The organism is Limnovirga soli (genome assembly GCF_013106755.1).
Classification (GTDB): Bacteria; Bacteroidota; Bacteroidia; order Chitinophagales; family Chitinophagaceae; genus Limnovirga; species Limnovirga soli.
The window spans coordinates 1-230,686 of sequence record NZ_WHPF01000007.1 but is presented as its reverse complement, the minus strand read 5'-3'; the positions used below and the strand labels follow the sequence as shown (position 1 = coordinate 230,686).

General features: G+C 39.5%; 198 protein-coding genes and 1 tRNA gene (1 of these 199 cut by a window edge). 100 read left to right on the top strand and 99 right to left on the bottom strand.

The features are described from left to right. From GD597_RS11615 to GD597_RS11570, 10 genes are all read right to left on the bottom strand, one after another. Nucleotides 1-204, bottom strand: partial view of a hypothetical protein gene (locus GD597_RS11615; protein WP_171608026.1) — the 5' portion only. The gene continues 66 nt to the left of window position 1, outside the view; the window shows 204 of its 270 coding nt (coding positions 1-204); the start codon lies at nt 202-204; its stop codon lies off the left edge, out of view. Between the two features lie 77 nt (nt 205-281). After that, a complete protein-coding gene (locus GD597_RS11610) occupies nt 282-800 on the bottom strand; it encodes a hypothetical protein (RefSeq protein ID WP_171608025.1) in 519 nt (172 codons plus the stop codon). A 136-nt stretch (nt 801-936) separates the two neighbouring features. Continuing rightward, nucleotides 937-1,434, bottom strand: coding sequence for a hypothetical protein (locus tag GD597_RS11605; protein WP_171608024.1), 498 nt, complete (start codon nt 1,432-1,434; stop codon nt 937-939). 248 nt (nt 1,435-1,682) lie between these two features. After that, nucleotides 1,683-2,612 carry a ribonuclease E inhibitor RraB gene (locus GD597_RS11600; protein ID WP_171608023.1) on the bottom strand — a complete coding sequence of 310 codons (930 nt, stop codon included), beginning with the start codon at nt 2,610-2,612 and terminating at the stop codon, nt 1,683-1,685. Nucleotides 2,613-2,828: 216 nt separating this feature from the next. Next, on the bottom strand, nt 2,829-6,356 hold the full coding sequence (locus GD597_RS11595) for a T9SS type A sorting domain-containing protein (RefSeq protein WP_171608022.1): 3,528 nt from the start codon (nt 6,354-6,356) through the stop codon (nt 2,829-2,831). Nucleotides 6,357-6,669: 313 nt separating this feature from the next. Further along, the gene (locus GD597_RS11590; protein WP_171608021.1) at nt 6,670-6,987 is read right to left on the bottom strand and encodes a hypothetical protein; all 318 of its coding nucleotides are present in this window, start codon (nt 6,985-6,987) and stop codon (nt 6,670-6,672) included. Nucleotides 6,988-7,211: 224 nt separating this feature from the next. Beyond that, complete coding sequence (locus GD597_RS11585) at nt 7,212-7,625, bottom strand: DUF1493 family protein (RefSeq protein WP_171608020.1); 414 nt, start codon at nt 7,623-7,625, stop codon at nt 7,212-7,214. Between the two features lie 442 nt (nt 7,626-8,067). Further along, nucleotides 8,068-8,532 (bottom strand): gliding motility lipoprotein GldH, encoded by a 465-nt coding sequence (locus GD597_RS11580; RefSeq protein ID WP_171608019.1) that lies wholly within the window; start codon nt 8,530-8,532, stop codon nt 8,068-8,070. A gap of 27 nt (nt 8,533-8,559) precedes the next feature. Beyond that, nucleotides 8,560-9,435: a YicC/YloC family endoribonuclease gene (locus GD597_RS11575; protein WP_171608018.1), complete on the bottom strand. Its 876-nt coding sequence runs from the start codon at nt 9,433-9,435 to the stop codon at nt 8,560-8,562. A gap of 83 nt (nt 9,436-9,518) precedes the next feature. Further along, nucleotides 9,519-11,648: a S9 family peptidase gene (locus GD597_RS11570; RefSeq protein WP_171608017.1), complete on the bottom strand. Its 2,130-nt coding sequence runs from the start codon at nt 11,646-11,648 to the stop codon at nt 9,519-9,521. Nucleotides 11,649-12,007: 359 nt separating this feature from the next. On the opposite strand from GD597_RS11570, the gene GD597_RS11565 reads away from it, so the two are divergent. Next, the gene (locus GD597_RS11565) at nt 12,008-13,141 is read left to right on the top strand and encodes a glycosyltransferase (RefSeq protein WP_171608016.1); all 1,134 of its coding nucleotides are present in this window, start codon (nt 12,008-12,010) and stop codon (nt 13,139-13,141) included. A gap of 35 nt (nt 13,142-13,176) precedes the next feature. Next, nucleotides 13,177-13,800 carry a 16S rRNA (guanine(527)-N(7))-methyltransferase RsmG gene (gene rsmG, locus GD597_RS11560; RefSeq protein WP_171608015.1) on the top strand — a complete coding sequence of 208 codons (624 nt, stop codon included), beginning with the start codon at nt 13,177-13,179 and terminating at the stop codon, nt 13,798-13,800. Between the two features lie 247 nt (nt 13,801-14,047). On the opposite strand, the gene GD597_RS11555 is transcribed toward rsmG, so the two are convergent. Next, a complete protein-coding gene (locus GD597_RS11555; RefSeq protein WP_171608014.1) occupies nt 14,048-15,328 on the bottom strand; it encodes a transglutaminase domain-containing protein in 1,281 nt (426 codons plus the stop codon). A 110-nt stretch (nt 15,329-15,438) separates the two neighbouring features. Between GD597_RS11555 and GD597_RS11550 the strand changes: the two genes are divergently transcribed. Beyond that, nucleotides 15,439-17,415, top strand: a complete 1,977-nt coding sequence (locus GD597_RS11550; RefSeq protein ID WP_171608013.1) for a DUF3857 domain-containing protein — start codon at nt 15,439-15,441, stop codon at nt 17,413-17,415. Between the two features lie 213 nt (nt 17,416-17,628). Here the strand turns inward: GD597_RS11550 and GD597_RS11545 are convergent, their stop codons facing one another. The 5 genes from GD597_RS11545 to porV form a co-directional block, all read right to left on the bottom strand. Next, nucleotides 17,629-18,987 (bottom strand): murein hydrolase activator EnvC family protein, encoded by a 1,359-nt coding sequence (locus GD597_RS11545; RefSeq protein WP_171608012.1) that lies wholly within the window; start codon nt 18,985-18,987, stop codon nt 17,629-17,631. 175 nt (nt 18,988-19,162) lie between these two features. After that, entirely contained in the window at nt 19,163-19,987 is an 825-nt protein-coding gene (locus GD597_RS11540; protein WP_171608011.1) for a DUF4292 domain-containing protein, read from the bottom strand. Between the two features lie 9 nt (nt 19,988-19,996). Next, nucleotides 19,997-20,470, bottom strand: a complete 474-nt coding sequence (dut, locus tag GD597_RS11535; RefSeq protein ID WP_216368573.1) for a dUTP diphosphatase — start codon at nt 20,468-20,470, stop codon at nt 19,997-19,999. A 28-nt stretch (nt 20,471-20,498) separates the two neighbouring features. After that, nucleotides 20,499-21,020: a 2-C-methyl-D-erythritol 2,4-cyclodiphosphate synthase gene (ispF, locus tag GD597_RS11530; RefSeq protein ID WP_317170306.1), complete on the bottom strand. Its 522-nt coding sequence runs from the start codon at nt 21,018-21,020 to the stop codon at nt 20,499-20,501. 202 nt (nt 21,021-21,222) lie between these two features. Continuing rightward, nucleotides 21,223-22,368: a type IX secretion system outer membrane channel protein PorV gene (gene porV / locus GD597_RS11525; RefSeq protein WP_171608010.1), complete on the bottom strand. Its 1,146-nt coding sequence runs from the start codon at nt 22,366-22,368 to the stop codon at nt 21,223-21,225. A 460-nt stretch (nt 22,369-22,828) separates the two neighbouring features. On the opposite strand from porV, the gene GD597_RS11520 reads away from it, so the two are divergent. Together GD597_RS11520 and ggt are read left to right on the top strand one after the other, a co-directional pair. After that, on the top strand, nt 22,829-24,388 hold the full coding sequence (locus tag GD597_RS11520; protein ID WP_171608009.1) for an SUMF1/EgtB/PvdO family nonheme iron enzyme: 1,560 nt from the start codon (nt 22,829-22,831) through the stop codon (nt 24,386-24,388). A gap of 226 nt (nt 24,389-24,614) precedes the next feature. Then, nucleotides 24,615-26,339 carry a gamma-glutamyltransferase gene (ggt, locus tag GD597_RS11515; RefSeq protein WP_171608008.1) on the top strand — a complete coding sequence of 575 codons (1,725 nt, stop codon included), beginning with the start codon at nt 24,615-24,617 and terminating at the stop codon, nt 26,337-26,339. Nucleotides 26,340-26,578: 239 nt separating this feature from the next. Here ggt and GD597_RS11510 read toward each other — a convergent pair whose 3' ends face one another. Beyond that, complete coding sequence (locus tag GD597_RS11510; RefSeq protein ID WP_171608007.1) at nt 26,579-27,604, bottom strand: beta-ketoacyl-ACP synthase III; 1,026 nt, start codon at nt 27,602-27,604, stop codon at nt 26,579-26,581. A 186-nt stretch (nt 27,605-27,790) separates the two neighbouring features. On the opposite strand from GD597_RS11510, the gene paaZ reads away from it, so the two are divergent. From paaZ to GD597_RS11455, 11 genes are all read left to right on the top strand, one after another. Then, the gene (gene paaZ, locus GD597_RS11505) at nt 27,791-29,842 is read left to right on the top strand and encodes a phenylacetic acid degradation bifunctional protein PaaZ (RefSeq protein WP_171608006.1); all 2,052 of its coding nucleotides are present in this window, start codon (nt 27,791-27,793) and stop codon (nt 29,840-29,842) included. A gap of 206 nt (nt 29,843-30,048) precedes the next feature. Next, the gene (locus tag GD597_RS11500) at nt 30,049-30,828 is read left to right on the top strand and encodes a toxin-antitoxin system YwqK family antitoxin (RefSeq protein WP_171608005.1); all 780 of its coding nucleotides are present in this window, start codon (nt 30,049-30,051) and stop codon (nt 30,826-30,828) included. Nucleotides 30,829-31,097: 269 nt separating this feature from the next. After that, a complete protein-coding gene (locus GD597_RS11495; RefSeq protein WP_171608004.1) occupies nt 31,098-32,465 on the top strand; it encodes a Gfo/Idh/MocA family protein in 1,368 nt (455 codons plus the stop codon). A gap of 453 nt (nt 32,466-32,918) precedes the next feature. Further along, on the top strand, nt 32,919-33,662 hold the full coding sequence (locus tag GD597_RS11490; protein WP_171608003.1) for a hypothetical protein: 744 nt from the start codon (nt 32,919-32,921) through the stop codon (nt 33,660-33,662). A 243-nt stretch (nt 33,663-33,905) separates the two neighbouring features. After that, nucleotides 33,906-34,604 carry a hypothetical protein gene (locus tag GD597_RS11485; RefSeq protein ID WP_171608002.1) on the top strand — a complete coding sequence of 233 codons (699 nt, stop codon included), beginning with the start codon at nt 33,906-33,908 and terminating at the stop codon, nt 34,602-34,604. A 246-nt stretch (nt 34,605-34,850) separates the two neighbouring features. Next, the gene (locus GD597_RS11480) at nt 34,851-35,417 is read left to right on the top strand and encodes a hypothetical protein (RefSeq protein ID WP_171608001.1); all 567 of its coding nucleotides are present in this window, start codon (nt 34,851-34,853) and stop codon (nt 35,415-35,417) included. Nucleotides 35,418-35,729: 312 nt separating this feature from the next. After that, the gene (locus tag GD597_RS11475) at nt 35,730-36,299 is read left to right on the top strand and encodes a PH domain-containing protein (protein WP_171608000.1); all 570 of its coding nucleotides are present in this window, start codon (nt 35,730-35,732) and stop codon (nt 36,297-36,299) included. Between the two features lie 153 nt (nt 36,300-36,452). Continuing rightward, nucleotides 36,453-36,995 (top strand): leucine-rich repeat domain-containing protein, encoded by a 543-nt coding sequence (locus GD597_RS11470; RefSeq protein ID WP_171607999.1) that lies wholly within the window; start codon nt 36,453-36,455, stop codon nt 36,993-36,995. 91 nt (nt 36,996-37,086) lie between these two features. Continuing rightward, nucleotides 37,087-37,317: a hypothetical protein gene (locus GD597_RS11465; protein WP_171607998.1), complete on the top strand. Its 231-nt coding sequence runs from the start codon at nt 37,087-37,089 to the stop codon at nt 37,315-37,317. After that, a complete protein-coding gene (locus GD597_RS11460; RefSeq protein ID WP_171607997.1) occupies nt 37,310-37,630 on the top strand; it encodes a type II toxin-antitoxin system PemK/MazF family toxin in 321 nt (106 codons plus the stop codon). The genes GD597_RS11465 and GD597_RS11460 overlap by 8 nt, the downstream gene beginning before the upstream one ends. 270 nt (nt 37,631-37,900) lie before the next feature. Next, a complete protein-coding gene (locus tag GD597_RS11455; RefSeq protein WP_171607996.1) occupies nt 37,901-38,746 on the top strand; it encodes a VOC family protein in 846 nt (281 codons plus the stop codon). An 11-nt stretch (nt 38,747-38,757) separates the two neighbouring features. On the opposite strand, the gene GD597_RS11450 is transcribed toward GD597_RS11455, so the two are convergent. From GD597_RS11450 to gltX, 3 genes are all read right to left on the bottom strand, one after another. Beyond that, on the bottom strand, nt 38,758-39,537 hold the full coding sequence (locus GD597_RS11450) for an enoyl-CoA hydratase/isomerase family protein (RefSeq protein ID WP_171607995.1): 780 nt from the start codon (nt 39,535-39,537) through the stop codon (nt 38,758-38,760). 306 nt (nt 39,538-39,843) lie between these two features. Further along, complete coding sequence (locus GD597_RS11445; RefSeq protein WP_171607994.1) at nt 39,844-40,263, bottom strand: cobalamin B12-binding domain-containing protein; 420 nt, start codon at nt 40,261-40,263, stop codon at nt 39,844-39,846. Between the two features lie 33 nt (nt 40,264-40,296). Then, on the bottom strand, nt 40,297-41,817 hold the full coding sequence (gene gltX, locus GD597_RS11440) for a glutamate--tRNA ligase (RefSeq protein WP_235954267.1): 1,521 nt from the start codon (nt 41,815-41,817) through the stop codon (nt 40,297-40,299). Nucleotides 41,818-42,088: 271 nt separating this feature from the next. On the opposite strand from gltX, the gene GD597_RS11435 reads away from it, so the two are divergent. The 5 genes from GD597_RS11435 to GD597_RS11415 all read left to right on the top strand — a co-directional run bounded on the left by GD597_RS11435 (nt 42,089) and on the right by GD597_RS11415 (nt 46,374). Continuing rightward, entirely contained in the window at nt 42,089-43,024 is a 936-nt protein-coding gene (locus GD597_RS11435) for an ARPP-1 family domain-containing protein (protein ID WP_171607993.1), read from the top strand. A gap of 123 nt (nt 43,025-43,147) precedes the next feature. After that, entirely contained in the window at nt 43,148-44,479 is a 1,332-nt protein-coding gene (locus GD597_RS11430; protein WP_171607992.1) for an alpha-L-fucosidase, read from the top strand. Nucleotides 44,480-44,491: 12 nt separating this feature from the next. Beyond that, a complete protein-coding gene (locus GD597_RS11425) occupies nt 44,492-45,118 on the top strand; it encodes a polysaccharide deacetylase family protein (protein ID WP_171607991.1) in 627 nt (208 codons plus the stop codon). A gap of 363 nt (nt 45,119-45,481) precedes the next feature. Then, on the top strand, nt 45,482-46,255 hold the full coding sequence (locus GD597_RS11420) for a TatD family hydrolase (RefSeq protein ID WP_171607990.1): 774 nt from the start codon (nt 45,482-45,484) through the stop codon (nt 46,253-46,255). A gap of 29 nt (nt 46,256-46,284) precedes the next feature. Then, a tRNA-Ser gene (locus tag GD597_RS11415) sits at nt 46,285-46,374 on the top strand. A gap of 302 nt (nt 46,375-46,676) precedes the next feature. Here the strand turns inward: GD597_RS11415 and GD597_RS11410 are convergent. Then, complete coding sequence (locus GD597_RS11410) at nt 46,677-49,205, bottom strand: ATP-dependent Clp protease ATP-binding subunit (protein ID WP_171607989.1); 2,529 nt, start codon at nt 49,203-49,205, stop codon at nt 46,677-46,679. An 88-nt stretch (nt 49,206-49,293) separates the two neighbouring features. On the opposite strand from GD597_RS11410, the gene GD597_RS11405 reads away from it, so the two are divergent. Both GD597_RS11405 and GD597_RS11400 read left to right on the top strand, forming a co-directional pair. Beyond that, on the top strand, nt 49,294-49,686 hold the full coding sequence (locus tag GD597_RS11405) for an STAS domain-containing protein (protein ID WP_171607988.1): 393 nt from the start codon (nt 49,294-49,296) through the stop codon (nt 49,684-49,686). Nucleotides 49,687-49,973: 287 nt separating this feature from the next. After that, nucleotides 49,974-50,570 (top strand): DNA-3-methyladenine glycosylase family protein, encoded by a 597-nt coding sequence (locus GD597_RS11400; RefSeq protein ID WP_171607987.1) that lies wholly within the window; start codon nt 49,974-49,976, stop codon nt 50,568-50,570. 52 nt (nt 50,571-50,622) lie between these two features. Here GD597_RS11400 and GD597_RS11395 read toward each other — a convergent pair whose 3' ends face one another. From GD597_RS11395 to obgE, 3 genes are all read right to left on the bottom strand, one after another. Continuing rightward, nucleotides 50,623-51,024, bottom strand: coding sequence for a hypothetical protein (locus tag GD597_RS11395; RefSeq protein WP_171607986.1), 402 nt, complete (start codon nt 51,022-51,024; stop codon nt 50,623-50,625). A gap of 400 nt (nt 51,025-51,424) precedes the next feature. Then, nucleotides 51,425-51,859 carry a hypothetical protein gene (locus GD597_RS11390; RefSeq protein WP_171607985.1) on the bottom strand — a complete coding sequence of 145 codons (435 nt, stop codon included), beginning with the start codon at nt 51,857-51,859 and terminating at the stop codon, nt 51,425-51,427. A 446-nt stretch (nt 51,860-52,305) separates the two neighbouring features. Further along, on the bottom strand, nt 52,306-53,304 hold the full coding sequence (gene obgE / locus GD597_RS11385; protein ID WP_171607984.1) for a GTPase ObgE: 999 nt from the start codon (nt 53,302-53,304) through the stop codon (nt 52,306-52,308). Between the two features lie 435 nt (nt 53,305-53,739). Here obgE and GD597_RS11380 point away from each other — a divergent pair, with 435 nt between their 5' ends. Next, nucleotides 53,740-54,525, top strand: a complete 786-nt coding sequence (locus tag GD597_RS11380; RefSeq protein WP_171607983.1) for a murein L,D-transpeptidase catalytic domain family protein — start codon at nt 53,740-53,742, stop codon at nt 54,523-54,525. A gap of 1 nt (nt 54,526) precedes the next feature. Here the strand turns inward: GD597_RS11380 and GD597_RS11375 are convergent, their stop codons facing one another. Continuing rightward, nucleotides 54,527-54,991: a hypothetical protein gene (locus GD597_RS11375; protein WP_171607982.1), complete on the bottom strand. Its 465-nt coding sequence runs from the start codon at nt 54,989-54,991 to the stop codon at nt 54,527-54,529. A 322-nt stretch (nt 54,992-55,313) separates the two neighbouring features. Here GD597_RS11375 and GD597_RS11370 point away from each other — a divergent pair, with 322 nt between their 5' ends. From GD597_RS11370 to GD597_RS11340, 7 genes are all read left to right on the top strand, one after another. Then, the gene (locus GD597_RS11370; RefSeq protein ID WP_171607981.1) at nt 55,314-56,087 is read left to right on the top strand and encodes an enoyl-CoA hydratase-related protein; all 774 of its coding nucleotides are present in this window, start codon (nt 55,314-55,316) and stop codon (nt 56,085-56,087) included. A gap of 18 nt (nt 56,088-56,105) precedes the next feature. Next, nucleotides 56,106-56,546, top strand: coding sequence for a hydroxyphenylacetyl-CoA thioesterase PaaI (gene paaI / locus GD597_RS11365; protein ID WP_171607980.1), 441 nt, complete (start codon nt 56,106-56,108; stop codon nt 56,544-56,546). 11 nt (nt 56,547-56,557) lie between these two features. Beyond that, a complete protein-coding gene (locus GD597_RS11360; RefSeq protein WP_171607979.1) occupies nt 56,558-57,157 on the top strand; it encodes an acyltransferase in 600 nt (199 codons plus the stop codon). Between the two features lie 166 nt (nt 57,158-57,323). Then, complete coding sequence (locus GD597_RS11355; protein WP_171607978.1) at nt 57,324-57,908, top strand: hypothetical protein; 585 nt, start codon at nt 57,324-57,326, stop codon at nt 57,906-57,908. Nucleotides 57,909-57,967: 59 nt separating this feature from the next. After that, nucleotides 57,968-58,414, top strand: a complete 447-nt coding sequence (locus tag GD597_RS11350) for a nucleoside deaminase (RefSeq protein WP_171607977.1) — start codon at nt 57,968-57,970, stop codon at nt 58,412-58,414. 119 nt (nt 58,415-58,533) lie between these two features. Beyond that, nucleotides 58,534-59,007, top strand: coding sequence for a ribonuclease H-like YkuK family protein (locus GD597_RS11345; RefSeq protein WP_171607976.1), 474 nt, complete (start codon nt 58,534-58,536; stop codon nt 59,005-59,007). Nucleotides 59,008-59,416: 409 nt separating this feature from the next. Continuing rightward, a complete protein-coding gene (locus GD597_RS11340) occupies nt 59,417-60,589 on the top strand; it encodes a hypothetical protein (protein WP_171607975.1) in 1,173 nt (390 codons plus the stop codon). 39 nt (nt 60,590-60,628) lie between these two features. Here GD597_RS11340 and GD597_RS11335 read toward each other — a convergent pair whose 3' ends face one another. From GD597_RS11335 to GD597_RS11310, 6 genes are all read right to left on the bottom strand, one after another. Next, nucleotides 60,629-61,561 (bottom strand): NAD-dependent epimerase/dehydratase family protein, encoded by a 933-nt coding sequence (locus GD597_RS11335; RefSeq protein WP_171607974.1) that lies wholly within the window; start codon nt 61,559-61,561, stop codon nt 60,629-60,631. 229 nt (nt 61,562-61,790) lie between these two features. Next, complete coding sequence (locus GD597_RS11330; RefSeq protein WP_171607973.1) at nt 61,791-64,850, bottom strand: efflux RND transporter permease subunit; 3,060 nt, start codon at nt 64,848-64,850, stop codon at nt 61,791-61,793. Between the two features lie 176 nt (nt 64,851-65,026). Then, nucleotides 65,027-65,440, bottom strand: coding sequence for a DUF2147 domain-containing protein (locus GD597_RS11325; RefSeq protein WP_171607972.1), 414 nt, complete (start codon nt 65,438-65,440; stop codon nt 65,027-65,029). A gap of 159 nt (nt 65,441-65,599) precedes the next feature. After that, nucleotides 65,600-66,649, bottom strand: a complete 1,050-nt coding sequence (locus GD597_RS11320) for an efflux RND transporter periplasmic adaptor subunit (RefSeq protein WP_216368572.1) — start codon at nt 66,647-66,649, stop codon at nt 65,600-65,602. Between the two features lie 65 nt (nt 66,650-66,714). Next, nucleotides 66,715-68,076, bottom strand: a complete 1,362-nt coding sequence (locus GD597_RS11315) for a TolC family protein (RefSeq protein ID WP_171607971.1) — start codon at nt 68,074-68,076, stop codon at nt 66,715-66,717. 60 nt (nt 68,077-68,136) lie between these two features. Continuing rightward, nucleotides 68,137-68,769, bottom strand: coding sequence for a TetR/AcrR family transcriptional regulator (locus GD597_RS11310; protein WP_171607970.1), 633 nt, complete (start codon nt 68,767-68,769; stop codon nt 68,137-68,139). A gap of 453 nt (nt 68,770-69,222) precedes the next feature. Here GD597_RS11310 and GD597_RS11305 point away from each other — a divergent pair, with 453 nt between their 5' ends. The 3 genes from GD597_RS11305 (at nt 69,223) to GD597_RS11295 (ending at nt 73,609) form a co-directional block, all read left to right on the top strand. Then, entirely contained in the window at nt 69,223-71,070 is a 1,848-nt protein-coding gene (locus tag GD597_RS11305) for a DNA polymerase III subunit gamma/tau (RefSeq protein ID WP_171607969.1), read from the top strand. Between the two features lie 6 nt (nt 71,071-71,076). Beyond that, nucleotides 71,077-71,586: a hypothetical protein gene (locus GD597_RS11300; protein WP_171607968.1), complete on the top strand. Its 510-nt coding sequence runs from the start codon at nt 71,077-71,079 to the stop codon at nt 71,584-71,586. A 382-nt stretch (nt 71,587-71,968) separates the two neighbouring features. Further along, entirely contained in the window at nt 71,969-73,609 is a 1,641-nt protein-coding gene (locus GD597_RS11295; protein WP_171607967.1) for a pyruvate dehydrogenase complex dihydrolipoamide acetyltransferase, read from the top strand. Between the two features lie 121 nt (nt 73,610-73,730). Here the strand turns inward: GD597_RS11295 and GD597_RS11290 are convergent, their stop codons facing one another. Then, nucleotides 73,731-74,459 carry a hypothetical protein gene (locus GD597_RS11290; RefSeq protein ID WP_216368571.1) on the bottom strand — a complete coding sequence of 243 codons (729 nt, stop codon included), beginning with the start codon at nt 74,457-74,459 and terminating at the stop codon, nt 73,731-73,733. A 468-nt stretch (nt 74,460-74,927) separates the two neighbouring features. Next, nucleotides 74,928-75,851 carry a helix-turn-helix domain-containing protein gene (locus GD597_RS11285; RefSeq protein WP_171607966.1) on the bottom strand — a complete coding sequence of 308 codons (924 nt, stop codon included), beginning with the start codon at nt 75,849-75,851 and terminating at the stop codon, nt 74,928-74,930. A gap of 528 nt (nt 75,852-76,379) precedes the next feature. On the opposite strand from GD597_RS11285, the gene GD597_RS11280 reads away from it, so the two are divergent. The 3 genes from GD597_RS11280 to GD597_RS11270 all read left to right on the top strand — a co-directional run bounded on the left by GD597_RS11280 (nt 76,380) and on the right by GD597_RS11270 (nt 78,900). Next, nucleotides 76,380-77,096, top strand: coding sequence for a response regulator transcription factor (locus GD597_RS11280; protein WP_171607965.1), 717 nt, complete (start codon nt 76,380-76,382; stop codon nt 77,094-77,096). 131 nt (nt 77,097-77,227) lie between these two features. Further along, the gene (locus tag GD597_RS11275) at nt 77,228-77,884 is read left to right on the top strand and encodes a phosphoadenylyl-sulfate reductase (protein WP_171607964.1); all 657 of its coding nucleotides are present in this window, start codon (nt 77,228-77,230) and stop codon (nt 77,882-77,884) included. Between the two features lie 68 nt (nt 77,885-77,952). Beyond that, nucleotides 77,953-78,900: an NAD-dependent epimerase/dehydratase family protein gene (locus GD597_RS11270; protein ID WP_171607963.1), complete on the top strand. Its 948-nt coding sequence runs from the start codon at nt 77,953-77,955 to the stop codon at nt 78,898-78,900. 210 nt (nt 78,901-79,110) lie between these two features. Here GD597_RS11270 and GD597_RS11265 read toward each other — a convergent pair whose 3' ends face one another. From GD597_RS11265 to GD597_RS11225, 9 genes are all read right to left on the bottom strand, one after another. After that, on the bottom strand, nt 79,111-79,974 hold the full coding sequence (locus GD597_RS11265; RefSeq protein WP_171607962.1) for a sugar phosphate isomerase/epimerase family protein: 864 nt from the start codon (nt 79,972-79,974) through the stop codon (nt 79,111-79,113). An 89-nt stretch (nt 79,975-80,063) separates the two neighbouring features. Next, nucleotides 80,064-80,633 carry a gluconate 2-dehydrogenase subunit 3 family protein gene (locus tag GD597_RS11260; protein WP_171607961.1) on the bottom strand — a complete coding sequence of 190 codons (570 nt, stop codon included), beginning with the start codon at nt 80,631-80,633 and terminating at the stop codon, nt 80,064-80,066. 100 nt (nt 80,634-80,733) lie between these two features. Beyond that, nucleotides 80,734-82,452, bottom strand: coding sequence for a GMC oxidoreductase (locus tag GD597_RS11255; protein WP_171607960.1), 1,719 nt, complete (start codon nt 82,450-82,452; stop codon nt 80,734-80,736). Nucleotides 82,453-82,598: 146 nt separating this feature from the next. Continuing rightward, the gene (locus GD597_RS11250; RefSeq protein ID WP_171607959.1) at nt 82,599-84,314 is read right to left on the bottom strand and encodes a GMC oxidoreductase; all 1,716 of its coding nucleotides are present in this window, start codon (nt 84,312-84,314) and stop codon (nt 82,599-82,601) included. Nucleotides 84,315-84,435: 121 nt separating this feature from the next. Further along, nucleotides 84,436-86,166: a GMC oxidoreductase gene (locus tag GD597_RS11245; protein ID WP_171607958.1), complete on the bottom strand. Its 1,731-nt coding sequence runs from the start codon at nt 86,164-86,166 to the stop codon at nt 84,436-84,438. A gap of 35 nt (nt 86,167-86,201) precedes the next feature. Then, on the bottom strand, nt 86,202-87,932 hold the full coding sequence (locus tag GD597_RS11240; protein WP_171607957.1) for a GMC oxidoreductase: 1,731 nt from the start codon (nt 87,930-87,932) through the stop codon (nt 86,202-86,204). A 190-nt stretch (nt 87,933-88,122) separates the two neighbouring features. Beyond that, on the bottom strand, nt 88,123-89,802 hold the full coding sequence (locus GD597_RS11235; RefSeq protein WP_171607956.1) for a GMC oxidoreductase: 1,680 nt from the start codon (nt 89,800-89,802) through the stop codon (nt 88,123-88,125). A 124-nt stretch (nt 89,803-89,926) separates the two neighbouring features. Continuing rightward, on the bottom strand, nt 89,927-90,811 hold the full coding sequence (locus tag GD597_RS11230) for a hydroxypyruvate isomerase family protein (protein ID WP_171607955.1): 885 nt from the start codon (nt 90,809-90,811) through the stop codon (nt 89,927-89,929). A 28-nt stretch (nt 90,812-90,839) separates the two neighbouring features. Then, entirely contained in the window at nt 90,840-92,111 is a 1,272-nt protein-coding gene (locus GD597_RS11225) for an MFS transporter (protein WP_171607954.1), read from the bottom strand. A gap of 394 nt (nt 92,112-92,505) precedes the next feature. Here GD597_RS11225 and GD597_RS11220 point away from each other — a divergent pair, with 394 nt between their 5' ends. From GD597_RS11220 to GD597_RS11205, 4 genes are all read left to right on the top strand, one after another. After that, on the top strand, nt 92,506-93,678 hold the full coding sequence (locus GD597_RS11220; RefSeq protein WP_171607953.1) for a Gfo/Idh/MocA family protein: 1,173 nt from the start codon (nt 92,506-92,508) through the stop codon (nt 93,676-93,678). 228 nt (nt 93,679-93,906) lie between these two features. After that, nucleotides 93,907-94,962, top strand: a complete 1,056-nt coding sequence (locus GD597_RS11215) for a sugar phosphate isomerase/epimerase family protein (RefSeq protein WP_171607952.1) — start codon at nt 93,907-93,909, stop codon at nt 94,960-94,962. Nucleotides 94,963-95,004: 42 nt separating this feature from the next. Beyond that, nucleotides 95,005-95,394, top strand: coding sequence for a c-type cytochrome (locus GD597_RS11210; RefSeq protein ID WP_171607951.1), 390 nt, complete (start codon nt 95,005-95,007; stop codon nt 95,392-95,394). A 3-nt stretch (nt 95,395-95,397) separates the two neighbouring features. Then, nucleotides 95,398-96,150, top strand: a complete 753-nt coding sequence (locus GD597_RS11205; RefSeq protein WP_171607950.1) for a 3-keto-disaccharide hydrolase — start codon at nt 95,398-95,400, stop codon at nt 96,148-96,150. A gap of 261 nt (nt 96,151-96,411) precedes the next feature. Here the strand turns inward: GD597_RS11205 and GD597_RS11200 are convergent, their stop codons facing one another. Beyond that, the gene (locus GD597_RS11200; RefSeq protein ID WP_171607949.1) at nt 96,412-97,800 is read right to left on the bottom strand and encodes a Gfo/Idh/MocA family protein; all 1,389 of its coding nucleotides are present in this window, start codon (nt 97,798-97,800) and stop codon (nt 96,412-96,414) included. A 193-nt stretch (nt 97,801-97,993) separates the two neighbouring features. Between GD597_RS11200 and trmB the strand changes: the two genes are divergently transcribed. Genes trmB through GD597_RS11185 form a run of 3 tightly spaced genes read left to right on the top strand, consistent with a single transcriptional unit; the run spans nt 97,994 to nt 99,291 of the window. Further along, nucleotides 97,994-98,698, top strand: a complete 705-nt coding sequence (trmB, locus tag GD597_RS11195; RefSeq protein WP_171607948.1) for a tRNA (guanosine(46)-N7)-methyltransferase TrmB — start codon at nt 97,994-97,996, stop codon at nt 98,696-98,698. Further along, complete coding sequence (locus tag GD597_RS11190; protein WP_317170304.1) at nt 98,679-98,888, top strand: DUF5522 domain-containing protein; 210 nt, start codon at nt 98,679-98,681, stop codon at nt 98,886-98,888. The genes trmB and GD597_RS11190 overlap by 20 nt, the downstream gene beginning before the upstream one ends. Nucleotides 98,889-98,898: 10 nt before the next feature. Then, the gene (locus GD597_RS11185; protein ID WP_171607947.1) at nt 98,899-99,291 is read left to right on the top strand and encodes an MGMT family protein; all 393 of its coding nucleotides are present in this window, start codon (nt 98,899-98,901) and stop codon (nt 99,289-99,291) included. 106 nt (nt 99,292-99,397) lie between these two features. On the opposite strand, the gene GD597_RS11180 is transcribed toward GD597_RS11185, so the two are convergent. Then, nucleotides 99,398-99,994 (bottom strand): TIGR04282 family arsenosugar biosynthesis glycosyltransferase, encoded by a 597-nt coding sequence (locus tag GD597_RS11180; protein ID WP_171607946.1) that lies wholly within the window; start codon nt 99,992-99,994, stop codon nt 99,398-99,400. Nucleotides 99,995-100,308: 314 nt separating this feature from the next. Here GD597_RS11180 and GD597_RS11175 point away from each other — a divergent pair, with 314 nt between their 5' ends. From GD597_RS11175 to GD597_RS11150, 6 genes are all read left to right on the top strand, one after another. Beyond that, nucleotides 100,309-101,034: a type III pantothenate kinase gene (locus GD597_RS11175; RefSeq protein WP_171607945.1), complete on the top strand. Its 726-nt coding sequence runs from the start codon at nt 100,309-100,311 to the stop codon at nt 101,032-101,034. After that, entirely contained in the window at nt 101,009-102,415 is a 1,407-nt protein-coding gene (locus tag GD597_RS11170; protein ID WP_171607944.1) for a hypothetical protein, read from the top strand. Before GD597_RS11175 ends, GD597_RS11170 begins: the two co-directional genes overlap by 26 nt. After that, complete coding sequence (lptC, locus tag GD597_RS11165; protein WP_171607943.1) at nt 102,408-102,986, top strand: LPS export ABC transporter periplasmic protein LptC; 579 nt, start codon at nt 102,408-102,410, stop codon at nt 102,984-102,986. The genes GD597_RS11170 and lptC overlap by 8 nt, the downstream gene beginning before the upstream one ends. 28 nt (nt 102,987-103,014) lie before the next feature. Continuing rightward, entirely contained in the window at nt 103,015-104,001 is a 987-nt protein-coding gene (locus GD597_RS11160) for a potassium channel beta subunit family protein (RefSeq protein ID WP_171607942.1), read from the top strand. A gap of 343 nt (nt 104,002-104,344) precedes the next feature. Then, nucleotides 104,345-104,950, top strand: coding sequence for a superoxide dismutase (locus tag GD597_RS11155; RefSeq protein WP_171607941.1), 606 nt, complete (start codon nt 104,345-104,347; stop codon nt 104,948-104,950). A gap of 73 nt (nt 104,951-105,023) precedes the next feature. Next, nucleotides 105,024-105,620: a hypothetical protein gene (locus tag GD597_RS11150; protein WP_171607940.1), complete on the top strand. Its 597-nt coding sequence runs from the start codon at nt 105,024-105,026 to the stop codon at nt 105,618-105,620. Here GD597_RS11150 and yidD read toward each other — a convergent pair whose 3' ends face one another. The 5 genes from yidD to GD597_RS11125 form a co-directional block, all read right to left on the bottom strand. Further along, entirely contained in the window at nt 105,621-105,851 is a 231-nt protein-coding gene (gene yidD / locus GD597_RS11145) for a membrane protein insertion efficiency factor YidD (RefSeq protein ID WP_171607939.1), read from the bottom strand. After that, nucleotides 105,826-106,236, bottom strand: coding sequence for a ribonuclease P protein component (gene rnpA / locus GD597_RS11140; protein WP_171607938.1), 411 nt, complete (start codon nt 106,234-106,236; stop codon nt 105,826-105,828). The genes yidD and rnpA overlap by 26 nt, the downstream gene beginning before the upstream one ends. A 95-nt stretch (nt 106,237-106,331) precedes the next feature. Then, nucleotides 106,332-106,487: a 50S ribosomal protein L34 gene (gene rpmH / locus GD597_RS11135; protein ID WP_171607937.1), complete on the bottom strand. Its 156-nt coding sequence runs from the start codon at nt 106,485-106,487 to the stop codon at nt 106,332-106,334. A gap of 200 nt (nt 106,488-106,687) precedes the next feature. Further along, a complete protein-coding gene (gene murI / locus GD597_RS11130; RefSeq protein ID WP_171607936.1) occupies nt 106,688-107,512 on the bottom strand; it encodes a glutamate racemase in 825 nt (274 codons plus the stop codon). A gap of 90 nt (nt 107,513-107,602) precedes the next feature. After that, nucleotides 107,603-108,289, bottom strand: a complete 687-nt coding sequence (locus GD597_RS11125) for an alpha/beta fold hydrolase (RefSeq protein WP_171607935.1) — start codon at nt 108,287-108,289, stop codon at nt 107,603-107,605. Between the two features lie 188 nt (nt 108,290-108,477). Between GD597_RS11125 and GD597_RS11120 the strand changes: the two genes are divergently transcribed. Beyond that, nucleotides 108,478-109,146 carry a DUF2461 domain-containing protein gene (locus GD597_RS11120; RefSeq protein WP_171607934.1) on the top strand — a complete coding sequence of 223 codons (669 nt, stop codon included), beginning with the start codon at nt 108,478-108,480 and terminating at the stop codon, nt 109,144-109,146. 1 nt (nt 109,147) lies between these two features. Here GD597_RS11120 and GD597_RS11115 read toward each other — a convergent pair whose 3' ends face one another. From GD597_RS11115 to porT, 5 genes are all read right to left on the bottom strand, one after another. Further along, entirely contained in the window at nt 109,148-109,498 is a 351-nt protein-coding gene (locus GD597_RS11115) for an MmcQ/YjbR family DNA-binding protein (protein WP_171607933.1), read from the bottom strand. Nucleotides 109,499-109,674: 176 nt separating this feature from the next. Beyond that, nucleotides 109,675-110,664, bottom strand: coding sequence for an aspartate-semialdehyde dehydrogenase (locus GD597_RS11110; RefSeq protein ID WP_171607932.1), 990 nt, complete (start codon nt 110,662-110,664; stop codon nt 109,675-109,677). Nucleotides 110,665-111,129: 465 nt separating this feature from the next. Continuing rightward, nucleotides 111,130-112,125: an adenosine deaminase gene (gene add / locus GD597_RS11105; RefSeq protein ID WP_171607931.1), complete on the bottom strand. Its 996-nt coding sequence runs from the start codon at nt 112,123-112,125 to the stop codon at nt 111,130-111,132. 27 nt (nt 112,126-112,152) lie between these two features. After that, nucleotides 112,153-112,836 carry an HAD family hydrolase gene (locus GD597_RS11100; RefSeq protein WP_171607930.1) on the bottom strand — a complete coding sequence of 228 codons (684 nt, stop codon included), beginning with the start codon at nt 112,834-112,836 and terminating at the stop codon, nt 112,153-112,155. Between the two features lie 299 nt (nt 112,837-113,135). Next, nucleotides 113,136-113,885, bottom strand: a complete 750-nt coding sequence (porT, locus tag GD597_RS11095) for a type IX secretion/gliding motility protein PorT/SprT (protein WP_171607929.1) — start codon at nt 113,883-113,885, stop codon at nt 113,136-113,138. A gap of 604 nt (nt 113,886-114,489) precedes the next feature. On the opposite strand from porT, the gene GD597_RS11090 reads away from it, so the two are divergent. Further along, a complete protein-coding gene (locus tag GD597_RS11090) occupies nt 114,490-114,804 on the top strand; it encodes a hypothetical protein (protein WP_171607928.1) in 315 nt (104 codons plus the stop codon). 18 nt (nt 114,805-114,822) lie between these two features. Here the strand turns inward: GD597_RS11090 and ubiE are convergent, their stop codons facing one another. The 3 genes from ubiE to GD597_RS11075 all read right to left on the bottom strand — a co-directional run bounded on the left by ubiE (nt 114,823) and on the right by GD597_RS11075 (nt 117,447). After that, nucleotides 114,823-115,569: a bifunctional demethylmenaquinone methyltransferase/2-methoxy-6-polyprenyl-1,4-benzoquinol methylase UbiE gene (gene ubiE / locus GD597_RS11085; protein WP_171607927.1), complete on the bottom strand. Its 747-nt coding sequence runs from the start codon at nt 115,567-115,569 to the stop codon at nt 114,823-114,825. A 178-nt stretch (nt 115,570-115,747) separates the two neighbouring features. Beyond that, complete coding sequence (locus tag GD597_RS11080) at nt 115,748-117,205, bottom strand: alpha-L-fucosidase (RefSeq protein ID WP_216368570.1); 1,458 nt, start codon at nt 117,203-117,205, stop codon at nt 115,748-115,750. Nucleotides 117,206-117,309: 104 nt separating this feature from the next. Further along, nucleotides 117,310-117,447 (bottom strand): hypothetical protein, encoded by a 138-nt coding sequence (locus GD597_RS11075; RefSeq protein WP_171607926.1) that lies wholly within the window; start codon nt 117,445-117,447, stop codon nt 117,310-117,312. 108 nt (nt 117,448-117,555) lie between these two features. Between GD597_RS11075 and GD597_RS11070 the strand changes: the two genes are divergently transcribed. From GD597_RS11070 to GD597_RS11055, 4 genes are all read left to right on the top strand, one after another. Beyond that, a complete protein-coding gene (locus tag GD597_RS11070; protein WP_171607925.1) occupies nt 117,556-118,554 on the top strand; it encodes an AAA family ATPase in 999 nt (332 codons plus the stop codon). Nucleotides 118,555-118,664: 110 nt separating this feature from the next. After that, nucleotides 118,665-119,594, top strand: a complete 930-nt coding sequence (locus GD597_RS11065) for a DUF58 domain-containing protein (protein ID WP_171607924.1) — start codon at nt 118,665-118,667, stop codon at nt 119,592-119,594. Nucleotides 119,595-119,659: 65 nt separating this feature from the next. Beyond that, nucleotides 119,660-120,568 (top strand): hypothetical protein, encoded by a 909-nt coding sequence (locus GD597_RS11060; RefSeq protein ID WP_171607923.1) that lies wholly within the window; start codon nt 119,660-119,662, stop codon nt 120,566-120,568. Beyond that, nucleotides 120,561-121,568 carry a VWA domain-containing protein gene (locus tag GD597_RS11055; protein ID WP_171607922.1) on the top strand — a complete coding sequence of 336 codons (1,008 nt, stop codon included), beginning with the start codon at nt 120,561-120,563 and terminating at the stop codon, nt 121,566-121,568. Before GD597_RS11060 ends, GD597_RS11055 begins: the two co-directional genes overlap by 8 nt. A gap of 200 nt (nt 121,569-121,768) precedes the next feature. On the opposite strand, the gene GD597_RS11050 is transcribed toward GD597_RS11055, so the two are convergent. Beyond that, nucleotides 121,769-122,074 (bottom strand): hypothetical protein, encoded by a 306-nt coding sequence (locus tag GD597_RS11050; RefSeq protein ID WP_171607921.1) that lies wholly within the window; start codon nt 122,072-122,074, stop codon nt 121,769-121,771. Nucleotides 122,075-122,398: 324 nt separating this feature from the next. Here GD597_RS11050 and tgt point away from each other — a divergent pair, with 324 nt between their 5' ends. The 3 genes from tgt (at nt 122,399) to GD597_RS11035 (ending at nt 126,337) form a co-directional block, all read left to right on the top strand. Next, nucleotides 122,399-123,538 carry a tRNA guanosine(34) transglycosylase Tgt gene (gene tgt, locus GD597_RS11045; protein WP_171607920.1) on the top strand — a complete coding sequence of 380 codons (1,140 nt, stop codon included), beginning with the start codon at nt 122,399-122,401 and terminating at the stop codon, nt 123,536-123,538. Nucleotides 123,539-123,609: 71 nt separating this feature from the next. After that, nucleotides 123,610-124,701, top strand: coding sequence for an LptF/LptG family permease (locus tag GD597_RS11040; protein ID WP_171607919.1), 1,092 nt, complete (start codon nt 123,610-123,612; stop codon nt 124,699-124,701). Between the two features lie 310 nt (nt 124,702-125,011). Next, on the top strand, nt 125,012-126,337 hold the full coding sequence (locus tag GD597_RS11035) for a citrate (Si)-synthase, eukaryotic (RefSeq protein WP_171607918.1): 1,326 nt from the start codon (nt 125,012-125,014) through the stop codon (nt 126,335-126,337). 141 nt (nt 126,338-126,478) lie between these two features. On the opposite strand, the gene GD597_RS11030 is transcribed toward GD597_RS11035, so the two are convergent. Further along, entirely contained in the window at nt 126,479-126,970 is a 492-nt protein-coding gene (locus tag GD597_RS11030) for a YkgJ family cysteine cluster protein (protein WP_171607917.1), read from the bottom strand. 304 nt (nt 126,971-127,274) lie between these two features. On the opposite strand from GD597_RS11030, the gene GD597_RS11025 reads away from it, so the two are divergent. From GD597_RS11025 to GD597_RS10995, 7 genes are all read left to right on the top strand, one after another. Further along, nucleotides 127,275-129,170, top strand: a complete 1,896-nt coding sequence (locus GD597_RS11025; RefSeq protein ID WP_171607916.1) for a DNA topoisomerase IV subunit B — start codon at nt 127,275-127,277, stop codon at nt 129,168-129,170. Between the two features lie 168 nt (nt 129,171-129,338). Beyond that, complete coding sequence (locus tag GD597_RS11020; protein WP_171607915.1) at nt 129,339-130,181, top strand: DUF1835 domain-containing protein; 843 nt, start codon at nt 129,339-129,341, stop codon at nt 130,179-130,181. Nucleotides 130,182-130,284: 103 nt separating this feature from the next. Then, complete coding sequence (locus GD597_RS11015; protein ID WP_171607914.1) at nt 130,285-130,629, top strand: DUF4260 domain-containing protein; 345 nt, start codon at nt 130,285-130,287, stop codon at nt 130,627-130,629. Between the two features lies 1 nt (nt 130,630). After that, nucleotides 130,631-131,020: an SMU1112c/YaeR family gloxylase I-like metalloprotein gene (gloA2, locus tag GD597_RS11010; protein ID WP_171607913.1), complete on the top strand. Its 390-nt coding sequence runs from the start codon at nt 130,631-130,633 to the stop codon at nt 131,018-131,020. A gap of 15 nt (nt 131,021-131,035) precedes the next feature. Continuing rightward, entirely contained in the window at nt 131,036-133,546 is a 2,511-nt protein-coding gene (locus tag GD597_RS11005) for a DNA gyrase/topoisomerase IV subunit A (protein ID WP_171607912.1), read from the top strand. A 391-nt stretch (nt 133,547-133,937) separates the two neighbouring features. Then, nucleotides 133,938-137,264: a T9SS type A sorting domain-containing protein gene (locus GD597_RS11000; RefSeq protein ID WP_171607911.1), complete on the top strand. Its 3,327-nt coding sequence runs from the start codon at nt 133,938-133,940 to the stop codon at nt 137,262-137,264. 207 nt (nt 137,265-137,471) lie between these two features. Continuing rightward, nucleotides 137,472-138,371, top strand: coding sequence for a sulfotransferase domain-containing protein (locus GD597_RS10995; RefSeq protein WP_171607910.1), 900 nt, complete (start codon nt 137,472-137,474; stop codon nt 138,369-138,371). A gap of 344 nt (nt 138,372-138,715) precedes the next feature. Here GD597_RS10995 and atpA read toward each other — a convergent pair whose 3' ends face one another. The 6 genes from atpA to GD597_RS10965 all read right to left on the bottom strand — a co-directional run bounded on the left by atpA (nt 138,716) and on the right by GD597_RS10965 (nt 145,039). Then, nucleotides 138,716-140,293: a F0F1 ATP synthase subunit alpha gene (gene atpA, locus GD597_RS10990; protein WP_171607909.1), complete on the bottom strand. Its 1,578-nt coding sequence runs from the start codon at nt 140,291-140,293 to the stop codon at nt 138,716-138,718. Nucleotides 140,294-140,375: 82 nt separating this feature from the next. After that, entirely contained in the window at nt 140,376-140,939 is a 564-nt protein-coding gene (atpH, locus tag GD597_RS10985) for an ATP synthase F1 subunit delta (RefSeq protein WP_171607908.1), read from the bottom strand. Between the two features lie 44 nt (nt 140,940-140,983). Then, a complete protein-coding gene (atpF, locus tag GD597_RS10980; protein ID WP_171607907.1) occupies nt 140,984-141,493 on the bottom strand; it encodes a F0F1 ATP synthase subunit B in 510 nt (169 codons plus the stop codon). A gap of 117 nt (nt 141,494-141,610) precedes the next feature. Next, nucleotides 141,611-141,832, bottom strand: a complete 222-nt coding sequence (gene atpE, locus GD597_RS10975; RefSeq protein WP_171607906.1) for an ATP synthase F0 subunit C — start codon at nt 141,830-141,832, stop codon at nt 141,611-141,613. Nucleotides 141,833-141,864: 32 nt separating this feature from the next. Beyond that, nucleotides 141,865-143,007: a F0F1 ATP synthase subunit A gene (atpB, locus tag GD597_RS10970; RefSeq protein ID WP_235954264.1), complete on the bottom strand. Its 1,143-nt coding sequence runs from the start codon at nt 143,005-143,007 to the stop codon at nt 141,865-141,867. A 190-nt stretch (nt 143,008-143,197) separates the two neighbouring features. After that, entirely contained in the window at nt 143,198-145,039 is a 1,842-nt protein-coding gene (locus tag GD597_RS10965) for an ABC transporter ATP-binding protein (protein WP_171607905.1), read from the bottom strand. A 264-nt stretch (nt 145,040-145,303) separates the two neighbouring features. Between GD597_RS10965 and carB the strand changes: the two genes are divergently transcribed. Further along, the gene (gene carB, locus GD597_RS10960; RefSeq protein WP_171607904.1) at nt 145,304-146,947 is read left to right on the top strand and encodes a carbamoyl-phosphate synthase large subunit; all 1,644 of its coding nucleotides are present in this window, start codon (nt 145,304-145,306) and stop codon (nt 146,945-146,947) included. Between the two features lie 192 nt (nt 146,948-147,139). Here carB and GD597_RS10955 read toward each other — a convergent pair whose 3' ends face one another. The 3 genes from GD597_RS10955 to GD597_RS10945 form a co-directional block, all read right to left on the bottom strand. Further along, complete coding sequence (locus GD597_RS10955; protein WP_171607903.1) at nt 147,140-148,507, bottom strand: efflux RND transporter periplasmic adaptor subunit; 1,368 nt, start codon at nt 148,505-148,507, stop codon at nt 147,140-147,142. A 23-nt stretch (nt 148,508-148,530) separates the two neighbouring features. After that, nucleotides 148,531-149,958 (bottom strand): TolC family protein, encoded by a 1,428-nt coding sequence (locus GD597_RS10950; protein WP_171607902.1) that lies wholly within the window; start codon nt 149,956-149,958, stop codon nt 148,531-148,533. A 194-nt stretch (nt 149,959-150,152) separates the two neighbouring features. Next, on the bottom strand, nt 150,153-151,325 hold the full coding sequence (locus tag GD597_RS10945) for a trans-sulfuration enzyme family protein (protein ID WP_171607901.1): 1,173 nt from the start codon (nt 151,323-151,325) through the stop codon (nt 150,153-150,155). 174 nt (nt 151,326-151,499) lie between these two features. On the opposite strand from GD597_RS10945, the gene GD597_RS10940 reads away from it, so the two are divergent. The 5 genes from GD597_RS10940 (at nt 151,500) to GD597_RS10920 (ending at nt 158,903) form a co-directional block, all read left to right on the top strand. Next, nucleotides 151,500-154,604 carry a DUF5107 domain-containing protein gene (locus tag GD597_RS10940; protein WP_171607900.1) on the top strand — a complete coding sequence of 1,035 codons (3,105 nt, stop codon included), beginning with the start codon at nt 151,500-151,502 and terminating at the stop codon, nt 154,602-154,604. Nucleotides 154,605-154,900: 296 nt separating this feature from the next. Next, a complete protein-coding gene (locus tag GD597_RS10935; RefSeq protein WP_171607899.1) occupies nt 154,901-155,182 on the top strand; it encodes a hypothetical protein in 282 nt (93 codons plus the stop codon). 246 nt (nt 155,183-155,428) lie between these two features. Beyond that, complete coding sequence (locus tag GD597_RS10930; RefSeq protein ID WP_216368569.1) at nt 155,429-157,618, top strand: alpha-galactosidase; 2,190 nt, start codon at nt 155,429-155,431, stop codon at nt 157,616-157,618. A 256-nt stretch (nt 157,619-157,874) separates the two neighbouring features. Further along, nucleotides 157,875-158,462, top strand: coding sequence for a DapH/DapD/GlmU-related protein (locus tag GD597_RS10925; protein ID WP_171607898.1), 588 nt, complete (start codon nt 157,875-157,877; stop codon nt 158,460-158,462). Nucleotides 158,463-158,495: 33 nt separating this feature from the next. Further along, nucleotides 158,496-158,903 (top strand): SRPBCC domain-containing protein, encoded by a 408-nt coding sequence (locus GD597_RS10920; protein WP_171607897.1) that lies wholly within the window; start codon nt 158,496-158,498, stop codon nt 158,901-158,903. A 144-nt stretch (nt 158,904-159,047) separates the two neighbouring features. On the opposite strand, the gene GD597_RS10915 is transcribed toward GD597_RS10920, so the two are convergent. The 3 genes from GD597_RS10915 to GD597_RS10905 all read right to left on the bottom strand — a co-directional run bounded on the left by GD597_RS10915 (nt 159,048) and on the right by GD597_RS10905 (nt 161,219). Next, the gene (locus GD597_RS10915; RefSeq protein WP_171607896.1) at nt 159,048-159,839 is read right to left on the bottom strand and encodes a segregation and condensation protein A; all 792 of its coding nucleotides are present in this window, start codon (nt 159,837-159,839) and stop codon (nt 159,048-159,050) included. 132 nt (nt 159,840-159,971) lie between these two features. Continuing rightward, on the bottom strand, nt 159,972-160,406 hold the full coding sequence (gene mscL, locus GD597_RS10910; RefSeq protein ID WP_171607895.1) for a large-conductance mechanosensitive channel protein MscL: 435 nt from the start codon (nt 160,404-160,406) through the stop codon (nt 159,972-159,974). 63 nt (nt 160,407-160,469) lie between these two features. After that, nucleotides 160,470-161,219, bottom strand: coding sequence for a PPK2 family polyphosphate kinase (locus tag GD597_RS10905; protein ID WP_171607894.1), 750 nt, complete (start codon nt 161,217-161,219; stop codon nt 160,470-160,472). A gap of 69 nt (nt 161,220-161,288) precedes the next feature. On the opposite strand from GD597_RS10905, the gene GD597_RS10900 reads away from it, so the two are divergent. From GD597_RS10900 to GD597_RS10890, 3 genes are all read left to right on the top strand, one after another. Continuing rightward, nucleotides 161,289-162,161 carry a DMT family transporter gene (locus GD597_RS10900; RefSeq protein ID WP_171607893.1) on the top strand — a complete coding sequence of 291 codons (873 nt, stop codon included), beginning with the start codon at nt 161,289-161,291 and terminating at the stop codon, nt 162,159-162,161. A gap of 156 nt (nt 162,162-162,317) precedes the next feature. Beyond that, nucleotides 162,318-163,583 carry a hypothetical protein gene (locus GD597_RS10895; RefSeq protein WP_171607892.1) on the top strand — a complete coding sequence of 422 codons (1,266 nt, stop codon included), beginning with the start codon at nt 162,318-162,320 and terminating at the stop codon, nt 163,581-163,583. Nucleotides 163,584-163,619: 36 nt separating this feature from the next. Beyond that, a complete protein-coding gene (locus tag GD597_RS10890) occupies nt 163,620-164,759 on the top strand; it encodes a methionine aminotransferase (RefSeq protein WP_171607891.1) in 1,140 nt (379 codons plus the stop codon). A 384-nt stretch (nt 164,760-165,143) separates the two neighbouring features. Here the strand turns inward: GD597_RS10890 and GD597_RS10885 are convergent, their stop codons facing one another. After that, nucleotides 165,144-167,321, bottom strand: a complete 2,178-nt coding sequence (locus GD597_RS10885) for a BACON domain-containing protein (RefSeq protein WP_171607890.1) — start codon at nt 167,319-167,321, stop codon at nt 165,144-165,146. A 147-nt stretch (nt 167,322-167,468) separates the two neighbouring features. Here GD597_RS10885 and GD597_RS10880 point away from each other — a divergent pair, with 147 nt between their 5' ends. Both GD597_RS10880 and GD597_RS10875 read left to right on the top strand, forming a co-directional pair. After that, on the top strand, nt 167,469-168,164 hold the full coding sequence (locus GD597_RS10880; protein ID WP_171607889.1) for a response regulator: 696 nt from the start codon (nt 167,469-167,471) through the stop codon (nt 168,162-168,164). Nucleotides 168,165-168,260: 96 nt separating this feature from the next. Continuing rightward, nucleotides 168,261-169,310: a sensor histidine kinase gene (locus GD597_RS10875; protein WP_171607888.1), complete on the top strand. Its 1,050-nt coding sequence runs from the start codon at nt 168,261-168,263 to the stop codon at nt 169,308-169,310. A gap of 412 nt (nt 169,311-169,722) precedes the next feature. Here GD597_RS10875 and GD597_RS10870 read toward each other — a convergent pair whose 3' ends face one another. Both GD597_RS10870 and GD597_RS10865 read right to left on the bottom strand, forming a co-directional pair. Beyond that, the gene (locus GD597_RS10870) at nt 169,723-171,144 is read right to left on the bottom strand and encodes a hypothetical protein (RefSeq protein WP_216368568.1); all 1,422 of its coding nucleotides are present in this window, start codon (nt 171,142-171,144) and stop codon (nt 169,723-169,725) included. A gap of 36 nt (nt 171,145-171,180) precedes the next feature. After that, nucleotides 171,181-173,997, bottom strand: coding sequence for a TonB-dependent receptor (locus GD597_RS10865; RefSeq protein ID WP_171607887.1), 2,817 nt, complete (start codon nt 173,995-173,997; stop codon nt 171,181-171,183). A 398-nt stretch (nt 173,998-174,395) separates the two neighbouring features. On the opposite strand from GD597_RS10865, the gene GD597_RS10860 reads away from it, so the two are divergent. Next, complete coding sequence (locus GD597_RS10860; protein ID WP_171607886.1) at nt 174,396-175,082, top strand: GNAT family N-acetyltransferase; 687 nt, start codon at nt 174,396-174,398, stop codon at nt 175,080-175,082. A 202-nt stretch (nt 175,083-175,284) separates the two neighbouring features. Here GD597_RS10860 and GD597_RS10855 read toward each other — a convergent pair whose 3' ends face one another. Next, a complete protein-coding gene (locus GD597_RS10855; protein WP_171607885.1) occupies nt 175,285-176,592 on the bottom strand; it encodes a porin in 1,308 nt (435 codons plus the stop codon). A gap of 122 nt (nt 176,593-176,714) precedes the next feature. Here GD597_RS10855 and GD597_RS10850 point away from each other — a divergent pair, with 122 nt between their 5' ends. Both GD597_RS10850 and GD597_RS10845 read left to right on the top strand, forming a co-directional pair. Continuing rightward, nucleotides 176,715-177,359 carry a DUF47 domain-containing protein gene (locus tag GD597_RS10850; RefSeq protein ID WP_171607884.1) on the top strand — a complete coding sequence of 215 codons (645 nt, stop codon included), beginning with the start codon at nt 176,715-176,717 and terminating at the stop codon, nt 177,357-177,359. Nucleotides 177,360-177,421: 62 nt separating this feature from the next. Continuing rightward, nucleotides 177,422-178,564 carry an inorganic phosphate transporter gene (locus GD597_RS10845; RefSeq protein WP_171607883.1) on the top strand — a complete coding sequence of 381 codons (1,143 nt, stop codon included), beginning with the start codon at nt 177,422-177,424 and terminating at the stop codon, nt 178,562-178,564. A gap of 143 nt (nt 178,565-178,707) precedes the next feature. Here the strand turns inward: GD597_RS10845 and xylA are convergent, their stop codons facing one another. Beyond that, nucleotides 178,708-180,036, bottom strand: coding sequence for a xylose isomerase (gene xylA, locus GD597_RS10840; protein WP_171607882.1), 1,329 nt, complete (start codon nt 180,034-180,036; stop codon nt 178,708-178,710). 131 nt (nt 180,037-180,167) lie between these two features. Next, the gene (locus GD597_RS10835; protein ID WP_171607881.1) at nt 180,168-181,643 is read right to left on the bottom strand and encodes a xylulokinase; all 1,476 of its coding nucleotides are present in this window, start codon (nt 181,641-181,643) and stop codon (nt 180,168-180,170) included. Between the two features lie 167 nt (nt 181,644-181,810). Here GD597_RS10835 and GD597_RS10830 point away from each other — a divergent pair, with 167 nt between their 5' ends. Beyond that, nucleotides 181,811-182,671 carry an AraC family transcriptional regulator gene (locus tag GD597_RS10830; protein WP_171607880.1) on the top strand — a complete coding sequence of 287 codons (861 nt, stop codon included), beginning with the start codon at nt 181,811-181,813 and terminating at the stop codon, nt 182,669-182,671. A 134-nt stretch (nt 182,672-182,805) separates the two neighbouring features. Here GD597_RS10830 and GD597_RS10825 read toward each other — a convergent pair whose 3' ends face one another. Continuing rightward, nucleotides 182,806-184,866: an OPT family oligopeptide transporter gene (locus GD597_RS10825; RefSeq protein ID WP_171607879.1), complete on the bottom strand. Its 2,061-nt coding sequence runs from the start codon at nt 184,864-184,866 to the stop codon at nt 182,806-182,808. Between the two features lie 70 nt (nt 184,867-184,936). Here GD597_RS10825 and GD597_RS10820 point away from each other — a divergent pair, with 70 nt between their 5' ends. Beyond that, nucleotides 184,937-185,869: a 1-acyl-sn-glycerol-3-phosphate acyltransferase gene (locus tag GD597_RS10820; protein WP_171607878.1), complete on the top strand. Its 933-nt coding sequence runs from the start codon at nt 184,937-184,939 to the stop codon at nt 185,867-185,869. A 245-nt stretch (nt 185,870-186,114) separates the two neighbouring features. On the opposite strand, the gene GD597_RS10815 is transcribed toward GD597_RS10820, so the two are convergent. After that, on the bottom strand, nt 186,115-187,332 hold the full coding sequence (locus GD597_RS10815) for an FtsX-like permease family protein (protein WP_171607877.1): 1,218 nt from the start codon (nt 187,330-187,332) through the stop codon (nt 186,115-186,117). Between the two features lie 118 nt (nt 187,333-187,450). Then, nucleotides 187,451-188,122: a lipoprotein signal peptidase gene (locus tag GD597_RS10810; protein WP_171607876.1), complete on the bottom strand. Its 672-nt coding sequence runs from the start codon at nt 188,120-188,122 to the stop codon at nt 187,451-187,453. 307 nt (nt 188,123-188,429) lie between these two features. Here GD597_RS10810 and GD597_RS10805 point away from each other — a divergent pair, with 307 nt between their 5' ends. Both GD597_RS10805 and GD597_RS10800 read left to right on the top strand, forming a co-directional pair. Then, nucleotides 188,430-190,229: a CocE/NonD family hydrolase gene (locus GD597_RS10805; protein WP_171607875.1), complete on the top strand. Its 1,800-nt coding sequence runs from the start codon at nt 188,430-188,432 to the stop codon at nt 190,227-190,229. Nucleotides 190,230-190,366: 137 nt separating this feature from the next. After that, nucleotides 190,367-190,702 (top strand): DUF4157 domain-containing protein, encoded by a 336-nt coding sequence (locus GD597_RS10800; RefSeq protein ID WP_171607874.1) that lies wholly within the window; start codon nt 190,367-190,369, stop codon nt 190,700-190,702. Here the strand turns inward: GD597_RS10800 and GD597_RS10795 are convergent. Then, nucleotides 190,686-191,453 carry a biotin--[acetyl-CoA-carboxylase] ligase gene (locus GD597_RS10795; RefSeq protein WP_171607873.1) on the bottom strand — a complete coding sequence of 256 codons (768 nt, stop codon included), beginning with the start codon at nt 191,451-191,453 and terminating at the stop codon, nt 190,686-190,688. The genes GD597_RS10800 and GD597_RS10795 overlap by 17 nt on opposite strands. 243 nt (nt 191,454-191,696) lie before the next feature. On the opposite strand from GD597_RS10795, the gene rsfS reads away from it, so the two are divergent. From rsfS to GD597_RS10775, 4 genes are all read left to right on the top strand, one after another. Further along, the gene (gene rsfS / locus GD597_RS10790) at nt 191,697-192,104 is read left to right on the top strand and encodes a ribosome silencing factor (RefSeq protein ID WP_171607872.1); all 408 of its coding nucleotides are present in this window, start codon (nt 191,697-191,699) and stop codon (nt 192,102-192,104) included. 63 nt (nt 192,105-192,167) lie between these two features. Next, complete coding sequence (ftsH, locus tag GD597_RS10785; protein ID WP_171607871.1) at nt 192,168-194,246, top strand: ATP-dependent zinc metalloprotease FtsH; 2,079 nt, start codon at nt 192,168-192,170, stop codon at nt 194,244-194,246. Continuing rightward, nucleotides 194,246-194,881, top strand: a complete 636-nt coding sequence (locus GD597_RS10780; RefSeq protein WP_171607870.1) for a LutC/YkgG family protein — start codon at nt 194,246-194,248, stop codon at nt 194,879-194,881. Before ftsH ends, GD597_RS10780 begins: the two co-directional genes overlap by 1 nt. 768 nt (nt 194,882-195,649) lie before the next feature. Further along, complete coding sequence (locus GD597_RS10775) at nt 195,650-197,134, top strand: S41 family peptidase (RefSeq protein WP_171607869.1); 1,485 nt, start codon at nt 195,650-195,652, stop codon at nt 197,132-197,134. Between the two features lie 137 nt (nt 197,135-197,271). On the opposite strand, the gene hemF is transcribed toward GD597_RS10775, so the two are convergent. The 5 genes from hemF to hemA all read right to left on the bottom strand — a co-directional run bounded on the left by hemF (nt 197,272) and on the right by hemA (nt 202,238). Then, nucleotides 197,272-198,234, bottom strand: coding sequence for an oxygen-dependent coproporphyrinogen oxidase (hemF, locus tag GD597_RS10770; protein ID WP_171607868.1), 963 nt, complete (start codon nt 198,232-198,234; stop codon nt 197,272-197,274). An 11-nt stretch (nt 198,235-198,245) separates the two neighbouring features. Then, on the bottom strand, nt 198,246-199,286 hold the full coding sequence (gene hemE / locus GD597_RS10765) for a uroporphyrinogen decarboxylase (RefSeq protein WP_171607867.1): 1,041 nt from the start codon (nt 199,284-199,286) through the stop codon (nt 198,246-198,248). 113 nt (nt 199,287-199,399) lie between these two features. Continuing rightward, nucleotides 199,400-200,098, bottom strand: a complete 699-nt coding sequence (locus tag GD597_RS10760; protein WP_171607866.1) for a uroporphyrinogen-III synthase — start codon at nt 200,096-200,098, stop codon at nt 199,400-199,402. Then, a complete protein-coding gene (gene hemC, locus GD597_RS10755; protein WP_171607865.1) occupies nt 200,085-201,008 on the bottom strand; it encodes a hydroxymethylbilane synthase in 924 nt (307 codons plus the stop codon). Before hemC ends, GD597_RS10760 begins: the two co-directional genes overlap by 14 nt. Nucleotides 201,009-201,014: 6 nt before the next feature. Then, entirely contained in the window at nt 201,015-202,238 is a 1,224-nt protein-coding gene (gene hemA / locus GD597_RS10750) for a glutamyl-tRNA reductase (RefSeq protein ID WP_171607864.1), read from the bottom strand. Between the two features lie 458 nt (nt 202,239-202,696). Between hemA and GD597_RS10745 the strand changes: the two genes are divergently transcribed. From GD597_RS10745 to GD597_RS10705, 9 genes are all read left to right on the top strand, one after another. After that, a complete protein-coding gene (locus tag GD597_RS10745) occupies nt 202,697-203,152 on the top strand; it encodes a MarR family winged helix-turn-helix transcriptional regulator (protein ID WP_171607863.1) in 456 nt (151 codons plus the stop codon). A 54-nt stretch (nt 203,153-203,206) separates the two neighbouring features. Continuing rightward, nucleotides 203,207-203,929 (top strand): pirin family protein, encoded by a 723-nt coding sequence (locus GD597_RS10740; RefSeq protein ID WP_171607862.1) that lies wholly within the window; start codon nt 203,207-203,209, stop codon nt 203,927-203,929. After that, nucleotides 203,929-204,798, top strand: coding sequence for a pirin family protein (locus GD597_RS10735; protein WP_171607861.1), 870 nt, complete (start codon nt 203,929-203,931; stop codon nt 204,796-204,798). The genes GD597_RS10740 and GD597_RS10735 overlap by 1 nt, the downstream gene beginning before the upstream one ends. 39 nt (nt 204,799-204,837) lie before the next feature. After that, the gene (locus GD597_RS10730; protein ID WP_171607860.1) at nt 204,838-205,362 is read left to right on the top strand and encodes a YceI family protein; all 525 of its coding nucleotides are present in this window, start codon (nt 204,838-204,840) and stop codon (nt 205,360-205,362) included. Between the two features lie 323 nt (nt 205,363-205,685). After that, on the top strand, nt 205,686-206,396 hold the full coding sequence (locus GD597_RS10725; protein ID WP_171607859.1) for a pirin family protein: 711 nt from the start codon (nt 205,686-205,688) through the stop codon (nt 206,394-206,396). Between the two features lie 33 nt (nt 206,397-206,429). Next, entirely contained in the window at nt 206,430-206,993 is a 564-nt protein-coding gene (locus GD597_RS10720) for an NADPH-dependent FMN reductase (protein ID WP_171607858.1), read from the top strand. 57 nt (nt 206,994-207,050) lie between these two features. Further along, complete coding sequence (locus GD597_RS10715; protein ID WP_171607857.1) at nt 207,051-208,898, top strand: amidophosphoribosyltransferase; 1,848 nt, start codon at nt 207,051-207,053, stop codon at nt 208,896-208,898. Nucleotides 208,899-208,949: 51 nt separating this feature from the next. Continuing rightward, entirely contained in the window at nt 208,950-209,450 is a 501-nt protein-coding gene (locus tag GD597_RS10710; protein ID WP_171607856.1) for a SixA phosphatase family protein, read from the top strand. A 244-nt stretch (nt 209,451-209,694) separates the two neighbouring features. Beyond that, the gene (locus tag GD597_RS10705) at nt 209,695-210,750 is read left to right on the top strand and encodes a ferredoxin (protein WP_171607855.1); all 1,056 of its coding nucleotides are present in this window, start codon (nt 209,695-209,697) and stop codon (nt 210,748-210,750) included. A 171-nt stretch (nt 210,751-210,921) separates the two neighbouring features. Here the strand turns inward: GD597_RS10705 and GD597_RS10700 are convergent, their stop codons facing one another. From GD597_RS10700 to GD597_RS10680, 5 genes are all read right to left on the bottom strand, one after another. Beyond that, nucleotides 210,922-212,064, bottom strand: a complete 1,143-nt coding sequence (locus GD597_RS10700; RefSeq protein ID WP_171607854.1) for an MraY family glycosyltransferase — start codon at nt 212,062-212,064, stop codon at nt 210,922-210,924. Nucleotides 212,065-212,486: 422 nt separating this feature from the next. Further along, complete coding sequence (locus GD597_RS10695) at nt 212,487-213,386, bottom strand: hypothetical protein (RefSeq protein WP_171607853.1); 900 nt, start codon at nt 213,384-213,386, stop codon at nt 212,487-212,489. A gap of 39 nt (nt 213,387-213,425) precedes the next feature. After that, nucleotides 213,426-214,424 carry a 2-hydroxyacid dehydrogenase gene (locus tag GD597_RS10690; protein WP_171607852.1) on the bottom strand — a complete coding sequence of 333 codons (999 nt, stop codon included), beginning with the start codon at nt 214,422-214,424 and terminating at the stop codon, nt 213,426-213,428. A 154-nt stretch (nt 214,425-214,578) separates the two neighbouring features. Further along, on the bottom strand, nt 214,579-215,982 hold the full coding sequence (gene fumC, locus GD597_RS10685; RefSeq protein WP_171607851.1) for a class II fumarate hydratase: 1,404 nt from the start codon (nt 215,980-215,982) through the stop codon (nt 214,579-214,581). 196 nt (nt 215,983-216,178) lie between these two features. Continuing rightward, on the bottom strand, nt 216,179-217,774 hold the full coding sequence (locus tag GD597_RS10680; RefSeq protein ID WP_171607850.1) for a L,D-transpeptidase family protein: 1,596 nt from the start codon (nt 217,772-217,774) through the stop codon (nt 216,179-216,181). Nucleotides 217,775-217,992: 218 nt separating this feature from the next. On the opposite strand from GD597_RS10680, the gene GD597_RS10675 reads away from it, so the two are divergent. Then, entirely contained in the window at nt 217,993-218,439 is a 447-nt protein-coding gene (locus GD597_RS10675; RefSeq protein WP_171607849.1) for a (4Fe-4S)-binding protein, read from the top strand. On the opposite strand, the gene GD597_RS10670 is transcribed toward GD597_RS10675, so the two are convergent. The 4 genes from GD597_RS10670 to GD597_RS10655 form a co-directional block, all read right to left on the bottom strand. Further along, nucleotides 218,436-218,663 carry a hypothetical protein gene (locus GD597_RS10670; RefSeq protein WP_171607848.1) on the bottom strand — a complete coding sequence of 76 codons (228 nt, stop codon included), beginning with the start codon at nt 218,661-218,663 and terminating at the stop codon, nt 218,436-218,438. The two genes, GD597_RS10675 and GD597_RS10670, sit on opposite strands and share 4 nt — an antisense overlap. A gap of 9 nt (nt 218,664-218,672) precedes the next feature. After that, nucleotides 218,673-219,017 (bottom strand): translation initiation factor, encoded by a 345-nt coding sequence (locus GD597_RS10665; RefSeq protein WP_171607847.1) that lies wholly within the window; start codon nt 219,015-219,017, stop codon nt 218,673-218,675. Between the two features lie 42 nt (nt 219,018-219,059). Further along, on the bottom strand, nt 219,060-219,920 hold the full coding sequence (gene nadC, locus GD597_RS10660; RefSeq protein WP_171607846.1) for a carboxylating nicotinate-nucleotide diphosphorylase: 861 nt from the start codon (nt 219,918-219,920) through the stop codon (nt 219,060-219,062). A gap of 355 nt (nt 219,921-220,275) precedes the next feature. After that, complete coding sequence (locus tag GD597_RS10655) at nt 220,276-223,689, bottom strand: TolB-like translocation protein (protein ID WP_171607845.1); 3,414 nt, start codon at nt 223,687-223,689, stop codon at nt 220,276-220,278. 61 nt (nt 223,690-223,750) lie between these two features. Here GD597_RS10655 and GD597_RS10650 point away from each other — a divergent pair, with 61 nt between their 5' ends. Both GD597_RS10650 and GD597_RS10645 read left to right on the top strand, forming a co-directional pair. Continuing rightward, nucleotides 223,751-224,392, top strand: a complete 642-nt coding sequence (locus tag GD597_RS10650) for an MBL fold metallo-hydrolase (protein ID WP_171607844.1) — start codon at nt 223,751-223,753, stop codon at nt 224,390-224,392. Nucleotides 224,393-224,738: 346 nt separating this feature from the next. Then, nucleotides 224,739-226,910, top strand: a complete 2,172-nt coding sequence (locus tag GD597_RS10645; protein WP_235954262.1) for a DUF5916 domain-containing protein — start codon at nt 224,739-224,741, stop codon at nt 226,908-226,910. A gap of 131 nt (nt 226,911-227,041) precedes the next feature. On the opposite strand, the gene GD597_RS10640 is transcribed toward GD597_RS10645, so the two are convergent. From GD597_RS10640 to GD597_RS10625, 4 genes are all read right to left on the bottom strand, one after another. Continuing rightward, nucleotides 227,042-228,142 (bottom strand): fatty acid desaturase family protein, encoded by a 1,101-nt coding sequence (locus tag GD597_RS10640; protein WP_171607843.1) that lies wholly within the window; start codon nt 228,140-228,142, stop codon nt 227,042-227,044. 686 nt (nt 228,143-228,828) lie between these two features. Then, a complete protein-coding gene (locus tag GD597_RS10635; protein WP_171607842.1) occupies nt 228,829-229,410 on the bottom strand; it encodes a WG repeat-containing protein in 582 nt (193 codons plus the stop codon). 114 nt (nt 229,411-229,524) lie between these two features. Further along, on the bottom strand, nt 229,525-230,067 hold the full coding sequence (locus tag GD597_RS10630) for a DUF1415 domain-containing protein (RefSeq protein WP_171607841.1): 543 nt from the start codon (nt 230,065-230,067) through the stop codon (nt 229,525-229,527). A 24-nt stretch (nt 230,068-230,091) separates the two neighbouring features. Continuing rightward, nucleotides 230,092-230,517, bottom strand: a complete 426-nt coding sequence (locus GD597_RS10625; RefSeq protein ID WP_171607840.1) for a hypothetical protein — start codon at nt 230,515-230,517, stop codon at nt 230,092-230,094. Nucleotides 230,518-230,686 lie beyond the last annotated feature (169 nt).

Below are 230,686 nucleotides of genomic sequence, written 5' to 3'. Positions count from 1 at the left end.
CGTGCTATGCTTTTTCGCAATTCTTGAAGCAATGACTACTCCTATAATTAAACCCAAAGCCGAAATAAAAATTCCTATAACAAGCCCTTTGGTTGTAGGATATTTTATGTACACAATGAACCCAACTATAGCCCCAATGATAAATGGTGAAGCTACAATTTGAGTCCAGGCTAAAAATGAAGTTATCCATTCTCCTATTTTCATTGTCTGCTAATTTATTATTTTTTTATTCGGGGAAGGTTACAATTTTCCGTTAGCGAGTATAGCAGTAAACCTTTCTGTTATATGCCGGCAATATCCCCGATTTCTTTTGCATAATATTTTTCAACTAAGGCGTAGCCAATCATATAGTTCACTGAATACGCTTTTCCGTCAATTGTAAACGGCTTTGCCTTCTTAAATTTCACCCTTGTAGTCTCTACATCATTTATGAATTTTTGCCTTTGTTCTGGTAAAATAAAAAAGTAGAAATTGTCAAACTTAACTACATCAAAATATAGTGTCTCTTTGTTTGATTGTAGAACAAGGGTATGATTATTTTTAATTGACCACGAACCACTGTCTACCTTGAAACTTGCCATACAACCAAAGTCAATTTTGTGAAATGTCATATTTGAATCAAGCTGAAACTTATAGCCTGTAAACCCATTGCTTATGTAAATACCACCTACAATATTTTTCCAGATAGCTGAATCCGCAATTGTCAAACCATCTACGTTATTAAAATCGATTTCCTTCGTTGCTTGACCATAAGTCAGCATCGAAAAAAGCAGGGCAATTATTGATAATTCCATTTTCATTTTGAATTACTTTTAAGTTGCTTCGGCGTCCCATCCAAATTTAAACTCCACCGCCCCAATAATAGTACAGCGATGCAAACAGCCGACGTTTCAACGATCAGCCCCACTTGCAGCAATACCAATGTTGCCTGCTGCCTTAGTCAATAATTGGAATACTGAAAAATACCTTCCACGATTTTAAGTACGAGTATTTAGTCGTCCCGAAATCTTTAATATCAATCAATTCTTCTTCCAAATCGTTTTGGTTTGAGTAAATAAATCCAGATATTTTCTTTACCGCCTTTTTGTTCTGAATAAAATAAAAATTTCTAACATATCCACCCCTAATTGGTTCATACCAAACAAGCTTTCCATCAAAGTCACTGTAATTATATTTTGAACTATTTCTGGTAAATATGTTTACAAAAGTTACCGTTTTGTCTTTTGTGTTAATTGATATAAGATTAGCGTCATACAAAAGTTTGCCATAAATAGAAAGCAAGAGAATTAAAACAAAGTACAAAAAGAATTGTGCTGCAATTGGAGTATTGCCTACACCGAACAAAATGAAATAAATTAGTGAGATCAGTCCACCTATAACTGCAATCAAAGAAAACCTAAAGCCAAAAGTTTTAAACTGTCCTCTAATTATCATTTGTCAAATTTACGGATAGGTCTGCGTAATTTAAAGGTAGCAGGCAACTGGTAGGGCTTGCTTGCTGGGCTGGGATAGATGCTAGTCCTGCCCGGAACCGCTGCTGATTAAAGATATAAAAGTACAAGTTAACAAACAAAAGCTCAACAATGTTTGACCAGCCCAGATGAAGCACAACAGCGATATGCAGCCGATTGCTCCAACTTCCCGCCAGACTTGCAGGAAACCCCATTTTGTGTGTAGTGCCTTTACTTGCAATCTGCATCAAGTCTATCTTGTGCATAAGGAGAACCTAACGATTTAGCTTTTGTCCAGTCTGCACAAGCACCTTTTTTGTCGCCTAAACTTAATTTTGTGTTACCTCTATTGAAATAAGCTAAATCATTTTCAGGTTCAAGTTTCAATACCTTGTCGTAATCTATTAATGCCTCTTTGTGTTCGCCTGCATTGTCCTTGTTAGTCGCTAAAATTAATAATGCGTCCACATTGTTTGGTTCAATTTCCAATGCTTTTTCATAGTCTCTTCTTGCTGCTTTCCAAATATATATTTCGTCTTTGCAATATCCTCTGGCTTGCCAAGTTTTAGCTTTTTTAGGGTCTATTTCAAGTGCTATTGTAAAATAAATTATTGCTGCTCCAAAATCTCTTTTGTTGATAGCGTCTATACCTTTTTTATGAAATGATTCAGCGGAGTCCTTTTTCAAATCTAAATAGGTTATATTTTTGGGGTCTGTCAATGCTCCGTAGCCATTTAGTTGGCAGTCAAACTCGTAACCTTTGCAATAAAGGTCAATTGCCCAAAACATTAAATTGTCTTCTGTGTATGGGAGTTCAATTGCTTCACCTTCCAACATCCATTGTCCATCTTGCTTTTTAACAGCCTTTAGTTTGTAATGATAGTTGTCGTTTAGAAATTTACTTAACGAATCAAGTTTTTCCTTTTTGTCGGAAACGAAGTCAAAGTCAAAAGTTGCCAAGGCATTATCCTTAAAGCCATTTTTGGTCATTCGTTCATAAACTGTCACAGCACTTACCATTTCTTTGCCATACTGTTTATTAAAATCTTCTTCTGTAAAAAATCTTTTCGCCATTATGGAATTGTTTTGTTTGTCTGTTGTCTGACCTGAACAAGATGAAAATAAAAAGGTTAATAGTAAAATATTTAATAATCGTGTCATAAGTAAAGGGTTGCAGTGGCATTACACACAACAGTAGGGCTTGCTGCTGTGCTGGAATTTAATAATTGTCAGCCCGGAACCGAAGCCCAATAAAATCATACTTCCCAGTCTCCGCAAGTTATAGAGCACAAGTGTGCTAAGCAACGGAAGTTGAAGAATAATACTATGTTGGGTACAAAAAAATTACCAAAGCATTTAAACACACTCTTCTAATACTTACTTAACCATAAACTTGCTGGTTTGTACATTTTTGCCATCACTTACTGTTACGAAATATAAACCTGTAGCAAACTCCTGAACCGGTAAAACTAATCTTTGATCAGAAATACCTGTCTTTTGCCAAATTACTTTTCCGGTTATATCCCGAATCTGAACGGAATAATTGGTCAACTGTCCATATACAAAAAGTGTTGCATTTGAAGCAGAGGGGTTAGGACTTACTACTGTATTCCATGATGAACCCTTTGAGTTTATATTATTGGTAAAATTGTTTACGGCTTCTATAGATTTTTTGTTTTCACTTCGCTGTAAAGGTGTTTGAAGAATTGGTAAAGAATAAAATGCAAGCTTTGATGAAGAAATATTATTTCCTAAATAATTCCATTCGCCGCCGGTGATTAACAGATTGCCACTGACTGAAATTGTTTGAACAGCATTATCGGGCTGTGGATTGAAATTGCTTGCTTCTCCTGTCGCAGTATCAACACTGGCAAGTCTTCCACTTGGAATGCCATTCATAGACATCATACTTGCTGACCCTATTAATAGTTGATTGTTCCATAAAACCAAACTATATATAGACCCATTGTAAGTTGGATAGCCGTAGATGGGATGAGGAACGAATGTAGTAAGCGAATGATCTGATAGATTCAGAGAAGCAATACTATAACGTGTTTTTCCCTGAACCTTTGTGAATAAACCAGCTATGAATAGTGAATTGTCTCCTGCTGTCATACTCATCACACCTCCATTAATGTCGGGCTTCCAAGGAGAAAGATTACCAAATCTGGCATCAGTTTTTGCAAGGTATGGTTGCTGGACACCTTTAATTGTATTGAATATACCACCGAGATAAATACTGTCACCTACAGGTACAATAGCATAAACAACATAATCCGGCGAAGGGTTCCATTCAGTTAAAGTACCATTGCTTTTTACAGATGCTGCAGCTACATAATTTCTTTTTAGAAATCCTATTTTAGAAAAATCGCCACTGATATAAAGCGTAGTATCATTTAATACTAATTTTCTGATGGCATTATTTGCATTCATTATCCATCCTGTTGCTTTGGCTGTTCTAACGTTTATAGCCGCAAGATTACTTCTTGCATCTGTTCCCACTTTTCTAAAAAATCCCCCTGCGTACAGTATTGAGTCTTTCACAGCTAACGCGTTTACTATAGGGTTAGAACCACTTAATTGAGCATCCCAGTTTAGTAATGTCTTTGAAGAAAGACTAATTGCAGCAAGGCTATTTCTTGGAGCCGCATTTACAAACGAGAAGGTGCCTGCAATTAGAAGACCTTTATTGCTGTCTTCTTTCATATCATATACGGGTCCATTAGCCCTGTATGTTTCGAATACAGCTTTATTATTGCTTAGCTTAAATGGAATCATGTAATAAGCTTTTTTCGCACGTCCTGTTACCCTTTCTACAACGTACTCAAAATCGCCACAAACAAATAGCATATTATCATAGACGGTTAGCCTTTTCATATTTTCATTAAAAGGAGCATATTGAAAAGTTCGGTTAACCTTAAATGAAGAATCGGACACTGAAAGAATTTTCTCATAATATTCGCCACCGTTAGTATATACGAAACTCCCTCCTATAAATGTTTCATTTTTATAATGAAGAATATCAATTATTGAATACATACTACTCCACTCAATGAGCGGATTCCAATTTGTTATTTGCTTGGTTTTTACATCAACAGAAGCCAGATAATTTCTTTTTGTGCTACTGATCATAGAAAATCCACCACATAAAATAATCGCGCTGTCAAATGGAGATACATAAATACTTCCAACATAGTCATTTGGCATAGGATTCCAAAGGTCAACACTATTATTGGCAATATTAATAGCAGCTAAATTCGGACGGCTTATTCCGCTGATGGTATTAAATGCGCCACCAATATATAGTTTTTCATTCGCCTCATGTAGTGTAAATACCCAATCGTCAGTATCCAACAAAATATTAGCCGGTGCATCAGTTAATGTATCTAATGCGGCCATATACTGTCTGGGTTGACCACTTACATTCTTAAAAATACCGCCAATATACAATAGATTGTTTTTTAAAAGGATTGTATTGACTTGATTATCTGGTGCTGGTCTCCAAGGAAAAGCTGCACCATCTGTTGCATTTACTTTTGCTATATAGGGATGATTTTGACTTCCAACTCTTGAAAAGCTTCCCATTAAAAAAATGGAGGTACTTGTAGTGTTCGAAACGATTTGATTTACCGGGCCATTACATTTAGGAATCCAATCTGTTACTTCATTATTTTTTGTTATAGCAGCAAGATAATTTCGGGTAGTATTGTTGACCTGACTAAAATTTCCACCGATATGAATCTGATTGTTGATCAGTGAAATGGTAGATACATAGCCGTTTATAGCAGGATTCCAATTTGTAAGCTCGTTTGTAGTTAGGTCAATAGAAGCGATTTTATTTCTTTGAATTCCATTAACTTCTGAAAACATCCCAAACAAGTATAAAGTGTCGTTGTCAAATAATAGTCCGCCAACACTTCCGTCTATATGTAAATTGAGAGATGTATCGATTTTTCCATTTGCCGAAAGATGGGCGAAATTTGTCACGGGATGGGTGCCTATATGATTGAAAGATCCAGCTATAAAATAGCCTCCTGATTTATCCTGAACAATTGCGTTTACGAAACCATCAGTATTTGGGAAATTAATATCGGGTATGGTTATACCATTTGGAAGTTTTGCAAGATATGTTGTATTTAATCCAATCTCAGTAAAAGTGCCGCCTAAAAACAATGTTGTCTTGTCAAAAGTCATGGTTGTTACAGGTTGATTAACTATTGGAAAATCTTTAACTGTTTTTCCTGTCTGAAGATTAATTGCAGCAAAGTTTCCGGGTATGTAATAACCGCCAAGATTTGTTACACCACCTTTTATTATTAACAGGGAATCTGTCAACTCGATTTGTTGAACAGCAGAAGAAGGAACGTCGTGCTCCCAGTTAATATATTCTCCACTTTGAGCATTTAAAACAACCAGATAGGGGCTGAAAGTATTATTCACATTTTGAAAGGACCCACAGATATATAACCGATTGTCTTTTTTTCTTGCCGTATAAGCAATTACTTCAGTTTCATTAGTAATAATTTCCTTGAAAGAAGTGTCAAGGCTAAAATCTGAATTTATATGTATTACCAGTGAATTAATGGGTCTGCCATTATAATTCGTAATCCTTCCACATATATAAAACCCTCCTTCTCCATCAGGTTCCATAGTGGAAATTTTTCCTACAAATTCAGGGAAAACTTTTTCGGGATCATTTGTTTTAAATGGAAACCTCGCCAATTGTTTGTGGCTGTAGCCTGCATTTTGAAAGTTGCCTCCTATGAAAAGTGTATCACCTTTTTGAGCCGTTGAAAATACAGTACCGTCTGTAGCTATATAACCTGCTTCCAAAGTTTGAGCCTTGGCCAAAGCGAAAGATAACAAACAGGTGAAGGAGGCAAAAATGCGTAGTAAGGGATTCATAAATTTCAGAGTTAAAATCAAATATAATTTTCATTTTTAATTGAACCAAATAATAGGTGTCCGACTTAAGAGCATCTGATGAAATATCCGATGAAAGCGTTAGCTGTATAAGTTATTTGATTACAATCGAGAATATACCACGATAAGGCAAGAACGTACACATTTTGCCACGTTTATAAATGATAAAGGGAATGATCGAGGGCTGAATAATTTGATATCAATCTAAAATACCCCAAATTATCAATGAGAGCAATAAGGTTGGATTATACTGCTTAATATTCTTATGAGTTGATCGTATACATCGAAGGTTATACTAAACATACATCATCAGAAGAGAATACAAGGTCGTACAATCTTGAAAGAAGCTTACCGTATTTATTTCTATATGGTCAAACTTACTTTTTTCTTCATCAATTGTCTCAACGGAAAGCTTTGAAATGTCCCCATAATGAAAATCAAAAGCTTGAAGCCTAGGATTATTTTCTGTCAGTGCTTTTACGATAGAGAGTTTTATTTGAGGGTTGGTTTCTTTTTCAGCCCACTTATCAGTGTCTGCTCCAACTACAGCCTCTGCTTCATCTTCGTCCGGTCGACCAATTTTCGATTTGTAGAGAAAAATATCGTAACTCATGAAGTGTCATTTAAATAGCGTGCAACTGGTAGGGCTTGCTGCAGAGCTGGAATTCATTGCTGGTCCGCCCGGAACCGCTGCTGATTAAAGATATAAAAGTACAAGTTAACAAACAAAAGCTCAACAATGTTTGACCAGCCCAGATGAAGCACAACAGCGATAAAATGCCCATTGTTCCAACGTACAGCCAGCCTTGCAGCAAACCCAATGTTGGCTGCAGTTAATTATGAAACACATTTATAAAAAATAAAGACAATAAAGGCTAAGATTAAGAATTGATTTATCACAATATCATAACGCCTTTTAGGTACACTGTGTTCTGGGTATTGCAAATTCCATTTTCCTACCTTAGTAAACTCAGCTAACATAATCGGCGTAACTGGGATATGCGTAACCCGCTTGTCTGGAGATTTAAAAAATGAACCGCCTATGCTATTCCAACTTCCTTCTTCGCTCCAATGGAAATACCATAAACAAGTTGAAATATCAACGCTATACTTTTTCGAAAATTCGGAAAGAAGTTCATAATAGTCATCACCATCAACACCTAAGTCATTTGCAATATCACTGTCTTCGTTAACGACATCTGTACCAGTTCTATCTTTTAGGAACTCAATTATTTCAGAAACTTCAGCCATAAAAGTGGTTTAAAGAAATGGCTACCAACGCAAGGATTTATGCTATTAGACGTTATACTGTATAATGAAAAGCTATTGATAATCAACAAACTAGTATTATACATTTTGTATTGTTTATAGCATCAACCTAATTTATAAAAAATTGTAATATGTTCTGTTTTGTTATTATTTCGTACGGCTTCGCACGCTCAGTCACATGGTTGAGGGTGCGAATTATTGTTTTGTAATGTAGTATTTTGTTCTATTCAAATTGCTTTTTAAGTTTCTTTTTTAAAGGCTATTGCTACCAATTAATTTTTTCGCTGCCCCATAGATCATCAAAGGGGCTGATAATATTTACCAGTTGCTGTTTGTAAAGCCGCCCAAAGTATCCAACCGTACAAGAGTGCGACGCAAGTAAAGCTGCGGGTTTTGTTGCTGCCGGGCCAATAATGGCTGCCTGCTATGGCATTACTTTTTCTACCCTTATGCCGGCATTGAGTATGTATTGCAGGGGATCTTCGCGCATGGTGTGCTGTATGGTAAAAATGTATTTACCCTTTTTTAGCGCTACAGGGTTGCGGGTTAATAATATGCGATGCTCTATAATATCGTCCATGGCACTGCCCAGCCAGCCTTTGGTATTATCGCCCAGCAGCAATTGCACCTGCTGTGTTTTTAGCGTATCGCCGGGGGCCAGGGTGCTAACATTCATCCACAGGTTGTTAAAGTGGTAGGCATCTTCGTGGCGCAGCACGGCGTAAATATTATAGCGTTGGGTAGTATCGGTAATGGTAAAGGTGAAAGATGGTTTATCGTTTGCCACCCATTGGTGTGTGGGGAATGCTTTTGTTTGCTCGTACACATTTAAGGTATTGCAGGCGGTGGCCAGCAATATAATACAGGATATATAAAGGAACTGTTTCAACGTGAATAAATTAAACCGGTACATTGTTTATAAAATATTGAGGATTTGTTCTTTGGCTTTTTCCAGCTCGTCTTTCATTAACACCACAGATTTTTGTATGCTGGCATCGTAGGCTTTTGAACCGGTGGTATTTATTTCGCGGCCAATTTCCTGGATGATGAAGGAGAGCTTTTTGCCTTTGCCAATTTCCGGCTCTGCTAATATGGCCCTGAAATAATCCAGGTGGTTTTTAAGGCGTACCTGCTCCTCGGTAATATCAATTTTTTCTATGTAATAAATCAGCTCCTGCTCCAGGCGGTTGGGATCGTAATTTTCTTTGCCCACATTGTCTTCCAGCACTTTTTGCAAGCCTTCTTTCATTTTGGTGCGGCGTTGCGGTGCCAGTGTGGCAATAACGGCCTGGTGCTGCTCTATATTATTGATGCGGGTAATTAAATCTTCCTCGGTAAAGCGGCCTTCTTCGCGGCGGTGTTTATTCAGCAGATTGATGGCGGTTTGCAATAGTTGCTTAAACTGCGCCCACTCCTCATCGGATAACACTTCTGTTGAAGCAGATACCACATCGGGTAGTTTTAGCAGGGTGCTTAATATATTGTCGGTAGACAGGTTTAGTTCTTTTGCCAGCTCGGCCACCGGGGCATAATAGGCTTTTAGCATATCGGTATTAATACTTACCGATTTGGAAGAACCATTTTGCTTTAATGATATGGTACATTCAATACTGCCACGCAATAAACCTTCGTTTAACATGCTTCTAATGTCTATTTCAAAAGGCTTTAATAAGGCAGGCATATTTAAACGAATATCGTATTGCTTGCCATTTAAAGACCGCACTTCTACCAAAAAAAACTTATCGTTAATGGTTTGTTCTGCACGTCCGTACCCGGTCATTGAATATAGCATAATAGAAATTTGAGGTTCTTAATTTGGCGTAAATATAAAGGATAAAAAAAGAAGGCCCTTATTGCCTTCTTTTCTGGTACAGATTATTGTAAAATCTCCGCAGGTACCGGCTTTTCCAGCAGGTACTGATAATAGTATTTTGTTTTCTCGTTATTAAAGTGGGCATTCTTTTCTTTCAGGTTACTCCAGCCATGGCGGCCACCGGGATAAAACATCATTTCAAATGGTTTTTTAGCATCTTCCAGTGCACTTATTAACTGTATGCTGTTTTGCATATGTACATTATCGTCCATGGTGCCGTGTACTATCAACAGGTTGCCGGTATAGTTTTTTAAATAGGTGGCTACTGCACCGTTTTTATATCCTTCGGGATTATCTTTTGGTAAACCCATAAAGCGTTCTGCATAGTGAGAATCGTAAAGTGCCCAATCAGTAACACTGCCGCCGGCAATGCCGTGGGTAAAGTACCCGGCACCCTTTGTTAATGCCATACAGGTAACATAGCCGCCATAACTAAACCCGGTGATGGCTATTTTATTTTTATCAATAAATGGCTTGGCCGTTAACCATTTTACTACTTCGGTATAATCTGCAATCTCCCAGGTGCCCAGGTTTTTGTACATAAAATCCTGACCCAGTTTACCAAAATGACCAGAGCCACGATGATCTATCGCCACCTGTATCAGCCCTTCTTTGGCCCACCATTGGTTTTGGCCCACACCTTTCCAGCCATCGTAAACCGTGCCGGCATTAGGGCCGCCATATATGCTAATAAGCACCGGGTACTTTTTGGAACTATCCATATTTACAGGCCAGGTAATGGTAACCGGTAAGGCATAGCCATCGGGGGTATTTACCCGCAATAATTCTGTTTTGGCTATTGCGTAATTATTAAAATCTGCGCCTTTACTATCGGCCAATTGCTTTATTAGTTTGCCTTTGGTATCCAGTAAAGCCATTTGTGTGGGTGTACTTACATTAGAATAGGTACTAATAAAATAAGACGCATTGGTAGAAAGGCTGATGGCATGTGAATACTCCCCAAAACTAAGGCGCTGCAGTTTGGTGCCATCTATTTTGATGGTGTATAAATCAAATCTGGTTGAGTTTTCTTTACGCGCCGTAAAGTACAACTGTCCTTTGGCTTCATCAATGCGTAGCAGGTCTTTTACTGTCCAGTCGCCATTGGTAATTTGTTTTACCAGATTGCCTTTCATATCGTATTGATATAAATGACTCCAGCCACTTTTATCAGTTTGTATAATAAAGCCTTTATTGTTTTGCAGAAAATTAATATTACCCAGCCAGCTTACCCAGGATTTTTGTTGCTCATCATAAATAGGTGCTTTATTGCCATCAGCAGGGTTTACTGCATATACAATTAAATGGTTTTGATTACGGTTCATCCATTGCATCCATAAACTACCTCCATCCGGCGACCAATAAGGGGTGCCAAAATACTGGTCGTCATTTTCATTAAAATCTGCCCAAACGGTTTTTTGGGTGCTAATGTCTACAATACCCATTTTTACAGCCGGGTTGGTATCTCCCGGTTGCGGATAGCGGGTGTTTTCTACATAGCCATGCTGGCCATCAGCACCATACAGGGGGAACATAGGCACTTTGGTATCGTCAAAATGCATAAAGGCAATATGTTTGCTATCGGGGTTCCACCAAAAAGCTTTGTATTTACTGGCACGCCCTAAAATTTCTTCAAAATATACCCAGCTGGCCCAGCCATTATAAATCACATCTGTAGCGTCGCTGGTAAGGCGTGTTTCAGTATCGGTGGCAATATCAATTACATATAAATCATTATTGCGGGTAAACGCCACTTTACTGCCATCGGGAGATAGGGTAGCATTTTTTTCTTCGTCTTTATTATGAGTAAGCTGTTTGGTACTGCCATCGGCCGCTGTAAAAACAATATCATTGTTTTTTACGGCAACACTTGCTTTGGCATCTGCTACAGCGGTATAGGGTGTTTCGGTGCCTTTTACCGCATCCACCAATACTGTATCAAATCCCTTGTCCAGCGGTTTGTATAAAATATAATGGGTGTCATCTTTCCAGCCGCCCACTTTGGGTAGTGTTTCTATAATACCCTTTGTATTGCCTTTCAGCATTTGATCGGCGGTTAAAGGTTTTAGTTGGGCCTGCGCTGTTAATACAATGCATGCCAACAATATAACGGTAGTAATAAGTTTTCTCATGTGCCAGATTTTTAAAGCTGGCAATTTAGGTTAAAAATCAGCAAAAAGCGATATCATTCAGCAAAGTATAGGTACCTATTTATGGGCCCGGCAATAGAATTGCTATCAGGCAGCCGTTGCGTCGCACTCTTGTACTGTAACAAAAAGGGGGGCAATAATAACCCATAGCTGTTGCGGTAAGCGGTGGATAATCATAAAATAGCGCTTTAAACCCATCACATATTGGGTACTCCCGGCTTGTAAATGAACAGCTTAAATACTATCCTGCCGGCACATTTCACAGCTTTTAAAATACCGATTTATAAAAAGCAGCCATTTCAAAGTGTAAAATAGGCGCCGGTTAACTATTTTTGCCCACTATGGATGTATCATACATATCCGATGTTTGGAAACTTACCCTTTTTGTTGGCTTTTGTGTAGTAATAGCAATTCAGCTGTATTACTATCTTTTTTATTTTAGAAGACTGGCACAGTTTAAGCCTCCCGTTAAACAATCATCTCAGGAATATCCGGTTAGTGTTATCATTTGCGCCAGGGATGAGGCAGATAATATTGTAAAGAACCTGCCAGGTATTCTGGTGCAGGAGTACAAAACCACCAGCGAAGTAATTGTGGTAAACGATAACAGCAGCGACGAATCAAAATACCTGCTGGATGAGTTTAAGAAAACGTTTAAACACCTTAACCCTATTGAGCTTACGCAGGAAGCCAAAATGATCCCGGGCAAAAAATTCCCATTGTCTATAGGTATTAAATCCGCCCGCTACGAAATTGTATTATTATCCGATGCCGATTGTGTACCCGCCAGCGAACACTGGATTTATAAAATGCAACATGGTTTTAGGGAGGGCATTCAAATTGTATTGGGTTATGGGGCCTACCACAAATTACCGGGATTGCTAAACAAGCTTATCCGTTTTGAAACTTTTCACAGCGCCACCCAATATTTATCTTTTGCCCTGGCCGGACAGCCCTATATGGGTGTGGGTAGAAACCTTTCGTACAAAAAAGAACTGTTTTTTAATAACAAAGGGTTTTCGTCTATTAACCATATCCCCGGTGGCGATGATGACCTGTTTATTAACAAAGTGGCTACTGCCACCAATACCACCATTGTTATTGATAAAGATGCGCATACCCTTAGCGATCCGCAAAAAACATGGAATAACTGGCAACGCCAGAAATTCAGGCATTATACCACTTCCAAATATTATAAAAGCAGCCACAAGTTTTTATTGGGTCTTTATTCTGTAACTCAAATGCTGGTATACCCATTAGGCATTGCCGCCGCTATTTTATTTAACTGGTGGCTGGCGCTGGCAGTATTTGGCTTACGCCTTATAATACAAGGCATTGTTTGGTATAAATGCATGCACAAACTAAACGAAGCCGATTTGTGGCCCTATTTTATTTTGCTGGATATATGGATGTTTTTCTATTACCTGTTATATGCACCTGCACTATTAAAAAAACCGGCAAAAAACTGGAATTAATGCTTTCTACCCAATAAACACTATCAACAAGTTTTATGGAAATACTGCTAAAATATTTTGCCGATTTTACACCTGCACAATTGCAACAGTTTGCTGCCTTGCAGGACTTGTATACCGATTGGAATAGTAAGATTAATGTTATTTCCAGAAAGGACATGGATGGCCTGTATGAAAAGCATGTATTGCATTCATTAAGCATTGCTGCTTTTATTGAATTTAACCCCGGCACACAGGTAATTGATATTGGTACCGGCGGCGGTTTCCCGGGTATACCCCTGGCTATTTTTTTCCCCGAAGTTGAATTTCTTTTGGTGGATAGTATTGGTAAAAAATTAAAAGTAGTAAATGGTATTGCCGAAGCCATTGGTCTAAAAAATGTTACCACCCAGCATACCCGTGCCGAAGATATTAAAACCCGAAAATTTGACTTTGCCGTTTCGCGTGCCGTGGCGCCTTTAAAAGATTTGTGGACCTGGAGCAAACCCCTGCTTAAAAAAGGTGGCCAGCAAGAAATGCCTAATGGCTTAATTTGTTTAAAAGGCGGCGATTTAACCGTAGAAATTTTTGAAAGTGATGTGCGACCAAGAATGGTGGCCATACAAAATATTTTCAGGGAAGAATCTTTTAAAGACAAACACCTGCTGCATGTAAGCCGCTAATAAAATCTTTCTTTTTTCAACAACCTTATTTGGTTTCAGGCAATGGTAATACTATGCAGCTTTACTTGTGTCACTCACTTGTACTGCACAGCGTTGTGGCAGCAGTAATTAATTATTACAACAACTATTATTCCTTACTTAAACATACAATTAATTGCCATTGGCTTTGCCCAATAAGGTTTCTACCGTACAAGTGTGCGACGCAAGTAAAGCCAATTTTTGCCTTGTAGCCGGGCCCATAAAATTGTTATGGCTGTTTTTTTACCTTGCTGTAACGGCCAAAAAAACTAATAACAATAAAATAAATAAAGAGCACAACAAAAGCCATAGCCGCCAATTCTTTTACAATAATTTTTGCCCAGTTGTTTTGATGTTCATCGCTGTATAAATCGTAATCGCGGCTAAAGGAATAAAATTCCAAAAAAGCATCAAAGCTATTAACGGTGGTTGGTCCGCCGGGATGCAGGTAGCAAATATTGCTGCCATTGCCATTATAATAAGTGTGCAATTGCTGTTTTACGGAATAGGGTTGCTGCACCAGTGAATCATTATAAAAGCTGTAAATATATTTACCCGAAAACCCATTGGTAGCGGTTATTTTTCTTACATCGGCCGCATTATAAAACCGGGTACTATCATGCGGCATATAAATATTATTAAGGGCATCTACCAATACCCATTGCTGCTGTTGACGCAGGTAAACTTCGTTCATATAATGCACGCCATAGCGCCAGTTACCCGCCGGCCCCTGATAGGTAATTACCCGGTTGGGCAAATTGGCTGCCACCAGTAAATATTGCATAATGGCAGCGTAGTTACCGCAATCCATATGTGCCTGGCATTGTTGCGCTAAATGTATTTGTTCCAATGGCGCCATGCTACCCAAACTATCGCCTGATGCACCTGTTGCAGCATTACACAAACCAGCACAAAACCGGGCAATGGCCAACAGCTGTGCGCTATCATTTGAGTATTGAAAAGTACGGGTGTTTTGCATTAGTAATTGCCTGGCCGCTGCCAATGATTGGGTAGTATAGTTTTTGGCACCATCCAGCCAGGTGTGTAATGCATTAGGGCTGATGCCCGGGCCCGGTATATTGCAATACAGCCATTCATTCACCACCGGATTCTTAAAAGTATCATGGTCAATAGTGCATCGAATGGTTTTGAATCCCTTATTAGCAAACTCAATTGTATACTGGTGCAAGCCACTACTAATTGGAATAACAAGTTGATTATTATGCGTTTTTATTAAAATGGTGTGGGGCAATGTATCCACCATCAGCCGGCAGGAACTATTTTCCGGTTGCTGGGATAAGGTAATTTGTAAGGAATCTGGCGTAAAAAACAATTCCTGAATATACAGGCTGGCATCAGTTACATACAACTGATTATAGCTTGTATAGGGCATGTATTTATACCCATCATTGCGGTTTATAAGTATGTATATATTTGATGCCAGCAATAGCGGCAGCATTACTGCAATTATGGTTTGTTTACGTTTCATTACTGCATTAAAGATAGGCATTAGACTTTGTGTTTAAAGGTTGACCAGCTTTCTATATTTTAATTAGAATTAAACAATGTAGGATAAGAAAATAAAAATAAACTTTCCTATTTTTAGTTATAATTCCGTTTATGAAACACTACCTACCCTTATTAACTATAGTGCTTTTTATATGCAGTATTCCAGGAAAAGCGCAATTAAAACTTCCCGCATTTGGCGATGTTAGTGCAGCTGAGTTACAAATGAAAGAATGTGATTTTGAGCAGGATGCACCAGCCATGTTTTTAATTAATGAAGAAAGGGCCGAAATTACTTTTAATGAAAGTACTGGTTACAGTAAAATTATTTATGACCGCCGGGTGCGGTTAAAAATTTTCAAACAAAGTGGCTTTGCATATGCCAGTATTTCTATTCCTTATTCAGCTAAAAATAAAATTTCAAAAATTACTGAGATTGATGCGTATTGGTATGAGCTGGATGCCAATAATAATGTAGTTAAACACCATATTGATAAAAAAGATATCCTGCAGGATAAAGCAGAAGGCAAAAACGGTATGAATGCTTTGCGTTTTACTTTTCCAGGTTTAAAAACGGGTGCCGTTATAGAATACGCCTATACCAAAATTAGAAAATATGCCAGCACCCCTGAGCCATGGCTTTTTCAGGACCTGATTCCAACCAGGTTGTCTGTTTGTACAGTGGTGGCGCCTTTATCTACCAAAATAAACACCCATTTTGTAGTTAATTCCGCTGTTGAGGAGGATACTATTACCAGCAAAAGTGTGGCTAAAGAAATGGTGTTAAAAAGATATTATCTGCACAATTTGCCTTCTTTTAAAATGGAGCCTTTAATGAGCTCTATAAAAGACAATTTGCAAAGGGTAGAATTTGCTGTAAATTTTAGGAGAGGTTTTTTCTCATCCATGGTATCAGATCCAAAAATTGCCTGGAATATGTATAATATGGGGCTTTTATATTCTGCCAATTTTGGGGGCCAGTTTACCACCAATATAAAAGGAACTGAAAAGGCCTTGGATAGCATCAAAAAAATGCCTGCTACCACAGCTAAAATAAATGCCGTTTTTGAATTGGTGAAAAAGCAGGTTAAATGGGATAAAGAACAAACCTTATTTGCAGAAGATATTAATGAAAGTTGGGCTTCAAAAAGTGGGAATAGTGCGGAGATAAATATCACATTAATTAATCTATTAAAAAAAGTGAATGTACCCTGTTACCCTCTATTAATAAGTACCAGAGAAAACGGTAAAATAGATATGAATTTCCCCAGTTTAGGGCAGTTTAACGGGGTGGATGTGCTTGTACTAGACAGTACTGAAAACTATGTACTGGATGCCACTCAGGAATATATTAATTATACCATTCCCCCCATGAATATTATAAACCGTAGTTGCTATATAATTGATAATACCGAGAACAGGTTTGTAACCATTGCCGATATCAGGCCATTAATAAGTACTACCGTAAATATTGAGGGAACAATAGATAGTACCGGTGTTTTGCATGCTTTAGCAGCACTTAGTTATAAAGATTATGCCAAAGCAGAAAGAATGGAAGAAGAAAAAGAAATTGATGATAAAAAGAAACAGGAAAGGGAGAAAGACTTTATAAGCCTGGAGCTGGCCGATATTATTATTGATTCTACCCAAAAGAAAAATGCTGACAACCCAGCTGAACCCTTTTTGCACCAGCTTTATTTTCATTCTGCATTAACCAATACCGGGGATTTGTTTTTTATAAACCCTTTTACGTTTTCTATGTTTCATAAAAACCCTTTTACGGATAGTACACGCAACAGTGATATTGATTTTGGCAGTAACCAGCATTTTTCTAATTATTTACATTTTAGTATGCCCGATAATTTTGTGCTTGATGAGTTACCTAGAAATAAAATATTACGAATGGCAGATAGCAGTATTGTTTTTACAAGAGAGATATTTAAGGGCAATAATGAACTGGTAGTTCGAAACAATTTTGATTTAAATAATGCCATTTTTGCTAAGGAGGATTATATGGCTATCAAAGATTTTTTCGAAAAAATATATTCACTTTTTAATGAACCACTGGTATTGCGAAAAAAGGTTGAATAAGCCAACTCATATTTATTTGTTGAGTAGTTTCTAGCCTATTGTATCTTTTATATTTTTTGCTGCCATGAAAGAAGAACCCCGAACCGAGCGTGGCAAGTAAAGCCAAATTTGTTATCTGCTGCCGGCTACAAAATAATAAGTTATCTGATAGTGTTATTACATACCAATGCCGCCTTTGTACAAAAGCGGTATTGGTGATGTATTTAAAATAAATTATCGTGGTTTTAGCCAGCTTTCAGGATTGAGGTTCACATTTTTTTCGTTGGTTACCATAAAAATAATTTGTCCTTCGCCACTAAAACCTGCTGCTGAGCGACCAAGAACTTTACCCGCCTTTACCTGCTGCCCTTTTTCAACTGCCGGATTAGTTATATTGCTATAGGTAGTAAAATATTTACCATGGCGTATTACAATGGCCTGACCTGTGCCCATATCAAAAACGGCAGATACAACTCCATCAGCTACCGCTTTTACGTTAGCGCCAATGGGTAATGAAATTTCTACACCTGGCATATCGCCCTTTAATTTGGTATCGGGTATTTGATAAGGTCCAAAATGGGTAGATACCATTCCCTGATCTATTGGCCATGGCAAACGGCCTCGTCCATTTTCGAAGTTGATAGATACATTTGCTTCCTCGGTAGTAGATTCAAACGGGCTATATACGCGATTAGATTTAGGGCTGGTTACCCCACCACTCACTTCCGTATTACTTTTTACATTGCTGTTATCAGTAGTTGTTTTATTATCTGTTTTAGCTGTTGTACCCGATTGTGCCTGTACCTTTTTCTTTTCCTCTTCGTCTTTTTTTAGTTTGGCCAATCTTTCCTGTTCTTTCTTTTTGGCCGCTTCTATCTCCCTTTTAATAATGGTTTGCAGGGCCTGTGCCAGTTTTTGCCGGGTTCTTTCTTTATCCTTTAACTGTGCGGCAATATCATTTTCCTGGTTTTTTAATTCTTTTACTACCAGATCTTTTTCTTTTCTGTCATCTGCCAGTACCGTTAGCTGTTTGCTTTGTTCTTTTAGCGAAGTGCTTTTTTCTGCCTTATTAAAATTGAGTGTTTGAATTTGTTGCAATAGTAAAGCCTGCGTTTTTTGAATATTACTCACCTGTGTTTCGCGGTATTGACGATAGCTTTTTAAATAGGCTATACGTTTAACTGCATCGTTAAAAGAAGCAGCAGAAAAAAGAAAGTTCAGGTAATCGTAATTACTGCGGTTTTGATAGGCAAAAACAATGCTTTTAGCATATTGACCTTTTAGGGTATCCAGCTCATTTTTTAACCTGTAAATCTGTAACTGATTGGTATAAATATTATCATCCAACCGGCGCAAATCCCTGTTAATATTGTTTACCAGTTCCTGGCGTGCCTGTATTTTTCTCTGTACCAGTGCCAGTTGGGTTAAGGATTGCTTTTTATTTTTCTTAATCTGGTTAAGGGTTTGATTAAGTTGGGTTATCTCCTGTAAAAGCTGTTGTTGTTTTTTCTGAATTTCTTCTTTAGTTTCCTGTGCATGCACAGTAACAACCACCAGACTAAGGCATATAAAGAAAATAAGTTTTTTAATCATTTGCTTAAATAATTTTGCCCGTTAAAATATTTTTTTTCGCAGTACAAAGGCGTTATTGGCCAGGCCTTGAATTGCTATTAATCCCTGTTGCGTCGCACACTGCAGCGTTCTGTACATTGCCCGGCAAAACAACCTTGTATTTTATTATTATGGTAACGTTCCAATAAAGCTATTATTACTTTACCTTATAATTTTTAGGAACGTTAAATGGATAATCCTGCGGCTTATTAAAGGTATAGCCCTTAAATTCCAGGTCAATATCCAACTTCGATTTTTCGGCTACGGTTATTCTTCTTTTGGTAGAAAAATAATTGCCGGCTGTATTTTCATAACCATCGTAGGTGATATCGCAGGTACGGTTACGTAATGGGTCTATATCATCCAGTTTACTATGTACTACATTAAAGTTTTTATTTTCCAATGTAATCATATGCTTAAACACATTGCCTACCATTAACACCAGTAATTCATTTTCACGGGCCGTGTAGGATATCACGTTACTGTCAATAAAAACCGGATTGCCAATAATCAAATCCTGCAGCGAATAAAAATCAAAAGGCACTTCTGTTATTTCCTGTAAATAGGCTACGCTTCTCTCCTGATAGGTTTTCTCCAGTTTATTCATCAGCTTAAAACTGTCTTTAAACACTTCAAGCCTAATACCTTCAATACCCAATGCACCGGTTAATGATATCCATATAATACTGTCTTTCTGAACCCTTATATAAGCCGTAGCATTTTGTTCGCCACCTTCTTTTCCCTGATAATCTACCTTTACTTTGGCAGAAAACGTAGTAAAATCAATACGGTGTTGTTCCAGGTTGCCAATAATGCTTTTTACTATAGAAAAAGAATCGATGGTGATTTTTTGAGGAGCCACAACTACTGTTTGTGCAGTATCTTTTTTATTCATGGCATCCTGTATGCGTTGTACTTTTTTTGCCGGGCGGCAGCCTGCTATAAAGGCTATAAATACAATACAATATGCTATTTGCTTCATGTAAAAGGTTTAATGTTTACCTGTATGTCCAAATCCTCCTGTGCCACGGTCTGTTTCAGTTATTTGAGCTACCTGTACCCATTGCACCTGCGATACCTGCTGCACAATAAGCTGTGCAATTCTATCACCATTTTCAATGCTTTGTGGTTCGGTAGAAAGATTAATCAATATTACCTTAATTTCTCCACGATAATCTGCATCAATAGTACCAGGGGTGTTTAAACAGGTAATACCCTGTTTAAGTGCCAAACCACTGCGTGGCCTTATTTGTGCTTCGTAACCAGCTGGTAGTTCTATAAAAAGCCCGGTAGGTACCGCCATACGCTGCATTGGCTGCAGTACAATAGAGGTATCGATATTTGCCCTTATATCCATGCCGGCCGCACCTGCAGTAGCGTAAGACGGCAAGGCATTTTCAGACGTATTAATGATGTTTACAGTAATGGAATCCACAGTGGCAAAACTAATTAAATGAACTTGCAACTAAAACTTAATAAATATACTTGACTGCTTAGTTTACAGATTGTAACAAAACAGTAGCATATGCCATTAGACCTTCTTCACGGCCCACAAAACCCATTTGCTCGGTAGTGGTGGCTTTTATTGACACATCTTTTTCCCTTAGACCCAATATGCCTGCTATGGCTTTTTGCATGGCGGGCACAAATGGTTTTATTTTAGGCTGCTGCAAACAAAGGGCAGTATCTATATTAATGATGCTATAGCCTTCGGCAGTAATAAGATCAAAGGTTTTTTGCAGTAAAATTTTACTATCTATATTCTTAAAACTAGCCGATGTATCGGGGAAGTGCACGCCTATATCGCCTAAACAGGCGGCGCCCAGCAATGCATCGCAAATGGCATGCAGCAATACATCTGCATCGCTATGGCCTAATGCACCTTTGGTATGCGGTATTTTTACGCCGCCAATCCATAAATCCCTGCCTTCTACCAGTTGGTGAAAATCTACACCCATGCCTATACGTATACCCATTTTTATGGTTTTGCCGGTTATGCTGTATAGTAGCACCATAACCGCTTTTTACGAAATGCTGCAAATGTACTTTTGAAAAACAGCATAAAATAAAAAAATAAAGCGAAGGTGTTGCCTTCGCTTTATAAATTATATACTTCTGTAGTGTTGATGATATGATTGCGTGAGGGATAGTAGCGGAAAGCCCACAGCGCAGCGAGGACTTGCAGCGAATAGCCCGACCCGAAGGGGCACGCCCCAATTAATAGGCACTTGCATCGGCATCCAGATCGAACAGGATACCAAAACGCAGGGTATTGGATAGAGGGTTACGCGTAACGCCATTACCCGATGGTGCCAGATAAGAAAAATTAAACCCGAAAACATTGTATTTTAACCCAACGCCGGCAGTAAAATAGCGTCTGCCACCCTGGTTTTTACCTTCGTAAAAATAGCCAGCCCTTAAAGAGAACTGATCGTTATAGGTATATTCTGCTCCACCAGAAAAAGTGATTGCTTTATTACTAAATGATTTAAACCAGCTGTTAAAAATACTGGCTGTTCTGTAATCGGCAATATTTGCTGAATCGGTACTATAATCGCCGGTTGCAACTGGTGTGGCAGGTACCAGCAATTTATTAACATCAAGTGCCAGACTAAACTTGCTGGTTTCGTCTACTGCCCAGGTGTACGCTATGCCTGCACCAAAATTAGCGGGTATAAAATCTTTTGATTTGGCATCGTTGGTATAACCAATTTTTGTACCGAGGTTGGAGATATTGATGCCATAGGTTAAACCCTGGCCGTTATCATCCAATCCGTTATGGTATAAAGAAAGATCCGCCGCAATGGAATTACCTGCTTTATAGGTTACCCCATTAAAACTGCCATTTGCCAGATTGGAGTTAATATACCGCAAGGCCACACCAATACTAAGGTTATCAGCCAATTTTCTGGAGTAGCCAAAATCCAATGCAAACTCCCTGGGGCGGCTTGTATTAAGTGGGTTACCTGCAAAATCTACAAATTGTATTTGACCGAGGTTGAAATAACGAATACCACCTGAAATGGCTTGCTCATCGTCTAACTGATGGTAACCTGAAACAGTAGCCATATACACATCCTGTGCAATATCTTTTAACCAGGGGGTATAAGTTACACCTAAACCAGAACGGCCTTTGGCAAATGGCGTTTTAGCCAGGTTCCAGAAACCAGCATTGGCATCGGGGGCTGTTGCAATACCTACATCGCCCATACCACCTGCCCTTGCATCAGGTGAAATTCTTAAAAAAGGTACAGCAGTGGTTACAATATTCACAGGATCGGTAGTTTGTGCAATTGCTTTTTCATTGCTTACCATAGTGGTAATAAATAATACGGCTACTGCACTCAATGTTTGTCGCATCATCGAAATTTATGTTTTTTGACTTTTGTAAAATTAGCTGAACAATAAGATTACAACAATAAAAAAAGCAATGTTTGTTTCAGCTGTGTTAATGAGTAGATATTTGATCGATAAACACTTATTATTTTGGTTATTGTAGGTAGCAATAGCTGCTAAGCTACGGCAAATATGATACATTTTAGTTTTGTACCCAACATAAACCAAAAAAGTAAATAAAATATAATTCTACTCTGTTTTTAAGGGTAATGCGATGGGCTATATACTTATACGAAAAAAAATGAGTTCTGGTATGTGGCTGCCAAAAAAGATTTTTAACAGTACCATATTACTTAGGTTATCACTGATAAATGCACCCATTTGCAGGTTTCGTTTCTAAAATCGTATATATTCGCAAAATGCAACAGTTTATATACAATAATCTGTTAATAGCTACGTTTAATATCAAGCAAAACTGGTGTTCACAATGTATAAATTACTGAGAAACGCTTTATTTATAGCGGCCTTACTGGGCTTCGCTTCTTGTAAAAATGGCAGCATTTTTAAAAGGAAACCCGAAAAATCTGATGTTACCGGCTGGAATTATAACGATAAAAACCAGGGCGGATACTATGTATTTAAAGCCAAGGATGTAAAAACTGGTCCGGGCCTTGTTTTTGTACAAGGTGGTACTTTTACCATGGGCGCCGCACAGGAAGATGTGATGGGCGACTGGAATAATACGCCCCGCCGTGTTACCGTTAACTCATTCTTTATTGATAAAACAGAAGTTGCCAATGTGCATTACCGCGAATACCTGCACTGGTTGAATAATGTTTTCTCAGATCCGCAATACGAAGCAGTTTTGCGTGGTGCTTACCCTGATACACTGGTATGGCGTAGCGAACTGGCCTATAATGAACCTTATGTAGAATTTTACTTCCGCCATCCTTCTTATAATTATTACCCTGTAGTGGGTGTTAGCTGGAAACAGGCTTACGATTTTTGCGTGTGGAGAACCGATCGTGTAAACGAAAATGCATTAATTCAGGAAGGCTATCAGAACAAAAACGTAATTAAACAGGAGCTAAATGGTGGTGGTCAGGATAACTTTAATACCAAAAGTTATTTAATGGGCGAATACGATGGTATACCCAGCAAGCCTAAAAAGAAAGGCAATGCTTTATTGGATGCTCAAGGCCGCCCCAGAACAAAGGTTGATTTTACCGATGGTATCCTCTTCCCCGATTACCGTTTACCAACAGAAGCAGAATGGGAATATGCCGCCTACGGTTATATTAGCGAAAACCCACAACCCCGCAAATCTGAAAAGAAAAGAGGTGAGGAATTAATTGCCAATAAACAAATCTATGCATGGAAGAATGATGGTTACGATAACCTGCGCTCAACCAAACAAGGTGCCTGGCAAGGTGCTTTCTTAGCCAACTTTAAACGTGGTAATGGCGACTATATGGGTACCCCCGGTGGCTTGAACGACCGTGCAGCTATCCCTGCACCAGTTACATCTTTCTTCGCCAATGGTTTTGGTGTATATAATATGAGTGGTAACGTTAACGAGTGGGTTGCCGATGTTTACAGGCCTTTAACCAACCTGGAAGAAGATGATTTAAACCCTTACCGTGGTAACGTATTTACAAAAGTAGATGTTAGCGGCGGACAAGGTAATATGCGTGATAGTTTAGGTCGCCTGAAATATATACCAGAAAACGATTCAGATATAGTAAACCGTGTTAACTACCAGCATTCCTATGCTATTAACTATCTGGATGGTGATTCTATAAGTAACGTTACCTATGGCTATGGTATTACCACTTTAATAAACGATAAATCAAGGGTAATTAAAGGTGGCAGCTGGATGGATATGGCTTACTGGCTTAGCCCTGGCTCACGCCGCTTTATGCAGGAAGATCAAAGCAGCAGCACTACAGGTTTCCGTTGTGCCATGAGCCACTTTGGCCCGGCAGAAGGTACTTCTTCTAAATTAAAGAATGGTAATTTCTTCCCTAAGAGCAGACAAAAAAGATAAACAACTAAAAAAATAATTTAAAAATCCTGGTGCTGGCATCGGGATTTTTTTTTGCCCATGCTGTAAAGACGCAATACTATTTGTAGCCCGGCAGCAGGCAGCAATGCAGCTTTACTTGCGTCGCACACTTGTACGTTCCAATATTATGGCAGCACACCAGGCTTTTCCTGCTTACAAAAGCTGCACAACCTTACTCATTTTAATGCAAAAGCCTACATTTGTTGGTATGAATAAGAAGCTTATCTCCGTATTGGTATCCGCATGTTTTATAAGTATGGTTGTTGCGCAACAGTCAAAAAATATTGTAGGTGCAGGTAAAACGGTAGATCCATATCACTACAAAATAGTAAAAATAGCCACATTTAATAAAGCTTGCGTAGCCAGTGCACACCCGTTGGCAAGCGAAGTGGGTTTAGCCATTCTGCAGCAAGGTGGAAATGGCTTTGATGCCATGATTGCTACACAGTTAACCCTTGCGGTGGTTTACCCCGGTGCCGGTAATATTGGTGGAGGTGGTTTTTTAATGGCCAGAAAAAAAGATGGCACCCAAATAGCCCTAGATTACAGGGAAATGGCCCCGGCAAAATCTACCCGGGATATGTACCTGGATAAAGCAGGCAACCCGCAAAATGCTTTGTCTGAGTCTGGCCATTTATCCGCAGGCGTACCCGGTACAGTGGCTGGTTTATTTGCTACTGCCAAGTATGCCAAATTACCTTTTGCCACTTTAATACAACCTGCTATAGATATTGCAGCCAATGGTTTTGTAATAAGTGCCGAGGAAGCAGAAGGCCTTAATGAAAACCGCAAAGATTTTCAACAGTATTCTACCCGCCCAACCGCATTGGTAAAAGCACAGCCCTGGAAAGCTGGCGATACACTGGTGCAACCAGAACTGGCGGCCACCCTGCAACGGATAAAAGATAATGGCGCCAAAGGTTTTTATGAAGGTGAAACCGCACAGTTAATTGTAGCCGAAATGAACCGGGGCAATGGTTTTATAACCTTGGATGATTTAAAAAACTATACAGCAAAAGAAAGAAAAGCTGTAAGTTTTAATTACCGGGGTTACAATATCATCAGCTTTCCGCCACCCAGCAGTGGGGGTATATTATTGGCCCAAATGCTAAAGATGATTGAAAAATACCCGGTAAAATCATACGGTTTTCAATCCCCGCAAAGTGTGCAATTGATGATTGAAGCAGAACGCCGTGCTTATGCCGACAGGGCTACGCATATGGGAGACCCGGACTTTTGGAAAGTGCCGCAAGAAACACTTATCAGCGATGCTTATTTGGCCGAACGAATGAAAGATTATTCCCCCAATAAAGCCTCTGTAAGTAAAGAGATAAAAGCAGGCACCATTCACGAAAGTGATCAAACTACCCATATCAGCATTATTGATGCTGAAGGCAATATGGTAGCGGTAACCACTACCTTAAACGGCAGTTATGGTAGCCGCACTGTAGTTGGTGGCGCAGGATTTATTTTAAACGATGAAATGGACGATTTTAGCATAAAACCAGGCGTACCCAATATGTATGGCGCCGTTGGCGGCGAAGCCAATGCCATTGTTGCCGGCAAAAGAATGCTAAGCTCTATGACACCCACATTGGTATTACAAAATGGCAAACCATTTATGGTAGTGGGCACACCCGGTGGCACCACCATACCCACATCGGTGTTTCAAAGTATTGTAAATGTTATTGACTTTAATATGAATGCGGCTGATGCCGTAAATAGTCCCAAATTTCACCACCAATGGCTGCCTGACGAAGTTATGATTGAAAATAATTTTTCTGTCAGCACAAAGCTGGCGCTGGAAAAAATGGGTTATAAACTTAGAAATATTGGCACTATTGGCCGTACTGAATTAATTAAAATATTACCCAACGGCAAAAGAGAAGTGGCAGCAGACATTCGTGGTAATGATAGTGTGGCGGGTTATTAGTAAGAATAAACTTCATTATAGCAAAAGCCAGTAGAAAAGCAGTTTGAATAACCGATAATAAAACACCGTGTTTACAGGCTATTGAAAGCTGCCCCAAATTACAGGCGCACAAGTGTGCGACGCAAGTGAAGCTAAATAGGTGTATAGCTGCAGGGCCAATAATTCTTTACTGGCTTTATTTTAAAATTACCTGTTTACTGGCAACAGGGATTGTATAACTTTAGGGTTGGTTGCCCATTTTATTTACCGGCAAAATCGGCACCATTATAGGCCCATTTTATTAGGGTGGCGCCCCAGGTAAAACCGCCGCCAAAAGATACAATAACAATATTATCGCCCTTTTTTAGCTGGGGTTCGTACTGCCATAAACATAAGGGAATAGTGGCTGCAATGGTATTGCCATATTCTTCAATATTCAGCATAATTTTTTCCATGGGTAAACCAATATCTGCGGCCACTGCATCAATAATACGCAGGTTAGCCTGGTGCGGAACTACCCATGCAATATCATCCGGTGTTAAATTGTTTTTTGCCATCACTGCTTTACTGGAATCTGCCATGCCTGTAACGGCATATTTAAACACGGCTTTGCCATCCATAAAGGCAAAATGTTCTCTTTTCTCAACGGTTTCGTGTGTGGCGGGGTTTAATGAGCCACCTGCTTTTTGGTGCATTAATGCCCGGCCTTCGCCGTTGCTGTGAAACACACTGTCCTTTATACCTACGGTTGTATCAGTGCAGGGTTCTACCAATGCTGCGGCAGCACCATCGCCAAATAGAATACAGGTATTGCGATCGGTATAATCAACAAATTTGGTCATATTATCTGCGCCTACCACAATAATTTTTTTGTAACGGCCGCTTTCTATATAACTGGCGGCTGTGGTTAAACCAAATAAAAAGCCACAACAGGCAGCTGTAAAATCGTAGCCCCAGGCATTAATAGCACCAATGCTGGTGGCAATAAAAGCACCGGTAACAGTAAGCTGCATATCGGGTGTCATGGTGCAACAAATAATGCAATCTATTTCTTTGGGGTCGAGCTGTTTTTTGCGTAAGATTTCGTTGATAGCAGCAATTGCCAAATCGCTGGTAGCTTTGGTGGTATCTGTTAACTTCCTTCTTTCCTTAATACCTGTTCTGGTAGTAATCCATTCATCATTTGTTTGTACAAGTGTTTCCAGTACCTGATTGGTTAATTTGTAGTCGGGAACATATCCACCCATACAAGTAATTGCAGCAGCTATTGTATTGTTATTTGGCATTGCTTTTCAATAGTTTTAGGTAATTGGCTATTGGTGTAAAGATACAGCCTGAAAAAGGTATATCCATAGAATCACTTCATAAACGGAATTTATCTACAAAAGATTTTGTTAGTTATATAGAAATTTTATTTCCTATACAGATTCTCTTGCTATCATTTGTTAGCTTTGAAATACTAAAAAAACATTATGCAAAAACTGGGCAACTATATTTTGGGGACAAGAATAGAAGGTGATGGAGATGGTCAGCTTTTATTAAATGCCGTTAATGGAAACCCTATTGCCATAGCCACTACAAAAGGGCTTGACTTTAATGCCATTCTGCACTATGCCCGAACAACCGGTTCACCGGCCCTACGTAAAATGACATTTCAGCAAAGAGGGCTAATGCTGCGTGCACTGGCTTTGCATTTACAAAAACACCTGGATAAATTTTATGCCCTTAGTTATGCTACAGGAGCTACCAAAGCAGATAGCTGGGTTGATATTGAAGGCGGCATAGGTAATCTGTTTGCTAATGCATCGTTACGCCGCAAATTTCCCGATGAAAGTTTTTGTTTGGATGGCGAAAGCCATCAGCTTAGTAAGAACGGCACTTTTATTGGGCAGCATATATTGGTGCCCAAAGAAGGGGTGGCGGTGCATATTAATGCCTTTAATTTCCCCGTATGGGGTATGTTGGAAAAAATTGCGGTTAACCTGCTGGCAGGTGTGCCTGGGATTGTTAAACCAGCAAGTATTACTTCCTTTTTAACGGAAGCCGTGGTTAGGGAAATTGATGCTTCGGGCATTTTGCCAAAAGGGGCGCTACAACTATTGTGCGGCAGTACCGGCAATATGCTGGATCTGCTTAGTTCGCAGGATACGGTTACGTTTACTGGTTCGGCGTCAACGGGTTTACTACTTAAAAGCAACCCCAATATACTTAAAGAGAATGTGCCATTTACCATGGAAGCCGATTCGCTAAACTGCATTGTTTTGGGTAATGACATTAACCCGGCAATGCCCGAATGGGAGATTTTTATAAAGGAAGTGCGCAAAGAAATTACTACAAAAGCCGGGCAAAAATGCACAGCTATCCGCCGCATATTTGTGCCTGCGGATAGGGTTGATGAAGTGCAGCAGGCCTTATCTGCCGCATTGGCCCAAACCACCATTGGCAACCCTTTAAATGGTCAGGTAAAAATGGGTGCACTGGCCGGACAGGCACAACGCAATGAGGTAAGGGAACAGGTACAAAAACTGTTGGCCTCTTCGCAACTGATTTATGGTTCACTGGATAGCGTTTCTGTAATTGATGCTGATGCGGAGAAAGGTGCTTTTATGAGTCCGCTATTATTATTAAATCAGCAGCCTTTGGATTCCACAGCTGTACATGAGGTAGAAGCATTTGGCCCCGTGGCCACCCTGATGCCCTATACGGATATGGATGAAGCAATACACTTAAGCCGCATGGGAAAAGGCTCCTTATGTACTTCTATTGTAACGGCAAGTGATGCCATTGCCAAACAATATGTGCTGGGTGCAGGATGTTATCATGGCCGCATACTTATTTTAAACAGCGATTGCGCCAAAGAAAGTACTGGTCATGGCTCGCCATTGCCGCTATTGGTGCATGGAGGCCCGGGCCGTGCAGGTGGTGGCGAAGAAATGGGTGGGGTGCGTGGGGTAAAACATTATATGCAGCGGGTTGCGGTGCAGGGTTCGCCCACCACCCTTACGGCAGTAACCAATGTATACCAACAAGGCGCCAAAGGGCGGTTAGACAACATTCATCCTTTTAGAAAATATTTTGAAGAAATACTGGTAGGCGACCAGCTGATTACCGGTAACAGAACCATTACCGATGCGGATATAAAAGCTTTTGCCAACTTAAGCTGGGATCATTTTTATGCGCATACGGATCATACATCGCTTGAGGGGACTTTATTTGAACACCCCGTAGCGCATGGATATTTAATTATGAGTGCTGCCGCTGGTTTATTTGTTGAAAACAGCGCCAAATGCCCGGTATTACTAAATTATGGCATTGACGAAATGCGTTTTACCAAACCCGTTTATGCCGGCACTACCATACATGTACGGTTTACCTGCAAAGAAAAAATTGCCCAGGAAACCAAAGACGAAAACGATATTGCCAAAGGCATTGTAAAATGGTATGTAGAAATTTTAGATGCCAACAATGAACATATAGGCATTGGCACCATTCTTACCATGGTAGCAAAAAAACCAAGTGTGTAGTTCAAGAAAAACAACGCCCATAAATACAAGTGCCAATACATACAGCCCGGTTAAGCAAATACTTAACCGGGCTGTATAGTTTTATTTAAAAAACATAAGAGAAAAGTACGGATTATCATTAGTTGGATTTTTTTGGCGAGGCTATTTAGTTCAGCTATTTTTGAGATAACAGCTTTATTACAAGACCCTCAAAAAATTTCAGGCGGATGACTTACCTCAAATATTTATTCGGTTTCATTATTTGTTGCATAGTTTCTTGTCAACCTCAGACTAAAAGAATCATGGTGGATGGAGAATTTGTTGAGGGTATAATTAAAATTGATAAGGACACTATTTATAACGGGGTTATTAAGTTTTATGACACTTCAACAAACACTATTATCAGGGAAGCGACATACAAAAATGACACTCTAAACGGGAAAGAATTAACTTATTACTCTAATGGCAATGTGATGACAGAAGATATCTATGCAGATGGAGAAATAAATGGGTATTCCTATTTTTATGACACTGCAAATAATTTACTTCAAAAAAAGTTTTTTTTTCATGATGTTTGTTTAGGTCCAGTGGTAGATTATGAACAAGGTGAAATTTCAAAATTCCGGTTCTATTCTTTTGATAACTTTCGATTGTTTGACTTAGACTATAAAACTATTGAAACCAAAAGTATTGACAGTTGGAATAGTAATTTGTTTTTTATAAGCAGTAATATTATACAGTCCGATCCAATTAATGATGAAATTGAAACGCAGTTTTTTATTTATATAATTAACCCTCCCCACTATCGATTTCAATATAGTTTGTGCGTTGCAGATAGTGCAAATAACATAATAAAAAAAATTAAAGAGATTGATGGCTCAAAAATATGGGAGACTTTCTCTGTTGACGAAAATAGTAAGCTTGCAAACCAGTTTTTTATTTTTAAATTGGAAATCTTTGATGGCAAGAGCTTGATTAAAACTTTGTTCGATAGAAATAGGTACTAAAGCACTCTAGAAAACGATTGTCTTCCATAATGCCCTACTCGCACATCTTCACACCCGTATACCCGCACATCCCCCCACCCGCCTTTTCCTGCTCCCTGCTGTTACTACAGTACAAGAGTGCGACGCAAGCGGCGATGCCATAAAATACTTCTGCCGGGCTCATAAAAAATTCTATTGTTGCACACCTGCATAGTACCGGCTTTACCATAAACTGCTTTATCTTTAGAAAGCACATTGCATTCTTTGCATCACCAAAACTAATTATTGCCATGTCTCAGCATCCCCGCAACCGCCGTCAATTTTTACAAATCAGTGCCGCCGCATTGGCATTTACTGCATTGCGTGCCAATGGTATGCACAGGTATACTGCAGGCCCGGTAAGGCGGGTGGCTTTAATTGGTACCGGCTGGTATGGCAAAAGCGATTTGTTCAGGCTAATGCAGGTAGCCCCCGTGCAGGTAGTGGCATTGTGCGATGCAGACCAGCATCAGTTACAGTCAGCCGCCGCCCTGGTACAACAGCGCCAACCCGCACAAAAGCCACCCGCTTTATACAAGGATTACCGTAACATGCTGGCCGAAGCCAAACCCGATATTGTGTTAATTGGCACACCTGACCATTGGCATGCCCTGCAAACCATTGCGGCCATACAGGCTGGTGCGCATGTATATGTACAAAAACCCATAAGCGTAGATGTGCTGGAGGGCGAAGCCATGCTGGCCGCAGCACGCAAGTATAATAAAGTGGTGCAGGTAGGTACCCAACGCCGCAGCACCCCACACCTGATAGATGCCAAAAAACATATTGTTGATGCCGGTTTACTGGGCAAAGTATCGCATGTGGAAATGTGTTGTTATTATCATATGCGTAATAACGAAAACCCACCCCTTCAGCCGGTACCCGATTTTTTTGATTATGATATGTGGACAGGCCCCGCTCCCCTGCGCCCTTTTGACGGACTGCCCCACCGCGGCTGGTGGCGTAGTTTTATGGAATATGGCAATGGTATTATGGGCGACATGTGTATACATATGTTTGATGCCGTACGCTGGTTATTAGATTTGGGCTGGCCCAGTCGTATCAGCTCAACCGGTGGCATTTACCAAAACAATAGTGGTAAAAGTAATATTGCCGATACACAAAGCGCCCTGTTTGAATACGATCACCTGAATTGTATTTGGCAGCACCGCACCTGGGGCACAGCAGCCGACCCAGAATATCCATGGAGCTTTAAAATTTATGGAGAAAAAGGCACCCTTTGCGGCAGTACCATGCAGTACGATTTTATACCCGTAGAAGGCACCAAAAAAATACATATGGATGTGGTGTATGAAAAAGAAAAATACCCCGCCGATCTTACTGAGAAAGACATAGAATTACATGCCGCTGCCGCTACCCGTTTGCACATGATTAATTTTTTACAAGCCATAGACCATGGCACCCGGCCTGTTGCCGATATTGAGCAGGGCCATATATCTACCGCCAGTTGTATATTGGCCAATATTGCCATGCAGCTAAAAAGGCCATTACAATATAACCCCCTGCTGCGCGAAGTAACAGGCGATGCCGAAGCCACTGCCCTGTTGCAAAGGGCCTACCGCGGGCCATGGGTACACCCGCAATACAATACCATTTAAAACAATAGCTATTATTGGCCTGGCTATATAACCCATTAGCGGCTTTACTTGCGTCGCACACTTGTACGGTTGGATACTTTGGGCGGCTGGGCTAAAGGCCATGCATTGGCGCCCCAAATAATGGTGGTTGCTGCTATACAATGATTTGGAAATAATGCTCTTAAAAAAATGTAGTAACTCCTAAAAAAAAAGCAACTTAATTAGAACAAAATACTAATTTACAAATCAATAATTCGCACCCTCATCCCTGTGACTGAGGGTGCGAAGCCGTACCAAATAATAACAAAAAAGTACATAGTACAATTCTTATTCATTAGATGGATGCTATAAACAATACAAAATGTATATTACTAGTTTGTTGATTATCAATAGCTTTTCATTATACAGTATAACGTCTAATAGCATAAATCCTTGCGTTAGCGGCCATTTTGACAAGACCCTCTACTTCAAAAAATGAGAAAAAGAAAACTGAAAAAAGCGACTAAGAATACGGTTAAGAAAATTCCTTTTTCAAACATAACTCTTCATAAACTTGATTGGCTTGAATGGCTTTCGATTGGACTTTGTGTTTGGTTTTGGTTTTACCCTCATCCGTATAAGGTTGCTTTTACAATAGTTTTGCTTTTACCCATTTTAGGACTAATTCTAAATGGACTTTCCCGACCAAGCTTGGCATCTTTAGTTTCGATAAGTACTCAATCTGGAGAAGAAAAATATGACCTTGCTGACTTTTTAGAATTTCCTGGACTTGTAATTTTAATCAGGGTATTAATTGACTATGAATTTGAAAGTTTTTTCAGCATCATAAAGGTTGGAACTGTTGGATTTATTATTATACTCTTACTACTTGGTGCGACACATAAACTTGTTGACAAAACAAACAAAAACAGATGGCTTATCTACCTGACAGTTGTTGGTAACATCACTATCTATAGTTATGCTGCAACTTATGGTGTAAATTGTGTTTACGACAATTCTCAGCCAAAAGTTTATCAAGCAAAAGTTATTGACAAATCAATTAGTCGTGGTAGGAGACACACAACATATTACTTGAAAGTTGAAGCTTGGGGTAGTCATCACGATGCAGAAAATATTTCAGTTGCGAGTAGTCAATATTCAGACACAGAAATTGGAGAAACAGTTTCAATTGACTACAAAGAAGGGTTGCTTGGAATACCTTGGTATTTCATAGAGTAATTTTGACAGACAGAAAAACGGCTACCAACATTAGGATTGCTGCTATGCTGGATGACGAATAAATCCTCATCTTTTTGTTCGCTATCAGCAGTAGTCCGGGCTCGACGTTCAATGTTCAGCTTTTTGTTGTTAACTTCAACTTCAGTTTTTCAATTGGGCTTCAGTTCCGGGCTGGACATTTTAAAATACCAGCACAGCAGCAATCCCTGCCAGTTGTACGAAATTTTAAATGGCACCATCACTATGAAACAGACATTTTTTTTTGCACTTTTAATGATTTGTTTATCGCAAACAACCATTGCACAAATTGAAATTAAAATAACAAAATTCAACAAAGACTCGTTTGATATTGAGTTTCCTAAGGATGCACAATTGGAGATGAACAAGACTTATCAATTTATTCTTAAAACCAATATAACAGAAGAAGACAATCTTTATGACAACATAAGTGACACAAAGATAAAAAATGACAAAATTATCCAGCACGTTTTTAATTATCATGAGTTCAGCTTCGATATAGCTAAATATAATAGAAAGAAGGAGGCTACTATTCTTGCTCACAAAATAATTTTTATCAAGGGGACAAAGTATATTGTAAAATTAGATGGGAAAACAATCACAAGGCATGAGCCCAACAACGTAACACCAAATTCAAAATTTGAAATTGAATTAACATCTGAAACAGAAGATGTAAATAGTTTAAAAGTTTCTGAACCAGTTATATTATACTGGATGAATAATCAAAGTTCTTTTAAAAAAATTGAGCTTGTAAATTTAAAAGCTTCAGTTGACTTGTCTAACGAGAGTAATCTAAAAAATGCGAAGACCAATCAAAAGTTCAATTATCTGATCTTATTGCTACCTCAGGTGTCAAATGGGAAAACGCAACTATTATCTGAATCCCAGCAAGAAAGAATGTATATAATGATGTATAAGGAATAAAACAGCTGCCAGTCGATTAAGCAATAGGGATTTCGCCCCCTGCTCCTCACAGAACCGTACGTTAACGGCTCGATTCATACGGCTCTTCAAGTTGTTTTTCAACTAGTAAGCTGTGCATATTTTACATGCCATTTTTTGCTAACCAGTATATTTATATCTTTAATCAGAAAGACTTTTCGGCAAACGATCTCCAAAACCTGCCACCTCGGATAACCGAAAACTGTTACCAGCAATTAACCAACACTCATGCAAAAGTTAGTTATCTGTTACATCTTTTTTTCAATTGGCATGATATTTTTATGTTCCTGCACATTGTTTAAGCCTTTGCCTCTTGAGTCATTTGGAAATGCTGACTCAATACAAGGAATTGAAAAATTCGGTTTGTCGGGTTTCAATGGCGATTATGAAATTATATCGGCAGACTCAAATTTTTGCACTTTAGACTACGCTTTTATATATGCCGACTTATTGAATTCGAAAAAGCAACCAACAAAAAATGTTTATGTAAATTTAGAAGCTATAGATGATCAACATATTAAAACAAAATTTTTCGTAAACAATAGAATAGTGCAGGAAAAAATAGTACAAGGTCAACTCATTGACAACTATTTCAATTTTCATTCAAGCCAGTTGAAATTCAGATTTCTCATCAATGTTTATGAACAACAAACAAACCGTCTTGCGCTTTCAAAAAATGGTGATTTATATTTAGACACCAATCGTGGAGGTATCGCTTTTTTTATAATAATGCCAATACCACTTTCAGGTTCGTCATTTGACACTTACAATTTGAAGTTCAAAAGAAAAAAATGACTGCTGCTGGCAACCGGTTTTGGGTAAGTGGGGGTGGACAAAAAATTTTCATTTAAATATGCCCGCCCTCAAACAGGTGGATTAAAAACCAACTTAAAATTGATTTCAAACAATGGGGCATTAGAGGGTATTAAACACGGGTAGCAAATTATAGTAAATGGCTAAGTGGCTAACTCAACATTCAATTCTTAACTTTATTTCTGAATTCAACTAAAAAATTACAAATGGGCATTTGCAACCTGCGGACTGTATATAAATTCCCCGCCTTTGCAAATGCCATTTCAACTGTAGCAATTATTAAATAAACCCCTAATGAATACCAGCAATTTCACTTTTACAAAAGACAGTATTGAAAAGGCTTATGGTGTAACTTTTTTCAAAAATGAGCAGATACTATTTGCATCCAAACCCAACCTTAATGCCGCAATGCTAAATGAATTAAAAAGTACCTTCAACAATCTTTTAATTTCGGCTACAGCATTATTGGTAATAGTTTTAATGGGCAAATTTGTTAGCCCGGTTATCGAATTGAATCATGCCATATTCTTATTGTGCTGTGGATTAATTGTTTCTGTGTTTACATTCATTAATCATATAATAAAAACCAAAAAAACTCAAATTGTTATAACCAACCTAAGTATAATTATATATACATCCGGAGTAGATTCAACTGTCAATTGTATTCAATTAAGTGCCATACAAACACTTGAGTTAACACAAACTTTTTTCGACAAAAAATTCAATACCGGCAGCTTAAAAATTTTTATCGGCCAAATTGAAAAGAAAATTGGTAAAAATGAGAAAGTGTTTGATATCATCAATGCTATTCCTGCACCCGAAAAAGCATATTCATTATTGCGTCAAGCTGGTAATTCCGTATAACTACAAATTGCAAATGTTTGCAGGTACGCAAATGCAAAATGCAACTTTGTATCACATACTATAATTGGATATCTTTCTTTCAAAATAAAAGGAACAATAAGTAACTGTGCACCTAAGCATATTTAAACCTATAAACGAGTTACCGAAAACGTTATGAGATTTCTAATCTTCTTTATATTTTTTGGAATTTTAGCCTGTACATCCAAATACAAAACAACTGTTTCTACAATAGACCTTTCCAATAAAAATCTCCTTACAATACCCGACAGTATATTTTCCTTTGAGCAGTTGGAATATCTGGAATTGGGGAATAGTTTTACACTTTATCCACCGTTATCGGCATTGGGAAATGATACTGCGGTAAACATGAATAAAATAACCGCCGTTCCACATAATATTATAAGGCTGCAAAATTTACGAAAGTTGGGATTGGGTTGTAACAACCTGATTTCCTTGCCCATTGAAATTACCCAATTAGAGAATCTTGACACACTCGATATATCATTCAACCACCATTTAAACATTGCAGCGGCATTAAGGATATTGAAGCAAATGAAATGGCTAAAATATATAAATATTATAGCAACAAATGCTGACAATAACACAATTGATGAACTTCGAAAATCGCTTCCCAACACTTTAATTGTTGCTACACCCAAAGACATTTTTATTGATACTAATGAAAAGCCCAGGTGAACGATTGAGCCAACAAGTGCATTTGTATACGGCTTACCCAGGAACTTACATTCGACAATATTCACTAAATTTGGATATAACTTTTAGGAACATGACCAGACAAATTATTATTGAACGAACATTGAAAGTGATTAACCAGCTTCCCGAAGATAAAGCGGAAGCAATTTCAGACTTTGCAGATTTTGTTTTTAAACGTTACGAAGAACAAGAATTAACAAACGGAATTCAAAAATTGGCATCTGAAAGTCAGGCATTTGATTTCTTAAATAATGAAGATGACATTTATTCAATTGCCGACCTAAAAGAAGTTTACAATGGCTAAAGGAGACATTGTATTGATAACTTTTCCATTCACAGACCTGACTGGCAGCAAATTAAGACCAGCAGTTATACTTGTTGATTCAACACATGATTTAACCGTTTGCTTTGTAACTACACAGTTAGAAAGGCAAGAAACCACTGATGTACCACTAATTCCAAATTCATCTAACGGACTAAGAAAGCAATCATTAATTAGGACTAGTAAAATTGCAACATTAGACAAAACATTGGCAAAAGGCCTTTTGGGGCGGCTGGCATCAAATGAACTTGCTGACTTAAATGACAAATTAAAAACATTACTTCTTCTAAATTGACAATCGGCGCATACCAACAGTGAATAAGGAAGTGGCATCTAACCCTGCTCCTCACTCCACCAAACATAAACGCTCCGATGCATACAGCGTTTCAAAATCTGTATTTAAACTAATAATCGTTGCATTTATTCCCGAACCTTTTCGTCTCCTGTATTTTAATATCTTCAATTAGCAGTTATTATTGCTCATCCAATTCTTCCTCATTTATTCAAAGGGTTAATTAACTTTGAAAGAGCTGTAAATAACCACTCAAAAAATAAACGCACCACTATGTCAATGTATCCCTGTTTATGGTTTAATGGCAATGCCAAAGAAGCCGCCACATTTTATTGTAGTGTATTTAACAACAGTAAAATTATTTCAGATACACCCCTGGTGGTGCAGTTTGCTATTGAGGGCAAAAAAATAATGGGCTTAAATGGTGGCCCCATGTTTACCATCAATCCGTCTATTTCATTTTTTGTTACCCTGCCTACGGTAGAAGAAATTGAAACCGCCTGGAACAAACTGGCCGATGGCGGCAATATCATGATGGCATTAGACACCTATCCATGGGCACAAAAATATGGCTGGGTAGTAGATAAATTTGGTATGACCTGGCAGCTAATGCTGGGCAGCCTTCCGGAAGGTGCCCCCAAAATAATCATGTCTTTTCTTTTTGCAGGGCAGCAATATGGCAAGGCGCAGGAAGCCATCAATTTTTACACAACCACCTTTCCGCATTCGCATATACACCACATCGAATTCTATCAGGAAAATGAACCCCAACCGGCAGGTAATTTAAAATTCGGGCATTTTACCATGCTGCAGGAAATGTTTGCCGCCATGGATGGCATTGGCGACCACCAGTTTCAGTTTAACGAAGCCGTTTCATTGGTGGTAGAATGCGAAACACAGGCAGAAATAGATAACTATTGGGATATACTTTCCCGCGATGGCAAAGAATCTCAATGCGGCTGGCTTACAGATAAGTTTGGCGTAAGCTGGCAAATTGTACCCAGCATTCTGGCCAGGTTAATGACCACCCCCGGCAAGGCAGGCAGTGTAACCCAGGCCTTTATGAAAATGAAAAAAATGGACATCGCCACCCTTATTGCTGCCGCCGAAGCATCCTAAAACAGCAACAATTATTTACCGGTAAATACAGGTTTACGTTTTTCTATAAATGCCGTGGTGCCTTCCTGTTTATCTGCTGTGGCAAAACAGGCGCCAAAAGCAGCCACTTCAACCGCATAGCCATCTTTACCTGCGTCAAAAACAGCATTTGCAGCAGCAATACATTTAGCTATTGCAAGTGGGGCTTTGCTGTTTATCAGGGTTAACAGGCCTATCGCTTTCTCCAAAAGCATTTCAGCAGGCACTACATGGTTTACCAGTCCGTATTGCAAAGCAGTTGCAGCATCAATCATATTACCTGTCATCATCATTTCCAGTGCACGACCCTTGCCAATTAATTGGGTAAGTCGCTGGGTGCCACCATATCCGGGTATCAGCCCCAGGTTTACTTCGGGCTGACCAAACTTTGCCTGCTCGGCAGCAATTCTAAAATGGCAGGCCATAGCCAATTCGCAACCACCACCAAGTGCAAAACCATTTACTGCTGCAATAATGGGTTTGGGGCTTTGTTCAATTTTGGTAAAAACCATGGCTTGTCCCCGAGCCGCAAGTGCGGCGCCTTCTGTTTCGTTTAGTGTTAAAAACTCGCTTATATCCGCCCCGGCAACAAAGCTTTTGGGCCCGGCCCCTGTAATAATTGCCGATTGTATATCGGGGTTGCTAATTATCTCATCAATAGCCATACCCAGCTCTTCAACTACGGTAGCATTTAAGGCATTTAATTTATCAGGACGGTTAATGGTAATGGTACAAATATGTTGTGCAGTGGTAACCAGCAAGCTATTATACATGGTATTAATTTTAGTGGGTAAAAGTAAACATTCAGGCTGTATTAGCCATCATATGCGTTTAGTTTGAGCCAGACGATAGTGTAATAATTAAGCTGCTCTTGCGTCGCACTCTTGTGCTATATCTGGCATGGCAGCTGGCTCTTGTATAGCATTTTTTGCCGAAAAAAATTCAGGCGTACAAGTGTGCGACGCAAGTAAAGCTGCTGCTTATTGTTTGCCGGGCCCATAGAAATGATTGCCTTTATATAAGCACAAAAAAAGCAAAAGACGGTTGGCTTTTGCTTTTAATAAATGGGCAGTGCTGCCTTAAAAACTTCTGTTTTGTTGTACCCATTCTTTAATATAGGCGGCAATATCCTGCGTGTTGGTACCGGGAGCGAATAATTTGCCTACACCTAATTGTTGCAAAGCCAACATATCATCGTTGGGTATTATGCCGCCGCCGGTAAGCAGCACATCGTTCATTTCGTTTTGGCGCAACAGCTGCATTAGTTTTGGAAACACCGTCATATGTGCGCCACTTAAAATACTAATGCCAATGGCATCTACATCCTCTTGCAAAGCCGCATTTACCACCATTTCGGGGGTTTGCCTTAAGCCGGTATAAATTACTTCCATGCCTGCATCGCGCAGGGCAGTGGCAATAATTTTAGCGCCCCTGTCGTGCCCATCTAAACCTACTTTGGCTACTAATACCCTAATGGGTCTTTTTAATTCGGTGCTCATACAATCGGTTTTAAAATAAGCAGTGTCCAGGGTTTATGCCTGTAACAATTGCAAAGTATGTGTAATGCGGCTAATGGTGGCTTCACGGCCAATAATGCCTGCAATATCAAACACACCGGGACCAAATTTGCCACCTACCAGCATGATGCGTAAGGGTAGCATTAGTTCACCTGGTTTTAGCTGATGTGCGGCAGCCATTTCTTTTAACTCTTTTTCCAGCTCATCGTGTTGCCATAAAGTGGTTAATTCAAATGCCCTGATGAGTTCCAGAAAAAATTGATTTTTCTTCTCGTCCCATTTAGGTTTTATAGCAGCAATATCAATGTTTTGCGGTGTGGCAAAAAAGAAAGCAGCCTGCTGCACAAAATCGTTTAACACAATACAACGTTCTTTTACCAGGTGTAAAACGGTTTCAAATTGTGTATCGTTGGTAATTAGAATACCAGCCTGTTCAAATAATAATTTTACCTGTGCGCTATAATGTTGTACAGGAGTATTTTTTATCCATTCCTGGTTAAACCATTTGGCTTTCTCAAAATCGAATTTGGCGCCGCCCTTATGTACCCTGTCCATTGAAAAGCGTTCTATCAGTTCCGGCAAACTAAATATTTCCTGACCGGTGCCATCGTTCCAGCCCAGCATGGCCAGCATGTTTACAAATGCTTCGGGCAAAAATCCTCTTTCTCTAAAGCCCTGGGCAAAATCGTTGGTGCGGGGGTCTGTCCAGTTCATGGCAAAAACGGGGAAGCCCAGGCGATCTCCATCGCGTTTGCTAAGTTTACCATTGCCGTCGGGTTTTAATATCAGTGGCAGGTGGGCCCATTGTGGCATATGTTGCAGCCCAAATAAATATTGCCATAACAATACATGCACAGGTGCACTGGGCAACCATTCTTCCCCACGGAAAGCATGGGTTATTTGCATCAGGTAATCGTCTACCACTACGGCCAGGTGGTAGGTAGGCATACCATCTGCTTTTAGTAATACCTTATCGTCAGATTGGGAGGAGTTGAAATGTACATCGCCCCTAATCATATCCGTAAATCTAATATCTTCATTATCAGGCATTTTTATGCGAATTACCCAGGGGGTACCGTTTTGCAAAAGCAACTGTGTTTCTGCTTCGCTAAGCATAAGTGAATTACGCAAACCTGTTCTATGCTGGTAATTATATTGAAAATTGGGGAACTCTTTTCTTTTGGCATCCAGTTCTTCGGGGGTATCGAATGCATAATAAGCTTGTCCGTTTTGTACCAGTTGCATGGCATACTGGCTGTACATAGCTTTACGTTCGCTTTGGCGGTAAGGGGCATGCGGGCCACCATGAAGCGGACTTTCATCCGGGGTTAATCCGCACCAGGCAAGGCATTCAAAAATATACGCTTCGGCCCCGGCTACAAAGCGGGTTTGATCGGTATCTTCTATACGCACAATAAAATCGCCGCCATGATGTTTGGCAAACAAATAATTAAACAATACGGTTCTTACACCACCCAAATGCAGGCCACCGGTGGGCGAGGGGGCAAATCTTACCCTAACTTTTTTATCCATCATGCCGCAAAGATAATATGGTATAATGGAAGCGCCCAACTGTAATACCAAACCGAACAGATACAAATAGCAGTAGTTTATTTTAGCAGTGCATATAAAAATTGTATGGTAGTTTCGTTATAAAGGAACCTTGAATAAATAAGTATTTGCGTTGAACCTACCTGCAAAAATATTATTGTATTTGGCCGCCATATGCCCCGAACGTACAAGTGTGCGACGCAAGCGGCGATACCATTATAGTCCCTTGCCGGGACCACCTAAAAAGAAAACTTTATTGATTAGTTGTTTCTTACTTTTTGGTTGTATTGGATTTAGTAGCCATGCTTTATGCCAGCTTACTTACCAACACCTGCAGGTACAATTAGACAGCCCCTGGACTTGTGGCAAATTACAGCTGATACCAGTTCGTTTTAAAGACCCCGGTTTTGGGGAAATTGATTTTGCCAAAGGCAGTGTAATTGGGTTTGCTCAGGCACTTCGTGAAGGCAAATTAACCGTTAAGGAAACCAATACACCCGGTGGCGATGATGTGAGTTTACTGGAAGTAAAAAATCATTCAAAAAAAACGGTACTGGTAAATAGCGGAGAAATTGTTGCAGGCGGTATGCAGGATAGAGCTATTGGTGCTACAGCCTTGCTGGAACCAGATGATAAAGAAACCCTGTTACCGGTTTTTTGCATTGAGAAAGGGAGGTGGCAAAAAAAATCGAGGGGATTCAGGTATGCAGGCAGTGCTGATGCTGAACTGCGCAAAGAGATTGACGTTGCCAAAAAGCAAAATAAGGTGTGGAAAGAAATTGACAGGCAGCTAACTGACAAGGGCATACAGAATGTAACCGGCGCCTATATTGATTTATATAAGGACACTACCAGTTTAGATACTGCCTGCCTGCGCTTTTTTAAACAACAAATGATACACGGCGATAGCGCCTATGCAGGCTTTGTAGCAGTTACAGGAAACCGTATAATCAACTGCGAATTATTTGGCAGCAGTACACTATGCACTGCATCGTACGAAACAATGTTACAAAGTTATATGCGCAGCATTACAGCTGCTGATGCTAGCCCACAGGTACCAAAAGTAGTAATACAACGATTTACGGATAAGTTTATGGAGAACGAAGAAAAACAAATACTATACCTGAATAAACATGGGCGCCTGTATACCAGCAATGAAAGGGTATTACACCTGATAGCCTATGATGAATAGTGGTATTACACCTTACAAGCTTGTGAACAATTGTTTGCAAATGCTGCTATAATTTTACCCTTATTGCAGAATAATTGGATATGCTATCTTTAGTCTTGATAACTTTAAAGCAATTTAACAGCTATGAGAAAAGTATTGTTTTTACTATTGATTACAGTTGCCTTTGCGGCTAAAGCACAAAATGGATATATTCCCTCTGCATCCAATCTTGAGGCAAGGCAATGGTTTGGTGATGCTAAATTTGGCTTGTTTGTACATTGGGGCCCTTTTAGTATACCCGGAGACGGGGAATGGGTAATGAACAACAGAGGCATTACAGTAAAAAACTATACCCGCCTGATGGATTTTTTTAACCCCATTGATTTTGATGCTGCGAAATGGGTTAGCATGGCCAAAGATGCTGGTATGCAGTACATCACGCTTATTACCCGGCACCATGATGGCTTTAGTATGTGGGATACCAGGTATTCTGATTTTAACATTATGAATACCCCTTACAAAAAAGATATTGTAAAGCAAATTGCTGATGAATGCCATAAACAACATATAAAACTGTTTTTATACTATTCATTGCTTGACTGGCGCCGGGATGATTATCCTTTTACCACGGGGCGTACGGGGCAAAAATCAGGGCGTACAGGCAATGGCGATTATGCCAGCTACCTGCAGTTTATGAAAAACCAACTAACGGAATTACTTACCAATTATGGTGAAATTGCCGGTATTTGGTTTGACGGCCACTGGGATCAAACCGCACCCGAAGGGGAAGCTGACCGCAGTGCCCGAATTAACTGGCGCTATGATGAAATTTATGGGCTGATTCATCAGTTACAGCCGCAATGTTTAATTGGCAACAACCATCATCTTACGCCATTTGCCGGAGAGGATTTTCAGATGTTTGAGAAAGACCTGCCCGGAGAAAATAAATCCGGACTTAGTTTTCAGCAACCGGTGCGTACTATGCCGGTGGAAACCTGCGAAACCATTAATAATTCATGGGGCTTTAATTTAACGGATACTACCTATAAATCTTATGATGAGTTGGTACGTTACCTGGCAAAAGCTGCTGGCACTGGTGTAAACTTTTTGCTGAATATTGGCCCAATGCCTAATGGTAAAATTCAACCTGAATTTATTGAACGTTTGCATAGTATGGGTTCATGGCTAAAAGTTTATGGAGAAAGTATTTATAATACGCAAGGCGGTTATCTGCGGCCGCAAAGCTGGGGTTGCATCAGCCAGAAAACAGGTAAAGTTTATGTGCATGTATTAGACAATAAAGAAACTACTGTTACACTGCCCCAGTTTCCATTTAAGAAAATTACCAAAGCATATTTATTAAAAGACAATAGCCCGGTAAAAGTGCAATTAGATAAAGGAACAGCAAGTATACCGGTAGCAGGTTTAATGCAAAATGAACCTGATGCCGTAATTGTTTTAGAAGTTACGCCATAAGTACTATCGCCTATGTTTTATACGGTAAAAGTTCCATGGATTTTTAAAAAAATAAGACCCTCACTGGTATGGAAAATGCCAGTAGAGGGTAAAAAAATATACCTCACCTTTGATGACGGCCCACACCCAACTGCTACCCCTTTTGTATTAGACCAATTAAAGCGGTTTAATGCAAAAGCTACTTTTTTTTGTATTGGTAAAAATGTGGTTGAAAATAATGCCATTTATGCCAGAATTTTAAATGAAGGTCACCAGGTGGGCAACCATACGTTTAATCATTTAAATGGTTGGAAAACCAATAATACCCAATACATTAATAATGTGCTGGAAGCAGCTAAATATATAGACAGTAATTTGTTTAGGCCCCCCTATGGTAGAATTAGTGCCTTTCAATCAAAATTGCTAATGCAGGCTGATAATGCCCATCCGTTTAAAATAATTATGTGGTCGGTGTTAAGTGGTGATTTTGATACAAAACTGGCCCCTGAAAATTGCCTGAAAAATATAATTCTACATACCAAACCGGGCGATATTATTGTTTTTCACGATAGCGCCAAAGCCTGGGAGCGTTTAAGTTTTGCCTTACCCCGGTTTCTAAAATATTTTACTGACCACCAGTATGAATTTTGCTTATTGTAGGGTTTTAGATGATGGGGAATGAAATACCATTTTTTGCGGAAGTAAATAAACACAAACGGGACTTCTATAAAACAAAGGAGCCAAGGTAGATACCTCAGCCCGTTTTTAATCCGTACCCTATGAAAACATTGTAAAATTATATTGTTTTATTCGAACCAGCAAAACCTTTTTTCATTTTTTGGTCATTTTTTATATCCCGAAAAAGCAAAAAGATTTCTATTAAAACGTAGTAGCCGCCTTGTTTATTATTGATACCCACATTTTATTTTAAGTTAGTATTTCACTGTAAATCAATACATTATACCAAGTTTACCTTTTATAGCTATTCTTTGTTTTCTTTGCGGCTTGATTAATTTACCATTTATGAACTTAATAGATACACACTGCCATATTTACGGAGAAGATTTTACAAACGATGTGCACGAAACCATTCAAAGAGCTTTTGAGGCAGGGGTTGAACAATTATATATGCCCGCTATAGACAGCACTTACCTGGAAAATATGTTTTCGCTGGAAAAAGCCTACCCGGGCAAATGTTTTGCCATGGCGGGCTTACACCCCTGTTATGTAAAAGAAAACTATCAAAGCGAGTTGGATATAATTGAAAATTTGTTAGCCAAAAGGCCATTTGTAGCTATTGGTGAAATTGGCCTTGATTTTTATTGGGATACCAGTTTTGCCACCCAACAATACCAGGCATTTGAAACACAAATGCAGTGGGCATTACAATACCAATTACCCATTGTAATACATACCCGCAAAGCCATGCAGGAAACCATAGATGCTGTAAAACCCTTTGCCAACAAAGGCTTGAAAGGCATTTTTCATTGTTTTAGCGGTACGGCTGCAGATGCTGCCGCCATTATTGATATGGGTTTTACCCTGGGTATTGGCGGAGTGGTAACCTATAAAAACAGCGGATTGGCCGAAGTAGTTGCTCAAATAGGGTTAGAACACATGGTTTTAGAAACCGATGCACCCTATTTAACCCCGGTGCCCTACCGCGGCAAAAGAAACGAAAGCGCCTATTTAACCTATATAGCAGCTAAAATTGCCTCTATAAAAAATATACCTGTAGAAGAGGTAGCCCAGATAAGTTCTGCAAATGCCAAAAAAATATTCGTTCACTCGGTGTAGATGATTATTTTTGCAGCCCTGTAAAAAACGGAGAGTTGTCCGAGTGGTTGAAGGAGCACGCCTGGAAAGTGTGTATACGGGAAACTGTATCAAGAGTTCGAATCTCTTACTCTCCGCCAAAAAAAGCTGCAAACATTGTATTGCAGCTTTTTTTATGTACCTAGCTTTTGTACCCTTAGCAGCTGATCTTGCGTCGCACTCTTGTACTGTATATCTTTTTGCACCAAATGATTATTGGTAGTTTAATTATAAAATATACCTCAATTTAAGCTGCCACAAAGGAGGAACCCTGAACCGAGCGTGGCAAGTAAAGCTGCCTGTTGTACACAGGCTGGCAACAAAATAAACCCACTGTTTATTAGCGGGCGGACAAAAAAAATCCCGCTGCTTTCGCAACGGGATATATTGATTTATTTCTTTATTAAACGTTTGCCTCTTCTACCTTTTGCTTATAATCAAATTTAAGCAATCCGGCTTCTTTATCCAGGCTGGCTACCAGAACATCACCATTTTTAATGCTGGTGCTTAGGATTTGCTCGGCCAAAGGATCTTCCAGGTATTTTTGAATGGCACGGTGTAAAGGCCTAGCACCAAATTGAGAATCGTAGCCCTTATCTGCCAGGAATTCTTTAGCATCTTCAGTTAACTCCAGCGAAAGCCCCAATGCAGTTAAACGCTTTAATACGCCACGCATAAGTATATCGATGATTTCAAAGATGTTTTCTTTTGAAAGCGAATTGAATACAATTACATCATCCACACGGTTTAAAAACTCGGGTGAGAAGGTACGTTTCAATGCTTTTTCAATAACGGCTTTATTATTTTCGTCCTGATTTTGCATACGGCTGGCAGTTGCAAAACCAACACCATCCCCAAAATCTTTTAATTGTCTTGCGCCAATATTAGACGTCATGATGATGAGGGTATTTTTAAAATTAATTTTTCTACCCAAACCATCTGTTAGCTGGCCATCATCCAATACCTGTAAAAGAATATTATAAATATCGGGGTGTGCTTTTTCAATTTCGTCTAACAGAATTACACAATATGGTTTACGGCGCACTTTCTCAGTTAGTTGACCGCCTTCCTCATACCCAACATAGCCCGGAGGTGCGCCAATTAAACGGCTTACGGTAAACTTCTCCATGTATTCACTCATGTCTATGCGAATAAGTGAATCTTCGCTATCAAACAGGTTTCTTGATAAAGCCCGTGCCAATTCTGTTTTACCAACACCGGTTGGCCCCAAAAATATAAATGTACCTATAGGTTTTTTAGGATCTTTTAATCCCACCCTGTTACGTTGTATGGCTTTTACAACTTTTAAGATGGCATCATCCTGACCAACCACCATTTGCTTCATATCATCGCCCATCTTACGCAGCTTGTCTGTTTCGGCCTGTACCATGCGTTTAACAGGTATGCCGGTCATCATACTTACCACTTCGGCAATGGCTTCTTCATCAATAGGGTAGCGCTTGTGTTTACTTTCTTCTTCCCATTGGTTCTTGGCTTTTTCCAATTCTTCGCCTAAACGCTTTTCTGTATCTCTCAATGAAGCCGCTTCTTCAAAGCGCTGGCTTTTTACTACCTTATTTTTCTCTTGCTTAATATCTTCAATTTGCTTTTCTAGTTCCAGGATATTTGAGGGCACATTAATATTTTTCAAGTGCACCCTGGCGCCTACTTCATCTAAAACATCTATCGCTTTGTCGGGCAATAGTCTGTCCGTCATGTAGCGGTCGCTAAGTTTAACACAGGCTTCAATAGCATCATTGGTGTAAATAACACTGTGGTAATCTTCGTATTTAGATTTGATATTATTTAGAATCTGTATTGTTTCATCAACACTTGGCGGTTCTATCAACACTTTTTGAAAGCGGCGGTCTAATGCACCATCTTTCTCAATATACATTCTGTATTCGTCTAATGTAGAGGCACCAATACATTGTAATTCACCTCTTGACAGGGCAGGTTTAAAAATATTACTTGCATCCAATGAGCCACTGGCACCGCCTGCACCCACAATGGTATGTATTTCATCAATAAAAAGAATTACATCCCTGTTTTTTTCCAGCTCATTCATGATAGCTTTCATGCGCTCTTCAAACTGACCGCGGTATTTGGTACCGGCAACCAAAGCAGCAAGGTCTAGACTAACCACACGTTTATCAAATAAAACACGGCTAACTTTTCTTTGTACAATTCGCAAAGCCAGGCCTTCTACAATGGCGGTTTTACCCACACCAGGCTCTCCAATAAGTATTGGGTTATTCTTTTTTCGGCGCGATAATATTTGAGATACCCTTTCTATTTCCTGTTCACGGCCAACAATGGGGTCTAGTGAACCAGTTTCTGCCAGACGGGTAATATCGCGGCCAAAATTATCCAATACAGGTGTTTTGCTTTTTGCATTACCAGCCTGTTTTGTTCTTTGTTGCTGAGAAAAGCTTTTTTTCTCCTCATCAAATTCATCTTCATTATCATCGGTAAACTCGCTGCGGGGCTCGTTGCTTTTTACCATGCCCAATTCGTTTCTGAAAATATCGTAATCCACGTCAAACTGATTTAAAATTTGTGTAGCAATGTTTTCTTTGTTTTTAAGAATAGAGAGCATCAGGTGTTCTGTTTCTACCAACGGGCTTTTTAAGGCTTTAGCTTCCAGTACCGTGACACGGATTACCTTTTCTGCCTGTTTGGTTAAAGGCAAACTATTGATATTGGCAATATTTTTTCCTGTTTTATCTTTTATAGCCAGCTCTACTTCCTTACGCAGCTCATACAGATCAACATTTAATTGCTTTAATATCTTAATGGCAGTATTCTCTCCTTCACGTATTAATCCAAGCAAAAGGTGCTCCGTTCCTATAAAATCATTCCCCAGCCTAAGCGCCTCTTCCCTGCTAAATGAAATGATTTCTTTTACCTGGGCAGAAAAGTTATTATCCATTTTTTTGTGTTTATACAAGTATAACAAATATTTTTGAGCTCTGTTCTTGTGTATTACCTAAAGTCTCACAATCACTTAATAAAGGTATATGAATTTCAAAATTGATACCAAAGAGAAATTTACGACGATTACGTCTATGCAGATTGATTTATCTGACAATTTAACAGAAAAACTTATTGCAAGTGCTACCCGTTGTTTGTCTCATGCGCCCAAAAATGTAATACTTAATCTAAGTTCAGTGCAGCATCTAACTGAAACAGGCGCTCATCAACTGGCTAGATTGCAGGAAACCTTCTACGAAAAAAATGCTTCACTGGTTGTTTGCGAACTGCAAACAGCTGTAGAACAGCTACTTGAACAATGGCAGTTAAACGAAGTAATTAATATCGTACCCACCGAAAGCGAGGCATGGGATATTGTTCAAATGGAGGAAATTGAACGAGAACTAATGGACGATTTTGATGAACTTACCAACGAATAATTTAATAAATACTTCTACAAGTTGCACAAAATAGCAGGCTGCGGTTTTGTCATACAGTAATTGCATTTTGCAAAGAACCATTTTATGCACCCGGCATTTAAAATAGGTATGCAGCTTTACTTGCGTCGCACTCTTGTGCTGCACAACTATATGCAACAATAAACTACCGTAACTTAATATCTAGCTGAATAAATGTGCTGAACGATGCAGTGAGTGACACAACAGGCGATGCCATTTGTTGCAACAGCTGGTAACAAAAACATACAATATTTTTTTATCTTGTGCGTATGGAACATGTTGCACATTTACAAAAGGATAAAAAATTAGCCCCCATTGTTCAACCACCCTTTTGTAATTTAACGCCTAAAAAAAACATTGCCATTGCATTAATGGGAAGTATAATGAGCCAGCAACTTAGCACAAAAGTAGCGGCCGTAATTTATGCGCGTTTTCTTGCCTTATACCAACATAAAATACCTACAGTTGCTGCTGTTTTAAATACACCAATTGATACCTTGCGAAGCATTGGCCTTTCTAATGCAAAAGCAATGTACATACACAATGTAGCCCAATTTTTTATTGAGCAAAAAATTACACCGGCCTATTTAAATAAATTATCGAACGAAGAAATTATTGCATTATTAACGCAAATAAAAGGTGTTGGCCAATGGACGGTAGAAATGCTGTTAATGTTTACTATTGGAAGGGAAGACCTGATTGCATTAGACGATCTTGGCATACAGCAGGCCATTGTTAAATTATATAAACTGGAGCATTTAAATAAAAAAGAACTGAAACTAAAAATGGAAAAGATTGCAGTTAAATGGAGCCCATACCGAACGTATGCATGCCTGTATTTATGGCGCTGGAAGGATGGCAAATAAAAAGGTGCATGGCTCCGGTACCATGCGCCCACGATGTTTGTGATGCTTAGAATTAATTAGCATCAATACATTCTACAATCTTACTATTGCTAAAATCATTTCCTGTTTTCCAGATGCTAAAAAAATAGCGGCTGCTATTATCTTTTCTTTCCAGCCTTATTTGTTTGTTATAGCTTTTATCTGTATAACTTTTGATAAATACAATTTCGCCTTCCTGGTTATGAATTACCAGCGTAAATTTCTCGCCACTTGCATTATTTACTTTGATATTGTAAGCCAGGGTACTGTTATCGCTGGCAGCTAATTTAACTGTAGTAGCATTTTCATTTAGCTTTTTTACAGAATCGCTGCTATTGGCATTACCGGCAAAAGGTGTATTTACCAAAACCATTGTTAATAATATAAACGCAACTAAAAAAGTGGTTGTATATTTTGTTGTTCTATTTCCTTTCATAATTTTTCAATTTTTAGTCTACACTAAACGCTGTTCACTTTTTTTGTAAAGACATCCGGATCTATGCAACTTTTCAAATTTTTATTTAATAAATATTGTCTTTACACTTGTAAAAAGTGGCATGGAATTTAATGTGTACTTTTTACACATATAGATACCGAAAAAGCAAAAAGGTAACCCAATAAATATTTGACTTAACAGATTTCCTATTTATATATAATTGATTTAGAATATTTTAATACATAAAATAGAAAACAGGTCTACAAGAGAATTTTGCCTGAAATGCGTATTTTGACCAGGCATATTAGTACATTTTACCTCCATTTTGTTGCCGGTACTTATATGGAAAACAAAAAGGCACATAGTAAACTATGTGCCTCGTACTGTTAAATAATTAATTTTATAACTTGGTAATGATAACATCATCAACCACTTTGGTGGTGGCATTTACCTGGTAAGTAGTTTCCAGTGCTTTATTGTCTGAAACAATATTAAAACTGAATGTACTTCCGTAAGAGTCGTCTTTCAGGATTTTGATTTTTTTGCTGAAACTTTTATCAGCATAATCCTTAGAGAATAACACTTCGCCTTCGCCATTGCGAACCACCAGCTTAAACTTGTCGCCATTGAGATTGTTAATCTTCACATCAAACATCAACCCGTTTACTGCACTTCCTGCAAATTGAACAGATGTGGTGTTATTATTAGATACAACTTCAATTGGCGTGTTAGATGTAGCATTGCCTGTTAGTGGTGCAAATGCCATTAATGCTGATGCAATTAAGATAGACGGTACAAATTTTCTACTTAAGATGCTTACAATTGTCTTCTTCATGATTCTACATTTTAATGTTAAAAAAAATTTAATCACTGGCAACCAATCATGTTAAGACTTTCCTGTGGCAGACAATTATATTAGAGAGTTCGCAAACCCGTAAGGGTTGTAAGCGGACATTGGGATAAAAGATGTTTCGTTAACGTGTAATCTCTACACAAATATATACCGGAAAAAAGAAAAAGTAACCCTGCTTAAAGATTAATTAACATAATAACATATGTTAGCATTCAATAATAGCAAGGCTTTCAGCGAAATTTATTCGGTTGGAAAGTATTGCTAATCAACAATTTGCAACAGACATCTTATCTAATTTTAAGTGTCAAATTAACAATTTAAAATTGAAAAAATATTTCCAAAAAAAAATTAAATACCAGCTACATAAATAAAAAAACCTGACTATGCAGGCATAATCAGGTGCTGATTTTATAACAAAAAAAATAAGTTTATATTTTTTTATTTAAAGTTTGCCAAAGCAAATCTTTTAAGGCAGTTAAGCCCTTATTCATTACTGATGATATAAAAATATGTGGTATTTCAGCTGGTAGTTCTTTTACAATTTCTGCCTTTAATTCATCATCCAGCATATCGCTTTTACTAATAGCAATTACAAAATCTTTTTGCAGCATTTCAGGATTATATTCCTGCAATTCATTTACCAATACATCAAACTCCTCCCTGTGATTATTACTGTCAGCGGGAACTAAAAATAACAAAATAGCATTTCGTTCAATATGACGCAAAAATCGGTGTCCCAGCCCTTTTCCTTCTGCAGCGCCTTCAATAATACCTGGCAAATCGGCAATACAAAAAGATTTTCCATCCCTGTATTCTACCATACCCAATTGTGGTGTTAACGTTGTAAATGCATAGTCGGCAATTTTGGGTTTGGCAGCAGTAATCACCGATAACAGGGTAGATTTACCGGCATTGGGGAAACCCACCAAACCTACGTCGGCCAAAACTTTCAGCTCTAGCGATTTATACCCTTCAACACCCGATTCCCCGGGCTGTGCATGTTCCGGTGCCTGATTGGTAGGCGTTGCAAAATTAGAATTACCCAATCCACCCCTGCCTCCAGGCAACCAAATTACTTCCTCCCCATCCACCAAAATTTCTGCTTCAATTTCACCCGTTTCCTCGTCGCGGGCCACAGTTCCAAGCGGCACTTCTATTATAATATCTTTTCCATTACGTCCGGTACTGGTATTTTTACTGCCATGCTCACCATCCTCGGCAATTACATTTTTATAATAACGCAGGTGTAATAAAGTCCATAATTGACTATTACCCCTTAAAATAATATGCGCCCCCCTGCCCCCGTCTCCCCCGTCGGGGCCACCAAAAGCAGTAAGTTTATTACGCATAAAATGCCTGCTACCACTGCCACCATGGCCGCTTTTGCAAAATATCTTGATATAATCAATAAAATTCGACTTTTCCATACTTGTAAAACGGCAAAGATAAGTTTTATGAGCCCAGCCACAGAATAACTATTAAGTACCGCTTGCGTCGCACGCTTCAACTGCATAACATAGGTAGGCATAACACCAATTACCCTTTAGGCTTAAAGGAATTTACATTTCCCAAACTAAAGTTTACCAAATATTGTAGTTGCCTCAGATAAAACAAGCCCGCAAGTCTGAAAAACCCGCACTTAAAAAAATTTAACAGCACAAAAAGAAATTTTAACAAGTAACTATTTAGTTACAAATAACTATAATTCAATAGCTTATAGTTAAAAAAAAAGAACATATGCAGTTAATCCTTATTTGAATTTGTGGCAGGTATTGTTCTTCGGATACTGCTATTACCTTTGCGCGGCAATAAAAAAGTGTATGAGTCGTTATCAATAACAGTAATCCAAAATTCCATTACAGATGAAAAAACTATTTTTTGTTCCATTCATATGCTTTATCACCCTAACATCATTTGCACCGGAGCATATGCCAAATGGAGATGAAAAAAAGTTTCCATCACTATTACCCTCCGTATCAGATGAGTCGCCACTAGTATCCAAATGGGTAGACTCTGCCTACAGCCAGTTAAAGCTGGATTCACTAGGCCTACAGAAAAATGTATTTTTTTACGCCTGCAAAGGTTATCAGTTTATGCTAAGCAAGAATGCATTACACAAACCTCAGCTATTAACCATTTGCGATTATAGTCAGCCAAGCAATAGCAAAAGACTATATGTAATAGATTTAAAGGAAGGCAAAGTATTGTACAATACCTATGTATCACATGGTAAAAATTCGGGTGCTATATATGCTACCAGTTTTTCAAACAAACCAGAAAGCCACAAAAGCTCCTTAGGCTTTATGATAACCGGAGAAACCTATAACGGCAAAAATGGTTATAGCCTGCATTTTGATGGTATAGAACCTGGCATAAACGATAAAGTAAGAAGCCGTGATATAGTAATGCATGGCAGCAATTATGTAAATGCCCAAAGAGCCGATGAGGGCACCAGTATGGGCAGAAGTTATGGTTGCCCAGCAATATCATATAATGAGCATAAAATAATTATAGATGCCATTAAAGGCGGTAGTTGCTTTTTTATATATGCCAACGATAAATGGTATGCTTCCTCCTCCCGTGTTTTAAATGCACGTTTCGATTGGCAATTATCTGCTTCACTGGATGTTACAGCTGTAAATAATTAAATCAGGCTATGGCTTTAAACTGTTTTAAATGGTGCAGGGCATGCTTGTGCAACAGATGCACATTTTCCTCAAATGTTAACGTACCAAAAAACGCATTTTCTGTTGTTAATGATGTGTTGGCTTCAAATAAAGTAAAAAAATAATCCAGCTCGTGTTGTAAAATAATAATGGCCTCCGCTTTGCTTCCCAGTCGCATTGGTGCTGGTTGTTCACTCATCATCGGGTTTTTGGTATTCTGCTTAAAAGGAATATCACTTAATAAAAATGCTTTTAACCTGTTTAATTGAGGCGTTGGGGTAATTTTTGGTAATACCAATTTACCACTGGCCATTCTAATAGCATCAATAAAATGCTCCATCATTTGCTGGCCATTTAATACGCCCCATTCTCCCTTTGCATCTGCCGGTATTTGTTGCATGGCCGGTACCAGCTGGTGTCGTAAAAAATCAAGTTGTTGTTTTCGCATATAAGATATTCAGGTAAGTGCTACACTTCTACCTTTATAATTATAACGTACTATACAACAGTTTATTGAGTAACCTATTTATTGCGTTTATAATTAAAAGAACTATAATTAGATCATCCATTTTTAATTCATTTTGCTGCCATGAAAGTGGAACCCTGAACCGAGCGTGGCAAGTGCAGCCAAATATATAAGTACTGCCGGCCCCATAAATGCCTTTACTTTTATCAGGGCAATTAGGAATTTGTTAGTTTGGCTTGTAGAACTTTCACATTAAAAATAAACTGATAAAGAAACAATAGCTTTGTACCCAAACAATGTACATATGCCTTCTATACTATACGAAGTGAGAGACGGTGTTGGTATTATTACTTTAAACCGGCCCGATAAATTAAATGCGGTTAACCGTGAAATGGCGCTCTTGCTTAAGGAAAAACTAAATGCCTGTGCGGCAGATAAACAGGTACGCTGTATTTATATAACCGGCGCAGGCAAAGCATTTTGTGCCGGGCAGGACCTAACAGAAGTAGACCCCGACAATGAGGATACCAACCTGATTTTAAGAGAACAATACAACCCGCTTGTTTGGAAAATAAGAACCATTGAAAAACCTGTAGTGGGTGCTGTAAATGGTTTAGCTGCAGGTGCCGGCGCCAACCTGGCATTTTGCTGCGATGTGGTGATAGCCACAGAATCGGCTTATTTTACGCAGGCTTTTTCTAAAATTGGCCTAATCCCCGATACAGGTGGCACCTATATTTTGCCCCGGTTTGTGGGCTGGCAAAAAGCCAGTGGCATGATGATGTTAGGCGATAAAATTGGTGCCATTGAAGGTGAAAAAATGGGCATGTTATATAAAGTTTTTCCTGATGCCGTTTTTGAGGAAGAAACCTTTAAAATAGCCAAACAATTAGCCAATATGCCTACAAAAAGTTTAGCTATGATAAAACATGCACTCAACTTTTCCGCCATTTACTCTTTCAAAGAACAACTGGATGTGGAAGATGAATTTCAAAAAATAGCTTTGCATTCACACGATTATAAGGAAGGTGTTAAGGCTTTTCTGGAAAAACGTGCACCCGAATTCAAAGGCGAATAATTATTCAAATTTATACGCATGGATAACAACACCAAAGCACAGGAAATAGTAAAAACCATGATGGAGCTGGACCAGTTTAGTAACTGGATGGGCGTAAAAATAATCGATATAAAAGAAGGCTACAGCAAAATAGAAATGTTGGTGCGCAATAATATGCTAAATGCATTTGGTATTGCACATGGAGGCATTACATTCGCTTTGGCAGACAGTGCATTTGCCTTTGCCTGTAACAGCAATGGTAAAATTACTGTGGCATTAGATGTAAGCATTTCTTTTCCCAAAGCTGCAAAAGAAGGCGATATACTTACTGCCGAAGCAAAAAGAGTAAGCAACACCAACAAAACCGGCTTATACCTAATTGAGGTAACCAACCAACACCAGCAATTAGTAGCACTTTTTAAAGGCACCTGTTATAAAACCGAGAAAGACCTGGTATCGGCACTGCAACAGCCAGGTTAAACCGCTGTATTATGTTTTATCAATTTAAAGAATTTATACCCGTAGTTCACGAAACCGCCTACGTTCACCCGCAGGCTGTGGTTACAGGCAATGTAATTATAGGTAAGCAGGTATATATTGGCCCTGGCGCCGCTATTAGGGGAGATTGGGGAGGTATTATTATAGATGATGGTTGCAATGTGCAGGAAAACTGTACCATACATATGTTCCCTGGCATAACTGTGCATTTAAAAGAAGCGGCACATGTTGGGCATGGCGCCATTATACATGGGGCCATGATTGGTAAAAATTGTTTGATAGGTATGAATGCAGTAATTATGGATAATGTGGTACTGGGCGATGAATGTATTGTTGGCGCCCTAAGCTTTATAAAAGCCGCAACCATATTCGAACCCCGCAGCCTTATTGCAGGCAACCCCGCCCAAAGAATAAAAGAGGTAAGTAATGAAATGATAGAATGGAAAACTGCCGGCACCAGCTTATACATGCAATTGGCTACAGATATGCATTCCCATGCAATACCTTGCCAGCCATTGCGGCAAATACCTGCAAACAGGCCCTCGCAACCAGCAATATACCAGCAATGGGAAGATGTAAAAAAGAAATTATAAAGTCCTTTAGGTAATTTAAAAATGTGGATACCGGCAAAAAAGCCATTGGGCAACATCGTTGTGTCACTCACTTGTACTGTAGTAATACTTAGCAGCAAAAAACAACAAAGCATTTAGAAAGGGTGTGTGTAAATTCACCAGCAATTGCATCTTCAATAAAAAATATATGAAATATTATCTTGTACTATATAGCGCCATGTTGTTTTGCCTTTCGTGTACCGGAATAAAAGCACAACAATCCACTGAATGGCAACAAAAGGCCCGCTCAGAATATGCAGACGATGCCACCCTAAACAACCTGCAATTGAATAACGAATTATTGCTGGTATTTTCTATAGAAACACATGCCTGGGGTACATCAGCTACCTACAAAGTATTGGCCCTTAATCATGGCGAGTGGACAGGCTATACATGGTATGTAAGAAAAGCACCGGGTGTAGCATCAGTACCAAATGTAAACCCGCTAATTGTAAACAATGATTCCTGCAATGCAGTTTGGAAATACCTGCAACAAAAAAAAGTGTGGAATATACCAGGCGATAATGGCGAAAATTTCTGTACCACCAATAACAACTGCAATATAAATGATGGCAGTACCTGGAAACTAAGCATCATTGCCCAAGACAAGATTGTAGATCCTGCCTATTACGAACCGGCATTTTATGAAGAATGTTGCCCCGGCAATAAAGACAGGGCACTATTTATTGCCGCAATAAATAAGCTTACCAGTGTAATGGGTAATGGCAGATAATTGATTCTATAAAGCAGGCGAAATACCTAACCTATTTGGCTTTGTTTTACCTTAGCCAAATGATGGTTTATGATGATGAATTTTTTATGAGGCAGGCATTAAAGGAAGCACAGGAAGCTTTTGATAAAGACGAAGTGCCTGTAGGTGCCGTAGTGGTAATGAATAATAAAATTATTGCCCGTGGCCATAACCAGGTAGAATTGCTAAATGATGCTACCGCCCATGCCGAAATATTGGCTATCACATCTGCCTGCAATTATATGGGGGCCAAATATTTACCTGATGCCACCCTATATATTACGCTGGAACCATGCCTTATGTGCAGTGGCGCTATTTACTGGAGTAAAATACCCAATATTGTTTTTGGTGCTTCAGACCCCAAAAATGGTTATGGCCATTATACCGGCAAAAACTGGCCATTTCATCCAAAAGCCATTTTAAAAAGAGGGGTGCTAGAAGAGGAATGTGCCGCCCTTATAAAAGCCTTTTTTAAAGCAAAAAGATAATTGCGCTATAGGGGTGTAATGCACATCATTTGCCTAGTAATGCACAGTTCACATTAATTTATTATTAGCCCTGTTAAAACAAGCCAATAGATGCGTAAATTGGGGAAACCTACACAAATATGCATTGGAGAAAATTCAACGGCGAAACCATTCATCTTTCCATTAAAGAAGCAGTAGAAGAAGCCATAAAAAGAGAAGCAGAAAAAGGCGTTCGCCTAAAAGTATGTATTGGCACCGATAGCCAGGTAAAAGGCGACGATACAGAGTTTGCCACTGTAATCGTTTTTTTGCGCGAACACAATGGCGGTTTTATGTACATCCACAACGAAAAATCTAAGGTGAAGTACAATATTAAAGAGCGTATGCTGGTAGAAGTTGCCAAAAGCATAGAAATAGCATACGAGTTGTGCAACCTTTTTATTCAGTACGATGTGGATATGGAAGTGCATGCTGATATAAACACCAATCCACAGTTTAAAAGCAATGATGCCCTAAGGGAAGCGATGGGCTATATTTTGGGTATGGGATTTGCCTTTAAAGCAAAACCAGAAGCTTTTGCCAGTAGTTGCTGTGCCGATAAAGTGTGTAACTAAACAAGCCGATGCTACAACAACAGCTTACACAAACTAAGCTGGCAGGCAAAATATCCCCCAAACCTATCCTTCTTAAAATCTCGTCTTTCTATTGGCAATGCTATTTACAGCCACTTTTTTAAAACATGTGCACTTCTGTTTTGTAATTTTAATTACGGTTTTAGACTTACGTTCTGAATTTGGTTGGTAAGTAAAAGTCGATGGCATTTTTTCTTATCAGGCAATGCCACATTTTGTGCCCGCATTTGTTCATTTAAATTACTGGAGTACAAGTGTGCGACGCAAGTAAAGCTGCAAGATGCTATATGGCTGGGCTAATACATCAATTTCCTGTTGTACAATACAATGAATTTATGCCTGCAAAAACAAATTAAACAATTGATGCTTACATTCGCAAAAAGCGATTTGTATGCAATTGATAGAAGTTAGCAATGCCGCCACTGCAAAGGAATTTATTAAGGTTAACGTTTTAATAAACAAAGAAAACCCACTTTACATTCGCCCTTTGGATAGTGAAATAGATGATGTATTTGATACCACAAAAAATAAAAATTTTAAATACGGCGAAGCCAAACGCTGGATACTAAAAAACAGTGATGGTGCCCTTATTGGTCGTATTGCCGCTTTTACCCATAGCAAATACATAAATAAAGGCACTGATTTTGCCACCGGTGGTATGGGCTTTTTTGATTGTATTAATAACCAGGATGCTGCCAATATATTATTTAATGCTGGTAAAAGCTGGTTGCAAAGCAAGGGCATGGAAGCCATGGATGGCCCTATTAATTTTGGCGACCGCGATAAATGGTGGGGTTTACTGGTGGAAGGCTTTGACAAGGAACCCATGTATGGCATGCCTTATAACCCGCCTTATTACGAGCAATTGGTTGAGGGGTATGGGTTTCAAAATTATTATAACCAATATTGGTATATGATGGGGGTTGATGATAAATTGCCCGACCGCTTTGCCGAAAGACATGCCAAGTTTAAAGCCAAAGCCGGCTACGAAGCAAGGCATATTACCATGGCCAATTTAAACAAACATGCCGAAGAATTTGCCATAGTTTATAATGCGGCCTGGGCACAACATGGTGAAGCAAAAGAAATTACTACCGAGCAGGTGATTAAGTTGTTCGGCAAAATGAAAGCCATTATGGACCCACGCATGCTTTGGTTTGCCTATTACAAAGAAGAGCCGATTGCCATGTTTATAAACATACCCGATATTAACCAATATTTTAAGAATTTTAATGGCAAGCTGGGATTAATAGAAAAATTACGCCTGCTTTGGATGAAAAAACGTGGTACCTGTAAAAAACTAACCGGTGTGGCTTTTGGTGTAGTACCCAAATACCAGGCTTTGGGCATAGATAGTTTTATGATTCAGGAATGTGCATTACTGATACAGGGAAAGGGCTGGTACGAAACCTATGAAATGGGCTGGGCCGGCGACTGGAACCCTAAAATGATAAATATTTATAAAAGTCTGGGCGCCAACCCCAGCCGCAGAATGATTACCTACAGGTATATTTTTGATAACAAATATGCATTTGAACGCCACCCACAACTGGAGTATAAATAGCAAAAAAGCCTGTAAGTAACCTACTTACAGGCTTTTTACTTATTGCGACAAAGCCCAGGTTGCCGTGGCTTGTATACCATCTTTATAACTGGTAGGCACAAAAGAAAATGCCTTATTAAACTTATCTGAATTAAAGTAATAGGCATGCGCACTCTGGTAACTCATTTCAATTGATTCCTGAATGGTTTTATTAAAAAGGCCTGCCAGGCGCAGCATCCAAACAGGTAATAGCTGGAATTTATTGGGTTGTTGCATGGCAGCGGCAGCTAATTGCACAAAAGCTTCACCAGTTATTACATTGCCTGCAGTGGGCAAATGCCAGGTTTGGCCAAATGCGGTTTCTTGCTTTGCCAGTAAATACAGGGCTTTGGCGGCATCGGGTACATAGGTAAAAGAGTGTGGCACTTTGGCATTTACCAGCCATTGCGCTTTTTTGCCTTTACGCAAATTATCAAACACCAGCATATTGGGTACGCTGGTAGTAAAACCTACCGGACCATAAAAATCTGCTGCTCGGGCTATCATAGCGGTAATGGTACCGGCTTTGATTTCATCTAATAATTGTGTGGCTATAGCAGCCCTTACCTCTCCTTTTTTGCTACAGGGGTTAAAGGGTGTTTCCTCCGTCATTTCGCCGGATACGCGGCCATACATGTATACATTATCAAAAAAAATAAGTTTGGCGCCGGTGGCTTTACAAGCATTAATTACGTTGGTCATTACCAATGGCCAGGTAGTTTGCCAAACCTTTGTTTCGTAGGTTAAGCCAACCAGCAAATACACAATGGTTGAGCCCTGTACTGCCTGCAATACTTCTTCGTATTTGGTTACATCTGCGGCTATTGCTTCTGCGGTGGAAATGGGTTTGGCGCGTCTGCTTACCAACCTTACCTTTTCTTTATTGGCCAGTAAAACAGGTAAAAGCTCGTTGGCTACTGTGCCACCGGCTCCAATTATAGTGTGTAAAGACATATTTGTATTTTTTAGTTGTTATTAAATATAATCATAAGGTTAGCCCGGCTGCAGATTATTTATACAGCTGTACTTGCGTCGCACTCTTGTACGGTTATAACTGGTAGCAGCAAATGGGTGTTGCCATTTTATAAAGCTTAGAACCCTTTTTGACGCCATAAAACCCGAACGTACAAGTGTGCGACGCAAGCGGCGATGCCATATTAGCTATTGCCTGGCTAATAAAAATTTATTTTGACACATCGCTATCGTGCAACACTTTTGGTGCAAGCAGTTTATACAAAACAGGTGTTACAACCCGCGTTAATAATGTTGAGCTAATTAGTCCGCCAATAATTACCAATGCCAATGGTGAGTAAAGCGGGTTGCTTTCTAAAACCAGCGGTAACAAACCACCTATTGCTGTTAGTGTGGTAAGTATAATGGGTATAAATCTTGTTTCACCGGCTTCTTCAATTGCATCGGTAATTGATTTACCATCGCGGCGCAACTGATCAGTATAATCTACCAGCAAAATGGAATTTTTTACTTCAATACCAATCAAGGCAATTAAGCCAATAACTGCCACAAAAGAAAATGTATTGCCGGATAATAGCAGTGCCATAACTGCGCCAATAATACCCAAAGGAATTACCGATAATACAATGAGTGTGCCTTTGAATGTTTTAAACTCCAGTATTAAAATTCCCAACAATCCAAAAATGGTAATTAGTACAATAGTGCCTAGTCCGCCAAAGCTTTGCTGGCTGGCTTCAATATCGCCGGCAGCCACATAGGATGCGCCTTTGGGAAAAGGCATTTTATCTAACTCTTTCAAAAATCCATCAGTAACTTTTGCGGTATTATAGCCATTTTGCACAAAGGCGGTAACGGTTGTATACCGGTCTTTATCGTAGTGGCGAATAGTGGTAGGTGAGCTTTGAAACTGCACATCTGCCAATTGGTTTAAAGGAATCAAAGTGCCGCTATAAGAGGCAATATATACCTGCTTAAAAACATCCATGGTTTGTTTTTCGTTACGTGGCAACGTAATATTTATTTTAAATTCCTCGTCTTCATCATCCTTTCTGAATGTACCAATATTTAAACCAGTTACGGCCATACGAATGGTTTTATCAATTTCACTAACCGGCACACCAAGCATGCCTGCTTTTTCTTTGTTAACTTTTATTTTAATATCGGTTTTAAGCGTGGTGAGATCGTTATTTACATACATGGTGCCTTCAGTTTTTTGAAGCAATGCCTGCACTTTAAATGAGAGGGCACGAAGGGTATCCAGGTTTTCGCTAAATAATCGGATGGCAATTGGTGCTTCAACGGGTGGGCCCTGTTCAAAATCTTTTACTTCAATTTTGGCGTTGGGATAATTTTTAAATTTCAGCCTGAGTGAATCAATTAGTGCTCGTTTTTCTTCTGGAGCTGTATTATTTAACTGCACAAATATTTGCGCCTTATTATCCGCATTGCCTACCGATATAACGTTATAATAAATACGTGGGTTGCCATGGCCTACGTTGGTAGCATAATTCTTTAAATCGGGCAGTGAGTTAATATTGGTTTCCACATACTTTGCCACAGAATCGGTAGTAGATAAACTGGTACCTAAAGGTGTTTCAATATTAATCATAAACATAGGCTTTTCCGATGCCGGAAAAACACTAAAACCCACTACAGGCACCAGGGCAATAGAGCCTGCAAAAATAACCAATGCTACCAGCAAGGTTTTGTAAGGATTGGCCAATGCCACATGCAATAATTTTCTATAAGAGCCACTGATTAACCTTTTTAAACCACGCATAAACATATTGCCCTCGGCATTGGAATGGTTGGTTAAAATTCGGCTGGATAAAAATGGTATAATGGTTAATGAAACAAACAAAGAGGCAATTACAGTAGTTACTACAGCTGCGGGTAAACTGCGTATAAAATCACCCGCCCCTTCTGGCAAAAACAACAGGGGTAAAAAGGCAAATATTAATGTAGCAGTACAACCTAATACAGCCAATCCTATTTGTTTTGTAGCAGCCATGGCAGCTTCACGTTTGCTATAGCCATTACGCATATATCGTTCAATATTTTCAACTACTACAATACTGTCATCTACCAATAAACCTAGTGCCACTACCAAACCAACAATGCTTAACTGGTTAATGGTAAACCCAAATAAATCCAGTAGAAATAATCCAATGGCCAACGAAAGGGGTATCGATATCATAACAACCAAACTGGCCCTAAAACCCAATGGCAGTAATGTGAGCAGCACCAGAAAAATGGCAATGGCAAAATCTACCGAGAAGCCACTTAACCTTTTATGTACACTGGCTGCATTATCAAAACTTTGTGTGTAAGTAATATTTTTGGGCAGGTCTTTTTTAAACTGATCCAATACGGGTTGCATTTCCTTTTCTACATCAAAAATATTGGTACCCATTTTTCGGCTGGCAGTTACAAATACGCCACGCTCCCCATTTAGCCGGGCTATATAATTTTGTTCTTCATAGTTAAAATCAACATCGGCAATATCTTTTAGATATAGTGTTTTGCCATTTATACTGGCAACAACAGTGTTTTTAATTTCATCGATTGTTTTGTAATCGCCGCTGGTTTTAATATTGTACTTTTTGGTACCCATATCAATACTGCCACCAGGTATATTTACATTCTCGCTTTGTATAGCACCTATTACCCTGTTTAATGGCAATTTATGTTCTGCCATTTTTTCCAGGTTAAGCGATACTCTAACCTGCTGTTGCGGAAATGCCCAATTATCAACATTCTTCAGCGATTTTATTTTCTCCAGTCTTTCTTTTAATTTTTTGCTCCATGCTTCCAAATCTTTATAGGGAGCTGTTTCACTGGTTAATGCTATCTGCGAAATATTCACATCGCTGGGACTGAATTTCAAAATATCAATATCCATTATATCGGCTGGTAAATCGGCACGAATGGCATCAATTTCACGCACCAGGTCCTGGTATTTTTTATCAGGGTCCGATTCATATTTAAACTGCACATCCATAATGGCCAAACCATCATCCATGTTAGAGCTTACCTTTTTTATATCATCCAGTTCATTTATTTTCTTTTCCAATTTATCTACTACCAGTTGCTCCATATCCTGCGGACTGGTGCCCGGATAAATAACTACCACATTGTATTCCGGAGCCGAAAAATCCGGGTCTTCGCCACGGGGCATGTTTAATAAAGAGTTTACGCCAATTGCAATTAACATCACAAATACGATAAGGGTAAACTGGTAATTTTTTACTGAGAAATCAGTTATTTTCATAACAATTGTTTTGATAATTTTTATGCGATTGTTTGTTTACAATCTATTGTTTGCTGCTCTATGAAAAAGTGAAAAGGGCGTTCCCTGCGGGCCGGGCTTTTCGTTACAAGTCCTCGCCACGGGTCGTGGCTGCGGGCTTTTCACTACAATCCCTAACGCAACAGCCACTGGTAATATTAGCGTGTCCACAATTCTGTTCTACCCAATAATGAAATACCAACAAAGCCACGCAATTCCAGTGTGTGCGCATCTTTCAATCTAACAGTACACCAATACGTTTTACCCGATTTAGGATCGTACACTGCTCCGTTTTCCCATTTATCATCTCCGTTGAACATCAGGTTTTTTAAAATAACCGTTCCCAGCAAATCATTATTTCTTTGTGTTGCATCTGGGTTATTGCTGTCTTTTGCCGGTGTATTTATCCATACCAGTTTACCATAATATTTACCTTCTTTTTCATAGATAAGCACTTTGCCATCTTTAGCCGAGGTTAGCCATTCTCCACTAATAGAAGCGGCATTTTGCTTTTGTGCATTTACTGTAAGCGCAAATAAAAATGCGATCCACAGTGTTAAGTATTTTCTCATTGGTTGAAATGATTTATATAGTTGATGCGAATATTTTTTTACAGTATGCATTGCCTTATAACAGCTGCATAGCATTACCAGACGTACAAGAGTGCGACGCAACGGATGCTTATAATTGCAATATTGACTGGTTAAAAAATGTTGTTGAATAATTTATTTTTATTGTGCCACACTCACCAAACTATTTGCAGTAAGATAACTGGAGCCATTGGTAATAACTTCGGCAATGCCGGTTAGTCCGGTTGCAATGGCCACCTGATCTTTATCGATAAAAGCGATATTTACTTTTAGTTTGGAAACAGTTTTTTTATCAGCATTAAGCGTATACACATACCCGATTTTCCCATCTGCTTCTGCCAGTGCTTCTATTGGAATCATTTTAAGATTTTGCTGTGCGGAAGTTTGTAATGTAATATTGGCAAACAAACCAGCAGCAAATTTTTTACCCTGTGGTAATACTTTTATTTCTACTTCGTAAGTACCGCTGGCGAGGTCTGCTGCTTCGGCAATTTTATTTACTATGCCTGTAAATATTGTTTCAGGATAAGCATCCAGCATTACTTTGGCAGTATTGCCTTTTTGCAGCATTGCCCAGTCTTTATCACTTACACCAAAACGCACTACCCAATCATTATCTGCATTGCCCTGCAGTATAAGTGCTGGTGCTCCTGGGCCGGCCAGTTCGCCTTCGTTGATAATTTTTTTAATAATGGTACCATTTTGTGCAGCACGTATTTGCGCATATTGCTGGTTAAATTGGGCAATGCGCAGGTTTTCGCTGGCAACGCTTAATTGTGTTTGTACATTCTGGTATTGCTCTAAGGTAGCTGCGGTATCGGCTAGTAAATTTTTTACGCGGTTTACATCGCGTTGTACTTTGGAAAGGCCTTGCATACTTTGTTGCACCTGCGCATTAATCTCGGTTAAATCAAGTGTAGCAAGTAATTGGCCTTTGGTAACATGATCGCCTTCACTAACATAAATGCGGGAAACCACCCCACCAATTTTAAAAGATAATACGGCTTCTGTTCCAGCAGCAATCATACCGGCATATTGCAGTACGGGTGCATAATTTTTTTCTATTACGGGTTGCGTATTTACTATAATGGCATCTTGTGTTACTACGGCTGGCTTTTGTGTTTCGCCACAACTAGCAAGCATTGCAATTGTTAAACTGGTTATAACAATACTGTACATTATTTTTCTCATAAACTTAATTTGTCGTGTTATTTAAATTATTTATTTAAATGCATCATTACGATGCTTTTAGTTATTTATGGCAAAGCATATGTTGCCGCAGCCCTTTCCAATTCTGCTGCCTGATTTAGTACTGCCAGTTGTGCAAGGGAATATTGCAAGGCGGCATTTGTCATTTGTGTACGCGCATCTATTAATTCAATTTGCAGGGCCTGGCCTTGTTTATACCTAAGATCTGTAAGTCGGTAAACCTCTTTGGTACTTATTGTTTCATCTGCCGCACTGTTCAATGTTTCTAAACTGGCTTTATAAGAGTTATAGGTAGTAGTAACCTGTAATTGTATTTGCTTTTCGGCGGTGGAATACTGGTTTTTTATGGCATCAATATCCAGTTGTGTTTGTGCAGCTTTTAGTTTATTATCGTTACCCTTAAACAGGTTCCAGTTTAATTGTACACCAGCTAACTGGTAAAACTGTTTATCATTAAACTTATAGCCAAACCCCTGAAAACCAGCATTGTAAAATGCACTTAAAACAGGTAGCTTATAGCTTTGATTTAAGCGTAAATTTTTTTCTAATACAGTTTGTGCACTTTTTAATTTTGTAAGCTCTTCCCTGTTGGATGGTAATGTTGTTTGCACCAGCTGTGATTCCTGAATTTGTTGCAATATTTCGATATCCTTTTCTATAGGTGTATCTAATGGCAGGTTAAGCAAAAAATTAAAATATGCCGCAGCATTTAATTGGTTTTGTTTTGCTTCGGTTAAATGGGTTTGTACCTGACTAACCTGTGCTTTTGCCTTTAAAACCACTTCTTTTGTAGCAGTATTATTGCTAACCAGTTTTTCGTTAAACCGCAGGCTTTCCTGTACGGTGCCAAGCGCATTGGTATATATTTCTACGGCTTTAACACACTGCAAATACTGGTAGTAAGCTTGTTTAATATTCTTAACCAGTTCTCTTTTATAAAGTTGAATTTCGGCTTCGTAGCCATGTAACATTTCCTGCTTAATTTGTTGATTATATTTTAAAGACGGATTATATACCGGAACCGTTACTTCAATTTTGGTATCGTTAAAATCATTGGGCAGAAATTGAATGGTTTGATTGGCCAACTGAGGAAATTTGGTTGAAGAAGTTAGCTGGTTTAAAGTACTATATACAGGGTTTAATAAATCACCAATCGGAAAATCAATGGTGCGGCCACCTGTTGCTACTGTATATTGGGCATTTATACCGGCCTGAGGATAAAATAAAGCTTTGGCCCTCTGCAAATCTAGCCGTCCTTTTGCCAGATCAAACGATTTTTGTTTAAGTGCCAGGTTACTGTCTAAACCTGTATGTATGTATTTATCCAGTACTTTTTGTGAGGCAGCTTTTTCAGATGCCGCCAATATCAACAACAAAATAACGGGCAGTAAGAATGGCTTAATTTTCATGATTAATTTTATTATTATCGTTTAATATATTAACAATGTTAAGTGAAAGGGCAAAAAAATTTATTCCCTTTTAAAGGAACTGTCAATTGTTCCCAATAACCAATTAAGAGACGAATGCATAACTGGGATAATATGCTCCTTAGGTACCATTTTATTTAATCTTTCACGTATTGCTAAAGACACCAATCCATGAACCATTCCCCAAATAGCCATAGCCACCGCTTCAATAGGCGCTTTTTGAATAAGGCCTTTATCCATGCATTCTACCAATAGGTTTTTAAGTGCATCAATGGCTGTATCGCCTACTGACCAATCGCACACTTCCATTTGTGCCAACACCTCCATTGGTGCCCGTTGTATAAACATTACATCATAAAACTCAGGATTATTCATTCCAAAATTGATGTAATTTTCTCCCATTTTATACAGGCGCAATAAAGGGTTTTGAATCTCAGCTAAATTTTTGTTCATCTCCACCAATTTCTGGAAACCCAGTTCGTGCAGCTGAAAAAAGATCTCGTTTTTATCTTTAAAGTACAGGTATACAGTAGTAGGGCTATACTCAATTAAATCGGCAATTTTGCGCATAGTTACATGCTCAAAACCCTGCTCAATAAAAAGCTGCATCGATGCATCCAGGATCATCTTTTTTATATCCTGCTTTTGCTTTTCTTTTCTTTCTGCAATACCCATGCGCTATTAATTACGGTGTAAAATTACTTAACAGTGTTAATTTACCAAATTTTTCTTTACTTTTTTTTACGAACGGCTAAAAATAAGTATTGCTGCACTTATTTGCGGTTTGAAACTGGCCAAGTTGTTAACACAGTTTAATCTGTAGTAATTATATGTACCCGGCAGCAATATATAATGGGGCTTTACTTGCGTCGCACTCTTGTGCGTTCAGTTATACCTCATCAGGTAAACAGCCAATTGCAAGATCTAAACTGTTTGATACTTAGGAAATAGGTTTCGGTATGGAGAAAGTTATGTTATCTGGCAAATATTGCTGCCCTATTTGCTACAGTACAAGAGTGCGACGCAAGTATAGCACATTGTAGTTGTACAGATGGGTCAATAAATTTTTCCCCACCTTACGGCTTTCACTTTTAAGCTTAAGCCTATTTCTTATCTTGCAAGTCTGCTATGGATAAATTTATAGTTTCAGCACGCAAATACAGACCCCAGGCTTTTGACACGGTGGTGGGGCAACAACATATTACCACTACATTAAAAAATGCCATTCAGCATAACCAGCTGGCACATGCATTTTTATTTTGTGGACCAAGAGGCGTGGGTAAAACCACTTGTGCCCGTATTTTGGCAAAAACAATTAATTGCGAAAACCTGCAACCCGATGGGGAAGCTTGTAATGAATGTAATAGCTGTAAAAGCTTTAACGATGGCATTTCGTTAAATATACATGAATTGGATGCTGCCAGCAATAACTCTGTAGACGATATAAGAAGCCTGGTAGAACAGGTACGCTTTGCACCACAGGCCGGCAAATACAAAGTATATATAGTAGATGAGGTACATATGTTAAGCTCAAGTGCCTTTAATGCCTTTCTAAAAACTTTGGAAGAACCGCCTTCTTACGCCATTTTTATATTGGCCACTACAGAAAAGCATAAAATACTACCTACGATACTTTCCCGCTGCCAGATTTTTGATTTTAAGCGTATTACCAATAATGATACGGTATTACACCTGGAAGAAATTGTACAAAAAGAAGGGATACAGGCTGAAAAAGCTGCCCTGCAGGTAATTGCCCAAAAAAGTGAAGGTTGTATGCGGGATTCGCTTAGCATATTGGATAAAATTGTAAGTTTTACCAATGGCACGGTTACCTATCAAAACACTTTAGAGCACCTGAACATACTTGATCATGATTACTATTTTCAGCTATTGCAATACCTGCTGCAACAGGATTTAGCAGCCGCTATGTTATTGTACGATGAAATAAACCGTAAGGGTTTTGAAGGAGATTTGGTGTTAAATGGATTTGCAGAATTTTTACGTAACCTATTGGTGTGCGTAAACGAAAAAGCTGCAATCCTGCTGGATGTAGTAGAAGGCATGCAAACAAAATATATTAGTGTAGCCAAATCTACCAGTCTATCTTTTTTAGTAAGCGCCTTAAATATTTTAAACGAAACAGAAATTAATTATAAAATGGCCCGCAATAAAAGATTGCATGTAGAAATGGCCATTATTAAACTAAATTTTCTGCAACAGGCTATTGAGCTTACTACCGACAATGGCAGTATGGTTAAAAAAAAACGGATTGACGGACCAATAGCCTATAAAACCAAAGCAATTAATACCTTACAGGCAAAGCAGGCCACAACAGACAGTGCAGCTAAACCAACTGCCCCCAAATTGCTGATTGAAGAACAGGTTACTAAAAAAACTGCTACTGTAAAGCCATTTTCTGCTGCGCCTCCACAAAGCCAGCAAAGCGTTACGGCTACTGTTATACCCATTAGCACAAATACACCTACTTATAATAAAGCAACAGAACCAGGCAATGGCAGTCCTAAAAAAAGCCTGCTGGATGGGTTAAGACAAAAATATGGTAGCGAATACCTGATAGAAGAAATAAAGGAAGCAGAGGCGCTGGAAACAGCAAAACTAAAAAGGCTTTGGGAAGAGTATGCCCTTAAAATGGATGAGCAACTAAAACACTCGGCTGCCAATACTTTCCGCATGGCCAGGTTACAAATTGAGGCAGATAATTTCTTTACCATCACTGTAGATGCACTTACCCAACAAAAATTTATTGAACAGGAAAAAACCCTGCTGGTAGATTTTATTCAGGTAGGCTTTAATAACCGCAGCATATCTTTTAAAATATTGGTGGAAACTAGTGAGCAGGAGGAATTGCCAGCCCATTTAACTATGAACAGCAGGCAACGGTTTGACAAAATTGCCGAAATGTACCCCCTTGTAAAAGAGCTTAGAGACCGCCTGAAACTAGAATTAGATTATTAGAAAACCGTGAATAGTAAACTTATAATAGCTACACTTATTACAGTCATTTGCATGGTTTGGATAAGCATGCAGGGCAAGCCACTTAAACAGCCTTCAACACCCATGGGTATTGTAAGCATAGAACTGGCCTATACCGTACCAAAGGCACAATTGGTTATAAATTCATGGCAACTTACCAATGTAGTGGCTGTTGCCAGGCAAAATATTTATATAGATTTTCTATTTATAATTTCTTATTGTACAACCTTAATTTTGGCAGTTTTAGCCAGTACTAAACCACAAAACCTGGCTGTAAAAAAAGCAGGAAAAGCATTTATCATAGCCATTTTAATTGCCGGCACCTGCGATATTTTTGAAAACGGCTGGTTATTACAATTACTGGCGGGGAATATTACTCCTTTACCTGTGGCTGCAGCAGCCATTTTTGCTACCATTAAATTTAGTTTAATAGTTATTACATTACTGTTTCTGCTTTACAGGTTGATGCATAGTCAGCTTATTAAAAAAGCCAAATAGGTTTTGGTAGCAGGCTTTCTCCTAAAATGCAGCGCCTCTTGCCACGCTCGTTTCGTGGTTCCTCTTTCATGGCAGCAAACAGCCGCTGTATTAATAAGAACAATTATGCGCAGGTAAGAATGAGTGTTCTATATAAAAAAAGCAGGTAACAACCCATGCTATCGCATTTTCTTGTAATTTCACGCCTCATTTTACAGGTAATATTACATAAATATGTATTTACCTTTATTTTGTGCTGTATCTGGCAAGATGATTTTTTGTTGCCAAATAGCATGATACAGTACAGGAGTGCGACGCAAGTAAAGCTGTATGCATTTACTGCAGCCGGGCTAATAAAATGAATTTAAATTGATATTCTAAAATTGTAATTACAAGATTATTTATGGCAGAAGTGATTTTAATGCCCCGATTAAGTGATACCATGACAGAAGGTGTGATAGCTGCATGGCATAAAAAAGTGGGTGATGCAGTAAATAAAGGCGATTTGCTGGCCGATATTGAAACAGATAAAGCAACAATGGAGCTGGAAAGCTACCAGCAAGGTACCATTTTACATTTAGGTGCAGCTGCAGGTAGTAAACTTCAGGTAAACGATTTGTTGGCTATTATTGGTAAAGCCGGTGAAGATGTTAGTGCCCTGGTTGCACAAAATGGTGGAGCAGCAGCAGCTCCGGCAGCACCTGTTGCCGAAACAGCAACAGTCCCTGCACCAGCTACAACTGCACCAACAGGTAAAAGCATAGATACCAGTGCTATGGAAGAAGTAATTCTTATGCCCCGCTTAAGTGATACTATGACAGAAGGTGTTATTGCAGGCTGGCAAAAAAAGATAGGCGACACAGTTAAAAAAGGGGATGTATTGGCCGATATTGAAACAGATAAAGCCACTATGGAACTGGAAAGTTATAAGGAAGGTGTATTACTTTATCAGGGAGCGCAGGCTGGTGAAAAGATACAAGTGAACGACTTGCTTTGTATTGTAGGCAAACCCGGATTTGATGTAGATGCCGTTGTAAATGCATTAAAAAATGGAGGTGCCACTACTACCGTAGCAGCCCCTGCAGAAACTGCTGCACCTGCTGCAACAAATACCGCTACTGCTGCACCAACCACAGTTGTAGTAAATGAGGGAAGAATATTTGTTTCTCCACTGGCCAAAAAAATTGCAGATGAAAAAGGTATTGACCTTCGCTATGTAAAAGGCAGTGGCGATAATGGCAGAATTGTAAAAAGTGATATTGATACTTATGTTACACCTGCCGCCAGTGCACCGGCTGCAAGCAGCCCTGCACCAGCTCAAACTACCAGCCCTGTTGCCAAAACCAGTGCAAATATTGGGGAAGTAAGTTTTGACGAAGTGCCGGTATCTCAAATGCGTAAAACCATTGCCCGCCGCTTAAGCGAAAGCTTATTTACAGCACCGCATTTCTATCTTACCATGAGTATTGATATGGATGCATGTGTTGCAGCCAGGGCAAAAATAAATGAGGTAAGTAAAGTAAAAATAAGCTTTAATGATATGGTGCTGAAAGCTGTAGCCACATCGTTAAAACAACACCCTAAAGTAAATAGCAGCTGGCTGGGAGATAAAATACGCTATAACCACCATGTTAATATTGGTGTTGCTGTAGCAGTAGATGAAGGATTACTGGTACCGGTGGTGAGATTTGCGGATAACAAATCATTAAGCCAGATTGGAGCAGAAGTAAAGGACTTTGCACAAAAGGCTAAGGATAAAAAATTACAGCCGTCAGATTGGGAAGGAAGTACATTTACCATCTCTAACCTTGGCATGTTTGGAATTGACGAATTTACGGCTATTATAAACCCTCCGGATGCCTGTATTTTAGCAGTTGGTGGCATTGCTCAGGTTCCTGTTGTAAAAAATGGGCAAATTGTACCTGGTAATGTAATGAAAGTAACACTTAGTTGCGATCACAGAGTAGTGGATGGTGCTACCGGTGCAGCTTTTTTACAAACCTTAAAAAGTTTATTGGAAGAACCTTTACGCATGCTGGTATAAAAGCATGTTATAATTGAATAATTAAAAAAGGTGGGTAATGCCCACCTTTTTACTTAACAGTATAAATCATAAAAAAAGCGATGTTACATGTAACATCGCTTTTTTTATATCGTAATTATTATTAGCTGGCTGAAGTATCTTCAGTTACATCAGATGCTGGTGTTTCAGGAGCAGCTGGCGTTTCAGGAGCAGGCATTTCAACTGGTGCCTCAACTACTGGCGTAACTACTACTGTTTCTGCAACTACTGGTGCAGGAGCCGGCTTTTTAGCTTTTGCTTTCTTTTTTGCCGGAGCTGCTTTTTTAACTGGGGCTGGTGCTGCAGGAGGTGCTACTTTAACAGGAGCTGTTTTTTTAACAACTGGAGCTATTTTCTTTGCTGGAGCAGCTTTTTTAACAGGAGCAACTTTCTTTGCCGGTGCTGCCGCTTTTTTAGGTGCTGCTTTTTTTGCTGGTGCTGCTTTTTTTGCTGGTGCTGCCTTTTTAGCTGGTGCTGCCTTTTTTACCACTACTTTTTTTGCAGGAGCTGCTTTTTTAGGCGCTGCTTTTTTAGCGGGAGCTGCTTTTTTTATAACTACTTTTTTTGCAGGGGCAGCTTTTTTAGGCGCCGTTTTTTTTGCCGGTGCCGCTTTTTTAACTACCGCCTTTTTTGCCGGAGCTGCCTTTTTAGCTACCACTTTTTTAGCAGGAGCGGCTTTTTTTACTGCTGCTTTTTTAGGAGGAGCCGCTTTTTTAACTACCGCTTTTTTTGCAGGGGCTGCTTTTTTAACTGCTACTTTCTTTGCAGGAGCTGCTTTTTTTACGGGTGATTTTTTTGCAGGGGCTGCTTTCTTTTTATTGCCTTTTGCCATGAGATGGGTTATTTTTTGTGATGGATATTTATAAGATTGTTAAGGTAAAAACAGTTTTTGAGATTTCAACGTTATAACTTAAAAAAATTTGGCATAATGCATAATTTATAATATTAATGGCTTTTGAAATTTTAAAAAAATAAATATCATATCCCTGCCTAGTTATTGCTTATACTTTTAAATTAAATAACATTCAACTAGGTAATACACTAAACAGGTTCAAAATTTTTGTTAGTTGTTTTGAACCAGCCAAACAATATTTGGCTATGAAATACCCTGTGTTATTATGGGCCTGTTACGATTGGTGTTTGTGATATTTTTAAAGGACTGTAAAAGCAACACCACGGCATTAGATACAATAAGATAATTTATTTAACAAGAATAATTGATGCTGCTTAATAGGAACCTGAAGTGTGAGACGCAAGTAAAAATGCCACGTGTCCTCACAGCCGGGCACCTGCTATTGCATTATCTTAATAAATCGCAGGGTTTTAATCCCGTATGCTTTTTGAAAGCTGCAGAAAAATGTGAAATTGAAGAATAGCCAAGTAAGGAGGATACATCGGTTACAGAAAGCCCCTTCTCGTACAAAAGATATTTGGCATGCTCCATTCTCTGTTGTTGATAAAAATCGAATATGGTGGTACCAAAAATTTCTTTAAAGCCTTTTTTTAAATAGCATTCGTTAATGGCTACTTTGCGGCTTAATTCCTTAATAGTAATAGGTTCCCCAATGCGTTGCAATAAAATTTCACGTGCCTGATAAATACGTTCTTTTCCGCTTTCATCGGCAAGGAATTTACATACAAAACCATCTTCTTTTTCATCTACAAGGCACTCCAGGCTATAGAGTAGCAGTTCGTGCACTTTTGCATTGGTAAATATGTTTTCCATCGCTCCGCTATAACTATGATTTAGCAATGCATCAAGCGACATACGTTTGCGATTGCAAACGGGGAAAATTTTGGTAAAAGAGTTGGGGTGTTTAAAAGCCAGCACCTCATCTTTACGGTTACTTAATTTTACATTATGTACAAACTGATGTAAAAATGTTGCAGAGAAATGAAAAGTAAAAACATCTACTGTATCGTGTTTTCCACTACAGTTTTTTGTAGGTAATTCACCGCATTGGGTGCAACTTTTTTCAAAACAGAATTTATTGCCACTGGTACAAAAACGAAGCTCCAGATAATTATCTTTTGGCTCTAGTGGGTTATAATGATATACCATCATGCCAGTATCCTCGCTACTCCATTTTTGTAACGGAAAATAACGGCGGATTACATATTGGATAGACCCTGGAATATGCTGCTCTTTCATATGCAGTAAATTCATTGTGCTATCAATATGATTGCCCTGAGCAATTTTTAATATATCTAAAACTTCTAACATGAAGAACAAAATTAATGTATCTACATGTAAATGAGAAGTTAAGTTGTCATTCCAATGTAAAAATGGAATAAATGGGACTTAATTAAAGCAACTATAACTAATTAATAGTAAAAAAAAAGCGGTGGAAAAGAAAAACCACCGCGAATCGTCAGCGATCTTATCGCCCTATGTAAAAATGCAATTATTATGGCGTTTAGCACAACCAAGGCAATAGGTTGAAAAAAGGATGACACAAAGATGAATGCTTTTTTAATAGCAAACAACGTGATTTATCACGCAAAACCGCGTGATTTATCACGCGAAAAAGGATAAATGTTTAATAAAAACCACTTAAAATTCTGCTAAAAATAAACAGAATTAAAATCAGGTGTTTTTACGGTTTTTAGCACAATAAAAAACACAGATCTTTCCGCTATTACTTTTTTACGGAAACAGGTATTACAATTACCGGAATGAATTAGATTTATAACACAGCTTAATACTGTAAATGGCATAACAAATAAGGTTTTACCAAAACTCCTTTTGCATATGAGAACAAGCTTTTTAGATATCCGCCAATTTTCGCCTGTACTTTCAGAGAAGGGTACTGTAACAGTAGCACTTGCAGATGACCATGCGCTTATTAGAAATGGACTGGCAGGGCTAATTAATTCCTTTGATGGATACCGCGTTGTATTTCAGGCCGGTAATGGACAGGATTGTATTGATGCCCTTAAACCAGGCATTATACCAGATTTGGTTTTAATGGATATTAATATGCCTAAAAAGGATGGTTACGATACCACGCTTTGGTTTAAACAACATTACCCGGATATAAGGGTGCTGGCATTAAGTATGTACGATAATGAGAATGCCATCATACGTATGTTGAAATGTGGTGCACGGGGTTATGTTTTAAAAGATGCGGAACCTGCTGATCTTAAACGTGCCATGGATGACATAATGCAGAAAGGTTTTTATTATTCTGATTTGGTTACGGGCCATCTGATACATACAATGCAAAAATTAGAGTTAGGCCCGGAAAATAAAGCCAGTATAAACTTAAGCGATAGGGAAACACATTTTCTACAGCTAATTTGTTCTGAATTTACCTATAAGGAAATTGCCGATAAAATGTTTGTAAGCCCAAGAACTGTGGATGGCTATAGGGACGCACTTTTTGAAAAACTTCAAATTAAAACAAGGGTTGGCTTGGTTATTTATGCTATTAAAAACAATATTGTAGACCTTAATAAAAAGGAATAATCCTGCACGCCTTGTTGGTATGCCATTGAAATTTGGGGGGTTAAGTCTGCATTAGATTTCGATATTAGAAATTTTGTTAATTCCCTACAAAAATGGTAGAGTATTATAAGTTTGCTTATTATCTTTGCCGCATGACATTTGAAGAAATTGAAGAAAAGATTAATGGCTATAAAGAACGTGGTTTACAATTATTCACCACTTCGTCTTTTCAAACGCATAGTATTGTTTTACTACATATACTTAGCCGCATCGATAAATCTATCCCGGTTTATTTTATTCATACAGGATACCATTTCCCGGAAACCTTACAGTTTAGAGACCAGATTACAGATTTACTGGGACTTAATTTAAAAAACGTATTTTCTACCACCGCCAAAATCAATCAACGGGATGCTTCGGGCAAACTATTATATGCCAGCGATCCTGATTATTGTTGCTATCTAAATAAAGTAGCCCCATTAGAACCCATTTTGGCTGAACATGATATTTGGATCAATGGTGTAAGGGCCGATCAGGGTGAGGTGCGCAAAAATTTTAAAGTAGAAGAAAAAGCCAAATTTGGCGTTACCCGTTACCATCCGATGCTAGACTGGAATGGAAAAATGATTTACGAATACCTTAACGAATATAATATTCCCCGCCACCCCTTAGAGGAGAAAGGGTATTTTAGCATTGGCTGCGAACCTTGTACACGTAAATTTGATTTGGAAATGGACAGCCGCAATGGCCGTTGGTTTGGTTTAAAAAAGACCGAATGCGGTTTAAATACCGAATTGGTAACCAAATAAATAAAATTCATTTGCAGTATCTATAAACTTTACTGCACCTTTTAACCACCTAACAGAATTATTACTGCATGCGTATTCTTATAACCGGCGGAGCCGGATACATTGGATCAGAATTGGTGTATAGCCTGGCACAATTACCAGAAGTAACCAATATTACCATTTACGATAACCTAAGCCGTGGCAACTACAATGTATTTTTGGGCCGCAAAATTGAAGGCACCAAAGTACAATTTGTACATGGCGAAATATTAGATTCCCGCAAATTAAGAACTGTATTAAAAAATATAGATATTGTTTTTCATCTGGCTGCAAAAGTTACTACGCCTTTTGCTAATCTAGACGGGCATGTGTTTGAGCAAATTAACCATTGGGGCACTGCAGAGCTTATTTATGCACTGGAAGAAAACCCCGTAAAACAGTTAATTTTCTTAAGCAGTTCCGCCGTTTATGGCAATACCAGCCAACCTGCTACCGAAGAAACCGCCACCAACCCTGATAGTTTTTATTCCATTTCAAAATACAGGGCAGAGCAGCATATACTGCGCTTATTTAACAAGACAAATGCGCTAATTGTAAGGTTAGGAAATGTATACGGATATAGCAAAAGCATGCGTTTCGATGCGGCTATAAACAGGCTCATGTTCGATGCGCATTATACAGGTCGCATTACCATTAATGGCACCGGCATGCAGCAACGTTCATTTATACATATCAATAAAGTAACCAATATACTTACCCAATTATTGCATAAACAAGTGCCAAGCGGCGTGTATAATTTAAGCGATAAAAACTTAAGCATTCTTGAAATTAGTGAAGCACTTAGCACAGTGTACCCGGGGGTAGAATCCTTCTTTATTAATCAAAACTATGCGGGACATAATTTGCAAATAGAACGCGATGCAAAAATATTGCAGTATGTTTCTTTGCCCGAAAGCAATTTAGAACATGAGTTAAGGGCATTTAAAGAGCAGTTCTCATTCTATATGTCAGCAGCAGGCGATGCATTTGTAATTTAAAGTATTGGCCAGTCCAAAGAACAGGTATTTAGCATCCTTGCGTCGCACTCTTGTACGGCAGATACATTACTCAGCAAAACACATAAAAAAGCGCCTTTACAATATAAAGGCGCTTTTATTTTTATTGTCACACAATACCTGTTGCCAAAAGTTATGCCGATGAAGTGATTGCGACGCAAGGAACGATGCCATCACTTTCTGCAGCCGGTATTATAATTTTAACCCGGCCATATATTTAGCATCGGCCTGTGAGCTTAATAATTGGGTGGTATTGGTAAATTTTTCCTGTTCTACAATATAATATTCCATACCACATTTTTTGGCAGTATTTAGCAAAGATGGGTAATCGATAGATCCTTCGCCTAAAATGCAGGAAGCTTCGCCTTCACCTGCTGCGGCGCCCTTTTCCCTGTCTTTTACATGGCATAACCTGAAACGGTTTTTATACTGTTGCAGATATTTAACCGGATCGGCACCGCCGGTAATAACCCAGTAAATATCCATTTCAAAATCCACTGTATCGGGGTTGGTATTATCCATCATCACATTTTGTGGCATTTGCCCTTCCAGTTGCTGAAATGAGTAGCCATGGTTGTGGTAGGCAAAACGGATACCATTCTTTTTACAAATCTCGCCTTTAGCATTAAACTCATCGGCTATTTTTTTAAAATCGCCAATGGTTTTTTGCGGGCCTTTGTAAGGGCAAATCAGGTATTTCATTCCTATGGCTGCAGCATCAGCGGCTTTCTTTTCAAAGTCTGCCCCAATATTGCAATGCGATGAAATAATTTTCATACCCAAATCGTCCATATATTTCTTAAAATCTGCAGGGCTCATTCCCCAAAACATACCGTGGGCACCTTCAAAGCTTTCTATTTGGTTATAACCATAGCTGGCTATTTTTTGCAAAGTGCCTTTGGCATCTTTTGCCATATCTTCTTTCACCGTCCACAATTGCAAGCCATAGTTTTTTAATGCATTGCTATTAGCTGCAAATAACTGTTTATTGGCAAGCAATGCGCCAGCAGCAAACATGCCGGATGTTTGCAGAAATTTTCTTCTGTCGTAAGACATTCTTTTACTTTTTACTTTTTAAAAAATCAGTAATCTAAAGCCAATGCACTAACACAACAACACAACACAGTAGGTTAGTGTAATGAATGCTAGGTAGCCCAGGCTTTATCACCTTTTTTATATGGTATACAACCTTCATATCTGCCTGGAATTGCTACATAACGCAATGCTTTTGTTGCACCAGGTTCAGAGGTAAAGAAGCCCATTAAAGTAAGCTGTTTTATCAAAGAAAAATAATGCGTTGGATCATCTTCTTTTTTGCTTTTCTGATAATCTTTGGCTTCTTTGTCTAAAGCCACCAGAAATTCGTGACGCTGTTCGGGCGTACATTCCATAAAAGATTTTCCGTTTTTGGTATTGCAGGCTTCATCTAATTTGGCCATGCCTTCCATGAAGATTTTTTGGTCTTTTTCTTCATAGCAATCTTTTACATATACGGCCATAAACTCACCCACTTTTGCTTCTTTAGCACCTGGTGTGTTGGTAGCAGGTAAAATGGTTTCTGCTATTTCATTTAAATAGGCCGTATCGTCTGGCGTAAAGTTGAGGCTGGCGCCATATTTGGTAGCTGTTTTACAACCACTCAAAAATGCCTCTGCCCCAATAACGGTGCCGCCGAATATAAGCGCCACGCGGCTTAAAGCATCTCTCCTGTTCATAATTACTGGTTTTATATTGTAAAAAATTAAGTACGCTTTTTTATTAACCTGCTTAATAAACCTTCAACAATAAAACTACTGTTTTTGATTTTATTTCTGGCTAAAGATTTCCTTTCTTTAATTCATCTACTGCATGGTTGGCGGCCCTTGCCGTTAATGCCATATAAGTAATAGATGGATTTTGACAGGCACTTGATGCCATACAAGCCCCATCAGTGATAAAGACATTTTTTACATCATGCATTTGGTTATTACCATCCAGTACAGATGTTTTGGGATCTTTACCCATTCGGGCTGTTCCCATTTCATGGATACAAAAACCGGGAGCCGGAGCACTGTCGTATGTGCCAATATTTTTCAGGCCTGCTTTTTCAAGCATTTCGGCTGCACTGTTCATCATATCTTTCCGCATGGCTTTTTCATTTTCCTTAAATTCGCAATCAATATCGAGTGTAGGTAAACCCCATTTGTCTTTTTTGTCCTTATTCAGAGTTACTTTATTGTCGTAATAAGGCAGATGTTCACCCCAGCTGCCAATACCAAAAGTCCATTTACCGGGTTCAGTTAAACTGTCTTTATAATCGCCACCAATACCCCCTTCGTGTATTTCTTCTATCCGGCTTCTTGAAGCACCGCCCTGATATCCAAAGCCACGTACATAATCCTTTTGCATAGTGGCATCATTAATATTTCTAAAGCGGGGAATATAAATGCCATTGGCTCTTCTCCCAAAAAAATAGCTATCTGCAAAATCATCTGTATCGCCATATGCACCAACGCCGTAGTGATGATCCATCAGGTTTCTTCCTACCTGACCACTGGTATTACCTAGGCCTTCGGGGAATACATCGGAAACAGAGTTAAGCAATATATGTGCAGTACCCAATGTAGATGCATTGAGAAATACAATTTTTGCAAAGTATTCTATGGTTTGCATGGTTTCGGAATCAATGATACGTACGCCTTTTGCTTTTTTGGTTTCTTTATCATAAATAATCTCCTGAACTACTGAAAATGGCCTCAGGGTCATATTTCCGGTTCTTGCTGCTGCGGGTAGTGTAGCGGAGTTGCTGCTAAAATAACCACCAAAAGGGCAACCCTCATGACATTTGTTTCTGTACTGGCAGGGGCCGCGGTCACCTACTTTAACGGTATGGTTGGCAGTACGACCAATAATCATGGTTCTGCCATCACTGAAATTTTTCTTTATCCTTTCTGCCACTTGCTTTTCAAGGCAGTTCATTTCCATGGGCGGCAAAAATTTACCATCGGGCAATTGGGGTAAATTTTCAAGGGATCCGCTTATGCCTACAAATGGTTCAACATAATCGTACCAGGGCGCAATATCCTTGTAACGAATTGGCCAGTCAACACCATGGCCATCTTTTGCATTGGCGCTAAAGTCTACATCGCTCCAGCGATAGCATTGACGGCCCCACATTAAACTTCTGCCACCTACATGATCGCCCCTTATCCAGTCGAATGGTTTTACCTGATTGTAAGCGTGCTCCAAATCGTTTACAAAAAAGTGTTTTGATACTTCGTTATAGGCATAACATTTACTTTGAATTGGGCTGTTATTTATATCTGTCACCGTTTTTTCGCCATGATGTGTTAGTTCCCATGGTGCTTTTGTAGTATCGGTATAGTCTTTTATGTGTTCAACATATCTGCCACGCTCCAAAACCAGTGTTTTTAAACCTTTCTCGCAAAGCTCTTTGGCTGCCCAACCACCGCTAATGCCTGAACCTACCACTATGGCATCGAAAGTGTTTTGTGCTATTGCTTTGTTATTAATATTGAGCGTATCCCCTGCCATATTTTATTTGGTTTATTATGCTATATTCTTTAAACAATTATTAGTGCTGTATGTACATTTTATTTTGCTGCGTTGTGTTATGAACGTACAAGAGTGCGACGCAACAGTTGCTACATATGGGACCTACTGCCTGGACCATTAGCGTATTAAATATTTCCTTTTTTTAATTCTTCAAATGCATGGTTTACTGCCCGGGCAGTAAAAGCCATATAAGTTAATGATGGGTTTTGGTTGGCTGCGGATGTCATAAAAGCGCCGTCGGTTACAAATACATTTTGAGCATCCCAAACCTGGTTCCATTTGTTGAGTACGGAGGTTTTAGGATCGGCGCCCATTCGTGCGGTACCCATTTCATGTATACCATCTCCAATTTGATGACCTCCATCGTGTGTGGTTATATTTTTTACGCCTGCAGCTTCTAACATAGCTTTGCCTTCGGCCAAAATATCTACCCTCATTTTCTTTTCATTGTCTTTTATTTCCGCATCCATAGCCAGTACGGGTAAACCCCATTTGTCTTTACGGTTAGGATCGAGTGTAATTTTATTGTCGTGATATGGTAGAATTTCGCCAAAGCCGCCCATGCCTATACGCCAGTGACCAGGTTCTGTTAGTGCATCTTTGAATTTGTTGCCAATACTTAATTCTGCCACATCGCGGCTCCAGCCACTGCGGCTGGCGCTTCCCTGGTAGCCAAAACCACGGAGGTAATCTCTTTTATCGCCAAACAAATTGGAAAAGCGGGGAATATAAAACCCGTTAGCACGGCGGCCATAATAATATTTGTCTTCAAAGCCATCTACATCTCCGCTAATACCGAGGTTGTAGTGATGATCCATTATATTACGCCCCAGCTCGCCTGAACTGCTACCCAACCCTTCGGGCCAAATATCGGTGGCAGAGTTCATTAATACCCATGCACTGTTTAAGGCAGATGCATTTAGGAATACAATTTTTGAATAGAACTCGATGGTTGTATTTGTTTCTGCATCTACAATTTCAACGCCGGTGGCTTTACGGGTATCTTTATTGTAAAGTACGCGTTTTACAATACTCCAAGGCCTTACGGTTAAATTGCCTGTTTTTAGTGCGGCAGGCAAGGTAGACGATTGTGTGCTGAAGTAACCGCCAAACATACAACCTTCCCAGCAGCGGTTACGAAACTGACATTGATCCCTGTCTGCATGCGGAGCAGTAATATGTGCAGCACGACCAATGATAAGATGACGCTGGCCTTTGTAAAAATCTTTTAACCTGGATGCAACATCTTTTTCTACACAGTTCAATTCCATTGGTGGCAGAAACTGACCATCAGGTAATTGTGGTAACCCTTCCAGCGAGCCACTAATACCGGCAAATTTTTCTACATGATCGTACCAGGGGGCAATTTCTTTATAACGTACCGGCCAATCTATTGCCCAGCCGTCTTTTGCATTGGCTTCAAAATCAAAATCGCTCCAGCGATAGCTTTGCCTGCCCCATAAAATAGAACGGCCACCTAATTGATAGGCACGCCACCATTTAAAGGGTTTTATTTCTGTATAGGGTGCTTCGGTATCTTTTACCCAGGAATCCATAATGCCTTCGGATTTACCCCAGGTACGTGCTATTACGGGACGTTCTTTTAATTGCGCCTGTGTAGCGGTACCGCGATGATCCATTTGCCAGGGATCTTTTGAAGCAGAGGTATAGTCTTTTATATGTTCGTAATTACGGCCACGTTCGAGCATTAAAACTTTAAAACCTTTTTCGCAGAGTTCTTTAGCAGCCCAGCCACCGCTAATGCCAGAGCCTACTACAATAGCATCGTAGGTATTTTGTGCAACTGCCTTATTGTTAACATTTAATGAATCGGCCGGCATACAGGTATTTTTATTTGATTATAGTATGTTGTTTTTATTTTTATGCCAAGTAAAGAGCCAGGTTTACAAGAGTGCGACGCAAGGATGTTAAATGCATTGCTGTTGCCCGGCTAATACTATTCTAAATATTTCCTTTTTTTAATTCTTCTACAGCATGGTTGGCTGCCCTTGCGGTGAATGCCATAAATGTTAAAGATGGGTTTTGTGTGCTGGTTGATACCATAGCAGCACCATCAGTTACAAATACGTTGTTACAATTGTGAAAAGCATTCCACTTGTTTAGCAGGGATGTTTTGGGGTCTTTACCCATACGAACACCGCCCATTTCGTGTATATCTAAACCCGGTGCCTGTTTGCTATCGTTGGTTTGAATATTTTTACAACCCACTTTAGTTAGCATTTCCTGGCCTTGTTCTAAAAAATCTTTTAATATTTTTTCGTCATTATCATCGTAACCAACGGAAGTAATTAATTGCGGGATGCCCCATTCGTCCTTATGATCAGTACTTAGCCTTACATGGTTGGTTTCTTTTGGAATGGTTTCGCCCTGCATCATCATATAAACTGTCCATCCACCGGCTTCGGATAATGCATCTTTATAGGCTGCGCCAATGTCGTCTTTATTGCTACCATCGCCCCTGTAACGGCCGGCACTATAATGCATCATATATCCACGCAAAAAGTCCATTTCCTGTTTTTTTACATTGCGGAAATTGGGTAGCATGGCACCTGTAGGTTTTCGGGTATAATAGTATTGATCTAAATAGCCTTCGTAATCTGCACTCATGGTGCCACGATAATTATGGAAAGCTACATATTTACCGAGTAAGCCATTATCGTTACCAAAACCATTGGGGAAACGATTGGAAGTTGAGTTTAAAAGAATAAGGTTTGAGTTTAAACAGGCTGCATTTACAAAAATTATTTTTGCAAAATACTCTGTGGCTTCTTTAGTATGCGCATCAATTACCCTTACGCCAACAGCTTTGCCTTTTTGCTCATCGTAAATTAAGGAATGTACAACGCTATCGGGCCTAAGGGTTAGATTGCCTGTTTTAGCTGCCCATGGCAAAGTAGACGCATTGGAGCTAAAGTATCCACCAAAGGGGCAACCTCTTTCGCATAGGGTTCTTGCCTGGCATTGGTTGCGCCCCTGATCTAAGTGAATTTGATTGGGCTTTGTTAGATGTGCGCAACGACCAATAATGGAACGCCTATCGGTATATAAAGAATTTATTTTATCCTGTATTTCTGTTTCTACGCAATTGAGTGGCCATGGTGGCAGAAATTCGCCATCGGGTAATGTATCGAGGCCATCTTTGTTGCCGCTGATGCCGGCAAACTTTTCTACATGGCTGTACCAGGGTGCTAATTCATCGTATGAGATGGGCCATTCTACGGCAAAGCCATCGCGGCCGGGGCCTTCAAAATCGTATTTACTCCAACGCTGGGTTGCCCTTGCCCATAAAAGTGATTTACCTCCTACCTGATATCCCCGTATCCAATCGAATGGTTTTTCCTGTTGGTAGGGATGTTGTTGATCTTTTACAAAAAAGTGATCGGTGGCTTCGCTATAGGCATAGCACCTTGCTATTACCGGGTTTTCATCTGTAACGGCAACAGGCATCTGGGTACGATGTGGAAAGTCCCAGGGGTTTTTGGTAGCTGTTGGGTAATCTTTTAAATGCACTACATCTTTTCCTCGTTCCAGCACCAATGTTTTCAATCCTTTTTCACACAATTCTTTGGCTGCCCATCCACCACTGATGCCAGAGCCAATAACAATAGCATCGTAGGTATTTTTGGCCTTGCCACCTGCATTGATATTTACGTCTAATGAATCGCCTGGCATACTATTTAGCTTTTATTGTACAGCAATCTATTGTTTTATAAATTCATTTTTTTAAGCTCACTAACGGCATGATCTACGGCCCTGGCCGTTAAAGTCATATACAAAATGGAGGGGCTCTGATTACCTGTACTCGTCATACATGCCCCATCGGTTACAAACACATTCGGGCAACCATGTAATTGATTCCATTTATTTAGCAAGGATGTTTGGGGATCTTTGCCCATGCGGCATCCACCCATTTCATGTATATCTAAACCCGGAGCTTGCTTGGTATCAGCATGCTGAATATTTTTTACACCGGCTTTTGCCAGCATGGCTTCTGTTTGTGTAAAAAAATCTGCCAATAACCTGTCATCATTATCATCATATCCAACGGATGTGATTAGTAGTGGAATACCCCATTGATCTTTTTCAGTATCGCTAAGCCTAACGTGATTGGTTACTTTGGGTATTGTTTCGCCTTGTACATAAGCATATACATGCCAGGGGCCCGCTTCTGTCATGGCTTGTTTATAGGTGGCTCCAATTTGTTCGGGACAAACATTCCCATCTCCCCTTTCTCTATAAGCACCGGCAAATGTGGTAAACCCGCCAGCAAAATCTGCATCTTTTGTATGCAGGTTGCGGTAATTGGCAATAATGGCATCAGTTGGATTGCGGCCATAGGTATAGCCATCTTCAAACCCTTCTATACTGCCATTCATCCAGCCACGGTAATTATGAAAGCAAATGTATTTGCCCAGTAAACCACTGTCATTCCCCAAACCATTAGGAAACCTGGTAGAGGTAGAGTTTAATAAAATAAGGTTGCTGTTTAACGCAGAGGCATTTACAAAAATTACTTTGGCAAAAAAATCGGTGGCAACATGTGTAAGTGCATCAATCACCCTAACACCAACTGCTTTTTGTTTTTGATCGTCGTAAATAATAGAATGTACTACACTATGTGGCCTAATGGTGAGGTTACCTGTTTTGGCTGCCCAGGGCAATGTGGAGGAAACCGAACTAAAATATCCTCCAAACGGGCAGCCGCGCATACAAAGATTGCGGGCCTGACATTGGCCACGGCCCTGCTGTAAATGTATATCGTTGGGTTTTGTTAAATGTGCCCAACGTGCATGTACAAGGTGCCTTCCAAAAGAATCGAATAAGGTTTTCTTTAAATGCTGTTCTACACAGTTAAGATCAAATGGAGGTAAAAATTCTCCATCGGGCATGGCTTCTATACCATCTTTATTACCGCAAACGCCAATAAATTTTTCTACATAGCTATACCAGGGTGCTACATCGGCATAGCGTATGGGCCAGTCAAACCCATAGTTAAAACGTTGGGGACCGGTAAATTCAAAATCGCTCCACCGTTGGCAGGCTCTGCCCCAGGTTAATGATTTACCACCTACCTGATAACCCCTAATCCAGTCAAAAGGTTTTTCCTGAATATATGGGTGGTCTTTGTCCTGAATAAAAAAATGCTGGTTATCTTCCCCGTAGCCTGCTGCTTTTGTAATAAGCGGATTTGCCTGACGGGTAGCCTGGGTAATATTGCTGCGGTGTGGTAATTCCCATGGGGCCTTGGTGGCTGTGGGATAATCTTTTATATGTTCTACCTGGCGCCCCCTTTCAAGCACCAAAGTACTAAGCCCTTTTTCACAAAATTCTTTGGCGGCCCATCCACCGCTAATACCAGAGCCTATAACAATGGCATCGTAGGTGTTTTGTTTAACACCCTTGGTATTAATATGTACATTGGATGAATCGCCTGGCATATGGTAGCCTGAATGATCAGTATTTAATGGGAGAGATAAAATATTTGTTTACCAACAATTGATCTTTCATCAGCTTAACTTGTGTCACTCACTTATACGCTTTGTTCTTTGCTGAGCAGTGAGGCGAACGTAAAAGTGAGTGACACAAGAAAAGCCAAATGCTTAATAAAAAGCCCGGCCAATAGTTATATTAGATATTTTGTTTTTTTAGTTCTTCAACTGCATGATTTGCTGCACGTGCGGTAAAAGCCATATAAGTTAAAGATGGATTTTGGCAGGCAGCAGATGTCATAAACGAACCATCGGTTACAAATACATTTTTAGCATCCCACACCTGGTTAAATTTGTTAAGCACCGATGTTTTTGGATCGGCACCCATGCGGGCTGTACCCATTTCGTGAATACCACGACCCAGGTATGGATTGGTATCTCTGCCGGTAACATTTTTTACACCCATTGCTTCCAGCATTTCAATACCATCGTTCAACATATCCTTACGCATTTTCAACTCGTTTTCCTTCAGTTCTGCGTCGAAGGCAAGGACGTTTAAACCCCATTTATCTTTTTTGGTTTTATCCAGATATATTTTGTTTTCGTGGTATGGTAATGTTTCACCAAAACCACCCATACCAAAAGTCCATGAACCAGGTTCGGTAAGAGCTTCTTTATAATCTGCACCAATGCTGTATTCTGCAACATCGCGGTTCCAACCCTGACGACTGGCGCCACCCTGGTAACCAAAGCCACGCAGGTAATCGCGTTTATCGCCAAAGAAATTACGGTAGCGTGGAATATAAATACCATTGGCACGGCGGCCAAAATAGTATTTGTCTTCGTAACCTTCTACCGTACCACTTACGCCAACATTCAGGTGATGGTCCATAACATTATGGCCCAGTTCTCCACTGCTGCTGCCTAAACCATCAGGCCAGATATCGGTGGCTGAGTTCATCAATATCCAGGTAGAGTTAAATGTGGAAGCGTTTAGAAATACAATTTTTGCCTTGTATTGGTAGGTTTGATTTGTTTGGGCATCCAGCACTTCAACACCCGTAGCTTTTTGGGTGTCTTTATCATACAATATTTTTGTAACAATACTAAACGGTCTAACTGTTAGGTTACCTGTTTTTTGAGCTGCAGGTAAAGTAGCAGATTGCGTACTAAAATAACCACCAAACGGGCAACCCAACCAGCATTTATTTCTAAACTGGCATTGCTGCCTGTCAAGATGTGGTGCTGTTACGTGGGCCGTACGGCCAATAATCATTTTACGAATGCCTTTGTATTGTTCTTTTAAACGGGCTGCTACATCTTTTTCCACACAGTTCATATCCATTGGCGGCAAAAAGTTACCATCAGGTAACTCGGGCAAACCTTCTTTAGATCCGCTAATACCAGCAAAACTTTCTACATAATCGTACCATTTTGCCAGTTCGTTATAACGTACCGGCCAGTCAATGGCAATACCGTCTTTAGCGTTTTCTTCAAAATACATATCGCTTAAGCGGTAGCTTTGACGACCCCATAAAAGGGAACGGCCGCCCACATGGTAACCACGAAACCAATCGAAGCGTTTTACTTCTGTATAAGGGGAATCTTTATCGCTGGCCCACCATTTAAGGTTTATTTCATTTAATGGATAATCTCTTTTTAGAACAGGATAATCATTAATCATTTGCTGTGTTCTTCTGCCACGGTGGGTATAATCCCAGGCTTCCTTATTTGCTTCGGGGTAATCTTTAATATGTACAATATCTTCACCCCTTTCCAGCATAATAGTTTTTAAGCCTTTTTCGCAAAGTTCTTTAGCGGCCCAACCTCCGCTGATACCTGAACCAACTACGATTGCGTCGTACACATTTTCTGCCATGATAATTATTTTGGTATATTAATAATAATTGAAAACGAATAAAAGCCAGCGGTGTAATTTAATTATATACGCCTATAAGTGTTAACAGCCAATTGTTAAATTTCCATTTAAATGTTGTAGTGAACTATACATCACAAATCATAATTGCTTTTTTAAGCGAGGCTACTTTATCAGCTGCTGCGGGAATAAATTCCTGTGCTACATAGCCCTTATAGCCTGTTTCTACAATAGCTTTCATTATAGCAGGATAATATAATTCCTGGGTTTCATCTATTTCGTGCCTGCCTGGTACGCCACCTGTATGGTAATGCCCAATGTATTGTACATTTTCTTTGATAGTTCTGATAACATCTCCTTCATCAATTTGCATATGGTAAATATCATATAGCAATTTAAAATTAGGGCTGCCCAATCTTTTACATAATTCTACTCCCCAATTTGTTTTATCGCACATATAATCTTTATGATCCACTTTGCTATTCAGCAACTCCATATGAACGGTTAGGCCAGCTTTCTCTGCTGCAGGCATAATTTTTTGTAAGCCTTGCACACAGTTTTTCAATCCTGTTTCATCATCCATACCATTACGGTTTCCGCTAAAGCAAATAACATCTTTATAACCGGCTTTTACCATCAAAGGAAACACTTCCAAATAGTCTTTTACCAATTGGTCGTGATTAGCAGGATTATTAAATCCGTTAACCAAACTTACATTGCCGCCAACATAACACATTGAACTATAAATGCCATATTTCTGAAGTGTTGGCCAGTCTTTTGGGCCCATTAAATCTATAGCGTTAAAACCAATTTCTTTTACAATTTTACAAAGTTCTTCAACTGATAGAAAACCGTATGTCCATTGACATACAGAATGATTAATATTTCCTTTCAATGTAGTATTTGTTTGTGGATCACCTTTAAATGAAGAAAGTAAAGGAGTTGCACCAAGTGCAACAGAACCAGTTAAAATAGATTTGATAGCGTTTCTTCTATCTTTATTGTCTGCCATAGTTTTAATTGTATTTAAAATGATAATATTAAGCTGCAGATAATGTTTCTTTTTTCTTACCGCGCATATAAACAAATAGTAAGGCAAAAACAACAGTAAGTACAATCGGAATAATTAGTGTAAAGTTAATAATTTCAGGACCGGCTGCCTTTTTGGCTTCTGAAAGCAAATTGGCCATTTCGCTTCCGGGTGCAGCGCTATTATAATCCAGCATACTGGCGCCTTGTGGTAGCTTTGCTGCAATTAATTCATCATAACGGCTACCCATAATAATGGTATAAACTGAAACCGCAAACATACCTGCACCGCCCATCAGATTCATACCTACAGCACCTGTTTTCGGCAAATTTTCTGAAACAAAACCCAGCATGGTTGGCCAAAAATAGCAAACACCCATACCAAATATCAGTGCACCTACAAAAAGCATATTGCCCGATGAATGCCCTAATAAATAAAGGCCTGCTGCCGCCAAAATTGAGGAAATTAACAAAACACCTGTTGGTGATAAACGATGTACTACCGGACCAGCAAATGCACGGCCAATTACCATTACACCTGTTTCCAATGTTAGTAGTAAGATAGCATTATCGGTTACATTTTTTAATAAAACATCAATCCATTGTCCGGTAAATAATTCAGTAATAGCAGTACCAAACATTAAAATAATCATTAAGGCAAAAAGCGGATTGAACAATGCCTTATACATGTCAATAGAAGATACACCACTGGCCACACGCTCAGTTGGAGGGAAGGAAAGCTTGCTAAACAAATAACCATAAATTACTGTAGGTATTAGCATCATTCCAACCTGTATTTGCCAGCCAATACCAAATTTATCAAACAAAAATACCAATAAGGTACCAATTACAATACCACCAGGAAACCATAAGTGAAAGTGGTTAAGTTTGGTGGTTTTATTATCTGCATGTATGGTAGCCACTAATGGGTTACAGGCAGCTTCTACAGTACCGTTTGCAATACCAATTAATAAGGTTGAAATAAACAGGCTCCAATAACCACCTGCAAAAATGGTTAACAAAATACCTGCAAGGTGAAATACAAAAGCAGCCACCAATAGTTTTTTCATTCCAATAATATCAACTACAAAGCCACCAATAATTACGGCAAGTGGAAAACCCCAAAATGCAGTTGCGGCAATTGTACCCAATTGCTGGGCGTTTAATTCAAACTCAACACCTAATCTCCCTAAAATACCTGCTCTTATTCCAAATGATAATGAGGTAACCAACAGTGATAAGCAACTTGCTACAAATAGTTTGTTTTTTTGGATGGCTGACATAAACGTTAATTTGGTTTTGTTTTAAAAAAATTTCAATCAATTTACCCTTATTCCAATTACTAATGTGTTAAATATACACAATGGAAAACTCGTTTTTATTTCTCTTTATTTGCAAGGCATCATAAAAAAATAATGCCCAATAAATTAATGGTCAAACTTCCTGAATGACAGACAATTTTAAACCACTCCATTGGCTACAACCTTTATCTGCATTGGTTTTAGCATTATAACTTTATCCAACTAAAACAATTGTAAAACTGACAATAAAAATACTGAATGTAACTTTATTTTGTATCAGATATAACAGCATAATCGTTAGAAAAAATAAATATAAGATGCTAAATGTAATTTTTTTTACTTTTAGTTGAGTAAACCTTCAAAATATTTTTTAAAAATGAACAGAAAACTTAGAATGGGTATGGTAGGTGGAGGCAAAGATGCTTTCATTGGAGCCATTCACCGTATTGCTGCCAACATGGATGGTCTTATAGAACTTAGCTGCGGGGCACTTAGCATTAACCCCGATGTTGCAAAAGAATCAGGCAAAATGTTATTCCTGCCCGAAGACCGTACCTACCTCACTTTTGAGGAAATGATTACCAAAGAAAGTCAGCTGCCGGCTGATAAGCGCATAGATTTTGTAACCATTGTTACCCCCAATTTTGCGCATTTTGCACCAGCAATGATGGCACTGGACAATGGGTTTAATGTAGTTATTGAAAAACCTATTGCATTTACATTAGACGAAGCTTTACAACTAAAACAAAAAGTAGCCGAAACTGGTCTTACACTTTGCCTTACACATACTTATTCCGGTTATCCAATGGTAAAACAGGCAAGGGCAATGTTTGCTGATGGTGTATTTGGTAAAATAAGAAAAGTATGGGTAGAATATCCGCAAGGCTGGCTAAGCAAATTATCAGAACGCGAAGGTAATGCCCAGGCCGCCTGGAGAACAGACCCCAAGAAAAGCGGTAAAAGTGGTTGCATGGGCGATATTGGTACCCATGCCGCTCATTTGGCAGAATATATTACCGGCTTAAAAATCACCCAGCTTTGTGCCGACTTAAGCATACTGGTTGATGGCCGTGCCCTTGATGATGATGGCAACGTACTTTTAAAATTTGAAAATGGCGCAGCTGGTTGCCTGATGGCTTCGCAGGTGGCAGCAGGGGAAGAAAATGCCCTAAAAATTCGTGTGTATGGCGAAAAAGGCGGTGTAGAATGGGCGCAGCACGAACCCAACACCTTATTGGTAAAATGGCTGGATGCCCCTACACAAATATTAAGGGCAGGTGGCAATTATGGCGACCGCCTTTCAACTTATGCTACTCATAACTGCCGCACTCCGGGCGGACATCCCGAAGGGTATCTGGAAGCATTTGGTAATATCTACCGCAATTTTGCACTAACATTGGGCGCAAAAATTTCGGGCGAAACACCTACCAAAGAAATGCTGGACTTTCCGGGCGTTGAAGATGGAATAAGGGGCATGGCATTTATTGATAATGTAGTAACCTCTGCACAATCAACCGAAAAATGGACGGCACATATCGTTAACAATTAAGTAATAAAATACATTTCAATTGGCCCGGCAAATGGCCAGCACAGCAGCTTTACTTGCGTCGCACTCTTGTACTGTATAACCCATAGCAGCATGCAATGGTTATGCAATTTCTACCAGAGTAGTATATACACAACTTCCTGTACAATAGAGTTTAGAACGTACAAGAGTGCGACGCAACAGCAGCTTCAATAAAAGCACAAATGCCGGGTACATAAAAAATAGCATACTATGACAACTTTAAAAGGCCCTGGTATTTTTCTTGCCCAGTTTATGGGCGATGCTGCGCCCTTTAACAGCATGCAATCTATTTGCGAATGGGCTGCCAGCATTGGTTTTAAAGGCGTTCAAATTCCGTCCTGGGATGCAAGATGCATCAACCTGCAATTAGCAGCCGAGAGTAAAACCTATGCCGATGAAATTAAAGGCATTGTAGAAGGTTGTGGTTTATCTATAACAGAATTATCTACCCATTTGCAGGGGCAACTGGTTGCAGTACACCCAGCTTACGACGCACAGTTTGACGGATTTGCACCTGCCGAAGTACATGGCAATAGCAAAGCAAGAACTGAGTGGGCGGTACAACAATTAAAATATGCAGCCAAAGCATCCGCCAATCTGGGTTTAAATGCACATGCCACATTTAGCGGTGCCTTATTATGGCATACAATGTACCCCTGGCCACAGCGTCCTGCAGGTTTGGTAGAAACAGGCTTTACAGAACTGGCCAAACGCTGGTTACCCATTTTAAATGTATTTGATGAGCATGGCGTTGACCTTTGTTATGAAATACATCCCGGCGAAGATTTGCATGATGGCATATCGTATGAAATGTTTTTAGAAAAAGTAAACAACCATGCCCGTGCCTGTCTACTATACGATCCATCGCATTTTGTATTACAATGTTTGGATTATTTAACCTATATAGATTATTATCATGAACGTATTAAAATGTTTCATGTAAAAGATGCTGAGTTTAATGCAACCGGTAAGCAAGGGGTATATGGTGGCTACCAGAATTGGGTAGACAGGGCTGGCCGTTTCCGTTCTTTAGGCGATGGGCAGGTAGATTTTAAATCTATTTTTAGTAAACTGGCTGCGTATAATTATAAAGGATGGGCAGTAATGGAATGGGAATGTTGTTTAAAACATCCGGAAGATGGCGCAAAAGAAGGATCTGTTTTTATTAAAGACCACATTATACGGGTAACAGAAAAAGCGTTTGACGATTTTGCAAATACCGGCAGCGATGAAAATTTTAATAAAAGTATTTTGGGTATTCATTAATAACTTTAGGCCCAAATTATTTAACAACAAAAACTATAGAAATTGAAAAAGTATTTAGTAAGTGCCGCATTAATTGCATTGATGGCAGCCTGTGGTGGCGAAACCGAGAAAAAAGAAGAATCCGAAAAACCAGCTGAGCCAGCAGTTACAGATGTTTCAGCAAATCCTGACTATAAAGCTGGATTGGCGTTAATTGCAAAATCTGATTGTTTAACCTGCCACAAAGTAGCCGAGAAATTAATTGGACCCGCATATCAGGATGTAGCCAATAAATATGCAGGTCAGGATACAGCTATTGCCTATTTAAGTAAAAAAATTATTGAAGGCGGTTCTGGTGTTTGGGGTGCCATACCAATGAGTGCCCATCCACAACTGGCACAGGCAGATGTAGAACAAATGGTAAAGTATATTTTACTTTTAAAAACAAACTAAAACATGAATAAAATACTATTGTCTGCCGTATTTTTTGCAACATTAGCTGCCTGCCAAACGGCACAGGATAATGGCGCAAACGGCAGTGATACCATGCTACCGCAAACCACGGTTGCATCATCAGATACAGGATGGATTTCTTTATTTGACGGCACCAGTTTAAAGGGCTGGCATAGCTATGGTAAAGCAGCCCCGGGTGCAGCCTGGAATGTGGATAGCAATGCTATACACTTAAATGTTGCTTCTAACAAAGGTTACCAAACTGATGGTGGTGGCGATTTGGTTTCGGATAGTGCTTTTTCGAATTTTGATTTGAAAATGGAATGGAATATTTCAAAAAACGGAAACAGCGGTATTGTATTTTATATTCATGAGGATACTGTGAAATATAAAGAAAGCTGGAATACAGGTTTGGAAATGCAGGTATTAGATAATGATGGCCATAGCGACGGTAAAATACCAAAACACCGTGCAGGTAACTTGTATGATTTAATTGCCGCTAATCCAGAGACTGTAAAAGGCCCGGGAGAATGGAATCAGGTAGAAATTATTTCTAATAATGGCCAACTTGATTTATTTCTAAATGGCACCAAGGTTGTTTCTACTACTATGTGGGATGACAACTGGAAGAAGCTGATTGCTGGCAGTAAATTTGCAGATATGCCAGATTGGGGTACATTTAAAGAAGGTCATATTGCTCTGCAGGATCATGGCAATGATGTATGGTACAGAAATATTATGATTAAGAAATTATAATTGCATTTGATTTTTTGAAAAGAGGCGGTAATTTAATTACTGCCTCTTTTTTTGCCTTTACACTATCATCTTTTGTATTAATATGGTTTTTTGGAATTGGTTTACTGTTTTATTGCTGATTGATTTGTTGGCGTACAAGTGAGTGACACAACCAGGCTTAATAGCAATACTATTGCCCGTAACACAATAAAAAAGCAGTTGTGAGAACACAACCGCTTAACCATAACTAACTGCTTTGTTAGTAGAGAACAAGTTTATATATTAAAATTCACTGCTTAATCCAAAAATTGGTTTTCTGTTACGCCATGCGCCCTTTGTAAAATCGGGGATGCGTTGCAGGGTACCACCCTCGGCAATAGATTTTTCGCTAAGGGGTGTAATGGCATACATGGTTGCCAGGTCGTATACATCCAGCGGAAAAGGCACATCGCGTTTTATACATTCAATAAATGCATTATCTACAAAAAAATCCATCCCGCCATGACCTGCACCTTGCGCTGCTGCTGCATAGTTTTTCCATAACGGATGATCGTATTGTTCCAGCCATTGTTTGGGATTTTCCCATTGATCGTTGGGGCTTTTGCCGTCGATATATATATGCCCCTTATCTAAACCTCCGCTGGAATAATCCATCCATACACCATTGGTACCCTGAACCCTGAAACCCAGATTATAAGGCCTTGGGGAGGAAGTATCGTGGGTTAATAAAATGGTTTGACCATTGGTGGTTTGTATTTGTGTGCTAACAATATCTCCTTCTTTGTACTGAATTTTTGCATTTGGATGATCTGGTCCGCCTTTAGGATGATTGGCTATATACCTGTTTAACCCCATTGATTTGGTAGACACAGATGATAATGCAGTTAAGCGGTTACCACGGTTCATATCAATCATGGTAGCCACCGGGCCAAGACCATGTGTTGGGTATAATTCACCATTGCGTTTTACATAGTGATTGGTTCTCCATTTGGCTTCGCTTAAGCCTTTGGCACCAAATTCTACCCCTGAATTGTAGGCTGTAACTCCATCATTAAATAAAACGCCACGCAAATCGTGTTCGTAACCACCCTGTAAATGCAGTAAATCTCCAAATAAACCTTGTTGTACAATATTTAAAACGGCCATTACATCTCTGCGATAGCAAACGTTTTCCATCATCATGATGGGTACTTTTGTTTTTTCGTAGGCGTTTACATAATCCCAGCAATCCTGCAACTGTATTGCGCCACACACTTCCATACCAACTATTTTGCCGGCATTCATAGCATCTACGCCATGATCTTTATGCCACTCCCATGGGGAGGCTACTATTACCGCATCAATATCAGTACGCTTTAGCAGGTTACGGTAATGATAATCGCCTTTGGTATATTCAACCGCAGCTTTTTTACCATAATCTGTAATCAGCTTTTGGGCCATAGCCATCATTTTTGGGTCGGGATCAGCCATGGCAACTATTTCAACATCGTTGCGCTTAAGCATTTCTTCCAGATGCGATTGCCCCCTGTAGCCTACGGCAATCATACCCAACCTTACAACAGATTTTTTTTGGGATGTATATGCTTTTGCATTATTGGCCGCAATAGAAAGTGCGGCACCTGTTAATGCAGTATTTTTTATGAAATTTCTACGAGTGTAATTAAAAGGCATACTTTTTTTATTTGTAAACTTATTCTTTGCCCGGGAATTAAATATACGCAATCGTTTGAGGAATAACAAACATTTGCGGGATTATATTATGACAGCCAAATAAGGTAGCCGCATATTTAATATTATGCAGGTTTAAACCAGAAAAAGCATAAAGCTGCCACAGAACAAATAACAGATATTACATTTGTACCGTATGGGGCAAAAAAAATTAATTCGATTCGAGGAAATAAATGGCTTTTCAAATGTGCTGCAATATCCAAAAGATATTGCCGGAAAATGGCATTCACATTTTAATAACCAACACCCAATAACACTGGAGCTGGCTTGTGGTAAAGGAGAATATGCAGTTGGATTGGGCAGGCTTTACCCAATACGCAATTTTATTGGAGTAGATATAAAAGGTAATCGCATTTGGCGGGGGGCAAAAACTGCCATAGAGGAAAACCTGCACCATGTAGCATTTTTGCGTACCCAAATAGATCAGGTAGCCAATTACTTTGCGGCAAATGAGGTAGCGGAAATATGGATAACCTTCCCCGACCCTCAACTGCGTTTTTCACGCATGAAGAAAAGACTTACTCATCCACGGTTTTTAAGGCTCTACAGTCAATTTTTACAACCAGATGGTGTTATACATCTAAAAACTGATAGCCCTGTTTTATACCAATTTACCAAAACAGTTATTAACCTTTACGGCCTGGAGTTGTTATTGGATACAGACGATGTACATAACTGGCCTCAAATAAACAATGAGTTAAAAATTAAAACCCATTACGAAGGGCTGGATATTGCACAAAGCAACCGTATACATTATTTGCAGTTTAAACTAAACAAGCACCTGCCGGTTGAAAAGGATAACATATTAAAGCAAATTTGCAGTGAAGGACATATTGACTGAGGAAAAAGATTACTACTATAATGAAAATGGCCTGATGGTTTTAACCGAAGCCTATCATAAGGAACGGGGCTATTGCTGCGGTAACGGCTGTTTACATTGCCCGTTTAATTTTGAAGCCGTGCCAGAACCACGTAAAAGTTTTTTACAAATAGAATTGTACAAAGCCAATAATAGCAATCCAAACAGTTAAACCGGTTAACATGCCAAAGCCATCCAGCAAGCTGCCAAAGCAACCCACAAATGCAGTAAAAAGCGAGCCAAAAACTTATACTTTTTTTGAGGATGTATGGGCAGTTACACGCCAAATACCAAAAGGCAGGGTTACAACATATGGCGCAATAGCCAATTATCTGGGCACAAAATTATCGGCCCGTATGGTTGGCTGGGCCATGAATGCAGCTCATACCGCTAAACCAAAAATACCCGCACAAAGGGTGGTTAACCGCAACGGCATGCTTACCGGAAAAATGCATTTTAAAACACCCACCTTAATGCAGGAGCTACTAGAAAAAGACGGGGTTGCAGTAGAAAATGATACAGTGGTAGAATTTAAAAAGCTTTTCTGGGACCCAGCCCTTGCTCTGGCTATATAGATTTTTTGGTAGTAGGCAGCAAGTCAATAATCAGGCTTTACTTGCCACGCTCGGTTCATCGTTCCGGTACATTGGGCAACCATATAAACAGCCGGGTAAACACCTTTTATTGCCGGTGATGTAGTAGGTACATTTCTTTCTGATCATCCACATCGCTTAACACATCCAATAAACTAAAGCTTAAGCCCTGCGCTTCAATGGCAAGCAGTTTTTCGTTAAACAATGGTACCGTATTCCAGGCATTGCTGGTAAATAAATGTGCAAACAGGCGGCACATACCCAGTAAATAATAGCCTCCATCCTGCGCCGGGCCAATAACAATATCGGTATCATCCAGATAATTAAATGCCTGTTTAATATGCCGGCTTTCAAGTTCTATGCAATCGCTGCCAATAAAAATAACCTTGTTGTACCCTTGGGCAAATACCAATTCAAATGCATTTAACATACGCTCTGTCAGGTTATTACCGTTTTGCAGGTATTTATGGCATTTACCAGAGGCAGTCCAACAATCTTTATCTGTTATACCATCTGAATAAAACAGGTAAATATCAAATTTAGATTTGCTGGTAATATTGTAGGTGTGAACTAATAATTGTTTGTAAATAGCCATAGCCTCTTTCTCGCCAATAGCATCGGCCAGTTTTGTTTTTACAGCTGCCTGTAAATGATTATTTACAAATATGATTAAAGCACCCGGCATAATTTATAAGATTTGCAGATGAAGAGGTTCGCTGCTTTTGGCAACTTTAAAATAAGCTTTAGAAGGATTAACGAACAGGCCAAAATATTATTGGATGGCCATATTTTTAAACTTCCTGCGTGAGGGATAGCAGCGGAAAGCCCGCAGCGTAGCGAGGACTTGCAGCGGAAAGCCCGACCCAAAGGGGCACGCCATAAATAACAAAAACTACCATTTATTTTATAATGGATAACATGGCAGGTAGGGTAAGATGTTCTAAAATTTGTGCAAAATATTAAGTGCAGCATTTATATTTACCGGAAATCAGGTAATATATGCGCACCACCCTTTGCTGTGATTTTGGTAATACCCGCTTAAAATGCGGTGTTTTTAACAATGATGAGTTTATAGCAGAATTTGTATTGGGAGAAGACCCTTTGCATAGGATTACTATGCTATTGGAGCAGTATTCACCAAGCCACGCCATATTATCGTCTGTAATACACCATGATATTGCCATTGATAATTTGCTAAAGGAGCGGTTGCATTTTCACAAATTAGATTATGCAAGTATTTTGCCATTTAGCACGCCTGTTGGTAAACCAGAAACCATTGGTGCAGACAGGCTGGCATTGGTAGCCGGTGCTGTGCATTATTTACCTGAAAACCATAATCTTATTATAGGTTTGGGTTCCTGTATCACTTTTAATTTTGTAAATAAGTTTCACGAGTTTTTGGGTGGCAGTATTTCTCCGGGTTTAGAAATGCGGCTGAAAGCCATGCATGAATATACAGCCAAACTGCCGTTAGTTAAGCCAGACTGGAATTTTCCCCTGGTTGGCTATGATACCCGAACAAATTTATTAAGCGGTGTTATATTGGGGATGAGCAAGGAAATTGATGGCATTATTGAAGAATATGCCCTTAAGTACAGCAACTTTAACGTGCTTTTAACCGGGGGGGATATGCGGTTTTTTGTGCCTCATCTCAAAAAGAAGATATTTGCAGACCCTCATCTAATCTATAAAGGCTTGTATGCGATCAGTAGAAAGAATTTTTAAACGGAGTGTATTGTTATTGTTGGTTTTGGCGGGATTTATGCAACTGCACGCACAGGAGAACTCACCTTTTTCCAGATATGGATTGGGCGATATTTACCCTGCTCAAAGCATTGCATCCCGAGGTATGGGTGGTATTTCTGCAGCCTATTCAAGTGATCAGGCATTAAATACCAGCAACCCTGCAACATATAGTGCTATGCGCTATATAAAAATGTTTGGTGGTACCAAGGGCGCATTGGTTAATTATGATTTTGGTTTAAGCATTGACGCCAGAACGCTAAGAAGTGCTACGCCGGCCTCCAGCTATAATTCAACCAATTTTATGCCATCGTATATACAATTGGGCGTGCCTTTAAACCCAAGAGCTGATGCCAGGAAAAGAGGCGCCGGATTGGTATTTGGTTTAAAACCAGCCACCAGAATTAACTATAGCGTTGAAAGCGTTCAAAGAACCAGTATTGATAGTATAAAAACACTGTACGAAGGTAATGGTGGCTTAAACCAGGTGTTTTTTGGATTGGGCAAACGTTTTAATAACCTGAGTATTGGTTTTAATGCAGGTTATGAATTTGGCCGTAAACAAATAAGCACCAAACAAACATTTATTAATGATTCTGTAAATTATTACAAATCAAACGATGTTTCCCGTACCGATTTTTGGGGTTTATTTTTATCGCCTGGCATTACTTACAACATTAAATTAAGCGATAAAAAAAGCAAACTGGGTAGTTATAATGAAGGCTTCTTTTTAAAACTGGGTGCCTCAGGCACATTAGAGCAAAACCTGAAAGCCAATACCAGTAAAAGGGTAGAAACTTTTACCTATGATGCCAATGGTGCAATTAGTAATATTGACAGTATTAGTGATGTTACAGATGTATTGGGTAATATCACTATACCGGTAACCTACAATATGGGTTTTTTAGTTAGTAAGAAATATATTGTTGGCGGCGAGCCAGTTGCCACCAAATGGGCTATTGGTGCGGATTATGCACTTGCCAAATGGCAGGACTACCGGTATTATGGCGCAAAAGAAAATCAACTGGCAGATAGTAAAATGCTTCGTGTAGGTGGTGAGTTTACGCCCTCTTTTAGCAGTAATGCCTTATTTAGCCGATCTACTTACCGGGTAGGATTTTACAGCGGTAAAGATTATATTAATGCAGATGGCAATGGATATAAAGTATCTGCCTTTACATTAGGTATGGGTTTTAACCTGAGAAAATGGAGCAATTACGATAACCAGTCTACCCTGATTAATACAGCCATAGAATTTGGTAAAAGAGGTTCTAATGTGAATAATGTTACTGAGAATTTCTTTAAATTATCTTTAGGTTTATCTATGTCTGATCTTTGGTTTACAAGACGCAAATATGATTAACATCTTTTCCAAATATTTTAAAAAAGCAGCAGCCCTTTCCGCAGGCTGCTTTTTTATGTATAGCTGCGAAAACAGTATGCAGGAAGTTAGAAATCTGGGCATTCATAAACCCGGAAAGGAAGTAGCAGAAAATGTACAAAGCTATATGAGCCAGGATGGTAAAATAAAAGCCAAGCTTACCGCTCCATTAATGTACAGAACCCAAAGCGATACCCCAATAACCGAATTTCCTAAAACGCTTAAGGTAGATTTTTATGGCGACAGCGCTAAACTGGAAAGTAAACTTTTTGCCAAATATGGCCGTTATATGGAAAGCGAAGGCAAGGTATTACTTAAAGATAGCGTGGTGGTTTTTAATGTAAAAGGCGATACCATGCTTACCAATGAACTATGGTGGGATCGCAATAAAGCCATTTTTTATACCGATAAATATGTATTGATTAAGAAGCCAATGAATCAACATTTTGAAGGAAAAGATGGTTTAACTGCCGATCAGTCCTTTAAAAGCTGGACCCTGCTAAACAGCTCTGGCATTACCAATGTTCCCGATAGCAGCATGCCTGCCAATTAGCTACTATTTACTTTTAAAATAAACTTTTATGGAATACCGCAGAATGGGCAAATCTGGCCTGCAATTAAGCCTGCTTAGTTTTGGTAGTTGGGTAACTTTTCATCAACAGGTGCAGGATATTAGTGCCGACACATTAATGGGCATTGCTTACGACCATGGCATTAATTTTTTTGACAATGCAGAAGGCTATGCCCTTGGCGAAAGTGAAAAAATTATGGGCCGGGTTTTACAACAAAAACAATGGGACCGTACCTCTTATATTGTATCCTCTAAAGTATTTTTTGGTTCCAGGCAACATGCTAAACCCAATCAAACCGGCCTTAGCCGCAAACATATAATAGAAGCCTGTAACGAGGCCCTGCAACGCCTGCAGGTAGATTATCTGGATTTATATTTTTGCCACCGCCCCGATAAAAATACCCCCATTGAAGAAGTGGTTTGGGCCATGAACCACCTGATGCAACAGGGCAAAATAATTTACTGGGGTACCAGCGAATGGAGTGGAGTAGAGATTATGCAGGCCCATGCTTTTGCAGAACGCTATCGCCTTATTGGCCCAACCATGGAGCAGCCGCAATACAATTTATTGGAGCGTAACAAAATGGAGAACGAATACCTTCAAATATTTAAAACAGTGGGTTTAGGCACCACCATCTGGAGCCCATTGGCAAGTGGTTTATTAACCGGCAAATACAATAATGGCATACCTGCAGATAGTAGGCTGGCCCTGGAAAATTATGGCTGGCTTAAAGATATAATGGCCACGGAAACAAAAATACAGGCAGTGCGCAATTTACAGGTATTAGCCAACGAAATGGGAGTAAGCATGGCCAATCTTTCTATTGCCTGGTGTGTAAAAAACCCCAATGTTACCACGGCCATATTAGGGGCAAGCAGCGCAGCACAATTACATGAAAACCTGAAATCGTTAGATGTATTGCCCCTGCTTACAGATGAAGTAATGCAACGTATTGATGGTATTATGCAAACAAAACCCACTTTGCCTTTATATTAAATTTAGGAAGCACTTTATATAATGCAGTCTTAAAAAAGGCTGCATTTTTATTTGTATACCAGCGCAAGAACAGGCATTGGGCAGCCGTTGCGTCGCAGTACGTTCATCGTTCGGATATTATGGCGGCAGAACATTGGGTAGTATAATTGTATTGCCGCCCAAAGTACCAACAGTACAAGAGTGCGACGCAAGTAAAGCCCAATTAATACATTAAAAGCCGGGCCCATAAATAAATTACGAGTTCAGAAACAATTAACGCTATGCTGCACTGCTTTCAACCAGCAAATTGTAAATTTGTTATTCTCTAAACAAAACAGTTTTAAAATAAAAACCTACAAATCGTATGGCATTTACTTTACCCGCTCTACCATATGCACATGAAGCATTAGAGCCACATATTGACACGCTGACCATGCAGATACACCATGGCAAACACCATCAGGCTTATGTTGACAATCTTAATAAAGCCATTGCCGGCACTGAGCATGAGAACAAAAGCCTGGAAGAATTGGTAAAACATGCAGGTGCTATATCAGCTCCTGTTCGTAATAATGGTGGCGGCCACTGGAACCACACTTTCTTTTGGGAAAGTTTGGCACCCAATGCAGGTGGTGCACCAACCGGCGAACTAGCAGAAGCCATTAGTGCAGCTTTTGGCTCTTTTGATGAGTTTAAAACCAAGTTTGGCGCAGCCGGCGTTGGCCGTTTTGGAAGTGGCTGGGCATGGTTAATTGTTAAGGATGGCAAACTGGAAATATCTTCTACTCCTAATCAGGATAACCCTTTAATGGATGTAGCCGATGTAAAAGGCACACCTATTTTAGGTATAGACGTTTGGGAGCATGCCTATTATTTAAAATACCAGAATAAAAGGCCAGACTATTTAGCCGCCATTTGGAATGTAGTTAACTGGAGTAAAGTGGCAGAACGTTTTGCCGCAGCAAAATAATAACTGTGAAAACTTTCCTATCTTCAAAGTCCTGCATGTACATTGCAGGACTTTTTTTATAAACTTATTTTACATGCACTACAAACAAATTTTTGCTATTGCCGCTATTACTGCTTTAACAGCCTGTAACAACCATGCTAAAAAAATACTGGTATATGCCAACACCGGGGTACAAATTAATCAGGAAGCAAAAACGGTTGTACAAAAAGATACTGTGGGGCATGTAGACAAGGAGTTAATATACCCTACCAGCGATAAGGTAAGCCTTACCGTTACAGGTATATCAGGAAATACCAGTATTGAAATTGCTGAAGATGGCTACTATATTGTAAACTTAAAAGCAAAAGATACCATTATTGGCGGCTTTCAGAAATACTCCAAACCAGAGGATGCCAACAGGTTAATGACTCAGGAAACATTGCAGCATAATATAGACTCCCTACAGCAAATGGTGGCCAATACCAATATTAATGCGCAAAACAGAACATTTTTTATACTACCCAATACTGCAGTAAAAATTTCAGCCAATATTAATGCGCATGTAGTAGGGCCTTATCATCGTATGACTTCTATTGCAAAAGAAGGCAACGAAGAACCCGAAGTATACCGATTTTACAGTATTAACGAAGTAAGGGAAACAATTGAAAAATTAATAAAGCTTACCAAATAATCAGGGAACAGGATCATAACCACTACCGCCCAGCGGATGGCATTTTGATACTCGCTTCACAGTTAAATAAAAACCTTTAATCACACCGTGTTTTTTAAAGGCTTCTATACCGTACTGCGAGCAGGTAGGTGTAAACCTGCATTTTGGCCCCAGCATAGGTGATATTACCCACTGATATATTTTTATCAGCCCAATAAACGGGTAGCTAAGTATTTGAAGCAAGATTTTCATGTTGTATATGCTTTTCCAGTTTTGCCAGCACCTGTTGCATTTTTAGTTCAAGAACGGCATATTCGGGCAGTACTTTATCAATATATAAAAAAAATGCCGCCATTTGCTTTCCGTTTTCGGCAAGTACCGTATGCAAAGGTTGCTTTTGGGTACGATAGGCTTCCCGCAGCATACGTTTAATACGGTTACGGTCTACGGCATGTTTAAAATGCCTGCTACTTACTCCAACACCAGCTTTTATATAAAAATCTACCGGTTCATCGGGTTGCAAATAAAACAGTTTAATGGGGTAAACAGTAAAAGATTGCCCTTTTTTAAAAATGGCTTCCAGCAATTTTCTGCTTTTCAGTTTTTCCTGTTTACTATATGTAAATTCTTTGCCCATGTGGTAATACAACGAAAAAAGCCTCAATAATTTGAGGCTTTAAATATAATCTTAAAACTCCTTATTACCCCCGTAACGGAAGTAAATAGAATTGGTTATTTAAGTTTTCTTTCGTCAGATACCGTTAATTTCTTACGGCCCTTCGCACGGCGGCTGGCTAAAACTTTGCGGCCATTCGCTGATGCCATACGTTCACGGAAGCCATGTACCGATTTACGTCTGCGATTATGCGGTTGGAATGTACGTTTCATAAATTGATATTTTTACTAACCCAAAATGATTGTTTTCAACTCGCGGAAACCAGTCACCATCACTGTTTTCCTGTGAAAGGACGGCAAAAGTAGTGGTTTATTCCGTAATAATGGCAGCACTTGTAATATTTTTTTTGAACCCGGCAAAAAATAAACCTGCAACAACCTTGCGTCGCACTCTTGTGCGTTCTGTTTTCTGCTCAGCAATCCAAATCTATATGGGTAGAGGCTACTAATTGCCCAAAAAATGCCTTTGCCTGTGCATTAAAATCTTCGGCCGAGTCAGTAGTATAAAAATCCCTTACCCCATTTTTTAACAAGCTTTGTTCCAGATGAGGATGGCGTTGCAAATAATCTTCCAGACTATTGGCAACAATTTCACCCTGTGTTAAAATGGTGATGTCAACCGGGGTATACTCAACAATTTTCTTCAACAGCAAAGGGTAATGGGTACAGCCCAGCAAAATGGTATCAATTCTTGGTTCCTTTTGTAATAACTGGTGAATATGCTTTTTTATAAAATAATCGGCTCCATGCCCGTCATATTCTTTATTTTCTACCAGTGGCACCCACATAGGGCAGGCCTCCTGTACCACAGCAATATCGGGATAAAATTTTTCAATTTCTATAACATAGGATTGCGATTGAACTGTACCATTGGTTGCCAGCACCCCTACCTTTCGGCTTTTTGAATATTTGCCTACAATTTCTGTAGTAGGCCTTATTACACCTAATACCCTTTTATCGGGGGCTATACGAGGCAAATCATTTTGCTGTATGGTTCTTAACGCCTTTGCAGAAGCGGTATTACAGGCCAGTACTACCAATGGGCAACCCTGTTTAAAAAACCATTCTACGCACTGCAAAGTATACTGGTATACCGTTTCAAAAGAGCGGTTACCATATGGCGCCCTGGCATTATCACCCAGATATATATAATCATAGGCAGGTAGTTTGGCTACAATTTCTTTTAATACGGTAAGTCCGCCATAACCAGAATCAAACACACCAATTGGCCCTTGCATTATATAAAAATTAATGATGAATAATGGGGGAATAATTACATCACAAAGCTAATCATTGCCACCGGTAAATTAAACATATCAACCCTGGAGCTATTTTAAAAACCATTGAATAAAAAATACCAGCACGGGTATATTTACCTGTTCAATAGGGTGAGGCGTACCGGGCAATACCGCCATCTGTGCATTTGGTAACTGCTTAAATACTGCCAGGGTTTCATCCATCGTTACCATTTTATCCCTATCGCCCAGTAGCAATAAAACCGGATGTGTTATATGGTTATAATCATGCAATTGCAAAGTGTTTGCATTCCCTAATTCCAGCAGCATATTGGATACTTTTTCCAAAACCGTTTCCCAATGTTGACTGCCATGTCTTGCTGCCAGTTGTTGTGCAAATGCAGGTACTTTTTGTTGAATAGTGGCAGCATTAAGCATCTTTATTTCTTTTGCAGCAATGGCTTCATCCCAGTGTAGTTTGCTGGCAAGTGTAATAATTTTTCCAATTTTTTCCGGGTAATACCGGGCAATATACAATGCCACATAACCACCCATGCTGTAGCCAAAAATATCAACTGTTTCCAGCTGTTTAACTGCCATATAATGCAGTACATCCTGTGCAAATAATGCAATGGAAAATATAGATGCCCTACTATTCTCTCCACCATGCCCTGAAAAATTAATGGCGTGCACCTGATATACACCTGATAAAGAGGGAATAATTGGTTCAAACTGATCCTTTGCGCCGGCAGCGCCATGTAATAATAGCAGGTGTTTCATTTGTTAAGTGTTGGTTTTTAATAATAGTAATAAAAATAGGCATAATCAGGGGCATACTAATTTTCCGGAAAAAGATAATAAGTAGTTTACATCCTTATTGTTGTTTACAGATAACAACAAAGTTTTTGTTTATTTGCTGCCATTGGCCAACTGTTCTTTTATTACCTTGTTATTATAATTTATTACACATGTTACAATCAACCACTATACAATTTCTTAAAAATTTAAAGGAAAATAATCACCGCGATTGGTTTGAAGCCAACAGAAAAGTATATGAAGCTGCCAAAGCAGATTTTGCGCAAATGGTGCAACAGGTAATTGCTGTGTATGGTAAAAAAGAAGAGTCCATAGCCACATTGCAAGCCAAGGATTGTGTGTTTAGAATAAACAGGGATGTACGCTTTAGCAAGGACAAATCGCCTTACAAAACCAATATGGGTGCGGGTTTTACCAAGGGTGGCAAAAAAAGCCCACTGGCAGGTTATTATTTTCACTGCGAGCCGGGCAGTAGTTTTGTAGGTGGCGGTTTATGGATGCCCGAAGCAGATGCGGTTAAAAAAATAAGGCAGGAAATTGATTACAATTTTAAAGAATTTAGTGGCATTATACATTCAAAAAAATTTGTAGCCATATATAACAAACTGGATGATAATAAGGAGTATACTTTAACACGCCCACCAAAAGGTTATGAAGCTGATAACCCGGCCATAGAATTTATAAAATTGAAAAGCTATATTGCCACAATGCCAATAGCTGATGAAGCACTAACCGAAAAGAATCTGGTAAAAACCATAACAACTGCCTTTGAAGCTTTGCAGCCATTGGTGCATTTTTTAAACCGGGCACTGGAAGAGTAGATTACACGATAGTATCTCTTATTGATTTTGGTAATGATTGCACTACCAATTCATAAGAATCATCAATCATTTGCTGAATAACTTTATTGGGGATGCTGCCATCAACCACAACAGTGTTCCAGTGTTTTTTATTCATATGATAACCGGGTTGTACGGCCTCATATTGCTCCCGCCATTCTATCGCTTTTTCTGGATGGCATTTTACATTAAATTGCAACGGACTGCTATTTAAACCGGTTAATAAAAATATTTTACCGCCCACTTTAAATACCAGTGTATCTTCTCCAAAGGGAAAAGATTCTTCTACCCCTTTTTTGGCCAAACAATAGGTATGTAATGTTTCAATATTCATACTTTAAAAATACAAATAAAAAGTGCCAGCCCGGTTGGCTGACACTTAAAATATGCTATCACTTTTGCTTTACTTTTTATTTACAGTTCAATACACATTTGCAGTACAAGTGAGTGACACAACCAGGCATCATGCATATACTACAGCCTGCTACAATAAACTGTATTATTTAATTATTATAATAAACCTTTGCTACTTAAATATTCTGCAATTTGTATAGCATTGGTAGCTGCACCTTTGCGCAGGTTATCGCTTACAATCCACATGTTTAATGTGTTGGGCTGGGTTTCATCCCTGCGTAAACGGCCTACAAAAACCTCATCTTTTTCATGTGCCCAAAGTGGCATAGGATAAATTTGATTGGCTAAATCGTCCTGCACAATTACACCTGCAGATGCACTTAGAATTTGCTTTACTTCTTCCAAATCAAAATCGTTTTCAAACTCTACATTTACGCTTTCGCTATGGCCGCCAACCACAGGAATACGAACAGTAGTAGCAGTAACTTTAATGCTATCGTCGCGCATTATTTTGCAGGTTTCTTTTACCATTTTCATTTCTTCCTTGGTATAGCCATTATCCAAAAACACATCAATTTGTGGAATTACATTCAGGTCTATAGCATATTTATATGCCATATCGCCTTCAACGCCCTGACGCTCATTCATTAACTGGTTTACGGCTTTAACACCGGTACCCGTTACGCTTTGATATGTGCTTACCACAATACGCTTAATAGTATATTTTTTATGCAACGGATTTAAGGCCACCACCATTTGGATGGTAGAGCAATTGGGGTTGGCAATAATTTTATCTTCGGCAGTTAATGCATCGGCATTTATTTCTGGTACCACCAGTTTTTTGGTAGGGTCCATTCTCCAGGCCGAGGAATTATCTATCACGGTTATACCCGCTTCGGCAAATTTGGGTGCCCACTCCAGCGAGGTGCTGCCACCAGCAGAAAATATAGCAACATCTGGTTTGGCAGCAATGGCATCGGCCATACCAATTACCTTGTATTTGGCACCTTTAAATGTTACTTCTTTACCCACAGATCTTTCAGATGCCACTGGCATTAATTCTGTTACCGGAAAATTTCTTTCGGCTAATACCTGCAACATTTTGGTACCTACCAGGCCGGTTGCGCCTACTACTGCTACTTTCATTGTTATCTATTTTATTGGTTGTTTGTTGGTTTATATATCTAATTTTTTACCCGGCTTTTAACTGTACAAGACATCGCCGCTTGCGTCGCACACTTGTACGTTCCACTTGCATGGCAGCTACTTAATGCACTGCTATTTTTTAAACAATAAAACCAGCGCTATAAACAAAAAGCCTTCTCTTGGAGGAGAAGGCTTTTTGTTAGTTATATGCTTATATACGCAAACATTAAACACCTTCTCTTTCTGAGATATGTTTCTTCGTGTTTGTTGTATGTTTTATCATTTTGCTCATTGCGGTGCGAATGTAGTAACCAAAAATTGTTATACCAAAATTTTTTATGGCAGCATAAACATACAATCATTAGTACACGCTGCCTTGCTGTGGTTGTTTATTGTTGCCTTTACTAACTGCAGTACAAGTGTGCGACGCAAGTAAAGCCCACCATTATTCTATTGCCTGGCCCATTATAATGGCTGTTGATAGGCCAAGGCTAAGCGTTGTAATAATTTTTGTTGTAGTGCACTTGGTATAAAAGCAGCTTTTACGGCATATAAATTACATTGGTAAAACTCTTTTATGCCCCATCCAAACACCTGCTGTAATTGCTGATATTCTTTATTAAGCGTAGTGTTTACAATGGTTGGCGCATCTGTATTTATATTTAGCGATACCCCGGCCTTGTATAATTGATCGATAGGATGTTGCGCATAGGTATCGTACATATTTGTTTGCACATTGCAACTGGGGCAAATTTCCAGGTGTATTTGGTTATCGTGCAAATGTTTTACCAGGGCTGGGTCTTCAATACTTCTAACCCCATGGCCAATGCGGGTGGGGCCAAAATACTGCAGGGTTTCCCATACACTTTCGGTGCCTTTTGCTTCGCCGGCATGGGCCGTACAGGGAATATTATTGGCTTTGGCATATTGAAATGCTGCAATATGATTATCTATAGGGAATCCAGCCTCATCGGCAGCAATATCAAAACCAGCTACATACGTATTGGCAAACTGTTGCACCAATTGCACCGTTTGCATGCTTTGTGCTGCAGAAAAATGCCGCAACGTACACAATATTAAACGGGCTTCAACACCGGTAGCTTTTACGGCGGCTGCGGTGGCCGCTTCTGTAATGGCTACTACCTCGTATGGACTTAATCCTTGCTCCAGATGTTGCAATGGTGCAAAACGGATTTCTGCATAAATAACATTACTGGCTTTAAGCTGTTTAAACAAATCGTGCACTACCAGGGTAAGCTGTTCTTTGGTTTGCATCAGGGCAAATCCTTTAACAGCACGGGTTAAAAAATCGGCCAGGTTATAGCATTTGGCTGGCGCAATAAAATCATTATCATATGCTTCTTTGTTAATGGAAGGATCTATGGCCGATACTACTTCGTAGCTAAGTCCACAATCTAAATGCAGGTGAAGTTCTATTTTTGGTAATAATGCAATATTCATACACTAATCATCTTAAATCAAGAATGTTTATACAAAAGCCAGTATTTCTGCCATGCCGGCCACCTGTTTAAAGTTGGCATGCTCTACCTTGTTTTCCACTTTCTCGTGTGCCCAGGTAGTGTGATAGGGAATATGTATTGCGTGGCCACCCAATTGCAACACCGGTAAAATATCCGATTTTAAGGAATTGCCAATCATTAAAAATTCGGATGGGTCTATGTCTAAATGTTTTATCAGTTTACTGTAATCCGACGTATGTTTTTCGCTCATAATTTCTATGTGGTGAAAATAATGCTCCAGTCCCGATTTTTTTAGCTTGCGTTCCTGATCAAGTAAATCGCCTTTTGTGGCTACTACCAGCCGGTATTTATTTGTTAGACTGGACAATACATGCTCTACCCCATCCAGTAATTCAATGGGTTTTTCTAACAGCTCTTTACCATATGCAATGGTTTTCTCAATTACATCCAGACTAATTGTTTTTGACGATACAGTTAAAGCCGTTTCAATCATGGATAACATAAAACCTTTTACCCCGTAGCCATATAAGCTCAGGTTGGCAATTTCGGTTTTAAATAATTCCTGCGAAACGGTGTGGTGCGGAATATAGTCTTCCAGCAATGCGCAAAATTTGTTTTCGGTTTCCTGAAAATAGGGTTCATTTACCCAAAGTGTATCATCGGCATCAAAAGCTATTACTTTAACAGGCATATTCTAGTATTATGACTGTAAATGTAATAAGGTTAAGTAAATAATAGCGATGGCTTTAATTAAGTAACATGAAACAGATTACTTAAAATGTACAGCAATAATTTATTAATGCGTGCTTATTCTTGGAGCCAGGCAAAATGCAATAACAGCAGCTTTACTTGCGTCGCACACTTGTACGGCGCAACATTGGGCGGCCATAAACAGCCATATAAATACAACTGCACAAAGTACCGAACGATGAACGTAATGCGACGCAAGTAAAGCCGCATCAGGAGTTACAGCCGGTAACCCTTATATACTTATTGCTCTATATTGATGGAAAAAGTAATCATGCGTGACTGCAGTTTATCAAACACGCTGGAGTATTTAAGGTTGGGGTCACGTGCATGCAGGTTGGAAAGACCATACGAGAATTTTAACTCGGGAGATAAGGTTACAAAACGTAAGTAAAAATTAAATCCTATACCGGTTTCTAATCCAAAATCATTTTTCTTTAATTTAATCAAATCTTCGGCATTGCGGTTGCCGGCATTGGCCATTAAATCGCTGGCTATATAGGCATCAAATAACATGTATACCCTAAAATTGTCAATTCTGTCTGAGTTAAATTTAATCTGTGCAGGGAAGGTGAAAATAGAAGAAGGCAAAGATTTTTTTTGCAAAAGACTTTCGCCCAAAGCAGGGTTTTTAAGCGTATAGGTAAAAGGTTTGGCGCCACCAATAATTAAATTGGGGTTAAGCCTGAACTCCCAGTGTTCGGCTATTTTAAAAGTTGCCAAAAAGCCCAATGCCACACCACCGGTTGCACCTGGTTCGGCGGTAAGTACACTATCGTCCTGTATAAATTTGGTGCTTTTATCGGGGTGCAGCGAAGTAGAATTATAGGCCAGATAAATACCAAAATAATAAGGTAAGTCGTCGTGATTGCTGCGGTTAATTTCCCTTAACTGGGCTTGGGCAGCGGTAACCCATACCAATGCCGCCAGCATTAACACCAACCGTTTGTTATATAAAAAATTAAATGAGGCAGATGGCTTCTTATCAGTCATTTATATTAAGCTTATACTTTGGGGACATTCACCTGCTACCTAAAGCGGGTTTGCCGGCCCATATTGTTCAAAAAATACACTTTGCCGTAGTATAACGTTAAATGGTGGCGTTTATTTTCAGGCGAAAGATAAAGCTTTAAAAGAGCATACCGCCAGCGCCATTGGCAGGCTGTAACCTAACATATGTTGTTTAAATACATAATCTGGGCGTTTTAATGCCAATGATTTAATGTCTAAACTATTAATAAACAATGATTTATCAAGTAATTATTTAATGCATAGTGTAGAAGAATATCTACATAAATAAGGGTGTGTTGCTGTAGCAAAGAAGCTATTTGTATACTACACCACTACAGCCAGGGGCTTTGTTACTTTGTGTTGTAATAATAATTACACAATGTATTACCAGCCAAAGCAGGTAATACCCCCTAAACACCTTAAAGAACCAACATATTCAATAGTTTGTAAAGCGGCACAATTAGCGCATTTATTAACTGATGCTTCGGGCGGTTTTTAATAGGTGATAAACAACATTATCAAATATTTAATAAAACTTTCTAATCGCCATTGAAGTTTTCTACGTTACTATTTAAAATTTACAGCTATGAAATGGTTAATTAACATCCCCGGTCGTGCAAAGAACAATATGCTTACCGCTGAGGTAATCTACGCAAGTTATCAGATTGAACAAATTCATGTTTTTGGAGAAGGCTTTTCAGTGTTATTACAAAATAACCGCCCTTTATTGGTGGCTATTGAGTTAGACAGGCCACTTACCTGGAAACATATTCAAGGCGAATTAAAAGAGCCCGCAATGCTTGCTGCACTTGTAACAGAACTGGAAAAACACCTGGAAAAGCCCAAAGCCTGCCAGGCTGATATTTCGCATATGTACTCGCAGGTTAAGCAAACTGCTTAGGTATACTGTAGCCAGTATTTATTTTTTGCTTCCGCAGTAAATACAGCAAATGCCCATGGTAAGGGGTTTGAAATAAATATTGGTGTAACCGGTACTTTCAAGCAAAGCCGTAAATTGTTCTCTTTCAGGGAAGGCCTGTACAGAATTATTCAGGTAGGCATAAGCTTCCTTATTGTTAGCCACAATACTGCCTGCACCTGGTGCAATAACCTTCATGTAAAAGTTATAGAACGCTTTAAAAGCGGTTTGTTTGGGTTTCGAAAACTCCAGCACTACCAGCTTGCCTCCGGGTTTTAAAATACGCAACATTTCGCCAAGTCCCTTTTCCAGGTGTTGAAAATTGCGTACTCCAAATGCTACGGTAACCGCATCAAAAGAATTATCAGGAAAATGAATGGTTTCGCTATCACCATTCTGCAATTCAATAACATGTTGCAAATTACGTTTGGCAATTTTTTTGCGGCCCAAATCCAGCATACCATCCGAAATATCTATACCCACAATTTTATCGGGGTGCAGGGCATCAAACGTCATTAATGCCACATCAGCTGTACCTGTAGCTACATCCAACACTGTTTTGGGTTGTAATGCTTTTAGCTGCGCAATGGCTTTTTTGCGCCAGCGTACATCAATGCCCGCACTTAAAAAGCGGTTTAAAAAATCGTAGCGAAAAGCAATGCTGTCAAACATTTTAGCCACCTGCTCTTTCTTCTCCAGTTCACTTTCGTTGTAAGGAACTATCTCATCATGTGCATATTTTGCCATAGGCCCGCAAAGATACAAATAACAAATGCTTGCCAAAGTTTTGTATAAGCGGCTTTCATTTCAATAAGCGCCGTTTATAACAATACAGTGGTTTGGCCTGGCAAAAAATAAATATGAAACCTGCTTGCGTCGCACTCTTGTACGGCACCACACTATGCAGCTTTAAAAACCCAAATGCCTATTTAAAACTTATTTTATAGGTGGCCGCGTTTACACTGGGGTATTGTTTGGCTGCCTGTATTATCAACGCATCTGCTTTTTGCTGCCATACTACTTTTTCTGTACTGCCTACCAATTCCACCTTTGCAACTATGCCATTATTGGCTTGTAATGACAAAGATTGGATAGCTATCGGCGCTGTTGGTATATCAAGCGTTATGGCATACAGATTTTTGTCTTTTGTAGTAAACCGTATATCCTGTGCAGTAAACGGTTTCATCTTTGCATCACCAAACGAGCCGCCAATTACTTCTGTAGGGCCTTCACCAAAAATTTTCCAGGGGCGGGTGCCATAAATGGCTTCCCCATTTACATCCAGCCATTTGCCCATGGATAACAGCAATTGTTGCTGCTCCTCTGGAATTGTGCCATCAGCCTTTGGACCAATATTTAATAATAGGTTACCGTTTTTACTAACAATATCAATCAGGTTGGTAATCAGGTATTTGGCAGATTTATATTCCTCGTTGGGTATATAACCCCAAGACTTAAAACCCACCGCATCATCTGTTTGCCAGGGCAAAAGCCTGATACCGGTAAGTTTGCCCCTCTCAATATCCAACACCGCAGCACCATCGGGGTAACTTACATTCTTGTAATTTAATACCACCCCTTTATTCCATTCCAGCCCTTTATTATAATAGTAGGAGGCAAATGTTTTGCGGTAGGGGTCCATAGCGGGTTGCTCAATCCACCAATCAAACCAAAACAACTGTGGCTGATATTTATTTACCAGCTCTGTACAACGCATTAACCAGTCGTTCATATATTCCGGAGACGGTGTTTCATTTTCTTCCCGGGCAGGGCCATAAAAATCGGCATATGTTGGGTCGTTCACATCCGAATTAAAACTGCGGCCACCATTCATAAAAAACCAATGTTCTATGCGGTGAGAGGATAAGCCAAACACCATTTCCTGCTTACGAATAGCCGTACTTAGCAACCCAATAATATCCCTCCCAGGCCCCATTTCTGCAGCATTCCATTTAGACAGGGCTGTTTTATACATCGCAAAACCATCATGGTGTTCTGCAACGGGTACCACATATTTAGCACCGGCTTTTTTAAACAAAGTAGCCCATGCATCCGCATCAAATTTTTCTGCTTTAAACTGTGGAATAAAGTCTTTATAGCCAAACTTATCCTGCGTGCCATAAGTGGCTGCATGGTGTTTAAATTCATCGGTACCGGGTTGATACATTAACCGTGGGTACCATTCACTTTTAAATGCGGGCACTGAATATACACCCCAATGAATAAAAATGCCAAACTTGGCATCCTTAAACCAATCGGGTGTTTGGTATTCTTTTAACGATTCCCAGGTAGACTGGTAACGGTTTTGAGCTAACAATGAAGTATGGCTGCCAATGGTTACAAACACCCAACAAAACATAAACAACCTAACTGCAATTTTCATATGGTATTAATTATTAGATGGTTACTGATTTATTTATTTTGTATTGCAAACTCTATGCAAAACACTGAATTAAAGATAATTGAGCGCCGGCACAAAAATGCGATTTAACCCTTTATTTTAGGTATGGGTAATAAAGTAGGGATTTTTGATAGCTTCCCTCTTTTTTTGCCGCCATAAAAGAGGAACGATGAACGTAATGCGACGCAAGCGGCGCTTAATAGCATTACCGGCTTCTGTGTCATAAAAATCAAGTTGCATAAGCGGCATAATTCTTGGTTAATATTTGCACAATATTTTTTCTTTGACCAACACAGAATTTACTTTGTATTTTGGCAACAATAACAACGCAAATGCAAACAGCAGAAGATATAAAAAGGCTTAACGAAGAAATTGTACAGGCATCTGGCTTTGTAGGACGGCTACGTAACGAGCTTTCGAAAGTATTGGTTGGGCAATTACATATGGTAGATAGTTTGCTGGTGGGCTTATTATGCAATGGCCACGTATTACTGGAAGGTGTACCCGGACTGGCAAAAACCTTAACCATTAAATCCTTGGCACAGGCCCTGCATGGCAAATTTAGCCGTATACAGTTTACACCCGATTTATTGCCGGCCGATGTAGTGGGCTCCATGATTTACAACCAGTCACGCAACGAATTTATGGTGCGTAAAGGCCCCATATTTGCCAATTTTATTCTGGCTGATGAAATTAACCGTGCCCCCGCCAAAGTACAAAGCGCCCTGCTGGAAGCCATGCAGGAAAAACAGGTAACTATTGGCGATACCACCTATACACTGGAAGAGCCCTTTCTGGTATTGGCTACCCAAAACCCGCTGGAGCAGGAAGGCACCTACCCCTTACCCGAAGCACAGGTAGACCGCTTTATGCTAAAAGTAATTATTGGCTACCCATCCAAAAAAGAAGAACAACTAATTATACGCCAGCAGGTGGCACAGCAAAAACCTGCCGAAATAAATACCGTTGCCAGCGCAGCAGAAATACTGCATGCACGTGAACTGGTAAAACAGGTGTATATGGATGAAAAAATAGAGCAATACATTATAGATCTTGTTTTTGCCACCCGCTTCCCCGATCAATACAACCTGGGTAAATTAAAATCTATGATTAGTTATGGTGCATCGCCCAGGGGTAGTATTAACCTGGCTATGGCCGCCAAAGCCTATGCTTTTATGCAGCAGCGCGGCTTTGTAATTCCCGACGATGTTAAAGCCATTTGTAAGGATGTAATGCGCCACCGTATTGGCCTTACCTACGAAGCCGAAGCCGAAAACATAAGCGCAGAAAGAATTATAGACGATATTTTAAAAACCGTATTGGTACCCTAACTACATAACAGGGTATATGTACCGGGCAACAGTATAATAATTAAACACCGCTTGCGTCGCACACTTGTACGTTCCGCAAATAGGGCAGCAAATACCGTATAACAAACAGCATGAAATTCTTTGGCAAAAAAAAATCAGCACCCATACCTGCCCCGGTAGAAAATACTACCGCAACAGATTTGGCTGCCCTGCTAAAAAAAGTACGTGCACTGGAAATAAAAAGTAAACGCCTTACCAACCACCTATTTACCGGCGAATACCATACTGCCTTTAAAGGCCGTGGTATGGCTTTTAAAGAAGTAAGGGAATACCAGCCCGGCGATGATATACGGTTTATAGAATGGAATGTATCTGCCCGCATGGGCCATACCTACAGTAAACTATTTGAAGAAGAAAGAGAGCTGAGTGTATACCTGCTTGTAGATGTTAGTGCCAGCAGTTTATTTGGCACGCATCAACAAACCAAAAAAGATCTTATTACCGAAATGTGCGCCGTACTGGCTTTTTCGGCCAATAGCAATAACGATAAAACCGGACTTATCCTTTTTAGCGATAAGGTAGAAAAATATATACCCGCCAAAAAAGGCAAAGATCATGCGCTGTATATGGTAAGAGAATTAATTACCCACCAGCCACATTCGGCACAAACCGATATATCTAAAGCCGTACAATTCTTAAACAGTATTACCAAACATAAAAGTATTGTATTTCTCTTAAGCGATTTTGCCGATGCCGGTTACCAGGATATATTACGGGTAGCTGCCAAAAGGCACGATATTATTGGGGTGCAGGTATATGATGCCAGAGATGAGCAATTACCCGATATTGGTTTACTACAGGTACGCGATGCAGAATCTGGTCAAATGGTTTGGTTAAATACCAGCGATGCCTTTACCCGGCACCGCTATAACCACCAGTTTGTTCAAATACTGGATGATGCCCGCAATGTGTTTAGAAAATCAGGGGCCGATTTAATGCAACTGGCTACCGGCGAAGATTATGTAAAAAAATTACAGGAGTTTTTTCAAAAAAGAGCATAGTGTACCCATCTGCATATACCAAACATATTTTTCAAAAATGGTGTCTTCTCATCAGCCTGTTGCTCATGAGTGCAGCCATATGCCCTACAAGTGTGGTGGCACAAAATGCAATAGCAACTGTTGACAGAAAAAAGATTTTACTCGGCGAGCAAATTACGCTTAACCTAAAACTCGAAAATGTTGCAACAGCCACTACCGCAATAAACCAGTGGTTTGTTATTAACGATACCTTTAATCACCTCCAGGTTTCAGTGCGCAAACCTATTGATACGGTGGAAGTAAATGGCACCACCAGCTATCTGCAACAAATAGCCATTACTTCATTCGATTCCGGCCAATGGGTATTGCCGGCATTGTCCGTTTCGCTGGTGCAAAAAAACAATGGCAGTATACAAAACCTGCTAACCGATTCTATACTTATTGACGTATTACCCGTGAATGTAGATTCACTGGTAAATTACCACGATATCAAAGAAATTATTGATGTGCCCGTACAGCCAGATTATCTGTTATATGCCATTATTGCTGCCTCAATTATACTCTTGGCATTAGTAGCTTGGTGGCTCTTTAAAAAATATGGGGGCAAAAAAATTACCGCGGCAAAAGCAGTACCTGTGCATGCATTAGAACAGGCACTTTCGCAATTATACGCATTGCAACAACAATTACCCATACAACAGGGCCATGCGGATTTTTACACGGCACTTACCAGTATTTGCCGGCAGTATATTATGTTGCAATTGGGTATAAAATCCCAACAAGCTACCAGCGATGAGTTAATGGTATTATTGGGTGTTTATCTGCAGCCACAACAACATCGTACTGCTTTTTACCAATTGCTGCGACTGGCCGATATTGTAAAATTTGCCAAATACATTCCCGCCGATGAACAGCAGCAAACCACTATTACCACCGCCATCCATACCATTCAGTATCTTGACAATATAAAAAAGCAAATACCGCAACATGCTTAGTCAATGGTTACAACATATAGAGTTTGCTTACCCTTGGGTACTAGGTTTATTGCTGCTGGTGCCCGTATGGATATATGAATACCTGCGCCGCTTTAAAAAAGGCCAGGCTGCCATGTTGGTTACCACCACTTTTTTTATACAGCAAACCAAAAGCATCAAAACATCCTTATTGCACCTGCCATTTTTTTTACGAAGCGTGGCAGTGGTTTTGCTTATTGTAGCCATGGCCATGCCCCGTTTAAAATTTACTGCACAACAAACCAATGGCGAAGGCATAGATATTGTGCTTTGTTTTGATATCAGCGGCAGTATGACGGCTACCGATTTTAAACCCACCCGGTTGGAAGCAGCCAAAGCCGTAGCCACCAACTTTGTAACACAACGCCCCGGCGACAGAATTGGCGTGGTTATTTTTAGTGGCGTTAGTTTTACCTTATGCCCCGTTACTACCGATCATAATACCGTTCTATCGCAGATTAATAATATAGAAAGTGGTTACCTGCAGGAAGAAGGCACCGCCATCGGCTCGGGGCTGGCCACTTGTGTGGACAGGTTACGCACCAGCAAATCTGCTTCTAAAATTGTGGTGTTGCTTACAGATGGTGTAGATGTGGGTGGCAGTGTGCCACCGGATATTGCCATGCAAATGGCACAGCAATATAATATAAAAGTGTACACTGTTGGCGTGGGCAGCGATAAAGAAATAAGCGAAGTGGTAGAATCTCCTGTTGGCAAGCTTACCCAAAAACGCAAGCTTGAATTTAACGAAGGCCTGTTACAGCAAATGGCCCAGGCCACCGGCGCACAGTATTTTCACGCAACAGATAATGAGGCACTGCAAAAAATTTACGACAGCATTAACCAGTTAGAAAAAACAAGCATTACACTCACCACCTATAACCATTATACCAACCAGTTTTTACCCTGGATCATCAGCGCCATTGCATTGCTATTGCTCGAAATGATATTGCGCTATACCTATTTTAAAAAGTTCCCTTAAAGCTAGTTTTTTGTGAACCCAACAATACAACAATGGGCATCACCGCTTGCGTCGCACTCTTGTGCAGTGATAACTTTATTGGGCTTTTACCACAGCATGTCCTGAAGGGAAACTTTGTAGGACAACAATCAATAAAAGCGGAGCTAACTTTTAGGTTAAAAATTGCGCACTTAGGATTTTATACTAGCTGTAACTTTATATTAATCTCCAAGCAATTCTAAGTCAATTTTGTTTTTTACGAAATACTTTAAAAGACCTTTGAATTCCAAAATATTTGATGTCTTTACTTTGTCTTTATTTAGGTCTGTCGCTTCAATGTATTTCTCAATAATCGCAATGATAGTTTGCTGATTTTCTGTCGATAGTTTTAAATCTCCATATGGGTCAATAATCAGTCCTGTCCAATGTGTAAATGTTTCAAAAATATCAGATAAATCATGCAGCGTTTTATCGCCAAGTCCAAACAAATGCTCATTATTATCAAGCCTATGAAAATCTAATGCCATATGAGGTGGTTTTAAAATTAGCAAACTCAAAAATAACCGAACTAAACAGCCGTCCCTAAAAGAATAGGAATATTAAAGACCAATATTCTAAAATACATCAAATGGCAACTTAACAAATGCAATCTAATTTCCTGTTGCCCAAAGTATCTAACCGCACAAGAGTGCGACGCAAGTAAAGCCTCATTAAATAAACGATTGCCGGGTACCTAATAGTTGATTACCTGCAACTTGCCATTGGTCTGCTGTTGCCATATGCTATATGGTTCACTTAGCTATAATAGCCAAAGCCGCTTATCTTTGCGGCCCTTTTAAAAGGCAATGTTTATGGCAGCACTTAGTTTTACACTAGCACATACCGATACCCATAGTAAAGCCCGGGCCGGCATCATTCAAACCGATCATGGCGCCATTGAAACACCCATTTTTATGCCCGTGGGTACGGTAGGTTCGGTAAAAGCGGTTACCCAGCAACAACTGCAGGAGGAAGTGCGGGCACAAATTATTTTGGGCAATACCTATCACCTCTATTTAAGACCCGGCACCCAAGTGCTGGAAGCCGCTGGTGGTTTACATGCTTTTAACGGCTGGCATAAACCCATACTTACGGATAGCGGTGGTTACCAGGTATTTTCTTTGGCCGCCAACCGTAAAATTAAAGAGGAAGGCGTGGTGTTTCAATCGCATATTGATGGCAGCCGGCACTTGTTTTCGCCCGAAAATGTGATGGATATACAGCGCAGTATTGGCGCAGATATTATTATGGCTTTTGATGAATGTCCGCCCTACCCCAGTGAATATGCCTACGCTAAAAAAAGTATGGCATTAACCCACCGCTGGCTGGACCGCTGTTTTGCCCGGCTGGCCGAAACGCCGGATAAATATGGGTATACACAAAACCTGTTTCCTATTGTGCAGGGTAGTACTTTCCCCGATTTACGTAAACAATCCTGCGAATATATTGCCTCGAAAGAAGCGGCCGGTAATGCCATTGGCGGTTTAAGCGTAGGAGAACCCATTGACATGATGTATGAATTTGCCGCCCTTTGTGCCGAAAACCTGCCCGCAAATAAACCGCGTTACCTGATGGGCGTGGGTACCCCCTGGGATTTGCTGGAATGTATTAGCCTGGGCATTGATATGTTTGATTGTGTAATGCCCACCCGCAATGGCCGTAATGGAATGATTTTTACCACCGAAGGCGTACTTAATATTAAAAATAAAAAATGGGCTACCGATTTTTCGGTAATTGATGCGGGTATGCCTTGTGCCACCAGCAATTTTTACTCTAAAGCCTATTTAAGGCATTTGTTTGTGGCGGGGGAAATTTTGGGACTGCAAATTGCTTCTATCCAAAACCTGTCATTTTATTTGTGGTTGGTGGGGCAGGCCCGGCAGCACATTATTGCCGGCGATTATGCCAGCTGGAAAACAGGCATGACAGATAAAATCAAACAACGTTTATAACAAGATTGCAACAAGTTTTACTTTATTTTTGAAAAATATCAATAAATGCCCTGTGATGGGGTTTACGGGCAATGAAGAAACTTGACTGGTACATACTTAAAAAATTTCTTACTACCTTTTTCTTTGCCATTTTTCTATTTACCGTAATTGCCGTTGCCGTAGATATCAGCGAAAAAACAGATGATTTTGTTTCGTCGGGCTTAAGCGGCGGTCAGATAATTATGCAGTATTATATTGGCTTTGTGCCCTATATAATTGCATTGTTGTTTCCTTTGTTTGTATTTATTGCCGTGATTTTCTTTACTTCAAAAATGGCCATTCAAAGCGAAATGATTGCCATTTTGGCCAGTGGCACTACTTTTAACCGCATGTTACGCCCCTATTGGGTTGGCGGTATTACACTGGCGATTATATCGATGCTGGCAGCCAATTACCTGGTACCCCGCGCCAACGAAATAAGAACCACTTTTGAAGCCCGGTATGTAAATGGCAATTCTACCTATAACCCACTACTTAGGCAAAACCGCAGCATTTATTTTAGGATTGATTCTTTTACCTATGCAGGCATTAGAAATTATGATACGGGCTCAAAATCGGGTGGGCCATTTTTTATGCACCGTATAAAAAACAATGAGCTGGTATACAATATGCGCTCAGAATCGATACGCTGGGATACGGCCATAAAAAAATGGATTTTTACCGAAGTAGTAGAACGCAATATTAAAGCGATGGATGAAAAAGTTAGCATTACCAATCGCAAAGACCTGCGCTTTAACTTTAAACCTTTTGATCTTAGCCACGATACCTATGCCAAAGACAAACTTACGACACCCGAACTAAATGATTTTATTCAACTGGAAACCTTACGCGGCTCGGAGGACCTGAATGGCTTGCTGGTAGAAAAATACCGGCGTTTTGCTACTCCTGTGGCGGTGTTGATTTTATCGCTTATTGGCGCTATTGTGGCTTTTAAAAAAGTAAGGGGTGGTAGCGGCGCCCATATTGCCATTGGGTTTATGCTGGCTTCGGCCTTTATATTAATGGACCGCTTTTCTACCATTTTTAGTACCAAGGGTAATTTGCCACCTGTTATAGCGGCATGGATACCAGATTTGGTTTTTGTTTTTGTGGCCATTTATCTGTATAGGAAAGCACCTAAATAATGTAATTATCGGGCTAATAGCTAGCCATGTATTTGGTGCTGCTGGCATTATGTTTATGGCTGCGCAAAATTTGTTTGTTGTTTTGATTTTCAAGGCCAACTTGTTTTATCTTTACGGCGCTCGTTTATAAAAGGCTAAAAATCAAGGTACTTTTTTCTGCAGTTGGGTTGTTTGCTGAATAGAATTGTTGCCGTACAAGAGTGCGACGCAAATGCAGATGAGTAAAAAACTAATGCTTGGTACAAAATATAAACTGTTGCAATAAACTGTTGTTATACACCAGCAATCATTACTTTCAAAAATATATGCGATGGATTTAATAAAAGACCGTTTTAAAGCGAAAGCCGATATAGCAAGTGCTGAAATTAAAGAATTGCTGAAGGAGTATGGAACCAGGAAAATTGGCGAAGTAACTTTATCGCAGGTGTACCAGGGTATGCGTGGCATTACCGGCCTTGTTACAGAAACCAGTTTATTAGATGCACAGGAAGGGATTCGTTTCAGGGGACATACTATTCCCGAATTAAAAGAAAAACTACCTACCGCCCAAAACGGAAGCGAGCCCTTACCAGAAGGCCTATTTTATCTGATGCTGATGGGTGAATTGCCTACAGACGAAGATGTGGCCCATGTAACTGCCATTTTACAAAGACGCAGCCATGTACCCAACCATGTTTTTGATGCCATTGATGCTTTGCCTATTACTACACACCCTATGACCATGTATGTGGTAGGTGTTATGGCTTTGCAAACAGAAAGCTCTTTTACCAAGCGCTATGCTGAAGGCATGAATAAAAAAGACTACTGGGATGCAGCTTTTGACGATACACTTATTTTAATTGCCCGTTTACCACGTATTGCCGCTTATATCTACCGCCGTAAATATAAAAACAGCGAACATATTCACCCAAATGGTATGTTAGATTGGGCAGGTAACCTGGCCCATATGATGGGTTTTGACGACCATAGTTTCAGGGAATTAATGCGCTTATATATGACCATTCATGCCGATCATGAAGGGGGTAATGTTAGTGCGCACACCACCCATCTGGTAGGTTCTGCACTTAGCGATCCATATTTGGCCTATGCTGCAGGTATGAATGGTTTGGCCGGCCCTTTACATGGTCTGGCTAATCAGGAGGTGATTAAATGGATTTTTGAAATGCAGGAAGAGCTGGGTACAGATGATCCCACTACCGAGCAAATTGCCGCTTACGTGCAAAAAACCCTTACCAGTGGTAAAGTAGTACCCGGTTATGGCCACGCCGTTTTACGCAAAACAGATCCGCGCTTTACCGCCCAAATGGAATTTGGTAAAAAGCATATGCCCGATGATAAACTGGTAAACACCGTTTGGAAAATTTATGAAACCGTGCCACCAATTTTACAATCGCTGGGTAAAATTAAAAACCCATGGCCCAATGTAGATGCGCATAGCGGTGCATTGCTGGTGCATTATGGCCTGGTAGAATATGAATTTTATACCGTTTTATTTGCTGTAAGCCGTGCATTGGGTGTATTGGCCAGTCTAATTTGGGATAGGGCCCTGGGCTTTCCGCTGGAAAGGCCAAAAAGTGTTACCACCGATTCAGTTAAAATGTGGATTGCCGGTCAGGATGAAATTTGGGAAGCATAATTTGCTTACAACTATATATAAAATGCTCCTTTCGAGGGGCATTTTTTTTGTGGGCCCGGCAATACAAAAAGGGGAACTTTACTTGCGTCGCACACTTAAGGGCCTGGGTGGTATGGCATCAAAACAGCCGGTAAATGCTTATTACAAAACGGCGGTTTTTAACCCTTCAATTACATTAAAAATAATGGGGCAGCGGCCATAGTGCATAAAAGTGGCAAACAGCCTTTTAGTAAAATCAGGTGCTTCCAGACCAGGAAATTCACGGCATTCTGCTGGCCTGGCTGCGTAAACAGTGCATTTATTATCGCATAAAAAATGGCAGGGAATAGTGTTCATAACCGCCAGGCTACCCTGCGATGAGGTTTCAATATAACGTTCGTATACCTGCTGAGTACTAAGCTGTAAATGCTGGGCCAGTCTTTCCGCATCCGTCTTTTCTACATTTATCATCAGGCTGCGGCAGCAATTGCCACATTGGGTACAATCTATCTGTGGGGTAATGGTGGCCTGTAAATCAACCACAGTGGCATCCACCGCATCGCTATCCATGGCCAGCAATATGGCTTTTAAATGGTTATTGGCTGTTTCGTTGGCAATGGCTAAACCGGCTATGGTGTTAAGATCTGTTATCATGCAGGTCGGCAAGATAATACATGCCGCCCATTTATGTACATTTCCCCATTTTGTGGGTATATGGGCCGGCACCCATGGTTTTGCTAAAAGTTTTATCCACAACCAGCTACAAACTGCTAAAAAGTAATCCTGATATGGTAATTTGCCAAGCTTTGCAAAAGGCGGTGTGTGCGGGCAACATTACACCAAAAGCGTTCTTATTTTGTTGCATTACAGGCAAACGTACAAGAGTGCGACGCAAGTAAAGCTGCCAGTAAATGCTGCTGCCGGGCCCACACCTGGATTTATAAAATTTTGACACATTATGGGGGAAGAAAAGGAAATATTTGCATATAACGAGGATAGTATTAAAAGCCTTGACTGGCGGGAGCATATACGCCTGCGGCCGGGTATGTATATTGGTAAGCTGGGCGATGGTTCTGCGCCAGACGATGGTATTTATGTATTGGTAAAAGAAGTATTGGATAACTGTATTGACGAGCACATGATGGGCTACGGCAAAAATATTGCTATAACCATAGAGGAAAGAACCGTTACCATACGGGATTATGGCCGCGGTATACCATTGGGTAAACTGGTGGATGTGGTAAGTAAAATAAATACCGGTGCCAAATACGATAGCAAGGCATTTCAAAAAAGCGTTGGCTTAAATGGAGTGGGTACCAAAGCCGTAAACGCATTAAGTAATTATTTTAAAGTAGAAAGCTATCGCGATGGCCGCACCCGTGCTGCGGAATTTGAAAAAGGCAATTTGCTAAAAGACCATAAAGAAACAGCCACTCAGGAAAGCAATGGCACGTTTGTAACCTTTATTCCGGATGATACGGTGTTTCGCAATTTTCATTTTATACATGAATACCTGGATAATCTACTGTGGAATTATTGCTACCTGAATGCCGGACTGGTAATTACCTTTAATAATAAGCGCTATGTAAGTAAAAACGGACTGCTGGATTTATTAAAACGTAAAACCAATGAGGATGAAATTCGTTACCCCATTATTCATCTAAAAGGAGAGGATATTGAAGTAGCCCTTACACATAACAATGATTATGGGGAGGATATTTTTTCATTTGTAAATGGCCAGTACACTACACAGGGCGGTACACACCAGCAGGCTTTTAGAGAAGCTTTTGTAAAAACCATCCGCGATTTTTACAAGAAAGATTATGAAGCTGCCGATATACGCCAAAGCATTGTGGCGGCAGTAGCTGTACGTGTTCAGGAACCTGTGTTTGAAAGCCAGACAAAAACCAAACTGGGCTCGCAATATGTAAGCGAAGGTGGCCAAAGCATGCGCAATTTTATAGCCGATTTTTTTGCCAAAGAATTGGATAATTTTCTGCACCGTAACCCCAGTACTTCCGATGCATTAAAGAAAAGAATTGAGCAAAGCGAGAAGGAAAGAAAAGAGCTAAGCGGCATCAGAAAACTGGCCAACGAAAGGGCTAAAAAAGCCAACCTGCACAATAAAAAATTACGCGATTGCCGCGTACATTTTAACGATGACCTGCCTGCAAAAAACAAGGAAGAATATATTTTAGCCAAAAATAAAAGCACCATATTTATTACCGAGGGCGATAGTGCCAGTGGTAGTATAACCAAAAGCCGTCAGGTAGAAACCCAGGCCGTATTTAGCCTGCGTGGTAAACCACTAAACTGTTTTGGACTAACCAAAAAAGTAGTGTACGAGAACGAAGAGTTTAACCTGCTGCAACATGCATTAAATATTGAAAACGGACTGGAAGACTTACGCTATAACAATATTGTAATAGCAACCGATGCCGATGTGGATGGCATGCATATACGCTTGCTGTTAATGACGTTTTTTCTGCAGTTCTTCCCCGATTTGGTAAAGCAGCAGCATGTGTACATTTTAGAAACACCGTTGTTTAGAGTACGCAACAAACAGCAAACCATTTACTGTTACGATGAAACTGAAAAACAGGCGGCCATGCAAAAACTGGGTAGCAAACCAGAGATTACCCGCTTTAAAGGTTTGGGCGAAATTTCGCCGGAAGAATTTGGCCGTTTTATAAGCGATGATATGCGTTTACAACCCGTAATATTAGAACAGGGCGAACATATTCAAAACCTGCTGGAATATTTTATGGGCAAAAACACCATGGAGCGGCAGGAATTTATTATAGATAATTTACGCATAGAACTAGACCTGATTGATGAACCGGTAAAAGCATAGTTGTTAAATGATGTACCCGGCTAAAGCAATATAATGAGGCTTTACTTGCGTCGCACTCTTGTACTGCAGCAATTTGTTGAGCTGGAAAATAATCAGGTATAAAAGCATAACACTGCTGATAAAAACTAAACAGCAGTAAACATTATTTATTATCAATTATTCATGCTAATGATTCATATAGTATTTCAGGAAGCAGACACTTACACGCTGCAAAAAGCCATTGAACTGGATAACACCCTGCAAGGGGAAATTATGCATATAAAAGACGATTATGCAGTGGGCCCATTGCACTTATTGGATGAACCAGAAGGCTGGCAGCAACGCCGGGATTGGTGGAAAATGTTATTAACCCACTCGCCATACACAGAGCAACTGGATATGGTAGATGATAAGTTAACCTTACACACCTTAATGGAAAAGCTGGATGCCGACAATACCTTACATGCATGGATTTGGATGGGGCAAAACCAGCACGATGTATGCGGCTATTTTTGGTTAATGACCAAACTAAAAGCATATCAGGGAAGGATATTTGTACTATACATGAACAACCTGCCTTTTATAAATGAAAAGGGCGGTATATTTTACCCAACAGCACTATACGAAATTCAGCCAAAAGAATTTTTAAAAGCCAAAAAACTGGCACGCCCCATTACCCTTAGCGAGTTTGAAGTAGACCCCGATGAATGGAAAAAATTATGTACCGAAAACAGTATGGTGCGCATGCTGGAAGGCGGCAAAAAAATTGTAAGTAATGAAGCTACTTATTACGATAAAGAAATTATTAATACAGTAAGTGCCGAGCCTCAAAAACTGCAAAAGGTATTGGGCAACTTATTCTCAAAAGCCAAAGTAAAAACCGGTGATGTTTTTTTAGTTTGGCGCATGAAAGAAATGGCAGGATATGGTGCATTGGAATTACAGGGCGATTGGGAAAAAGGCTGGAAAGAAATTACGGTTAAACTTGCCGGAGTAAAAGCAATTGAAGAAAATGTAAGCACAAATGAGTAATTCATTTGCTGCCTATTGTACCGGCAGCACAAGAGTGCGACGCAAGTAAAGCTAAATGGTTGTAATGCTGCCCGGTTAATAAAAGCATTTAAAAAAACACTGCATGAAAACAATTATTCAATTAGAAGAATTAGCGATGTTTTTATTAAGCATATTTTGCTTTAACCAGTTGCATTTTGCCTGGTGGTGGTACCTGGTATTAATACTTACACCCGATATTGGCATGATTGGATATGTATTTGGCAATACAACCGGCGCTATTTGTTATAATATATTTCATCATAAAGCCCTGGCAATTGCAGTATTTATGCTTGGCCTGTATTACCAGCAGCAAACCATACAACTGGCAGGCATTATTTTATTTGGACATGCCAGCATGGATAGAATGATGGGCTATGGATTAAAAAAAATCGAAGGTTTTAAATTTACACACCTGGGAAATTTATAAAATGCTAAACATACAATCCATACACCATGTGGCCATACTTACTGATAATTACGAGGTATGTAAACATTTTTATACGGCCATTTTGGGTTTTGAAATTATAGAAGAAACCTATCGTGCAGAAAGGCAATCGTATAAACTTGACCTCTCGGTAAATGGCAAATATCAGATTGAATTATTTTCTTTTCCCGATTACAGGGAACGTGGTTCTTACCCAGAAGCAAAGGGCTTACGCCACCTGGCATTTGCGGTACCAGATGTTGATACCAGTGCAGCCTACCTGCAAAGCATGCAGGTAGAGGTACAACCTGTACGAATAGATGCATTAACCGGCAAAAAATTTGTTTTTTTTATGGATCCCAATGGGCAGCCTTTGGAATTATATGAAATGTAAAGTGATTAAACAGCTATGGCAAAAGATATTAGTAAAGAATTAGATCTTAGTAACGAGAAGGGCGTTCAGGGCCAATATAAAAATTGGTTTCTTGATTATGCATCCTATGTAATATTGGAACGTGCTGTACCTGCGGTGGAAGATGGGTTAAAACCGGTACAACGCCGCATTTTGCATGCCATGAAAGAAATGGATGATGGCCGCTTTAACAAAGTAGCCAACATTATTGGACAAAGCATGCAGTACCACCCGCATGGCGATGCATCTATTGGCGATGCCCTGGTAAATATGGGGCAAAAAGATTTGCTGATAGAAACCCAGGGTAACTGGGGAGATGTAAGAACCGGTGATGATGCTGCCGCCCCACGTTATATTGAAGCAAGGCTTTCTAAGTTTGCACTTGAAGTAGCATTTAATGCCAAAACCACCGAATGGCAGCTTAGCTATGATGGCCGTAAACAGGAACCGGTTACATTGCCTGTAAAATTTCCATTGGTATTGGCACAGGGGGTAGATGGAATTGCAGTGGGTTTATCTACCAAAATTTTGCCCCATAATTTTAATGAATTATGCGAAGCCAGTATTAAACACCTGCGTGGCAAACGTTTTGAATTGTTTCCCGATTTTCTTACCCGTGGCATGGTGGATGTTGCCAATTATAATGAAGGTAAACGCGGTGGTAAAATAAGGGTGCGCTGCCATATTGAAGAAATGGATAAAAAAACACTGGCCATACGCGATGTGCCTTATGGTGTTACCGTTTCGCAATTGTGCGATAGCATTACCAAAGCCAATGATCAGGGCAAAATAAAAATTAAAAAAGTTACCGATGTTACCGCTAAGGAAGTAGAAATACAAATTGAACTGGCGGCCGGTATTTCTCCGGATATTACCATTGATGCCCTTTATGCATTTACTGATTGTGAAGTAAGCATATCGCCCAATGCCTGTGTTATAGTTCAGCAAAAACCCCGTTTTGTTGGGGTGCACGAATTATTGTCTATCTCAGCAGATAATACCAAAAAACTGTTACAGCGGGAGCTGGAAATAAAATTGGGCGAACTGGAAGATAAATGGCATTATACCTCTCTGGAAAAAATATTCTTTGAAGAAAAGATATATAAGGAACTGGAGCAAAAACACGAAACCTGGGACAAGGTAATTGAAGCCATAGACAAGGCCTTTGGACCTTTTAAAAAGCGCTTGAAAAGGGCTATTGAAAAGGAAGATATTTTAAAGCTTACCGAAAAACCCGTACGCCGTATTTACCGGCTGGATATAAACGAATTGAATGAACAGATCAAAGGCATTGAAGCAGATATTCAGCAGGTACAGTTTGATCTGGAACACCTAACCGATTATGCCGTTGCCTATTTTGAGAACCTCATTAAAAAATTTGGAAAGGGCCGCGAACGCAGAACAGAAATAAAACAGTTTGATATTATTCAGGCACGCCAGGTGGCTATTGCCAATACCAAAGTGTACATGAACCGCGAAGAGGGTTTTGTAGGCACATCACTTAAAAAGGATGAGTTTATCAGCGACTGCTCTGAACTGGATGATGTAATTGTGTTTACCAAACGTGGTATAATGAAAGTGGTGCGGGTGGGCGAAAAAGTGTTTGTGGGTAAAGACATCATTTATGCCAGCATTTTTAATAAAAATGATGATCGTACCACCTATAACATGATTTACCTGGATGCCGCCACCGGCATTAGCTATGCCAAACGCTTTAATGTAACAGGTATTACCAGGGATAAAGAGTACGACCTTACAAAGGGTAGCGATAAAAGCAAAATCCATTACTTCTCTGCCAATCCCAATGGAGAAGCAGAAGTAGTGAGAATTGTATTAAGCCCTACCTGCTCTGCCCGTATTAAAGAATCAGAATTTTATTTTGAAGAACAGGATATAAAAGGCCGCAGTAGTATGGGTAACCAGGTAACCAAATACCCGGTTAAAAGCATTCGTTTTAAAGAAGCAGGCCGTAGTACACTGGGTGGCCGAAAGCTTTGGTTTGATGATAAATTTGGCCGCTTAAATACCGAAGAAAAAGGCAGCTTCCTGGGTACATTTGAAGATGAAAGAATTCTGGTAATTTATACTGATGGCAGTTATGAATTAACCGATACAGAAATAACCCAGCGTTTTGAAACCGATAAGATTTTATTAATAGAAAAGTACGACCCCACAAAAATTATTACGGCCGTATACCTCGACAATAAAAACCAGCAATTCAACATTAAGCGGTTTAAAATAGAAACCACCACCCTGCACAACAAATACTATTTTGTAAAAGAGGGCGAAGGCAACCGTTTAGAGCAGGTGTCAACACACGAAGAGCCCATTTTGGTGGTACAAACCGGCCGTGGCGCACAGGTGCGTTACGCCAAATTTAAAACAGCCAAAATGGTAGAAGTAATGGGCTGGAAAGCCATTGGTGCCAAACTAATGGATTTTAGCAAAACCATAGAAATGGAGTGGGAAAAACCAGCACCAGAAGCCAATCAAACAGAACTTTTTTAAAGGCAATTATTTAGCCGGCATAAGTACATTGGGCATCGCCGCTTGCCACGCTCGGTTCATCGTTCAGGGCAATGATGAGCCGGGCTTTTTTTTGCCCAATACCCAACTACTCCAACCAGTTACCGTTGCCTGTTGTGCCGAAAGTACAAGAGTGCGACGCAAGTATGCTACATTGAAAAACAACTGCCGGTTACAAAAATTTGTCTTGCTTCAACTAAATGCACAAAAAAGCATTATTAACATTTGGTAAATAATCTACAATCAAAATTTAAGCAGCATTATATACACATTAAATTTTGCTTATAAGTAAGCAATGTTGCACCATTTAAAAAAAAAGCCATTTAATTATGTCTAATTTTTGCAGTTCTAAAATCAAACTAACGTTTAAAGCATGATCAATTACAAGCCATTCCTTTTATTTGGACTGTTTAATTGTATTGCTTTTATTGCCATCTCGCAATTTTCTGATACTACTATTCAATTTGGTACCTGGCAAAGTACCGGCGCTGTACTATCAAAACAACGTTACCCCGAAATAAAAGGACGTTTATTTAATTACAACTGGAAAGATATAGAAACAGCCCCCGGCCAATGGGATTGGGCTGGCTTTGATGATGAACTATCGCAATGGGCGGCGGATTCTTTACCCTTTATAATTTTGATATACACTAAGGAAGATGCTCCCGATTGGTTGTATACCAATGGCGTACCCAGGGTAATTGAAAGAGATCCGCTTACAGGAGAAGAAACCGGCTACGCTCCCTATTACGCCGATGCGGATTATAAATTCTATTTTAAACGTATGGTTTCTGTTGTGCGCCAGCACCTGGAGCAACAGCCCCCAAATATTCGCAAACAAATTATTGCCGTACAGGCATGTTTAGGCAGTACCGGAGATTATATTGGCTATAAAGGTGTGGTAGAACCAGAATATGCTTTAAACTTCAATGATTTTTTTGAATTGTATAAGGAGTTTAGCCTGCATTTTTATAATGAGTATCTAAATACCAATCCAAAAATTTATCATCTCAGCAACCCCAGTAACGATGGCTCAGAAGAAACCATGTGGTTAATGCAAAATTGCCCGGGAAGCTGGTTAAAAGCCGGTACAATTGGTAAGGGTTATCAGCTAAACGATGAAAAAACAAAATCGGGATGGTTATATGATATTACCAATAATCTGCAAAATGGGGTGTACGTAAGATCGCGGTCTGAAATTACAGGTGGGGCAGTGCAATCGGGCTTATGGCAGGAATTTCCTTATAAGAATATGTTTGCACTTATGTGCTACGATATTTTTTGGGGCCTGGATATTTGTAATCAGGGTACGGCACAAATACAGGATTCTTTATACGACCCCTCTTTTCATTTTTATACCAAATATGCCGGTGAAAAAAATATTGCTACTGCCACACATGCCATGTGTATGTTAAGAGACGGATTAGATGCAGCTGATACCATACGTTTTCCCGTTGCCCAGTATGGTCCTTATAATAGAGCAGATACTACCCGCTTTAGAAATATTGCCAATGCTTTTAAAGTTTTTGGTGCAAGACTGGAAGATATTAATGCGGCTACACAAAAAGAATTGGATAATCTTGGCGCTACCGGTATTAATGATGTGGGTTGGGATATTTTCCCCGGCAATTATGACAGATACCTGCACCAGATACAACCCAATACAACCAGTATTGGCTGGTGGAATATTGACCGCCAGGCCGACTCCAACGCCATTTACGGCCGCTTTGCCCGTGGATTTGATGTAGCAAGAAGAAAAAATGCGTTGTATTTTGATATTGATAGCCTCTTTCTAAATAAAGCTCCTTTGGATGCAGCTTATCCGGTAACCATCAATATCATTTATCTGGATGCCGGTTATGGCAGCTTTCAATTATTTTACGATTCAAAAACCGGTGGGGTAAATAAAGCCTACCCTGTTAAAGTTACCTGTACAAACTCAGGGCAATGGCGCAATGTTACCATCACCCTAACTGATGCCTATTTTAATAACCGGGCCGAATTGGGTTCCGATTTTTATGTAAAAGCTGCAGATAACCAAAACATTGTTTTTAGTTTGATAGAGTTAGCAAGGCCCAAAGCCGATTTATCCGATCTTGGATTGGTAGCATCTGGTAACCTGGTATTTGATACACTTTGTGTTAACAGTATAAGCGCCCCAAAAATCTTTACACTAACCGGTAATTTCTTAACAAACAGTCCTATTAAAATTGGGCCCTATGCGGGCCTTAAGTTTGCCACAAACATAGACAGTGCATTTGTAGATTCACTTATTGTTTCAAAATACGGTGCGTCGTTTTCAGGGCCTGTATTTGTAAAGTTTATGCCTGTTATTAATAAGTCTTATAGCGGTGCTATACCCATTGCCGGTAATGGGTACAGTATAACTATGCCCGTAACAGCAGTAGGCGTAAACAGCCAGCCTTTATTAAGTTCTATCTCCACCAATATCAGTTGCAATGGTTTAAATAACGGCAGCATAGATATTATTCCCAATGGTGGCATAGAACCATTTATTTACAGCTGGACGAGTGCTAACTTTCCTTTCTTTAAAGCCACTACACAGGATATAGCCAATCTAAAACCCGGTACTTATTCACTGCAATTAACCTCCTCAGGCGGTTGTCTTGGTAATAGTACCTATACCATTAACGAGCCGGCCAAACTAACGGCGATTGCCACAAGAGATAGCCTTATCAATTGTGTGGCAGGCTCTACCACTGTAACCGTAACGGCAGTGGGGGGAACTTTACCTTATGCTGGTACGGGTAATTTTACAGCAAAGGCAGGTACCATTATATACCCGGTAACAGATGCCCGCGGATGTACAGATACTGATACCCTTATACTTGCAGATGGCACTTTAACCAAACCCGCAAGACCGGGTGCTATCACCGGTACTAATGCAGATTTGGTTGGCGTTTGCGGTACGGGGCCCTATAATTATTCCATTGCCAAAGTATTAAATGCAACTTATTATGCCTGGTTCCCGCCTGCAGGTACTGTACCAGCCGCTGGGGCAGTATTTACTGATAAATCACTTGCAATTAATGCACTTACCGGCTTTAAAAGCGGCAATATTTATGTTACTGCCGCCAATGTTTGTGGTACTAGTTTGCCAAGCACAAAAATAATTAGTGCAAAACCAACCAAACCAACTGCTATCAACGGGCCCGCAATCGTAAACGCCAATGCTACCGGTTTAATTTATTCGGTAACGCCTGCCGTTGCCCTATTGCAGTATACGTGGACGATTAGTGGCGGCACCATTGTTAGTGGCCAAAACAGCGGCTCAATAAGGGTAAACTGGGGCACTACTGCCGGCAAAATAGGTGTAAAAGCAAAAAACAATTGCGATTCATCAGCTCCTGCTTCTATAAATATTTCATTAACCCCTGCTTTTGCAGTAAACCAGCCGCAGCAGCTAAGTAATAATAATACTATTAAAAGCAACTTAACCGTAAGCCCCAACCCCATAAATAATATAGCCAATGTGCAAATAACCGCTGCCACAGCATATACCGGGTATTTAACCATAACGGATATTACGGGCAGGCAATTACAGCAACAAAAAATAAATATGGTGCCTGGCAGTAATACCATCAGCCTGCCATTTGCAGCCTATGCCAGTGGCACATATGTACTAACGCTTACCGGGCAAAACCAAAATACCAGTACCATAAAACTGGTTAAGCAATAAACTATTTGCTCGAATAATGGGTTATTGGCATATTTTACTTAGCTGCTTTTAGGTGTTGTTCTACAGCTGCATAGCATTACCAACCCTACAAGAGTGCGACGCAAGTAAAGCCATATAAAGTACCCTTGCCCGGCCCAAAAATCATATTCATATTATCAATTTTTTGTATGATATTTATTGGTTATACGTACAACTAAAACCAAACACATGCAACAGATTGCCTGGCCACAAAAAAAGAGGGAAATGTTTAGCCATCATTTCGACTCTACTATTTGGAACAATTTTACTTTTAGAAACGACGACATTATTATTGCCACCTACGCCAAATCGGGTACCACCTGGTTACAGCAAATTATTTCGCAACTCATTTTTAATGGACAGGCCGGTCTGGATGTTTCCGACATGTCGCCCTGGCTCGATCTTCGTGTACCGCCGCCTGAAGTTAAAATGCCGGCGCTGGAAACACAGCAACACCGCCGCTTTATAAAAACTCATTTACCTGTTGATGCACTGGTATTTTCGCCACAGGCCAAATACATATATATTGGCCGCGACGGCCGCGATGTATTATGGAGTTTATATAACCACCACGCCACCGCCAACGAGCTGTTTTATCAGGCCTTAAACGATACGCCCGGTCTTGTAGGCCCACGCATAGAAAAACCTGTTGAATCGATTGTACAATACTATCACGACTGGTTAGATAAAGATGGCTACCCCTTTTGGGCTTTTTGGGAAAACATACTATCCTGGTGGCAAATCAGGCACCTGCCCAATGTGCACCTTTTACATTTCGAAAAACTAAAAACCGATATGCCCGGCGAAATAAAAAAAATAGCCAACTTTCTACACATCGACATCCATCCCGAAAACTGGAACGATATATTAGAGCATTGCAGTTTTGATTATATGAAAAAGCACTCGGCAAAATCAGTACCCCTGGGCGGGGCTTTTTGGGAGGGCGGCTCCGATTCCTTTATCAATAAAGGCACCAATGGCCGCTGGAAAGAAGTACTTACAAAACAGCATAGTGAAAAATACGAGCAACTGGCCCTGCAAAACCTGGGCGCCGATTGCGCTAACTGGCTGGCAACCGGCGAACAATAAAACCAAATCAGCTACTAAAACAAATACACCACCCGCCGTACAGGGTGGTTTTTTTATGGGTCCAACAATACAAACACTATGCAACACCGCTTGCGTCGCACACTTGTGCGATATAACTAAGGGGAGCAAAATAGCAGGCAAATTTGGATTAGCGTAAACCTGGAATAATAGGCCATAAAGAAGACTAATCAGTAATTCCTTTTAGCTGCGCAAAGTACCTATCAGCACAAGAGTGCGACGCAAGGAAGGCCCTAAAGTAGCACAAGCGATGGGTTCAAAAAAACAAACCTACAAAAAAACGGCTCCGTTTAATGCGGAGCCGTTTACTATTAATAACGAATATATTATTTATACTGAGGAATAAGACCTTGGGCTAATGTCACCATTTTATCCAAACCATCCTGTGGCAAATTACCTTTCTTAAATTCTGCCAGTACTTCGGGCAATTTATTCTGCATTTCTAACAGAAAATGCTCTTCAAATGCTTTTACATTTTTAACAGCAACATCTTTAATTAAACCCTGTGTACCCAGGTAAATAATAGCCACCTGCTTTTCAACTGTAACTGGGCTATATTGTAACTGCTTTAATATTTCTACGTTACGGGCACCTTTTTCAATTACATATTTGGTTGCAGCATCAAGGTCGCCACCAAATTTAGAGAAGGCTTCCAGCTCACGGTATTGTGCCTGGTCTAATTTTAAAGTACCTGCTACTTTTTTCATAGACTTAATCTGCGCATTACCACCCACACGGCTTACCGAAATACCTACGTTAATGGCGGGACGGATACCTGCGTTAAACAGGTTACCTTCCAGGAATATCTGACCGTCGGTAATTGAAATTACGTTGGTAGGGATATAAGCAGATACGTCGCCAGCCTGTGTTTCGATAATTGGCAATGCAGTTAAGCTACCACCACCTTTTGCCAGGTGTTTAATAGATTCTGGCAAATCGTTCATTTGTTTAGCCACATCATCATTAGAAATGATTTTAGCAGCACGCTCTAATAAACGGCTATGCAAATAGAATACATCACCAGGGTAAGCTTCACGACCCGGAGGACGACGTAATAACAGGGAAACCTCACGATACGCTACAGCCTGTTTAGATAAATCATCATAGATAATCAAAGCAGGACGGCCGCTATCGCGGAAAAATTCACCAATAGCAGCACCGGCAAATGGAGCATAGAACTGCTGTGGTGCAGGATCGCTGGCAGAAGCTGCCACGATAGTTGTATAAGCCATAGCGCCATAATCGCTCAATGTTTTCATAACACCGGCAACAGTAGAGGCTTTTTGACCAATAGCTACATATATACAATAAACAGGTTTACCTGCATCGTAAAATTCTTTTTGATTGATAATGGTATCTAAACAGATAGCTGTTTTACCTGTTTGACGGTCACCAATTACCAGCTCACGCTGTCCACGACCAACAGGGATCATGGCATCGATTGCTTTGATACCTGTTTGTAATGGTTCTTTTACAGGCTCTCTGTAAATAACACCTGGTGCTTTACGCTCCAATGGCATTTCGTACAATTCACCGGTAATATGGCCCTTACCATCGATAGGCTCGCCAAGGGTATTAATAACACGGCCAACCAAACCTTCCCCTACTTTAATAGAGGCAATTTTACCGGTACGGCGTACTTTATCGCCTTCTTTAATTCCCTTGCTTTCACCCATCAATACCACACCCACATTATCTTCTTCCAGGTTCAAGGCAATGGCTTTAACGCCGTTCTCAAACTCTACAAGTTCACCGGAACGAACATTATTTAAACCATAAACACGGGCAATACCGTCGCCTACCTGCAGTACGGTGCCAACTTCTTCCAGCTCAGCGGCAACGTTAAAGTTGCTTAACTGCTGGCGCAGTATCGCTGAAATTTCATCTGGCTTAATATCTACCATATTTGTACAATTTGCCCCCGTCCCAAAGAAGGGTAAGGGAAGTTATCAATTTTTAAATGTTAAGAACCCTGCTATTTAACCATTATCTTATATTATGAATATATAGGTTTTGGCTAAAGGTCTTTTTTATATCGTTTAAATCTCTCAAAATACTTGCATCTACCAGGTTATTATTAAACTCCAGTATAAAGCCGCCAATTAAAGCATCGTTTACTTTGGTATGCAATTCTACCTGTGAAAGGTTGGCTGCTGCAGATACCTTATCGGTAATTGATTTTTTCATGGTTTCACTAAGTTCAACAGCAGTTGTAAGTGTAACTTTATGAATACCCTGGATGGCATTATATTGATCTATAAAGGCGTTTACAATTTCGGGTAAATCGCTTTCGCGGCCTTTGTTAATAAGCAATGTATTAAAGGCAGTAGTAAGTTTGCCAATTTTATTGGTGGTAACTGCAGCTATAATTTGTTGCTTTTTATCACCTTTAATAACTGGGCTGCGAAGTATGTTTACAAACTCATTGCTGGCAGCACAAAGCGATTGCAAAAACTTCATATCAGCATACACTGTTTCCAGTGCACCTTGCTCTGTGGCCAGGTCTATCAAACTTTTTGCGTATCTGCCGGCTATACGTGGATGTTGCATTTTTTTTACTTTACATGCTTTACCCTGTAAAAGGTAAAAGCTTATTAATTCATCTTTACAATCTCAGCTAACTGATTGATATATGTTTCCTGCTCGGTTTTATTAGCCAGTTCACGACGCAACACTTTTTCAGATACTTCGATTACCAGTTTACCTACCTGATTTTTAACATCGGTTAAAGCAGCATTTTTCTGTTGCAAAATAGCCTGTTGTGCATCTGCTACAATTCGCTCATATTCAGATTTGGCCTTATCTTTTGCATCATTAATCATTTTATCAGCAGTCTCTTTTGCTTCCTTAATCATAACAGCCCTTTCTTCCCTGGCTTTGGTAAGCAATGCTTCATTTTCATTTTTTAACTGCGCCATTTCAGCCTTAGCTTTATCGGCAGTAGCCAATGCATCTGTAATGCCTTGCTCTCTTTCATCAATCGCTTTAATGATTGGCTTCCAGGCAAATGCCCTTAACACAAAAAACAACACCACAAAAGCAACGGTATTCCAAAACACCAGACCAATATCTGGCAATACCAACGGATTTATTTCTAATAACATAAAAACAAATTATTCAAATTAAATAAAGTGTATCCAAAAGTAAAATACGTAATGGATTAAAAAAGATGTACAGGCCCTCCGCCCTGTGCTTTAAGCCTGTACAAAAACTTTTGTGGATTATCCATTACCCAACAGGGCAACCACCACAGCAAACAATGCAACCGCTTCCACGAAGGCAGCAGCAACAATCATGTTTGCACGAATGTCGTTAGCGGCTTCCGGCTGGCGGGCAATACCTTCTACAGCGCCCTTACCAATTTGACCGATACCAATACCGGCACCAATTGCAGCTAAACCTGCACCGATTGCGGCAACACTTCCTACTACTTCTAATAACATGTGTTCTATTTTAAATGTGAATAAAAAAATTATTAATGATGTGCATCTTCGTGATGGTGCTCTTCAGTAGCCATCCCAATATACATTGCACTTAACATAGTAAAAATATAGGCCTGTAAAAACGCTACAAGCAATTCTATTAACCCGATAAATACAGCAAACGGTACAGCAATTACAGATGCAAATACAGTTTTAAAGATAAATATCAGGCAAATAAGACTTAATACCAGGATGTGACCAGCAGTAATATTGGCAAATAACCGGATCATTAAAGAAATAGGCTTGGTAAATACGCCTATTAATTCAATAGGTGCCAAAAACACTTTCATACTCCAGTGCATACCAGGCATCCAGAAAATATGCTCCCAATAACTCTTATTGGCATTAAGGTTTACTATAACAAATACAAATACGGCCAGTGTCATGGTAAAGGCAATATTGCCACTTACATTGGCACCACCGGGAAAGAAAGGTATTAAACCCAGGAAATTATTAGTAAGAATTAAAAAGAAAATGGTAAGCAGGAATGGCATGTACCTGGCATATTTATGACCAATATTGGGTTTTGCCACTTCATCCCTAACAAACAATACAATGGGTTCCATAAAAGACTGTAAGCCTTTTGGCGCAGAGGTAACGCCACGCTTTTTATAAGCTGCACCTACGGTAAGAAATATCAGCAGGATAATAAAGATGGACACAAATAAGGAAGCTACGTTTTTTGTAATGGAAAAATCCCATACGTTTTTGCTAGACTCCTCATTTAAAGTACCATCGGCATTGGCTACTTTAATTTTACCTTCAAATAGTTTATAGGAATAGTTGCCAGTATACACAACAGGCTCGTGATGTTCATTTACCAGATGCTCAGAAGAAAACACTTCCAGCCCCTTATCTGAATACAATATAACAGGTAAAGCTATGCTGGTATGGCCCCAAAGATGCCAGCTATGGTCATCCTTAATATGTTCTAAGATTGTTTCGGTAACGTTAAAATCACCTTCGGCAGCTTCTTTGGTAGTGCTATCGGCATGCATTTCACCTTCGTGTTGTGCAATAGCAATATTGGAAAAAGTGAATAAAAAAGTACAAAGAACCGCTACCAGTAAGCGTTTTATGTTTCTGAAGACCATACCTGTTTCAAAATTTGGCGCAAAGATAGGGGTTGAAAACATAAAAAAGGAGTTTAGAAATGCTTTTTAGAAAAAAGTTCTTGGGTTAAAACGGAAGATTCGGCAAGGTTGTTACCATCCAAATATGCTGCTTTTATATTCTTTAGATGAACGGATTGCGACGCAAGAGCTGATGCCATGAAAACCTGCCGCCGGTATCCGTATGATTTTATAAGCAAAAAAATCTGACTTATTAATGCACTGCTACCGTTTTTTGCTTTTCGAACTGCATATTAATGAGTTTGGCATAAAAACCGTTGTGCAGCATTAAATCTTCATGGTTGCCCACTTCTTTTATTTCGCCCTTATCCAGCACAATTATTTTATTGGCTTTGCGAATGGTGGATAGCCTGTGGGCGATTACAATGGAAGTTCGCCCCTTTATTAAGGTATCGATTGCGTTTTGTATCAGCATTTCACTTTCGGTATCGATGGAAGAAGTTGCTTCATCTAATATTAATACAGCGGGTTTATACAATAAAGCCCTGATAAAGGAGATAAGCTGCCGTTGGCCCATACTTAGGGTAGTACCTCTTTCCATAACATTATATTCATAGCCCCCGGGCAATTGCATAATAAAATCGTGTACGCCAATCATGGCAGCAGCTTCAATTACCTGCTCAGTCGTAATTACTTTATTACGCAGGGTAATATTGTCCATCACCGAACCCGAGAATAGAAAAACATCCTGCAAAACCACCCCAATACTGCTTCTTAAACTATCTAGCTGGTAGGCATTTATATCTACGCCATCCAGTGTTATATTTCCCTGCTGAATAGGGTATAACCGGTTTAGTACGCTGATAATGGAGGTTTTTCCGCTGCCTGTATGCCCTACCAACGCGACCGTTTCACCGGCTTTTACTTCTAAATTGATATGTTTTAATACATAATTATCGTCGGTATACGCAAAACTTACATTATTAAATTGAATATGGCCATTAATCACCGCTGGTGAATGGGTGCCTGTATTGGGGGTAAAATCCTCATTATCCATTACCTTAAAGATTCTTTCAGCAGATATCATCCCCATTTGAAGGATATTAAATTTATCTGCTATAACCCTTAATGGCCTGAAAATCTGGTTCAGGTATAATATAAATGCCACCAGCTCACCCGCCAGGTTTTGATCAGCAATGGGATTATTGGCCGCCAAACCAGCCAGCCACCAAACCAATAAACCGGTAGAAACAGCCAATGTAATCTCTACCACAGGAAAAAATACCGAATAGGCAAATATGGATTTTATATTGGCATCCCTATGGTTTTTATTAATTTTTGTAAACTTATCAAACTCCCTGTCTTCGGCAGCAAATGCCTGCACCACGTGCATACCCGTAATATGCTCCTGTACAAAAGCATTTAAAGCTGTAACCGCATTTCTAACTTTTATAAAGCTTTTATTTACACTTTCCTTAAAATAATAGGTGGCCATTATTAAAAACGGGAAAGGTATCAGTGCAATAAAAGTAAGCTGCCAGTTGGTGGCAAACATGGTAGTTAGCACTATAATAATGGAGAGTAAATCGGCTAAAATGGGAATTAACCCATCGGCAAAAATATCGTTGATGTTCTCAATATCATTAATGGTACGGGTGGTAAGTGTGCCAATGGGTGTATTATCAAACTGTTTAAGATTAAGATGTAGTACCTTATCAAAAACACTTACACGCATATCTTTTACCACACTTTGCCCCAGCCAGGCCGTTAAAAAAGAAAACAAAAAACGTAAAGCTGTCTCCACAAATAAAAATACCACCTGAAATATGGTAACTGCCACAATAAACCTGCCGGCATCAGATAAATCAGTATGCGAAAAAATCCATTGTAAAAAAGCGGGTGCATCTACTGCTTTGCCGGTAGCTTTGTCAATAGTAAGCTGTATAAACATGGGGCGTACAGGCGTAATAAATGCCAGCACAATTGCCAACACTACACTTGAAATAAATTGTAACCGGTAAGGTTTTACATAAACAAATACCCGCCTCATCAGCGAAAAATCAAATATCTTTTTTTTCGGTACCGCTCCACTCATATTATGCGCAAAGGTAATGAGATAACGTATATTGCTTTTATGGATACCGGCAACAAAACCATAAAGCAGCTGCTGTTGCGTCGCAATCCTTTCAGGGTTCCTCTTTCATGGCGGCAAAATAAGATTTAGGCTATTGTAATTAGCGCACAAAGCTTCATCCGGCAATTACCAATATTTTCTTCAATTGGGTTGTGGCTGCAGTGTTTTGGTATTGGCCCTTTACCATAACTGCAAAGGCCTTACATTTGCGCAATTTATCTAGATATGCCAAAAGACAATTCCATACAATCGGTACTTATAGTGGGCTCAGGCCCCATCGTAATTGGTCAGGCCTGCGAGTTTGATTACTCCGGTTCACAGGCAGCCCGCAGCCTGCGTGAAGAAGGTATTAAAGTCATCCTCATCAACAGCAACCCCGCCACCATCATGACAGACCCCATGATGGCCGATAAAGTATACTTATTACCCCTTACATTCGAAAGTCTGGAGCAGATACTGGAAGAAAATCAGATAGATGCCGTGCTGCCTACCATGGGTGGGCAAACAGCACTTAACCTTTGTAAAGAAGCCGATGAACTGGGTTTATGGGCCAAATACAATGTGCGTATGATTGGGGTGGATGTGGCAGCCATAGACCTGGCCGAAGACCGTGGTCAGTTCCGCGACCTGATGTTACGTATTGGAGTGGCAGTAGCCCCCAGCAAGGTAGCCAACAGCTTTTTAGAAGGCAAGGAATTTGCCCAGCAAATAGGATTTCCATTGGTAATACGCCCTTCTTTTACACTGGGTGGTTCCGGTGGCGGCTTTGTACATAGTAAAGATGAACTGGATGATGCTTTAAAAAATGGCCTGCAGGCCTCGCCTATGCACGAAGTGCTGGTAGAGAAAGCTGTACTTGGCTGGAAGGAATATGAACTGGAGCTACTGCGCGACAAGAATGATAATGTAGTAATTATTTGTACAGTAGAAAACCTGGACCCCATGGGCGTGCATACCGGCGACAGTATTACCGTAGCTCCTGCCATGACGCTGAGCGATACCGCTTTTCAGGAAATGCGTAACCAGGCCATACTGATGATGCGCTCACTGGGTAATTTTGCCGGTGGTTGCAATGTGCAATTTGCCTTAAACCCCGAAACAGAAGAGCTGATAGCGGTAGAAATCAATCCAAGGGTAAGCCGTTCCTCGGCATTGGCCAGTAAAGCTACCGGTTACCCCATTGCCAAAATAGCGGCCAAACTGGCCATAGGCTATGCACTGGATGAGCTAAAGAACCAGATTACCCAAACCACATCGGCTTATTTTGAGCCGGCACTGGATTATGTGATAGTAAAAGTACCCCGCTGGAACTTTGATAAGTTCAAAGGGGCCAATGATACATTGGGTTTACAGATGAAGAGTGTGGGCGAAGTAATGGCTATAGGCAGAAGCTTTACCGAAGCAATACAAAAAGCCTGTCAGAGTTTGGAGAATGAGGCAGTGGGATTAGGATATTATGGTAAAAGCCTGATGAAGAGTGAGGAACTGATACAGTATATTAAAATACCTAAATGGGACCGCATCTTCCGCATAAAGGATGCACTGATGCAGGGCATATCGGTAAAAACAATTGTACAGGCTACGGGAATAGACAGGTGGTTTATTTACCAGATACAGGAAATATGCAGGATAGAGAAAGAGATTGCTGGCCATTCACTGGAAACCATATCTGCAGCCCTGATGAAGGAAGCGAAGCAAAACGGGTTTAGCGATGAGCAGATGGCAAGGATACTGCACAATAACTGCAACGCCGAACAAGTATATGAAACCCGTAAAGCCATGGGTATTACCCGTGTATACAAAATGGTAGATACCTGTAGTGCAGAGTTTGAAGCAAAAACACCATACTTCTACAGCACATTTGAATAAAGAACAAAAACAAATGGCCAGCCTGGTGTGACATTATGCACCCAACTGCTGCAACAACCTGCAGCCGCCATATTTGTTGCAGATGAACGTATTGCGACGCAAGGATGCTGCCATGAAAAATTAGCTGGTATAACATAAATAAAAAAGGTGCGGGTAAAAAACCCACACCTTTTTTTATTACAATTGTTGCTATTAGTTGGATGGCTTAAAGCTTTGTGTTAACTCATCTTTGGTAACCACTTTAACCTTGGTGCTATCTTTTAGTTGTTTACTTACCACATCGTATGGGCCGGTAATCACCTTATCACCTACTTTAATACCACTTTTAATTTCGATATAGTTAATATCCTGAATATCGGTTTTAACTACTTTTTTGCGCACTATGCCGGCACTATCTACTACAAATACCACTTCTTCAATATCATCATCCAGTGAGGCAGAAGCAACTGCATCGGTAGAAGCATTGTCATCCTTTTTTACTTCAGCCGGGCCTTTGCCTTCTTTTTTATCTCTGGTAGTAACCGCATTTAAAGGCACCGAAAGTACTTTAACCTGAGTGCGTGTTTGAATATCTGCACTGGCACTCATATTGGGGCGGAAAGGAAAAGGTTGGCCTTTTACTATAAGATCTGTATAAGATTCCGGTAACAAACGAATATGTACCTGATAATTGGTTACCTGTGTAGAAGAGGAAGAGGAAGTGAGTGCATTGGTAACAGGGTTAGCAATTTTATATACTACACCTTTAAATTTACGGTTGCTAAATGCATCAATTTCTACTATCGCCGTATCGCCAATTTTTACTTTTGGAATATCATTTTCACCCACATCTACCTGGGCCACAATACTGTTTAAATCGGCAATACGCATCATTTCGGTACCTACATTAAAACTGTTACCTGCTACACGTTCGCCTTTTTTAACTGCCAGTAAACTTACCACGCCATCCATAGGTGCTACAATGGTAGCACGGTTTACATCTTTATCGGCACGGTTTAAACTTGCTTTGGCACTTTGTACACTGGCCTGATTGGCTTTAATGGCATCCAAATTGGCACTATAATTTCCTTTAGCTGCAAGATATGCCTGTTGTGCCTGTTCAAATTCTGATTGAGAAATTACTTTTTGATCGAGCAATGTTTTCTGGCGTTTATAGGCAGCTTCTGTTTGATCCAGTGTAGCTTTTAAAGCTTCCAGCTGAGATTTTGCATTAGATACCTGGGCTTCTGACTGCGATACCACCGCAGCAGCCTGATCTCTTTGAGAAGCATAAATATCAGCATAAATATTTGCCAATACCTGACCCCTTTTAACTGTATCGCCTTCTATTACATTAAGCTCTACAATCTCACCCGAAATATCCGGACTAACTTTTACCTCTACTTCAGGGAACACCTTTCCGCTGGCAGTTACAATTTCAGTTATATCTCTGGTAGCGGCAGCTTCTGCGGTAACGCTTATACCTTCGTTGCCACCAAAAACGCCTGCTTTACTTAATGCAATCAATGCTACAACAAGCACCACCAGCACAATAATAATCCATCTTAATTTCTTGCTCATATACAATTTTTCTTGTTTGGTAATTATAACTTAATACCCTGTCCTTTATAAAACTCAACCACTTTCATTTTAAATACATAATCATAATGGTTGGCCAGTTGCTGCAATTTTGCCCTTAATAAATTATTTTGATTGGTAATTAAATCAATAGAAGATAAAAGTCCAACTTCATATCTTTTTGTGGCAAAATCAAAAGCTTTCTGTGCACTTTGAACGCTTCTTCCGCTGGCATTATACTTTTCCATTGATGAAATAGCATTTGTATAAGCAGTGTATATATTTGTCTTTAAGGTTTGATCAGCCTGTGCTTTTTGCAATTGCAGATTTTCCAAATTCAGTTTTGCATTTTCTACAGCAATACGTGCATTGCCATTACTAAAAATTGGTACTGAAATATTAATACCTACGCTTTGGCTAAAGTTTTGATCAATCTGCTTAAAATACTTGGTTTTACCATAGGTATTAACTGAATAAGGTTGGTTGGGATAAACTGAATAATCAGTTCCATCTACATTAACCTTACCTATCGGAGGATTTACAGTTATACTTCCATTAGGGCTAATGGCCTGATTATTAAAGGTACTACCCAAAGAATAAAAGCCACTTAAAGAAGGATTTAATGCCGCCTTATTTACCTTAATGGTTTTTTCTGCGCCTTTTATCCTTAAATCATTTGCTTTTTGCTGTGGTTGCGAAGTTACTGCCATGCTAAAAACCAATTCAGGTTCCAGTTCAGCCAAAGGCTCTAAGGGAATAAGATCAATTGGTGGCGTATCCACTTCAAAAGGGGCCGCCATATCAATATTTAATAATGCTTTTAACTGCAATAAGTTTTGTTGAAAAGCAGTTTGAGCAGTAATCAGGTTACTGCTATCTGTAGCCAGTTGTGCTTCAATCTCTGCCAGGTTTAACTCAGGTAAAGCACCGGCATCCACCCTTTTACGCGTATTTTCATATTGGGTTCTGGTTTGAGACAATTGTACTTCACTAATATTAATTTGTTCCTTTGTTGAAAGCACCTGTAAATAATAGGATGCAACATTTAATGAGATATCATTCTTGGTCCGTTCTACATCCTCTAATGCAGCCTGCGCGTTAAAAGAAGCAGCATCTTGCCCATTTTTTAACCTGCCAAAACTATAAATAGTAGCACCGCCTTGTAGTTGATAATTCTGATACAACAACTGCGTGGTGGTAAACTGGTTGGTAGTAGGGTCAATAGACCGGCCAAATTGCAAACCCATTCCAGTACCTAAACTGGCTGTAGGAAGTTTATTCATTTTGGCCTGCTGTAATTGTAAGGCAGACAAGCGGGCCTGTACATCAGCCTGCTTAACAGATATGTTATTTTTAATGGCATAATCTACGCAGCGGCGCAAATCCCATTTGTCCTGTGCAAAAATTGTGGCGGGTATTAGTAGAAGTAATACGCCTAAAATTCGTTTTCCCATAAAACAAAGTAACTTAAACCAAAGTTGGCAGCACATATTTTTTAGATGAGCGGAAATCTGCCATGTTATTAGGCTGAATTAATAATATTATGGTGGGGCCGGCAACTCATTTGCTATGTAGCTTTACTTGCCACGCTCGGTTCAGGGTTCACCCCTTGTGGCATCAGGTAGCATTCGGTTGGTAATTTTAAATATTATTCCAATCCTTCAATTTGTACAAAAGCCTGCTCCAAATCGGCAATAATATAGTGGGCATCTTCCAGTCCGCAATACAGGCGCATCATCCTGTGTTCCACATTACCGGCATCAAAAGCATCAACAGGCATGCCCGAACACCTTGGTATTATCAAAGATTCGTAACCGCCCCAGCTTACCGCCATTAAAATATGTTTCAGGCTATTGCAAAATTTTTCAATGGTAACCACCTTTGTGGCTCTTATTACAAAAGTCAATAAACCACAGGCTCCCTGCATCTGTTGTTTGGCCAACTCATATTGGGGAAAATCTTCCTCAAAAGGAAAAATTACCTTTTCCACCCGCTTATGTTGCTTAAGGTAATCAATAACCGTACGGGTAGTTTGGGTGCAACGTTCCAAACGCATGGGCAAAGTTCTTAAACCCCTAATCAGCAACCATGCATTAAATGGCTGTATGCCACTGCCAATATTCATGTATTCACTGTTAAAAATGCGGGTAATCATTTTACTGCTCCCACTTAGTACCCCAGCCACCGTATCGCTATGCCCGCCAATATATTTAGTAGCAGATTGTAATGATAAGTCAATACCCATTTCTACCGGTTTCTGATAAACAGGTGTGCAATAACTATTGTCGCAAATTGTTATAATACTGTGTTGTTTAGCCAATCTGGCAACCGCTTTCAGGTTTTGTAATTCATAGGTCCAGCTGTTGGGTGTTTCAAGATAATACACCCTTGTATTTAGTTGTGTGGCCTGTTCAAATGCCAGCATACTGGTACCATCCACATAAGTAGTAGTAACATTAAAGCGCGGCAGTATTTCATCAAACATTTTACGGGCCCAGGTATACGGGTTGCGTACACTTACAATATGATCCCCACTTTTCACATTGGCCAGTACGGCAGCAAAAATAGCGGCGGCGCCACTGTTAAACACCAAACAGTCTTCCGCGCCATCCAGGGCTGCCAGTTTTTTTCTTAATATTTCAACTGTTGGATTTAAGCCCCGGCTATACAACCAGGTACTGTATTCGTCTTCAAAAGCCTTCCGCATTTCCTCTACAGTGGCAAAAGCAAAATTGCTGCTTTGTATAATGGGTGGGGCTACTGCTCTAAAATATTGTTCCCTATCCTCGCCATACTCATTCAGTATATATGATAATTCCATTTCTTCCATAATTGTATTTCTTCCTGGTAAAAAAAATGAAATTAAGCGGTTTGCGCTGGTTTACAAAAATGTAAGTAACCCTCCTTAATACCTAATGCAAGCGTTTGCGCCAAAAGCCTTTCTTATAAGCTATTTCAGTTAGGTTTGTTATTCGAAAAACAGAAAAAGAACTATATGAAAAAAATCATACGCAATAGTCACATTCTACTATTACTCTTAGTGGGCCAATATGTTAACGCACAACATAATACTACTGTAAAAGAATATAGTAAAATATTTACCACCTATCCCTTCTCCGATCCCAATCCTGTGGCAGATCCCTCCTCAAAAATATATCCCTATTTCCGCTATGATGGATTTACCAATACCCCTGTTCAAAAAGCATGGAAAGTAGTAGAACTGGAAAACGATTATTTAAAAGTGATGATTTTACCCGAAGTGGGGGGCAAAATTTGGAATGCCATTGAAAAAAGTACCGGCAGGTCTTTTGTGTACGACAATAGTGTGGTGAAATTTAGAGATGTGGCCATGCGTGGCCCTTGGACCAGTGGTGGTATTGAACCTAACTATGGCATTATAGGCCATACCCCTAATTGCGCCACCCCGGTTGATTATGCCATTATTCAAAAAACCGACGGAAGTATAAGTTGCGTTATTGGGGTGCTTGACTTGCTTACCCAAACCCCCTGGCGCTTAGATATTAATTTGCCAAAAGATAAAGCCTATATCACCACCAGTTCTTTTTGGTACAATGGCACCCCAATGGAGCAGGCCTATTATACCTGGATGAATACCGGTATAAAAGCTAAAGGAAATCTGGAATTTATTTATCCGGGCACCCATTACCTCGGGCATGAAGGAGAATATAGCGATTGGCCGGTAAATAAAGAAAATGGAAAAACGATCTCCTTTTATGAAAACAATGATTTTGGTGGGTATAAATCCTATCATGTTTTTGGGAAATACACTGACTTTTTTGGCGGATACTGGCATGATGATGAATTTGGTATGGGCCGCTATTCTACCCACGATGATAAAGCCGGCAAAAAAATCTGGATTTGGGGTTTATCTCAACAGGGTATGATATGGGATAAAATATTAACCGATACTGATGGACAATATGTAGAAGTGCAAAGTGGGCGCCTATTTAACCAGGCATCAGATAACAGTACACTCACCCCGTTTAAACACCAGGGATTTGCACCATATACCACAGATAGCTGGACAGAATACTGGTTCCCGGTTAAGCAAACACATGGCTTTGTAAAAGCCAATAACTATGGTGCCTTAAATGTTAAAAATGAAAAGGGCTTACTAAAAATATATTTCTCGGCGCTGCAAAACATAAACGATTCTTTTATAGTAAGTACCGGTAGTCATAGTATCTATGCAAAACGGGTACAACTCAATACCATGCAACAATTTGCCGACTCATTTGCCACCACAATACCTCTTGAAAAAATAACAGTTACTATCGGTGGTACAAAAATGGTTTATCAGGCCGCCCCTGAAGCCGATGTGGTTAACCGACCTTTAAATGCACCGGCAAATTTTGATTGGAACAGTGTATATGGCTTATACCTGCAGGGCAAAGAAGATATTCGTTTACGTTATTTTCCGGAAGCTGCTGATAAGTTAAAAGCCTGCCTGCAAAAAGACTCCAATTTTGTACCCGCATTAACTGAGCTGGCAACTATTCAATACCGTAATCTGCAATACCAGGAGGCACTTGCCAATGTTCAAAAATCGCTAAGCATTAATACTTATGATCCCGCAGCCAATTATTACTATGGATTAATCAATATGCAACTAGGTAATATTACCGATGCCAAAGATGGGTTGGATATTGCTGCACAAAGCAGTGAATACAGAAGTGCAGCCTATACGGCTTTGTCAAAAATATATTTCAGGCAGCAAAACTTTACTTCGGCCATGGACTATGCCGGTAAAAGCCTTATTACCAACCAATACAATATGGATGCCTATGAGCTGATGGCCATTATTTACCGCCTGCAAAATAATGAAGCAAAAGCCGGTAACATACTTAATACAATGCTTGGCCTCGATCCGCTGAATCATTTTGCACATGTAGAACAATACTTATGGCATACCACAACCGCCAGCAAAGAAAATATTAGTCGCTACATCACCAATGAGTTACCCCAGCAAACCTACCTGGCACTGGTAATAAAATATGCCAATCTGGGGTGCACCAATGAGGCTTTACAGGTAATTGCAATGGCCCCACAAGATGCAGAATTAGCCTACTGGAAAGCTTTTTTATCAAAACAGCCAGTTGATGCATCTGCGCTTACTCCTTCCTTGGTAGCACCCGTTTCATCAGAAACAATTACTATTTTGGAGCAACTCATCTCAACCAATCCTCAATGGTTGCTTAAATACCATTTGGCACTGGCCTGGTGGAGCCGCAACAATACTAACCGGGCTAAAGAATTATTTACTGCATGCAACAATGAGCCTCAGTTTGCACCTTTCTATGCAACCAAGGCAAAATTATTTACGGATGATGCTTTAGCCAACCTGGAAAAAGCCGAAAGCCTTTCGCCTGATGAATGGCGTTATAAAAAAGCCATTGCTGAATATGCCATAGAACACAACGATTATGCAAGGGCTTTAACCATAAGCGATGCATTTTACAAAAAACATCCCGATAATTTTATTATAGGGATGCTATATGCCAGAAGCCTGTTGCTAAACAAGCAATATGCCGCCTGCGATGCATTGCTTACCAAAATTGATATTATACCATTCGAAGGTGCTACTGATGGCCGCGGACTTTACCACGAAGCCAAACTAATGCAGGCAGTAGATGCCATGAAAAAGAAACAATACAAAACTGCCCTTAATTTTATTAAAGCCGCCAAAATATGGCCGGTTAACCTGGGCGTTGGCAAACCCTATCAGCAGGATATTGATGAGCGGCTGGAAGACTGGCTAACCTACTTATGCTATACCAAACAAAATAACGCTGCTTTGGCACAGCAGGCATTGCAGAAACTAATTGCATTCACCCCAAAAATTGATAATACGGTTCGTAATTTTTTACCGGCTAATAACCTCATCAGCGCATGGGCGTACGATGCATTGCAAAATCATGCCGCCGCAGAGCAGCTATTAAATCAATGGCAACAAAAAGAGCCTTCGAATGCCATTTTTAACTGGTGTAAAACTCAATACGAAACCCCGGGCAAAGTGGTGAATGATAATGTAAAAAACGAATCGGTACGCATTATCAATGCATTATTGCAGTTACCATAGCATATACAAAAATATGGGCCCGGCAAAAGCACTAACATGCAGCTTTACTTGCGTCGCACTCTTGTACACCTGTAATACTGTGCAGCAAATTATGCCGGCAATAATAAAAATATTGCAATAAAACAATGATTATAACCGCAACAATTAAAATTTTATATCAATATTTTTTGTAATAACACTTGCTACTTTTGGTAACAAGCAAATGCTTTTTAAAACATAGGGATAGGCAATTCAGGTGATAATTGTCCTGCACCTGTAACATAAACGAAATTACTTCCATATTTAAAACCAACATCATGCAAACCGAAGCGTACAAAGCCAGTGTTAGAAACGCACTTAACAACCTGATTAAGGCCAATGAAAGTATTTTTAATACCATGGCAGGTATTGCCATGCAAGGCGATCTTAAAGATTGGGATGGTCTTAAACCATACAACGAATCTCATGAATTCGATTTTCAGCTTTTCAAAGCCAGTACTGATAAGAATTTACACCTACTGGTACAAATAGTAGAAAAAATAGACCATTCTATTAACAACCTGATAAGTATAAACAATATTACTCTCGAAGAAGAATAATACTTCTTTTAAATAATGTAGAGCAATTGCTGCCAAAGCAAAGTCGTATACATTTTACAATAAGGCATACCAACAGGTATACTACTATAACCGCAATAATATTAGCGGTTATTTTTTTATTTATAGCTACGCATAAAGTTCAATAGTATTAATGCCGCACAAGAGTGCGACGCAAGTAAAGTTGCCCCTAATTCATCTGCTGGTTACAAAAAATTATACTGATATTTAACCATCAAAATATTTGCTATGAAACAACTGCTGTTGCCTGTATTATTTGTATGTTTTACAATTTGTATAAAAGCCCAAAATTTACCAAATTGGAATTCCGCCGCCGATTCCCTTACCCATGCCGATTGGATGGTACAACCCATACAAACCAAAGCACAAATATTTACAGCCAATAATGGTAAAGACCTGGTTATGTACAATGGTTTGCTTAAAAGGGTTTTTCGCATTGCACCCAATATGGCCTGTACAGATTTTACCAATCTTAGTAACGGACAGCAATTATTACGTGCCGTAGCACCCGAAGCCAAACTAATTATTGATGGCACAAACTATAATATTGGCGGCCTCTACGGTCAAAAAGAAAAAGCCTATTTGCTAAATAACTGGGTAGATAATTTTACCACAGATGCAGGCGATTTCCAGTATCAGTCTTATAGTATTAGCCCGCTGCAACCATATTTAAACCGTAAGACTGGCATATGGAGTGGTACCAATACCACAGCCACGGGCAAAACAATTGCATTTGAATATGCCTCAAAAAATCCGGTGCTTGCCAATGTGGTAGTTACTGTTCACTATTCACTGTACGATGGTTTGCCCCTGCTTATTAAGTGGCTTACCGTAACCAATAACGGAAACCATGCTATTACAATTAACCGCGTTGTTAACGAAGTGCTGGCTTTTGTGGAAGAAGAAAGTGCCGTTGTTGGCACACCCGAACAAATGAAAAAACAACATGGCATTTATGTTGAAACCAATTATGCATTTAACAATGCCATGCGGTACGATATTAGCGATCAAACCACCCATTGGAAAACCGACAGCACCTACACCTCTCAGGTAAATTATAATTATCAAACGCCATGCGTGCTGGAAGTGTATCCCGAAAAAGTAAATGGCATAATTCTTTCCCCGGGCGAAAGCTTTTCATCGCCACGAACACATGAATTACTGATGGATAGTTACGACCGTGAACGCCGCGGACTAGCCATTAGAAAAATGTACCGTGCCGTTGCACCCTGGACCAACGAGAACCCCATTTTTATGCACCTGGTTAGCCGCAATAACAACGAAGTAAAACAGGCAATAGACCAATGTGCTGCTACCGGATACGAAGCATTGATATTAAGTTTTGGCAGCCATTGCAATATGGAAGATACATCTGCAGCCAATATAGCCCAATGGAAAATACTGGCTGCCTATGCCCATGAAAAACATATTTTAATAGGAGGTTACTCCTTATTCAGCTCCCGCAAAATAAGTGATGCAGATGATGTAATAGACCCTGTTACCAGCAAGCCCGATGCCGGCGCTTTCTTTGGCAATGCCCCCTGTATGGGTAGTAATTGGGGATTGGCCTATATTCAAAAACTGAAATATTTTATCAGCCAAACAGGGTTTAATATTTTCGAGAACGACGGCCCCTACCCCGGCGATGTTTGCGCCTCTACCCAACACCCGGGCCATAAGGGGTTAGACGATTCGCAATGGAAACAAATGGAATTGCAAAAAGGCTTGTACCACTGGTGCAACGAAAATGGCATATATGTAAATGCACCCGACTGGTATTTTTTAGATGGCACCAATAAAATTGCCATTGGCTACCGCGAGGTAAATTTCTCCCTTTCACGGGAACAACAGATGATTTTAAACCGGCAGAATATTTATGATGGCCTTTGGGAAAAAACGCCTTCTATGAGCTGGGGGTTTGTGCCTCTTACCAAATACCAGGGCGGCGGCCCCGAAGCGGTGCTGGAACCACTATCCGAACATTTAAAGGATTACCAGCAGTTAATGATGCAATACTATGGCGCCGGCGTACAGGCCTGTTATCGTGGCCCCCGATTATACGATACAGATGCAACCAAAACCGTGGTAAGCAATACCATTAGCTGGTACAAACAGTACCGCGACATATTAAATGCCGATATTATTCACCTGCGCCGCGCCGATGGCCGCGATTGGGATGGCATACTGCATGTAAACCCACAGCTATCTACAAAGGGTTTATTGCTATTATATAACCCCTTACAACAGGCCATTACCCGCACTATAACGGTGCCGCTATATTACACTGGTCTAACAAAAACCGCCCGTATACGCCAACAAGGTGGGGCAGCTAAAACTTATACACTTAACCGAAATTACAACATACAAATAACCGTTACCATTGCAGCAGAAAGCTATACCTGGTTTACTGTAGAGTAACAGCAATTATGTGCCCGGCTGTTGATTAAGCAGCGGGCTTTACTTGCGTCGCACACTTGTACGGTTGGATACTTTGTGCAGCTACAATTAATTGCAACATCAGTTGTTTAGTAGAGGCTTTGTTTGTTTATTTGCCATGTTGCTTAATTAAATAATTTACCAATATTGTTATTTGGTTTAGTTAAGGTGTAAGGCAACCAGTCAATTAGCTAATGATACCTTTTAAATATTAGTTTTATAGTTTTAAAATCATAATATGAGCGAAGCCATTACAGATATTTTTAGTAGCATGCTGGCAGGTGGCTTAATTAGCAGTAACCACCCCGAATTACCCAGGTTATGGGCATGTGTTGCCGAAACCATACAGCAGAATGCGGCACTAAACGCATCAACCAGCATCGATGAAATAAGAGAGCGGTTAAGTACGATTATTGGGAAAGAAATTGATAAAAGCACAACGGTATTTGTACCGTTCCTTACCAATTTTGGTAAACATATACAACTGGGTAAAAATGTATTTATAAACCATGGTTGCAGTTTTTTGGATTTGGGTGGAATTACCATTGAAGACGATGTACTAATTGGCCCAAAAGTAAATCTAATTACAGAAAATCACCCTACTGATCCATCGCAAAGAAAATCGCTTTTACTGGATGCGATTCTAATAAAAAGAAATGCCTGGATTGGAGCCGGAGCAACCATTTTGCCTGGTGTAACCATTGGCGAAAATGCAATTATAGCAGCCGGTGCCGTAGTAACAAAAAATGTAGGAGCCAATACCATTGTGGGAGGTATTCCTGCAAAATTGATTAAATCAATTACCGAGACGGAGCAGCAGAAATAACGAATCATTTACTGTAAAAAAAACCATATAACAATGAACAAAATAACCGTACTAGCTACCATTAAGGCAGATAGAAAAAAAGTTTGGGATTACTATACTTTACCTGAACATATTACCCAATGGAACTTTGCTGACCCCAGCTGGCATTGCCCTAAAGCGGAAAACTATATGAAGATTGGCGGAAGATATTGCGCCAGAATGGAAGCCCGGGATGGAAGTTTTGGTTTTGATTTCGAAGCCTTTTATACCGAAATTATTGATGGCGAACAATTCTCCTATGGCTTTGGCGGAAGAACTGCTACAGTACAATTTAATGACCTGAATGGCGAAACAGAACTTATAGTATGTTTTGACCCCGAAGATCAAAACCCAATTGAAATGCAGGAAGCCGGCTGGCAGTCTATTTTAAACAATTTTAAAGCGTACACAGAGCACAATTAATAGCACTGTTGAAATAATTTAGAATGCCTTGTATAAATGCTATACTGGCGTTTTGCTGCATAGTATTACAGAACGTACAAGAGTGCGACGCAAGTAATGATGCATAGGGTATTTATTGCCGGGCTACAAAAAATTGTATTGGCTTTAGAAACTGGTAATATTTATTTCAGTGGTTACATCCTCTTCGCGTTGTTCGTTCCACTCTACAATAAAATTGTTGCGGCCTTCGCCTACCAGTATGGTCATATACCGCTGTTGCGATAGCTCGAGCAGAGAGAGAAACAGAAAGATGGCGTGTATTTTATTCTCGCACACTTCAAATATGTTTTCGAAAGCCACGGTTTTTTGGCGCTGCACCATGCCCAGCATGTTTTCGCGGCAACCTTCCATGGTATAATTGTATTGCACAACTGTGTGCACAGGTTTGTTATTGCGCTCGTAAACCCGCTGCATTACCTTTTCAAAAGATTTCATTAATTTAAAGAGGGTAAGCGTTTGTATTTCAGTGCCTTCGGCAGCTTCTTCACCAACTATAGCCAGTTCTTTTTGCAGGTTACCCCTTTTTTGCATAAGCATACGGGTAGCTTCCATTTCGGCCATTTGTACGGCGGCTTCCTTAAAGCGTTTGTATTCCAGTATTTTATCTACCAGTTCCTGGCGTGGATCTATTTCGTTGCCCTGTGCATCTATTTCTTTGCGCGGAATAAGCATTTTAGCCTTGATGCGCATAAGGGTAGATACAAAAAGTATAAACTCGCTGCTAAGCTCGATATTTAGTTTTTCCTGCGCATGCACATAGGCCAGAAAATCGTTGATGATTCCGGTGATAGGAATATCGTATATGTCCAGTTCATCCCGTTCTATAAAAAACAATAACAAATCGAAAGGGCCTTCGAAACGGTCTAATTTAATTTGGTAATTGGGTGCACTGCTCACGGTATCTGGTTTAAAATAATGCGTAAATGAATAAAAAAATCCCGGCAATACTGGTATTACCGGGATTTCAAAAGTATAGTTTATGATTGAGAGATGGTGCTGCTGCAATCACAAGTATTCCACAATAGGGGATTATTTTTTCAGGGAATCGCGAATTTCCATCAGCAATTTATCGGTAGAAGATGGTTCTGGAGCTGCTGCCGGGGCTGCTTCTTCTTTCTTTTTCATGCGGTTAATGGCTTTAATTACCATAAAAACAGCAAAAGCCACAATTACAAAATCAATTACAGCGGTAAGAAATGCACCATATTTTACTGATACTTCTGCCACAGCTGGTGTAATAACAGCACCTGCAGCATCTTTTACCTCGGATATACCTTTTTGCAGCACGAGTGCTTTTTCAGAAAAATCTACCCCGCCAGTTAGCATACCTACCAGTGGCATTACCATACCATCAACAAAAGCACTTACAATTTTGCCAAAAGAAGCACCCATTACAAAGGCCACAGCTGTATCTACCAGGTTGCCGCGAATGGCAAACTCTTTAAATTCTTTAATAAATCCCATAGCATTGGTTTTTTGAAGTGAATAAATAATGGCCGAATATATTTAAAATACCCAGATGCTGTATCAGGATTTCTTTAAGCCGGGGAATCGCATATCCAAACCAGATAGCAAAGTATATAATGCATTGGCAATCAGGTGCTCTTTGTACCAGTTTTGGTCGGCAGGTACTATCATCCATGGTACGGCATTGCATTGGTTAAAACAATCTTCGTAAGCCTGCATGTATTTTTTCCACAGTTTGGCTTCGGCAAAATCGTTTTCATTGTATTTCCATTGTTTGGTAGTATCGTTCAAACGCTCCTCGAGCCTTAATTTTTGTTCTTCGGGTGAAATATGCAGGTAAAATTTAAGAATATGGGTGTTATTGTGCTTTACCAGCAGGTCTTCAAAATCATTTATTGCCTTAATGCGCTTATTGGCAGTGGTATCGTCAATCATACCATGTACACGGGTAATAAGTATATCCTCGTAATGCGAGCGGTTAAAAATTTGCATCATGCCTTTTTGCGGGGCATGCTGGTGAATACGCCAGAGAAAATCGTGCGATAATTCCAATGCCGTAGGTGCTTTAAAAGATTGCACCATTACACCCTGTGGGTTAAAATGCCCAAATACATTGCGCACCACCCCATCTTTTCCACTGGCATCCATGCCTTGTATTACTATTAATACAGCATGTTTGCTTTCGGCAAAAAGCAGGTTTTGTAAGTCATTTAGCTTTTCAATGGTAGCAGCAGTAGCGGCTTTTGTTTTTTCTTTATCAAATTTTTTTGGTGCCCTGGTACTAATCTTACTTAGCTGAACATTTGCCATAGCCATGAAATTTCTTTTAAAGATATTTTTTATTAGGCTAAAAACTAACCTTTGTACAAATTCAATGTTTTGACTAAAAACTTTACCAGCTGGTTATTATTTATACTTATTGCGCTTATATGGGGTAGCTCTTTTATTTTAATGAAAATGGGCTTACAGGTGCTGAGCCCTTATCAGGTAGCCGCTTTAAGAATGTTAAGTGGTGCTATAGCTTTATTGCCTTTTGCCTTTAAGGCTTTTAAGCAGGTAGATCGAAAAAAATTACCCTATATCATCTTATCTGGTTTTCTTGGTAGCTTTTTCCCTGCATTTTTATATTGTATTGCCGAAACCAGGATCGACAGTTCACTGGCGGCCATACTCAATTCCTTTACCCCTATGTTTACCATTATAGTTGGTGCATCCTTTTTCCAACTAAAAGCAGTATGGTTACAGATAGCAGGTGTAATCATTGGCTGTATCGGACTTATACTATTGCCTTTTACAACACAGCAGGGCATCAATTTTACTGATATGCAGTATTCACTGCTGGTGCTGGTAGCTACCATTTGCTATGCACTTAATGTAAATATGGTAAACCGGCATTTACACAATACCCCCTCGTTACATATTGCCTCGCTGGCTTTTTGTTTTTTACTGCCACCAGCACTTATTATACTTATAGCCACCGGATATTTTAACCTGCCTCTGGGCGATACCGCCTATTGGCATGCCAGCGCAGCAGCAATAACACTGGGCGCTTTTGGTACCGCCATAGCCTCAGTATTATTTTATATGCTGTTAAAAAAATCAGGGGTATTGTTTACCTCACTGGTTACCTATGCTATTCCGGTGGTGGCGGTTTTATGGGGCATATTATCAGGCGAAAGCATTACCCTGCCCGAACTTGGTTGCCTAATCATTATCTTAAGCGGCGTATACCTGGTTAATAAGAAAAGCTAAACAGCCATTATGTAGCCGGCATTATCGCAGTGGGCAGCAACCCTTGCCACGCTCGGTTCAGGGTTCCTCCCCTGTGGCAGTTAAAATTTCAAAAAAAGCCAAGGGCTAAGGCAAGTAATTATCAGTTACTTTTATAGCCATATAAATTAAAAGCTTTTGGAAATTATTGTCTTCCTCATTTACCTTTTACTGTTTAACTGGCTAATTACCCGCATTCCTTTTTTTATACAATCAGGCATCAATAAATGGGTATTAATAGCCTTATTTACATTAAAAGTGCTGGCAGGACTTGGCTATGCATGGTTTTACCAACAGCCCGCCTATTACGAAGGCAGCGATACCTGGCGCTACTTTAATATCAGCCTTGGCGAAACGGACTGGTTGCTAAAAGATCCCATTGCTTTTTGTAAGGATATATTTGTTTCAGGCTATGCCCAGCCCGGCAATCTTTTTAGCGGCAATAACTCCTATTGGAACGACCTTAAAAGCAATATCGTTATTAAATTGCTGGCCATTTGCAATGTATTCACCGGCAAAAACTATTATGCAGCTATTCCCTTCTTTAACTTCCTGTTTTCCTTTGGCCCCATTGCACTGTACAGGTTAGCAAAACTGGTATTTAACATACATACATATGTACTTATTGCCTGCATTTTTTTATTACCATCGGTTTTATTCTGGTGCAGTGGTATTCATAAAGATGGACTTATTCTTAGTGCTACTGCCTTAATTCTGTATTATTTTCAGCAACAACTATTGCAAAATAAATTATCCATCAGCAATATTCTTATAATACTATTTAGTGTTGTGGTTGTTTTTGCACTAAGAAATTTTATGGCTTTACTATTATTACCCGCATTACTGGTATGGTTAATTATATGGCGGTATCAGGTAAAAAGCTGGGTGGTTGTTGCAGCTGTGTACGGACTTGGCATAACACTTTTTTTTGTTTCGCCCTATATTAGCGAATCGGCCAATTTACCGGGATATGTAATAGAAAAACAAACTGAGTTTAAACAATTGTCAGGCAGTTCCTTAATTGCAGTGCCACCTTTAGAAAACAACATTAACAGCTTTATTCATTTTCTGCCATCGGCCATTGATATTGCTTTTTTCAGGCCACATATTACCGAAATAAAAAACAAAAGTTATATCCCTGCCGCCGTCGAAATAATTTGTTTATGGTTATTTGTATTGGCGGCAATAATAATGGGTTACAAAAATAAAAACAACCGGCAACAACAGGCACTCACTGCTGCTTTACTGTGCTTTGCAATTTCCTTTTTATTACTGGCAGGCTTTAACATTCCATTTTCAGGTGCTATTGTAAGGTATCGGGCAGTTATATTGCCTTTTTTGTTGATACCGGTTTTGCCATTATTGCCAAAACAATTTAAATGGCTGCCTGATAGGCAACCCTAGCTATAGGCACTTATCTTTGAAAAAATAGCTGTTGTAATGATCATACATTCCAAACTTCCTGACGTAGGCACCACCATTTTCACCGTAATGAGTCAAATGGCGGTTGAATACAATGCCATAAATCTGGGCCAGGGTTTCCCTGATTTTATGATGAGTGAGGAACTTATTGCGCTGGTAAATAAAGCCATGACAGATGGCGGTAATCAATATGTGCATATGAACGGGTTGCCATTGTTAAGGGAACGTATTGCCGAAAAAGTTGAACAACTTTACCATAACCCAATACATGCGAACGATTGTATTACAGTTACACCAGGTGGCACCTATGCTATTTATACATCACTTACCAGCATTTTGCAAGCCGGCGATGAAGTAATAGTATTTGAACCTGCTTACGACAGCTATATTCCAAACATAGAAGTTAACGGCGCAATAGCTGTGCGTATTTCTTTGCAATTCCCATCCTACAATATTCCCTGGCACCGGGTAAAAGCCAGCATTACTGCCAAAACCAAGGCCATAATTATAAATAGTCCGCATAACCCTACCGGCGCAGTTTTACACGAATCCGATATTGTGGCATTGCGCGAAATAGTTGCGGGCACCAATATTTTTATCATCAGCGATGAAGTGTACGAGCACCTTATTTTTGATGGAATTGCCCACCAAAGCATTTTACGTTACCCCGATTTAATGGAACGCAGTTTTGTATGTTTTTCTTTTGGCAAAACCTACCACTGCACAGGTTGGAAAATTGGGTACTGTGTAGCCCCGGCACCCTTAATGAAGGAGTTTAGAAAAGTACACCAGTTTAATTGTTTTAGTTGCCATTCACCAGTGCAGTATGCGCTGGCAACTTACCTGCAACAACCTACGCCCTATTTAAGTTTAGGCGGTTTTATGCAGCAAAAACGCGATTATTTCAGAAGCCTGATGCAGCAAACACCATTTACATTAATTCCATCGCATGGCAGCTATTTTGAGTGTTATAGCTATGCCGGTTTTAGCGATGAACCCGATAAAGCACTGGCAACACGCTTAACCAAAGAAAAAGGCGTAGCCACCATACCCATGAGCAGTTTTTATAAAGAAGGTACCGATAATAAAGTACTGCGTTTTTGTTTTGCCAAACAAGCAACTACACTGGAAAAGGCCGTAGAACGCTTGCTGCAATAACAGCCAAATACTCATTTTGTACCTGGCCAAAGTTATTTGTGCAGCACCGCTTGCGTCGCACTCTTGTACTGCAACAAATAAAGCAGCTGAAAGGGGATGTGTGGATGTGCAGATCTGGGAATGTGCGGATGTGAGGATGTGAGAATGTGCGGATATGAGAATGTGCGGATGTGAGGATTTGCAGATTTGAGAATGTGTAGATGTGCAGATGCGAGTGGGTGATGGGTAGAAATTTACTTACACCATGGAGCGATGTTAATACTTTACCTATTTTTTGTTGCCATAAATGTGGAACCCTGAACCGAGCGTGGCAAGAGGTGATGCCATAATAATTTACTGCTGGCAACCAAGTGCTTAACAGTTAAAAAATATTGCAATGATTAATTATTCAGCACTTGTAGTTTCCTGCTTTTTGGCATAGGCCATTAAAAACAGGGCGCCCAGGTTTTTGTGGGGTGGCACATAATCGTCGAACAATTCGTTTTTACCCAATGTTTTTGACAAACCAGCCCATAACTGAGGCCAGTTAAGGTCTTTACCCTGCCGAAGGGTTTCGAGAATGGTATAAATCATGGGGTGGTTTACCAGGCCACTGCCCGTTTGTTTAGAGGCAACAATTTGTGCGGTTGGACAAATTTTTAAAATTTGATCCAGACTTTGATAAGCGCCGCAACTACCCAACAATACCACTTTGGCACTAGGCACCAGCTGATCGATGGTAGATGGCAACCAGTAACTATGCCCACGATGAATGATGATGGATGGATTGATATTATTATCGAACAAATACTGGTCAAGTTTTGACTGGGCTTCGGCATCCAGATTTTTAGTTTCGTCTAAAGGTTTATTGGCATAAATAACAACGGGAGTGCCTTTTGTAGAACTTACGGTAATCCATTGATCGTTGGAAGTGATTTTCCAGTTAGCATTACTTACGCTACCTATAAACCCATTAAATACAGTTTGTCCATCTTTATCACCATAAAAGAATTGCTGCACAACAATTTTACCAGAAGCAGTATCCTGTAAATTTTTTAACGGCATAAAATATGCAGGTGGAATACCCAGCGTAGCTGCTATATCAATTTTATCCGGTGCATCCAGTGAAAGAAATAAATTGTAGAGAATATTATAGATATCCGTTGCTTTTTTATTGGCAGTACGTTTGGCTTGTTGCAGGTTCAATTGCACCTGATTAAGTATTAGCTTACGAAGCAAACTATCTTCAATACTGGCATATGAATTGGCCACATCTACTGCATCTTCCAGACTACCGGATCGGTCGAGCCCATTTACAAAAGCCTTCATTAATAATTGTGCGTTGGCCGGCTCCATTCGTTTTAGAAAGTCATCCAGTGTATTGTAGTTGGCAGCCATTTTAATCCATTTTCTAAAATGATCGAAACGCACTTTCATTAACAAAGAATCGCTTTTGGGATTTGCCATACGTTGCCAAACCCGTGGATAAACACCACGTACATAGCTGGAAGTGTACATGACTTCTTCGCCGGTAATGGCCATATAGTACAAATCTTCGGCGCCAAAAGGTTGCAGGCTTTTAAACCGCATATCATCTGGCAATTCGTGTAAACCATTAATGGTATTAATAAAAGGATCAATAGCCTTTTTTTGCAGTTTCGCATACAGGCTATTTATACCCATAGGCGTATCTTTTAACCGAAGCCTGTCGGCATAATCTATGGCCGTCTTTACCAATAGCTGATAATAAGCTATATCGTTATCCAGAACTTTGTTGATTTGATCTACAGTTAATTTACCCTTATAAATATTATCAAGAAAAGGGAACAACTGCCGCCCGGATTTTAGCTGCGCCATTTGGCTAATTACATGCACCAGCGTATCTGTATGATTACGGATTTTATTCCCTAAAGCATTGGTGGCAGCAGCATAACTATATAAGCCTTCCGGATCTCTTCGGGCCAAAACAGCAATCAGGCTATCGGCAAAGGGTAAATCGGGTTGCTGGCTAAGTACGGTAAACACTTTGTTGCGGTATTTATCGCAGTACTTTAGCAATACTATATTTTTACAGGCAGCGGCGCCGGTATTATCAGCAAAAGCAATAGTATTAATAATAATATTTCCTACTTCGTAGGGATAATCTGCTACCAGCATTTCAATAGATTGTTGATGTAGTTCCTTATACATACAGCTATTAAAAGCTGTTACAATTTGCGGTAACAATGAAAAGGGTAATGAATCGTATTTACAACCTTTTAAATAGGCATTCAGGGTTTCATTAAGGCCGCGAAGCATTTTAATTTTAGTATTATCAGAGGTAGTACTATCAGCCTCTATAGAATCCTGTATATTTTCAATCTCAATAGTGGCAAATTGTGTAATTTCAATATTGAGAGATTCATTACTGGTAGGTGTAAAAAGGTTATCGTCTACCCCATCGGACAAAAGGATTTTTTTTTGTGTTGCATTAATGGCATCATGAAAAAACTGCCGGGCTAAAGGGATATTGTTTTTAGTAGATTGAGCCTTACCAAACAAGCAAATGCCAGCCAAAAAAAATAAGCTATAAATTTTTTTCATCTTTTAATAGTGTGTTTCTCAACTTTAACCTGAAGGCAAAGCTAATTATATATCATCGCTTAACAATAAGATAATGCCGTAAGCATGCCAGTGTGGATTTCTAAAATTATTTTTGTGTAAAGGAATTGTTAAACAGTAAATTAGGTTATGAAGGTATTAATTGCAGATGACGAAAGGGATATTTTAGAAATCATCAGCTATAACCTGGCTAATGAAGGGTACGAAATTTATACTGCCAAAGACGGTAATGAAGCGCTGGATATGAGCCGTAAAATTCATCCCGACCTTATTATTCTTGATATAATGATGCCTTATAAAACAGGTATTGAGGTGTGTGAAATATTAAGATCTACCGATGAGTTTAAAGAATCCCTGATTATATTTTTAACAGCCCTTAATGACGAAACTTCCCACTTAAAAGGTTTTGAATCTGGTGCAGACGATTATATAAGCAAACCCATCAGCCCCAAAGTACTTGTTAGCAGGGTAAATGCTTTATTTAGAAGAACCAATAAATCAACAGAACAAAAAATTATCAGCATAGGCAATTTGGTGATAGACCCGGATAAGTTTATGATTGCCATTGATGGTAAAGATATTACCCTTGCCAAAAAAGAATTTGAATTGCTTTATTTACTGGCATCAAAACCAGGCCGTGTATTTCTTAGACACGAAATTTTAAATACAGTTTGGGGTCAGGATGTTATAGTTGGCGACAGAACCATCGATGTACATATTAGAAAAATAAGGCAAAAGTTAAATATGGATTGCATTACTACGGTTAAAGGCGTTGGATATAAATTTATTTTGAATACCACAAGCCCTGTAAATGCCAACGATTAAATCCCTGTAAACCCGCTTCTACAGAATTTCTGCTGCCAGCAATAAATAAAGTAAATTGCATAGTTAATATTTACTTATACAAAATGTTGCGTAAGCATGTTAGATTTTAAGAATTTATCGCCCAATAATTTATCTTTTTTTACTGCACTGGCACTCTCATTGCCCGTAGGTATTGCCTTTTATTGGATAAGCCAAAACTGGTATGCAGGCATTATTGCATTTGCTATAACATTGGTAGGTAGTTATTTACTCATCAGGTTTGTGTTAGACTCATTTATATACCGCAAAATAAAACTCATTTATAAATTTATTTACTTAACCAAAGCCAGTAAAAAAGAAGAAATGTATTACAAGTACATTCTTCCCAAAAAAAGTATTGATGAAGTAAGGCAGGATGTAGAACAATGGGCAGAGCAAAGAAAAGCTGAAATAGAATTATTAAAGAACAACGAGATTTACAGAAAAGAATTTTTGCAAAATCTTTCCCACGAATTTAAAACACCCATTTTTACCATACAGGGTTATGTAGATACCCTGTTAAACGGTGCCCTTGAAAACCCCGCAGTAAACAGAAAGTTTCTGGAAAACGCCTCACGCAATGTAGACCGTATGGTGAATCTGATTAATGATCTGGATGAGATTACCAAACTGGAAAGCGGAGAGCAACCCTTATACAAGGAAAATTTTATTATTCAGGATTTATTAAAAGATGTTTTTGAAACACTGTCTATTAAAGCCGCCAGCCGCAACATGAAATGCCTTATTAAGAAAGGTTGCGAAGTGCCTCTATATGTTTTTGCCGATAAAGAAAAAATTACCCGTGTACTAATTAATTTGATAGAAAACGGTACCAAATATGGCAAACAAGGTGGCAGCATTGTTGCCAGTGTGTATAATACCGACGAGCACCGGGTACTTATAGAAATTAGCGATGATGGTATTGGCATTGCAGAAGAACACCTGCTGCGCATTTTTGAACGGTTTTACAGAACCGACAGAGGCCGCAGCCGTAATGTAGGCGGTACGGGTCTTGGCCTTTCTATATGTAAACATATTATTGAAGCCCATGGCCAAACCATACATGTTCGAAGTACTATAGATGTAGGTACTACCATTGGCTTTACATTAGAATCAAGAAAAGATTAACAGGGCGTTGCCCTAACGGGCCGGGCTTTTCGCTGCAAGTCCTCGCTGTGCTGCGGGCTTTACGCTACAATCCCTAACGCAATAAATTATTACCCTTTTTCAGCTGCCATAAAAACCAACCGTACAAGAGTGCGACGCAAGAGACGATGCTACATAAACATTTTGCCTGGCCAATAATAGTTGGCATTTACATAGTACATACGCAAAGGTTTAACGGGAGGAATAAAAAAAGGTCCTGGTAGAAACCTGGACCGTACACATGAGAAAATCTGATTGCTTGATTTTTTTGTTTCCCCGATTGCAATGCAAAAGTGCTTGTTTAATGTAACTAAATTGTAAAGGGAATAATACCCTTGTATTAATAAAAATGCCACCAGTAATTGGTGGCATTTTTATTAAGTTGCTTATATATCTATAACGATAAATTAAGTTTGCTCCAACCTTTCCACCAATCAGCATCAGCACTGCCTGTTGGGCCTACGGCACCACGGTAAGTAGTTGGTGTTAAACCAGTTAATTTAGCGCTGCTAAAGCTGGCGCCAGTTAATAATGGTGAACCATCCTGTGGGGTAAAATCTGGTGCAGCATAATTGTAAGGTGCAGCCAGTTTAACTTCGTCGTTTGTAGTTAAAATACTGTTACCAAATGATGGTGTTAAGAACCAGTTTTTGGCTGAGTCTACATTCCAGCCAGTAGGTGAGCTTACACTTACTGCATAGTTTACAGGTGTTGCACTACCAGATACAATAGAGCTTTGAATATATAAGGTATTTCCTCTGATATTATTATCGGTTGGGGTTCCTTTACTTGCATCAATTAATACACCGGTAGGATAACCCATGATAACCGAGTTAAAAATGGAGATGCTGGAATTTCTGCGGATTTGTGCACCGGCAAGAAATAAACTGTTGCCAATATTGGTAAGGTTTTGTCTTGGACCAACCACTGTGATATTGCTATATACGCCCTGAGTTTGTGGCAATAAGGCACTACCATTTGCATCGTTATCGCTTTCAAAAGATTCGCTTTTAGAAATATCGGCAACCGCAGAATCTCTCATTACAATACCCCATTGTACTTTTCCACTCCAGCCATTATCGGTATCAAAATCATCATCCAAAGTGCTGATCATAATAGTATGTTTCAAGCTTACAGCACCCCCAAAACACTCAATAGCATCGTCGTTTGCTTTAAATATTTCTATATAATCAATAACTGTAGAATTTCCTACACCAGCCAATGTTAACCCATTCAACTCATTATCGGGCAGATAAGCATAACCTGCATATTCAATACGTACATAACGCAATACACCAGAATTATCTGCATCATTAACACCACCATACAAACCTAAACCTTCGGCGTTGTTAACACCACCTTCTACTGAGCCCACACCTGCAACACCATTATAAGAAGAGTTGGTTTTTGCATTACCCAGAATTACAATACCACCCCAATCTCCACGCTGTGGGCTTGATTGATCTGAAGTAAATACTACAGGCTTATCTTTTGTGGCATCGGCTATAATTTGGCAACCTTTTGTAATAACCAAAGTACCTCTTGATGTAGCACCTTTCTCGCCATGAATTACTGTACCTGGCTCAATAGTTAATTTAGCACCATTTACCACATATACAATACCACGGATTTTATACACATAATTTGCTTTCAATGTTCTGTCTGAAGATATTTTACCTTCCAATATGGTATTTTCAGAAAGAGTAGTTGTATCTGAACCACCACCTACATTAATCTGAATAACATCCTCCTGAATTTTACGGCAGGAGCTTACCGCCAATGTTAATCCTACAGCAAAAAGAATCAGCTTGTTCATTGTTTGAATTTTTATTTTAAAAAGTTTATTTGATAATTATTTTATGTTGTACACAAAAGAAATACTAACACCGGTTCCATATCTTCTGGCCAGGGCCAATGCATCCAGCCCGGAAGTATATTTTTTATTGTCATTCAGATCATGATAGAAATAGGCTTTTCTATTAATAAGATCTGTGATGTTTAATTTTACCTCACCCTTATTCTTCATTAGCTTTTTAGCTATCTGCAAATCCAGTAAAGGTCTTGGCGCTTCCCATACAGGTGGCAATTGCTCATTACCTACATATATAATTCTACGGCCAACCTGGTTAAATAATAAGGTAGTGTTTAATCCAATTTCTTCTACATCGTATTGTAATCCGGCATTCAACACATATGGCGACTGACCCTGCATTGGCCTGTTTAATACTGATTGATTAAAGGTTACGCGGTTATAGATAAAGGACATGTTACCCTGTGCAGTAAACCTTCTCATACCGGGGATAAAATCCAGCTTCTTTCTAAACTCAAATTCTGCACCGTAAGATTTTGCGCTAAGTTGATCATTATCCACATAATTAAATATGCTGGAAGAGCCTGCACCAGATTGGTTAAAAGCCAGCTCAATTGGGTTTTTAAAGTATTTATAAAAAACACCTACAGTAATTAATTCACCTGGTTTTTGGTATAACTCATAACGTACATCCAAATTGGTAACTTTTGTTCTAACCAGATTAGGATTACCAATAATGGTAGCACCTATTTCAAAATCATAGAAGGCAGTACCTGTTAACTCTCTAAACTCGGGCCTTATTACAGTTTGTGAACCAGCAATACGCAAGTTGGTTTTGTTATCCAGTTTAATGGTAGCATTTACAGCAGGTAAAAAATCTCCTGTTTGGCTATGGCTGTAACGGGGATCTATTTTGTATTCGCTACCTACCAGCTGGTCAAAATTTTCATAACGGCCACCCCAAACTACCCTTAACCAATCGGTAAATGCGTTATCAAATTGCAGATAACCTGCATTTAAAATAGAGTTGGCTATATAGCGGAAGTATATACCGGTAATTTCATCAAAGTGTAGTTGATTTTGAGCTGTTCCAAAATTCTCAGCTGCAAATAATTGTGTTGGGTCTAATGCTTTTAAAGCCGGATTATCAGATGGTAATGAAACAGAGAACGGACGGGAATCAAAAATCCTGTCTTTCACCTGCAGGTTATAACCAGCTTTAATGGTTTGCTTTCTATTAAATAAGGTAAAGTTATTAGTGATATCGCCACCTGCATTATAAATATAGTCGTTCAGGTTGGAATAAAATACACTACCTGTTTTTTGCGATAAGGTATTAGATAATAAGGCAAGATAAGGAGCATTAGCATCACCTGCCGCCTGATTATATTGTATACGGCGCTGCTGTGGTACATATTGGTCAAGAATACTAAAACTACCAAACCAGTTAAGCTTAGTTTTTAATCCCGGAAAATTATGTTCACCATTCACCTGGGAATTAAAAAAGGTATTATTTCTAAAACCATATTCGTATGCTTTCACATTTTCACCTACAATCGCATCTGACTCATAGTCTTTACCAGTTCGCAACGTAGTAAAATCCGATGTATTAACGTTTAACAGGTTTCTGAAACTAATTTTGTTATTAGCATTAAAACGCATGGAAAAATTAGCCAGTGCACCCCACAATACATCCTGTGTATATTTATTATTATGGTAATCAAAAGAAGCTTCGGCTTTGCTGTCGTTAATATTAAATAACCTGTTATCAAAATCAAGGTTTCTTACCGATCTGTTATAGGTTAGGGTTACCACGCCGCCTATATCTTTCTTAAACAGTTTTGTAGCAAAACCACTATTCATTTGAAAAGATTGGCCTAAACCAGCAAATGCACTGCTATTGGTATTATAACCCCAACTTTTAGCAGCTACTGTTTTACCCAATGCAATTTTATCTTCAGCACTTACCGATCCAAAATTGTTTTTAGTAGGAAACCCATCAGGCAGTGCCCTTGCACCATCATCAAAACCCAACCAATCAATTTTACCACCGGTATAGCTATTAAAATCTTTACCAATGGTGTTCGTATTAAAATTGGTGCCAAACTGCACATTCAAAAAACCTTTGGTAGGAATATCACGGGTATTTACCTGTATTAGGCCACCCGCCCACTCAGCAGAATATTCAGGTATAAATGTTTTGTTTACAATAATATTTTCTACAATAGCTGATGGGAAAATATCAAAAGAGAATGTTTTTCTGTCAGGCTCGGTACTCGATAACAATACCCCATTTAACATAGCCTGGTTATAGCGGTCACTTAAACCACGTACAATAATATAACGTCCTTCCTGTATAGATAAACCCGTTACACGTTTCAATGCCTCACCTGTATTCTTATCCGGAGAGCGACGAATGGCTTCTGCAGAAATTACCTGAGCTACTGCGCTGGTATTTTTCTGAAATTGTATCAACGCATTGGTGCTTTCTTTACGGGCTGATGTTTTAACGGTAACACCCTGCAAGTTATTAGTTTTAGCAACCAGTGTAACATTGTATTCATTAACAGATGCAGCAATAGCTTCTACATCAGTTAAATGCTTTGTGGCAAACCCAACTGCTGTAATTTCAATTTCAAATTTCTTATTTAAGGCAATTACCAGGGTAAATTTTCCCTCTGCATCGGTAGATGTACCTACGTTTGTACCAATTACTTTAATATCAGCGCCTGCTACCGGGCGGTTACTTTCATCCACAATTTTACCGGCTATTTTACCTGTTTGGGCAAAGAGTATTTGGGTTGATATTACAAAAATCAATATAAGAGCAATGTATTTAACATATCTCTGTGCTTGCATGTGTTCTAATTTTTGCAAAGGTGCAGCCGGTATGTTATTCCCATATTAACACAAGGTTAAGCAATTGTTACCTGCATATTACCTAAATGTTAACAAAGCAAAACCCATCAAATAATTTAAAATAAAATACATATTGATTTAGCCAGCAATCTCTCCCGTGGCAGCTTTACTTGCCACGCCCGGTTCAGGGTTCCTCCTTTGTGGCAGCAAGAAAGCCAGAATATTTCCATTGCAGGTTATCTCGGAATGGCAATTAAATAACTTGCTTTCAGGCATTTTATGCAGTGTTACATATTCAAATCTCAATAAAACCAATACAATTTATTTGCATGATACAGTAGTGATAACAAAGAGTTTATTACATTTATCCCAATCGTTTAGAATTAGTTAGCAAACTCATGCAACAAATAACAGAGATAGAGAAATTAGACAACCCGGTATGGTATGCACTCTCAGAAAGCCACCGAGCTTTTGCCATATCTAACAATAATGTACAATTCTACCAACCAAATTATTGCCCTTTTGGCGCTTTTACCCAACAGGAAAATATGACTGAGGCATTGGCAAAATATGCCAACCTTACCAATAATTTTTTTATGGTAGGGCAAAAACCCATTTATCCAAACAGTTTAACCTTGCAACAGGAATTGGTTTGCCTGCAAATGATAATAGAACACCCCATTAGCATTACTATTAGCACCGAAATTAGATTATTAACCGAAACCGATATGCCAGCATTGTTTAATCTGGTAAACCTGGTGCAGCCCGGCTATTTTAGAAAGGATACTGCAGCTTTGGGTAATTATTATGGCATTTTCCAAAATAAGGAGTTGGTAGCGGTAACCGGAGAACGAATGCAACTGAATGCATTTATAGAAGTAAGTGCAGTGGTTACACATCCGCATCATACACGTAAAGGGTATGCAAAACAACTGATTACCCATACGGCAAATAATATATTTGCACAGGGGAAATTGGCTTTTTTACATGTAGCTGCAACCAATACTGGTGCTATTGCCTTATACGAATCACTAGGTTTTACTTCCAGAAGAAAAATAAGCTTCTGGCATTTGGCAGGTGCCTGAAATGAGTTGATTTGTAATTACATTACTGTAAAGGACAAATCCCTTTTACTTATTCTTTACAAAAAATTTGAACCAGCTTACCTGATATTTCAATTACCAAGTCTATTAGTTAGTTGCCCATGGCCCAGAATGCATAAGTGTGTGACACAAGCGGCGATGCCATATATTCTTTTGCTTGTAACCAAATACCACTTAGCTATTTTTAGAACCTATACTGCATACGCAGGGTAAATACATTGTCTTTGACATTGTTGGTATATCCACTTAGCTGTGTATGTTCATTATTTACCCAATTGTACCAGGCTACTACTTTAAGGTTATCATCAAAATAATGAATATAGCCGGCACCCATGGTATTATATCTTATATCGGCCGCTTTTGAACCATTTGCCTGACCTATTTCACCAGCACTTAGTTTGGTATTGGGATCGTACCAATCGTATTTTATACCAAGTTGGTTGTGCTTATCAAAGGAATGCAGCAGGTAAAGAAAAGCACCATTAAAAGGTCGTATATAATATGGCTCGGTTAATAATACTGCCGGTGTTTCAGTACTGCTGGCATTGGCTGTTTGTGTACCCCACCAATACTCTGCCCTTAACTCTGTAGCACTATTGTTGGCATGAAGCCATTTTAATTGTGCATCGGCTCCATAATATTTTCTGGGCAGCCTGGTACCCACTTTTGAACTTGTAGAATCTTCTGTAAAGCCAGTAACCCCATTAACGGTAGCAATATTGTATACATATTTATTATTTTGTATAAATCCGCCGTTTAAATAGGAAATACCAGTAGAAAACAAAAGGCTTTTGTTAAGATGAAAGGGTTTGGCATTTGCCCTTATTATAAAATCTTTATAAGAATCATAATCCGCCGTGGCGGCTAGCCCCTGACCATTAAACAAACCTGCATCTATTTTTACATAATGCAACCAGTTGTTGCGGCCACGGGGTTCAAGAGATATCATCGCTCCCATATCCCTTTCGGTTTTCATAAGAATTTGAGACATACGGCCTCTTTCAGGAGATTCCCTATCGGATGAAGATAAATTTAGCTCATAGCCAAATGGGCGTGCAAACATTCCTGTAGACAGCGAGAATAATTTTAGGTTATTTTCAAAAACCCGGCCCCAGAAGTCCCGGATAAATACCCCACGCTCTGTGCCATCAAATTGAAAAACGAACTGAACAGAAGGTTTTGTATTGTTGCTAAAATGTACATAATCGAACCTGATTCTACCACGGCGCAACATAAAACGATTATCTACATTGGTGGCAAAATCACCCCCTTCGAAAGACTTTGCACCCTTTGCCTCTACCTGTTGATATTGGGATTGAATATAACCCCCAATTTTAATATGATCATATTTCTTATAAATAGAAAGCAAACCCTTACCTACATCTTTGGTAGTATCAACCATATCCATAAGAAATTGAGCCTGAGCCATTTGAATACTTACAGCCTGAAAAACAAATAACAGCAAAACCAGTTTTGTTAACAATAATTTCATAAAATGATAATATGCGCAAAGGTATTAATTGGATTTTCTGCTATATTATCAAATTGTTAACAAACCGTATCAGGTGGCAACACAGTACCAAAGGCTGATACTTTTGCACAAAATTTTAAAGTATGGCACTTAATTTATTTAAGTTTTTTTCGCCTAAAGACAAGGTTTTTTACTCCTTATTTGAAGAAGTGGCGGAAACTGTTGCCCAAATGGGAGCAGTATTAAATAAAGTAGTTAATGAACCGGATTTTGATAAAAGAGGTGCATTGATTTCTCAGCTGGAAACAATGGAACATACCAACGACGATCTTACCCATAAAGTATTTACTGAGTTAGGCCGCAACTTTATTACTCCTTTTGACAGGGAGGATATTCACTCATTGGCTAATGCACTTGATGATATTGCCGACTATATATATGCTGCTGCAAAAAAAATCAACTTCTACAGGGTTAACCCTAACGAAATAGGTATTCAAAAAATGGCCGACCTGGTTGAGCAAAGCTCTTTACAAATTAGAAACGCAGTAATGGAATTGCGCAACATGCGCAATATGCGCCAGATTACTGATGCTTTGGTAAAAGTTAACAGTATAGAAAACCAGGCCGACGATGTGTATGATTTAAGCATTGACCGCCTGTTTGAAACCGAACCAGATGCAAAAGAGGTGATTAAGAAAAGAGAAATTTATCATGCCATGGAAACTGCAACTGATAAATGTGAAGATGCCGGCAATGTAATAGAGTCCATCATTATCAAATACGCGTAATACCTCGCCTCAGTGGTATACATGCAGACATAAATTTTTCTAAGCATAACTATATTGTTTTTATGACCATATTACTTTTTGTAATTATAGTACTGGCAATAGCATTCGATTTTATTAATGGCTTTCACGATGCTGCCAACTCCATTGCTACAATTGTATCAACAAAAGTACTTACCCCTTTACAGGCTGTAGTGTGGGCTGCTTTTTTCAATTTTGTTGCCTATTTTATTTTCAGAGATCATGGTGTGGCCAATACTGTTGCCAAAACTGTACAACATGGGCAATACGATTTAGTGGTGGTGTTGGCTGGTGTACTGGCAGCTATTTTCTGGAACCTGCTTACCTGGTGGTATGGTATACCATCTTCCTCATCACATACGCTAATTGGTGGTTTTGCCGGGGCTGCGGTTGCACATTCCGGTTTTGATGCCATTAACTGGTCGCTGGATGGAGGCATTAGCTTAACCTTATTATTTATTTTACTGGCACCCATTGTGGGTATGGTGATATCTATGTTTATTACCCTGGTTACCATACAGAAGAATATTTGGGTAAAACTCTCCATAATTATTGCGGTTGTAGCATCCTGCTTAATTTTCATCGATTTTAAAAAGCCATTTGAGTTTTGGGCTTTGCTGGTATTGGGTATTGTATTTGTTCTTACTTATTTATACAATCACCTGAAAGGGGAAAATGCCTACAAAACTGCCAATATGTATAAAAAATTGCAGTTGGTATCCTCTGCTGCGTTTAGTATTGGCCATGGTGGTAGTGATGCGCAAAAAGTAATGGGTATTATTGGTGCAGCTATGGTGGCAAGTAACTATATACCTTCTATGGAGCAAATACCTGCTTGGGTACCGTTGACCTGTTATACAGCCATTGGTTTGGGTACCTTAAGCGGCGGGTCTAAAATCATTAAAACCATGGGTACCAAAATAACCAAGGTTACGCCATTGGAAGGGGTTTGTGCAGAAACAGCTGGTGCAATTACTTTGTTTACAGCCGCCAACCTGGGGGCACCCGTTAGTACAACTCATACTATTACCGGTTCTATTATTGGGGTAGGTGCTACCAAGCGTTTAAGTGCTGTACGCTGGGGTGTTACCTTCTCCTTAATCTGGGCCTGGGTACTTACCATTCCGGTTAGTGGTGTATTGGCAGCCGGTATTTATTACTTGTTGAAATTATTTATACACCAGTAATGTGAAGTGCAGGCAGTATACCATTTTTTGCCAGCCAAAGTATCTAACTGCACAAGAGTGCGACGCAAGTACAGCTTAATTATTAAATAACAGTTGGGTTAACACATAAAAAAAGCCCCGTTTTAAAAACGGGGCTTTTTATTTTAAATAAACCTGTTTATCAGGTTTTCCAGGTATTCCTGTTTACCGCTTATTACTGCCGGCTCTCCATTGGCAGCTGCGTAATTTTTCAAATCGGTAAGAGTTAATTTACCCGCTTCAAAATCGGCACCTGCACCAGTATCAAAAGAGGCATAGCGCTTTGTTTTTATATTGGCATATTCACCATGCTGTAAAATTTTATCGGCCACTACCAATGCCCTTGCAAACGTATCCATACCGCCAATATGTGCATAGAACAAATCAGCAGGATCGGTTGAGTTACGACGAATTTTTGCATCGAAATTAATACCGCCACCTGCAAAACCGCCGCCTTGTAAAATAATCAGCATGGCTTCTGTAAGTTCATTCACATCATTTGGGAACTGATCTGTATCCCATCCATTCTGGTAATCCCCACGGTTGGCATCAATACTACCCAGCATTCCTGCATCGGCTGCTACCTGTAGTTCGTGGGTAAAAGTATGTCCGGCCAAAGTAGCATGGTTAACTTCTATATTAAGTTTAAAATCATCCATTAATCCGTATTGGCGTAAAAAACTAATTACGGTAGCAGAATCATAATCGTATTGGTGTTTACTAGGCTCACAAGGCTTTGGTTCTATAAAGAAGGTACCAGTAAAACCATTGCTGCGGGCATAATCTTTTGCGGTATGTAAAAAACGGGCCAGGTGTTCCTGTTCGCGTTTCATATTGGTATTTAATAAACTCATATAGCCTTCGCGGCCACCCCAAAAAACATAGTTTTGGCCACCTAAAGCCATGGTAGCATCCAGTGCAAATTTTACCTGTGCACCGGCATGTGCCAATACATGAAAATCAGGATTGGTAGATGCGCCGTTCATATACCTGCGGTGAGAAAACAAATTGGCTGTACCCCATAACAATTGAATACCGCTGGCCGCCTGTTTGTCTTTAGCATAAGCAGTTAAGGCCTGTAAACGTCTTTCATTTTCGGCCAAATCGTTGCCATAATCTACTACGTCAACATCATGAAAACAATAAAATGGCAGGTTTATTTTGGTCATAAATTCAAAAGCCGCATCCATTTTATCTTTGGCTCTTTCAACTGCATCGGCTTTATTGTTCCATTCAAAAATATGGGTGCCTTCGCCAAAGGGGTCGCCACCGGTATTACAGAAAGAATGCCAGTAAGCACAAGCAAAACGCAGGTGCTCTTTCATGGTTTTACCGGCAATAACTTTGCTTTCATCATACCAGCGAAAAGCCAGTGGATTATCAGTAGCAGGGCCTTCATATTGTATTTGGCCAATGCCTTTAAAAAATTCTTTTTCTCCTAGTAGAACTGACATAGTTTGTAGTTTTAAATGATAAGTGTTTTATAATAAAAGTAATGGCGAAACTGCTTTTTTGTACCCGGCTTTATCGCATATCCGGGGCTTTACTTGCGTCGCACTCTTGTACGTTCGGATAATTAATTCAGCTATAATTCTTTTAGCAAATACTGCTTCCATTGCTGGTAAAGTGCTTCATATTCTTCTGCACCTGTAGGTTCAATGGTTTGCAGCCGCTGCATATTGCTAAAAGCCTCCTTTGCATTACTAAAGATATTGGCGCCAATACCGGCACCCAATGCAGCACCTACACTGCCATCGCAGTTATACAATTCAACTGGCGTTTGGGTAACATTTACAAAAGCCTGTGCAAATACATCACTTAAAAACATATTGGCTTTACCGGCACGTATTACGGCAGGTTTCATTTCGTTTTCGCGCATAATATCCAGCCCATACCTAAATGCAAAAGCAATTCCTTCCTGTCCGGCACGGTATATATGTGCAGGAGTGTGTTTATTTAAATCAATATTTTGCAAATGGGCCCCTACCATTTTATTATTCAGCATACGCTCTGCGCCATTACCAAATGGTAAAATAGATAAACCATTGCTACCTGGCGCAATTGCGGTTGCGGCGGCATTTAATTCGGCATAGCTCATGCCGGCACCAACTGTTTTCTTTAACCAGCTGTTAAGTATGCCTGTGCCATTTATACATAATAATACGCCTATACGTCTTTGCGCTGCAGTATGGTTTACATGGGCAAAACTGTTTACCCTTGATTGCTTATCATAAGCCAATGAATCGCTAACCCCATAAATAACACCCGAAGTACCAGCCGTAGCTGCCACTTCGCCCGGCTCCAATACATTTAATGATAATGCATTATTTGGCTGGTCGCCGGCTTTATAGGTAACCGGAATACCGGGTGTTAAAGAAAGCAAGGCAGCCATATCGGCCTTAAGCTGGCCATGAGAAGAAAAAACCGGTTGTATGGTGGGTATGCAATCATCACTAAACTCAAAATAATCCATTATATCGCGGGAAACTGTTTCGGTATTAAAATCCCAAAATATACCTTCTGATAAAGAGGAAGCACTGGTGGTGATATTTCCAGTTAACTGCATTGCCATATAATCACCGGGTAACATCAGTTTATCAATTCGTTCATAAACTGATGGTTCGTTGGCTTTTACCCAGGCCAGTTTTGCAGCAGTGAAATTACCGGGAGAATTAAGCAGGTGCGATAAACACTTTTCTTCGCCAATGGCTTTAAAAGCTTCATCGCCATATGGTACTGCACGACTATCGCACCAAATAATGGAATCCCTTAATACCTGCTGGTTTTTATCAACCAATACCAACCCATGCATTTGGTAAGCTATTCCAATGGCTGCAATATCAGCTGGATTATAGGCTTTAGTAGCATGTGCCTTGGCCAATGCCTGTTGCATATATTGCCACCAGCTTTCGGGTGATTGCTCAGCCCAGCCGCTTTGCAGGGAAGTAATAGATGCTTCCGTTTCGGGGTATTGGGCAGATGCCACTGCCTGTTGCGTTTGTGCATCTACCACAGAAACCTTTATGGAAGAAGTGCCTATATCTATACCAAGTAATAACATAATGGTAACTGCCCGCCGGGCAAATGTTAATCGTTAGAAAATTATTTTACTATCTGCTAAATTATTTCTGTATGGGCAAAAACTCATCCACTTTATTGTTGAAAAATACAACTATTTTAATAATATTGTAGTATGAGAGCATATTTAATGGTTAATATAGTGCAGGAATGAAACCGATTATAGAAAAACTAACTTTAACTGAGAATACTTCATTTGTGGCTCGTACCTATCGTACGCCTCAGTTTGAAGTGCCCTGGCACCAGCATATAGAATACGAACTTATTTTATTTACCGAAGGGGAAGGTACCAGTTTTGTAGGTAATTATGTTGGCGAGTTTAGCACCGGCGATATTTATTTTTTGGGCAGCAATTTGCCTCATACGTTTCAAAAAGCCACTAAAGAACTTATTACCAGTGCGGTGGTAGTTCAGTTTCGTGATGATTTTTGGGGACAGCATTTACTGGGTTTACCCGAAAGCAGAGAAATTAAAGCCTTGCTGGATATTGCCTGCCAGGGTTTAAAAATAAAAGGCGATTGCAGAATACAGTTGGCCCCATTTATTGAAGAACTTGAATTTGCAGAAGGGTTTGAACGTATAATTCTATTAATGGAATGCCTGCAGCTGATTGTTAAAACCAAAGAATTTGATACAGTGTCAACTCAGGAAGTAAAAGAGTTTAACACTAAAAACAAAGAAAGGATTGACAGAATTTACCAATATACCATTACCCGTTTTCAGGAGCCTGTTACACTGAATGAAGTGGCTGCACATGCCAGAATGAGTGTGCCTGCTTTTTGCAGTTATTTTAAAAAAAGCACCAAGAAAACCTATATTGATTTTTTAAATGAAGTGAGAATTGGCTATGCCTGCAAACAATTGATAGATACCCAAAAATCAATTGAAGCCATTTGCTACGAAAGTGGTTTTAATACCCTGGCTAATTTTAATAAACAGTTTTTGAAAGTGAAAAAAACTACTCCATCGCGGTATAGAAAGTATTTTATTAAAAATGCTACCGGCATGTAAGCTGCCTAATAATCAGAAAGTACAAGAGTGCGACGCAAGTAAAGCTGCATCAATTTCATTTGCTTGGCCAATAACAAGTATTTGAAAAAAAAGCCTTCAACATATTTTGCTGAAGGCTTTTTTTATATGCTTTACTAAGCCAGTGGTGGCCCATCTTTTTTTATACCTACTCTATATAGCATAAATGCCATAGCCGCAAAAAATAGTGCGCCTAACAGAAAATAGCCTTCTTCGCCGGCTATTCCAGATAAACTACCCTCCAGATTTACCGAATTAAGAAATTGCTCCCCTGCACTTGTACCAGATAAAAAGGCAATTAATACACCGGCTATGGCACCACCTGCTACCAATCCTGTAGCAAATAAGTTGCCTTTACCGAGTTCTTCCTCTTCGGCTACAACGGTAATATTGGCTTTCTTTTGTTTATTTTCTACCAAACCTCTAACCGCACCGCCAATAAATATGGGTAAAGTAGTACTTAATGGCAGGTAAGCACCAACGGCAAAACTGAGTGATTTTATACCGCAAAGTTCCATTACTACTGATAGAAATACACCTACAAAAATATATTGCCAATCCAGATTTTGAGATAGGATTCCCTTTATAAGCGTTGCCATTAAAGTGGCCTGTGGTGCAGGGTATTTATCGGTACCAATAGCATGTTGAACACCCTGCGCCATCATTTCGGTGGTGGGTTTATCTAAGAATTTTACGGTTAAGCCAATTACAATTGAAGATACAATAGCGCCCACAAATAAAGCTATTTGCTGGTTTCGTGGCGTGGCGCCAACAATGTAGCCGCTTTTTAAATCCTGCGAAGTGGCGCCGGCATTAGCGGCTGCAATACAAATCATACCTCCCACTACCAGAACCAATGGCTCGGCCGATTGACCCGTCCAGCCAACGCTTAAGAAAATAAGGCTGGTACCCATTACTGTGGCAATGGTCATACCGCTAATGGGATTATTGGATGAGCCGATTAAGCCCACAATGCGGGAGGAAACAGTAACAAACAATGCACCAAATAATACCACCAACACACCCACCAATAAGCGGGCAATAATGCTATCGCCGGGTATCTGTGGTAAAAATGTGATCAATGCTATTAAGCCAAGACTACCAAAGCCAACCACTTTTAAGCTAAGGTCTCTTTCTGTTCTAAGTATACTGTTGGCACTGCTGTTTCTACCTTCTTTTATAGAAGCAACACTACCTTTTACTGAGCTGATAATGGTAGGGATGGTTTTTATTAAGGTAATAATACCGCCGGCGGTAACCGCACCGGCACCAATCTGGCGAATAAATGCATAATATACCGCCGCTGCATAATTGCTAAAAGTATGTGTGGCAGGATCCCAATTACCTTGTCCACCGGCTGTAGTTAACGATTTTAAATAGCCCAGCTTTACCAGCTGACTGGCAATGGTATCTGCAGGTACAATGGAAGCTAATAATGGAATAAATACCAGCCAGCTTAATACACCACCTGCCACCAGCACCCCGGCAATACGAAAACCAATGATATAACCAACCCCAAGATATTCAGGGGTAATTTCTCCTGCCACACGGGCCGAAGGGAAAAATTTATTGGCTTGCTTTGTGGCATAATAGGGCACTTCGGCAATGATGTGCAATACTTTTTGCAGCAAGGCATAAGAGAAAGCAACACCCAAACCCCAAAAAGCGGTTTTGGCAAAGTCGCCACCTTTTTCGCCGGCTTTTAGTACATCTCCGCAGGCTGTACCTTCGGGGTAAGGCAGGTTATCGTGTTCATTCACAATAAGGGCGCGGCGTAAGGGTACCATTAATAAAGTACCCAGTAAACCACCTACAATGGCCAGAATAAGGATGGTTAAATAATTAAAATAGGCAGCACTATCCGGCGAGGATAAAAATATAAAACCGGGTAAGGTAAAAGCCACCCCGGCAGCAATGCTTTCGCCGGCCGAACCTGTGGTTTGAATAATATTATTTTCAAGGATAGTGGTTTTTAAAAACCGACGACCCAGTGTTATGGCTATAACGGCAATAGGTATAGAAGCAGAAACAGTAAGCCCGGCTTTTAATGCCAGATAAACTGTAGCGGCGCCAAATATTATTCCAAATAAACTGCCTACCAGTATAGATTTTACGGTAAGTTCTTTCATATTTGTTTCGGGGGCAACAAATGGCTTAAACGGTTTTTTAGTACTCATGCATCATGGTTTAATTTTTAAATGTAAGGCATTTGTTTTTTTAGTGCTTATTTTTAGTGTATTCATTTTTATGCAGCGTATTTTTTATTTGTTTATTAAAGTATGGGTACGGTTATCGCTATTGATTTTCTGTAAGAAGATCGTATTTCATAACCCTGGGCAGTTAAGGGCAAAAGGACCTTTGCTAATTGCCGCTCACCACCCCAATTCATTTTTTGATGCCATATTGATAGGCGCATTTATGCAGCAACCGGTGCATTTTATTACCCGTGGCGATGTATTTAATAAAAAATGGGCCCGTGCCATTTTACGACAATTAAATATGATGCCCATTTACCGCATCAGGGATGGAAAGGAAAAGCTTTCGTTAAACCAGCAAACATTTAATCAATCAGTTGAAGTTTTAAAAAACAATGGTATTGTATTAATATTTGTAGAAGGCCTATGCGAGCACCAAACTACTTTGCTGCCACTAAAAAAAGGAGCGCCCCGTATTGTACTAAGCTGCTGGCAACAAGGTATACCTGCGCAGGTACTGCCTGTTTGGTTAAGATACCATTCCTTTACACAGTTTGGCAAAAATATAGAGATTAGTTTTGGGCAAATGTTTGGCGAATCTCTAACTAACGGCACCACAAACGATGGTGCCATTATTAATCAAATTAACCAGGAAACCCATAGCCAGTTAGCACAATTATATCTTATACAGCATTTATTTACTACCATAGGCAATACCCGGCGTTATTTGCTGGCTTTACCAGCGCTTTTAGGTTGGATGCTACATGCGCCATTGTATATACCTGTGCGGGCAATAATATGGCCGCTTACCCGTAAAGACATTCATTTTGATAGCGTAATGTTTGGCGTATTAACCTTTGTTTATCCTTTCTATGCAGGTATGATTGCGCTGATAATTTCTTATTTCACCACTGGTTATTATGGCATTTTTGCATTGCTGGTTATGCCCTTGCTGGCCCGTTGTTATACGATATATAAAAAATAATATGAGCCCGGCTGTGGTAGTATAAATTGGCTTTACTTGCGTCGCACTCTTGTGCTGTTAGATATAGTGGCAGCAAAAAACAAGCTACAGTGCCTGCGCATAAATGGTGTTTTACACTACGCCATTTTTAATTGAGGTTAAGTATAATGGATGACCCCGCATTGCAGAGTAGCATTACCGAACGCACAAGAGTGCGACGCAAGAGTAGCTGACCTTAGCACCATTGCCGGTAACCAAAAATTATCCTAGCTTTTTAGTGAAAATATTTGTGTGGCCGCTTTTCGGGAAGGAATGTAGGCGGCTAGTAACGCAACCGTAATTACAGTTACAGCTACCAGCAAAAAATCTGCACCATACATTTTTACCGGATAATAATCAATAATAAAAGTATTGCCCGTTAATTGAATAATATGAAACTGTATTTGCACCATACAAATTATAAATGCGAGTAATAAACCTGCACCGCCACCTACCCCCGCAAGTACCAACCCTTCTGACAGAAAAATACGTTGTATACCCCCTGCAGTTACACCCATGGCTTTTAGCACTGCTATATCTTTTTGTTTTTCCAGCACCAGCATGGTTAAGGCGCCAATCATATTAAACGAAGCCACTATTAATATCAGGGAAAGAATGCCATATATAACCCATTTTTCTACCTGCATAATACTAAACAGGCTTTTGTTTTGCTCGTACCTGGTTTGAACTGAATACTTACTACCCAATATACCGGCCAGCGCCTGTTTTACGGCAGACTCTTTTGCATTGGGGGTTAGCGCAATTTCAACACCGCTAAACTGCTGCGGGGCAAGATCGAGCATATACTGCATAAAGGCCAGGTTGGTAAAAGCATACTTATCGTCAAACTCCTGCTGCACGGCAAATACGCCGGCTGTTTGAATATTGTAGGAGTGCATGGCATCCATGCTGCTAAAGTTGGCGGCTTTACGGTTGGGTAAATAAATAATCAGATTGGCCAGTGTATTTTCCGGATCGGCACCCACGGCATTGCTAATGCCGGTACCCGCAATAATTGCCGGTGCTTCTGAAGTGCCTAAATTATACTCACCACGCTCTATATGTTTTATCAATCCGTTTACAGTAATATATTGCTCATCAACACCCTTCATAACAGCAATGGTTTGATAATCGCCATTTACCAAAACGGCTTTCTCTTCAATATAGGCGCTATAATGGGCTACACCGGGAATAGTTTCTATTTTTTGCAGTACATCAGGCGTAAAGTCAATAAATTTTCCGGTGGCGGGGCTAATTCTAATATCAGAATAAAAATCGCTGTAAAGACCCTTTACCAAATCTTCAAACCCATTAAATACACTTAATACAATAATTAAGGCAGCTGTACCTACGGCAATGGCCAGCACACTAATCCATGCTATAATATTAATAGCATTGGCCGATTTTTTAGACCTGAAGTATCGCCAAGCAAAAAGCCAGTTCAATGGTAATAATTAAATTGTATTAATAAATATAGCAAGATGGAAAGATACTATAGCATTCATTAGTTTACACACAAAGTACCTAAAATAAAAAATGCCTAATAAAAGGCATTTTAATTATTTACATTACCTGTGCTTTATCGTCTGTTAAAGCTTCGGTTTCTACGGTAGAATGTTGTTCCTCATCGTGCTTTGGGAAAAACTTTTTTTGCCATAATAATAGGGCTATCACACCGGTTGAAATAGAAGCATCGGCCAGGTTAAAAACGGGTCTGAAAAATTCAAAATCCTGACCACCCCAAAAAGGCACCCAGGTGGGGAAAGTGGTATCTTTAATAATGGGGAAGTACAACATATCTACCACTTTGCCATGCAAAAAAGATGTATATCCACCTGTTTCGGGCAAAAATTGTGCTACCAAAAAAGTTTGACTATCGCTAAACAATAAGCCATAAAACATACTATCCAGCAAATTGCCCAACGCACCTGCATAAATAAGTGCAGCACAAACAATAAATCCTTTATGATACCCTTTACGCACAATATTGCGCAGGTAAAAAGTTCCAAAAATTACGGCTACCAACCTAAAAAGTGTAAGTATTATTTTGCCAAAATCGCCACCAAACTTCCAGCCCCAGGCCATACCTTCATTTTCTACAAAGTGCAGCTTGAACCAATCTCCCAAAATAACATGTTCTTCCGCCAGATAATAGGTGGTTTTAATATAAAATTTCAGTGCCTGATCGGCCAATAATATTAAAATAATAATAAGCGCAACGTATTTACCCTTCACTGTGTTAGTATTTTCGGGCAAAGATAAGGGAATTGGTTACTGTGCCATTGAACTTAACAAATGCTTTAATATGGCCTTGCCCAACTACAAAAAAATGGTTATATACAGGCTTTTGTATAAATAAATTTAGGTGCCAGTCGGTGGTAATGCTATTAGACATCCTTGCGTCGCACACTTGTACAGTAGATTTTACAGCAGCAGAAAACACAGCGTCATTAAATATTTTATATCCCCATCATTTAATCTATACACCCCATTTGTAAAACTGCTAATTTCGATTTGGGTTAACAACTAAAAATATTGTAATATGAAAAAACTGCTGTTTGTGGTGGCACTATTAAACATAGTTCTAAATTCCTGTGCCCAGCAGCCGGCTGCTGCCTATAAAAAAATGGAGGTAATGATCCCCATGCGGGATGGAGTTAAATTGTTTACCGCCATTTATATACCCACCGAAACAACAGAAAAATATCCATTCTTAATACAAAGAACCCCATACTCCTGTGCGCCCTATGGCGAAAATAACCTGCGCAGCCGTCTGGGGCCAAACAGTTTATTTGCCAGCGAAAAGTTCATTTATGTATACCAGGATGTTAGGGGCCGTTATATGAGTGAAGGTAATTTTAAAGAAATGACCCCTTATATAAAAAACAAGAAAACAAATAAGGAAACAGACGAAAGCTCAGATACCTATGATACCATTGACTGGCTATTAAAAAACATTGATAATAACAATGGCAATGCGGGTATTTATGGTGTTTCATATCCTGGCTTTTATGCCACCGCCGCTTTGCCAGATGCACATCCGGCATTAAAAGCGGTGTCACCGCAAGCACCGGTAACTGATGAATTTGAGGGAGATGACGCCTACCATCGTGGTGCCTTTTTTTTAATGGATAATTTTGGCTTCCTTAATTTCTTCGATCATCCAAGAACAGGTCCTATAAAACAGTACCCATTGGTAAACAGTGATATAAATATTGAAGATGCCTATTCATTTTACCTTACTACCGGTGCCCTGAAAAACTTTAATGAAAACTATTTCCATAATAAAAGCCAAATATGGAACGAGTACCTGCAACATAATACTAAGGATGAATACTGGCAGCAAAGAAATAGCAGAACTTCCCTATATAATATTAAGCCGGCTACGCTGGTGGTTGGTGGTTGGTTTGATGCAGAAGATATGTTTGGCGCCCTGCAAACCTATCAGGCAATAGAACAGCAGAATAAAAACAGCAATATGCTTGTAATGGGGCCTTGGACGCATGGCGCCTGGGAAAGTAAAGAATGGAACCATTATGCCGGTTACCAGTTTGGCGCCAATGTGAACAGCTATTTTCAAAAAATGGAGTTAGATTTTTTTAATTATCACCTCAAAAACAAAGGCACCATTAATGCAGGTGAAGCAACTGTATTTATTACCGGCACTAACCAATGGCAATCGTTTAGCCAATGGCCACCCAAAGAGGCCAAAAAGCAGGTTTGGCTGTTAAATGAGCATCATAATTTATTACTGGCAAAAGCAGCTACAAGGGGTAGGGATGTATATGAATCTGACCCTGCCAACCCGGTACCCTATATTAATAAAAAAGCTGGCGACAGACTAAATGAGTATTTGGGTGCTGATCAAAGTTTTGCAGCTAAAAGAAGCGATGTTGTATATTATGAATCGGCCGTTTTGGATAAGGACATTACACTTTGTGGACCGGTTATAGCCAAGCTTTTTGTAAGTACCACCGGTACCGATGCAGATTTTGTGGTTAAAATAATAGATGTATTGCCCGATGAAGCACATACCCAGCAGCTGGTTCGTGCTGAAATATTAAGGGGCAAATTCAGAAATAGTTATGAAAAACCAGAACCATTTACACCGGGTGTAATTACACCTGTAAATCTGCAGCTGAATGCTACCGCACATAGTTTTCTAAAGGGTCATAAAATAATGATCCAGATACAAAGCAGCTGGTTTCCGTTGGTAGATAGAAACCCGCAGCAGTTTATGAATATTGCAGAAGCCAATGATACAGATTTTAAAAAAGCCAGCATTACTATTTATCACGATGCCCAGCACCCTTCTGCTATAGAAGTATTGGAAATGCCCTAATGATAGCATCTATTATTGGCTTTTATTGGCTGCTTTTTGTTATGGAGTACAAGAGTGCGACGCAAGTAAAGCTGAGATACCATTTAAATGCCGGGACAAAAATTACCAGGTACTATGGTACAAACTGGTTTAAGCATATGGCGACTACCACATTACGCTACAGGGTAAAAGAAAACAGCATACTGGCCCGGATGGCAGCATTAATACTGGGTGCGGATAAGGTTGCCATTGTTTTGGGTGTTACCATACATTTACACCACACCGGAAAAGCGGAGTTTTTAGCCAATAAGCCTTGGTTAAGACATGAATTGATGCATATTGAGCAATATGCACAGCATGGCAGTGTATTGTTTATTGTGCTATACCTTTCGCAAAGTTTAAAAAATGGGTATTACCATAATAGTTTTGAAGTAGCTGCAAGGCGGGCAGAACATATTGAACGGTATGAAACTGCTTTTACAATGACGGATTAACCCATTCTAATTCACCAACAGCATAATCTTCATTGGTAGCTGCAGTAACACTTAGAAAACCATTGGCATCAACACTTTGAATGGTACCACTAAACAGAATATTGTTCTTCTTCAGAGTTACAGTTTCGCCTTTTTTATACAAATAGCCGTTGTATGCCTGTACAATTGGGGCAATACCTTCCCTTTCAAGTTGTGAAAACGCTTTCTCTATATAGGTACATAATTCTTTGGATAGGTTAACAGGATGAAAATTTTTGCCGGTAATTTGTTTAAGAGAAACCGGATTGGCGATATTATTCTCAAAATTGGTTTGATTAATATTGATACCGATACCTACTATGGCCCACTGCCATTCCTTACCACGGATGATATTTTCTATGAGGATGCCGCCTGCCTTTCTGTCACGCCAGTATAAATCGTTTGGCCATTTAATAAAAGTTTCACAAATAGCATAAGTGGTAAAAAATTCATGTACAGCCAATGCGATGGCCATACTTAGTCCAAATTGAGCGGATACAGCTAAGTTATTAGTACGCAGTATTACCGAAAGCACAATATTTTGTCCTGCGGCAGAAAACCATTGTTTACTACGTTGACCCTTTCCTGCTGTTTGGTGGTGGGCAAAAACAGCCATGCCATGTGTTGCAATTCCTTGCTGAACAAGTTGCATGGCATAGTTGTTGGTACTTTCAATTTCGTTTAATTCGATGAATGGGTTACCGATGTTGCGATTGGTAGAAGTATCAGGCAAAGAATTACTATTTTTGTGCAAATTAACTCGTTCTTGTATACTATTTAACTTGTTATCAGCCGAATTGTGTAATGATACCTTATTAATTTGCTGAAGGTTCTTTAAAACCAGGGAACCAAAATGCAATTTTAATTCAGTATGAAAGAACAGTCGTTTTAGAATTAAACTTATATTGCAGGAAGGGTAAATTGTACACCTTAATGTGATATCCAACTATTTATCTTATTTAAATCTGTCAGATTATTGGAAAACTTATCGCTCTTAGCCACTCGTAAAAAAAGCAGTGCAGCCAAACTTACTAAAAATTCAAAATTTTTCAAGTCAGTTATTAAAGCCATTCAGGATAAGAAAGGGGAGAAAATTGTGTCTCTGGATTTAAGAAAAATACCTGAGGCCGTTGCCGATTTTTTTATTGTATGCGAAGCAGGCAGCACCACACAGGTAAAAGCAATTGCCGATTTTATTGAATTTATGGCCAAGGAAGAATGTAATGAGCAACCTTATAAACATGAAGGTTATCAGGCATTGCAATGGGTATTGGTAGATTATGTAAACATTGTAGTACATATTATGTTACCTGAAGCAAGGAAATTTTACAGGCTGGAAGAAATGTGGAGCGATGCTGTGTTAACCGAGCACAATGATCTTTAAGCACCAGAAAGAGAAAGTCAATTTTTTAATAGCATTTATACAATTTGGGAAACAACGAATTTTATGGCACAGGAAGATAAAAAAATAAAGCCCGATTTCATGAATAAACCAGGTGATGACAAGGGTGGGAAAAAAACTCCCCGTTTTAGTATTTATTGGATTTATGCATTGATTGCCGTAGTACTTATCGGCTATCAGGCACTTAATATGGGTTCTGCAGATTCCAGATCTACTTCTTTACAGGAATTCCAGAATGATATGCTGTCCAAAGGCGATGTACAAAAACTGGAACTCATAAAAAACAAAGAGCTGGTACGTATCTACATTAAAAAAGACAGTTTATACAAAGCTTTTTACAGTCAAAAAATAAAAGGCATATCACCAAAGAGTGATTTTACCGGTCCATTATTTGAGTTCCAGGTTACTGATTGGGAAAGTTTTAACCAGAACATGGCAGAATTCTATAAAAAGAACCCCTCTGTAACATCAGTTGATGAAAAAACAATCAGCGAAGCAGAATGGCTTGGCCCAATAGCACAAACAGTATTAACCCTATTGCTTTTTGTAGGCTTATGGGTATTGCTGATGCGTAAAATGGGTGGCCCTGCTGGTGGTGGCGGACCAGGTGGTATTTTTAGTATTGGCAAATCAAAGGCTCAGTTATTTGATAAAGGTGCAAAAGTAAATATCACTTTTGCAGATGTAGCAGGGCTGGATGAAGCAAAAGTAGAAGTAATGGAAATTGTGGATTTCCTAAAAAATCCAAAAAAATATACTGCTTTGGGTGGTAAAATTCCTAAAGGTGCCTTGCTTATTGGCCCTCCGGGTACAGGTAAAACCTTATTGGCTAAAGCCGTTGCCGGTGAAGCACAAGTACCATTCTTTAGTTTAAGCGGTAGTGACTTTGTGGAAATGTTTGTCGGTGTTGGTGCGAGCCGTGTAAGAGATTTATTTAAAACCGCCAGAGAAAAAGCGCCTTGTATCATATTTATTGATGAGATTGATGCTATTGGCCGTGCCCGTGGCAGAAATGCTATTATGAGCAATGATGAGCGGGAAAATACATTAAACCAGTTACTGGTTGAAATGGATGGTTTTGCCGGTGATGTGGGTATTATTATACTTGCAGCAACTAACAGACCTGATGTATTGGATAGCGCATTACTTCGTCCGGGACGATTTGACAGACAGATTTCTATTGATAAACCCGATGTTAAAGGGCGTGAGACCATTTTCCTGGTGCATTTGAAACCAATTAAAATTTCTCAAACACTTGATATTCATAAACTGGCTGAACAAACACCTGGTTTTGCAGGCGCAGATATTGCCAATGTTTGTAACGAAGCCGCATTGATTGCTGCACGTAAGGGAAAAGAGGCTGTTGACATGGCTGATTTTCAGGATGCGATTGATAGGGTAATTGGTGGTTTAGAAAAGAAAAACAAAATTATTTTACCAGAAGAGAAAGAGATTATTGCCTACCACGAAGCTGGTCATGCTATTTGCGGATGGTTTCTGGAACATGCTTATCCCTTATTAAAAGTTACTATTGTACCAAGAGGTACAGCTGCGTTGGGTTATGCGCAATACACGCCAAAAGAACAGTATCTATATAATACAGATCAATTAAACGATCAAATTTGTATGACACTTGGTGGGCGTGCCAGTGAGGAAATTTTCTTTGGTAAAATTTCTACAGGTGCTTCCAACGATTTGCAGCAAATTACCAGAATGGCTTACTCTATGATTACCGTTTATGGTATGAGTGAGAAAGTAGGTAATATCAGTTTTTACGATCCTTCTCAGGAAAATACTTTTACCAAGCCTTATAGCGAGGAAACCGGTAAACTAATAGACGAAGAAGCAAGAACATTGGTAATGCTGGCTTACGAAAGAACCAAGAAATTACTAATTGAGCATAGAGAAGATGTAGAAAAGCTGGCTAAAGAGCTTTTAACAAAAGAAGTATTATTTAAAAGCGATGTAGAAGCATTGATTGGCAAAAGACCTTACGAAGAGAAAAAATTGCTGGACGTTGATCAAAACGGAAAAGAAGAACATGCCGGCACAGGTGTGGTAAGCGATGGCGTACCACCTTTTGATAGCGGACTGCATGTTCCCCCTCTTAAAATTGAAGAATAATGAAAGCCTCTACAGCTAAAGAAAATATATTACGGAAAATAAGACAGGCACTGAGCACACCAGTGCCTGTTCCGTTTCCATTAAGCGAGGGTACTGAATCTGTTTTTCAGCCAAAAACACAGGATAACGAAATTGAGTTTGCCGAACGATTTACAAAACTCCAGGGCCGGTTTGCCTTTTGTGCCAACGAAACAGAGCTGGCCGAGCAATTACAAATATTATTGACAGCCCGCAGCTGGCAGCATATTTATTGCGTGGAAGAAACGCTAAAAAGTAATTTAGACCAATCTGCGTTAAACATTTCCTTTACCAATGATTTGCCGTCGTGCGAAGCATCTATTACTTCCTGCGAATGTTTGGTGGCCCGCACCGGCAGTATTATGCTAAGCAGTTCATCACCAAGCGGCCGCACCACCAGTGTGTATGCGCCGGTACATATATGCATAGCATATACCAACCAGTTGGTGTACGATATAAAAGATGCTTTGCAATTAATGAAAGAAAAATACGGTGCCAATATCCCTTCTCTTATTACCCTGGCTTCTGGTCCCAGCCGTACCGCCGATATTGAAAAAACCCTGGTGGTAGGTGTACATGGTCCCAAAGAGGTGTTCTGTTTTCTAATTGAGCGTTAATGAGCATGGAAATTATTTTTTATGTTACCAGCCAGGTAACATATATGAAGCTTTACTTGCCACGCTCGGTTCAGGGTTCCTCCTTTGTGGCAGCATTTTAAAAACAAAAGACAAAAGATAAGTACGTTAATTATACAGCGTACATTACCACTTAGCATCATTTTAAAACTATACTAATTTTTCTTTGTTGCTTATTAGCATTACTATAGTACAAGTGTGCGACGCAAGTAAAGCCCAATTACAGTTTAAAGCCGGGTATAAAACTATAAAAATGTTATCGTTACATTAAAATCAAAATATCCCGTTTTACATTGGACATTGAATTGTAATTTAACTGTAAAACTTAGTTTATGTGAAATATATCCGTGCTACTTTTGTAACTGAGTTTGGACATTATAAACAAATCTCAAGCCCGGTTAACAGTTGTTTAAAAAGCATCTGCCAGTATAGAGGCAACACCAGTGAGTTGGCTTATACAATTTGCAGGTTTTATAAACCCTATTGCAGTTAACAGCAATTAGCCACTGCTGGCAATAGGTTTAAAGCAAGGGGCATTGTTAAACAGTTGGGCAGAATTAAAAGCAGGATGGCTTTCGGCGCAAAGCCTTATAAAATATTAGTTTCTATTTCAACCATACAAGGCAGGTAGTGTATTTCTATCTGCTTTTTTATTTACATTGAAATTTTACCGCTTACCAAAGCTGTTAATTGTTTTTTAGATAAGCCACTTATTTTTGATGTGATTATTTTACCCGTTATAATGCAGCATTGAAATTTATTTACACCATTATTTTATTGAGTTTGTGTTGTTCCTGTGCGGTATCGCACAGGGCAGATTATCATTTTAATGCAAAACTGCCACCACAAAAAATGCAGGAAGATGCTGTATTATTAAAAAAAATACTGGAAGCCAATCACCCCAGTTTGTATTGGTATACGCCGGCAGATAGCCTGGATTATTATTTTTCCATAACCATGGGTAAACTCCAGGATTCTTTAACAGAATTACAGTTTAAAAATAATATTGCCTGGTTTGTAAGTAAAATAAGGTGTGGCCATACATCAGTAACTCCATCAAAAGAGTTTATTGAAACTGTATCGCATTTACGCAGTAAGCAGTTTCCACTTTATCTAAAAGCATGGGGCGACTCGCTTGTTGTATTGGGCAGTTTAAACGCTGCTGATAGTGTTTTAACCCGTGGTACGGTAATTACAGCCATAGATAGTATTGCCAATAGAAATTTGCTGGACAGCATGTTTCAGTTTATTAGTACCGATGGTTATGGCGATAACTTTAAAAACCAGGTAATTAGCGGAAATTTCCCCCTTTATTATGGTTTTGCATATCCGATAAAGGATTCCTTTTTGATAGAATTTAGAGATGCGCAGGGGCTGCCAGTCAAAACCTATGTACAATTATTTGTGCCTGTTACAGATACCACCGGGCCAAGGCAAAATTCTCCTAAAAATGTTCAACTACCCGGCCGCAAACAAATAAAACAAAACAAACTACTTAGTAAAAGAAGCTTTACATACGATACTTCAAGCCAATTAGGGTATATGCGTTTACCGGGTTTTTCGGGAGGACATTTACGCCAATTTTTTAAAGAGACTTTTGCCACCTTGCAAAAAGATAAGATACCTAATCTGGTAATAGATTTAAGAGAAAATACCGGAGGCAGAATCAGCCTTAGTAGTAATCTTACGCGTTATGTTAAAACAAGTACTTTTCGTGTGGCAGATACAGCGGCAGCAGTAACCCGCAGTATTAAATATGCGAAATATATTCGGGGAGCACTTCCCTATCAGCTGGCAATGCTATTTACCAGCCATGAGAAAAATGACGGTAAATACCATTTTACGGCGCTGGAAAAATATGTGTACCATCCTTATGCAAATAGACGATACAATGGTAATATTTATGTATTGCAGGGGGGCTATACATTTTCTGCAGCAGCTATGTTTGTTATTGCGTTAAAAGGCCAGCAAAATGTAAAAATTATAGGTGAAGAAACCGGTGGAAGCGAGTATGGCACTTCTGCCATACATATACCAACCATAGTGCTACCAAATAGTGGAGTACAAATAAGTTTACCTCTTTACCGTATAGTACCCAACAGAACACAGGAACAAACCGGGCGTGGCATACAGCCGGATGTGCCTGTTATGCCTTCATCCTATTATATTAAACATGGCGTTGATCACAAGATGGAAGTGGTAAAGCAATTAATACAACAGAGTATTAAACCTTAGTAATATTACTGCAGAAGGGGTGTAAAAATAATAGCATTAAAGCCAGCTATTTTTATTGTTATTGGCTAAAATATCGCGTTTATAAATTCCGTGCATTGCTTTTGCAGGCAACTAAATCAAAATTGCAATTACAAGACCTAGCACATATTTACTTTTTTTGCCCAATCATCTTCATCTATTTCGGGCAAAGATGTCCAATCTATAGGGTGTAAACACACTTGCAATAATTTATCTTCTTCGCTTCCTGCCAATGGGGTGTAATCATATTCAAACCGAACAGTTGGTGGCAGGCTCATAAGTATGCTTTCGGTTCTGCCATTGGTTTTTAGTCCAAATACAGTACCCCGGTCGTGTACCAGATTAAACTCTACATATCTACCACGACGTATTTCCTGCCAAAACTTATTCTCCGGGGTATAAGCCATTTCTTTTCGCTTTTGAACAATAGCTAAGTAGGCAGGTATAAAGGCCTGTCCACAGGCTTTAGCAAAATCTATCCAGTAATGCGAGTTTCTATCGGGGGTTGCTCTTTTATAATCGTAAAAAATTCCGCCAATACCACGGCGTTCATTATTTCTGTGTTTGTTTACAAAATAATCATCACATATTTTCTTGTATTGTTCATAAGCGGTAACATCAAATGCGTCGCAAACATCTTTATATGTTTGGTGAAAATGCTTTGCATCTTCTTGAAACAGGTAATAAGGTGTAAGATCAGTACCGCCACCAAACCAGCGGTCTATTACTTCATTTTGCTCATTATACAATTCAAACATGCGGTAATTACAATGCACAGTTGGCACAAAAGGGTTTTTAGGATGCAGTACCAAACTTACACCGCAGGCAAACCATTTGGCGCCGTGAATCTTCAGCTGGTTGCGCATTTCATTTGTAACATCTCCATGCACCACTGAAGTATTTACACCACCCTTCTCAAATACTTTGCCATTGCTAATTACACGAGTAATGCCACCTCCACCATCTTCCCGTTCCCACTTATCTTCTTTAAAAACAGCTTGCCCATCTTCTGCTTCCAATGCGGCACATATGTTGTTTTGTAATTCATGTACCAGGTGTATCCAGGTTTGTTTGATACTCATAAATGAATTTTTTATTGATGTCGCCAGCTAAACTCTTTTACCGTTTCCACAAATGCTTTTGCATGTGCTACCGGAACATTTGGCAAAATACCATGCCCCAGATTGGCAATATGCGGTGTGCCTTCAAAAGCCTGCAGCATAGTTTTTACCTCTTTTTCTATAACAGATATAGGGGATAATAATTTTGCCGGATCAAAATTACCCTGCAATACCACGGTTGAGCCTGCCAGTTGCCTGGCCATTTGTGGCGTAATGCACCAGTCGATACCAAGGCCCTGAGCACCTGTTGCTGCCATGGCATCTAAACTATGCCAGGCACCTTTTGCAAATATGATGGTAGGTACCAACTCTTTGGTAGCTGCTACAATTTGCCTGATATAGTGCAATGAAATAGTTTCAAAATCGGCAGGCCCCAACAAACCACCCCAACTATCAAATATTTGTACAGTATCGGCACCGGCGGCTATCTGTGCTTTTAAATAAGCGATAGTGGTATCGGTAATCATTTGCAAAAGTGTATGTGCCAGCGCAGGTTGCGTGTAACAAAATTCTTTTGCCTCATCAAAGGTTTTAGAGCCCTTGCCTTGTACCATGTAGCACAATATTGTCCAGGGAGCTCCTGCAAACCCAATAAGGGGCACACGGCCATTTAGTTCCTGCTTAGTAAGTTTAATGGCATCAAAAACATAGCCCAGGGTTTCATGTACATCCGGTACGCGAATACGGCTAAGATCGTTGACTGTTTTTATTGGATTGGGTAATAACGGACCTTTACCCTCGGCCATTTGTACTTCCAAACCCATGGCCTGTGGTACAACCAGGATATCAGAAAAAAGAATGGCAGCATCAACACCAACCAGATCTACTGGTTGCAGGGTGATGGCAGTTGCTAATTCGGGTGTTTCTACTCTTTCAAAAAAGCCATAGCGTGCTTTTAGGGCCATATATTCCGGCAAATAACGGCCGGCCTGACGCATCATCCATACGGGGGTGCGTTCAGTTTTTTCTCCACGTAAGGTTCTTAATAATAAATCGTTGTGTATAGTGCTCATAATAATTGTTCGTACTTATTGTTTGTATTTATTGCTGCATAGCATTGTTGCAGATGAACGAAATGCGACGCAACAGCAGCATCATGTATGTGCCGGCGCTGGTAACCTAATAGCTATTTAAAATAATTAATTACCACATCTACCATTTGTTCTTTACCCGGCCACTCGCTGGTTATTACCAGATTTACACAGTAAGTACTAATGGTGGCAGCTGTTGTCTTTCCTATTGAAAACAGCACCACAGTAGTAGGTAATGTATTTACTGAGAAAAAACTGTGTACAGCGCTGGGACTAAAGAAAATGATACCGTCGTAATTTTTTTCGATATATACCGGTGTTTGAATGGTTTTATAAACAATTAACTCTTTTACCTCTATATAATGCATACGCAATATTTTGGGAAGCTCATCTAAACGTTGATCGCCGCAAAAAAACACGGCTTCGTTAGTAGGATTAGCCACTACAATTTTATCGGCCAAGGCAGATGCATTTTTGGCGGTGATGGCTATTTTAGACTCTCCAAAAAAATCGATGATAATATCTTTAGTCATACCTCCCAGGCAACAAATGGTCCAGTCGGGTATATGTGTTAATTGCGACACAACAGCTTCTACGGCATTAATACTGGTAAAAATGGCCGTTATTTTTTTCTGTGCTAAATGCTTTACCTGTGCTCCAATTTCAGTTGAACGTATTATATCTGTTTCTATAAATGGTACAACGTCTATGGCTATATTTTGCGCACTTGCTTTTAGCACAAGTGTATCACTAATGGCCCGTGTACACAAAACACTAATTTTATTTGTTACCATTTTTTATTGCTTCAGCTATTTGTGCGCCACCATTCTCTAACAGTTCTTTTGCTGCAATAGTACCCAGGTTCGCTACCTGACTTAACGGAACTGTTTTACTGATGTTGGCGCTGCTTATACCATCCAAAGAAAAAATATTTCCCTGAAAAATCAGCGCATCATTTTCAATTATAGCCAAAGCACTTATGGGAGTAGAGCAACCGCCCATTAACACCCGTAAAAATTCTTTTTCTATTTGGGTACAAATAGCAGTTGGCTGGTGATTAAGGGCAGCACAACTATCCATAGCTTCATTATCATTTTCGCGGCAAACAATAACAATAGCACCCTGTGCAGGGGCCGGTAACATCCAGTCTAAATCGATGGCATTGGCCGGGCGCAGGTTAATTCTTTCTAAACCCGCTGCAGCAAAAATGGCCCCATGCCAGTCTTGTTCAGCTACTTTTTTTAAACGGGTATTTACGTTTCCGCGCAGGTTTTCGATGGTGTGGTTTGGATAACGGTGTAACCACTGTGCTTTACGGCGTATACTGCTGGTTGCAATAATGGCTTTACCAGAAGTGTTATCTAAAAAGGTGGTATCGGTTTTTGGTACAAGAATATCCTTATAAGAGGCTCTTTCCAGTACGGCTGCCTGTTGTATGCCTTTGGCCAATTGGGTAGGTACATCTTTCATGGAGTGTACTGCAATATCTATACGGTTGGCCAGCAGGGCAGCGTCTAATGTTTTAGTAAATATTCCTTGTACACCCAATTCGTATAATGGGGTTACCAAATCAATATCTCCCTCACTTTTTATAAAAACCAGTTCGCTTTGAATATGATTGGCTGCAAGCTTTTGTTGTACCAGTGTAGCCTGCCAAACGGCCAGCTGACTTTCTCTGGTACCAATGCGAAGCACTTTGTTCATGTAGGATTAATTAACGGTGCAGGTGATATAGTCGTTAATAGCTTCAATAAAATAACAACCCGGCTGATGCTGGGTACGCATTTTTGATGCCATATTATTGATAGTTTTTTGAATATATACCGTATTGGGTAGTGTAACAGTTTGGTGAACATCAGTATGTACTGATAAAAAGAGATTGCATTGATGCATGTCCATCAGCTTTTGCTTTACCGCTTTTAAGGCTGGTACATTTTTACGCATTTGATACCACTCTTTAAACTCTGCGGTATGTGTGGCAATTATCCCAAGTGCAGCAGGTACCTCGTCCATTCTTTTTTGTAAGGTAGCATCATTAATTTTAGACAGGTCGTCTACATTTACCAATGTTATTTGGGGTAATTCACCGGCAGCAGGCGCTATATTATTAGGAATAGATAAGTCTATCAATACTTTTTTACCGGCATTCAACAACTGCTTTTTGGTAATTATTGGCGTTGGTGCATTGGTAGCTACCAGAATTATATCGGCTTTTTCAATTTGTGCAGGTAAATTTTCAATGGTATCGTATTGTACGCCAAGTTCAATTGCCAGTTCACCGGCTTTTTCTTCTGTGCGATTTATCAGGGTAATATTGGTGGCTTCCAAATAATCAATCAGGTTTTTGCAGGTGTTTTTACCAATTTTACCTGTGCCAATTAATACAATTTTTTTATGCTTAACATCTGCGGTATTCTCTTTCAAAAACTGTATGGCCGCAAAGGCAACCGAAACGGTTCCTCCGCTTAAAGCGGTGTTTGATTTAATATTTTTAGATGACTGCAATACAAAACTTAGCAACCTTTCCAGCAGTGTGCCAATAAATCCACGCTCCCTGGCAAAGCGAACGGCCAGTTTAATTTGGCCTACAATTTCATAGTCGCCCAAAATTTGAGAATCTAAACCGGCAGCTACCTGAAATAAATGTTCAACTGCTTCCCAGCCTCTTTTTATATAAGCCAGTTTTTTAAACGATGCAGCTGAGCCTGCTGTTTGCCTGCACAATAAGGTAATAAGGGTGTCAGCATTTGCAGCCACACCATATATTTCAGTACGGTTACAGGTACTAAGCACAAAAACCTCTTCTATTCTGGCACTTGCCGCCTCAGTTAGTAATTGTTCGTAATGCTGATTACTTACAGCAAAACTGCCTCTTACCGATGCATCTGTTTTTTTGTAATTAATACCTGCTATGTAAAACTGGTTAATATCCATGTAATCGTTCGTTGTGCTTATATGTACGCAAAAGTAGTTCCATAGATTGCCGAACCGGTATGATTAAGGTCATTTACTTGTCATTTGTATGTCATTTAAGTGTCATGTTTTCTTGCATACAAATTTTTACATGTTTATAATCAGTTGGTTAAGCAGTTACCAATACATTGTTGAGCCCGGCAAATGTAAACGTATCGGGCTTTTGTTGCGTCGCACACTTGTACAGCAACAATTTACCTCTGCAAAAAATGATTGAAAAATTGCTTGTAACAGGCTATAAAATAGTCGCTTTTTAAAATAGCCTATTACAAAACAACAGGCTGCCACCAAGGAGGAACCCTGAACCGAGCGTGGCAAGTAAAGCCGCCATTTGATATGGGCTGGCTAACAAAATGCCTTTAACAATTGATTAGAAAACAAAATTTGGCAAATTAGATGTATGTACATACATTTGTGTTGTGAAATTAGAACAGGCCATAAAAAGTACAAAATTTAAGAACGAGGTGCACAAAGCGGGGCTAAATATATTGTATACTGCCTGGTGGTTAAAAACCATTATGAGTAAGGAATTAAAGGAGTATGGCATAACACACGAACAATACAATGTTTTAAGAATTTTAAAAGGCAGGTATCCTGACCAGGTTTGTGTAAAAGAAATTGCCTGCCGTATGATTGAGAAAAGCTCAAACGTACCAAGGATTATAGACAGGTTAGAAACAAAAAAACTGGTAAAAAGAAATACATCGGCCTTGGATAAAAGAGAAACGGTAATAACACTTACACCAGCAGGTATACATATGCTGGAAATTACTACCAACAAAATAAATGTGCTTTTTGAAGAAACCATTGAGCTTGACGAAACAAATGCCAGCGCTTTAAATAATTTATTAGAAAAGGTGAGGGAAAAAGAATAACCCTTTTTTTTTTCTATAATAGGTGTATATACATTTAATGTTAAATAACAAATTATGAAAACGATATTACATACAGCAAACGAAAGAGGCCATGCCAACCATGGATGGCTTAACAGTTATCACTCATTTAGTTTTGCAGGTTTTTACGACCCCGCCAAAATACATTTTGGGATGTTGCGTGTATTAAATGATGATACAGTAAAAGGTGGTTTTGGATTTTCGAAACACCCGCACGACAATATGGAAATAGTTTCCATTCCCCTTTCAGGCGATCTGGAACATAAGGACAGTACCGGCCGCCATGAAATAATAAGGGAAAATGATGTACAAATCATGAGCGCCGGCAGCGGCATTGCGCACAGTGAAATGAACGCCAATAAAGATCGTGAAGTAAAGTTTTTACAAATTTGGGTCTTCCCAAAAGAACAAAATATTACACCCCGTTACCAGCAAAAAACCTTTACACCCGAACAGAGGCACAATGCATTTTTAACAGTTGTTGCGCCTGATGATGATAGTGCGGTGTGGATAAACCAGGATGCCTGGTTTACGCTGGGTAATTTGGATAAAGGCCTTTCTGAAAACTATAGCATTAAAAAAGTAGGCAATGGAGTATATGTATTTGTATTGGAAGGCGAAATAACCATTGATGGGCAGCTACTTAAAAAAAGAGATGCGCTGGGTATTTGGGATACCACTTCACTTACCATTACAGCCACAGATAATGCTTCGGTTTTATTAATTGATGTTCCCATGCAAATAGAAGGAGTAGCATAATGAAAACAAGAACAGTAAAAAATATATTATACGCCGCCTCTTATAATATGGGTGGTTTCCCCATCAGGCAGCCCATACCTGCACCTGGCGTAGAAAGCATTGATCCTTTTTTACTTTTACATCATGCCGATGTTAAAGTACCTACCCATCAACCAGTAATGCAATCTGGTGTTGGTCCCCATCCACATCGTGGCTTTTCTCCGGTTACGTTTATATTTAAAGGTGGCGTACATCATCGTGATAGCAGGGGTAATGATAATGTAATTTATGAAGGCGGTGTTCAATGGATGAATGCCGGAATGGGCATTATTCATAGCGAAAGACCGCCGGCCGATATATTTGAAAAAGGCGGCAGGCAAGAAATAATTCAGCTTTGGGTAAATACACCAGCTGCATTTAAAATGGAGCAACCCTCCTATCAACCTTTTAGTGCCTCAGCAATTCCAACCATTATTTCCGAAGATGGTTTGGCCACCATTCACATTAGTTCTGGTGAACTAAATGGTGTAAAAGGCCCTGTAAGCAGCTATTCTGAAGTAAACACTTTTACCGCCGAATTTATAAAGGGCGCTGCCTTTAGCTTTACTATTCCGGATACACATAATGCTTTTGTTTACTTACTGGATGGCAGCATTCATTTACCCGGCCATGGAACGGTAACCGGTAAAAATGCAGCCTACTTTAACAACGATGGTGATACCATTACCATAGAAGCACTGGAAGATACCAGGTTATTTATCGGTACCGGCCAGCCCCTAAACGAAGCGGTAGCCTCTCACGGCCCCTTTGTAATGAGCAACGAAACCCAATTACTGGAAGCCTTCCGCGATTATCAAATGGGTAAAATGGGCGTATTAATTGAAGCATAAAACAACAATTATCATAATTAAACATTCAAAACAAAAACAATGGCAACGTACAAATTAGATCCTATGCACGCAGAAGTGCACTTTAAGGTAAAACACCTGATGATTACCAATGTAACCGGCAGCTTTCAAAAATTTGATGCTACCATGGAAAGCGAAGCAGCAGATTTTTCAGATGCTGCCATCAGCTTCACGGCCGACGTAAACAGTATTTCTACCAATATGGAGCAACGCGATGAACATCTTAAAAGCGATGATTTCTTTAGCGCAGCAAAATTTCCGGTATTAAGTTTTACCTCTACCGGCATTACCAAAACCGGCGACGATGCATTTACCTTAACGGGTAATCTTACCATCCGTGATGTTACCAACCCGGTTAGTCTAAACGTTACTTATGGTGGTACCATGACAGATTTTTACGGACAAACAAAAGTGGGATTTGAATTAAATGGTAAAATAAGCCGTAAAGATTTTGGTTTAACCTGGAATGGTGTAACCGAGGCCGGTGGTATAGTTGTTAGCGATGAAGTAAGGCTGGCAATGGAAATACAAATGATTAAACAATAATTTGCCTAAACAGCATTTTTAGGATATCAGCAAATCAAATTATGGCATCGCCGCTTGCCACGCTCGGTTCAGGGTTCCGTTTTTATGGCAGCAGGTAATGGCAATTTGAAATGATGTTTACAAACTAAAAAGCGAACTTTGCACCTTTAACCAGTGCTGCAGTACAGCAGCACTGGTTATAAAAAACTTAGTTTATGTATTATTTGCATATTAGCCAACAGAACGCCGCAGTGTGCGACGCAAGTAAAGTTCAATAGCTAATCTACACCCTGGCTCAGCAAAAATGCATTCTATTTAATAGCATCAGGTTAAACACTTTATACATGCAACACATTATACACAGGGCAGCAGACAGGGGAACAAAAGATATAGGCTGGCTGATAAGTAAATTCAGTTTTAGCTTTTCAACCTATCAAAACCCGGTAAAAAATGCATTTGGCTTATTAAAAACCTTTAATGATGATGTGGTAAAGCCCGGTGGTGGCTTTGGCCTGCATCCCCACACCAATATGGAAATTATTAGTGTGCTGTTGCAAGGTAAAATGAACCATAAAGACAGCATGGGCTATAGCGATATTGTAGAGAAAGACTGGGTACAAATAATGAGTGCAGGTACCGGTTTAAGGCACGAAGAATACAATGTAGGAGATGATGATGTGCAGTTTTTACAAATTTGGATTGAACCAAAATTACAAAATATTACTCCCAGGTATCAAAGAAGAAAGTTTGCAAAAGAAAACCGGAAAAATAAATTACAAACCATAGTTAGCAATGAAGAAGGCCAGCAACATTGCTGGATAAACCAAAATGCAAAACTAAGCCTTGGCTGGTTTGAAGCTGGCAGCTCCATTAACTATACGCTAAGCCCGCTAAATAAATGCGTATACATTTTTGTACTGGACGGCAGTTTGCACATTAATAATGAGGTGATAGAAAAGCGGGATGCCATGGGCATTTGGGAAACTGAGTTAATAACCATACAAAATGAACAGGAATGTGAATTCATTGTTATTGAAGTGCCCATTAATCAATAAATACAAAATAAATAACTACTAAGATTACCAATTATGAATATTGAAATTATAGCAGCCAGCCCAAGAAAAGAAAGCGTATCGTACCGGCTGGCACTTTTTTTACAACAATATATTGCCACAACTACAGACCATAATGTAAACATTATTGATGTACGCGAATGGCCTTTACCATCAATGCAGCAGGAAGTATATACCAATACCGAAAAAGCACCAGCAGACCTGCAACCTCTGGCCAAAAGAATGTTTGATGCCAATGGGTTTATAATGGTAACGCCTGAATATAATGGCACTTACACCTCGGCATTAAAGAATTTATTTGATCATTTTCCCAAACAAAGCCGTAAAGCATTTGGTATTGTAACTGCTTCGCCGGGAATTATGGGCGGTATGCGTGCCAGCCAGCAATTGCAGCTTTTTATAAATGCACTGTTTGGTATTGGTTCTCCGCACATGCTGATAACACCCATGGTAGATAAAAAATTTGATGCAGCTGGTAATTTGCTGGATGAATCTTTCAAAAAAAATATTGACGTATTTGTTAAGGAATATCTGTGGCTGGCAGAAAGTTTAACACCTGAATTGCAACCGGCAATATAATTTACTTTTTTTAACGGGATACAACCGTAAATTTGCGGCTTCTTTCACAAACTCAATATGAGCGACGAAATAAAACATGAGTGTGGTTTAGCCTACATTCGCCTCAGAAAGCCTTTTTCGTATTATTTGCAAAAATATGGAACGGTAATGTATGGCCTTAACAAGCTGTATCTGTTAATGGAAAAGCAGCATAACCGCGGCCAGGACGGCGCCGGAGTTGCTGCGGTAAAACTTAACGTAGAGCCAGGATACCCGTTTTTGCACAGAATACGCAGTAATGCCCCTCAACCTATTGCCGATATTTTTTTTAAAATTGGCGAAGAAGTAAAAGAGCTGGAAAAATATCAGCCAGATATTCTAAAACATCCCGGATTAATGAAAGGCCATCTTCCTTTTTTGGGAGAATTATTATTGGGCCACCTGCGATATGGTACACAGGGTAAAAACAATGTAGAGTTTTGTCACCCCTTTTTTAAAAGAGACCTGGTACCCGGTAAAAACCTTGCTTTGGCCGGTAATTTTAACTTAGTTAATACAGAAGAGCTTTTTGCACTGGTAAATATAGAACCCGGCGTTTTTCAAAAGCAAAGCGATTTGGCCGCCATGATGGAAGTAATTCATCATTTCTTAAGTAAGGAAGATGAGAAAAACCCTAATACAGCCAATATTGCCAATGTACTTAAAAAAGCCGTTCCGCTTTTTGATGGTGGTTTTACAGTAGGTGGTTTAATTGGTAATGGCTCCAGCTTTGTAATGCGTGATGCCCATGGTATACGCCCTGCTTATTACTATATAAATGATGAAGTAATTGTGGCTGCCAGTGAAAGGGCATCCATCCGCACAGCATTTAATGTTGGCGAAAACGAAGTACTGGAATTATTACCTGCTAATGCCATTATTGTAGATAATGATGGCAATTATGTTATAGAGCAAATACAGGAGCCAAAAGAAAGAAGGGCCTGTAGCTTTGAGCGTATCTATTTTTCAAGAGGCAGCGATGAAAAAATTTATCGTGAACGTATTGCTTTGGGGGACCACCTTAGCAAGGCAGTACTTGAATCGGTTGATTATAGTTTACGTAATACCATATTTTCTTATATCCCCAATACAGCAGAAGTAGCTTTTTATGGTTTGATAAAAGGAATGGAGAATTACCTTAATCAAATTAAAATTCAACGTATTTTAAGCTGGGGCAACGATTTTACTGAAGACAAACTTCAGGAAATGATTAACCGTAAAATACGTCAGGAAAAAATTGCCATTAAGGATGTTAAGTTGCGCACTTTTATTACAGAAGATAGCAGCCGCAACGAAATGGTACAACACGTTTACGATATTACCTACGGTACCGTAAAACGTAACGAAGATACCTTGGTGGTAATTGATGATAGTATTGTTCGTGGTACCACTTTAAAAGAAAGCATTATACGTATGCTGGCCAGGCTACAACCTAAAAAAATCATTGTAGTTTCCTCTGCCCCACAAATTCGTTATCCGGATTGTTATGGTATTGATATGAGTAAGTTAGGTGATTTTATAGCTTTTAAAGCCGCAATCGCTTTACTTAAAGAAAAAGGAATGGAAGATATTCTGGAAACCGTTTACAAGCGTATAAAAGAATTGCAACACGATAACCTGTTGCATACAGAAAATGTGGTTAGACAGGTATATAAACCTTTTACCACAGAAGAAATTTCCAATAAAATTGCCCAGCTAATTACCCCACCAGAAGTAAATGTACCGGTAGAAGTAATTTACCAAACCATTGAAGACCTGCACGAATGTTGCCCTACTAATACCGGCGACTGGTATTTTACAGGCAACTATCCAACAGCTGGCGGTAATAAAGTAGTAAACAACGCATTTCTAAATTATTACGAAGGTAAAAACGTAAGAGGGTATTAAAATTTGTTCAATAAAAGGGTACTGAAAAGTATCCTTTTTGTTTTATATATCATGGCAAAGAAACAGTTGATACTTGTAAGGCATGCTAAAAGCAGCTGGGCCAATCCCGGACAAAACGATATAGACCGCCCATTAAACGATCGTGGCCACCGCGATGCACCAGTAATGGCCAAAAGACTGTTGCAAAAAAATATTCCCATCAATGCCTTTATAACCAGTCCGGCTAAACGGGCATTTACTACCTGCACCTATTTTGCCGAAACATATGGCCAAAAAGCTGCACAAATTATTGTTGTGCCCTATTTATACCTTGCAGAAGAGGCAGATTTTATTAAAGCCATTCGGCAGAGCGATGATGCATTTCAATCCATTTGTATTTTTGCTCATAATCCGGGTATCACCAATTTTGCCAATTCCCTAACCAATACGCGTATAGACGATATGCCCACCTGCGCTATCTTTTCGGTTACTGCGAATACTAACCATTGGAAAGATTTTTTCAGTAGCTCAAAATCCTACCAGTTTTTCGATTATCCTAAACTAATGCCATAGTTAAATACCAGCACTAGGTTTTTCATAGCATCACCTCTTGCGTCGCAATCACTTCATCTGCAGATTATTTATTCGGCAAACCTGTACCTGGGTTTTTAAATATCATTTTCAAATTGGGCTTAATACAGTTTTTGTAGGCTGTTAACTCAAAACATGAGAAAACTCATCTTTTTTATCTGCTTATTCTTCTAATTTTCAACCTGCGTTTTTAATTATTGTGCATTATTGATACCAAACTAATTGTATGTTTTCAGAAAAATCAGGTACCAACGCGGGTACCCGCTTAACTACCCGTTCTGTACTATTGTGGCGAATGGCGCAGACAGCAGTTTGGTTAGCAGGCGCTGTCATATTATTTTGCTTAATCTTTTACCCGGCTATAGGTTTACTACTATTCTGGAACATTTTAATACCCGTTGCACCTGCTTTATTTGTTGTGGCAACCGGATTATGGCGTAATGTATGCCCACTGGCTACCATAAATTTATTACCCCGCCATTTAGGTAAATCCCAACGGCAAAGACTATCCATAAAACAGCTATCAAAACTACATCTAATAGCAGTTTTGGCGTTGTACCTGCTGGTACCACTTCGCCATGCCATATTTAATGTAAATGGGTTGGCTACCGCTCTATTAATCATCTCAATGGCAGTAATAGGTACATGTATGGGATTTATTTACGAATGGAAAAGCGCCTGGTGTTCGGGCCTTTGCCCCATACATCCTGTAGAAAAATTATATGGTGGCAATGTGTTACTCAGCTTACCCAATGCCCATTGTGGCCAATGTATGAACTGTGTAATTCCCTGCCCCGATTCTACAGCCAACATTAACCCCAATATTAACGCAGGTAATATGTATCAAAAAATAAGTGGTTTGTTTATTATTGGTGGCTTACCCGGGTTTATATGGGGTTGGTTTCATGTGCCAGATAATGCAGGCACTAATACTTTGGAATCTTTAATAGAGGTTTATGCCATGCCTTTATTAGGTTTTTCCGTTACGCTGGTAGTGTATGCTATAGTATCTAAATTGGTTAAGCAGGCATTTCAGCAAAAGCTAATAAGCATATTTGCGGCTGCAGGTGTTAGCTGTTACTATTGGTTCCGCATTCCTGCCTTATTTGGTTTTGGAAAATTTGCCAATGATGGTATACTTATTAATTTAACCCATGTTTTACCTGCTTATACCATGATATTGTTTACACTAACAACCACCGTATTCTTTTTCTACTGGCTGGTTATACGCCAACAAAATAACCGGAGCTGGGTAATAAGGCCACCTTATGGCAAAAGATAAAAAATTGTTTACCCTTTAGCACATGACAGGCTAAATATATTTGGTTTGGCAATTGCTGCCAGTTTGATGCAGTACAAGTGTGCGACGCAAGTAAAGTGGAGCATTGAACCAATAGCCTGGGACAAAAATGGCTAAATATACACTTCCCAATGGTTGACAATTTCTGCTACCCTATTCATTATTCGCAGTAATGGTTTCATCTGCCTTTTTGTACAGCGAAAGAATTTTGGTGTTGGTGCCATTAGTTTCAACCCTTTTAGCAATACCCACCACTTGTAGTTTTTGGGCAGGCAAAAAGAATTTTATAATAAATACGCTGGCAAAAAATTGTAGTATTAATAAAAAGGCAATCAGGTTTACATTTAACGATTCTAATAAAAAAGCGGTAAAGGCAAAAAAGCAGGCAGCCAAACTTAGGCTAATAGTTACCTTAACATGCGAAAAGCCTTTATTCAAAAGTAAATGATGCAGGTGATTACGATCCGGCTTAAAAGGAGATACCCCCTTGGTTGAGCGAATGATAAATACACGCAATACATCTAATAAGGGAATTAATAAAATACCAAAGCCAATAGCCAATGAAGAATTTACGGGGAAGTTTGTGGCGGTGCTGCCAGTATCTATGAACTTAATCAGCAATATGGCATTTACCAGTCCAATAAGCATAGACCCTGAATCACCCATAAAAATTTTGGCCGGTGGAAAATTAAACATTAAAAATGCCAGTAATGAACCAGCAGTTGCAAAGCCAAGAATGGCATAGGGTATCATATTGTTTATATAAAAAAACAAACCAAAGAACACACAGGATACCAGGCCCACAGAAGCAGCCAATCCATCTACCCCATCAATAAGGTTAAAAGAGTTAATAACGAGGATAATAGAAAAAAATGTAATAGGATAACTAAATATGGGATCAATTGCGTTAATGCCGCCAAGCCCCTGCAGGTTATTTATAAGCAAATGCGCTTTAGCTGTAAGGATGATAGTAACAAAAATTTGACCTATCGCTTTTTTCCAAGCCTTTAAAACAAAAATATCATCTATAATACCCAGAATAAAAATGATAAAAAAAGTAGCCAGATAGTATTGAAATTCAGAGTCGCCAAATGTAAAATCACTTACCAGCAATATGCTGATAGACAGACCGGCAACAATGCCGGTACCACCAAGTGAAGAAACCGGATAGGTATGCGTTTTACGCTCATCCGGCAAATCGAACAGCTTATTAATTTTTGCAATTTTAATGATAAATGGCATTAAAAAGAAAGTAACTAAATAAGCAATAAACATGCCCGCTATAACTAAAACCATGCATTAAAGGTTTAAAATCATCTAGTTTTATATTACTTAATTAAGCGCAAAAATAGCAGTTATAATTAACCAATCTATATTAAGAAATTGGAAAGGAAAATCATTACAAGCATCGTTTGAACTTATTCTAATTTATTGTATTACACTTTATTGTATTAATATTCCGTTGTTATTTTGGTAAATGTATTATTATTTACCAGGCAATAAGGCTATCATTTGCTTTACTTGCGTCGCACTCTTGTACGGCAACAAATCATGCAGCTTTTAAAACAAACTGATTTAAGTTAGCCCAAAAAATACACTTACAAAGCTTTGCAATAACTATGCTACAAATTTTTAGGTGCAAAAAACAATTTACTAATCTAGTATAGACACAAAAAAACAGGGCAGATACCCTGTTTTTGTTAAACAATTCAATTTTTTTATGTGCCTACTTTAGCTTTAAACGATCCTCCCGAAATATTGGCCGTGCCCCCCAAACCATCTACAGCAGTGCCAGAGAAGGTGCCCGTAACAATATTTGTAACGGTATCATAACTACTAATGGTAATAGAAACACTAAAGCCCGTGGTAAATGGATCTGCCTGATAAATAAAAGTGCCATTTGCTATACCGGCTGCATCAGTAAAATAAAAACCAGAACCAAGGGACGATAAATAGGTGCCGGTTGTAATTTGGCCTGTAGGTAATATAATAGCTGCTACAAAAACAGAGTCTGCAGTAGCAGCAGATGTACCAAACAGGTAGAGATAAGTTAAGGAAGTGGTGGTATCTATTCTTACATCAGCCGTATCTATGGGGCCATTATAGGTATTGGCACCAACGGTAAATTTCCAGGCGGTATCAGACAAATTAGTGGAATCAATGGTACCACCGCCACCGCCTAAACCAGTACCGGTGCTATCCTGTACATTAATAGTAAAGCCACAAATGCTGGTATCGAATATTACAATAAAATCAGTTGGTTTTTGTAAAATAGGCGTGCCTATTGGTTTTAAACGGATAGTATTAATACCTGTACTGCTAAAATACCCTGAATCGGCAAACATAAACCCATTCTGAAGGTCGGTGCTTATTGAATAGTTACCAATAGAATCTACATCTACCTGTATTTCCACATAAGCTGTATCGCTACCCGGTGTTACGCCATTATAAAAAGTGCCCACCACCTGCGAAGGTAAACAGGTACCTGTGCTATCCTTTAAACTGCCCACAGCATCCAATTGCAATAAACCCGTTTCAAGGCTATATTCCTTTGAGCAACTGTTTAAGAATGCTATACCAAGTATGCCAATAAGTAATAAATATGTGTTTCGCATCATAACTGTAAGGAAAGGTAAGAAGAATAAGCAAAAATATGTCTATACCAATAACGCAGCCATGTTAGATAAATTGTTTCCTTTTGCAAGTTCATCTATACTTCGCAAGGTGGTACTGGTAATTTGTTCCAGGGCTTCATCGGTAAAAAAAGCCTGATGTGCTGTAACCAATACATTAGGAAAGCTCATTAAACGCTGAATGGTATCATCTGCAATCACCGTATCAGAAAGGTCGCGGAAGAAAATATGTTCTTCCTGTTCGTATACATCAATACCCAAATAGCCAATTACACCATTTTTTAACGCGGTTATAACTGCCCTGGTATCTATTAAACCGCCACGACTGGTATTTATCAGCATCATACCTCTTTTTAACATGGCAATGGTTTCGCTATTTATGATGTGTTTGGTTTGGTTGTTTAAAGGGCAGTGCAGGGAAATGATATCGCTCTGCTGCAATACATCAATCAAGGGTACAAATTCCACGCCTGCCGCTTCCAGTTCTTTATTGGCAATTACATCAAAAGCCAGCACTTTACAGCCAAAGCCCAACATATTTTTGCAAAAAGCCTTACCAATATTACCGGTACCAATTACACCAACTGTTTTGCCATGCAGGTTAAAACCAAGTAATCCGTTAAGCGAAAAATTTTGTTCGCGTACCCGGTTATAGGCTTTATGGGTTTTACGGTTTAATGTAAACAACATGGCAACAGCATGTTCTGCCACTGCCTCGGGTGAGTAGGCTGGTACGCGGCAAACATGCAGCTGATTGGCTTTTGCAGCATCCAGGTCTACATTATTAAAACCGGCACAACGTAATGCAATGGTTTTTACGCCTTTTGCTGCCAGTTGTTCTATTACCGCCTTATCTACTTTATCGTTTACAAATACACAAACCGCGGTGGAGTTATTTACCAGGTTGGCAGTAGTACTGTTTAATTGGGCTTCTACAAATTCAAGTTCAAAGCCATAAGTTTGGTTTACGCGGGTAAAAAAGGCTTTGTCGTAAGGTTGTGTTGAGAAGAAAGTGATTTTCATTTTATAAAATTAACAACAAAGCCGCTGCTAAAACACAGCGGCTTTGAAATGAGGGTGTATAGTTTATTGCCCGGCCTATTGAAGAACCCTGAAGTGTGCGACGCAAGTAAAGCATCCTACTTATTCTTTAGCCGGGCCCATTTTCTGTATTTGCTTAGTCTTTAATTTCACCCACCATATTGGCTGGTACTACCCAGGCATCAAATTCTTCGGGCGTTACATAGCCCAGTTTAACGGCCATTTCTTTTAAAGTAGTACCTTCTTTATGCGCTTTTTGGGCAATTTCGGCCGCTTTGTAATAACCAATTTTGGTATTTAAAGAGGTTACCAGCATTAAGGAATTATCAACATGTTTTTTAATATTGGCTTCAATTGGCTCAATACCAATGGCGCATTTATCGTTGAAGCTTACACAACCTTCTCCAATTAAACGGGCACTATGCAGAAAATTGTAGATCATTACCGGTTTGTACACGTTTAGTTCAAAATGACCATTACTGCCGCCAATACCAATGGTTACATCGTTACCCATTACCTGGGCCGCAATCATGGTTAGCGCCTCGCATTGGGTAGGGTTTACTTTACCTGGCATAATAGAAGAACCTGGTTCGTTATCGGGAATAAAAATTTCGCCAATACCACTTCTGGGGCCGCTGCTAAGCATGCGAATATCGTTGGCAATTTTTAAAAGACTTACTGCCACTGTTTTTAACGCACCATGTGCTTCTACTATGGCATCGTGGGCAGCTAAGGCTTCAAATTTATTTTCAGCCGTAATAAATGGCAAACCGGTTAAGGCAGCAATATTTTGGGCTACCAGTTCAGAATATCCTTTTGGTGTATTAATACCGGTACCTACTGCGGTACCACCCAATGCCAGTTCGCTTAAATGAGCCAGTGAATTATTGATGGCTTTTAACCCATGGGTTAACTGTGCAGCATAACCACCAAATTCCTGACCAAGGGTTAGCGGGGTAGCATCCATAAAATGGGTACGGCCAATTTTTACCACATGCATAAAGGCTTTACTTTTTTCGCTTAAAGTATCCCGCAGTTTGGTAATGCCCGGAATGGTAACTTCTATCAGCATCTTATATGCTGCAATATGCATGGCAGTTGGGAAAGTATCGTTACTTGACTGAGATTTGTTAACATCATCATTAGGGTGCAGGAATTTGTCCTTATCAGTTAAGGCGCCGCCTTTTATTACATGGGCACGGTAGGCAACCACTTCGTTTACATTCATATTACTTTGGGTGCCGCTACCTGTTTGCCAAACCACCAGCGGAAACTGATCGTCTAGTTTTCCTTCCAAAATTTCGTCGCATACCTGTGCAATGGCATCGCATTTTTCAGCAGGCAAAACACCCAATGCTGTATTGGTAATAGCAGCTGCTTTTTTAAGGTAAGCAAATGCCTGTATTATGGGTTTAGGCATTTTATTAATATCCTGTGCAATTTTAAAATTTTCTACACTACGCTCGGTTTGCGCACCCCAGTAAACGTGGGCAGGCACTTTCACCTCGCCCATTGTGTCTTTTTCTATACGATAGTCCATAAGGCTTTTATTTAGGCCGCAAAGGTAAGGATGGAATAAGGAATTGTATATGACGAATTAGCATTTCTGCACTAAAACCGATTTTATTATATTACTTTTTGGGGCCCGGCAGATAATTAAGAATGAGGCGTTCCTTGCGTCGCACTCTTGTACTACGGTAACAGTATGCAGCTAAATAAATTTACTACCAATGTTGTTATTGTTTGGCAAAAAGCTTGGCAGCCAGTTTTTCATCGTGGTTGTAAATATCTTTTCTAAAATTAAGCACCCCTTTTCTGTCTACCCATGCCGTAAAATAAGCAATAGCCACGGGAACAGATTTTGGCAATGTTACCCAGGTTTCTTTGGTATTATTCATGGCGGTATCAATGCGGTAATTCGTCCAGGTAGTATCATTGCGCAATAAATAGGCAGCCAGTTTTTTAGGTTCGCCCAGGCGTATACAACCATGGCTAAAACTACGGCTCGATGCGCTAAACAGGTTGCGGTTAGGGGTATCGTGCAGGTAAATATCAAAATTATTGGGAAACAAAAATTTTACCTTACCCAAAGAATTGCTAGCACCAGGCTTTTGTCTAATTACTGGCATACTATCCGATCCTCCGGTACGCTCCATATTATGTTTGGCAAGGTAGGCAGGGTCTTTCCTAATACCAGGCAATATTTCAGTTTTTATAATTTTAACAGGCACTTTCCAGTAAGGACTAAACACAATATATTTTAGGTTGCCCGAGAAAATAACCGTGCTGTTAGCCGTAGTACCAACTATAACATTCATGCTAAAATTCAGGGTGTCTGCATCGTATACATATAATTTGTATTCGGGAATATTTACAAAAATATAGTTATGCGCACTATCTGCCGGCATCCAGCGCATACGTTCCAGGTTAACCAGTATTTGCTGTATACGTTGTGTGGGTGTAACATTCAGCTCTTCAATCATTTTTGCACCAATAGCTCCATCAACACCAAGCCCCATGCGGCTTTGAAACCTTTTTACTGCGGCAAACAGGTTACTGTCAAGAATATTAGTAGAATCGTTAATAGCAAGATCGCCCAACGCAAATAACCGCTCTTTCACTTTGCCAATTATTTCGGCTGATTCACCCAAATGAATAGGCTTTTGCGGAAAGGCAATAGAATCCCAACTGATATTTTTAGATAATTGTACATAAAAAGGTAAAGCATCTTTAAGGGCTTTATACCCTTTGTTCAATGGGGCAAATTCATCTGCCGCCTTATTTTTGGCAAGAATTACTGAATCCAGCAAGGCTGTAAGGTTTACTTTTTTACGGGGGATAAACCAGCCAAGATCTGTAATACTGCTATCCGTTCCGGTATATACTTTGGCAGCATAAACAAAGAATTGCCCGGTTAATGTAAGTTCTGTTTTTAATACTTCATTGCTGCGGTGTTTTAATTTACTATTACCGTTAAATGAATTATATACATCTATTAAACCGGCATTATATAAACTGCTATCCTGTAATGTGCTAATAGTGCTATTTAGCAGGTTAATAAAACTACCCGCCTGTTCACCCAGGCCACTGCTATCAAACCAGGCATATTCATAATTACGTTCTTTATAAAAATCCAGAAACTGCTGTTTGTGTGGTGCAAACAAACTATTACTATCCAGAAAAGCACCCAATTGCATGCTATCTAAAAAAAGATTATTAAAGGAAGTAACCACGGTAACCGTAGTATCTCTTTCTACAGGTTTAGGCTCATTTTGGCAGGCAGCCAAAACTATCGCACTACAAAACAAAAAACGTTTAAAAAGGATTCTCATCTTGGTGTTAATTGGTTTAATAAATATACAGGTACAAATTTGCCTAAAAAAATCATGTTCCCGGCAATGGTTTTCATGGCATCGCCGCTTGTGTCACTCACTTCAGGGTTCCTTTTTTATGGCGTCAAAATCAACTGGTTTATTCATAACAAATAACTTGCCTATTAATTAATTATTTGCCATAGATATTGTAAACTTGTATTTAACTTTAAAAGTATATGCCACTTAAAACTCATAAATATACCAACGGTATTGTTACTGTCATCTGGAAACCGGATACCTGTATACACTCCACCATATGCTGGAAAAACCTCAGGGAAGTATTTAACCCCAGTGAAAGGCCCTGGATAAATATGCTAGGTGCCGATACAGAGCGTATCATTAACCAGGTGAGTAAATGTCCCAGCGGTGCACTTAGCTACGAAATGGATGTACCCGCAGTAAATATTGATGATGATGACTTAATTGTGGCTGAACAGGCATCTATAACCAGTGTAGAAGTAATGCCTAATGGCCCTTTAATTATTGATACCGGCTGCATAGTAAAATTTGCAGATGGCCGCGAAGAAATTAAAAAAGGTAAAACTGCTTTATGCCGCTGCGGTGCATCGGCCAATAAACCTTATTGTGATGGCAGCCATAGAAAAAATGGTTTCGCAGGTTAAATTACAGGCATTTTGCCGGTAATTAAAAAACTTACTACCAGTACACAAACCATGGCTACCACTGCAAAAAGCAATATAAATTTTGCTTTTTGCATCATTTCATTATTAGCAGTTTGAACAGCACGGTAAGCCATACGCAAACCTATAAACAGCACTATTAAAGTTGCAGCAAATAATACCGAATAAAAAGTATATACCGCATTAATGGCGTTTAATAGCTGCATGGGCAATAGTTATATTTTTTTGGTTTGTTTATACCCATTTTTTAAAAGCCATTGCAAAATTTTATCCCGTTGGTCGCCCTGAATAATTATTTCGGCATCTTTGGCACTGCCACCGGTGCCACAATAATTTTTTAAAGTTTTACCCAAAACTTCTAAGTCTTCTTCCTTGCCCACAAAACCGGTAATTAAAGAAACAGTTTTGCCACCACGATGTTTGGTTTCTAATCGTATTCTTAATTTTTGTTGTGCCGCATCAAGTGTTTCCAGTGGGGTATTATCTTCTGGTTCAAATTTAAAATCGGGATTTGTACTAAATACAAACCCATGTGTATCGGGTTTTATTTTTTTACTCATATTTTAAGTATTTATTCAGGTGTACAACCTGCTGCTGCTATATTATTCAAAGCTGGCTTTTAAACTAAGATCAACACTTTTTGCCTGGTGAATTAAACCACCAACACTTACATAATCAACTCCGGTAGCTGCGTATTGAATAATGTTTTCGCTATTAATGCCCCCGCTGGCTTCTGTTTCAAATTGTTTATCAATAATAGTTAATGCTGCAGCAACCTGTTCAGGTGCAAAATTATCCAGCATTATGCGAAAAACTTTTCCTACGCCCATACGGCAAACTGTTTGTACATCAGCAATACTGCGGGTTTCTACTTCTATTTTTAAACCCGGTTTAGTGTGTTGTACATATTCAAAGGCTTTATTAATGGCTTTTTCCAGTCCGCCACAATAATCAATATGATTGTCTTTTAACATAATCATATCGTATAAACCAAAGCGATGATTAGTGCCACCGCCAATACGTACAGCTTCTTTTTCCAATAACCTGAAATTAGGTGTGGTTTTACGGGTATCCAGTAATTGGGTATGGTAACCTTTTAGTTGAACCGTATATTGGTGGGTAAGTGTGGCAATACCACTCATGCGTTGCATACAATTTAATACCAGCCTTTCACAGGTTAAAATGGTGTGTATATCGGCTTCTACTATAAAAGCGGTTTGGCCTGCAAGCATAGCATCTCCGTCTTTTTTATGCCGCGTAAATTGAATACCCGGTTCAACCTGCCTGAAAATTTTTTCAGCTATAGCCATCCCTGCTAAAATGCCATCCTGTTTTATTTTTAAAACTGCTTTCCCTCTTTTCCCTGGCGGTATACAACTTAACGTAGAGTGGTCTCCATCGCCAAGGTCTTCGGCAAGTGCTGCCGTTACCAGCAACTGTAGTTGTTCATCGAAGGTTTTCATAGAAACAAAACTAAGCATAGTATGCTATTGTTGCATTTGAGCCGGCAAAAATAATATGATGCTTGAATGGTTCATGCAGCCTAAATATTGTTTACCAAAATGTACAGCTAATATTTTTTGAACCAGGCAATATATTTTTATGGCATCGCCACTTGCGTCGCACACTTGTACCAAGGTATTACTATCAGCTTTTAACAGCCGGTTTATACCATTGCAAAACATGGGTTATACCAACTTACCTGCTTTGCCGCCATGAAAGAGGAACCCTGAAGTGAGTGACACAAGCGGCGATGCCATGCATAAAAAAAGCCGGTACAACAATGATTGCACCGGCTTTGTATAAAAAGAAAATGTTTTAAAAATCGAAGCCTAAAGCAAAGTACAAGGTGGGTTTACCGCGGAATAAACCATTCATTGGCCATGCTGTATCCAGTTTCATAAAATACCCTAATAGGGTACTACGTAAACCAAAGCCATAACCACCCGCCAGCGGGCCTATGCCACCGGCTTTTTGGCGTACACTTACCGGCGTATTTGGCGCACCTGCATAAATATAGGTGGGGCGCTCAATATTTTTTACACTGCCATTCCAGGCGGTACCTAAATCTATAAACTGCACCAACTGCAGGTTACGTAAAAATGCATTGTTGATGGGTTTATTAAAGAAAGTAGTAAAAATAGGCAACCTTAATTCGCTGTTTAATACTACCGTATTATTACCATTGGCTACGTTTTGTACAAACCCACGCATATTAACCGCCAGGGATTGAAATGCATATTGATTATCGGGTTTTGGCTGGTTGGCACTATTAAATTTAGGACCTACCCAACCATCAACACCGCCCAGATAATAGATCATTTTAGCTTCGCCAAAAGAGAAATCGGCAGCTGCCCTTGTGGCCCAAATAAAGTTGCGGTATATTTTTACGTAGTTCCTGATGTCGGCACCAAGGTTATAAGTTGTTTTACCACTTAAAGAAGAGCCTTTGGAAAGGGGCACACTGTATTCGAAATACACTTTATAGCGTAACCCATTCCATATATTTTGGGTTGGGTTAATACTGTTATCGTATACATATTCAAGCCTTGATAGCATGGAAGAAGCAATAGAATCTTTAACTCCCAATACGCCAGGTTCAGGGTAACCTGTAAAATCTACAGGCCTTAAAACACCTTTATCTGTTCTTAATGCAAAGCTGGCACGGATGCTTCTAATTTCATCGAGCGGGTAAGAAACATTGGCCTGGTATAAATTGGTTACTACCACGTTATCAAAATAATTTAAAATGCTGCCAGGCGCATAAAAGCCACTGTAATTAGTAACATTACTGCGGTAATAGGTTAAACCCCAATCCAGCCTTTTACGGTAGTTTTGAAAAGATAACATTACATCTTTATCAGAAAGTGTGGTACCAAACCTAACACCTCCAATAAACTTAACATCTTCCATTACATCGGTTACGCCCACCCTAAAGCTGAAATTAAGATCGTTACCATTATTAAGCTGTATTGGACCATTGCCCCCCTGATATGGCTGATAACGATTAATAAGAATATTGTTGGTTACACCCGCCAACACATAATCTGCACTAAACTTTTTACGGTAATCAAACAAGGAGGATTTTGATAATATATTCTGGCGTCTTTGAATAATATCATTTACTACGACAGGTACCACTGGTTGGGTATTTTTTGCCGAAGCAGAATCTGGTTTATCGCCGTCAAATTCTGATTCAAATGCAGGTTGCACTTCCTCCTTTTCTGTTTCGGCTTTAACCTCTACTGTTTTGTTGGCTGCAATCCTGTCGCGTTTTAATAGTTCTTTTACATACTCGGTAGGCCGGGCATTTACGTTTCTAAGCCTTAATGCAACAGAATCTACTTTTAGTTTATATAAAAACTTCAAATCTCCTTCACGGCGTACTTCGCTCACCTGACCGTTATTGCCGGCGATACGGCTTTCCAATAGTCCGCTTTGATAATTGGTTAATGGGAAGGTATAAGTAGAATCTTTATACATAGAGAAATAGCTTACACTATCCGGCTCTGGCTTTTGCCATGCAGTTAATGTTGAATCTATTTCTTTATCGGATGGGTTTCTTAGTACTTCATCACCAATATAATAAAGGGTATCCAGACCATCTCTTTGTGTAGCAAAAAAACCTGCCCAACGGTTGCCAATACCATTCTCGTCGTTTACAAAAGTAAAGTGGTTGGTATTGTATTGTGTAGGATAGCGGGCATTACCATATTTTACTTTGGTAAGCTGGGTTATTTGTTTAAAATCGGTATTATTTAACAGATCTACCAGGAAGATATTAAAATGATAATTGCTGGGTAAAACAGTATCGTTACTTGGCGCATCGGGGCCCGGCCTGTTTGATGCGAATAAAACGCCTGTTCTGTTAGGGAAAGAAACAAAGGATGGGTCTAGTTCATCGTACACATCATTGGTAATTTGTTTTACTTTCTGGTTATCTATGCGATAGGTAAAAATATCTGTTTGTCCCTTTTTAACTGCACTCATTAAGAGGGTGTTGGCATCTAACATAAAACCGGCTTCGGTAATTTGCTCAAAGCCTTCAATGGGTTGTTGAAATCGCTTTATATTGGCAATAACATCGTACACAAACATGCGCAATTGCCCTTCTTTTGAGTAGATAACCAATAGGCGGCTGCCTTTGCCATCCCATGCTAAAATGGGATAATTGGGGTTTATATCGCCTATACGGGTACGTACTCCATAAGTAAGCAGGGTTTTTTCTTCGTATAAATTATCTACATATTTTATACTATACACACCCTTTTTAAATTGCACTACTGCATAGGAATTATTTTTTGCATTAGGGTTTGCAGCAAACCGGTAGTAATCGGCTTTATTGGTTTCTTCAATTACACTTAGTTTTCCCTTTGGTGCATTACGGCGTTGTTTAATATCCTGTACATACCGATCTTCCTGATAGACCATAAAATCGGCCAAAACATCTTTAAATTTCTTTTTGCAAATACGCTGAGAAGCGGTATTCAGGTTTTTGTATAAGCGTGCCAGGTATAGAAAATAGGTTACATTTTCGGGCTTATAGGTTTCGGCGATATAGTGCCAGAAAGCATTGCCTGCCAATTCGGGTTTAGTAAAGGCAAACTGATAAAAGCTCTTATAATCGCCACTAAGAATTTCATTTTTTAGCGCATCATCCTTTTTTGTGCTCCAGTTTTCGGCAATATATTTTACATATCCATCAGTTAACCATTGGGGTAAATCCAATAGTGCCTGGTTGCTGGCAAACTCACCAATATCATCTCCAAATAAAATATTATCGGTAAGCATTTTGGCAATGCCTTCTCTTATTTGTAAACGAAGGTTATTTTTATTACCATCAAAGTAGAGGATCATTTTATTGTTTACCAGTTTGGTAACGCCACCGGGATTTTGCCAATCAATACCCAAACCAATATTACTTGATTTATAATCTTCGTAATTGTTATAGATAACCATATTGGCCCGGCGCTGTAAAGTATATTCCACTGCGTTTTCGATTTGTGGTAATTCTTCTTCCGCTACCTGCGAAGCAAATTTGGCTATTTCCAAACCACCCTGATTAAAATAGGTGTAGAAATTAGGGCTTTGATAAAATTTCCAGGTAAATTTCTTGTACTGTATTCTGTTTTTACCAAACTCTACAGTATTTACCTGTGCACCAGCCATAAAGGGAATCAAAGCAACCGATATAAAAATTATAAAAACCAAGCTTCTGCTATTAAATTGCATATCCTTTCTTTAAGTTATTAAAATTAGTATAAATACGGTAACAGACTGTAAAAATAGTGTTATGATACATATTCAAAAATTCACCTTCAGCCCAATTCAGGAGAACACGTATTTGTTGTGGAACGAAAAAGGCCATGCGCTTATTATAGATCCGGGTTGTTATTTTACAGCTGAACAGGAAACCCTGCACCAATTTATAAAAGATCATCAGCTAACACCTGTTCAATTATTAAATACGCATTGCCATTTAGACCATGTATTTGGGAACAAATGGGTTTCAAAAACATTTAATCTTGAATTATACATACAGCCTAAAGAAGAACAGGTGTTGCAATTTGCCCCCAACAGCGGTTTAATGTGGGGGCTTAGTTTTGAGAATTATACAGGACCGCTGCATTTTATTAATGCCGGTGATACCATTTACCTGGACGAAGACGAATTACAGGTAATACTGGCACCGGGCCATTCGCCGGGCCATGTTTGCTTTTATTGTAAAGCCCAGCAATTTATAATTGGTGGCGATGTATTGTTTTTGGAAAGCATTGGCCGTACCGATTTACCCGGTGGCAACCACCAACAGTTGCTGAATAGTATTCGCGAACAATTATTTGTTTTACCAGATGCTACTGTAGTTCATCCCGGCCATGGCCCACAGACCACTATTGGGCACGAGAAAAAGTATAACCCTTATTTGCAGATGTAAATTGCCCAATGCAAAACATGTTGTGTTGATGTTAGATTGAAAAACTACCGGCAAGTGGTTTGGTGAAAAAAGTTTCGTTTTGCCAGATTAGATTTTTATATCATCTGGCATTTGCAATGATCTGGTTTTTCATTTTTCTTTATAGATTTTGCTGCCATTTGTTATGGCGTACAAGAGTGCGACGCAAGTAAAGCTGCATTTGGCAAAAAAGCCCTGGTACAAAAAAGTGTTATCCAATGGCTGATTGAATAGGCCTGCCAATCAAACGATTGCGTGCAAAATATACAGTTGTACAATTGAAGTATACTTATCTTGTGTATCTATTTTTACCAAAAACTAATTTGCTTTGAAGAGGATTTTGCTACTGGCGGCTTGTTGCATTGCCATAACCGGCATGGCGCAAAAGAAAAACAGTGCTTTTGAATTACACATTAAAAAAGCCATTGCAACCATTACCATTGATGGCGTGATGGATGAAACCGATTGGCAGCAAGCCGAGGTGGCAGGCAATTTTTTTATGGTATTACCCATGGATACCAGCCATGCCAAAGTACCCACCGAAGTGCGAATGACCTATGATGCACAAAATCTTTACATTATTACAGTTTGTAACCTGGTTAAGCCGGGGCCTTATATGGTAGAATCTTTACGCCGCGATTTTGCTTTTGGCAAGAATGATAATTTTATTTTTTTTATTGACCCTTTTGACGACCGAACCAATGGTTTTACGTTTGGTGCCAATGCTGCCGGCGCACAGTGGGATGGAGCTTTATACAATGGCGGCAGTGCCGATCTTAGCTGGGATAATAAATGGACATCAGTAGTTAAAAACTATGATGACAAATGGGTGTTTGAAGCAGCTATTCCTTTTAAATCTATTCGCTACAAAAAGGGGATTACTACCTGGGGTATTAACTTTAGCCGGCTGGATATTAAAGAAGCTGAAAAATCGGCATGGGCGCCGGTACCCCGACAGTTTCCTACCGCTTCGCTGGCATATACGGGCAATCTTATTTGGGATGCAGCACCACCCGATGCGGGCACCAATGTATCTTTTATCCCCTATGTTTTGGGTGGCCTTAATAAAAACTTTGATACACATACCAAACCCGAATATAGAAAGGATATTGGGGCCGATGCCAAAATTGCATTAACCTCATCGCTGAATTTAGACCTTACAATCAACCCCGATTTTTCTCAGGTTGAAGTAGATAAACAGGTTACCAATCTGGATAGGTTTGAACTGTTTTTCCCAGAACGCCGCCAGTTTTTTTTAGAGAATGCAGATATGTTTGCCAATTTTGGCTATACATCTATCCGTCCGTTTTTCTCCAGGCGTATAGGTCTTGGAGTACCCATTAATTATGGCGCCCGACTTAGCGGTAGTATTGATAAAAACTGGCGTATTGGTATTATGGATATGCAAACCAAAACAGTAGATGCAACTGGATTGCCTGCGCAAAATTTTGCAGTGCTGGCTTTACAGCGACGCCTATTTGCACGGTCTAATATAAAGCTGATGCTGGTAAATAAACAATCCATCAACTATCAGCCCGGAAAAGATACTACCAAACCTACTTACTCTTTGTATAACCGCAATCTTGGCTTAGAGTATAACCTTGCTTCGGCCAATAATAAATGGACGGGTAAAGCCATGATGCTAAAATCTTTTACCCCCGGCAAATCTAATAACGATTTTGTACACGCCGCCAACCTGCAATACACTACCAAAAAATGGATAGTGGCCTGGCAACATGAGTATGTGGGCAAAAACTATAATGCAGAAGTAGGTTATGTACCCCGCAATAACTACATAAAGCTTAATCCACAGGTAAGCTATTTGTTTTTCCCTAAAAAAGGTAAAGTGTTAAGTCATGGCCCATTGGTTAATTCGGCCTATTATTTTAACGAGAATTTTCACCAAACCGATAATGAATCTTTTCTGGCCTATAAATTTAATTACCGCAAGCAAAACACTTTTATGGCATGGGTAGCACACGATTATGTAGAGTTGCTTAAGCCATTTGACCCTACCAATAGCGGTAAAGATACTTTGGCTACCGGCACCCAACACCGTTGGAATGCATGGGGAACGGAATATGTAAGCAAACCGCAAAAATTATTTACCTATGGTTTTACAACAAGGTATGGTGGTTATTATGCTGATGGTAAACGACTGAATATAACCGCAGACCTGGGTTATCGTTTTCAGCCATTTGTAAGTATTACTTTAAGCACCAGTTATAATAATATCGATTTGCCAAAACCATGGGGTAATACCAATTTCTGGTTAATTGGACCCAGGTTCGATATTACCATGACCAATAAATTATTCTTTACCACGTTTGTACAGTATAACGATCAGCAAAAAAATATAAACCTCAATACCCGCTTACAATGGCGGTATAAACCTGCCAGCGATTTATTCCTGGTATATACTGATAATTATTATCCTGCCCCATTATCTGTACGTAACAGGGCACTGGTTTTAAAGTTTACGTATTGGTGGAACATGTAGCCCATTTTGTACCCGGCAACAGCGCCGCTATTAAGCATCCTTGCGTCGCACACTTGTAGGGTTGCCTAAGCTGCAACAGGATACATGCAATAAAAATACCATCAATGGAATAGCAGATGGGAACTTGCTATTTATGCAACAGACGCTTTGCTTACTGCAATAGCAGGGTTTACGCCCAACTGTTTTAGCAATACAAAATGTGAACGCATGGCGCCCCAAAAACCGGGAATTTCGCGGTACACCATACCATGTTTTGTGGCCACTTCTTTAATAACAGGAGAAATATCTTTATAATGTGTATGGCAAACTTTTGGGAACAAATGATGCGCCACATGCAGGTTAATACCACCTACCAGCCATTGCATAAAAGGCAGGGTAACCGCATAATCGCCTGTGGTGGAAATTACATGGCTGCTCCAGTTGTTATCAATGGTTCTGTCATCCTTTACTTCGGGGTATAAAGTATCTTCGGTAAGGTGGCCGGTTACAAACACCAATGCCAAAAACAACCCGTTTACAAAGTGGCCTATTAAAAAATAGGTAAGTACAATCCATATACTAACATCAAAAACAAATATGGGGATGATAAATACATAGCCATAATACAACACTTTAAAAAATACAAATTCAGCCACAAAAGCGGCATTCATTTTTATTTTACCCGATGCGGCATATTTGGCAATCATCTTAAAATCGCGAAGGGTAGCATAATTTAAGGTAGATAAGCCATACACAAACGGTGCATATAACCATTGGTATTTATGGTGTTTCATCCATTTATCTTCTGGAGTTAACCGCAATATACCGTAGCCTTCAATATTATTATCGTGCTCGCTTATGTTAATATAAGTGTGGTGTTCCTGGTTATGCGATAGTATCCACATATTGCGGCTACAACCCAGCAATTCTATAAAATACCCAAAAAAAGTATTTAGCTTTTTCGATTTAAAAATGGCATCATGGTTGGCATCGTGTGTAATGTTAAAGGCAATCATTACATGGGTAAACATATGTATCAGTCCGCAGGTAACTGCCAGTAGAAAATTATCTTTAGCCAGTATAATGGTAAAATAGGTAATTACCCAGGCCACCAGCCAAAAAGCAACTTTAAAAATCATTTCACTATCACCATAGCTCGATACTTTGTTTTCAGAAAAATAATTGGCTACCGCCTTTTTAAGGTCTTCGGGCAGGCTGGAACATTTGGCGGGCTTAAACTTTACTGGCTGCATATAATTATTCTGTTTATTAGTACAACTGACATTTTTAAATTCACTATTAGCTTACCCATCGTTTACAGTGTTATAAATTGTGTACCGCCAATAGAGGCAGTGCACATGCTCATGTCAATTCCAGATGCATATTGTATGCAACAACAGCTAGAACAGCAGCAACCAGTTAAACAATTGTATTCCTTGGTTTAAAAACTAAGGTTCGAAAGATAGGGAAATTTATGATGCACCAAATAAAGCTTTTAGCTTAAGCACCATAAATAGGGCTATATCTCCATATTTCTTGCCGTATATAAATTATTCGTTATGGGATATAGTTTGCCTAACGCAAAACCATACCCGTTTTACATTGCGTATTTATTACCTAATATTGCGTACTACCAATAGTTTATACAGCCACGGCTATAACAACAATTAAAGCCATTACGGCAAATAGTATTACCATCAGAAATAAGAATTTAGATACGGTAAGGTCTTTTTTGTTTTGCATTATTGATGTTTACTTTTAAAATCAATTTGGTAAAAGTGAATATTGCGCTGCATGTACAAAACAACATTCCCCCTACATATTTAAAGTAAACACATATAAAACTAACCACCACCTTTATTTATAATATATAACTGCTTTTGGCACAATTAAATGTTATAATCACCATAATGCCTGCATAAAACAACCATAAAGCCACTTATTCGTGTAATTGCTTATTGGTTTTATCTATATAATATACTTTATCGCCTTTTATTACACGGGCTTCCCCATTGGTAAAGCAATCGGCAAAATCGTATTGTGGTTGTATTACCCAGTTGCCGGATTTATTTACATATCCCCAAAAACCCTTTTTATTAGATACGGGTGCTATGCCTTCCATAAAATTGCGGGCTGTTGAAAATTCGTAGGCAATGATTAGTTTGCCGTTGGTATTAATATATCCATATAACCCATTTCTGGATACGGCTGCCAGCCCTTCGCTAAAGCTGTTGGCATCTTCAAAAATTTCGTCGGTAACTGCTTTACCGGTACTGTCTATATACAGCCATTTATCTGTTTTTCTAACAGCAGTATAGCCTTCACTAAAAGTAAAGCCTTCGGAGTATTGTGGCTTTATTACTTCCGTACCGTCTATACTAACATAACCTATTAAATTGTTTTTGCTCACTTTAGATAAACCACAAATACATTGGTCTACAAAGTCGTAGTTTTTGGCCCATTTTTGGGCGATTAATTGTTGTACCGGTAGTAATAGTACCAGTAGCAGTAACCGTTTCATGGCACAATTGTTTTAGACATACAAGGTATTCTGTCTTATAGCCCAAAACCATGATGCACGTTGGTTTTTAATATGATTTTAGATAGGAAACCCGCCCTGCGACAACCTGCAAAACTATAATTGCATACAGGCTTCACGTAATTGCTGCATATAAGCGGTTCCTTTTGCCCGGGCAAAAGCAATATTGCGCTCTGGTATGGTACCGGGATTAGGGAAATTGGTTAAAGCTTGTTCCATACCCGCTTCCCTTAGCAGGTGAAGCATGGGGTAAATGGAGCGGTTGGTATAATTGGCGGCATCATCTGCCGGTGCATTGGCAAAACAATAATCTGGGTGAAAGCTGGCTACCTGAAATACCCCTTCGAACCCATGTTTACGCAGGTGTTTTTCTACCAGGGCCACAAAATCCAGGTAATCCCTGAATTTGGTAAAAGCAGTTTCAAAAATTAAAAAGCTGGTAGCAATGGCAGCATCATCCCTTAACTTTTCACATTCCTGCAAAAATGCCTGCAGACAAATCTTTATATCCCGGCTGCTTTCTACACGGTAAGCAATGGTATCGTGGGTAAATTCTTTGGCGGCAAACGGACAAAAATTACAACCAATTACTACTTGCTCAATCCATTTTTTTGTTTGGTTAATAATAATCTCGTTCATACAACTATTGACAGTGGAGGTGTTTTATAATAATAGTTTGGCAAATTTTTCCAGTTCAGCCATATCCATTGGCGAAAAGGCATCATTGTTATCGTATTTCGATTTAAAGAACAATACCCTTTTGTGTTGCGGATATTTGGCCAGTATGGCTTCAATCAATTCGCCGGGCCTGGTATCTTTTTCGTACAAGGGTTTGGTCGGCGGCAGGGTAGATTTATATCTGGTAGGCTTTTTTAGAATTTCTGCTTCCAGGGTGGCCAGTTTGGCTACGCCAAGTCCGGGCACTTTAAGTGCTTTCTGGTACAGGCCTTCCAGTTGTTTTTTACTAAGTCCGCCCCTCTCGTGGTATTGATGAAACAGGCTTTCCACAAAAACCGATGCAGGATAGGCTTCCATGGTAGCTTTTAAAATATCGTTGATAATGTCTACATCAAGTTTTTTGCGTTGCATAAGTTGGGGTAAAAAGTAAAATTAGCCCAAATTAACCAATACGCTGTATTAGTAGCCCGGCAGCATTGCCTTTGGGAGGCTTTACTTGCGTCGCACTCTTGTACGGCAGCGCTACGCGGGGCAAGTTTTAAGTATTACCAAGCAAATTTGATGAATTACGAAGCGAATT

What these genes read in the sequence shown, in the direction of transcription:
- GD597_RS11605 (WP_171608024.1), bottom strand. Translation starts at nt 1,434, where the DNA reads ATGATAATTAGAGGACAGTTTAAAACTTTTGGCTTTAGGTTTTCTTTG.
- GD597_RS10965 (WP_171607905.1), bottom strand. Translation starts at nt 145,039, where the DNA reads ATGAGTGGAGCGGTACCGAAAAAAAAGATATTTGATTTTTCGCTGATG.
- GD597_RS10700 (WP_171607854.1), bottom strand. Translation starts at nt 212,064, where the DNA reads ATGGTTTTAGTTATAGCGGGCATGTTTATTGCTTATTTAGTTACTTTC.
- GD597_RS11520 (WP_171608009.1), top strand. Translation starts at nt 22,829, where the DNA reads ATGTATAAATTACTGAGAAACGCTTTATTTATAGCGGCCTTACTGGGC.
- GD597_RS10930 (WP_216368569.1), top strand. Translation starts at nt 155,429, where the DNA reads ATGAAACAACTGCTGTTGCCTGTATTATTTGTATGTTTTACAATTTGT.
- hemF (WP_171607868.1), bottom strand. Translation starts at nt 198,234, where the DNA reads ATGAGTATCAAACAAACCTGGATACACCTGGTACATGAATTACAAAAC.
- GD597_RS10695 (WP_171607853.1), bottom strand. Translation starts at nt 213,386, where the DNA reads ATGATGCGAAACACATATTTATTACTTATTGGCATACTTGGTATAGCA.
- GD597_RS10820 (WP_171607878.1), top strand. Translation starts at nt 184,937, where the DNA reads ATGCAGCGTATTTTTTATTTGTTTATTAAAGTATGGGTACGGTTATCG.
- rnpA (WP_171607938.1), bottom strand. Translation starts at nt 106,236, where the DNA reads ATGGGCAAAGAATTTACATATAGTAAACAGGAAAAACTGAAAAGCAGA.
- GD597_RS10640 (WP_171607843.1), bottom strand. Translation starts at nt 228,142, where the DNA reads ATGCAGCCAGTAAAGTTTAAGCCCGCCAAATGTTCCAGCCTGCCCGAA.
- obgE (WP_171607984.1), bottom strand. Translation starts at nt 53,304, where the DNA reads ATGGAAAAGTCGAATTTTATTGATTATATCAAGATATTTTGCAAAAGC.
- GD597_RS11465 (WP_171607998.1), top strand. Translation starts at nt 37,087, where the DNA reads ATGACCAGACAAATTATTATTGAACGAACATTGAAAGTGATTAACCAG.
- GD597_RS11060 (WP_171607923.1), top strand. Translation starts at nt 119,660, where the DNA reads ATGAGTGCAGCCATATGCCCTACAAGTGTGGTGGCACAAAATGCAATA.
- GD597_RS10635 (WP_171607842.1), bottom strand. Translation starts at nt 229,410, where the DNA reads ATGAAACGGTTACTGCTACTGGTACTATTACTACCGGTACAACAATTA.
- GD597_RS10945 (WP_171607901.1), bottom strand. Translation starts at nt 151,325, where the DNA reads ATGGAATTATCATATATACTGAATGAGTATGGCGAGGATAGGGAACAA.
- GD597_RS10860 (WP_171607886.1), top strand. Translation starts at nt 174,396, where the DNA reads ATGCAACAAATAACAGAGATAGAGAAATTAGACAACCCGGTATGGTAT.
- GD597_RS10760 (WP_171607866.1), bottom strand. Translation starts at nt 200,098, where the DNA reads ATGGTAACAAATAAAATTAGTGTTTTGTGTACACGGGCCATTAGTGAT.
- GD597_RS11485 (WP_171608002.1), top strand. Translation starts at nt 33,906, where the DNA reads ATGAAACAGACATTTTTTTTTGCACTTTTAATGATTTGTTTATCGCAA.
- GD597_RS10880 (WP_171607889.1), top strand. Translation starts at nt 167,469, where the DNA reads ATGAAGGTATTAATTGCAGATGACGAAAGGGATATTTTAGAAATCATC.
- GD597_RS10845 (WP_171607883.1), top strand. Translation starts at nt 177,422, where the DNA reads ATGACCATATTACTTTTTGTAATTATAGTACTGGCAATAGCATTCGAT.
- GD597_RS10675 (WP_171607849.1), top strand. Translation starts at nt 217,993, where the DNA reads ATGCCACTTAAAACTCATAAATATACCAACGGTATTGTTACTGTCATC.
- hemE (WP_171607867.1), bottom strand. Translation starts at nt 199,286, where the DNA reads ATGAGCACTATACACAACGATTTATTATTAAGAACCTTACGTGGAGAA.
- GD597_RS11405 (WP_171607988.1), top strand. Translation starts at nt 49,294, where the DNA reads ATGAATTTCAAAATTGATACCAAAGAGAAATTTACGACGATTACGTCT.
- porT (WP_171607929.1), bottom strand. Translation starts at nt 113,885, where the DNA reads ATGACTGATAAGAAGCCATCTGCCTCATTTAATTTTTTATATAACAAA.
- GD597_RS11020 (WP_171607915.1), top strand. Translation starts at nt 129,339, where the DNA reads ATGATTCATATAGTATTTCAGGAAGCAGACACTTACACGCTGCAAAAA.
- GD597_RS11470 (WP_171607999.1), top strand. Translation starts at nt 36,453, where the DNA reads ATGAGATTTCTAATCTTCTTTATATTTTTTGGAATTTTAGCCTGTACA.
- GD597_RS11445 (WP_171607994.1), bottom strand. Translation starts at nt 40,263, where the DNA reads ATGAGCACCGAATTAAAAAGACCCATTAGGGTATTAGTAGCCAAAGTA.
- carB (WP_171607904.1), top strand. Translation starts at nt 145,304, where the DNA reads ATGCCAAAAGACAATTCCATACAATCGGTACTTATAGTGGGCTCAGGC.
- GD597_RS11390 (WP_171607985.1), bottom strand. Translation starts at nt 51,859, where the DNA reads ATGAAGAAGACAATTGTAAGCATCTTAAGTAGAAAATTTGTACCGTCT.
- GD597_RS11180 (WP_171607946.1), bottom strand. Translation starts at nt 99,994, where the DNA reads ATGCCGGGTGCTTTAATCATATTTGTAAATAATCATTTACAGGCAGCT.
- GD597_RS11540 (WP_171608011.1), bottom strand. Translation starts at nt 19,987, where the DNA reads ATGAAGCAAATAGCATATTGTATTGTATTTATAGCCTTTATAGCAGGC.
- GD597_RS11305 (WP_171607969.1), top strand. Translation starts at nt 69,223, where the DNA reads ATGGATAAATTTATAGTTTCAGCACGCAAATACAGACCCCAGGCTTTT.
- GD597_RS11260 (WP_171607961.1), bottom strand. Translation starts at nt 80,633, where the DNA reads ATGAACAGGAGAGATGCTTTAAGCCGCGTGGCGCTTATATTCGGCGGC.
- atpE (WP_171607906.1), bottom strand. Translation starts at nt 141,832, where the DNA reads ATGTTATTAGAAGTAGTAGGAAGTGTTGCCGCAATCGGTGCAGGTTTA.
- GD597_RS10905 (WP_171607894.1), bottom strand. Translation starts at nt 161,219, where the DNA reads ATGGCAAATGTTCAGCTAAGTAAGATTAGTACCAGGGCACCAAAAAAA.
- GD597_RS11110 (WP_171607932.1), bottom strand. Translation starts at nt 110,664, where the DNA reads ATGAAAGTAGCAGTAGTAGGCGCAACCGGCCTGGTAGGTACCAAAATG.
- GD597_RS11175 (WP_171607945.1), top strand. Translation starts at nt 100,309, where the DNA reads ATGCGCACCACCCTTTGCTGTGATTTTGGTAATACCCGCTTAAAATGC.
- GD597_RS11575 (WP_171608018.1), bottom strand. Translation starts at nt 9,435, where the DNA reads ATGCTATATTCAATGACCGGGTACGGACGTGCAGAACAAACCATTAAC.
- GD597_RS11295 (WP_171607967.1), top strand. Translation starts at nt 71,969, where the DNA reads ATGGCAGAAGTGATTTTAATGCCCCGATTAAGTGATACCATGACAGAA.
- fumC (WP_171607851.1), bottom strand. Translation starts at nt 215,982, where the DNA reads ATGGACTATCGTATAGAAAAAGACACAATGGGCGAGGTGAAAGTGCCT.
- GD597_RS11160 (WP_171607942.1), top strand. Translation starts at nt 103,015, where the DNA reads ATGGAATACCGCAGAATGGGCAAATCTGGCCTGCAATTAAGCCTGCTT.
- GD597_RS10720 (WP_171607858.1), top strand. Translation starts at nt 206,430, where the DNA reads ATGAATATTGAAATTATAGCAGCCAGCCCAAGAAAAGAAAGCGTATCG.
- paaZ (WP_171608006.1), top strand. Translation starts at nt 27,791, where the DNA reads ATGCAAAAACTGGGCAACTATATTTTGGGGACAAGAATAGAAGGTGAT.
- lptC (WP_171607943.1), top strand. Translation starts at nt 102,408, where the DNA reads ATGATTAACATCTTTTCCAAATATTTTAAAAAAGCAGCAGCCCTTTCC.
- GD597_RS11400 (WP_171607987.1), top strand. Translation starts at nt 49,974, where the DNA reads ATGGAACATGTTGCACATTTACAAAAGGATAAAAAATTAGCCCCCATT.
- GD597_RS10715 (WP_171607857.1), top strand. Translation starts at nt 207,051, where the DNA reads ATGAGCGACGAAATAAAACATGAGTGTGGTTTAGCCTACATTCGCCTC.
- GD597_RS11250 (WP_171607959.1), bottom strand. Translation starts at nt 84,314, where the DNA reads ATGCCGGCCGATTCATTAAATGTTAACAATAAGGCAGTTGCACAAAAT.
- GD597_RS10835 (WP_171607881.1), bottom strand. Translation starts at nt 181,643, where the DNA reads ATGTTATTACTTGGTATAGATATAGGCACTTCTTCCATAAAGGTTTCT.
- GD597_RS11230 (WP_171607955.1), bottom strand. Translation starts at nt 90,811, where the DNA reads ATGGCAGACAATAAAGATAGAAGAAACGCTATCAAATCTATTTTAACT.
- GD597_RS11600 (WP_171608023.1), bottom strand. Translation starts at nt 2,612, where the DNA reads ATGACACGATTATTAAATATTTTACTATTAACCTTTTTATTTTCATCT.
- GD597_RS10725 (WP_171607859.1), top strand. Translation starts at nt 205,686, where the DNA reads ATGCAACACATTATACACAGGGCAGCAGACAGGGGAACAAAAGATATA.
- GD597_RS11055 (WP_171607922.1), top strand. Translation starts at nt 120,561, where the DNA reads ATGCTTAGTCAATGGTTACAACATATAGAGTTTGCTTACCCTTGGGTA.
- GD597_RS11150 (WP_171607940.1), top strand. Translation starts at nt 105,024, where the DNA reads ATGCACTACAAACAAATTTTTGCTATTGCCGCTATTACTGCTTTAACA.
- GD597_RS11325 (WP_171607972.1), bottom strand. Translation starts at nt 65,440, where the DNA reads ATGAGAAAATACTTAACACTGTGGATCGCATTTTTATTTGCGCTTACA.
- GD597_RS11585 (WP_171608020.1), bottom strand. Translation starts at nt 7,625, where the DNA reads ATGGCTGAAGTTTCTGAAATAATTGAGTTCCTAAAAGATAGAACTGGT.
- GD597_RS11220 (WP_171607953.1), top strand. Translation starts at nt 92,506, where the DNA reads ATGAACAGAAAACTTAGAATGGGTATGGTAGGTGGAGGCAAAGATGCT.
- trmB (WP_171607948.1), top strand. Translation starts at nt 97,994, where the DNA reads ATGGGGCAAAAAAAATTAATTCGATTCGAGGAAATAAATGGCTTTTCA.
- GD597_RS11595 (WP_171608022.1), bottom strand. Translation starts at nt 6,356, where the DNA reads ATGAATCCCTTACTACGCATTTTTGCCTCCTTCACCTGTTTGTTATCT.
- GD597_RS10740 (WP_171607862.1), top strand. Translation starts at nt 203,207, where the DNA reads ATGAAAACGATATTACATACAGCAAACGAAAGAGGCCATGCCAACCAT.
- GD597_RS11005 (WP_171607912.1), top strand. Translation starts at nt 131,036, where the DNA reads ATGGCAAAAGATATTAGTAAAGAATTAGATCTTAGTAACGAGAAGGGC.
- GD597_RS11115 (WP_171607933.1), bottom strand. Translation starts at nt 109,498, where the DNA reads ATGAATATTGAAACATTACATACCTATTGTTTGGCCAAAAAAGGGGTA.
- GD597_RS11265 (WP_171607962.1), bottom strand. Translation starts at nt 79,974, where the DNA reads ATGTCTTACGACAGAAGAAAATTTCTGCAAACATCCGGCATGTTTGCT.
- GD597_RS11500 (WP_171608005.1), top strand. Translation starts at nt 30,049, where the DNA reads ATGACTTACCTCAAATATTTATTCGGTTTCATTATTTGTTGCATAGTT.
- GD597_RS11350 (WP_171607977.1), top strand. Translation starts at nt 57,968, where the DNA reads ATGATGGTTTATGATGATGAATTTTTTATGAGGCAGGCATTAAAGGAA.
- GD597_RS10935 (WP_171607899.1), top strand. Translation starts at nt 154,901, where the DNA reads ATGCAAACCGAAGCGTACAAAGCCAGTGTTAGAAACGCACTTAACAAC.
- gltX (WP_235954267.1), bottom strand. Translation starts at nt 41,817, where the DNA reads ATGATGGATAAAAAAGTTAGGGTAAGATTTGCCCCCTCGCCCACCGGT.
- GD597_RS10735 (WP_171607861.1), top strand. Translation starts at nt 203,929, where the DNA reads ATGAAAACAAGAACAGTAAAAAATATATTATACGCCGCCTCTTATAAT.
- GD597_RS10955 (WP_171607903.1), bottom strand. Translation starts at nt 148,507, where the DNA reads ATGAGCAAGAAATTAAGATGGATTATTATTGTGCTGGTGGTGCTTGTT.
- GD597_RS10690 (WP_171607852.1), bottom strand. Translation starts at nt 214,424, where the DNA reads ATGAAAATCACTTTCTTCTCAACACAACCTTACGACAAAGCCTTTTTT.
- GD597_RS10730 (WP_171607860.1), top strand. Translation starts at nt 204,838, where the DNA reads ATGGCAACGTACAAATTAGATCCTATGCACGCAGAAGTGCACTTTAAG.
- GD597_RS11430 (WP_171607992.1), top strand. Translation starts at nt 43,148, where the DNA reads ATGAGAAAAGTATTGTTTTTACTATTGATTACAGTTGCCTTTGCGGCT.
- GD597_RS11480 (WP_171608001.1), top strand. Translation starts at nt 34,851, where the DNA reads ATGCAAAAGTTAGTTATCTGTTACATCTTTTTTTCAATTGGCATGATA.
- GD597_RS11380 (WP_171607983.1), top strand. Translation starts at nt 53,740, where the DNA reads ATGAAAAAACTATTTTTTGTTCCATTCATATGCTTTATCACCCTAACA.
- GD597_RS10865 (WP_171607887.1), bottom strand. Translation starts at nt 173,997, where the DNA reads ATGCAAGCACAGAGATATGTTAAATACATTGCTCTTATATTGATTTTT.
- ggt (WP_171608008.1), top strand. Translation starts at nt 24,615, where the DNA reads ATGAATAAGAAGCTTATCTCCGTATTGGTATCCGCATGTTTTATAAGT.
- GD597_RS10780 (WP_171607870.1), top strand. Translation starts at nt 194,246, where the DNA reads ATGAAAGCCTCTACAGCTAAAGAAAATATATTACGGAAAATAAGACAG.
- GD597_RS10870 (WP_216368568.1), bottom strand. Translation starts at nt 171,144, where the DNA reads ATGAACAAGCTGATTCTTTTTGCTGTAGGATTAACATTGGCGGTAAGC.
- GD597_RS11425 (WP_171607991.1), top strand. Translation starts at nt 44,492, where the DNA reads ATGTTTTATACGGTAAAAGTTCCATGGATTTTTAAAAAAATAAGACCC.
- hemA (WP_171607864.1), bottom strand. Translation starts at nt 202,238, where the DNA reads ATGGATATTAACCAGTTTTACATAGCAGGTATTAATTACAAAAAAACA.
- GD597_RS10800 (WP_171607874.1), top strand. Translation starts at nt 190,367, where the DNA reads ATGGCGACTACCACATTACGCTACAGGGTAAAAGAAAACAGCATACTG.
- GD597_RS11290 (WP_216368571.1), bottom strand. Translation starts at nt 74,459, where the DNA reads ATGGCAAAAGGCAATAAAAAGAAAGCAGCCCCTGCAAAAAAATCACCC.
- GD597_RS11570 (WP_171608017.1), bottom strand. Translation starts at nt 11,648, where the DNA reads ATGAGAAAACTTATTACTACCGTTATATTGTTGGCATGCATTGTATTA.
- GD597_RS11280 (WP_171607965.1), top strand. Translation starts at nt 76,380, where the DNA reads ATGAGAACAAGCTTTTTAGATATCCGCCAATTTTCGCCTGTACTTTCA.
- GD597_RS11360 (WP_171607979.1), top strand. Translation starts at nt 56,558, where the DNA reads ATGTTTTATCAATTTAAAGAATTTATACCCGTAGTTCACGAAACCGCC.
- GD597_RS11610 (WP_171608025.1), bottom strand. Translation starts at nt 800, where the DNA reads ATGAAAATGGAATTATCAATAATTGCCCTGCTTTTTTCGATGCTGACT.
- GD597_RS11075 (WP_171607926.1), bottom strand. Translation starts at nt 117,447, where the DNA reads ATGACACAGAAGCCGGTAATGCTATTAAGCGCCGCTTGCGTCGCATTA.
- GD597_RS11245 (WP_171607958.1), bottom strand. Translation starts at nt 86,166, where the DNA reads ATGCCAGGCGATTCATTAGACGTAAATATCAATGCAGGTGGCAAGGCC.
- GD597_RS11275 (WP_171607964.1), top strand. Translation starts at nt 77,228, where the DNA reads ATGACATTTGAAGAAATTGAAGAAAAGATTAATGGCTATAAAGAACGT.
- GD597_RS11510 (WP_171608007.1), bottom strand. Translation starts at nt 27,604, where the DNA reads ATGCCAAATAACAATACAATAGCTGCTGCAATTACTTGTATGGGTGGA.
- GD597_RS11120 (WP_171607934.1), top strand. Translation starts at nt 108,478, where the DNA reads ATGTTACAATCAACCACTATACAATTTCTTAAAAATTTAAAGGAAAAT.
- paaI (WP_171607980.1), top strand. Translation starts at nt 56,106, where the DNA reads ATGGATAACAACACCAAAGCACAGGAAATAGTAAAAACCATGATGGAG.
- GD597_RS11240 (WP_171607957.1), bottom strand. Translation starts at nt 87,932, where the DNA reads ATGCCAGGCGATTCATCCAATGTACATATTAATACCAAGGGTGTTAAA.
- GD597_RS11155 (WP_171607941.1), top strand. Translation starts at nt 104,345, where the DNA reads ATGGCATTTACTTTACCCGCTCTACCATATGCACATGAAGCATTAGAG.
- GD597_RS11375 (WP_171607982.1), bottom strand. Translation starts at nt 54,991, where the DNA reads ATGCGAAAACAACAACTTGATTTTTTACGACACCAGCTGGTACCGGCC.
- GD597_RS11070 (WP_171607925.1), top strand. Translation starts at nt 117,556, where the DNA reads ATGCAAACAGCAGAAGATATAAAAAGGCTTAACGAAGAAATTGTACAG.
- porV (WP_171608010.1), bottom strand. Translation starts at nt 22,368, where the DNA reads ATGATGCGACAAACATTGAGTGCAGTAGCCGTATTATTTATTACCACT.
- atpA (WP_171607909.1), bottom strand. Translation starts at nt 140,293, where the DNA reads ATGGTAGATATTAAGCCAGATGAAATTTCAGCGATACTGCGCCAGCAG.
- GD597_RS10875 (WP_171607888.1), top strand. Translation starts at nt 168,261, where the DNA reads ATGTTAGATTTTAAGAATTTATCGCCCAATAATTTATCTTTTTTTACT.
- GD597_RS11030 (WP_171607917.1), bottom strand. Translation starts at nt 126,970, where the DNA reads ATGATAACAGATCTTAACACCATAGCCGGTTTAGCCATTGCCAACGAA.
- yidD (WP_171607939.1), bottom strand. Translation starts at nt 105,851, where the DNA reads ATGAAAATCTTGCTTCAAATACTTAGCTACCCGTTTATTGGGCTGATA.
- GD597_RS10855 (WP_171607885.1), bottom strand. Translation starts at nt 176,592, where the DNA reads ATGAAATTATTGTTAACAAAACTGGTTTTGCTGTTATTTGTTTTTCAG.
- GD597_RS10925 (WP_171607898.1), top strand. Translation starts at nt 157,875, where the DNA reads ATGAGCGAAGCCATTACAGATATTTTTAGTAGCATGCTGGCAGGTGGC.
- GD597_RS11590 (WP_171608021.1), bottom strand. Translation starts at nt 6,987, where the DNA reads ATGAGTTACGATATTTTTCTCTACAAATCGAAAATTGGTCGACCGGAC.
- GD597_RS11455 (WP_171607996.1), top strand. Translation starts at nt 37,901, where the DNA reads ATGTCAATGTATCCCTGTTTATGGTTTAATGGCAATGCCAAAGAAGCC.
- GD597_RS10655 (WP_171607845.1), bottom strand. Translation starts at nt 223,689, where the DNA reads ATGCAATTTAATAGCAGAAGCTTGGTTTTTATAATTTTTATATCGGTT.
- GD597_RS11050 (WP_171607921.1), bottom strand. Translation starts at nt 122,074, where the DNA reads ATGGCATTAGATTTTCATAGGCTTGATAATAATGAGCATTTGTTTGGA.
- GD597_RS10665 (WP_171607847.1), bottom strand. Translation starts at nt 219,017, where the DNA reads ATGAGTAAAAAAATAAAACCCGATACACATGGGTTTGTATTTAGTACA.
- tgt (WP_171607920.1), top strand. Translation starts at nt 122,399, where the DNA reads ATGGCAGCACTTAGTTTTACACTAGCACATACCGATACCCATAGTAAA.
- GD597_RS11410 (WP_171607989.1), bottom strand. Translation starts at nt 49,205, where the DNA reads ATGGATAATAACTTTTCTGCCCAGGTAAAAGAAATCATTTCATTTAGC.
- GD597_RS10680 (WP_171607850.1), bottom strand. Translation starts at nt 217,774, where the DNA reads ATGAGAATCCTTTTTAAACGTTTTTTGTTTTGTAGTGCGATAGTTTTG.
- GD597_RS10710 (WP_171607856.1), top strand. Translation starts at nt 208,950, where the DNA reads ATGGCAAAGAAACAGTTGATACTTGTAAGGCATGCTAAAAGCAGCTGG.
- GD597_RS11460 (WP_171607997.1), top strand. Translation starts at nt 37,310, where the DNA reads ATGGCTAAAGGAGACATTGTATTGATAACTTTTCCATTCACAGACCTG.
- GD597_RS11310 (WP_171607970.1), bottom strand. Translation starts at nt 68,769, where the DNA reads ATGGGTATTGCAGAAAGAAAAGAAAAGCAAAAGCAGGATATAAAAAAG.
- GD597_RS10705 (WP_171607855.1), top strand. Translation starts at nt 209,695, where the DNA reads ATGTTTTCAGAAAAATCAGGTACCAACGCGGGTACCCGCTTAACTACC.
- hemC (WP_171607865.1), bottom strand. Translation starts at nt 201,008, where the DNA reads ATGAACAAAGTGCTTCGCATTGGTACCAGAGAAAGTCAGCTGGCCGTT.
- GD597_RS11345 (WP_171607976.1), top strand. Translation starts at nt 58,534, where the DNA reads ATGCATTGGAGAAAATTCAACGGCGAAACCATTCATCTTTCCATTAAA.
- GD597_RS10805 (WP_171607875.1), top strand. Translation starts at nt 188,430, where the DNA reads ATGAAAAAACTGCTGTTTGTGGTGGCACTATTAAACATAGTTCTAAAT.
- ftsH (WP_171607871.1), top strand. Translation starts at nt 192,168, where the DNA reads ATGGCACAGGAAGATAAAAAAATAAAGCCCGATTTCATGAATAAACCA.
- GD597_RS11235 (WP_171607956.1), bottom strand. Translation starts at nt 89,802, where the DNA reads ATGGCAGAAAATGTGTACGACGCAATCGTAGTTGGTTCAGGTATCAGC.
- GD597_RS11215 (WP_171607952.1), top strand. Translation starts at nt 93,907, where the DNA reads ATGACAACTTTAAAAGGCCCTGGTATTTTTCTTGCCCAGTTTATGGGC.
- GD597_RS10940 (WP_171607900.1), top strand. Translation starts at nt 151,500, where the DNA reads ATGAAAAAAATCATACGCAATAGTCACATTCTACTATTACTCTTAGTG.
- nadC (WP_171607846.1), bottom strand. Translation starts at nt 219,920, where the DNA reads ATGAAAACCTTCGATGAACAACTACAGTTGCTGGTAACGGCAGCACTT.
- GD597_RS10650 (WP_171607844.1), top strand. Translation starts at nt 223,751, where the DNA reads ATGATACATATTCAAAAATTCACCTTCAGCCCAATTCAGGAGAACACG.
- GD597_RS10670 (WP_171607848.1), bottom strand. Translation starts at nt 218,663, where the DNA reads ATGCAGCTATTAAACGCCATTAATGCGGTATATACTTTTTATTCGGTA.
- mscL (WP_171607895.1), bottom strand. Translation starts at nt 160,406, where the DNA reads ATGGGATTTATTAAAGAATTTAAAGAGTTTGCCATTCGCGGCAACCTG.
- GD597_RS11065 (WP_171607924.1), top strand. Translation starts at nt 118,665, where the DNA reads ATGAAATTCTTTGGCAAAAAAAAATCAGCACCCATACCTGCCCCGGTA.
- ubiE (WP_171607927.1), bottom strand. Translation starts at nt 115,569, where the DNA reads ATGGCAAAATATGCACATGATGAGATAGTTCCTTACAACGAAAGTGAA.
- GD597_RS11495 (WP_171608004.1), top strand. Translation starts at nt 31,098, where the DNA reads ATGTCTCAGCATCCCCGCAACCGCCGTCAATTTTTACAAATCAGTGCC.
- GD597_RS11550 (WP_171608013.1), top strand. Translation starts at nt 15,439, where the DNA reads ATGAAACACTACCTACCCTTATTAACTATAGTGCTTTTTATATGCAGT.
- GD597_RS11125 (WP_171607935.1), bottom strand. Translation starts at nt 108,289, where the DNA reads ATGAAACACCTGCTATTATTACATGGCGCTGCCGGCGCAAAGGATCAG.
- murI (WP_171607936.1), bottom strand. Translation starts at nt 107,512, where the DNA reads ATGCAAGGGCCAATTGGTGTGTTTGATTCTGGTTATGGCGGACTTACC.
- rsmG (WP_171608015.1), top strand. Translation starts at nt 13,177, where the DNA reads ATGGAAATACTGCTAAAATATTTTGCCGATTTTACACCTGCACAATTG.
- GD597_RS11205 (WP_171607950.1), top strand. Translation starts at nt 95,398, where the DNA reads ATGAATAAAATACTATTGTCTGCCGTATTTTTTGCAACATTAGCTGCC.
- GD597_RS11545 (WP_171608012.1), bottom strand. Translation starts at nt 18,987, where the DNA reads ATGATTAAAAAACTTATTTTCTTTATATGCCTTAGTCTGGTGGTTGTT.
- GD597_RS11565 (WP_171608016.1), top strand. Translation starts at nt 12,008, where the DNA reads ATGGATGTATCATACATATCCGATGTTTGGAAACTTACCCTTTTTGTT.
- GD597_RS11490 (WP_171608003.1), top strand. Translation starts at nt 32,919, where the DNA reads ATGAGAAAAAGAAAACTGAAAAAAGCGACTAAGAATACGGTTAAGAAA.
- GD597_RS10625 (WP_171607840.1), bottom strand. Translation starts at nt 230,517, where the DNA reads ATGCAACGCAAAAAACTTGATGTAGACATTATCAACGATATTTTAAAA.
- GD597_RS10630 (WP_171607841.1), bottom strand. Translation starts at nt 230,067, where the DNA reads ATGAACGAGATTATTATTAACCAAACAAAAAAATGGATTGAGCAAGTA.
- GD597_RS11200 (WP_171607949.1), bottom strand. Translation starts at nt 97,800, where the DNA reads ATGCCTTTTAATTACACTCGTAGAAATTTCATAAAAAATACTGCATTA.
- GD597_RS11475 (WP_171608000.1), top strand. Translation starts at nt 35,730, where the DNA reads ATGAATACCAGCAATTTCACTTTTACAAAAGACAGTATTGAAAAGGCT.
- GD597_RS11450 (WP_171607995.1), bottom strand. Translation starts at nt 39,537, where the DNA reads ATGTATAATAGCTTGCTGGTTACCACTGCACAACATATTTGTACCATT.
- GD597_RS11370 (WP_171607981.1), top strand. Translation starts at nt 55,314, where the DNA reads ATGCCTTCTATACTATACGAAGTGAGAGACGGTGTTGGTATTATTACT.
- GD597_RS11170 (WP_171607944.1), top strand. Translation starts at nt 101,009, where the DNA reads ATGCGATCAGTAGAAAGAATTTTTAAACGGAGTGTATTGTTATTGTTG.
- add (WP_171607931.1), bottom strand. Translation starts at nt 112,125, where the DNA reads ATGAATATTGCATTATTACCAAAAATAGAACTTCACCTGCATTTAGAT.
- GD597_RS10830 (WP_171607880.1), top strand. Translation starts at nt 181,811, where the DNA reads ATGAAACCGATTATAGAAAAACTAACTTTAACTGAGAATACTTCATTT.
- GD597_RS10950 (WP_171607902.1), bottom strand. Translation starts at nt 149,958, where the DNA reads ATGGGAAAACGAATTTTAGGCGTATTACTTCTACTAATACCCGCCACA.
- GD597_RS11330 (WP_171607973.1), bottom strand. Translation starts at nt 64,850, where the DNA reads ATGAAAATAACTGATTTCTCAGTAAAAAATTACCAGTTTACCCTTATC.
- rpmH (WP_171607937.1), bottom strand. Translation starts at nt 106,487, where the DNA reads ATGAAACGTACATTCCAACCGCATAATCGCAGACGTAAATCGGTACAT.
- GD597_RS11355 (WP_171607978.1), top strand. Translation starts at nt 57,324, where the DNA reads ATGAAATATTATCTTGTACTATATAGCGCCATGTTGTTTTGCCTTTCG.
- atpF (WP_171607907.1), bottom strand. Translation starts at nt 141,493, where the DNA reads ATGTTATTAGAAATAAATCCGTTGGTATTGCCAGATATTGGTCTGGTG.
- xylA (WP_171607882.1), bottom strand. Translation starts at nt 180,036, where the DNA reads ATGTCAGTTCTACTAGGAGAAAAAGAATTTTTTAAAGGCATTGGCCAA.
- atpH (WP_171607908.1), bottom strand. Translation starts at nt 140,939, where the DNA reads ATGCAACATCCACGTATAGCCGGCAGATACGCAAAAAGTTTGATAGAC.
- GD597_RS11225 (WP_171607954.1), bottom strand. Translation starts at nt 92,111, where the DNA reads ATGTCAGCCATCCAAAAAAACAAACTATTTGTAGCAAGTTGCTTATCA.
- GD597_RS10825 (WP_171607879.1), bottom strand. Translation starts at nt 184,866, where the DNA reads ATGAGTACTAAAAAACCGTTTAAGCCATTTGTTGCCCCCGAAACAAAT.
- GD597_RS10920 (WP_171607897.1), top strand. Translation starts at nt 158,496, where the DNA reads ATGAACAAAATAACCGTACTAGCTACCATTAAGGCAGATAGAAAAAAA.
- GD597_RS11285 (WP_171607966.1), bottom strand. Translation starts at nt 75,851, where the DNA reads ATGTTAGAAGTTTTAGATATATTAAAAATTGCTCAGGGCAATCATATT.
- GD597_RS11255 (WP_171607960.1), bottom strand. Translation starts at nt 82,452, where the DNA reads ATGGCAGGGGATACGCTCAATATTAATAACAAAGCAATAGCACAAAAC.
- GD597_RS10995 (WP_171607910.1), top strand. Translation starts at nt 137,472, where the DNA reads ATGCAACAGATTGCCTGGCCACAAAAAAAGAGGGAAATGTTTAGCCAT.
- GD597_RS10850 (WP_171607884.1), top strand. Translation starts at nt 176,715, where the DNA reads ATGGCACTTAATTTATTTAAGTTTTTTTCGCCTAAAGACAAGGTTTTT.
- atpB (WP_235954264.1), bottom strand. Translation starts at nt 143,007, where the DNA reads ATGTTTTCAACCCCTATCTTTGCGCCAAATTTTGAAACAGGTATGGTC.
- gloA2 (WP_171607913.1), top strand. Translation starts at nt 130,631, where the DNA reads ATGCTAAACATACAATCCATACACCATGTGGCCATACTTACTGATAAT.
- GD597_RS11340 (WP_171607975.1), top strand. Translation starts at nt 59,417, where the DNA reads ATGCAATTGATAGAAGTTAGCAATGCCGCCACTGCAAAGGAATTTATT.
- GD597_RS11100 (WP_171607930.1), bottom strand. Translation starts at nt 112,836, where the DNA reads ATGCCTGTTAAAGTAATAGCTTTTGATGCCGATGATACACTTTGGGTA.
- GD597_RS11025 (WP_171607916.1), top strand. Translation starts at nt 127,275, where the DNA reads ATGGGGGAAGAAAAGGAAATATTTGCATATAACGAGGATAGTATTAAA.
- GD597_RS11040 (WP_171607919.1), top strand. Translation starts at nt 123,610, where the DNA reads ATGAAGAAACTTGACTGGTACATACTTAAAAAATTTCTTACTACCTTT.
- GD597_RS11420 (WP_171607990.1), top strand. Translation starts at nt 45,482, where the DNA reads ATGAACTTAATAGATACACACTGCCATATTTACGGAGAAGATTTTACA.
- GD597_RS11395 (WP_171607986.1), bottom strand. Translation starts at nt 51,024, where the DNA reads ATGAAAGGAAATAGAACAACAAAATATACAACCACTTTTTTAGTTGCG.
- GD597_RS10885 (WP_171607890.1), bottom strand. Translation starts at nt 167,321, where the DNA reads ATGAAAAAAATTTATAGCTTATTTTTTTTGGCTGGCATTTGCTTGTTT.
- GD597_RS11270 (WP_171607963.1), top strand. Translation starts at nt 77,953, where the DNA reads ATGCGTATTCTTATAACCGGCGGAGCCGGATACATTGGATCAGAATTG.
- GD597_RS11315 (WP_171607971.1), bottom strand. Translation starts at nt 68,076, where the DNA reads ATGAAAATTAAGCCATTCTTACTGCCCGTTATTTTGTTGTTGATATTG.
- GD597_RS11080 (WP_216368570.1), bottom strand. Translation starts at nt 117,205, where the DNA reads ATGAAAATTGCAGTTAGGTTGTTTATGTTTTGTTGGGTGTTTGTAACC.
- GD597_RS11035 (WP_171607918.1), top strand. Translation starts at nt 125,012, where the DNA reads ATGGATTTAATAAAAGACCGTTTTAAAGCGAAAGCCGATATAGCAAGT.
- GD597_RS11015 (WP_171607914.1), top strand. Translation starts at nt 130,285, where the DNA reads ATGAAAACAATTATTCAATTAGAAGAATTAGCGATGTTTTTATTAAGC.
- GD597_RS11090 (WP_171607928.1), top strand. Translation starts at nt 114,490, where the DNA reads ATGAAATGGTTAATTAACATCCCCGGTCGTGCAAAGAACAATATGCTT.
- GD597_RS11555 (WP_171608014.1), bottom strand. Translation starts at nt 15,328, where the DNA reads ATGCCTATCTTTAATGCAGTAATGAAACGTAAACAAACCATAATTGCA.
- ispF (WP_317170306.1), bottom strand. Translation starts at nt 21,020, where the DNA reads ATGGTGCTACTATACAGCATAACCGGCAAAACCATAAAAATGGGTATA.
- GD597_RS11335 (WP_171607974.1), bottom strand. Translation starts at nt 61,561, where the DNA reads ATGTCTTTACACACTATAATTGGAGCCGGTGGCACAGTAGCCAACGAG.
- GD597_RS11320 (WP_216368572.1), bottom strand. Translation starts at nt 66,649, where the DNA reads ATGAGAAAAATAATGTACAGTATTGTTATAACCAGTTTAACAATTGCA.
- GD597_RS10890 (WP_171607891.1), top strand. Translation starts at nt 163,620, where the DNA reads ATGATCATACATTCCAAACTTCCTGACGTAGGCACCACCATTTTCACC.
- GD597_RS11000 (WP_171607911.1), top strand. Translation starts at nt 133,938, where the DNA reads ATGATCAATTACAAGCCATTCCTTTTATTTGGACTGTTTAATTGTATT.
- GD597_RS11185 (WP_171607947.1), top strand. Translation starts at nt 98,899, where the DNA reads ATGCCAAAGCCATCCAGCAAGCTGCCAAAGCAACCCACAAATGCAGTA.